General features: G+C 66.3%; 244 protein-coding genes, 5 tRNA genes and 2 pseudogenes (2 of these 251 only partly in view). 153 read left to right on the top strand and 98 right to left on the bottom strand.

Annotated features, from left to right (window positions below):
• Both ACOI2T_RS05390 and ACOI2T_RS05385 read right to left on the bottom strand, forming a co-directional pair.
• Positions 1–95, bottom strand: partial view of a phytoene desaturase family protein gene (locus ACOI2T_RS05390; protein WP_409503773.1) — the start only. 1,462 nt of this gene lie to the left of the window's left edge; only the first 95 of its 1,557 coding nucleotides appear in the window; it begins with the start codon at positions 93–95; its stop codon lies off the left edge, out of view.
• 52 nt (positions 96–147) lie between these two features.
• On the bottom strand, positions 148–747 hold the full coding sequence (locus ACOI2T_RS05385) for a TetR/AcrR family transcriptional regulator (RefSeq protein WP_409503774.1): 600 nt from the start codon (positions 745–747) through the stop codon (positions 148–150).
• A gap of 82 nt (positions 748–829) precedes the next feature.
• On the opposite strand from ACOI2T_RS05385, the gene ACOI2T_RS05380 reads away from it, so the two are divergent.
• Positions 830–1,306: a DUF2834 domain-containing protein gene (locus ACOI2T_RS05380; protein WP_067846412.1), complete on the top strand. Its 477-nt coding sequence runs from the start codon at positions 830–832 to the stop codon at positions 1,304–1,306.
• Here the strand turns inward: ACOI2T_RS05380 and ACOI2T_RS05375 are convergent.
• From ACOI2T_RS05375 to ACOI2T_RS05350, 6 genes are all read right to left on the bottom strand, one after another.
• Positions 1,303–2,160, bottom strand: a complete 858-nt coding sequence (locus ACOI2T_RS05375; RefSeq protein WP_409503775.1) for an SDR family NAD(P)-dependent oxidoreductase — start codon at positions 2,158–2,160, stop codon at positions 1,303–1,305. The two genes, ACOI2T_RS05380 and ACOI2T_RS05375, sit on opposite strands and share 4 nt — an antisense overlap.
• Positions 2,157–3,062, bottom strand: coding sequence for an alpha/beta fold hydrolase (locus ACOI2T_RS05370; protein ID WP_409503776.1), 906 nt, complete (start codon positions 3,060–3,062; stop codon positions 2,157–2,159). The genes ACOI2T_RS05375 and ACOI2T_RS05370 overlap by 4 nt, the downstream gene beginning before the upstream one ends.
• On the bottom strand, positions 3,059–4,417 hold the full coding sequence (locus ACOI2T_RS05365) for a cytochrome P450 (RefSeq protein ID WP_409503777.1): 1,359 nt from the start codon (positions 4,415–4,417) through the stop codon (positions 3,059–3,061). Before ACOI2T_RS05365 ends, ACOI2T_RS05370 begins: the two co-directional genes overlap by 4 nt.
• 111 nt (positions 4,418–4,528) lie before the next feature.
• Positions 4,529–5,128 (bottom strand): TetR/AcrR family transcriptional regulator, encoded by a 600-nt coding sequence (locus ACOI2T_RS05360; protein WP_067846424.1) that lies wholly within the window; start codon positions 5,126–5,128, stop codon positions 4,529–4,531.
• A 34-nt stretch (positions 5,129–5,162) separates the two neighbouring features.
• Entirely contained in the window at positions 5,163–5,399 is a 237-nt protein-coding gene (locus ACOI2T_RS05355; protein ID WP_409503778.1) for a hypothetical protein, read from the bottom strand.
• Between the two features lie 22 nt (positions 5,400–5,421).
• Positions 5,422–6,000, bottom strand: coding sequence for a YdcF family protein (locus ACOI2T_RS05350; protein ID WP_409503779.1), 579 nt, complete (start codon positions 5,998–6,000; stop codon positions 5,422–5,424).
• A 361-nt stretch (positions 6,001–6,361) separates the two neighbouring features.
• Here ACOI2T_RS05350 and ACOI2T_RS05345 point away from each other — a divergent pair, with 361 nt between their 5' ends.
• Positions 6,362–6,679, top strand: a complete 318-nt coding sequence (locus ACOI2T_RS05345; RefSeq protein WP_409503780.1) for a hypothetical protein — start codon at positions 6,362–6,364, stop codon at positions 6,677–6,679.
• Between the two features lie 249 nt (positions 6,680–6,928).
• Here ACOI2T_RS05345 and ACOI2T_RS05340 read toward each other — a convergent pair whose 3' ends face one another.
• A complete protein-coding gene (locus ACOI2T_RS05340; RefSeq protein ID WP_421875993.1) occupies positions 6,929–8,392 on the bottom strand; it encodes a serine/threonine-protein kinase in 1,464 nt (487 codons plus the stop codon).
• Between the two features lie 442 nt (positions 8,393–8,834).
• On the bottom strand, positions 8,835–9,290 hold the full coding sequence (locus ACOI2T_RS05335) for a hypothetical protein (RefSeq protein WP_421875990.1): 456 nt from the start codon (positions 9,288–9,290) through the stop codon (positions 8,835–8,837).
• A gap of 1,091 nt (positions 9,291–10,381) precedes the next feature.
• Between ACOI2T_RS05335 and ACOI2T_RS05330 the strand changes: the two genes are divergently transcribed.
• From ACOI2T_RS05330 to ACOI2T_RS05320, 3 genes are all read left to right on the top strand, one after another.
• Positions 10,382–11,131 (top strand): adenylate/guanylate cyclase domain-containing protein, encoded by a 750-nt coding sequence (locus ACOI2T_RS05330; RefSeq protein ID WP_409503783.1) that lies wholly within the window; start codon positions 10,382–10,384, stop codon positions 11,129–11,131.
• A complete protein-coding gene (locus ACOI2T_RS05325) occupies positions 11,128–11,634 on the top strand; it encodes a Pycsar system effector family protein (RefSeq protein WP_409503784.1) in 507 nt (168 codons plus the stop codon). Before ACOI2T_RS05330 ends, ACOI2T_RS05325 begins: the two co-directional genes overlap by 4 nt.
• Before the next feature lie 852 nt (positions 11,635–12,486).
• On the top strand, positions 12,487–12,741 hold the full coding sequence (locus ACOI2T_RS05320) for a hypothetical protein (RefSeq protein WP_409503785.1): 255 nt from the start codon (positions 12,487–12,489) through the stop codon (positions 12,739–12,741).
• 599 nt (positions 12,742–13,340) lie between these two features.
• Here the strand turns inward: ACOI2T_RS05320 and ACOI2T_RS05315 are convergent.
• From ACOI2T_RS05315 to ACOI2T_RS05305, 3 genes are all read right to left on the bottom strand, one after another.
• Positions 13,341–13,414 (bottom strand) — tRNA-Phe (locus tag ACOI2T_RS05315).
• Between the two features lie 41 nt (positions 13,415–13,455).
• Positions 13,456–13,532 (bottom strand) — tRNA-Asp (locus tag ACOI2T_RS05310).
• A 36-nt stretch (positions 13,533–13,568) separates the two neighbouring features.
• Positions 13,569–13,641, bottom strand: a tRNA-Glu gene (locus ACOI2T_RS05305).
• 155 nt (positions 13,642–13,796) lie between these two features.
• Between ACOI2T_RS05305 and ACOI2T_RS05300 the strand changes: the two genes are divergently transcribed.
• From ACOI2T_RS05300 to ACOI2T_RS05010, 59 genes are all read left to right on the top strand, one after another.
• A tRNA-Lys gene (locus ACOI2T_RS05300) sits at positions 13,797–13,869 on the top strand.
• 372 nt (positions 13,870–14,241) lie between these two features.
• Positions 14,242–14,436, top strand: a complete 195-nt coding sequence (locus ACOI2T_RS05295; RefSeq protein WP_409503786.1) for an excisionase family DNA-binding protein — start codon at positions 14,242–14,244, stop codon at positions 14,434–14,436.
• Positions 14,433–14,903, top strand: coding sequence for a hypothetical protein (locus ACOI2T_RS05290; protein WP_409503787.1), 471 nt, complete (start codon positions 14,433–14,435; stop codon positions 14,901–14,903). Before ACOI2T_RS05295 ends, ACOI2T_RS05290 begins: the two co-directional genes overlap by 4 nt.
• Positions 14,900–15,076, top strand: coding sequence for a hypothetical protein (locus tag ACOI2T_RS05285; protein WP_409503788.1), 177 nt, complete (start codon positions 14,900–14,902; stop codon positions 15,074–15,076). The genes ACOI2T_RS05290 and ACOI2T_RS05285 overlap by 4 nt, the downstream gene beginning before the upstream one ends.
• Positions 15,076–15,306, top strand: a complete 231-nt coding sequence (locus ACOI2T_RS05280; RefSeq protein ID WP_409503789.1) for a hypothetical protein — start codon at positions 15,076–15,078, stop codon at positions 15,304–15,306. The genes ACOI2T_RS05285 and ACOI2T_RS05280 overlap by 1 nt, the downstream gene beginning before the upstream one ends.
• On the top strand, positions 15,303–15,563 hold the full coding sequence (locus ACOI2T_RS05275) for a hypothetical protein (RefSeq protein ID WP_409503790.1): 261 nt from the start codon (positions 15,303–15,305) through the stop codon (positions 15,561–15,563). Before ACOI2T_RS05280 ends, ACOI2T_RS05275 begins: the two co-directional genes overlap by 4 nt.
• Entirely contained in the window at positions 15,560–15,928 is a 369-nt protein-coding gene (locus ACOI2T_RS05270) for a hypothetical protein (protein ID WP_409503791.1), read from the top strand. The genes ACOI2T_RS05275 and ACOI2T_RS05270 overlap by 4 nt, the downstream gene beginning before the upstream one ends.
• Before the next feature lie 59 nt (positions 15,929–15,987).
• Positions 15,988–16,245 (top strand): hypothetical protein, encoded by a 258-nt coding sequence (locus ACOI2T_RS05265; RefSeq protein ID WP_409503792.1) that lies wholly within the window; start codon positions 15,988–15,990, stop codon positions 16,243–16,245.
• A complete protein-coding gene (locus tag ACOI2T_RS05260; protein WP_409503793.1) occupies positions 16,242–16,607 on the top strand; it encodes a hypothetical protein in 366 nt (121 codons plus the stop codon). The genes ACOI2T_RS05265 and ACOI2T_RS05260 overlap by 4 nt, the downstream gene beginning before the upstream one ends.
• Positions 16,604–16,759 carry a hypothetical protein gene (locus ACOI2T_RS05255; RefSeq protein ID WP_409503794.1) on the top strand — a complete coding sequence of 52 codons (156 nt, stop codon included), beginning with the start codon at positions 16,604–16,606 and terminating at the stop codon, positions 16,757–16,759. Before ACOI2T_RS05260 ends, ACOI2T_RS05255 begins: the two co-directional genes overlap by 4 nt.
• The gene (locus ACOI2T_RS05250; protein ID WP_409503795.1) at positions 16,759–17,130 is read left to right on the top strand and encodes a DNA cytosine methyltransferase; all 372 of its coding nucleotides are present in this window, start codon (positions 16,759–16,761) and stop codon (positions 17,128–17,130) included. The genes ACOI2T_RS05255 and ACOI2T_RS05250 overlap by 1 nt, the downstream gene beginning before the upstream one ends.
• Positions 17,127–18,287 carry a DNA polymerase III subunit beta gene (locus ACOI2T_RS05245; protein WP_409503796.1) on the top strand — a complete coding sequence of 387 codons (1,161 nt, stop codon included), beginning with the start codon at positions 17,127–17,129 and terminating at the stop codon, positions 18,285–18,287. Before ACOI2T_RS05250 ends, ACOI2T_RS05245 begins: the two co-directional genes overlap by 4 nt.
• Positions 18,288–18,291: 4 nt before the next feature.
• On the top strand, positions 18,292–19,083 hold the full coding sequence (locus tag ACOI2T_RS05240; protein WP_409503797.1) for a hypothetical protein: 792 nt from the start codon (positions 18,292–18,294) through the stop codon (positions 19,081–19,083).
• Positions 19,083–19,562, top strand: coding sequence for a hypothetical protein (locus ACOI2T_RS05235; RefSeq protein WP_409503798.1), 480 nt, complete (start codon positions 19,083–19,085; stop codon positions 19,560–19,562). Before ACOI2T_RS05240 ends, ACOI2T_RS05235 begins: the two co-directional genes overlap by 1 nt.
• Positions 19,563–19,578: 16 nt before the next feature.
• Entirely contained in the window at positions 19,579–19,800 is a 222-nt protein-coding gene (locus tag ACOI2T_RS05230) for a hypothetical protein (RefSeq protein WP_409503799.1), read from the top strand.
• A gap of 103 nt (positions 19,801–19,903) precedes the next feature.
• Positions 19,904–20,032, top strand: coding sequence for a hypothetical protein (locus ACOI2T_RS05225; RefSeq protein WP_409503800.1), 129 nt, complete (start codon positions 19,904–19,906; stop codon positions 20,030–20,032).
• A gap of 13 nt (positions 20,033–20,045) precedes the next feature.
• Positions 20,046–20,333 carry a 3'-5' exoribonuclease domain-containing protein gene (locus tag ACOI2T_RS05220; RefSeq protein ID WP_409503801.1) on the top strand — a complete coding sequence of 96 codons (288 nt, stop codon included), beginning with the start codon at positions 20,046–20,048 and terminating at the stop codon, positions 20,331–20,333.
• A gap of 14 nt (positions 20,334–20,347) precedes the next feature.
• The gene (locus tag ACOI2T_RS05215; RefSeq protein ID WP_409503802.1) at positions 20,348–20,725 is read left to right on the top strand and encodes a DUF3307 domain-containing protein; all 378 of its coding nucleotides are present in this window, start codon (positions 20,348–20,350) and stop codon (positions 20,723–20,725) included.
• 94 nt (positions 20,726–20,819) lie between these two features.
• The gene (locus ACOI2T_RS05210; RefSeq protein ID WP_409503803.1) at positions 20,820–21,626 is read left to right on the top strand and encodes a hypothetical protein; all 807 of its coding nucleotides are present in this window, start codon (positions 20,820–20,822) and stop codon (positions 21,624–21,626) included.
• Positions 21,627–21,836: 210 nt separating this feature from the next.
• Complete coding sequence (locus tag ACOI2T_RS05205; RefSeq protein ID WP_409503804.1) at positions 21,837–22,160, top strand: hypothetical protein; 324 nt, start codon at positions 21,837–21,839, stop codon at positions 22,158–22,160.
• Positions 22,160–23,035, top strand: coding sequence for a DUF1922 domain-containing protein (locus tag ACOI2T_RS05200; RefSeq protein ID WP_409503805.1), 876 nt, complete (start codon positions 22,160–22,162; stop codon positions 23,033–23,035). Before ACOI2T_RS05205 ends, ACOI2T_RS05200 begins: the two co-directional genes overlap by 1 nt.
• Positions 23,032–23,331, top strand: a complete 300-nt coding sequence (locus ACOI2T_RS05195) for a hypothetical protein (RefSeq protein WP_409503806.1) — start codon at positions 23,032–23,034, stop codon at positions 23,329–23,331. The genes ACOI2T_RS05200 and ACOI2T_RS05195 overlap by 4 nt, the downstream gene beginning before the upstream one ends.
• A gap of 45 nt (positions 23,332–23,376) precedes the next feature.
• On the top strand, positions 23,377–24,186 hold the full coding sequence (locus ACOI2T_RS05190) for a hypothetical protein (protein ID WP_409503807.1): 810 nt from the start codon (positions 23,377–23,379) through the stop codon (positions 24,184–24,186).
• Between the two features lie 535 nt (positions 24,187–24,721).
• Positions 24,722–25,060 carry a hypothetical protein gene (locus ACOI2T_RS05185; protein ID WP_421875979.1) on the top strand — a complete coding sequence of 113 codons (339 nt, stop codon included), beginning with the start codon at positions 24,722–24,724 and terminating at the stop codon, positions 25,058–25,060.
• Between the two features lie 157 nt (positions 25,061–25,217).
• The gene (locus tag ACOI2T_RS05180) at positions 25,218–25,382 is read left to right on the top strand and encodes a hypothetical protein (RefSeq protein ID WP_409503809.1); all 165 of its coding nucleotides are present in this window, start codon (positions 25,218–25,220) and stop codon (positions 25,380–25,382) included.
• A gap of 2 nt (positions 25,383–25,384) precedes the next feature.
• Positions 25,385–25,702: a hypothetical protein gene (locus ACOI2T_RS05175; RefSeq protein WP_409503810.1), complete on the top strand. Its 318-nt coding sequence runs from the start codon at positions 25,385–25,387 to the stop codon at positions 25,700–25,702.
• An 11-nt stretch (positions 25,703–25,713) separates the two neighbouring features.
• Positions 25,714–25,911 (top strand): hypothetical protein, encoded by a 198-nt coding sequence (locus ACOI2T_RS05170; RefSeq protein ID WP_409503811.1) that lies wholly within the window; start codon positions 25,714–25,716, stop codon positions 25,909–25,911.
• A gap of 282 nt (positions 25,912–26,193) precedes the next feature.
• Entirely contained in the window at positions 26,194–26,538 is a 345-nt protein-coding gene (locus ACOI2T_RS05165; protein WP_409503812.1) for a hypothetical protein, read from the top strand.
• A gap of 2 nt (positions 26,539–26,540) precedes the next feature.
• Positions 26,541–26,942, top strand: a complete 402-nt coding sequence (locus ACOI2T_RS05160; protein WP_409503813.1) for a hypothetical protein — start codon at positions 26,541–26,543, stop codon at positions 26,940–26,942.
• A complete protein-coding gene (locus tag ACOI2T_RS05155) occupies positions 26,939–27,361 on the top strand; it encodes a hypothetical protein (RefSeq protein ID WP_409503814.1) in 423 nt (140 codons plus the stop codon). Before ACOI2T_RS05160 ends, ACOI2T_RS05155 begins: the two co-directional genes overlap by 4 nt.
• Positions 27,362–29,188, top strand: coding sequence for a hypothetical protein (locus tag ACOI2T_RS05150; protein WP_409503815.1), 1,827 nt, complete (start codon positions 27,362–27,364; stop codon positions 29,186–29,188).
• Positions 29,189–29,259: 71 nt separating this feature from the next.
• Positions 29,260–30,714, top strand: coding sequence for a phage portal protein (locus ACOI2T_RS05145; protein WP_409503816.1), 1,455 nt, complete (start codon positions 29,260–29,262; stop codon positions 30,712–30,714).
• Positions 30,692–31,555, top strand: a complete 864-nt coding sequence (locus ACOI2T_RS05140; RefSeq protein ID WP_409503817.1) for a VG15 protein — start codon at positions 30,692–30,694, stop codon at positions 31,553–31,555. Before ACOI2T_RS05145 ends, ACOI2T_RS05140 begins: the two co-directional genes overlap by 23 nt.
• Positions 31,556–31,622: 67 nt before the next feature.
• Entirely contained in the window at positions 31,623–32,387 is a 765-nt protein-coding gene (locus tag ACOI2T_RS05135) for a hypothetical protein (RefSeq protein ID WP_409503818.1), read from the top strand.
• Positions 32,388–32,396: 9 nt separating this feature from the next.
• Positions 32,397–33,656: an SU10 major capsid protein gene (locus ACOI2T_RS05130; protein ID WP_409503819.1), complete on the top strand. Its 1,260-nt coding sequence runs from the start codon at positions 32,397–32,399 to the stop codon at positions 33,654–33,656.
• Between the two features lie 15 nt (positions 33,657–33,671).
• Positions 33,672–34,118: a hypothetical protein gene (locus ACOI2T_RS05125; protein ID WP_409503820.1), complete on the top strand. Its 447-nt coding sequence runs from the start codon at positions 33,672–33,674 to the stop codon at positions 34,116–34,118.
• 2 nt (positions 34,119–34,120) lie between these two features.
• A complete protein-coding gene (locus ACOI2T_RS05120) occupies positions 34,121–34,489 on the top strand; it encodes a hypothetical protein (RefSeq protein WP_409503821.1) in 369 nt (122 codons plus the stop codon).
• Positions 34,482–34,874, top strand: coding sequence for a hypothetical protein (locus ACOI2T_RS05115; RefSeq protein WP_409503822.1), 393 nt, complete (start codon positions 34,482–34,484; stop codon positions 34,872–34,874). The genes ACOI2T_RS05120 and ACOI2T_RS05115 overlap by 8 nt, the downstream gene beginning before the upstream one ends.
• The gene (locus tag ACOI2T_RS05110) at positions 34,871–35,362 is read left to right on the top strand and encodes a phage tail termination protein (RefSeq protein ID WP_409503823.1); all 492 of its coding nucleotides are present in this window, start codon (positions 34,871–34,873) and stop codon (positions 35,360–35,362) included. Before ACOI2T_RS05115 ends, ACOI2T_RS05110 begins: the two co-directional genes overlap by 4 nt.
• Positions 35,363–35,386: 24 nt before the next feature.
• Positions 35,387–36,304 carry an Ig-like domain-containing protein gene (locus tag ACOI2T_RS05105; protein WP_409503824.1) on the top strand — a complete coding sequence of 306 codons (918 nt, stop codon included), beginning with the start codon at positions 35,387–35,389 and terminating at the stop codon, positions 36,302–36,304.
• 86 nt (positions 36,305–36,390) lie between these two features.
• The gene (locus ACOI2T_RS05100; protein ID WP_409503825.1) at positions 36,391–36,783 is read left to right on the top strand and encodes a hypothetical protein; all 393 of its coding nucleotides are present in this window, start codon (positions 36,391–36,393) and stop codon (positions 36,781–36,783) included.
• Positions 36,784–36,836: 53 nt separating this feature from the next.
• Complete coding sequence (locus ACOI2T_RS05095; protein ID WP_409503826.1) at positions 36,837–37,271, top strand: hypothetical protein; 435 nt, start codon at positions 36,837–36,839, stop codon at positions 37,269–37,271.
• A gap of 13 nt (positions 37,272–37,284) precedes the next feature.
• Positions 37,285–41,451: a hypothetical protein gene (locus tag ACOI2T_RS05090; protein WP_409503827.1), complete on the top strand. Its 4,167-nt coding sequence runs from the start codon at positions 37,285–37,287 to the stop codon at positions 41,449–41,451.
• Between the two features lie 9 nt (positions 41,452–41,460).
• Entirely contained in the window at positions 41,461–42,381 is a 921-nt protein-coding gene (locus ACOI2T_RS05085; protein WP_409503828.1) for a hypothetical protein, read from the top strand.
• Positions 42,336–44,099: a Gp37-like protein gene (locus ACOI2T_RS05080; protein ID WP_409503829.1), complete on the top strand. Its 1,764-nt coding sequence runs from the start codon at positions 42,336–42,338 to the stop codon at positions 44,097–44,099. The genes ACOI2T_RS05085 and ACOI2T_RS05080 overlap by 46 nt, the downstream gene beginning before the upstream one ends.
• The gene (locus tag ACOI2T_RS05075) at positions 44,096–44,611 is read left to right on the top strand and encodes a hypothetical protein (RefSeq protein ID WP_409503830.1); all 516 of its coding nucleotides are present in this window, start codon (positions 44,096–44,098) and stop codon (positions 44,609–44,611) included. Before ACOI2T_RS05080 ends, ACOI2T_RS05075 begins: the two co-directional genes overlap by 4 nt.
• Positions 44,612–44,613: 2 nt before the next feature.
• Positions 44,614–45,579, top strand: a complete 966-nt coding sequence (locus ACOI2T_RS05070) for an LtfC-like domain-containing protein (RefSeq protein ID WP_409503831.1) — start codon at positions 44,614–44,616, stop codon at positions 45,577–45,579.
• Positions 45,580–48,150, top strand: a complete 2,571-nt coding sequence (locus ACOI2T_RS05065) for a hypothetical protein (protein WP_409503832.1) — start codon at positions 45,580–45,582, stop codon at positions 48,148–48,150.
• Positions 48,151–48,176: 26 nt separating this feature from the next.
• On the top strand, positions 48,177–49,268 hold the full coding sequence (locus ACOI2T_RS05060; RefSeq protein WP_409503833.1) for a glycine-rich domain-containing protein: 1,092 nt from the start codon (positions 48,177–48,179) through the stop codon (positions 49,266–49,268).
• Between the two features lie 19 nt (positions 49,269–49,287).
• Positions 49,288–49,449: a hypothetical protein gene (locus ACOI2T_RS05055; RefSeq protein ID WP_409503834.1), complete on the top strand. Its 162-nt coding sequence runs from the start codon at positions 49,288–49,290 to the stop codon at positions 49,447–49,449.
• Positions 49,436–49,843: a hypothetical protein gene (locus ACOI2T_RS05050; RefSeq protein WP_409503835.1), complete on the top strand. Its 408-nt coding sequence runs from the start codon at positions 49,436–49,438 to the stop codon at positions 49,841–49,843. The genes ACOI2T_RS05055 and ACOI2T_RS05050 overlap by 14 nt, the downstream gene beginning before the upstream one ends.
• The gene (locus tag ACOI2T_RS05045) at positions 49,843–50,022 is read left to right on the top strand and encodes a hypothetical protein (protein ID WP_409503836.1); all 180 of its coding nucleotides are present in this window, start codon (positions 49,843–49,845) and stop codon (positions 50,020–50,022) included. The genes ACOI2T_RS05050 and ACOI2T_RS05045 overlap by 1 nt, the downstream gene beginning before the upstream one ends.
• On the top strand, positions 50,019–50,147 hold the full coding sequence (locus ACOI2T_RS05040) for a hypothetical protein (protein WP_409503837.1): 129 nt from the start codon (positions 50,019–50,021) through the stop codon (positions 50,145–50,147). Before ACOI2T_RS05045 ends, ACOI2T_RS05040 begins: the two co-directional genes overlap by 4 nt.
• 35 nt (positions 50,148–50,182) lie before the next feature.
• The gene (locus tag ACOI2T_RS05035) at positions 50,183–52,000 is read left to right on the top strand and encodes a GDSL-type esterase/lipase family protein (RefSeq protein WP_409503838.1); all 1,818 of its coding nucleotides are present in this window, start codon (positions 50,183–50,185) and stop codon (positions 51,998–52,000) included.
• A gap of 109 nt (positions 52,001–52,109) precedes the next feature.
• A complete protein-coding gene (locus ACOI2T_RS05030) occupies positions 52,110–53,432 on the top strand; it encodes a peptidoglycan-binding M23 family metallopeptidase (protein ID WP_409503839.1) in 1,323 nt (440 codons plus the stop codon).
• Between the two features lie 16 nt (positions 53,433–53,448).
• Positions 53,449–54,759, top strand: coding sequence for a peptidoglycan-binding protein (locus ACOI2T_RS05025; RefSeq protein ID WP_409503840.1), 1,311 nt, complete (start codon positions 53,449–53,451; stop codon positions 54,757–54,759).
• A 241-nt stretch (positions 54,760–55,000) separates the two neighbouring features.
• Entirely contained in the window at positions 55,001–55,237 is a 237-nt protein-coding gene (locus ACOI2T_RS05020; protein ID WP_409503841.1) for a hypothetical protein, read from the top strand.
• Complete coding sequence (locus tag ACOI2T_RS05015) at positions 55,234–55,644, top strand: hypothetical protein (RefSeq protein ID WP_409503842.1); 411 nt, start codon at positions 55,234–55,236, stop codon at positions 55,642–55,644. Before ACOI2T_RS05020 ends, ACOI2T_RS05015 begins: the two co-directional genes overlap by 4 nt.
• Positions 55,637–56,134, top strand: a complete 498-nt coding sequence (locus tag ACOI2T_RS05010; protein ID WP_409503843.1) for a hypothetical protein — start codon at positions 55,637–55,639, stop codon at positions 56,132–56,134. Before ACOI2T_RS05015 ends, ACOI2T_RS05010 begins: the two co-directional genes overlap by 8 nt.
• A gap of 61 nt (positions 56,135–56,195) precedes the next feature.
• Here the strand turns inward: ACOI2T_RS05010 and ACOI2T_RS05005 are convergent, their stop codons facing one another.
• The 3 genes from ACOI2T_RS05005 to ACOI2T_RS04995 form a co-directional block, all read right to left on the bottom strand.
• On the bottom strand, positions 56,196–56,513 hold the full coding sequence (locus ACOI2T_RS05005; RefSeq protein ID WP_409503844.1) for a hypothetical protein: 318 nt from the start codon (positions 56,511–56,513) through the stop codon (positions 56,196–56,198).
• Positions 56,514–56,576: 63 nt separating this feature from the next.
• Positions 56,577–57,464 carry a tyrosine-type recombinase/integrase gene (locus tag ACOI2T_RS05000; RefSeq protein WP_421875963.1) on the bottom strand — a complete coding sequence of 296 codons (888 nt, stop codon included), beginning with the start codon at positions 57,462–57,464 and terminating at the stop codon, positions 56,577–56,579.
• A 116-nt stretch (positions 57,465–57,580) separates the two neighbouring features.
• Positions 57,581–57,856: a hypothetical protein gene (locus tag ACOI2T_RS04995; protein ID WP_409503845.1), complete on the bottom strand. Its 276-nt coding sequence runs from the start codon at positions 57,854–57,856 to the stop codon at positions 57,581–57,583.
• Positions 57,857–57,995: 139 nt separating this feature from the next.
• Here ACOI2T_RS04995 and ACOI2T_RS04990 point away from each other — a divergent pair, with 139 nt between their 5' ends.
• Together ACOI2T_RS04990 and ACOI2T_RS04985 are read left to right on the top strand one after the other, a co-directional pair.
• Entirely contained in the window at positions 57,996–58,496 is a 501-nt protein-coding gene (locus ACOI2T_RS04990; RefSeq protein ID WP_409503846.1) for an SRPBCC family protein, read from the top strand.
• A 112-nt stretch (positions 58,497–58,608) separates the two neighbouring features.
• Positions 58,609–58,965, top strand: a complete 357-nt coding sequence (locus ACOI2T_RS04985) for a DUF732 domain-containing protein (RefSeq protein WP_085141782.1) — start codon at positions 58,609–58,611, stop codon at positions 58,963–58,965.
• Here the strand turns inward: ACOI2T_RS04985 and ACOI2T_RS04980 are convergent.
• Positions 58,962–59,222 (bottom strand): hypothetical protein, encoded by a 261-nt coding sequence (locus tag ACOI2T_RS04980; protein ID WP_409503847.1) that lies wholly within the window; start codon positions 59,220–59,222, stop codon positions 58,962–58,964. The genes ACOI2T_RS04985 and ACOI2T_RS04980 overlap by 4 nt on opposite strands.
• Positions 59,223–59,351: 129 nt before the next feature.
• Positions 59,352–60,356, bottom strand: a complete 1,005-nt coding sequence (locus ACOI2T_RS04975) for an oxygenase MpaB family protein (protein ID WP_409503848.1) — start codon at positions 60,354–60,356, stop codon at positions 59,352–59,354.
• An 82-nt stretch (positions 60,357–60,438) separates the two neighbouring features.
• Between ACOI2T_RS04975 and ACOI2T_RS04970 the strand changes: the two genes are divergently transcribed.
• Positions 60,439–61,023 carry a TetR/AcrR family transcriptional regulator gene (locus ACOI2T_RS04970; protein ID WP_409503849.1) on the top strand — a complete coding sequence of 195 codons (585 nt, stop codon included), beginning with the start codon at positions 60,439–60,441 and terminating at the stop codon, positions 61,021–61,023.
• A gap of 6 nt (positions 61,024–61,029) precedes the next feature.
• Here the strand turns inward: ACOI2T_RS04970 and ACOI2T_RS04965 are convergent, their stop codons facing one another.
• The 3 genes from ACOI2T_RS04965 to ACOI2T_RS04955 all read right to left on the bottom strand — a co-directional run bounded on the left by ACOI2T_RS04965 (position 61,030) and on the right by ACOI2T_RS04955 (position 62,634).
• Positions 61,030–61,470, bottom strand: a complete 441-nt coding sequence (locus tag ACOI2T_RS04965) for a hypothetical protein (protein WP_067846461.1) — start codon at positions 61,468–61,470, stop codon at positions 61,030–61,032.
• A 157-nt stretch (positions 61,471–61,627) separates the two neighbouring features.
• On the bottom strand, positions 61,628–62,056 hold the full coding sequence (locus tag ACOI2T_RS04960; RefSeq protein ID WP_067846464.1) for a hypothetical protein: 429 nt from the start codon (positions 62,054–62,056) through the stop codon (positions 61,628–61,630).
• Positions 62,057–62,199: 143 nt separating this feature from the next.
• The gene (locus ACOI2T_RS04955) at positions 62,200–62,634 is read right to left on the bottom strand and encodes a hypothetical protein (RefSeq protein WP_067846467.1); all 435 of its coding nucleotides are present in this window, start codon (positions 62,632–62,634) and stop codon (positions 62,200–62,202) included.
• A 225-nt stretch (positions 62,635–62,859) separates the two neighbouring features.
• Between ACOI2T_RS04955 and ACOI2T_RS04950 the strand changes: the two genes are divergently transcribed.
• The 4 genes from ACOI2T_RS04950 (at position 62,860) to phoU (ending at position 68,250) form a co-directional block, all read left to right on the top strand.
• Entirely contained in the window at positions 62,860–63,864 is a 1,005-nt protein-coding gene (locus ACOI2T_RS04950; RefSeq protein ID WP_409503850.1) for an acyl-ACP desaturase, read from the top strand.
• Positions 63,861–65,036 carry a tRNA dihydrouridine synthase DusB gene (gene dusB / locus ACOI2T_RS04945; RefSeq protein ID WP_067846474.1) on the top strand — a complete coding sequence of 392 codons (1,176 nt, stop codon included), beginning with the start codon at positions 63,861–63,863 and terminating at the stop codon, positions 65,034–65,036. Before ACOI2T_RS04950 ends, dusB begins: the two co-directional genes overlap by 4 nt.
• Before the next feature lie 243 nt (positions 65,037–65,279).
• The gene (locus ACOI2T_RS04940) at positions 65,280–67,505 is read left to right on the top strand and encodes an LCP family protein (RefSeq protein WP_409503851.1); all 2,226 of its coding nucleotides are present in this window, start codon (positions 65,280–65,282) and stop codon (positions 67,503–67,505) included.
• A 76-nt stretch (positions 67,506–67,581) separates the two neighbouring features.
• Entirely contained in the window at positions 67,582–68,250 is a 669-nt protein-coding gene (phoU, locus tag ACOI2T_RS04935; protein ID WP_409503852.1) for a phosphate signaling complex protein PhoU, read from the top strand.
• Between the two features lie 7 nt (positions 68,251–68,257).
• Here phoU and ACOI2T_RS04930 read toward each other — a convergent pair whose 3' ends face one another.
• Positions 68,258–68,767 (bottom strand): MarR family transcriptional regulator, encoded by a 510-nt coding sequence (locus tag ACOI2T_RS04930; protein WP_409503853.1) that lies wholly within the window; start codon positions 68,765–68,767, stop codon positions 68,258–68,260.
• A gap of 79 nt (positions 68,768–68,846) precedes the next feature.
• Here ACOI2T_RS04930 and ACOI2T_RS04925 point away from each other — a divergent pair, with 79 nt between their 5' ends.
• The gene (locus tag ACOI2T_RS04925; RefSeq protein WP_409503854.1) at positions 68,847–69,821 is read left to right on the top strand and encodes a quinone oxidoreductase family protein; all 975 of its coding nucleotides are present in this window, start codon (positions 68,847–68,849) and stop codon (positions 69,819–69,821) included.
• A gap of 1 nt (position 69,822) precedes the next feature.
• Here ACOI2T_RS04925 and pstB read toward each other — a convergent pair whose 3' ends face one another.
• The 6 genes from pstB to ACOI2T_RS04895 all read right to left on the bottom strand — a co-directional run bounded on the left by pstB (position 69,823) and on the right by ACOI2T_RS04895 (position 75,566).
• Entirely contained in the window at positions 69,823–70,599 is a 777-nt protein-coding gene (gene pstB, locus ACOI2T_RS04920) for a phosphate ABC transporter ATP-binding protein PstB (RefSeq protein ID WP_067846486.1), read from the bottom strand.
• A 9-nt stretch (positions 70,600–70,608) separates the two neighbouring features.
• Positions 70,609–71,526, bottom strand: coding sequence for a phosphate ABC transporter permease PstA (pstA, locus tag ACOI2T_RS04915; protein WP_409503855.1), 918 nt, complete (start codon positions 71,524–71,526; stop codon positions 70,609–70,611).
• Complete coding sequence (gene pstC / locus ACOI2T_RS04910) at positions 71,523–72,581, bottom strand: phosphate ABC transporter permease subunit PstC (RefSeq protein ID WP_409503856.1); 1,059 nt, start codon at positions 72,579–72,581, stop codon at positions 71,523–71,525. Before pstC ends, pstA begins: the two co-directional genes overlap by 4 nt.
• Before the next feature lie 48 nt (positions 72,582–72,629).
• Complete coding sequence (gene pstS, locus ACOI2T_RS04905; RefSeq protein ID WP_409503857.1) at positions 72,630–73,754, bottom strand: phosphate ABC transporter substrate-binding protein PstS; 1,125 nt, start codon at positions 73,752–73,754, stop codon at positions 72,630–72,632.
• 121 nt (positions 73,755–73,875) lie between these two features.
• Positions 73,876–74,766: a mycothiol synthase gene (gene mshD / locus ACOI2T_RS04900; RefSeq protein ID WP_409503858.1), complete on the bottom strand. Its 891-nt coding sequence runs from the start codon at positions 74,764–74,766 to the stop codon at positions 73,876–73,878.
• On the bottom strand, positions 74,763–75,566 hold the full coding sequence (locus tag ACOI2T_RS04895; RefSeq protein ID WP_421877224.1) for a winged helix-turn-helix transcriptional regulator: 804 nt from the start codon (positions 75,564–75,566) through the stop codon (positions 74,763–74,765). Before ACOI2T_RS04895 ends, mshD begins: the two co-directional genes overlap by 4 nt.
• A gap of 164 nt (positions 75,567–75,730) precedes the next feature.
• Here ACOI2T_RS04895 and lmeA point away from each other — a divergent pair, with 164 nt between their 5' ends.
• From lmeA to ACOI2T_RS04850, 9 genes are all read left to right on the top strand, one after another.
• Positions 75,731–76,546 (top strand): mannan chain length control protein LmeA, encoded by an 816-nt coding sequence (gene lmeA / locus ACOI2T_RS04890; protein ID WP_067846500.1) that lies wholly within the window; start codon positions 75,731–75,733, stop codon positions 76,544–76,546.
• Positions 76,543–76,965 carry a thioredoxin family protein gene (locus ACOI2T_RS04885; RefSeq protein WP_067846503.1) on the top strand — a complete coding sequence of 141 codons (423 nt, stop codon included), beginning with the start codon at positions 76,543–76,545 and terminating at the stop codon, positions 76,963–76,965. Before lmeA ends, ACOI2T_RS04885 begins: the two co-directional genes overlap by 4 nt.
• Before the next feature lie 29 nt (positions 76,966–76,994).
• Complete coding sequence (locus ACOI2T_RS04880; protein WP_350222965.1) at positions 76,995–77,084, top strand: Ms5788A family Cys-rich leader peptide; 90 nt, start codon at positions 76,995–76,997, stop codon at positions 77,082–77,084.
• Positions 77,085–77,175: 91 nt separating this feature from the next.
• Entirely contained in the window at positions 77,176–77,658 is a 483-nt protein-coding gene (locus ACOI2T_RS04875) for a DUF4395 domain-containing protein (RefSeq protein WP_409503859.1), read from the top strand.
• Between the two features lie 48 nt (positions 77,659–77,706).
• On the top strand, positions 77,707–78,540 hold the full coding sequence (locus ACOI2T_RS04870; RefSeq protein ID WP_067846509.1) for a sulfurtransferase: 834 nt from the start codon (positions 77,707–77,709) through the stop codon (positions 78,538–78,540).
• Position 78,541: 1 nt separating this feature from the next.
• Positions 78,542–78,844 (top strand): DUF1416 domain-containing protein, encoded by a 303-nt coding sequence (locus ACOI2T_RS04865; RefSeq protein WP_003884652.1) that lies wholly within the window; start codon positions 78,542–78,544, stop codon positions 78,842–78,844.
• 127 nt (positions 78,845–78,971) lie between these two features.
• Positions 78,972–79,319, top strand: a complete 348-nt coding sequence (locus tag ACOI2T_RS04860) for a DUF732 domain-containing protein (protein ID WP_409503860.1) — start codon at positions 78,972–78,974, stop codon at positions 79,317–79,319.
• Between the two features lie 105 nt (positions 79,320–79,424).
• On the top strand, positions 79,425–80,081 hold the full coding sequence (locus tag ACOI2T_RS04855; RefSeq protein WP_067846512.1) for a heme-binding beta-barrel domain-containing protein: 657 nt from the start codon (positions 79,425–79,427) through the stop codon (positions 80,079–80,081).
• Positions 80,081–80,332 (top strand): hypothetical protein, encoded by a 252-nt coding sequence (locus ACOI2T_RS04850; protein WP_409503861.1) that lies wholly within the window; start codon positions 80,081–80,083, stop codon positions 80,330–80,332. The genes ACOI2T_RS04855 and ACOI2T_RS04850 overlap by 1 nt, the downstream gene beginning before the upstream one ends.
• A gap of 296 nt (positions 80,333–80,628) precedes the next feature.
• On the opposite strand, the gene ACOI2T_RS04845 is transcribed toward ACOI2T_RS04850, so the two are convergent.
• Entirely contained in the window at positions 80,629–81,504 is an 876-nt protein-coding gene (locus tag ACOI2T_RS04845; RefSeq protein ID WP_409503862.1) for an aminodeoxychorismate lyase, read from the bottom strand.
• A 33-nt stretch (positions 81,505–81,537) separates the two neighbouring features.
• Between ACOI2T_RS04845 and ygfZ the strand changes: the two genes are divergently transcribed.
• A complete protein-coding gene (gene ygfZ / locus ACOI2T_RS04840; protein WP_409503863.1) occupies positions 81,538–82,605 on the top strand; it encodes a CAF17-like 4Fe-4S cluster assembly/insertion protein YgfZ in 1,068 nt (355 codons plus the stop codon).
• A gap of 307 nt (positions 82,606–82,912) precedes the next feature.
• Positions 82,913–83,086 (top strand): DUF3073 domain-containing protein, encoded by a 174-nt coding sequence (locus ACOI2T_RS04835; protein ID WP_084356514.1) that lies wholly within the window; start codon positions 82,913–82,915, stop codon positions 83,084–83,086.
• Positions 83,087–83,116: 30 nt separating this feature from the next.
• Here the strand turns inward: ACOI2T_RS04835 and purM are convergent, their stop codons facing one another.
• Positions 83,117–84,190 (bottom strand): phosphoribosylformylglycinamidine cyclo-ligase, encoded by a 1,074-nt coding sequence (gene purM / locus ACOI2T_RS04830; RefSeq protein WP_409503864.1) that lies wholly within the window; start codon positions 84,188–84,190, stop codon positions 83,117–83,119.
• A gap of 97 nt (positions 84,191–84,287) precedes the next feature.
• Here purM and ACOI2T_RS04825 point away from each other — a divergent pair, with 97 nt between their 5' ends.
• The gene (locus ACOI2T_RS04825) at positions 84,288–85,268 is read left to right on the top strand and encodes an NAD(P)H-binding protein (RefSeq protein WP_409503865.1); all 981 of its coding nucleotides are present in this window, start codon (positions 84,288–84,290) and stop codon (positions 85,266–85,268) included.
• Positions 85,269–85,274: 6 nt separating this feature from the next.
• Here ACOI2T_RS04825 and purF read toward each other — a convergent pair whose 3' ends face one another.
• On the bottom strand, positions 85,275–86,807 hold the full coding sequence (gene purF / locus ACOI2T_RS04820; RefSeq protein ID WP_409503866.1) for an amidophosphoribosyltransferase: 1,533 nt from the start codon (positions 86,805–86,807) through the stop codon (positions 85,275–85,277).
• 207 nt (positions 86,808–87,014) lie between these two features.
• On the opposite strand from purF, the gene ACOI2T_RS04815 reads away from it, so the two are divergent.
• Positions 87,015–88,349 (top strand): DoxX family protein, encoded by a 1,335-nt coding sequence (locus ACOI2T_RS04815; RefSeq protein ID WP_409503867.1) that lies wholly within the window; start codon positions 87,015–87,017, stop codon positions 88,347–88,349.
• 1 nt (position 88,350) lies between these two features.
• Here ACOI2T_RS04815 and ACOI2T_RS04810 read toward each other — a convergent pair whose 3' ends face one another.
• A complete protein-coding gene (locus tag ACOI2T_RS04810; protein ID WP_067846531.1) occupies positions 88,351–88,737 on the bottom strand; it encodes a sterol carrier family protein in 387 nt (128 codons plus the stop codon).
• 16 nt (positions 88,738–88,753) lie between these two features.
• Between ACOI2T_RS04810 and ACOI2T_RS04805 the strand changes: the two genes are divergently transcribed.
• From ACOI2T_RS04805 to ACOI2T_RS04790, 4 genes are read left to right on the top strand one after another with little or no spacing between them, the layout of a single operon-like run.
• On the top strand, positions 88,754–89,956 hold the full coding sequence (locus ACOI2T_RS04805) for an MCE family protein (protein ID WP_409503868.1): 1,203 nt from the start codon (positions 88,754–88,756) through the stop codon (positions 89,954–89,956).
• 39 nt (positions 89,957–89,995) lie between these two features.
• Positions 89,996–90,418 (top strand): PPOX class F420-dependent oxidoreductase, encoded by a 423-nt coding sequence (locus tag ACOI2T_RS04800; protein WP_085142418.1) that lies wholly within the window; start codon positions 89,996–89,998, stop codon positions 90,416–90,418.
• A gap of 20 nt (positions 90,419–90,438) precedes the next feature.
• Positions 90,439–90,864, top strand: a complete 426-nt coding sequence (locus ACOI2T_RS04795; RefSeq protein ID WP_409503869.1) for a hypothetical protein — start codon at positions 90,439–90,441, stop codon at positions 90,862–90,864.
• Positions 90,857–92,119 (top strand): hypothetical protein, encoded by a 1,263-nt coding sequence (locus tag ACOI2T_RS04790; protein ID WP_409503870.1) that lies wholly within the window; start codon positions 90,857–90,859, stop codon positions 92,117–92,119. Before ACOI2T_RS04795 ends, ACOI2T_RS04790 begins: the two co-directional genes overlap by 8 nt.
• Here the strand turns inward: ACOI2T_RS04790 and ACOI2T_RS04785 are convergent.
• The 4 genes from ACOI2T_RS04785 to ACOI2T_RS04770 are packed head-to-tail and all read right to left on the bottom strand — an operon-like array spanning position 92,040 to position 97,913.
• On the bottom strand, positions 92,040–92,687 hold the full coding sequence (locus ACOI2T_RS04785; RefSeq protein WP_409503871.1) for an Rv0804 family intramembrane glutamic endopeptidase: 648 nt from the start codon (positions 92,685–92,687) through the stop codon (positions 92,040–92,042). The two genes, ACOI2T_RS04790 and ACOI2T_RS04785, sit on opposite strands and share 80 nt — an antisense overlap.
• Positions 92,687–94,414, bottom strand: coding sequence for an alpha/beta hydrolase (locus tag ACOI2T_RS04780; RefSeq protein WP_409503872.1), 1,728 nt, complete (start codon positions 94,412–94,414; stop codon positions 92,687–92,689). Before ACOI2T_RS04780 ends, ACOI2T_RS04785 begins: the two co-directional genes overlap by 1 nt.
• The gene (gene purL / locus ACOI2T_RS04775; RefSeq protein WP_409503873.1) at positions 94,411–96,708 is read right to left on the bottom strand and encodes a phosphoribosylformylglycinamidine synthase subunit PurL; all 2,298 of its coding nucleotides are present in this window, start codon (positions 96,706–96,708) and stop codon (positions 94,411–94,413) included. The genes ACOI2T_RS04780 and purL overlap by 4 nt, the downstream gene beginning before the upstream one ends.
• On the bottom strand, positions 96,705–97,913 hold the full coding sequence (locus ACOI2T_RS04770; protein WP_409503972.1) for a cation:proton antiporter domain-containing protein: 1,209 nt from the start codon (positions 97,911–97,913) through the stop codon (positions 96,705–96,707). The genes purL and ACOI2T_RS04770 overlap by 4 nt, the downstream gene beginning before the upstream one ends.
• Positions 97,914–97,975: 62 nt before the next feature.
• Between ACOI2T_RS04770 and ACOI2T_RS04765 the strand changes: the two genes are divergently transcribed.
• On the top strand, positions 97,976–99,790 hold the full coding sequence (locus tag ACOI2T_RS04765) for a thiamine pyrophosphate-requiring protein (RefSeq protein ID WP_409503874.1): 1,815 nt from the start codon (positions 97,976–97,978) through the stop codon (positions 99,788–99,790).
• Between the two features lie 50 nt (positions 99,791–99,840).
• Positions 99,841–100,071 carry a hypothetical protein gene (locus tag ACOI2T_RS04760; RefSeq protein WP_067846554.1) on the top strand — a complete coding sequence of 77 codons (231 nt, stop codon included), beginning with the start codon at positions 99,841–99,843 and terminating at the stop codon, positions 100,069–100,071.
• Here ACOI2T_RS04760 and ACOI2T_RS04755 read toward each other — a convergent pair.
• Together ACOI2T_RS04755 and ACOI2T_RS04750 are read right to left on the bottom strand one after the other, a co-directional pair.
• Positions 100,064–100,423: a VOC family protein gene (locus ACOI2T_RS04755; protein WP_409503875.1), complete on the bottom strand. Its 360-nt coding sequence runs from the start codon at positions 100,421–100,423 to the stop codon at positions 100,064–100,066. The two genes, ACOI2T_RS04760 and ACOI2T_RS04755, sit on opposite strands and share 8 nt — an antisense overlap.
• 15 nt (positions 100,424–100,438) lie before the next feature.
• A complete protein-coding gene (locus tag ACOI2T_RS04750) occupies positions 100,439–101,710 on the bottom strand; it encodes a M18 family aminopeptidase (RefSeq protein WP_409503876.1) in 1,272 nt (423 codons plus the stop codon).
• A gap of 49 nt (positions 101,711–101,759) precedes the next feature.
• On the opposite strand from ACOI2T_RS04750, the gene ACOI2T_RS04745 reads away from it, so the two are divergent.
• Together ACOI2T_RS04745 and ACOI2T_RS04740 are read left to right on the top strand one after the other, a co-directional pair.
• Positions 101,760–102,785, top strand: a complete 1,026-nt coding sequence (locus ACOI2T_RS04745; protein ID WP_409503877.1) for a Dyp-type peroxidase — start codon at positions 101,760–101,762, stop codon at positions 102,783–102,785.
• Positions 102,785–103,582 (top strand): family 1 encapsulin nanocompartment shell protein, encoded by a 798-nt coding sequence (locus ACOI2T_RS04740; RefSeq protein ID WP_409503878.1) that lies wholly within the window; start codon positions 102,785–102,787, stop codon positions 103,580–103,582. The genes ACOI2T_RS04745 and ACOI2T_RS04740 overlap by 1 nt, the downstream gene beginning before the upstream one ends.
• Before the next feature lie 83 nt (positions 103,583–103,665).
• On the opposite strand, the gene ACOI2T_RS04735 is transcribed toward ACOI2T_RS04740, so the two are convergent.
• The 7 genes from ACOI2T_RS04735 to ACOI2T_RS04705 all read right to left on the bottom strand — a co-directional run bounded on the left by ACOI2T_RS04735 (position 103,666) and on the right by ACOI2T_RS04705 (position 109,108).
• Entirely contained in the window at positions 103,666–104,565 is a 900-nt protein-coding gene (locus ACOI2T_RS04735; protein ID WP_409503879.1) for a 9-bladed beta-propeller domain-containing protein, read from the bottom strand.
• Between the two features lie 473 nt (positions 104,566–105,038).
• A complete protein-coding gene (locus ACOI2T_RS04730; protein ID WP_409503880.1) occupies positions 105,039–105,791 on the bottom strand; it encodes a hypothetical protein in 753 nt (250 codons plus the stop codon).
• The gene (locus tag ACOI2T_RS04725) at positions 105,779–107,140 is read right to left on the bottom strand and encodes a WXG100 family type VII secretion target (RefSeq protein ID WP_409503881.1); all 1,362 of its coding nucleotides are present in this window, start codon (positions 107,138–107,140) and stop codon (positions 105,779–105,781) included. Before ACOI2T_RS04725 ends, ACOI2T_RS04730 begins: the two co-directional genes overlap by 13 nt.
• Positions 107,141–107,425: a type VII secretion target gene (locus ACOI2T_RS04720; protein ID WP_421875936.1), complete on the bottom strand. Its 285-nt coding sequence runs from the start codon at positions 107,423–107,425 to the stop codon at positions 107,141–107,143.
• 114 nt (positions 107,426–107,539) lie between these two features.
• Positions 107,540–108,217 carry a phosphoribosylformylglycinamidine synthase subunit PurQ gene (purQ, locus tag ACOI2T_RS04715; RefSeq protein ID WP_409503883.1) on the bottom strand — a complete coding sequence of 226 codons (678 nt, stop codon included), beginning with the start codon at positions 108,215–108,217 and terminating at the stop codon, positions 107,540–107,542.
• Complete coding sequence (gene purS / locus ACOI2T_RS04710; protein WP_085142811.1) at positions 108,214–108,453, bottom strand: phosphoribosylformylglycinamidine synthase subunit PurS; 240 nt, start codon at positions 108,451–108,453, stop codon at positions 108,214–108,216. The genes purQ and purS overlap by 4 nt, the downstream gene beginning before the upstream one ends.
• A 10-nt stretch (positions 108,454–108,463) precedes the next feature.
• Entirely contained in the window at positions 108,464–109,108 is a 645-nt protein-coding gene (locus ACOI2T_RS04705) for an ATPase (RefSeq protein WP_409503884.1), read from the bottom strand.
• A gap of 49 nt (positions 109,109–109,157) precedes the next feature.
• On the opposite strand from ACOI2T_RS04705, the gene ACOI2T_RS04700 reads away from it, so the two are divergent.
• Positions 109,158–109,796, top strand: coding sequence for an MBL fold metallo-hydrolase (locus ACOI2T_RS04700; RefSeq protein ID WP_067846570.1), 639 nt, complete (start codon positions 109,158–109,160; stop codon positions 109,794–109,796).
• On the opposite strand, the pseudogene ACOI2T_RS04695 reads toward ACOI2T_RS04700, so the two are convergent.
• The 4 genes and pseudogenes from ACOI2T_RS04695 to ACOI2T_RS04680 form a co-directional block, all read right to left on the bottom strand.
• Positions 109,797–111,439 (bottom strand): annotated as a pseudogene (locus ACOI2T_RS04695) (FAD-binding dehydrogenase).
• A 21-nt stretch (positions 111,440–111,460) separates the two neighbouring features.
• On the bottom strand, positions 111,461–112,165 hold the full coding sequence (locus ACOI2T_RS04690) for a DUF2334 domain-containing protein (RefSeq protein ID WP_409503885.1): 705 nt from the start codon (positions 112,163–112,165) through the stop codon (positions 111,461–111,463).
• A gap of 63 nt (positions 112,166–112,228) precedes the next feature.
• A complete protein-coding gene (locus ACOI2T_RS04685; protein WP_409503886.1) occupies positions 112,229–112,732 on the bottom strand; it encodes a glutathione peroxidase in 504 nt (167 codons plus the stop codon).
• A 19-nt stretch (positions 112,733–112,751) separates the two neighbouring features.
• Positions 112,752–113,297, bottom strand: a complete 546-nt coding sequence (locus tag ACOI2T_RS04680; protein WP_409503887.1) for a TetR/AcrR family transcriptional regulator — start codon at positions 113,295–113,297, stop codon at positions 112,752–112,754.
• A gap of 83 nt (positions 113,298–113,380) precedes the next feature.
• On the opposite strand from ACOI2T_RS04680, the gene ACOI2T_RS04675 reads away from it, so the two are divergent.
• Entirely contained in the window at positions 113,381–113,830 is a 450-nt protein-coding gene (locus ACOI2T_RS04675) for a DoxX family protein (protein ID WP_085142809.1), read from the top strand.
• Here the strand turns inward: ACOI2T_RS04675 and ACOI2T_RS04670 are convergent.
• Both ACOI2T_RS04670 and ACOI2T_RS04665 read right to left on the bottom strand, forming a co-directional pair.
• Positions 113,756–115,900: a S9 family peptidase gene (locus ACOI2T_RS04670; RefSeq protein ID WP_409503888.1), complete on the bottom strand. Its 2,145-nt coding sequence runs from the start codon at positions 115,898–115,900 to the stop codon at positions 113,756–113,758. The two genes, ACOI2T_RS04675 and ACOI2T_RS04670, sit on opposite strands and share 75 nt — an antisense overlap.
• Positions 115,897–116,784, bottom strand: a complete 888-nt coding sequence (locus ACOI2T_RS04665) for a phosphoribosylaminoimidazolesuccinocarboxamide synthase (RefSeq protein ID WP_067846585.1) — start codon at positions 116,782–116,784, stop codon at positions 115,897–115,899. Before ACOI2T_RS04665 ends, ACOI2T_RS04670 begins: the two co-directional genes overlap by 4 nt.
• Before the next feature lie 30 nt (positions 116,785–116,814).
• On the opposite strand from ACOI2T_RS04665, the gene ACOI2T_RS04660 reads away from it, so the two are divergent.
• Positions 116,815–117,438, top strand: a complete 624-nt coding sequence (locus ACOI2T_RS04660; protein WP_067846587.1) for a hypothetical protein — start codon at positions 116,815–116,817, stop codon at positions 117,436–117,438.
• Positions 117,439–117,530: 92 nt separating this feature from the next.
• Positions 117,531–118,430: a DUF559 domain-containing protein gene (locus ACOI2T_RS04655; protein ID WP_409503889.1), complete on the top strand. Its 900-nt coding sequence runs from the start codon at positions 117,531–117,533 to the stop codon at positions 118,428–118,430.
• On the opposite strand, the gene ACOI2T_RS04650 is transcribed toward ACOI2T_RS04655, so the two are convergent.
• Genes ACOI2T_RS04650 through purB form a run of 4 tightly spaced genes read right to left on the bottom strand, consistent with a single transcriptional unit; the run spans position 118,375 to position 122,497 of the window.
• Positions 118,375–118,974 carry a DUF1707 SHOCT-like domain-containing protein gene (locus ACOI2T_RS04650; protein WP_409503890.1) on the bottom strand — a complete coding sequence of 200 codons (600 nt, stop codon included), beginning with the start codon at positions 118,972–118,974 and terminating at the stop codon, positions 118,375–118,377. The two genes, ACOI2T_RS04655 and ACOI2T_RS04650, sit on opposite strands and share 56 nt — an antisense overlap.
• Entirely contained in the window at positions 118,955–119,869 is a 915-nt protein-coding gene (locus ACOI2T_RS04645) for a tellurite resistance/C4-dicarboxylate transporter family protein (RefSeq protein ID WP_409503891.1), read from the bottom strand. The genes ACOI2T_RS04650 and ACOI2T_RS04645 overlap by 20 nt, the downstream gene beginning before the upstream one ends.
• Positions 119,866–121,071 carry a cytochrome P450 gene (locus ACOI2T_RS04640; RefSeq protein ID WP_409503973.1) on the bottom strand — a complete coding sequence of 402 codons (1,206 nt, stop codon included), beginning with the start codon at positions 121,069–121,071 and terminating at the stop codon, positions 119,866–119,868. The genes ACOI2T_RS04645 and ACOI2T_RS04640 overlap by 4 nt, the downstream gene beginning before the upstream one ends.
• 7 nt (positions 121,072–121,078) lie before the next feature.
• Positions 121,079–122,497 carry an adenylosuccinate lyase gene (gene purB, locus ACOI2T_RS04635; protein WP_409503892.1) on the bottom strand — a complete coding sequence of 473 codons (1,419 nt, stop codon included), beginning with the start codon at positions 122,495–122,497 and terminating at the stop codon, positions 121,079–121,081.
• Between the two features lie 41 nt (positions 122,498–122,538).
• Here purB and relZ point away from each other — a divergent pair, with 41 nt between their 5' ends.
• The gene (gene relZ, locus ACOI2T_RS04630) at positions 122,539–124,236 is read left to right on the top strand and encodes a bifunctional ribonuclease/(p)ppGpp synthase (RefSeq protein ID WP_409503893.1); all 1,698 of its coding nucleotides are present in this window, start codon (positions 122,539–122,541) and stop codon (positions 124,234–124,236) included.
• On the opposite strand, the gene ACOI2T_RS04625 is transcribed toward relZ, so the two are convergent.
• Together ACOI2T_RS04625 and ACOI2T_RS04620 are read right to left on the bottom strand one after the other, a co-directional pair.
• Positions 124,233–125,672 (bottom strand): APC family permease, encoded by a 1,440-nt coding sequence (locus ACOI2T_RS04625; protein WP_085142382.1) that lies wholly within the window; start codon positions 125,670–125,672, stop codon positions 124,233–124,235. The genes relZ and ACOI2T_RS04625 overlap by 4 nt on opposite strands.
• Before the next feature lie 18 nt (positions 125,673–125,690).
• Complete coding sequence (locus ACOI2T_RS04620; protein WP_067846605.1) at positions 125,691–126,320, bottom strand: TetR/AcrR family transcriptional regulator; 630 nt, start codon at positions 126,318–126,320, stop codon at positions 125,691–125,693.
• Between the two features lie 111 nt (positions 126,321–126,431).
• Between ACOI2T_RS04620 and ACOI2T_RS04615 the strand changes: the two genes are divergently transcribed.
• Positions 126,432–127,250 (top strand): alpha/beta hydrolase, encoded by an 819-nt coding sequence (locus tag ACOI2T_RS04615; RefSeq protein ID WP_409503894.1) that lies wholly within the window; start codon positions 126,432–126,434, stop codon positions 127,248–127,250.
• Here the strand turns inward: ACOI2T_RS04615 and purD are convergent.
• Positions 127,247–128,515: a phosphoribosylamine--glycine ligase gene (purD, locus tag ACOI2T_RS04610; RefSeq protein WP_409503895.1), complete on the bottom strand. Its 1,269-nt coding sequence runs from the start codon at positions 128,513–128,515 to the stop codon at positions 127,247–127,249. The genes ACOI2T_RS04615 and purD overlap by 4 nt on opposite strands.
• A gap of 62 nt (positions 128,516–128,577) precedes the next feature.
• Here purD and ACOI2T_RS04605 point away from each other — a divergent pair, with 62 nt between their 5' ends.
• The 4 genes from ACOI2T_RS04605 (at position 128,578) to ACOI2T_RS04590 (ending at position 132,243) form a co-directional block, all read left to right on the top strand.
• A complete protein-coding gene (locus ACOI2T_RS04605) occupies positions 128,578–129,846 on the top strand; it encodes a cytochrome P450 (protein WP_409503896.1) in 1,269 nt (422 codons plus the stop codon).
• A gap of 18 nt (positions 129,847–129,864) precedes the next feature.
• Positions 129,865–130,479, top strand: coding sequence for a TetR/AcrR family transcriptional regulator (locus ACOI2T_RS04600; RefSeq protein WP_409503897.1), 615 nt, complete (start codon positions 129,865–129,867; stop codon positions 130,477–130,479).
• Positions 130,480–130,570: 91 nt separating this feature from the next.
• Positions 130,571–131,788 (top strand): DUF6973 domain-containing protein, encoded by a 1,218-nt coding sequence (locus ACOI2T_RS04595; RefSeq protein ID WP_409503898.1) that lies wholly within the window; start codon positions 130,571–130,573, stop codon positions 131,786–131,788.
• 98 nt (positions 131,789–131,886) lie between these two features.
• On the top strand, positions 131,887–132,243 hold the full coding sequence (locus ACOI2T_RS04590; protein ID WP_067846619.1) for a hypothetical protein: 357 nt from the start codon (positions 131,887–131,889) through the stop codon (positions 132,241–132,243).
• Between the two features lie 100 nt (positions 132,244–132,343).
• Here the strand turns inward: ACOI2T_RS04590 and ACOI2T_RS04585 are convergent, their stop codons facing one another.
• The 5 genes from ACOI2T_RS04585 to ACOI2T_RS04565 are packed head-to-tail and all read right to left on the bottom strand — an operon-like array spanning position 132,344 to position 137,120.
• Positions 132,344–133,570 carry a hypothetical protein gene (locus tag ACOI2T_RS04585; protein WP_409503899.1) on the bottom strand — a complete coding sequence of 409 codons (1,227 nt, stop codon included), beginning with the start codon at positions 133,568–133,570 and terminating at the stop codon, positions 132,344–132,346.
• Positions 133,560–134,003: a carboxymuconolactone decarboxylase family protein gene (locus ACOI2T_RS04580; protein WP_409503900.1), complete on the bottom strand. Its 444-nt coding sequence runs from the start codon at positions 134,001–134,003 to the stop codon at positions 133,560–133,562. The genes ACOI2T_RS04585 and ACOI2T_RS04580 overlap by 11 nt, the downstream gene beginning before the upstream one ends.
• A 6-nt stretch (positions 134,004–134,009) precedes the next feature.
• Positions 134,010–134,858, bottom strand: coding sequence for an NAD(P)-dependent oxidoreductase (locus ACOI2T_RS04575; protein WP_409503901.1), 849 nt, complete (start codon positions 134,856–134,858; stop codon positions 134,010–134,012).
• A 31-nt stretch (positions 134,859–134,889) separates the two neighbouring features.
• Positions 134,890–135,639: an SDR family oxidoreductase gene (locus tag ACOI2T_RS04570; protein ID WP_067846630.1), complete on the bottom strand. Its 750-nt coding sequence runs from the start codon at positions 135,637–135,639 to the stop codon at positions 134,890–134,892.
• 11 nt (positions 135,640–135,650) lie between these two features.
• Positions 135,651–137,120 carry an aldehyde dehydrogenase gene (locus tag ACOI2T_RS04565; RefSeq protein WP_409503902.1) on the bottom strand — a complete coding sequence of 490 codons (1,470 nt, stop codon included), beginning with the start codon at positions 137,118–137,120 and terminating at the stop codon, positions 135,651–135,653.
• Positions 137,121–137,309: 189 nt separating this feature from the next.
• On the opposite strand from ACOI2T_RS04565, the gene ACOI2T_RS04560 reads away from it, so the two are divergent.
• The 9 genes from ACOI2T_RS04560 to ACOI2T_RS04520 all read left to right on the top strand — a co-directional run bounded on the left by ACOI2T_RS04560 (position 137,310) and on the right by ACOI2T_RS04520 (position 144,611).
• Positions 137,310–137,915, top strand: coding sequence for a TetR family transcriptional regulator (locus ACOI2T_RS04560; protein WP_409503903.1), 606 nt, complete (start codon positions 137,310–137,312; stop codon positions 137,913–137,915).
• A gap of 16 nt (positions 137,916–137,931) precedes the next feature.
• Positions 137,932–139,134, top strand: a complete 1,203-nt coding sequence (locus ACOI2T_RS04555) for a cytochrome P450 (protein ID WP_409503904.1) — start codon at positions 137,932–137,934, stop codon at positions 139,132–139,134.
• Positions 139,134–139,961, top strand: a complete 828-nt coding sequence (locus ACOI2T_RS04550) for an SDR family oxidoreductase (protein WP_067846642.1) — start codon at positions 139,134–139,136, stop codon at positions 139,959–139,961. Before ACOI2T_RS04555 ends, ACOI2T_RS04550 begins: the two co-directional genes overlap by 1 nt.
• Positions 139,958–141,316 carry a lanosterol 14-alpha demethylase gene (locus tag ACOI2T_RS04545; protein WP_067846645.1) on the top strand — a complete coding sequence of 453 codons (1,359 nt, stop codon included), beginning with the start codon at positions 139,958–139,960 and terminating at the stop codon, positions 141,314–141,316. Before ACOI2T_RS04550 ends, ACOI2T_RS04545 begins: the two co-directional genes overlap by 4 nt.
• Before the next feature lie 5 nt (positions 141,317–141,321).
• Positions 141,322–141,528, top strand: a complete 207-nt coding sequence (locus ACOI2T_RS04540; protein ID WP_085142364.1) for a ferredoxin — start codon at positions 141,322–141,324, stop codon at positions 141,526–141,528.
• 2 nt (positions 141,529–141,530) lie between these two features.
• Positions 141,531–142,106, top strand: a complete 576-nt coding sequence (locus ACOI2T_RS04535; RefSeq protein WP_409503905.1) for a nuclear transport factor 2-like protein — start codon at positions 141,531–141,533, stop codon at positions 142,104–142,106.
• A 92-nt stretch (positions 142,107–142,198) separates the two neighbouring features.
• On the top strand, positions 142,199–143,326 hold the full coding sequence (locus tag ACOI2T_RS04530; RefSeq protein WP_409503906.1) for an NDMA-dependent alcohol dehydrogenase: 1,128 nt from the start codon (positions 142,199–142,201) through the stop codon (positions 143,324–143,326).
• Positions 143,327–143,332: 6 nt separating this feature from the next.
• The gene (locus tag ACOI2T_RS04525) at positions 143,333–143,761 is read left to right on the top strand and encodes a nuclear transport factor 2 family protein (RefSeq protein WP_409503907.1); all 429 of its coding nucleotides are present in this window, start codon (positions 143,333–143,335) and stop codon (positions 143,759–143,761) included.
• 4 nt (positions 143,762–143,765) lie between these two features.
• Entirely contained in the window at positions 143,766–144,611 is an 846-nt protein-coding gene (locus tag ACOI2T_RS04520) for an SDR family NAD(P)-dependent oxidoreductase (protein ID WP_409503908.1), read from the top strand.
• 7 nt (positions 144,612–144,618) lie between these two features.
• Here ACOI2T_RS04520 and ACOI2T_RS04515 read toward each other — a convergent pair whose 3' ends face one another.
• Entirely contained in the window at positions 144,619–144,924 is a 306-nt protein-coding gene (locus ACOI2T_RS04515; protein WP_409503909.1) for a hypothetical protein, read from the bottom strand.
• 111 nt (positions 144,925–145,035) lie between these two features.
• On the opposite strand from ACOI2T_RS04515, the gene ACOI2T_RS04510 reads away from it, so the two are divergent.
• Complete coding sequence (locus ACOI2T_RS04510) at positions 145,036–145,452, top strand: HIT family protein (protein ID WP_067846993.1); 417 nt, start codon at positions 145,036–145,038, stop codon at positions 145,450–145,452.
• Here ACOI2T_RS04510 and ACOI2T_RS04505 read toward each other — a convergent pair.
• Together ACOI2T_RS04505 and ACOI2T_RS04500 are read right to left on the bottom strand one after the other, a co-directional pair.
• Positions 145,412–146,851 (bottom strand): sensor histidine kinase, encoded by a 1,440-nt coding sequence (locus ACOI2T_RS04505; RefSeq protein WP_234790783.1) that lies wholly within the window; start codon positions 146,849–146,851, stop codon positions 145,412–145,414. The two genes, ACOI2T_RS04510 and ACOI2T_RS04505, sit on opposite strands and share 41 nt — an antisense overlap.
• A 30-nt stretch (positions 146,852–146,881) precedes the next feature.
• Positions 146,882–147,601, bottom strand: coding sequence for a response regulator transcription factor (locus tag ACOI2T_RS04500; protein ID WP_067846670.1), 720 nt, complete (start codon positions 147,599–147,601; stop codon positions 146,882–146,884).
• 96 nt (positions 147,602–147,697) lie between these two features.
• On the opposite strand from ACOI2T_RS04500, the gene ACOI2T_RS04495 reads away from it, so the two are divergent.
• Positions 147,698–148,513: a hypothetical protein gene (locus ACOI2T_RS04495; RefSeq protein ID WP_409503910.1), complete on the top strand. Its 816-nt coding sequence runs from the start codon at positions 147,698–147,700 to the stop codon at positions 148,511–148,513.
• 27 nt (positions 148,514–148,540) lie between these two features.
• Positions 148,541–148,615, top strand: a tRNA-Thr gene (locus tag ACOI2T_RS04490).
• Positions 148,616–148,679: 64 nt separating this feature from the next.
• Here ACOI2T_RS04490 and ACOI2T_RS04485 read toward each other — a convergent pair.
• The 3 genes from ACOI2T_RS04485 to ACOI2T_RS04475 form a co-directional block, all read right to left on the bottom strand.
• Positions 148,680–148,835, bottom strand: coding sequence for a hypothetical protein (locus ACOI2T_RS04485; RefSeq protein ID WP_409503911.1), 156 nt, complete (start codon positions 148,833–148,835; stop codon positions 148,680–148,682).
• A gap of 29 nt (positions 148,836–148,864) precedes the next feature.
• A complete protein-coding gene (locus tag ACOI2T_RS04480; protein ID WP_409503912.1) occupies positions 148,865–150,001 on the bottom strand; it encodes a glycoside hydrolase 5 family protein in 1,137 nt (378 codons plus the stop codon).
• 88 nt (positions 150,002–150,089) lie between these two features.
• Positions 150,090–150,791, bottom strand: coding sequence for a cutinase family protein (locus tag ACOI2T_RS04475; protein ID WP_409503913.1), 702 nt, complete (start codon positions 150,789–150,791; stop codon positions 150,090–150,092).
• Between the two features lie 269 nt (positions 150,792–151,060).
• On the opposite strand from ACOI2T_RS04475, the gene ACOI2T_RS04470 reads away from it, so the two are divergent.
• The 5 genes from ACOI2T_RS04470 to ACOI2T_RS04450 are packed head-to-tail and all read left to right on the top strand — an operon-like array spanning position 151,061 to position 156,383.
• Complete coding sequence (locus ACOI2T_RS04470) at positions 151,061–153,445, top strand: xanthine dehydrogenase family protein molybdopterin-binding subunit (RefSeq protein WP_409503914.1); 2,385 nt, start codon at positions 151,061–151,063, stop codon at positions 153,443–153,445.
• Between the two features lie 2 nt (positions 153,446–153,447).
• Complete coding sequence (locus ACOI2T_RS04465) at positions 153,448–154,140, top strand: SRPBCC family protein (protein ID WP_409503915.1); 693 nt, start codon at positions 153,448–153,450, stop codon at positions 154,138–154,140.
• Complete coding sequence (locus tag ACOI2T_RS04460) at positions 154,137–155,012, top strand: FAD binding domain-containing protein (protein ID WP_409503916.1); 876 nt, start codon at positions 154,137–154,139, stop codon at positions 155,010–155,012. Before ACOI2T_RS04465 ends, ACOI2T_RS04460 begins: the two co-directional genes overlap by 4 nt.
• A complete protein-coding gene (locus tag ACOI2T_RS04455; RefSeq protein ID WP_067846693.1) occupies positions 155,005–155,496 on the top strand; it encodes a (2Fe-2S)-binding protein in 492 nt (163 codons plus the stop codon). The genes ACOI2T_RS04460 and ACOI2T_RS04455 overlap by 8 nt, the downstream gene beginning before the upstream one ends.
• Positions 155,493–156,383, top strand: a complete 891-nt coding sequence (locus tag ACOI2T_RS04450; RefSeq protein ID WP_409503917.1) for an NAD(P)-dependent oxidoreductase — start codon at positions 155,493–155,495, stop codon at positions 156,381–156,383. The genes ACOI2T_RS04455 and ACOI2T_RS04450 overlap by 4 nt, the downstream gene beginning before the upstream one ends.
• A 14-nt stretch (positions 156,384–156,397) precedes the next feature.
• Here ACOI2T_RS04450 and ACOI2T_RS04445 read toward each other — a convergent pair whose 3' ends face one another.
• Both ACOI2T_RS04445 and ACOI2T_RS04440 read right to left on the bottom strand, forming a co-directional pair.
• The gene (locus ACOI2T_RS04445; RefSeq protein WP_409503918.1) at positions 156,398–157,234 is read right to left on the bottom strand and encodes an SDR family oxidoreductase; all 837 of its coding nucleotides are present in this window, start codon (positions 157,232–157,234) and stop codon (positions 156,398–156,400) included.
• 44 nt (positions 157,235–157,278) lie between these two features.
• A complete protein-coding gene (locus ACOI2T_RS04440) occupies positions 157,279–158,187 on the bottom strand; it encodes an enoyl-CoA hydratase (RefSeq protein ID WP_409503919.1) in 909 nt (302 codons plus the stop codon).
• Between the two features lie 266 nt (positions 158,188–158,453).
• On the opposite strand from ACOI2T_RS04440, the gene ACOI2T_RS04435 reads away from it, so the two are divergent.
• From ACOI2T_RS04435 to ACOI2T_RS04415, 5 genes are all read left to right on the top strand, one after another.
• Positions 158,454–158,810, top strand: coding sequence for an intersectin-EH binding protein Ibp1 (locus tag ACOI2T_RS04435; RefSeq protein ID WP_409503920.1), 357 nt, complete (start codon positions 158,454–158,456; stop codon positions 158,808–158,810).
• 65 nt (positions 158,811–158,875) lie between these two features.
• Positions 158,876–159,205 carry a hypothetical protein gene (locus tag ACOI2T_RS04430; RefSeq protein ID WP_409503921.1) on the top strand — a complete coding sequence of 110 codons (330 nt, stop codon included), beginning with the start codon at positions 158,876–158,878 and terminating at the stop codon, positions 159,203–159,205.
• Between the two features lie 94 nt (positions 159,206–159,299).
• On the top strand, positions 159,300–159,689 hold the full coding sequence (locus ACOI2T_RS04425; RefSeq protein WP_084356517.1) for an intersectin-EH binding protein Ibp1: 390 nt from the start codon (positions 159,300–159,302) through the stop codon (positions 159,687–159,689).
• 46 nt (positions 159,690–159,735) lie between these two features.
• A complete protein-coding gene (locus ACOI2T_RS04420) occupies positions 159,736–159,900 on the top strand; it encodes a hypothetical protein (RefSeq protein WP_110774878.1) in 165 nt (54 codons plus the stop codon).
• The gene (locus ACOI2T_RS04415; protein ID WP_067846708.1) at positions 159,901–161,352 is read left to right on the top strand and encodes an alpha,alpha-trehalose-phosphate synthase (UDP-forming); all 1,452 of its coding nucleotides are present in this window, start codon (positions 159,901–159,903) and stop codon (positions 161,350–161,352) included.
• On the opposite strand, the gene ACOI2T_RS04410 is transcribed toward ACOI2T_RS04415, so the two are convergent.
• The 12 genes and pseudogenes from ACOI2T_RS04410 to ACOI2T_RS04355 form a co-directional block, all read right to left on the bottom strand.
• Complete coding sequence (locus ACOI2T_RS04410; RefSeq protein ID WP_067846711.1) at positions 161,339–161,824, bottom strand: mammalian cell entry protein; 486 nt, start codon at positions 161,822–161,824, stop codon at positions 161,339–161,341. The two genes, ACOI2T_RS04415 and ACOI2T_RS04410, sit on opposite strands and share 14 nt — an antisense overlap.
• Positions 161,824–162,513 (bottom strand): Rv1363c family protein, encoded by a 690-nt coding sequence (locus ACOI2T_RS04405; RefSeq protein WP_067846715.1) that lies wholly within the window; start codon positions 162,511–162,513, stop codon positions 161,824–161,826. Before ACOI2T_RS04405 ends, ACOI2T_RS04410 begins: the two co-directional genes overlap by 1 nt.
• Positions 162,513–164,235 (bottom strand): annotated as a pseudogene (locus tag ACOI2T_RS04400) (MCE family protein). The gene ACOI2T_RS04405 and the pseudogene ACOI2T_RS04400 overlap by 1 nt, the downstream one beginning before the upstream one ends.
• Positions 164,235–165,356, bottom strand: coding sequence for an MCE family protein (locus tag ACOI2T_RS04395; RefSeq protein ID WP_409503974.1), 1,122 nt, complete (start codon positions 165,354–165,356; stop codon positions 164,235–164,237). Before ACOI2T_RS04395 ends, ACOI2T_RS04400 begins: the two are co-directional and overlap by 1 nt.
• Before the next feature lie 83 nt (positions 165,357–165,439).
• Positions 165,440–166,864: an MCE family protein gene (locus ACOI2T_RS04390; RefSeq protein WP_085142338.1), complete on the bottom strand. Its 1,425-nt coding sequence runs from the start codon at positions 166,862–166,864 to the stop codon at positions 165,440–165,442.
• Complete coding sequence (locus ACOI2T_RS04385) at positions 166,861–167,919, bottom strand: virulence factor Mce family protein (RefSeq protein ID WP_067846724.1); 1,059 nt, start codon at positions 167,917–167,919, stop codon at positions 166,861–166,863. Before ACOI2T_RS04385 ends, ACOI2T_RS04390 begins: the two co-directional genes overlap by 4 nt.
• Positions 167,912–168,949: an MCE family protein gene (locus ACOI2T_RS04380; RefSeq protein WP_067846727.1), complete on the bottom strand. Its 1,038-nt coding sequence runs from the start codon at positions 168,947–168,949 to the stop codon at positions 167,912–167,914. The genes ACOI2T_RS04385 and ACOI2T_RS04380 overlap by 8 nt, the downstream gene beginning before the upstream one ends.
• A complete protein-coding gene (locus tag ACOI2T_RS04375) occupies positions 168,949–170,151 on the bottom strand; it encodes an MCE family protein (protein ID WP_067846730.1) in 1,203 nt (400 codons plus the stop codon). The genes ACOI2T_RS04380 and ACOI2T_RS04375 overlap by 1 nt, the downstream gene beginning before the upstream one ends.
• Before the next feature lie 6 nt (positions 170,152–170,157).
• On the bottom strand, positions 170,158–171,000 hold the full coding sequence (locus ACOI2T_RS04370) for an MlaE family ABC transporter permease (protein WP_067846733.1): 843 nt from the start codon (positions 170,998–171,000) through the stop codon (positions 170,158–170,160).
• 58 nt (positions 171,001–171,058) lie between these two features.
• Complete coding sequence (locus tag ACOI2T_RS04365) at positions 171,059–171,823, bottom strand: MlaE family ABC transporter permease (RefSeq protein ID WP_067846736.1); 765 nt, start codon at positions 171,821–171,823, stop codon at positions 171,059–171,061.
• 285 nt (positions 171,824–172,108) lie between these two features.
• Positions 172,109–173,038, bottom strand: a complete 930-nt coding sequence (locus ACOI2T_RS04360; protein ID WP_409503922.1) for a 3-oxoacyl-ACP reductase — start codon at positions 173,036–173,038, stop codon at positions 172,109–172,111.
• Between the two features lie 13 nt (positions 173,039–173,051).
• The gene (locus ACOI2T_RS04355; protein WP_067846743.1) at positions 173,052–173,243 is read right to left on the bottom strand and encodes a ferredoxin; all 192 of its coding nucleotides are present in this window, start codon (positions 173,241–173,243) and stop codon (positions 173,052–173,054) included.
• Between the two features lie 164 nt (positions 173,244–173,407).
• Here ACOI2T_RS04355 and ACOI2T_RS04350 point away from each other — a divergent pair, with 164 nt between their 5' ends.
• From ACOI2T_RS04350 to fadD17, 3 genes are read left to right on the top strand one after another with little or no spacing between them, the layout of a single operon-like run.
• On the top strand, positions 173,408–174,589 hold the full coding sequence (locus tag ACOI2T_RS04350; RefSeq protein ID WP_409503975.1) for an acyl-CoA dehydrogenase family protein: 1,182 nt from the start codon (positions 173,408–173,410) through the stop codon (positions 174,587–174,589).
• Between the two features lie 13 nt (positions 174,590–174,602).
• Positions 174,603–175,688, top strand: a complete 1,086-nt coding sequence (locus tag ACOI2T_RS04345; RefSeq protein ID WP_409503923.1) for an acyl-CoA dehydrogenase family protein — start codon at positions 174,603–174,605, stop codon at positions 175,686–175,688.
• Positions 175,663–177,216 carry a long-chain-fatty-acid--CoA ligase FadD17 gene (fadD17, locus tag ACOI2T_RS04340; protein ID WP_409503924.1) on the top strand — a complete coding sequence of 518 codons (1,554 nt, stop codon included), beginning with the start codon at positions 175,663–175,665 and terminating at the stop codon, positions 177,214–177,216. Before ACOI2T_RS04345 ends, fadD17 begins: the two co-directional genes overlap by 26 nt.
• On the opposite strand, the gene ACOI2T_RS04335 is transcribed toward fadD17, so the two are convergent.
• Positions 177,213–178,406 (bottom strand): NADH:flavin oxidoreductase, encoded by a 1,194-nt coding sequence (locus tag ACOI2T_RS04335; RefSeq protein ID WP_409503925.1) that lies wholly within the window; start codon positions 178,404–178,406, stop codon positions 177,213–177,215. The genes fadD17 and ACOI2T_RS04335 overlap by 4 nt on opposite strands.
• 33 nt (positions 178,407–178,439) lie before the next feature.
• Between ACOI2T_RS04335 and ACOI2T_RS04330 the strand changes: the two genes are divergently transcribed.
• Positions 178,440–179,411 carry an NAD-dependent epimerase/dehydratase family protein gene (locus tag ACOI2T_RS04330; protein WP_409503926.1) on the top strand — a complete coding sequence of 324 codons (972 nt, stop codon included), beginning with the start codon at positions 178,440–178,442 and terminating at the stop codon, positions 179,409–179,411.
• On the opposite strand, the gene ACOI2T_RS04325 is transcribed toward ACOI2T_RS04330, so the two are convergent.
• Complete coding sequence (locus ACOI2T_RS04325) at positions 179,397–179,951, bottom strand: TetR/AcrR family transcriptional regulator (protein ID WP_409503927.1); 555 nt, start codon at positions 179,949–179,951, stop codon at positions 179,397–179,399. The two genes, ACOI2T_RS04330 and ACOI2T_RS04325, sit on opposite strands and share 15 nt — an antisense overlap.
• Positions 179,952–179,993: 42 nt before the next feature.
• On the opposite strand from ACOI2T_RS04325, the gene ACOI2T_RS04320 reads away from it, so the two are divergent.
• Complete coding sequence (locus ACOI2T_RS04320; RefSeq protein WP_409503928.1) at positions 179,994–180,710, top strand: helix-turn-helix domain-containing protein; 717 nt, start codon at positions 179,994–179,996, stop codon at positions 180,708–180,710.
• Here the strand turns inward: ACOI2T_RS04320 and ACOI2T_RS04315 are convergent.
• Entirely contained in the window at positions 180,647–181,042 is a 396-nt protein-coding gene (locus tag ACOI2T_RS04315) for a VOC family protein (protein WP_409503929.1), read from the bottom strand. The two genes, ACOI2T_RS04320 and ACOI2T_RS04315, sit on opposite strands and share 64 nt — an antisense overlap.
• Before the next feature lie 127 nt (positions 181,043–181,169).
• Here ACOI2T_RS04315 and ACOI2T_RS04310 point away from each other — a divergent pair, with 127 nt between their 5' ends.
• Positions 181,170–182,723, top strand: coding sequence for a succinic semialdehyde dehydrogenase (locus ACOI2T_RS04310; protein ID WP_409503930.1), 1,554 nt, complete (start codon positions 181,170–181,172; stop codon positions 182,721–182,723).
• Positions 182,720–183,229 carry a DinB family protein gene (locus ACOI2T_RS04305; protein WP_409503931.1) on the top strand — a complete coding sequence of 170 codons (510 nt, stop codon included), beginning with the start codon at positions 182,720–182,722 and terminating at the stop codon, positions 183,227–183,229. Before ACOI2T_RS04310 ends, ACOI2T_RS04305 begins: the two co-directional genes overlap by 4 nt.
• A 3-nt stretch (positions 183,230–183,232) precedes the next feature.
• On the opposite strand, the gene ACOI2T_RS04300 is transcribed toward ACOI2T_RS04305, so the two are convergent.
• Together ACOI2T_RS04300 and ACOI2T_RS04295 are read right to left on the bottom strand one after the other, a co-directional pair.
• Complete coding sequence (locus ACOI2T_RS04300; protein ID WP_409503932.1) at positions 183,233–184,354, bottom strand: NAD(P)H-dependent flavin oxidoreductase; 1,122 nt, start codon at positions 184,352–184,354, stop codon at positions 183,233–183,235.
• Positions 184,354–186,006: a medium/long-chain-fatty-acid--CoA/3-oxocholest-4-en-26-oate--CoA ligase gene (locus ACOI2T_RS04295; RefSeq protein WP_409503933.1), complete on the bottom strand. Its 1,653-nt coding sequence runs from the start codon at positions 186,004–186,006 to the stop codon at positions 184,354–184,356. The genes ACOI2T_RS04300 and ACOI2T_RS04295 overlap by 1 nt, the downstream gene beginning before the upstream one ends.
• A gap of 69 nt (positions 186,007–186,075) precedes the next feature.
• On the opposite strand from ACOI2T_RS04295, the gene ACOI2T_RS04290 reads away from it, so the two are divergent.
• The 3 genes from ACOI2T_RS04290 (at position 186,076) to ACOI2T_RS04280 (ending at position 188,747) form a co-directional block, all read left to right on the top strand.
• The gene (locus ACOI2T_RS04290) at positions 186,076–186,876 is read left to right on the top strand and encodes a crotonase/enoyl-CoA hydratase family protein (protein ID WP_409503934.1); all 801 of its coding nucleotides are present in this window, start codon (positions 186,076–186,078) and stop codon (positions 186,874–186,876) included.
• 611 nt (positions 186,877–187,487) lie between these two features.
• A complete protein-coding gene (locus tag ACOI2T_RS04285) occupies positions 187,488–188,051 on the top strand; it encodes an HD domain-containing protein (protein WP_409503935.1) in 564 nt (187 codons plus the stop codon).
• Between the two features lie 42 nt (positions 188,052–188,093).
• Positions 188,094–188,747, top strand: a complete 654-nt coding sequence (locus tag ACOI2T_RS04280; protein WP_409503936.1) for a nitroreductase — start codon at positions 188,094–188,096, stop codon at positions 188,745–188,747.
• A gap of 463 nt (positions 188,748–189,210) precedes the next feature.
• Here the strand turns inward: ACOI2T_RS04280 and ACOI2T_RS04275 are convergent, their stop codons facing one another.
• Genes ACOI2T_RS04275 through ACOI2T_RS04265 form a run of 3 tightly spaced genes read right to left on the bottom strand, consistent with a single transcriptional unit; the run spans position 189,211 to position 192,210 of the window.
• Positions 189,211–190,422 (bottom strand): cytochrome P450, encoded by a 1,212-nt coding sequence (locus ACOI2T_RS04275; protein ID WP_409503937.1) that lies wholly within the window; start codon positions 190,420–190,422, stop codon positions 189,211–189,213.
• Entirely contained in the window at positions 190,419–191,135 is a 717-nt protein-coding gene (locus tag ACOI2T_RS04270; RefSeq protein WP_409503938.1) for an acetoacetate decarboxylase family protein, read from the bottom strand. The genes ACOI2T_RS04275 and ACOI2T_RS04270 overlap by 4 nt, the downstream gene beginning before the upstream one ends.
• A 43-nt stretch (positions 191,136–191,178) precedes the next feature.
• Positions 191,179–192,210: an LLM class F420-dependent oxidoreductase gene (locus tag ACOI2T_RS04265; protein WP_085142312.1), complete on the bottom strand. Its 1,032-nt coding sequence runs from the start codon at positions 192,208–192,210 to the stop codon at positions 191,179–191,181.
• A 57-nt stretch (positions 192,211–192,267) separates the two neighbouring features.
• On the opposite strand from ACOI2T_RS04265, the gene ACOI2T_RS04260 reads away from it, so the two are divergent.
• From ACOI2T_RS04260 to ACOI2T_RS04240, 5 genes are read left to right on the top strand one after another with little or no spacing between them, the layout of a single operon-like run.
• A complete protein-coding gene (locus tag ACOI2T_RS04260) occupies positions 192,268–193,269 on the top strand; it encodes a Zn-ribbon domain-containing OB-fold protein (protein ID WP_409503939.1) in 1,002 nt (333 codons plus the stop codon).
• Between the two features lie 12 nt (positions 193,270–193,281).
• Positions 193,282–194,352, top strand: coding sequence for a thiolase family protein (locus ACOI2T_RS04255; protein ID WP_067846802.1), 1,071 nt, complete (start codon positions 193,282–193,284; stop codon positions 194,350–194,352).
• Positions 194,352–195,527, top strand: a complete 1,176-nt coding sequence (locus ACOI2T_RS04250; protein ID WP_067846804.1) for a thiolase family protein — start codon at positions 194,352–194,354, stop codon at positions 195,525–195,527. The genes ACOI2T_RS04255 and ACOI2T_RS04250 overlap by 1 nt, the downstream gene beginning before the upstream one ends.
• A 5-nt stretch (positions 195,528–195,532) precedes the next feature.
• Positions 195,533–196,411 carry a TIGR03619 family F420-dependent LLM class oxidoreductase gene (locus ACOI2T_RS04245; protein ID WP_409503940.1) on the top strand — a complete coding sequence of 293 codons (879 nt, stop codon included), beginning with the start codon at positions 195,533–195,535 and terminating at the stop codon, positions 196,409–196,411.
• Position 196,412: 1 nt separating this feature from the next.
• Complete coding sequence (locus tag ACOI2T_RS04240) at positions 196,413–196,832, top strand: nuclear transport factor 2 family protein (RefSeq protein ID WP_409503941.1); 420 nt, start codon at positions 196,413–196,415, stop codon at positions 196,830–196,832.
• Here ACOI2T_RS04240 and ACOI2T_RS04235 read toward each other — a convergent pair.
• Positions 196,829–197,362 carry a gamma carbonic anhydrase family protein gene (locus tag ACOI2T_RS04235; RefSeq protein ID WP_409503942.1) on the bottom strand — a complete coding sequence of 178 codons (534 nt, stop codon included), beginning with the start codon at positions 197,360–197,362 and terminating at the stop codon, positions 196,829–196,831. The two genes, ACOI2T_RS04240 and ACOI2T_RS04235, sit on opposite strands and share 4 nt — an antisense overlap.
• 62 nt (positions 197,363–197,424) lie before the next feature.
• Between ACOI2T_RS04235 and ACOI2T_RS04230 the strand changes: the two genes are divergently transcribed.
• From ACOI2T_RS04230 to ACOI2T_RS04180, 11 genes are all read left to right on the top strand, one after another.
• Positions 197,425–198,054 (top strand): hypothetical protein, encoded by a 630-nt coding sequence (locus ACOI2T_RS04230; protein WP_409503943.1) that lies wholly within the window; start codon positions 197,425–197,427, stop codon positions 198,052–198,054.
• Positions 198,055–198,158: 104 nt separating this feature from the next.
• Positions 198,159–199,301 carry a 3-ketosteroid-9-alpha-monooxygenase, oxygenase component gene (locus ACOI2T_RS04225; RefSeq protein ID WP_409503944.1) on the top strand — a complete coding sequence of 381 codons (1,143 nt, stop codon included), beginning with the start codon at positions 198,159–198,161 and terminating at the stop codon, positions 199,299–199,301.
• On the top strand, positions 199,298–199,795 hold the full coding sequence (locus ACOI2T_RS04220; RefSeq protein WP_409503945.1) for a hypothetical protein: 498 nt from the start codon (positions 199,298–199,300) through the stop codon (positions 199,793–199,795). Before ACOI2T_RS04225 ends, ACOI2T_RS04220 begins: the two co-directional genes overlap by 4 nt.
• 546 nt (positions 199,796–200,341) lie before the next feature.
• The gene (locus tag ACOI2T_RS04215; RefSeq protein ID WP_409503946.1) at positions 200,342–202,675 is read left to right on the top strand and encodes a UDP-glucuronate decarboxylase; all 2,334 of its coding nucleotides are present in this window, start codon (positions 200,342–200,344) and stop codon (positions 202,673–202,675) included.
• Between the two features lie 34 nt (positions 202,676–202,709).
• Positions 202,710–204,155: a sugar transferase gene (locus ACOI2T_RS04210; RefSeq protein ID WP_409503947.1), complete on the top strand. Its 1,446-nt coding sequence runs from the start codon at positions 202,710–202,712 to the stop codon at positions 204,153–204,155.
• Between the two features lie 26 nt (positions 204,156–204,181).
• On the top strand, positions 204,182–206,341 hold the full coding sequence (locus ACOI2T_RS04205; RefSeq protein WP_409503948.1) for an acyltransferase family protein: 2,160 nt from the start codon (positions 204,182–204,184) through the stop codon (positions 206,339–206,341).
• Entirely contained in the window at positions 206,338–207,609 is a 1,272-nt protein-coding gene (locus tag ACOI2T_RS04200) for an O-antigen ligase family protein (protein WP_409503949.1), read from the top strand. The genes ACOI2T_RS04205 and ACOI2T_RS04200 overlap by 4 nt, the downstream gene beginning before the upstream one ends.
• The gene (locus ACOI2T_RS04195; protein ID WP_409503950.1) at positions 207,603–208,796 is read left to right on the top strand and encodes a lipopolysaccharide biosynthesis protein; all 1,194 of its coding nucleotides are present in this window, start codon (positions 207,603–207,605) and stop codon (positions 208,794–208,796) included. Before ACOI2T_RS04200 ends, ACOI2T_RS04195 begins: the two co-directional genes overlap by 7 nt.
• 88 nt (positions 208,797–208,884) lie before the next feature.
• Positions 208,885–209,940, top strand: coding sequence for a glycosyltransferase (locus ACOI2T_RS04190; protein WP_409503951.1), 1,056 nt, complete (start codon positions 208,885–208,887; stop codon positions 209,938–209,940).
• Positions 209,941–210,026: 86 nt separating this feature from the next.
• Positions 210,027–210,437 (top strand): acyltransferase, encoded by a 411-nt coding sequence (locus ACOI2T_RS04185; protein WP_409503952.1) that lies wholly within the window; start codon positions 210,027–210,029, stop codon positions 210,435–210,437.
• Complete coding sequence (locus ACOI2T_RS04180) at positions 210,437–211,291, top strand: polysaccharide lyase family 20 protein (protein WP_409503953.1); 855 nt, start codon at positions 210,437–210,439, stop codon at positions 211,289–211,291. Before ACOI2T_RS04185 ends, ACOI2T_RS04180 begins: the two co-directional genes overlap by 1 nt.
• Here the strand turns inward: ACOI2T_RS04180 and ACOI2T_RS04175 are convergent.
• Genes ACOI2T_RS04175 through gmd form a run of 5 tightly spaced genes read right to left on the bottom strand, consistent with a single transcriptional unit; the run spans position 211,226 to position 217,479 of the window.
• Complete coding sequence (locus ACOI2T_RS04175) at positions 211,226–212,353, bottom strand: FAD-dependent oxidoreductase (RefSeq protein WP_409503954.1); 1,128 nt, start codon at positions 212,351–212,353, stop codon at positions 211,226–211,228. The two genes, ACOI2T_RS04180 and ACOI2T_RS04175, sit on opposite strands and share 66 nt — an antisense overlap.
• Positions 212,354–212,356: 3 nt before the next feature.
• Positions 212,357–213,286, bottom strand: a complete 930-nt coding sequence (locus tag ACOI2T_RS04170) for a Gfo/Idh/MocA family protein (RefSeq protein WP_409503955.1) — start codon at positions 213,284–213,286, stop codon at positions 212,357–212,359.
• Between the two features lie 10 nt (positions 213,287–213,296).
• Positions 213,297–215,501, bottom strand: a complete 2,205-nt coding sequence (locus ACOI2T_RS04165) for an acyltransferase family protein (protein WP_409503956.1) — start codon at positions 215,499–215,501, stop codon at positions 213,297–213,299.
• 15 nt (positions 215,502–215,516) lie between these two features.
• Complete coding sequence (locus tag ACOI2T_RS04160; protein WP_409503957.1) at positions 215,517–216,482, bottom strand: GDP-L-fucose synthase family protein; 966 nt, start codon at positions 216,480–216,482, stop codon at positions 215,517–215,519.
• Positions 216,475–217,479 carry a GDP-mannose 4,6-dehydratase gene (gmd, locus tag ACOI2T_RS04155; protein ID WP_409503958.1) on the bottom strand — a complete coding sequence of 335 codons (1,005 nt, stop codon included), beginning with the start codon at positions 217,477–217,479 and terminating at the stop codon, positions 216,475–216,477. The genes ACOI2T_RS04160 and gmd overlap by 8 nt, the downstream gene beginning before the upstream one ends.
• Positions 217,480–217,726: 247 nt before the next feature.
• Between gmd and ACOI2T_RS04150 the strand changes: the two genes are divergently transcribed.
• Complete coding sequence (locus ACOI2T_RS04150) at positions 217,727–219,250, top strand: tyrosine-protein kinase domain-containing protein (RefSeq protein ID WP_409503959.1); 1,524 nt, start codon at positions 217,727–217,729, stop codon at positions 219,248–219,250.
• A 5-nt stretch (positions 219,251–219,255) separates the two neighbouring features.
• Positions 219,256–220,497 carry a glycosyltransferase gene (locus tag ACOI2T_RS04145; RefSeq protein WP_409503960.1) on the top strand — a complete coding sequence of 414 codons (1,242 nt, stop codon included), beginning with the start codon at positions 219,256–219,258 and terminating at the stop codon, positions 220,495–220,497.
• Here the strand turns inward: ACOI2T_RS04145 and ACOI2T_RS04140 are convergent.
• A protein-coding gene (locus ACOI2T_RS04140) for a CE1 family esterase (protein WP_409503961.1) crosses the window boundary here: on the bottom strand, positions 220,494–221,168 show its 3' portion. The gene runs 258 nt beyond the window's last position; only the last 675 of its 933 coding nucleotides appear in the window; its start codon lies beyond the right edge, outside the window; the stop codon is at positions 220,494–220,496. The two genes, ACOI2T_RS04145 and ACOI2T_RS04140, sit on opposite strands and share 4 nt — an antisense overlap.

Raw genomic sequence — 221,168 nt, 5'->3', positions numbered from 1 at the left:
AGGCACACCGTGCGCAGCCCCGCGCGCTGCAACAGCGCGGCCGCGGTCAATCCGTTGTGGCCGGCACCGATCACGATCGCGTCGAAATCCGCCATCGGCTGAGGCTGACATGCGACCCAAAGTTTTGTCAATAGTGACAAAACATGGTCACGCGAGACCCGAGCGCAGCGATTCCAGCCCGGCCCGGCACAGCCGCGCGAGCTCCGGCAGCGTCCGCTCCTCGTCGCCGGCCATCCACAGCTCCATGGCACCGAAGACCGCAGCTGCCACACACCGCGCGGTGACGACGACGCGCAGCAGATCGTCGCCCTGCGGCGCAGCCGGTTCGCGTTTGGCCAGGTGGTCGGCCACCGCCTCGGCGAAATCCGTTTCGACCTGGCGGATGTGCCGCACGATGCGGCCGGGGTCGAGTTCAGACGAGCGCATCGCCGCGATCTTCGTGACGGCGTCAACGTCGTAGGGAAAAGCCAGAATCGCCGACTGCACCGAGTCGAGGATGGATTCACCGGCGGGCCGTTCGGCCAATGCCGCGCGGAACCAGTGCAGGCCGGCGTCATAGTCGGCGAACAGCAGGTCGTGCTTGGAGTTGAAGTGCCGGTAGAACGTACGCAGCGATACGCCGGCATCGGCGGCGATCTGTTCGGCCGAAGTGTCCTCGACGCCTTGCGCGAGAAATCGCACGAGCGCGGCCTGGCGCAACGCTTCGCGCGTGCGTTCGCTGCGTGCGGTCTGCGCCGGCCTGGCCATGCCGGTAAATTACCGCACCGCCGAATCACGCCGTAGAAATGTCAACATTGACAAAACATCGGCCAGCGAGTGTGCTCACGCCATGGTGTCTCTCATCGTTCATGCCGTACTGGGTATCGCCGTCATCGCGCTCGTGGTCCGCTTGAATCCACAGATCTTCAGCCGCCCGCCCGGCCCACAGTTCTCCAAGACGGAGCTCGCGTTCTACCTCGTCGGCATCGCGTCGATCCCGTTGTGCTGGTATTTCAACTCGCAGTTCGTGGCCCAATATGCCGTGCCCGGGGGGAATCCGATCTGGGGTCCGGGAAGCTGGACGGAGTTCATCCAGCTCGGCTACACCAATCCGGCCGCGAGTTCGGCCAGCGCCGACTACACGATCGCGAATGTCATTCTGTTGCCGCTGTTCACGATCATCGATGGACTGCGCCGCGGCATCCGCCATCCCTGGCTGTTCTTCGTTTCCAGCCTGTTCACGAGCTTCGCGTTCGCATTCGCGTTCTACTTCGCGACCATCGAGCGCCAGCGCCGCCACCAGCAGGCCGGGCTGCCGGTCGGCTAGCGCTGAGGGGTCGCCGCGGCGGCTCGGCTGCGCAGCCGCGTCATGGCCATGCTCATGACGTCGTAATACCGCGTGGGTGCGATGCGCGCGAGCGCGTCGAAGACGTACGCGTCCGGCCCCACCAGGATCCGGGCCTTGCCCGCCTCCACCCCGCGATGGATAATCTCGGCGGCCTTGTCGGGCTGGGTCATCGTGATCGCGGCGAACTCGTCCGCCATCTGTTCGTGGCTGCGGCCACGGCCCTCGGGGTCCTTGCGGAACCGGGCATTGCGGACGATGTTGGTGTTGATCCCACCGGGGTGGACGTTGATCGCGGTGACGCCCGTCCCGCGCAGTTCCTGGCGCAGCGAGTCGGTGAACCCGCGCACCGCGAATTTCGCCGAACAGTAGGCACTTTGGTTGGGCATGCCCACCAGGCCGAAGACACTCGACGTGTTGACGATCGCGCCCTCGTCCTGTTTGACCAGGATGGGCAGGAACGCGCGCGTGCCGTTGACGACACCGTGGAAGTTGATGTCCCACAACCAGTTGTCGTCCTCCGGCACCGAGTCGAGCACACTCGACGAGACGGCGACACCGGCGTTGTTGAACACCGCACCGATGGGCTGTGGCGCCCAGTCGGCGACCTCGGCGGCGAAATCGCGCTGTGCGTCAACGTCACGCACGTCGAGTACGCGGGCCAGGACCGGGCCGCGCAAGCAGGCTTCGGTCTCCTTCAGACCGCCCTCGTCGACATCGGAGATCGCGACCGGGCACGAGTGCGCCGAAAGCCGTTGCGCGAGCGCACGTCCGATACCCGACGCGGCACCCGATATGACGATGGTCCGGCCGCTGATGGTTCGACGCTTGCTCACTGGTGCTCCTTGAGTTCGGGGTGGACGGCGGTGTGCGCCGTGATCAAATCCAGCAGTTTCGGCCAGGCACCGACGGGCAGGTCGTGTCCCATGCCGGTGATGGTTTCCAGCCGCGCACCCGGAATCGCCCTGGCGGTCGCGGCGCCCCCGGTCGGGTGCACCATCCGATCGCGGTCACCGTGGATCACCAACGTCGGCACGTCGATGTGTGCGAGTTCGGCGGTGCGGTCGACGGACGCGAAGATGCCTGCCAGTTGCCGGGCCGTCCCCTTCGACGCGGCGGGGTCACGATCCCAGTCGATGCCGGATGTCTCGCGCACCCAGGTCTCGTCGAACGGATAGCCGTGAGAACCGATGTGCCGGAACATCTTCACCGCGGCTTCGGTGGCCTCGGCACGGGTTCGCGGCGGACGCGCCGTGGCCATCCGCCACCACGTCGACGGCGCCGGCCTGCCGATGCGGGGTGCACCGGTGTTCGACATGATCGACGTCAGCGTCGTCACCCGGCCCGGATGGTGGGCGGCGACGGTCTGCGCGATCATGCCGCCCATCGAGATGCCGACCAGGTGTGCCTGCTCGTAACCCAGCGCATCGAGGAGTCCCACGGTGTCGCGGGCCATGTCGCCGAGATGGTACTGGTCGGGGTGATTGCCGCCGCGCAGGATGGCCAGCGGAGGTGGCGGCGGATACGACATGTGGGTGGACCGTCCGGCGTCGCGATTGTCGAACCGGGTCACGCGATATCCCCGGTCGACCAGAGCCCTGACAAACCCGTCAGGCCACGAATGCAATTGCTGGCCCAGCCCGGCGATGAGCACGACGGGCGTCGCATCCGGGTCGCCGAACTGCTCGTAACACAGCCGGATTCCACGCCCGACGTCGACGATGTGCTGCTCGGTCATGCGCTGACCTCCTCGGCGGCGCGGTTCGTGATCACCGGCGATCTATCCCTTCTCCGGTAGACAACCGCGAGACCGCCTCGGCTCGGCGCCGTCGCGATGCCCCTGGAATGCGTGCGTTCACCCGGCGAATAGGTGGTGCGGAACTCGAATTCCCGTAGCAGCGTGCGCAATACGACGTTCATCTCCATGTTGGCGAACGCGGCGCCGATGCAGCGGCGGATACCGCCGCCGTAGGGAATCCACGTATGGGTGTCCGGGTTGGCGCCGAGGAACCGGTCCGGATCGAAGGCCTTGGCATCGCGAAAATTGCGTTCGGAATCGTGTGACAGCGCGATGCTCGCGATCACCACATGACCTTCGGGAATCACCCACTCCCCCAGACGCAATCGCTGCCGCGCAACGCGGCTCGTGGCGGCGATCACCGGGCGGGTGCGCTGCACTTCCCAAATCGTCGCCTGACGCAGTTCGGATCCCCCGGCGTCGGCCTCCGCGGTCAACCGGGCCAGCAGCCGCGGGTGCCTGCGCAACCGCTCGATCGCCCACGCCAAAGTCGTTGCGGTGGTCTCATGACCGGCGGCCAGCAGGGTCAGCAGCTCGTCGGCCACATGTGCATCGGAGATCGGTGTGCCGTCCTCGTAGCGCGCACTCAGCATGAGCGCCAGCACATCTGAGCGGCTGTCGAAGTCAGGATCGACACGCGCCTCGGCGATGAGCGACGTCACGATCTCGTTGTAGCGGCGGCGCGACCGTTGCACCCGGCCCCATGGACTCCACGGGCCGAGGTCGCGGCGCAGCGCCGCGGGCAGCACCGCCATGCGGGACGCGAGCGGCACCATCGGCGGAAGCAGTTCGCGGAGTTCGTCGAGAGATTGGCCCTGGGCCCCGAACACCGTGCGCAGGATCGCGTTGAGGGTGATCCGCATCATCGGCTCCAACGTCGCGAACTCGCGACCCTCGGGCCAGCCGGCGCTCTCCCGCAGCACCTCTTCCTCGACGATGGCCTCGTAGCCGGCCATGCGCTTGCCGTGAAACGGGGGCACGAGCAGCTTGCGGCGGGCCCGGTGATCGTCCCCGTCAAGGCTGAACGTCGAGCCCGGCCCCAACACCGTGCCGAGGTTGGCGGCGCGGCCGACGAGGTCACCGTTCGTGGTGAAGAGGTCTTTGAGCAGAGCCGGGTCGCTGACCACGACGGCTTCGCCGAAGATCGGCAGGTCGACGGTGAACGCCCCGTCGTAGCGTCGACCGACCGCCGCGACCGCCCGGTGGCGCGCGGCCAGGAACGCTATCCCGGTGACGAGCTTGGGGATCCGGGGGCCTGGCGGTAACCGCACCGGATCTGTCGTCGCCTCCGCCATGCCTGCCCCTCCCGCGTCGGTACCGCGATGTACCAGACGTACGGTACGCCGCGGTACCGCTCACGGCAAGGTGTCCTGCTCCAGCCGTCAGCGCGCCCGAGGGGGTGTGCGCTACCCGCGGGGTTCCAGCAACGCGATCGACGCGTCGACGGCCTCTTCGGTGATGTCACTCATCCGGCCGCCGCTCTCGACGGTGATCGCGGTCAGCTCGCGCAGACCGCCCAGCACCATGATCACGCGCTGACGCGACACCTGGACTCCCGCAGCGTGAAACTCCTCGGTGTCGCTGATCGTCTGGACCATCGCGATGAAGTTCTCCATCGCCTCCCGCTGCAGCGCGCGTGCGGACGTGCCCAGCGACGGCACGTCGCGAATCCAGCTCAACATCAGCTCGGGATGCGCCTCACCCGACGCGATCCACGCCTCGATGGCCTGGCGGACCTGATCGCGCCACGGCGCATGCGGATCGACGGCGGCCGAGATCTGACGGACCTGTTCGGCATTCGCGTTGGTGAGCAGGGCGACAAAGCACTCCTCACGGTCGGCGAAATGCTCGTAGAAGGTGCGGCGTGAGGTGCGGGCACGGCGGACGATATCGGCGACCGTGGTCTTCTGGTAGCCGTCCTCGATGATCGACGCCTCGAGTGCGTCGAGCAGGCGGAGCCGAAAGGCACTCTTGTCGGCCTCGACGGCGGTAGCGGCACTGTTCATATCGGGCTGCAATCGTACTGACCGAGCCGCTGCTTCAGCGGCGCACCGTCGGGCTGTGGCCGAATGTGGACCTCGGGCCCGAGCCGCGGGGCTGGTTCTGCTGAAACGCCAGGCACGTTCCCAGATGCCCGGCCACACACGGCACGCCGTTCATCGTCGGCACCGGGCCGCCGGAGTACACACCGGTGGGATCGCGGTAGGCGGGCTCGGCCGTCGCCGAGGGCGCGAACATCACCGCCAGCGCCAAACAGGCCGTCACGATCCGGCACATAGCGCCAGGGTAGACCTGCTTATCAGCCGATCGGCGTCAACGGACTCAGCACATCACGCACGAACTGCGCGATGTTCACCGACGGATTCCCGTCGGGGAAGCTCACGGTGGCCAGGATATTGCCGCCGGCATCGGCGAAGTTCTGGTCCGCGCGGCCCTGGTGCGTCGACGAGGTCACCAGGATGATGCCCGACGTGCCGGCCTTCTTGGCGAGCGGCACCGAGAACTGCGCGTTCTGGACGGTGCTGTTCGCCCGATCCTCGACGATGATCCGGTTGGCCGGAAAACCAAGCAGCAGAAGCAGATTGCGCATCTGCCCGGCTTCGGTCTGGCCGTTCTGGGGGTTGCCGCCGGTCACGATGATCGGCGACTGCGGAAATGACTGCGCGATCACGAGACCGGTGAGCACGCGGTGGTAGAGAATCGTGCGCATCGAGCCATCGGGCTTGAGGCCGTAACCGAGGATGACGATGGCCGGCTTCGAGAAGTCCTTGCTCGCCACCGGCGGAGCGGCCTGCGCGATCGACGGCGCCACCCCGCCACACACGACCGCCAAGGCCAGCGCAGCGCCCCCGAGTGCGACTCTCAGCCGTTTCCCCACAATCCACCCCCGAGAAAATTGCGACACGCGTGTTTATCGGTGCGTTTGGGGATGATGTTACAGATATGGTTTTTGTGGTGCAGTGTGCCTGCTGTTAGGCAGACCATCTATTCGAGACGGCCGTACCGCTGGAGATGGAACTGGAAGTTGACGACGCAACTCAGGAGGAGTTCGACGACTACGAAGCGGCTCAAGTCGATTTGTCTATCCAGTCGATGATCGATGAAAGGCGCGAAGGCGCGGGAAGTAGTCGACGGCGCGCAACCCTCTCCGGTCGTCGCCTCTAGCACCCGCGACAATCGGGTCGCGACGTGTCACCGACTCGTGACAAGCTCCCGCCGATGACCGACTTGACCGAACTGTGCGACTGCCCCGCCGCGACCACATCGATTCCGCTGACGGTCACTGCATCAATCCGTCGATCCGCAGCGAAGAGGCCAGCGACGATGCGGTCGACTTCTCCCGCTGGTCGCAGTGTGGCTGCTGCATGGCCGACTGCCCAGACGTGCACCCGACGTCGACACCTGGGTTCGGCCCGGCCCAAGGCTCCCTGGTGGTGGCCAAGGAGCACTTCGACACGTTGCTCGCCGACAAGCAGCGGGCACTACGAGAACCGGAGGCCTGCGCGGAGCTGCCGATCATGCCACGGGCCGAGATGCGGCTGGGTACTGCGGAGTAGGCGGTCAGCCCAGCGTCTCCGAGTAGACCTCCTCGACGGACATGCCGAGCCGCCGATCCCGCAGTAAGTTCGCCACCACGCGCCGCAACTTCGGATACGCAGCTCGAGACCAACTGCGTTCCGGAAGGCCGTGCTGTCAATCTGCGAGGACGCGGCCGCTGCGGAACTGCGCGGCCGATTGATCGACGGCCGGGCGGTTGGACCGCGGGGCTCACCGCGCTGGCGCAGGGGCGGGAGGCGTGCCTCGACTCAGAAGCTTTCGTACAGGTGCGCGTGCCGCGGACACAAATACAGCGCTGCATACATCACGAATTGCTGTCCGTCGAAGGTGATCCCACCGTCCACCTGGTTGCCAGACGGGTAGTAGGCGCGGGTGGCTGCCATGGCGTCGGTCGGGTACTCGTCAAGCATCAAGCAGGCGCGATACCCCGCGGCAAGTAGGTCGGCATCGGTTGAGTACCTACCCACCGGCTTCACGTAGTTCGGCAACTGGGCGGCCGCGGTGACAAACATTTGCTCACCCGCTGCGGACGCTGCCTGTGCTCCGGTGGTTGTCGGATCCGTGCTGTCGAGCACCGTCGTGGTGGTCTCTGCTGTCGTCGTCACGACCGGCGGCGGGGGTGCCGGTTCGACGCTCGATGTTGTCGTCGGGAACGGAGGTATCGGCGCCGCCGCGGTCGGGGTGCCCGTTGTCGAAGTCTCTTCGTTCCCAACGCGGGTCGCGTACACGCCGAGCACCCCCGCAGCGACTGCGAGCATTGCCACGATCGCAGCGAGGATCGGAACGGCAGGGGACTTCCGCTGGGGCGGCACGCTCTCTCCCCCGCTTGTCTTGCGCAGCTTCGTCGGCGCGTCCGAATCAACAGCGCCAGATCTCGGCAACTTCGCCGCCGTTAGCGTCCGAGCGGAGGCCGGATAGCGCACCTCGCCACCGGCTGCCTCCTGCAGCGCCGTGACGAAGTCCGCGCAGGATTGATACCGGTCGTCGGGGCTTTTCGCCAGCACCCGCTCGAAGACCGCGTCCAAACCCTCCGGCAAATGAGAGTTGATCGTGCTGATGGCAGGCACTGGCTTGGTCAGGTGCGCGGACATCGTCGAGGCGATAGAGGTTCCCGTAAACGGCGGCTGCCCGGTCAGAAGGTGGAACGCGGTGCAGCCCAGGGCATAGATGTCGGACCGACTGTCGACCACCTCGCCCTCAATCGCCTCCGGCGACATGTACTGCATGGTCCCGATGGTCATCCCGGTGGACGTCAACGAGGTGGACTCGCCGGCGGCCTTGGCGATTCCGAAGTCGGCGAGCTTCACCGACTCGATCTGCGGCGCCCCGTCGGTGTCATCAATGCCCACCAGGATGTTCGCCGGCTTCACGTCCCGGTGCGTGACGCGCTGCTTGCGCCAGGCGTAGTCCAACGCCGCGGCTGCGGCGCCGACCAGCTGGACCGCAAGGTCGGGGCCCAGCGGGCCGTCGGTCTTGAGCAACTCCGAGGCGTCCGTGCCGTCGATGTACTCCATCGTGATCCACAGCCGGCCCTCGAACTCACCGCGGTCGTGCAGCGTCACGATGTTCTGGTGTGAGAGCTGGGCAAGCAAATCGGCCTCGCGTTGGAACCGCGCCTTGAAATCGTCGTTGCGGGAGACCCCGGCGTCGAGCAGCTTCAGCGCGTCCTGACGAGGCAGACGCGGGTGCTGCACGAGGAACACCTGGCCCATCCCGCCCGCACCGAGCTGCCGGATGACTCGGTACCCCGCGATCTCGGTGATTTGCACGCTGTGAGTGTGGCAGGCGCGGTGGCGCGTGGGACCCGGATCCGGCGCAGGTTCACACAGTGGTGCACTTCGACTCGCGGGGCGGCTCCACCGTGATGCGCGAGGAGTCGATCGAGACCGATGAGTACACCTCATCGGTCGGAGGATGTTGGTGCTGACGAGGCGGTGCCTTGGGAACGGCTCGTTCCCTAACTCACTCCGGTCCCGTTCGTCCGCGACCACAGCGTGAGTTCCAGCGTCGCGCGCGTCGCCGCATCGGGGTGTGGATTCCAGGCTGCTGTCATCGGCTGCCCGCGGGCATCTGCTCGGCCAGCACCTCACCGATCGGGGCCAAGTACTGCTCCCACAGCGTGACGCGCAGCGCCTCGACGTGGGCGCTGAACTCCTACTCCAGATCAGAGTTGATAGGCGGCCCCAGTGATGTCACGACCTCGGCGCGGATCGAGTCCAGGGTCTCGGGTACGTCGTCGAGATGGTCTGCGAACACCCGCACAGCTTCGTAGGCACTCGACATGCGGTGGGCGACGTGTCCGTGGCGCCAGCTCATTAGAATCTCGTGGAACTCGATCCCGCGTTCGCCCTGTGCCTTTCGCAACAAATCCTCATGCTCGAGCTTGCGCTTCTTGCCACTGGCCTGCATGCGTCCGTAGCTGACGATCGCGGACTCCCAGAGCGCTCGCCGCGCGAATGCCGTGGCGGGGATCGACTGCAGCTGCGACCGCTCGTGCAAGGCCATGTCCGCGTGGATGAGGTCGGCCCACAGCGAGGCCCACTTCCCGAGCCGGTTCGCGGCGGGTATGTCGAGCAAGGTTCGCCTCCCCTGGTAGCTGCCGTCTGCCATTAGGACATGGCGCCCTGGGTGGGCGACAAGTCGGACTTCTGCGGCGTGAGCTTGTCGAGTCCGCGTTGCAGATTCGGCGCGGCCGGTGATACGAACGCCTCAAAGCGATTCAGGCGCTGTCACCCCCACGTCCGGCTGCACGATGCGCGCCACTCGTGCGCAAAATGTGACGCACATGCGCGGCGTACCTGTGGTCCTCATCGCCGCGTGGTTGGAGCACCAGATGCAGTCCTCACCCTGAGGACTTATGCGCGCAGGACCCACGACGCCTTGGCCGACGTCGCGGCGGTGCTCAACTCGATCACGACCGCGAAACGGGCAGAGCCGCGGAGTAACTCGCGGTAGTTACACCCCGTGTCCGGCGATGTCCATCCGCTCAACTGTCGCAGCGTCGTACCCGCGCGAACGCAAGTACTCCTCGGCGGCAGCGACAGCAGCGCCGGCCTGAGCTTCAGTGCTGATGCCGTCCGCATAGGCGATCCCGTATGCGACGGCGCAGTCCTGTTGGACCCCGCGAGGAACTAGTTCTCGTTGACGTAGCTGTTCGACGCAGCGGCGTTGACGCACGAATACTCATTCGCCGACGCCACGCCCGTGTTCACTTCGGCAACGCGGCATACACTGCGGCGACCACCAACAGCTGTGTCCTCATGGTGCGCTGAGGCTACCTCGGCGCCATCTCGACGGACGGGCGATTCACAGAGAATCAGCCGCGTCGCCGAACGGCGCAGCTCGTGGTCGGGATTACGCCGCACCTTGTCGGTGAAATACGGAATGGGTCAACGTGGGTCATCGGAGGGCTCGCGACAACCGTCTCCAGATACAGAAACCCGCCAACGGGAGCGGGTCCTCTCAGTGGCCACGGCCGGGATCGAACCGGCAACCTTCCGCTTCTAGGTCGAGGATTCTCGACACGCCGTGTTGCTTCCGAAACCACCTGATTTGCAACGCCGTTCACGATCGAGCAATTGTCAACAACTCTGATCGATTCTCGGCGTGTCGTGGGCAATCTAAACGAATAAGCGTCAAAATCACCAGCACCCCGGCGGCCGATTGACCGGGTCCGCCTTTAAGAGTTGGGTGTCCCGAGCTTGAGTTTCAAGTCCGACTGCGAGTCCGCCGTACGAGACATCGTGCGGTCGCCATTTAACATTCGGTGGGGACGCGATGTTCCCACCACCGAGTCGATTGTCCAGAAGGACGGCGCTGTCTACCTCACGGCGGCTTACCTATACGCCGACATGGCCGATTCGACTGGAATGGCGGAGAAGTTCTCCGTGGAGGACGCAGCGAAAATCATCCGCGCCTACCTGCACGCCGTATCTCGAGTGCTTCGCGACCGCGGTGGCGAGATCCGCAGCTTCGATGGCGACCGGGTGATGGCCATCTTCATCGGAGATGACGCCGCTGACAAAGCGGTCGATGCCGCATTGCGCATCAAGTGGGTGGTCGACACCGTGGTGCACGACAACCTGCTCATATACAACGATGCATACCGCGAGAAGTGGATCAATAGTGAGTGGAAAGTTAAGCACCGCACCGGGGTCGACCTGGGCCTTGCGTTCATCGTCCGGGCTGGCGTCCGGGGACATAACGACCTGGTCTCCATCGGAAGCGCTCCCAACGTTGCTGCCAAACTGAGCGACTACAAAGGCGGCGGCCAAACCATAATCACCGACTATGTCTGGGACAAGCTCGCCTACGACAACTGCTTTTCAAAGAACTCATCTTCAGACAGCGACGACGTCCAGAGCATATGGACTCAGCCCAAGATGATCGATATCGGCGGCGGAAGATGGGAGTCTATTCGAACCTCAACTTGGAGGAGGTCGTACGGGTGAGCGACGATCCAGTCGATAACGCGTGGAAGATCCACGCTGCGCTCGTTGATTGGACCGGAAAGGTCGACACCAAGGCATCGTTCGCACTCACCATCGAAGCCGCTCTGCTCGCCGGAGTCGTGACCCTCTCGGGATCCGACCGCGTCTTCGACAAGCTAAGCGGATGGTTCCCAGTGACGCTCTACGTCCTCGGGATCGTCGTTCTAGTTGCCAGTGTCCTATCCGCCGTCTGGGTCGTCAGACCACGCCTTCGTGCCCCAAATCTTAAGGCTGAGGCGGCAAGTTCCTATATCTACTTCGGACATCTGCGTCTACTCGACGACGATGCTGTCGTGAATCACCTCAACAACACGCCAATTGCTCCGGTTCTCGCACGACAGCTCGTCCAGATGAGCAAGATCGCCTGGAATAAGCACGTCTTCGTGCAATGGTCAATGACACTGGCTGTGGTCGGTGTCATTCTGCTCGGGCTTTGCGCCGGCGCGGCAACAACGAGCCCGTAGACCCCAGGGGGCGCCTGGCGATCATCAGCGCCGCAGTCACCTGACCGCGCCCCAGTTAGGAGCCTCCGTCTGTACGGGTCTGGGAAATTTGACCGATATATCGTTAAATCTCCAGAGTCCGTACACACCGCGAAACTCGACCGGGCGGGGTCAGGTCGGGGGTGGCTGGCGCGATGGCTACCTCCCTCCCCCGGATGCGCTGGTCAGGGGTTGTTTGTGGTGCGGTCCGGCGCAGGTATCCACTCTGCCCTCATCGCCGTCATGGTGGTCCTTGCCCGAACGGAAAGGTCAAACGCGGGTTTGACGCCGGACCGCGTTCCGTGACCGGGCTGCTCATACGCACGAGAGCAGCCCAGCCGCGGAGGTCTTATGGGGTGATAGCGATGTTGCGCAGTAGGAACGCCTGGGGCAGCAGGACGTCCGAGCCGGTGCGCCACCACAGCAGGGCGCCGCGGCTGCCGTTGGGCCGGCGGTTGGAGCCGAGCAGGTGGCCGACGCGCTCGATGGCGGCGCCGATGCGGTCGACGATGAGGAACTGCTTCGAATCGCCATGGCCAGCAGGTACTCACTGGCTGTGGCTGCAGCGTTGAACGTGCCATCCATGTTGGCCTGCTCAACTGACTTGCTGCGATTCGGGAGAGCCCGCCCCACAGTCGGGGCGAGCCTCCACGTCGTGCCGGTCGGTACTCACAGGTACAGGCCCTGTTCGATATTGCTGCACGGATCAGGGTTGCGGCGAGGCTGCGAGCCGCGTCCGAGGTCAGGCGGAAGATCAGCGGTCCTGGTGCCCTCGCTCGGCGATCGACACGTACGAAGCGACGCTGAATACGGTCGCCGTTCCCCGGAATCCGGGTGAGTGAGGCCGATGCGGGTCTGTTGAAACAGATATTGAACAGCATCCGCAGGGATCACGGCGCGACCAACGAGCGGCATACCAAGGTGGCGTTGAACTCGGTTCTTACCGATGCGGAGATGGTCGGTGCGATCGGATCGAACCCCGTGCGGGAGATAGCGCCGCGGCGGAAGAAGGAGACCGAGCGGAAGAACGAAGGGTTCGCCGGCCCTCGCGGTGGATCAGGTTCGCACACTGCTGACAACGATCGCTAAATCAGAGGTGAGTGTGAATAGGGATCTGCGCGACCCGGTGACCGTTCTGGCAGGCACTGGGCTACGCCGTTCCGAGCTCCTGTGCCTGCGGTGACCGACGTGGATCTCGATCCGAGGGTGCTTCACCGCGGCCAGCTCGGCGGTGCGACTCAAGGGCCAAAGCCTCGTGCTGCAGGACCGGACCAAAGGCGGGCGGCGAGCGGTCAGTACCGCTCCCCCAATTCGCCGCTGATGCCCTCGGCGCCGCAAGGATGAATGGGCCGGACCGAACACGGCAGGGGTGGTCTTTCCCTCATCGACGTGGCACGCTGAGAGATCCGGACAACTTCGGAAATCAGTGGCGGGAAGTCCGGGAGTCACTGGGCTACCAGACGTATCGAGTCATTCGTTCCGGAAGACGGTGGCCACACTGATCGACGATGCCGGCATATTGGCGCGGATCGGGGCCGACCAGCTCGGGCACGCTAGGCCCTCGATGACGCAGGACGTCTACATGAGGCGCAGGCAGGTCCACACCGAAGTAGCCGATGTTCTGGACAAAGCCGTGGGAATAAGCGCCGGCTGACGTTCTCTGTCAAGACGAAAACCACAAATCTGAGTGGCCAGGGCCGGGATCGAACCGGCGACCTTCCGCTTTTCAGGCGGACGCTCATACCAACTGAGCTACCTGGCCGGAAGGCCTCGGCTCTTGCAAACCGAAGTGCCTCGCCGTGATGGCGACCCTGACGGGACTTGAACCCGCGACCTCCGCCGTGACAGGGCGGCGCGCTAACCAACTGCGCCACAGGGCCTTGCTTTTCCTGCGTGCTCCGCGTTACCGCGTAGCGTACCCCCAACGGGATTCGAACCCGTGCTACCGCCGTGAAAGGGCGGCGTCCTAGGCCACTAGACGATGGGGGCCTAATCCGAATCTCTCCGGGGTACTCGCGACGTTGTCCGTTGGGAGCTTCGATAGCTTAGGGTACAAAGGCCGAATTCCTCAAACCCAATGGTCACAGGCGGTTGGGCCGGTGCCCGCACACGCCTTCGCCGCACCAAGTATCCTGTGTCTCCGCGCCCCTATAGCTCAGTTGGTAGAGCTACGGACTTTTAATCCGCAGGTCCCAGGTTCGAGCCCTGGTGGGGGCACCGGCAGCTCCCCCGTCGTCACCGCCGTCGGGGGAGATTTCCATTTCTGGAATCAGGTCCGTGATGGGCACGTTCAGCCAGGCCGCGGTTGCGGCTACTTCCCACGCCGCCCACTCGGTCTTGCCCTTCAGTCGCTTTGAGATCGACCCCTGATCGACCCCAAGCAGTTGCCCCAGCTGCTTCTGCGTGCGCCCAGAGCGCCACATCAGCGTGTGCACCTCTTCACCGATCAGTGAATTGCTGCGCTTTCCGGGATCCGAATCAACCTCAGCACCAATCGTCATAGGCGACACCATACGACATATTGCGACAAATGCGCCATGGGTGTGTCGCGCTTGACTAGGTATGGCGTTACGCCATACGTTCCTCCGCATGCCGGATATGGCGGAAACGCATATCGATTCCTTTTTGACAGCTTCCCAACTAGCCGAACAGTGGCAGGTTTCGCTGCGTACTGTCCAGCGCTACCTCAGCGAGGGCCGCATCAAAGCGGTGCGACTTCCGGGTGGCCAGTACCGAATTCGTCCCGAGGACGCTGAGGCGGCAGTCGCCGAGGTCAACGCGTGATGGCCTCGGCGGGGCGCGTCCACGTGAGCGCCGCGAGTGAGGCGCAGGTGCGCGCGATCGTGCGGGAAGAGATCGGGGTCGCCCTCGGTTTGGTGATGATTGGCGACCTCGGCAATCTCGCGGCTTACGTGGCCGGCTCAGTCACCGCGAACGATAGCGCGCAGCTCATTGACCTCGCGCTCAAGCTCGGCAACGAGGCTCAACAGCCCGTAGAGCAATGCCTTCTCGGCGACGACACCCCGATCAGGGCGTGTCAGGTTTCGTCGGAGGACATCACCCACATCGCTCTGGAGTTTCTTTGCTCGACTGGCTTCTTCCGGAAGCGTGAGGTCAGTGACTCTCAAGGGTCGCGTCATGAGATTTCTCTTTCGCTCGATGGTCTGGACAACCAGAGCGTAAGAGAGCGACCCGGACCAGCAGGGGAAGCTGGTCCGGGTCGCGCCAAGCCCCAGGGCGGTGCCTTGTGATCGCCTCGGCGGGGCTGGTAGCGCTGCTGGTCGGGTCGCTGGCGGTCGGGTGGCTCATCGGTGCCCGCGACACCAACGCCCACAACAAGCTCCACGCTCAGATCGACGCAGACACGCGAACCGCGTTCATCGACGACGCCGCCGAGCTGGCCGCAGACAGCGACGACCTCTGATGGCCGGGGCACCCGTCAACGTCCGCGCCCGCACGGCACCGCCAGCACCCTGCGCCCTGCCGCACCACCAGCCAGGCCGCGCCGTGCAGTTCACAGAGTGGGACAACGAGGCAGGCGTGATGGCCACCGTGACCGGTCTCGTCGTGCAGCACGCGAACCGGACCATCACCATCCGCACTGACAACGGTGACAAGTTCACCAGCTGCGGGCACGTGGCGGCTGCATCATGACCGCCAACCACTGCAAGTGCCTGGTGGTCCCCGTATTCCCGGACGGTGGCAAGTCGGCGTACTTCGATGCGCTCGACAGCCTCAACGAGCGTGACGCCGAGCGCGAACAGCGCCACGCCGAACTGGAGCAGCTTCGCCGCGACCTCGGCGCGCTGCGCCGGTCCCACGACGAATGGGCCAATCTCGCCGAGCTGCTCGTCACACGGATCGACGAACTCACCTCCCACGACGCCGCCGCCGGGGTGGTGACCCCGTGACTGACCGTGACTCGATCGGTTTTCCCTGGGCGATCGACGCCGTCGAACAATTCGTACCGAAGCGCGACCGCGACTGGTACTGCGACGAAATCGACAAGGCCGCTGCCGACCTCAAAGGCGGTTTGGGGGCGTTGTTCGGCGCAGTCGGGATGGACCCAAACCCTGGCTACCGGGCGGTCGCGGACAGTCTGCGCGACATCGCCGACGCGGTCGACGGCTCCCGCCCGGTCAGTCTCGACGACCTGTCCGCGCACCTGCTCGCCGAGGCGCACGCGGCCGGGTGGGCCCAAGTCGACGACCTCGTTGAACTCTTCGCCCGGTCACTGCGGGCCGACTTCCGTATCACCAAGTCCCCCAACAGGTAAGCGGCCTGGGGGCGGGTGTGGGCCCGACCCCAGGCCATCGACAACAGGAGGTATGTCCCGTGTCAGAAACCACGATAGAGCACCAGCGCGACGAGAAGGCCGAGGCGTGGAACGACCTGTTCGACATGCGTGTCTTGGCCGACGCGATCGAACGCGAAGCCGACCGCGTCGGCGCGGCGAGCCTGCCGCCCCTCGGCAACGCTGAGAGCCTCCGACTCGACGAAGCACTCCTGGCTGCCCAGTTCCTTTGGTACTACGACGGGGCCTGGACTGGCGAGAGTTCTTGCGCGGCAGCGGCCGGGATGGTCGCCCGATGAAGCGCCCAACCATGCACAAGCGCACCGCACGCCGAGTCCTGGCCGCGATCGCGTCGGGCTGGGTGTTGGCTGCCACCGGTTCGCTTTACCTCAGTGAGGCGCGCGCAGACGACATCATCATCATCAACCCCGGCCCCCGGCCCGCACTCGATCTGCGCATCCCGCTGCCGCTGTCGGGCTGGTGCCCTGGCGGCGGCGCGGGCAGCGGCTATGGCGGCTACTGCGAAGGCGTCGACTTCGCCGACGGCACCCGACTCAACTACTTCCGAGTCGGCGCGTTCTGGCAAGGCCCGCGCTGCATCCGCGTGGACGGCACGCCGACGCCCCCGGAAGCGCCGCACGGTTGCGGGGGGCTGGGATGACCGCCCGCGCATTGGCCCTAATTGCCGCTCTCGCATTGGGTTTCGCCCTCGGCTCGCTCGCCGTTGGCACACCGACGATGTTCGGTGTCTCGCTGGCCGTCTCGATGCTCGTCGGCATGGGGGCCGACCTCGCTGGCAAGGCGGGGGTGTGATGGCCAACGCGAACGTCAACGTGGCCGAGCACCGCCCCGCGACGCAGCGCCGCCGCTTCCGGCATGACACTCTCGTGGCGGTCGATCTGTTCTCCGGGTTCGGCGGATTGACTACCGGGATCAAGCAGGCCGGGTTTGACGTCATCATGGCGGCAAATCACAACCGCTACAAAGTGCAAGTCCACGAGGCCAACCATCCCGAGGCTGAGCATTGGATCGCTGATCTCGTTAATCCCGAAGCGTCGGACTATCACTCAGCGCGAGACCTGCCGCCGGCCGACATGGTCTGCGCAGGCGTGAGCTGCAAGAACCATTCGCAGGCCAACACCATCAAGGCCTACGAGCAGGGCCTTTCGGCAGGCGGCAAATGAAACTCACCATCAACACCGACATTCTCGCCGAGACGATCAACGCCGCGATCAGCTCGCTACCCCCGCGCCCGAACCCCGTCATCCTCGGCGGCGTCCTGGTCGAAGCCCAGCTCGGCGCGATCACCATGTCCAGCTTCAACTACGACCGCGCCACCACCCGCACCGTCGCCGCCGACGTAGCCGAAGCGGACACCGCCGTGGTATCGGGCCGCCTGCTCTCAGCGGTCGGCGGCAACCTGCCGCGCGGCAAGGACGCCGACATCGTCTCCAGCGGCTCAGAAATGGTCATCACGGCCGGAAGAACGGCATTCCGGTTGCCGCTCATGCACACCGAGGACTACCCGACCCTGCCCACCATGACACCCGACGCCGACGGCATCGGCACCGCCGACTGTGACGAGCTCGCCCAAGCGGTGCAGGTGATCGGTGAACTCGCGTCCAAGGACGCTGAGCCGGCCAACCTCACTGGCCTCAATCTCACCTTTGAACCGGGGGCCGTGTGGCTGTGCGCCACCGACCGCTACATCATCGGCCGTCGACGCGTCCCCTGGACCGGCACCACCACCGACGAGGTCACCGTGCCCGCTGCCGACATGCTGGCCACCATCAAGGCTGTCATCGGCCCCGCCCCCGAACCGGTCGAAATCCTGCGCAACGGCTCGATGTTCGGCTTGCACACCTCGGCCACCACCGTCATGACCCGCCAGCTCGCCGACGACTTCCCGGCGATCACCAAAGTGCTGACGCCTGCCGTCTACTCGTCGACCTCGACGGTTCCCACGGGCGAACTCGCATTCATGCTGCGCCGCGCCGCCTCGATCGCCGACGACGGCAACTCCCAGGTAGACATCGAGGTCGATGCCGGGGGCCTGGCCGTCACCACCACCCGAAGCGCCACCGGCAAGGTCAACGACAGCATCGCCGCCCACCACCAAGGCGACTACCGCCGCATCGCCCTGTCGGCCCGCCGCCTCCACAACGCCCTGTCGGTCATCGACGACGCCGAAGTCACCCTCGGATTCCGCCATCCCGAAGGGAAGCCGGCCGACCACCTGATCGGCATCCATCCCGGCGCGATGGAACGCACCGAGGCCAAGGTCGACCTTCTGGAGTGCCACAACTTCGCACTCCTCATCGGCATCTCAGGAAAGCGATAACCCCATGAGCACCCACCACACTCGCGACCAGCGCGCCGCCGCCGCCCGGTTCTTCCGCCGCTGGCTCATCGGTGCCGTCATCTTCTCGACCGCGGGCAACGTCACCCACGCACTGCTCAACCCCGACGCCGCATCCTCACTCATCGCGGCGTGCATCGCCGTCGTAGCACCGGTCGCCCAGCTCGGGATGACCTACGGCGTGCACATGCTCGTGCAATGCGGCATCGTCGGCGCGGCCTACCGTGCAGCGCTGCGCATCACCGTCGCGCTCGTAGTCGTCGCGTTCGCGCTCAGTTTCTACGCGCTGTGCGATCTGGCCGTGCACTGGGCGGGCATGCCGCTGCTGCTCGCGCTGCTCGTCCCCCTGGCCATCGATCTCGGCATCACCGGCTGCACCATGGCGTTGCTGGCCATCACCGACGCACAGCGCACCGAGCAGCTCGCGCAACCACCAGCACCCGTGCACGCCGACGCTCCGCCCGCTGCGCAGGCCCCGGAACCCGTGCACGCCGCCGAGCGGCCCGCAGCGCCACCGCCCGCACCCGCGCTCAGCAGCGTGCGCGCCGCCGAGCATCCCGCGCACTCACCCGTGCACGCCATAGCGGCCCAGCGCATCGTCGCGCAGGGCGCGGTGCGCATCGCCCCTGAGCGCGTCGCCGCCGTGCTCGCCGAGCGCGCCGAAGGCACCGCCCCGAGCATGATCGCCCGCAAGCACGGCGTCGGCTACGACACCGTCAAGAGCATCCTGAGCCACCCCGCCGCGCAGTCCTCCATCGACCAGAGCGCGGCCGCGTGATGACGATCTCTCCCGTTCGCCGCCGCCACCTGATCGCACGGTGCCGACAGATCGCTGCTCTGTTCGATGAGCTGCTGCCCGACACCGCCCTCAACGCCAGCGCCCACAGGGCTGGCGGGGTCAACCCGTTCTACGACCGCACCACCTCCGGGCTCTACTTGGAGTTCTACTACGGCTACCCGTCGAAGATCTGGACCCCTGGCGGCCGCTGGCACATGACCGGCGGCACCTGGACACCGGCGGGTGTCGACAAGGACGAACTCGTACGCCCGTTCATGGAGCGCCTCACCACGCGGCCGCATCACCTACCCGTCCAAACCCGCTGGGGTTGCTACGGCCCCGTCTACGCGGTCCTGGCCGTGGACGGAATATCAGTCGAAGAGCCAGGCCCTGTCGCGCGCTTCATCCACTCCGACTACCAACGCGAGAAATACGAGTGGGCCGACCTCGCAACCGGTTGGGGGCCAGATGGCACCTAACGCGCCGAAGCCGTTGGTGCGCCGCGCCTTCGCCCTCTTCCGCGACGGCCGCGTCGAACAACGCGCCGACCGCCTCGCGGTGTCGTCATTCATCACCTGGCGGGCCATCTCGTCGACCGACGAACTGAGCGAGCGCGACATTCAAGCAATTGTCGACACGCTCCAGTATTGGAAATCCTGCGGCGAAATCGAGTACCGGTGCCGCCGCATCGCCGAAAAACTGGGAGTACCCGCGTGACCGACAAACGAGACGGTGCCTGATGTCCCTCGTGCCGACCATCTGCCATGACTGCTGGCATCCAGCCCACCCGGTCAATTCCTGCCCAGTCTGCTGGCAGCACGTGCACCCCAGCAGCACCGGAATGATCGCGGCCCACTGGGATTCGGTCGGCCGCGAACTCTGCCCCGGCGAACGACTGCCCTACGACCGCGCGATCCCCAGTGAACGCCAAACCGGCCTGATCGCCTGAGAGGACACCCGAAATGACCATCTACTGCTACGACACCGAGTTCCTCGAGCTTTGGGCCTACTACGCAGCCTATGACCATGTCGCGCTTGCGCAGCTGTGGGGCCGAATGATCCACCTTCCCAACGGTATCCCCATGTGGACCAACGACCTGCAACAGGAAATGGTCCGACTCGGCATCGACGACGACGAGATTCCCCGCGCTGAAGGCTACGAACACCACGCCCTGGACGACGCGCGATGGAACTGGCAGGTGCTGCGCGAAATCCGGCGGCGGCAAGAACTCTCGGACGCCGACCAGTGAACGAGATTCCTTCCGTGATCGCCAGCGCGGGCCTGGCGCACATGGTCGGCGACTATCTCATTCAGTCCGACTGGATGGCGCAGGAGAAGACCCGGCGCTGGTGGCCAGCCATCGCGCACGCGGTCACCTACGGGCTGCCGTTCCTTCTCGTCACACAGTCACCGCTCGCGTTGCTGATCATCGTCGCCACGCACGCCGTCATCGACCGCTACCGGCTGGCACGCCACGTCGTGTGGTTCAAAAACCAGCTGGCACCCAAGGCATTCCGACCGCCCCACACGGCGACCGGGCACGCCGATGACCGTCCCGCCTGGCTGTCGACGTGGCTGCTGATCATCGCCGACAACGTGCTCCACATGCTCATCAACGTGGCGGCGGTGCTCTATGTCTGACGATCGCGATGAGGCGGTGCTTGCCGTGGTGGCCGATGCTGGCCGGCGCATGGGTCCCGAGTTGCGCCGCCAGTGGGTTCGCCGCGTTCTCGGCTTGGGCCGCAAGGAACTCACAGCGGCCCAAAAGACCGTCCTGGTGGCCCTGGAGACGTACGCCGACTACCGCGACGGCACCAACGCCCACCCCGGCCAATCGAACCTGGCCGAAATGTGCAGCCTGACAACACGCGCCGTGCAGGACGCACTGGCGCGCGGAATCGAACTCGGACTCATCGAGTGCACCGCGCCAGCAAACCCGCGAGCCAGTCGTGCGGCGGTCTACCGGCTCGTGTTCGCCGAATCCACCACCGGAACAGCGGTTCTGGTGAACGAGCCCATCACCGGAACGGCGGTTCCTGTGAATAACTCCACCACCGGAACGGCCGTTCGTGTGAATAACTCCACCACCGGAACGGCCGTTCCTGTGAATAACTCCATCACCGGAACCGCCACGCAGCCATCACCGGAACAGCGGTTCGCCCCACCAAGACAATCACCAAAACTACTGGGGGTGTTACGTAACGGGGGTACGTCACCAGAGCCGCGCATCACCGACACACACACCACTCCGCCCTCTCGATTCTGCGACGCCCATCCGCGCGGCTATCGCGGAAAATGCCCGGACTGCGCAAACGCCCGAACCGCTTTCGAGGCGTGGCAAGCCGACCAGGCCGCGTTCGACGTGGAGATCGCCAACGCCGCCGTGCTCGCCAACCGACACCGCCGCCAGCTCATCGCCAATTGCGAGCTGTGTGACGACTTCGGCCGGATCAGCATCACCGACGACGACGACGGAGGCCGCAACGAGAAACTCGTGCCCTGCGATCACCCACCCAGCGCGCGCAGGGCCCAACATGCCTGACCTCGACGACGACCGCGACACCAGGCGCTACGTGCGCGGCCGGGGCCGACCGCAGCGCACCAAGGGCCCGGTCGACGACGCGTACACCACCTGCGGGGCCATCAACCGCCCTTGCCCCAACTGCGGTGCCAAGCCGTTCGAATACTGCCACCGGCCCGACGGATCCGAATCAACAATCCCCTGCTTGCAACGACTTTCGGAGAGGACCCGATGACCATCCTTGCCGCACTCGACGGACTCTCAGGCACCGGCCAGCCCCGCCGATTCGACCTCACCGGCGCCCTCGACGAATGCAAGGCAGCCGCCGCGACCTGGGCCACCGTCTCTGCAGCCAGGCTCATGGGCATCGCCACCGACGACGACCTCGAAGAGGCGTGGATGCGACTGCGATGCGCCAGCGCGGTCCTCAACTGGGAACGCGGCCGCGCCGTAGCGGCATTCGCCACCATCCCCGGCGCGCCATGGGTCACCGACCACAACACGGCCGACTACGACGACGACACAATCGCCGCCCTGCTGCGGGGCGCGCGTTGATGAACAACTGCCGCAACAACGCCTGCCAGCGCCCCGCGCAGCTGTTCCTGTGCAACGACTGCACCGCCGTACTCGCCAACCTGCTCGACCGCATCCCCGAGCTGCTCGACGAACTCGACGACCGGATACAGAAACTCGATCGAGTACCGCACGGCACCATCGGCCGCAACCGCCCGCCCGCCAACCAGCTCAGCATCATCGACTTCGACGCCGTCGACATCGCCCGCAAGACACGAAAGGCGCTGCGCGGCTGGGTCGAAACCGTCGCCGAGCGCCACACAGGACGCCGCCCACCAGGACTCGACACGATCGACACCAAGATGTTCGCCCGCTGGCTGCAGGTCAACGTAGAGGCCATTGCGCGCCTCGACTGCGCGGGCGATCTCTACAAGTACATCAACGAACTGGTCGGCTCCGGGCACAAGAGCGGCAAGCTCGTCAAAGCCGTCGACCGCCGCGAACGACACTTCGCAGGCCCATGCCCAACCATCGTGGGCTACGACAACGCCGGCCAACCCATCGAGTGCGGCCACGGCCTCTACGCCGAGGTCGACGAACGCGAAGTCGACTGCCCCGAATGCGAACAGTCGATCGACGTAGAACAGAACCGGCTCAAAGCCGAACGCGAACGCGACCTCATGACCGCGACCAAACTGCTCGAAGTCCTCGACAACATCGGCGAACCCGTCGACCCCGACCAGCTCGACCGGTGGATCAGCGCCGAGCGGCTGCGCCCACGTGGCTACCTCCACCACGGTCAAGTCGTGAAACACCGTGTGCGCAAAGACGACCCAGCGCTATACAGCTGCGAACGCGCACGCAAACTACGCCGCAGAGACGCCCAACTAGCACGACGAAAGGCACTAGCCAGATGAATGATCTACAAGAGATCGAACGCCGCGTAACCGAAAAGTGGTGCGCCGCAGCGACAGCACGCTTCCCATACTCGCGCGACGGCTTCGACGTGGCGCAGTGGTTCAGGGACCTACCGCCTCTCCCGCCGGGAACACCCCAATTCCCGCGCGAGCAGTGGGTCAGCTACCCGGCCGCGCGCACCGCGACGCTGCTGGTATGCGAACGACTGCTCGACTCGGCCGACAAACTGACCGACGAGCAATGGGCAACCCTCTGTCTCGCAATGCAATACGGCGGCAAGACCCGCGTGGCATGACGTAATGACCACTTATCGGCAACACAATCAACAGGGAGAGAGATCATGAGCTACGACACCTTCGACCCGACCAAAGACTGCCGGAAATGCGTGGGCGACGGCCAAATCGCCAACGACGACGACGGAACCCCATGGTCCGCGTGGGCGAACCTTCCGCCCGGCGCTGACCTAGCAGTCCGAATGGGACTGGTACGCCCCGTGCAGTGCCCCGACTGCAAGGGAACCGGCACCGCCAACCGCCTGCGGGCCGAGTGCTCCCAGCCGCAGAAGTACCGCAAGAAGCCCGTTGAAATCGAAGCGATGCAGTTCGACGGCACCGTAGAGTCGGCGAACCGCGTTCTCGCGTGGATTGGCGGAGACGATGCCGAAGCGCGCCGCGCACATCGACATGAGCCCAGGGCGGGCATCGTGATAAAGACACTGGAAGGCGAAATGCTCACCGCCCCTGGCGATTACGTGATACGCGGCGTACAGGGCGAGTTCTACCCATGCAAACCCGACATCTTCTCCGCCACTTACGATTCGGCGAAATCGATTGGCCTGCACCCGGTCACGTACTACCAAGCCGAGTGCACAGGTTGCGGAACTATCGTGGACGACTACTACGAGTACTCGGCGGTTGAGGACCCGATCGAGTGGGTGCGCGAGAACCTCGATTGGTTTGAGCGCACCCGCAGTGAACCTGCACCGACGCCGGAACTCCCGCAGCGCGAGATCTGCCACACCGTCGAACTGCTCTGCCCCGGCTGCCAAAAGTGCGAAATCTGCGGCGCTGAGCACGCCTACGAGGTCGATGAGCACCTGGTCTGCGATGAACACGAAGACCACGACTTCGCCGCCGCTGAGCTGACATAGGGAGATCGAGTGCCCAATCAATGATGGAAGCGTGTGGTGACGATCCTGGGCCGCGATGCCCCAGGCACGTGCTGGAACCTTGCACACTCTCGAAAGGCCACCCCGGTCAGCTCCACGAGCATCGGCTACCAGCTCGCCCCGATTGGCCTCCGGTCAGGAGATGGTGGCGCTGCCGGGACGGCTCGGTGATCGACGCGACCTACCCCAACTTGCGGCTGACGTAAGGAGCGCGACATGGACCCGATCTGCGAATGTGACCAGGCGTGCTGCGAGTGGTGCGAAATTCACGGCGACACCGGCCACCGAAACCAGATGTACGACATGGGCTGGGGTCTCAGTGTCGCTGTCGTGCAGCCGACATAAGGATCTGACGATGAAGATACCGATCAGCGAGCTCGATGCGCTGGATGCTGGGGCGCGGAGCTGCCCAGCGGTGCGGCCGGGCACGTTGGGTTACCAAGGCTGCCGACGTGTGGACGGACACCCCGGCCCGCACGTGTCGCAAGACCGTGGCGAGTGGACGACATAAGGACCGATGATGAACACACTCGACTGCCGCGAATGCGGCTGCCCAATCGACCGCTGCAACGCCTACCGCCCAACGCGGAAATGCTGCCCCGACTGCAAGCACATACACCCCACAGGCGACGCCGTTACGTGGCCCGGTGACGCTGTTAGCCAGATGGCAGAGGCTCAAGCCGCTCTAGCGCTGGCGTTCCAGAAGTTCGCCGACTACATGGCTCCGCACATGGATCAACTGAGGCAGCTATGCGAGGACATCAACCGCTACGAGTCGGACGCTCTCGCCGAGATCGAAGACGACTTCTACGCTGGCCGAGCTGGCTCAACCGGCGACCCGGCAAACGATGAGTGACCCGAGCAAGACAGGCGCGAAACACGCCGTTCGGAAGCCCTTGACGAAATCTGCGGCGCTGACCAGCTAGTATGCCTTTCCGAGTCGGTACCCCCATGTCTGAACCCGTTCAGACCTGGGGGTTTCCTCGTTTCTGGCCACCATCGGAGCGAAGACAATGCCCATATTCGAACTCACTTGGCAGGCGTTCGGCACGCTCAAGATCGAGGCCGACACTGTCGACGAAGCCAAGCGCTCAGCCGCAGCCGAACTCACCACCGACCCCGGCCCCACCGATGTCCGCGACTACCAGGTCGACGGCGTCGACGTAGAGCTGGCCTGACCATGACCTGGGGCCAAGGCTCAACCATCCCGCAACGGATCAAGGATCAGGTGCGGGTCCGCGACAAGACCTGCCAACTGCGCTACCCCGGCATCTGCACGGGAGCCATCGACGAGTTCGACCACCCCGACGGCCTGGCCGCCCAAGGCCAGGACCGCAAGCCGGTCCGCTCGGCCCGCGAAGTCCAAGGCGTCTGCACGCCGTGCCACGACCACAAGACCGAGCAGCAGCGGCGAGCTGGCATTGCCCGCGCCAAAGCTGCGCGCGGGTCGCTGTCCAAGCGCTACCGCGACCGCGAACCTCACCCGGGAGCGCTGTGAAAGAGACGAACGTGCCGTTCGTTCAGGCAGAAGTCCGCATCATCTACGGGATGGACGATGACGGTCGGCAGGTCATCGCGACGACCTACACCGCCGACGGTGTTGACGACTCGGTGCCCGACTACTTCACCGGCTTGACGATGTTCGAGGTCGCCAAGATCGACTTCTTGCGGCGGCACGGCATCATCGGTGCCGATCCCAGCGCCTGACTACCCAAGGGGGGCCTAGTAACCCGGCCTCGGCCCCGATACGCCCGAGACTCATTAGCACTCACGCACCTACGTACGAAAATTCCCCGATTTTCTGACGGACAACACCGCGATCTAGCGAAGGTGATTTCGGCGGATCGGCGTTTCCGATCCCGCACAGAGCCTCTCAGCCGGTCAAAACCGCCCCCAGCCCACCGGAATACGCGCAAAGAAGTGCGCCTTCCGGTGTCCCACGCGCCCGCAAGGTCGGGCGTCCCAACGGTTCCAAGGAGGACCAGCCCCATGTCCATCGCCATGATCGCCCTGACACACCCGCCCGGCGACGGCCCACCCGACCACCGCGCCTATACCGGCCGGGTACTGCTCGACGCCGCGCAGATCTGCGCTATCGAAGAGGTCAAAATCGCGAGACAGCCCGCAATCTCGTTCGTCACGCTGCGGAATGGGTGCGCGTATCGGGTGACCGAAACGCCCGAGCAGATCCTGGAATGGATGGGCCAGGCGCTCAACCTTGCGGCCGGAGAGTGGTCGGGTGAGTTCCGTGTCAGCGATCCAGCGATCGCTGCGGACTATCTCCAAGCCCGTCTCGAGTGCCAAGCCCGCCCTGTAATACCGAAGGGGCTGTGAGCATGGCTGACACCACCGCGCCGAAACCGCCACCGCCACCGGCAGATCTGGCCAAGGACGGCCGCAAGGACGGCGCGGGCCGCCGGTTGTGGAAGCAGATCGTCACGTCGCGCAAATACGAGCTGCGGCCCGACGAGTTGGTCATTCTCGAGAACGCCTGCCGCCAGGGCGACCGGATCGAAAAGCTGCGCGGGGAAGCTCAGCATTGCTCGACGACCGCTCGCGGATCGGCAGGCCAGCTGGCCTTGCACCCGATCCTCAAGGAACTGCGCGAACTCGAAGTGTCACAAGCCAATCTCTTGGGGAAGCTCAAACTGCCCGACGATCAGGCCCCGGCCGACAGCCAGCCGAGGTCAGTCTCGGCGCGCAGCGCCGTGCAGTCCCGCTGGGGGAGGACCGGATGACGACCGCCGTTGTGGCGCAGACCAAGGCCCGCGCCGAGCAGCTCGCCCGTGAACTAGGGATCGATGAGCCCCGCGTATTCGGCGCGAAAATGTCTGCGGCGTTCGAAGGTCTTCGCGCTGAGCGGGTGTTCATCGACGCGAACGCGAAGATCAGTGCCGACTTCCTGAGCATCATCGTAGATACGGCCGCGAAGATGCCCAACGGTGGCGGCATCGTCCGGTTCGTCACGGTGACACGCGAGCGGCCCGAGCGGCGGGGTGTAAGGGTGCTGGGCCCATTCGGTCGGTGGCTCGGGCATGTCGGCGCTGACAACTGGCATGAGGACACCGAGGGCCGTTTGGTGGTCACGGCGAGAGGCCAACGGGTCGGGACCTACAACCGTTGGGTCGCCGTGGATTTCATCACACCGGAGATCTAGATGGCTCGTGTTGCGAAGTCGACAGCGTTCGTCAAGCAGCACGACTACTCGCACATCATCAAGTGGTACCGCGAGACGCTGCCGAAGGCAGACCCACCGCGGCCGTCACGTTGGGAGCCGGTGCGCATCGGCCCCACGTGGGATTGGGATCCGCAGCGGGGCTGGCTGTTTCCTGAGCATTCGATGGGTTGGGAACTGCTCGGCTGGTGCGGCTACTGGCTGCGCGACATGGCCGGGCAGGAATGGCAGTTCACTCCCGAGCAGGCGCGGTTCTTTCTGCACTACGAGGCCATCGACGACGACGGCCGACTGCTGCACCGCACTGGGGTACTTCAGCGGCTGAAGGGGTGGGGCAAGGACCCCGCCGCGTGCGCGCTGGCGTGCTCAAAGGCGTTCGCCCCGGTGATCTTCGACCACTGGGGCCCGGAGGGGCCGGTCGGCCGCGACGATCCCGCCGCCTGGGTGCAGATCTCGGCCGTGTCGAAAAAGCAGACCGCGAACACGATGAAGCTGTTTCCGGTCATGCTGTCCGAAGAGTCCCGACGCCACTACGGGATACAGATCGGCCGCGACAACGTCTGGGGCCTGGGCGACACCCGCCAGATCGAAGCGACCGCCTCGAATTACCTTGCGATCGAAGGCAACCGCGTCACTCAGGCGATCCGCAACGAGCCGCAGAACTGGAACGACTCGAATCAGGGCCACGATCTGGCGGGCGCGATCGACGGCAACTCGACCAAGATCCCTGACGGCCTGGGCCGCATCCTCGACATTCAGAACGCCTACCGACCCGGCGACGACAGCGTCGCGCAGCGGGCCCGCGAGGCGTGGGAAGCGACGCAGGCCACCGAGGAACGCGGGCCGACGGCGCGATCGTTCGGCATGCTCGTCGACTCGCTGGAGGCCCACCCCGAAGCGCCGTTGACCGCCGACGCCGCACCCGAAGTGCTGGAGTCGGTGCGCGGTGACTCTGTCTGGCTGGACATTCCGGCGATGGTGGAGTCGATCCTCAACGGGTCGAACACGCCGAGCGAGTCGCGGCGCAAGTGGTACAACCAGGTCGTCGCCGCCGCCGACGCCTGGACGACAGCCCAGCAGTTCGACGCCTGCTACCGCGACGAGACACCCGACAAGGGCGAGCCCATCCTGATGTTCGGCGACGGGTCGAAGTCCGACGACACCACAGCGGTGTTCGGTATCCGCATCTCGGACGGCATGGTGTTCCCGATCGGGATCTGGGCACCCAAGAAGGTCAAAGAGGGCGGCCGGGAGATCAACCTGCCGATCGACCGCGCCGCCGTGGACCGCAAGGTCCGTCAGTACCTCGACGACTACGACGTGTGGGGATTCTGGTTCGATCCCTCCGACGCCCGCGACGACGAAACCGGCGAACGGTACTGGGAGCCCTACTGCGACGCCTGGGCCCGCGACTACGCCCGCAAGCTGCGCCGCCTGCCCGCCGTGAAAACCGGCACGAGCCAGCACCTGGTGATCTGGGACATGCGAAACCCGATCCACGTCAAGCTGTTCACCGAAGTGTGCGGCCGCACCTTGACCGACCTCGACGACAAACGCATGTTCCACAACTGCCCGCCCCCGTCGAAACCCGGCCTGGGCGTCCTGGCCCGCCAGCACGTGTTGAACATGCGGCGACGGCCCAACAAGTTCGGCGTGAGCGTCGGCAAGGAACACCGCGAATCGCGCAAGAAGATCGACGCCGGAGTGTGCATGATCGGCGCGCGCGTGATGTGGCTGCAGCTCACCGGCAAACAGAAGTCCGACGGCAAGTTCGCACCCGGTAAAGGCCGGGTCCTCACCCGACGTTGAAAGGTGGTGTGTGCGTGACGGTTCCGATAGCTCCGACAGCCAGTGCGCTGCCAGCCCCAACAGCAAGCCTGATGAACATTCCCGCGCCGCGCGAGCTGGGCGAGCGTGAGAAACACATCGCCTGGCGGCTGGCGTCGATGCTCTACAACCGCCGCGCCCCGTTCCTGCTGAACGCGCAGTACTACGAAGGCACCCAAATCGTTCCGTCGCTGGGCATCTCCACCCCGCCCGAGCTGGAGACCCTCCAAGCGATCAACGGGTGGGGCGGCAGTGCGGTCGACGCCGTCTCTGAACGTCTCGGAATGCAAGGGATCATCCTCAACGGCAAGTCCGAGGTCGACGAGGAACTGCTGGTGACATTCCAGGCCAACAACCTCGATTCCGAGGCACCTATGGTGCACGACGATTCGATGATTCAGGGCCTTGGCCTGGTCGTCATCGGCGTCAATCACAACCAAGAGCCGGTGATCACCGGCGAATCACCGCTGAACATGGCCGTGCACGTCGACCGGGCAACCGGCATCGTCACCTGCGGCTATCAGACCTACTTGGACGCCGACCCGGCCAGCGAAACCTACGCGCGGCATCGGGCGACCGAATACCTGCCCGAGAAGACCATCCACCTAGTGGCCGGCGAAGGCGGGAAGTGGGAAGTCGTCGACATCGACGAGCACCCCAATACGGCCGAATTCGGTTGCTCTGTCGTGGCTTTCCCGAACCGCCCATCCACCGGCAACCGTCTGGGAGCGCCCGAGATCGCCCCGGCATGGCGCAGCTGCATGGACCGCGCCTCGCGGACGTGGGTCTCGATGGAGGTGATGCGCGAGTTCCACATCATCCAAAAGATCTTGCTGCTCGGAGCCACCGAGAAGGCGTTCCAGGACAACGAGGGCAACTTCAAATCGGTGTGGGAGACCTATGCCGATTTCATGCCCGCGATCGAACCCGACGAAGAGGGCAACGTGCCCACGGTCGAAGTGGTTCAGGGCCAATCGCCGGATGGGTTGCTGAAGATCATCGACGCCGAGGCCCGGTTGATGTCGGGATACACCGGCCTCAACCCCCAGAATATGGGCATCATCAACACCGGCAACCCGGTGTCGGGCGATTCGATCCGCATGGCCGACCAGCGATTGAAGGCCCGCACCGAACGCAAAGCCGCCGGGTACGGAAACTCGTGGGTCCGCGTCGGCCGATGGACCTACCTAGTGCGCGGGGAGGACCGCGCCGACCTCAAGCGCGCCGAAACGGACTGGGGCCCCACCGGCATCCCGACACCGGCCACCGACTCCGATGCGGTGTCCAAACAAGAAGCCGCTGGCATCATCCCGCGCCGCTCGGCGACAGTGCAGAGGCGACTGGGCTACAGCGCGATTGAACGCCGCAACATGGAATCCGAATTCCGCGAAGCTGACGGCCGCGATCTCATCAACGCCGTCACCGGCGCTGGCCAGCCGCGCCCGGATGACGCGCCGCGCCCAGGACAATCGGCAGACGGCGCAGATGACGCAACCGCAACAGCCTGAGTTCGCCCACTACCAGGCCGCCAACGCCGCGCTGATCGGCGCGGCGACCGCCCAGCTCGGCGCGCAACTGGCCGAACTCGACTGGAACGCCGCCAGTGTGCAGTCGGCGGTCACGCGGCTCTACGGCGGCCTAGTGCGCGCCTACCGTGGGGCGTCGTCGACACTCGGATTGCAGCTCTACGGCGACCTGCGCGCTGCTGCCGACGTGAGCGGCGGCTGGCGCAAGATCACCGCGCCCGACCCCGACCCCGCCTGGATCGACGCCAAAGTCGCCAGCGCGTTCAAAGTCCCAGCACCACAGGCCATCGACATCGCACAAGCTCTGTTGCCGGGCGACGAGACGGCCGGTGTCTTCGATGTTGAGCAGGTCGTCACCGACCGGCTGACGAACTCGATGCAACGCATGATCCTGTCGGGCGGGCGCGACGCCGTCGCACTCAACGCCGCCGAGGACGGCGCAGACATCACCCGCGTACCCGACAAACCCGGCGCGCCCGTCGGCGAAGACCCGGCCTTCTACGTCCGCGTGCCCACGTCGATGAAGCCCTGCGCGTTCTGCGTCATGACGGCCAGCCGCAACTGGCGGCCCTACACCTCGGCGCAGGCAGCCGAATTCGTCGTCGGCACACGCAGCGGCGCACAGCGCGGCAAGCAGCCGCTCGGCCACCGGTATCACGATCACTGCCAATGCATCGCAGTACCCGTGTTTCGCGGCAAGCCAACACCGTTCGACCGGTCCCCCTACGAGCTGATGTACGAGAAGGCCGCAGCGGACGCCGGAACGCGCCGCGACACCAAGAAGGTCCTGGCGTCGATGCGCCAGCTGTACGGCCTGCGCTAACCCGGCGCAGTGTTCACCCCCCGGCTAGTGCCGGAAACCCCAGTAGCCCAAGGAGGCTGACGTTCCCATGCCCAACCCGCCGACCCCCAACAACATGCCCGGTGCCCAGCAGGCCGCCGCCGGTGAGCAGCCGCAGACCCCGCCGCCGGGCAGTGCCGACCCGGCCGCTGGCCAGGCCCCGGCCGACGGTGCCACCCCGACACCGCCGTGGGGTGCCGACAACACCAAGTACGACCCGGACAAGGCCGCCCAGCTGATCGCCAACCTGCGGTCCAGTGAGACCACGCAGGCTGGCACGATCAAAACCCAAAAGGACCGGATCGCCGAGCTGGAATCCCAACTGGCCGACGCGAAGCCGCTACTGGACGCGCACACCGAACAGCAGCGCCGCGAACAGGGCGAAGTGGCCACACTGCGCCAGGACATGGCCGGTCTGCAGCAGCAGCTCACGACCGCGCAGCAGACCGCCCAGGACAACCTGAACATGGCGCTGGCGGCCAAGGCCGAAGCGCTGGCGTCCAATCGTGACGCCAGTCGTGCGGGATCGGCGTTCGTCAACCCGGCCACCGCAGTCAAGCTCATCGATCTGTCGGACTGCCTCACCGGCGACGGCAAGATCGACGACAAAGCGATCGCGGCGAAGCTCGACGCGCTCGCGCAGTCCGAACCGTATCTGGTCGCTGCGGCAACCAACGGCGGACGCAAGCCCAACCCCGCGCAAGGGCAAGGGGGCGGGGCGATCCCACTGGACGCGCAGATCAAAGACGCCGAGCAGCGCGGCGACGTGATGCGCTCCATTGCTCTCAAACAACAGCAGCGTTACCAGAGATAGGAGACCACCATGGCCGGAATCACCGGTATCGGAACCACTTTCAATGAGCCCAACTACCACGGCGAACTGTTCGCCCTCACCCCCGTCGACACGCCGCTGTTGTCGATGGCCGGTGGACTCGGCGGCGGCAAGCAGACCACCGCCACCGAATTCGAATGGCAGGCATACGATCTGCGCGAACCGGAGATCCGCCCCCGCAAGGAGGGCGACGACGCGCCCAACCCCGAGGCTCGGGTGCGCAAGAACGTCAAGAACGTCGTGCAGATCTTTCACGAGGCGGTCGGCACCAGCTACACCAAGCAGGCCACCGCCGCGCAGCTGGCGACCACGCAGACCGCACCGTTCAACTCCGCCGACGGGCTGGGCTTCGGCAACCCGGTCGGCAACGAACACACCTGGCAGGTGGCGCAGTCGCTCGTGCAGATCGCCCGCGACGTGAACTACTCGTTCTGGCACGCCCGCAAGAACGTGCCCGAGGACAACACCGAGGCTCGCCAGATGGCCGGCCTGCTGTCGGTGGTGACCACCAACAAGTCGTTCGCGATCCCCGAAGTGTCGGCGACCACGGCCACCGACACCGTCACCGCTGCCGCCCACGGCATGGCCAACGGCGACATGGTCGTGTTCACCGACGTGGGTACCGCCACCGGGATTCGGCTGGACCGCAGCTACTTCGTGGTCAGCCAGGCCGCGGGCACATTCAAGGTCGCGGCGGCCGCTGGGGGTGCGCCCATCACGCTGGGCACCGCCACCGTCAAGTACGTGCAGGTGTCGGGCGGGGCCACTACGTCCGGCGGCGGGACCGGGGTGTCGGTGGACCGCATCAACGCGTTCGTGCAGGGCATCTTCGACAACGGCGGCCTGACCCAGGGCGACACCCGCGTCCTGTTCGTGCCCTCGATTCAGAAGACCCGCATCACCAAGGCGTACGCAACCGCCTACGGGTCCAACAGCAACGGCGCGATCGGCACCTCTGCCGGTCACACCGTCGGCGGCGTCGCGGTCGACCGGATCACCACCGACTTCGGCGACCTCTACATCGCCATCGACCGCGCCCTGCCCAAAGACGCCGTCGCCGCCGTGTCGATGGAAGTCATCGACCCGGTGTTTCTGTCGATCCCCGGCAAGGGCGTGCTCTTCGAAGAGGAACTCGCCAAGACCGGCGCGACCGACAAGACCCAGATCTACGGCGAGATCGGCCTCAAGTACGGACACGAGACCTCGCACGGCGTGCTGCGGGGCCTGGCGGCCGGTCCGCTCGCGGCATAAGGGCGGTCTGATCAGATGACGCAGCCACCCCAGCCGCCGCAGCCCTACGCCACGCCGACCGAGCTGGCGACGTACATGCAGACCGAGTTCGACGACGCTGAGACGGCGTCGGCTCAGATGCAGCTGGGGTTCGTTGCGTTGCTGATCCGTCACGAGTACGCCGGGATCGACGTGCGCACGCCGCCCATCGATCCGCAGCTGCCCAAGCTGGTGTCCCTGGAGCTGGTCTCACGCAAGATGGTTGAGACCCGCACCGGGGGCGCCAGTGAGGTCACCGAAACGATGGACGAGACCTCGGTGACCCACCGTTACGGCGGGTCGTCGCGGGCCTCGCGACCGTTCGGTGGCCTGGAGTTGGACTCGTGGGCGCGCGGCCTGCTCGATCCGCCCACCGAATCCGCCCGCCCGAGGGCGTTCGGGGTTCGCATGTCCAGCTACGGCCGCAACCGGACGAGCGCGTAGCGGTGGGCCTGCTCAAGATCCGGCGCGGCGAAACCGTCACCGTGGCAAGAGTCACCCGCGACGGCAGCGGCGACGCCACGACCCCCAAGGCCGACGTGCGCAAGAGTGCATTCGGCAAGCCCGAAACGGTGGCCATCGAAGACGACCAGCGTGGCAGGCGCACCGTGGTTGAACGCAACTGGTTCTGCCATCGCACGGGGCCCGGCGGCCAACCGGTCGATGTCGAAGCGGGCGACCGTATCACCCGCGCCAACGGTGAAACCTACTCGGTGCTGGCGGGCCCGTTCGGCGACAACGACCACCCGCTGACCGGCAGCGACCTCGGTGTCAAGCGATACCGCGTCCGGCGAGTGGGAGCGCCCCGTGGATGACGTGAACATCTATCCCGAACCGAACCCAGCCCTGACCGCGATCCTCAAGGGCCCCAAGATGTTCGCCGTCGTGCGCGCCAAGACCGCCTACGCCAAAGCCCAGTGGCAGGTGATCGTCAAGAAGCGGTCGCGGCGGCTGGCGGCCTCGGCGCGCACCAGCGTGCAGATCGGCGGCTACAAAAACGACCGGCCCGTCGGGCGGCTCACCGTCGGCCGGGGCCTCAAGTACGGGGCTTCGCACCAGTTCGGCTACACCGAGCGCCGCGACGCCACGACCGGCCGCTTCGTCGCCCGATCCGGCTCACGCAAGGGCGGCGTTCGCACCCGCAAAGTCGCTGGCGCAAAAGAACTCAACACAGTACTGCGGAGGATGCGCAACTCATGAACGGTGTCGACTGGCTCCCGGCCTGGTATCAGCCGGGTCTACCGCTGGCAGAGGATGCGGTCACAGCGCTGACTCAGCCGCTGTTTCCGGCCAACGTCGCCGGTGCCGTGCAGGTGGTCAACCAGCTGCCCGACGGCATGCTTGACACCGGCTGGCGCGGCCGGGCCTTGTTCGTCACCCGGTTCGATGGGGCCGCCGATGTCCGCGCCGACCAGGCCGCGATGCAGCTGGCCGCAATCACCAACTCGCGCACCGATTCCCAGATCCTCATCACGTTCATCCGCGACATGTTCGTGTGCGTCGAAGATCCGATCGAAGTGGAACTCGAGGACGGCCGCACCGCGACCATCACAGCCATCGCGGAGACATCAGGACCCGAGGAAGTCCCCGGTCTTGAGTACGACGAACGCATCGTGACGGCGCTGTTTGTCTTCACCTTCGCCAACCCTCTCGAAACCCCTGACTACAGCGACCACCTCGGAAGCTAGTCCCCCAGGAAAGGAATTCCAGACATGACCAGTCCCCTGCCCGCCTCCATCAAGGCGTTCAAAGGCGCAACGAAGTCCCTGCAGATCGCCCCGCTGGACATGGCGGTGATCGTCGGCCGCGCCGACCAGCTGCCCGCCTTCAACCGCAACATCGAGGGCCCGTCCAACACTCCGGTGATCCCGCCGTCGATGGGCGGTGTCGGCTACATCACCAAGGACACCGCCATCAACGTCAAGTTCGACATCTCTGCCAACAACATCGAATCGGCCGGCGAAGGGCTGCCGACCCGCATCATCATCGACAAGCAGTCCATTTCCACCGATTTCGAGATGCGCCAGGTCGGCCGTCGCCAGCTCGAATTGCAGTTCTCCGGCGACTATTCGGGCGTCACGCCGTCGGCGAACGGCGGCATCCACGCGCCGATCGCCACGGTGCCCGACAATCAGGACTACCGGTGCATCCTGCTCGGCAAGGACAGCTACGCCAGCCTGCCGATCTTCTTCGGCTACGTGCTCAACCGGGTTCAGGTGTCCAACGTCGACAACCAGAAGTGGTCGCAGACCAACACGCTGCTGTGGCACCCCACGCTGACCACGGTCGCCGACGATGACGAACTGGACTACCTCGGCGAATTCTTCATCTTCGGAGACGGATTCGAGGCGCTGTCGGCCGAGCACGACACCGGATTCGCACCGCTGACCACCGACTGGATCGGCATCCTGCCCGACGATCAGACCCTGGCCGACGGTGCCACCCTGCAGCTCAAGGTCGAAGACAACCACGGCGTGGACCGCACGGCGGTGGCCACCTACTCGTCGGGAACGCCCGCTACCGCCACGGTCAGCACGGCCGGTGTCGTCACCGCCGTCGACACCGGAACGTCGGTCATCACCGCGACCTACGCCGGTAAGACCGCCACCATCCTGATCACCGTCCCCTAACTGCACACCACTGTTCGGCCCCCGGCGTCCACCCCGGACGCCGGGGTTTTTCATCCTGCCCAAAACCCAAGAGGGAGCACGCAATTATGGCCAAAGCTGGCCGGTTCTACGAGATCCGCAAGCAACTCGGTGACAAGCCCTACGAGCTGACCGACGAGATTCACATTCCGCCGATGTCACTGGCAGCCCGCGAAGCCTGGCGCAAGGCGTCGGCCGCGAGCGTCGCCGAAAACTACCTGCAAGCCCACGCCATCGCCGACGGCAAGCCACGCGAACGGGTCGACCACTCCGAGACGATCGAACGCGCACTGATCGGCGACCAGTACGAAGCCTGCCGCGCCCTGTTCGCCGACGACGCCCGCGCATGGGACATGTTCGTCCAAGAACTCAAGGCGTTCAACAAGATCGACGGCACCGCATCCGAGGCCGCGAGCAGTGATGCGGACGCCGAGGGAAACGGCAGCGCGACGCCCGCGTAGTCGCCGTCATCAATTCCCACTGGCACGCGATTCAGTGGGACTTCCAGAAAGTATTGGGAGTCAACGCCCTTGAGTACTTTCTGGAAGTCCCGGGCCGCACGTGGGAACAGTTTCTCGAATTCTTCGACGACCTCTGCGAAGAACAAGGCACCAAGTTGTGGGCCGCAGCAGCGACCGACCCGGCACTGCTCGCCCGCGTGCAGTCCATGACCGCCGACGAGCTCGCCGAGCTGCGCGAGCACTCGACCGCGGCCGAACCCCACTACGGCTACACCCGCGAAGTCCGGGAATGGCGCAATCTCGCCGACCAGGTGATCGCGCTACGCGCGCAAATGGGCCGGGTCGGCATGAACGAAGTGACGTTCATGCCGCGCCCGCAGATGGTCGGAGATCTCATCAACGAACGCCAATCCGAGCTGACCCGAAGCGAACTCGACGACATCATCGCCGAGGCGCAGGCCGAGGCCGACCGGTTGGGCATCTACTGAATGGAGGTGATGAATGGCAACTTATGACGCTGGCGATGCCTCGATCAATGTGCGGCCAAGCCTCAAAGATTTCAAGCGCTTACTCGCAGCCGACCTGCAGGCCATCGATGCCCCGACGTTCGACGTGCCGATCGCCGCCGACATCACCCGCGCTCAGGCCGAGATGGAACGATGGCGGGCCCAGCAAGAGCAGGACGCGCTCGACATCCGGGTCGACGTCGACACCAGCTCGATCGCACGCGTTGTGCGCGAACTCGATTCGCTGTCCAGCGCAGGCGCAAAGGCGATGTCGGCGCTGAAGTGGAACGCCGGGGCGCTCGGGCTGGGCAGCCTGCCCGCCATGGCAACCGGGGTCGCGTCGGTCGCGGCCGCGCTGCAGCAGGTGGCGCAGGTCGGTCTGGTACTGCCGGGCATGTTCGCCGGAATCGCCACCTCAGTCGGCACCGTCGCGCTCGGCTTCAAAGGCATGGGCGATGCCGTGGAGGCCAACGTCGAAGCCCTGCGGGAGGGAACACCCGAAGCCGTTGAGAAGGCCAACGACTCACTGAAACGGCTGGCGCCCTCGGCGCAAGAAGTCGTCAAGGCCCTGGCCGAATCCTCCGATGTCCTCGACCATCTGAACCGCGTTGCGGCACAACCGATGTTCGAAGGCGTCGACCAGGTCATACGCGACCTCACCGGCAAGTCGCTGCCCACGCTCGAGAAGGGCCTGGGCTCGGTCGGCAAGGCGTGGAACGCCACATTCAAAGAACTTGGTGCCACCCTCGGATCTGACCAGTCGCTCAGCCTGCTCGACCGGATCTTCGGCAACACCGCCGACGCCCAGACCCGCGCCAACGCCGCGATCGAACCCCTGGTGAACGCCTTCGGCACGCTGACCGCAGCCGGTAGCGATACCCTGCCGCGCCTGGCCGACGGGCTGACTGGAATCGCCGAACGGTTCAACCGGTTCATCACCGCAGCCGACCAGGACGGCCGACTCGCCAAATGGATCGACGAAGGAATCAAGGGCATCGGACACCTGGGCTCCATCGTTCTCGACCTCGGCAAGAGCTTCACCGCCATCACCGAAGCGGCAGGCGGCGGCGAAGGGCTGCTCGCCCTGCTCGACACCGGAGCCGAAAAACTCGCCACATTCCTCAATTCCGCAGAGGGTCAGGACAAGCTGACCCAGTTCTTCAACGAGGGCAAAGAACAGCTCGGCCAGTGGCTGCCGATCCTGCAAAACCTCGTGGGGATCTTCGGCGGCGTCTACAGCGCCGCCAAGCAATGGACCGACGCCATGCTGCCGCCCCTGCAGCAGATCACCGGATTCCTAGCCGAGCACCCCGGGCTTATTCAAGGTGTCGCAACGGCTTTCATCGCGTGGAAGACCATCGACGGCGTCACGAGTCTGCTGGGTGCACTCACCAACGTCTCAACGATGCTGCGTGTGACGCTGCCTGCTGCAGCGGCAGAGGGGGCCGCTGCGGCCGGTGCGTCACTAGGTCCGTTAGCTGCGATCATCGGGGGTTCGACCGCTGGCATTTACGCGTTGTTCTCGGGCGGGCGCGCACTGCTCGACAATCAGGCGCTCAATGGCGCTGTGCCCTCGCAGGCGCGTCCATTTCTGTCGAACGAAGAATGGCTCACTCTCAGCCCGGAAGAGATCCTCAAGCGGCTCAATGAACGCGGTGGAACGTTTCTCGCGCCGACGCCCGCCCCGCCGGATTCCTCTGGTCTCGCGAGTGTTCTCGGCGCACCGGAGGCTCCGCCGCCACCGAATCCGCGAGCCGTCCAAGGGCCGCTTCCGGCTAGCCCTGGCGGCCTGTTCGGCCCCGGTGGCGCACTAGGAGCTGCGCCACCGTCGAACACTGAAGCCCCCGAAGACCTCGCAGGGCTCTACGGCGCGTACGAGCGTGGCGGGCCGACGCCGTCGGGTACCGGGCCGGGGCCCACGGGCGGATTCCTGGCAGAGCTGCACGGCGATGAGTGGGTGGCCAACAAGCGCGGCCGCGCGGTGCTGGGGGATGAGTTTCTGGCTGCGGCCAACCTGGGCCTGGTCGACCTCGGCCGCCTGCCCGGTTTCGAAGGCGGCGGCTACATCGACCCGAACGGCAACCCGGTCCATCCGGGTGTTGCGCCTGGGCCCGGTGCTGCGCCGTCGATCGCGCCGAACCCGTACCAGGGCGGCGGGCTGGCCGGCATCTTCAATTCGGTGGCCTCGGGCATTCAGGGCCCGATCGGCAACGCGATGGCACTGGGCTCCAGCTTGGCCAATCTCGGCACCCCGGCTGGCGACAGCAGCGCCATTCCCGGCCTGCAGTCCCAACACGGCGCGGGAACCATCGTCCCCGCCGGATACACCCCGGCTGCCGCCGCGCCGCTGTCACTGGCCGACAGAGCCGCCCGTATCCCCGGCCTGTGGGGGCTGGTCGGGTCGGCGTTCAGTTCGGATCCCGCATCGAACCTCATGGCGTGGGGTGAGCAGACCGGGCAGTGGCTGGGCAACTTCACCGCCCGCACGGTCGGGAGCTTCACCACTGCCCTCTGGCAAGGCGCACTCGACATGGTCGGCCTCGGCGGGTCGATCCTGTCGCCGAACAACACCTGGAATCAGGCCGGGCAATCGGTCGGCGAGTTCGCCTTCGGCAGCGAAGGCCCGCTCGGTCAGCTGCTCGGCGCTAACCAGGGCGCGGGAAGCCAGACCAGTGCGGCCGCCGGGTCGGCCGAGGATCCACGGCGGTCGCGCGAAGCGGTCCAAAAGATCACGCGCGCCGATCAGCGCGTCGCCGAGATTCAGAAGCGGATCAGCGAACTTCCCGCCAACGCCAAGGAATCGCGGCGCGCCGCCCTGCACAACGATCTCGCCAACGCGCAGCAAGACGCGACCGACGCCCGCGAAGACCTCGCGCGCCTAGGTGGAGTCAACGTCGGCAGCGGCGGCGGCCGAGCTCGCCAGTCGATCAGCTCTACCTATCCCACCGAAGGCAGCGGCGCTGAGCGGTGGCGGCCCACGGTGCGCCAGGTGTTGGCCACCTACGGCCCCGCCTACGGCATCACCACCGCCAATGCGCAGTCCTGGGAAGACGCACTCGTGCGCCAGATCGCCACCGAGTCGGGCGGCAACCCGAACTCGGTGAACCCCAACGATTCCAACGGTCGCGGTGGCCGCCAGCGCGTGGCGGGAATCCTCAATTTCCTTGAGGCCACGTTCAATTCGCATAACATCACCGGCGGCAGCTACATGGACCCGGCCGCCCAGATCGCCGCCGCGCTGCCCTACGTCTCGCAAAAGTGGGGTGTCGACGACAGCGGCGCACCACTACAGATTGGGCGGGGGCAGGGATTCTCGGGGGGCGGCGCTGCCCGTGGACCCGGCGGGCCGAAAGGCGACAAGATCGCGGCCTGGCTGTCGGACAACGAGCACGTGCTCACCTCCGAAGACGTCGACGCGATGGGCGGCCAAGACGAGGTTTATGCGTTCCGCTCCGCGCTGCACCGCGCATGGGGCGGCGAAATCTCCACGGCTGCGGTGCGCCCGGCACCGGCCCCGCGCCCGCCGCTGACCGAGATCAAGCGAATGATGCCGCCGCCCCCGGCCGCAGCGGCGCCCGCGCCCCGCCCGACACCGCCCCCGGCCCCGGCTGCTGCCGCGCCGCCGCCCGCCCCGGTCATCGACGCGGGCCCGCCGCAACCAGCGGCCGCTGCACCGCAGCCACCGAATCCGACGATCCCACCGGCCGGGGCTGCCGCGCACCGCAATACCGGCGCGGGCGGTGTCAACCACAACCTGCCCGCCATCGACACCGCGATCGACTCGACGGCATCGACGCTGGGCAACATTGCCGCGACCGCGATCTCGATGGGCGCGGCCGGTGCCGGTGGCGCTGGCGGCGTGGGCGCGGGTGCTGCGGGCGCGCTGGCGTCCTCGATGGCGCAGGGGCTGTTTCAGCAGGGCGGCAAGATCGCCAAGAACGTCGTCAACGTGTTCTCCTCAGCCCTGGTGGGCAACCTCGGTGACAACACCACCGCAGGCGCGTACGGGGCCCCGGTGCTGTCCGCGCCGCCCCAACCGGCCCGGTCGATCGACGCCAGCACGCGATTCGGTGACGTACACGTCGGCGACCCAAGGGATTTCGTCGAACAGCAGCGGCTCTACGAACAGCAGCGCGAGCAATCAATGGTCAGCTATGTGTGAGGACGTGGCGTGTCGCAATATCTGACGCTTGACATCATCAAGGGCGACCCGAACAAGCCGGACTACTTCGCCCGGGTGATGGGGCCAGGGCGTGGCAACCAGCATGTGATCTTGTCGCCGAAGGCCGCCGAGATCTGGAATCTGCCGGTCGAAACACGCTGGGTGACAAATGCACTCGGTCAGCGCTACCAGGACTACCGGTTCAAAAAGCACACCTTCCCGTTGACGTTCATCGCCCACAACTGCGACAAGTACACGTGGTCTGATGTGGCCGCGCGGCTGAGTTGGGCGTTCGACTACGACACCGAAACCCGGTTGCGGTTCACCGGGCCCGACGGTGTGCGCGACAAGTTCGTGCGCAAGGAACATCAGTCGACGGCGTTTTCGGCGATGCCGTGGGAGACCCGCGACCCGTTCCTGACCGGGGACTCATCGGAGCAGTTCATGCTGTCAGCTGAGCTGCCGTTCTACGTCGGTAAACCGGTCGTGCAAGAGTTCCACACCGAAAACTCCCGTGGCTGGGTCGAATTCGACTTCATCAACGATGGAGACGTGCCCGACTGGGGCCGCTGGACCCTGTCCGAGGACGCGGTATGGGAAGTGCCTGACAGCTCCTGGGGCTCGCCGATGCTCGGCCGCCCGATCGAGGACTACGGCCGCACCGTGCCCATCCCGACTATCGACGAACGCGACGGCGGCATCGTCGTCGATTCCGACCCGCGCCAGCAGACCATCCTGTCGGAGAAGGAGACGCTGGTGCAGGGCCGCTGGAAAGGCCACGATCTGCGCTACCCGCTGCCCGCCGGGCTGCGCGAGAAGGCCACCGTACGCGTGCACAGTGTGACCAACCCCGACGGGGCGCACTGCCGCCTGACCATCCCGCAGTGGTATTCGCGGCCGATGTCGCGGCCGTTGGTGATCGCACGATGATCGACGGCACCGCACTGCTCGACCGCATTGAGCGCAATGTCGATGAAGTCCGCGCGCGGCAGTCGATGTTTCGGCTGCAGCAGAACGACATTGAGCTGTGGATCAACCCGCCCGACGGATCGGCCGGCGCGGAATTCCTCGGCCGGATCTCCGATCAGGCGATCGTCAAACAGTCCTGGCCGACACGCAAAAACGTGTCCTCACAGGGCTACATCGAGATCCCCACCGACCATGCCATCGCCCGCTACGTGATGGGCCTGCCGAGCAACAAAGAGGCGCTGAAGAACGTCGTCGTCACCGTCTCGCGCTACAACGGGCAGTGGCGCTGGTCGGGGCTGTTGCGGTACTGGAAACTGCGCCGCCGCAAGGGCGTGCTGTCGTTCGTCCTGTTCTTCAACGACGACATGCAGTTCCTGCAGTACCTGCTGGTACCGCCCAACCCGGCCCTGCCGATCCCGGTCTTTCAGTTTCCGCGCGAATTCTTCCTCTACGCGCCGCTGAAGTGGGCGATCAGCATGACGATTCTGCTGAATTTCCTACGCGTACAGGGCCATCCGTTCACCCTGCCCGACGACCCGTTCGACCCCGAACAGTGGACCACCCTTATCGACTGGTCGCTGTGGCAGGCCCACGTCAAGGCATCGCCGTGGCTGCTCGACGACTCCACCCTATGGGGGCCGATCGCCTCGCGGATGAACGCCGCCGACGTGACGTTCGCCGACGCGCTCGACGACGCGCAGATGGTCATCACCTACCGGCGCATCCTCACCGTCAAAGGCGAACGCGCCGAAGGGCTTCTCACGCCCGAAGTGGCCAACGGCGCACTGGTCTTCGAAGTCGTGGACAGGTCGGGCTTTCACCTCGGCACCGGCACATTCCTCGACGGCACCATCGGAGCCGGATTCATCCGCACCGCCGTCACCTACATCGACGGCTACTTCGAAGACGTGCTCAACGTCGTCGCCGACGACGAATCCCTCACCCCCGACCAGTACTACCAAAAGGGATTCTTCGGCACCTTCGCGGTGCGGCCGTGGATCTGCATCAACGACGATCAATGGCACGACTTCGACTCCGAACTGTCGTGGTCGCCAGCGGGCCCGGTCTCGGTCGTTGTCGGCGGCGACAACCCGACCGCCGACGCGATCGCCAACCTGATCATCGAATCGGTGGGCAACCTGATCGGCTATTTCCTGCTCGGCGGGTTCGACTCACTCGGCGACATCGCCGCCGACGTGATCATGCCGTTCCTGGTCGGCACGATCGCGGCCTGGCTGGAGTGGAAGAACATCGGCCGCGTCAAGCAGCTCGGCTGGATTCACCTGATGGAGATGTACCAGTCGGGTGCCGAGAACAACGCGTGGAGCGCCTCGGCGCAGGCGGCAATCCGCGGTGCCTTCGGCTCGACGAAAGCCCAGACCGGACACCGCATCAAGCTCGACGGCTCGCACTGGGTGATCCCCGGCCTGCACTTCGACATCGGCGACCGCATCTCCTCCACGCACGCCGAGCTGCTCAAGAACGGCATCGACGCGATCTTCGTCGACCAGGTCGAAGAGATGTTGCTAGAAGGCGACAACAGCGCCGGCCAACCGCTGACCTGGGACGTGGCCATCGGCCTGAACAAGGCCGCGATGAGCCAAGGCGAACGCAATGCCCGCACCTTCAAAAAGGTGCTGGCGACCATCCAAAACATTGGGGTGCATCTGATCTCATGACCGACCAACAGCCACAACCACAAGATCGGGTCGTCGAAGTCGCCGACCGCGACACCACCATCGCCAAACTGGTCGACGCGCTCAGCGCGCTCAAGACCGGCCGTCACGGCGGTGAGGAAACCATGGGCCTACCCGCGCCCATGCGCCGCGCCGCCGCCGAGGGCCTGGCCGACCTCGGATTCCGCTACATCGAGGCCATCGCCACCCACCGCGTGGTGATGCCCAAGCAATCGTGGCTGGGCCCGCACGCCGCCGCCGGGATGGCCCAAGTCGACGAGCAGACGATGACCGCCGCCATGCACGACTTCAGCCCCGAGCTGGCCGAGAAGTTCGACGCCGCCGACACCGACGCCAAGCGCGCCGCGCTGCTCGAGGAACTGCGCCCGGTCATCGAATCCACCCTGGAACGCTCGCTCGATCTCGACGAAGCCGCCTCGGCGCTGCGCGCCCAGGGACGCCACGACGCCGCCAAGGAACGCCAACGCCGCGAAGACAAAGAACGGGGAGAGTAACCATGCTGGGCACCAAAACCAAGCAAGACACCCTCGTGTTGGCGATCGGCCAAACCTGGGTGGCCACCTTCTTTCCGCGCCCCGGATCGGTGTTCTCACCCGGCACCACCGCCGAGTGCATCATCACCGACCCGGCCGGGGGTGTGCTGGCCACCTGGCAACCGGCGATGGTCACCGAAGGCCGCATCGACTTCATCGTCGCGCCCGACGATCACGCCGAGATCCCGCACGGCTCCTACTACCGGGTGACCGCGCACTATCCCGCACTCGGGCCCCGGCCGCCGATCGACGACAACCTCTCACGCGGATCGGTGGTGCGCGACGACAACCCGACCCCGCTGGCCATGCCCCGCACCACCAACATCGCACTGTCGTTCGCCGACTCGATGAACGGCCCCGAAGTCGACCCGGCCTGGGTGCGCGTCGGTACGTGGGGCAAAACCAAGATCTGGGACAACAGCGCCCTCGGCTTGCCGAACGCAATGTCGGCCGACTTCGCCCTGTTCGACAAGGGCGTAGCCCGCTACCGCGCGCAGACCAACCAGAACGCCGTCAAGGTGGAGGTACAGACGATCCTGGCACTGGCGACGGGCGGGCGGGCCACGGTGATCGTCGCGGCAAACCAGAGCCTCACGTCCTGGGTCGGCCTGCAGTTCGAACACGGCCTGCTCGCCGCCGATCGCCAGATCCACATCGTGACCGGCACCAGCCCCGTCGACTACGAGATACAGGACTCGGTCGCCAACACCGTCGCCAACAACGACCGCTACACGTTCATCTATGACGACCTGGCCGATAAGTACCTGGTGTACAAGGGAACCGACCTGAGCACACCCATGGTGCAGTGGGCCGACGACGCCCACGACATCCCGCACGGCAACGGCTACCGCTACCCGGCACTGCTGTTCCAATCCGCCCTACTCACCACCGGAATCCAGCTTTCCGGCTGGTCGATCAAGGACAACTAGGTGACCGCACCTGGCGGGCCCAGCGGGTTCAACTCCGTCAACCGCTGGCCCATCACTGGCGGCGTCGTCGGCGGCGAAACCTCACCCGCGCACCTGGTTGAGCGCACACAGGAATACATCGTCGGCGTGCTCAAAGAGCGCGCCAAGACCAGCCCCGGATGGACGCCGCTACCGGCGAAATTCATTGACAACCTGGTCAAGTGGCTGGGCGGGGTGCTCAACCTGCCCGACCCGGTTGAGCAGGATCTGATCAATTTCCTGACCGGCAAATGGGATTCGATCTCGTTTCTGGCCGAGCTGTTCGGCGGCATCGACTTCGACAACCCGCCGACCCCCGAAGAGGTGTGGCGTCAGGTCAAGATCAACGCCGCCAACCTGGTCGGGCAGATCCGCGCCGCGCTACTCGGCCCGCTCGGCGTCGGCAAGATCACCGACGAGATTCAAACACTGTTGCACGAGGGCGGTTTCGACGACCCGGTCACGATTCCGGCCGCAGCCGACGGCATCACCCACGACGCGACCGACGGCGCCCCGGGCTCCGACCCGCTCGGGTGCGCGCGGGTCCAATGCAACGGCACCTACAAAATGCGGTGGACCGATCCCATCGAGGTTGGCAAGGGATGGTCGCTGAAGGCCGGCGCCGACGTGAAATATGAGTCACTGGCCGCCGTTGCCGGGTCGCACGCCGTGCGCATCGAACTGATGCCCTACCACGGCCCATCGTCACCACAACCCGAAATACTGATGGCGTCCGACGAATCACCCTCTGGCACAGTGCCATGGGGCGAATTGGACGCTGGGCCAACCTATGTTGTGCCGTCTGGCGTCACGCATGTGGCGCTCGGTTGGGGGACAACGGAATCCGCGACCGGTGGCGTGGTCAAGTTCGACAACGTCTACCTCGACTCCATCGAGAAGCTGCCGCAGTCGTTCACCAAGGATCTGCCCGAGGACCTGCTGACGCTCTGGAATGGGCTGGGTGGCTTGGTCGATCAGCTGCTGACGCGACTCGGTATCGAGCCGGTCGGTGACCTGTTCGACAGAATCTTCGACCTGTCCGACGAAATCGAGTGGATTCGCGACCGCGCCGACGAGGGATTCCAAGACGCGGCCCAGGCGCTGGCCAATCTCAATGCGTTGGCCACCAACCTGCTGACGAATCCGGCGTCGGTATTAGGCACGATCACACAAGGCATGGTCGCCGGCCTGACCGATATCGCGACACAAGCCAATCAGATCATCGACATTCTCGCCGGCAACATCGTGACGCCGATCAACGAAGCGGTGCAGGCAGTCAAAGACTGGTTCAATCAGTGGTTCGGCGGCGGCTCATCGACAGCGATCCCCTTGTCGCAGAAAGGCGCTGCAAACGGCGTCGCCCCGCTCGCCGCGAATGGCCGCGTCTCCTACGCCTACCTGCCCGCTGACCTCGTGCCCACCGAAGGCGCGGAGATACCGCACTACACCCTGACTTTGGCGACAAACGTGGCCGTGCCCCACGCGATCGAGACAGCGCTATCAGGTTGGGAGCAGAAGAGCAGCGGCGACGAAGTGGTATTCGATGACGCCACCAACACCCGCTGGCAGTTCCCCACTTCCGCACCAGACGGTTGGTGGGACGTGGAATCTGCTGTGGTATGGGAGGACTCAGCCACCGGTGCGCGGCAATCCGGGCTGACCAGAACGCTGGCCGACACCTCGACACTGCTGGTGCGCGGCGACGCGGCCCACGCGTCAGCATTCGGGCTGTGGACCCCGGCCAACAACCTGAACACGACCGTCGACGTGACCGACACCGGCGCGCTTCACGACAATGACAAGTTCCAAATGAAGGTGTGGCAGGACTCCGGTTCACCGCAGAACGTACTGGCAGCCGGCACCTATGTGCGTGCCGTCTATCGCGGTGAGCGGTTGCCCGACTTCGATATCGGCGAACCTGTCGAATACGACAACCGCGGTGCCGGAGGCACCGCCAGCAGCAGCGTCACCGGCACGTTCTCGACCAGCTGGACACATGAATGCAGCGGGACCGATCGCGCCGTCATCGTGTTCGTGCGTGCCACCTACGACGAGGACGTGAACCTTGCCGTCTCGGCGACATACGACGGAGTGCCCATGACGGTGGCAATCGCTCCACCCGCCCATTTGTTCTCGTCGGACTATCGGCGTGCTCTGGCATTCATCCTGCTCGACCCGCCCACCGGGGAGAAAACCGTCACGGTCACGGGCTCACACATCGGCGCGGCCGGCGGACGAACACTTGCCGCGAACTCCGTCTCCTACACCGGTGTCGGCGGATATGACGCATACAGCGTCGCCGGCTTCTCGACGTTGCTCGCGCAGGGAGTCAATTCGGTCACCAACCGCCGTGTGGCGCAGGCGTTCTTCTCGCTGCACCCGAACGGTTTCAACACCGACTACAGCCAGACCGCCCGGTTCGGATTCGCGTCCTCCGGACTGCGGACCATCACGGCCGGAGACGCACCCGGTGCGCCATCGGTGACCTTCCAATCGACAGCGCCGAGCAACATCAACTGGCGCGCGATCGCCGTCGACCTCCACAGCGCTTAACCATCACTGAGGGAGGTGACAAAACAATGCCCTGGACGCCTACTCCGGCCGCTCCTGAGCGGGCGCACCGGGCGGCGTGGTTTCCCTCGCCCCGCGCCCCCGAACCGCGCCCGCATCGGCCCGCCTGGTTTCCGCGATACCGCGTCACGGCCAGCGACGAAGGCATCGGCCGCGACGACGCACTGATCCTGCCTCGGCTGGCAGTCGCAGATACCGGCCTCGGGAGCGACCAAGCCGCGCTGTCGCGGATCGCGGGCCAACAGCTCAGCGACGCCGGGATCGGCACCGACTCCGGTCTCATCGTGCCCCGCCTTGCCGTCGCCGACGCGGGCGCAGGAGCTGACACCGGTCGACCTGGTGCCTATGGCTGGGAGCGGGCCGCAGGGTCTGACAGCGGGCTCGTGGTGCCCCGGTTCGCCGCCGTCGACCAGGCCGCCGGGGTCGATCTGCTTACCGATCTGCGGGTGGTGCTGCCGCCAGTGGCAGATACCGGGTGCGGGGCCGATACTGCGCTCGCCGGATTCAGCCCCCACGCTGCGATACGCGCCGACTACACCGTCCCCGGCGACTACACCTACCGGATTCCGGTCTGGTGCCGTTTCATCGACGTCGCCGTCCTGGGGCCCGGTGGCGGCGGCGCGGGTGGCGGCTGGGCCATCGCGGGTGCCGGTGGCGAAGGCGGCGGCTGGGTGTGGGTCACCCTCGAACGGGGCGTCGACATTCCCTGGTCGCTGATCGCCCTGCTTGTGACGGTCGGAGTGGGCGGTCTCGGCGGGGCCGGTGGTGCCTCGCCACTCAATGGCGGGTCGGGACAAAGCGCATCGGCGGTCACCGCGCCAGGCGTCGGGACACTCACCGCCCCCATCGGGGCGGGCGGCGGCAACTGGGGCAGCGGCGGGCAGAGCGGCGGCGCAGCTCGGGGCGGAAACACCAACGGCGGCAAGGACGTCACGATCGACGGCGAACTGTACGTCGGCGGCGCGGCGTCCACCAGCGGCAGCGGCGCCCCCGGTAACCCGCCCGGTGGCGGTGGGCGCGGCGGCGGCGCGGTGCCGTTCATCGGAGCCAACGGCGGCAAGGGCGGGGACGGCTCCGCGCATTTCCGAGCACGACAGTGAACGAGAGGGGCACCACACCGTGACACCAGAAGACCGGCTCGACGCGGCCGAATCCACCGTCGACGAGCTCGACCCCACACACCCCAACTACGCCGCGCTGCATGCGCTCGTCGCGATCGGCCGATTCGTCCAACACATCCACCAGCACATCACGCAGGAGACATCCAATGGCACAGTCTGAATACCAAGCCGCCCACCGCCGCGCCGCAGCATCGGCGATCTGCGCGCTGGGCAACCGGATCGGGCTCTACGCCGGGGCCACCCGCGTCGGCACCGTTTTCGCCGACACCACCTGGGGCACTGCGGCCGACATCACCGAAGCGGTTGACCCGACCCAACCGGTCGACCCGGTCGAAAACCCCGAAGTGCCGAAGGCGATCGTGCCCGGCTCGCAGGTCATGATTTCGGTCGCGGCCAACACCGTGGACGACGGCACGATCATCGACCGATACGGCGTGCACAACGGCTCCACCCTGCTGCGCACCGCGCCGCTACAGATCGCAATGATTATCAACGACGGCTCGCAGGCCTTCCAGGTCAATGTCACCCCGTCGTTCAAGTACCGGGGCGAATAATGCTGCGCGCATTGCTATCTCGGCTGGACGCCTACGCCACCGACGACCCGGATTTCAATGAAGGCCACCCCGAAGACCGCTGCCCACTGTGTGAGAAGCCGGTGGTCGATCACCCGTGCTGGCGACACCGCGCCTGCGCCGCCCTCGAAATGCTCGCCGATCGGCTGCAGCTGCCATGAAGAAACGCCTGATCCACGACGCCGCCGTCGTGGCCTGCTGCTGTGTCCTGTCCCTGATCCTGGCCGCCGCGATCTTCGTCATTGGCATCGAGATCGCCGACGGCCACGAAGACATCGTCGTCTAGCTCGCACGCACCAAAACCAAAGGGGGAAACCACGAATGCCTGACCAATTCATCGTCACCGGAGACCTGCGCGGCCTGGTCAACGGAAGCAAGATCAGCGGACTGGGCCACATCACCAGCAATGTCCGCGCCATCGCCGTCAGCGACAGCACCGTCGGCTATATTCCCGACCGCGGCGAATTCAAAATCGTCAACGGGATTCTGCAACAAAAGGATTCAGCGCAACCGATCGTGCTCACGTCGGCAAGTCCTGACCTGGGTATCGACGGCGAACTGCAATACACGTTCACGTTCCGCATTCAAGGCCTCGACCTGCCCGCCGTCACGATCACCGCACCCGCTGACGACACCCCGGTCAACCTGGTCGCCAACATGCCGGTGACACCGGTCGGGGCCACACCCATCACGCGGGGCCCGCAAGGCGTGCAGGGCGCGCCGGGGCCTGCCACCACACTGCTGGGTCCACGCGTGGTGTTCCACGGTGATTCGGTCACCGCCAACGGCATCGGCACTGACACGGCCGGAAACCAGGACCGCGCCCGGTCCTGGACCACCGAGTTCGTGGCGCTGTCGATGGGGCGGCTGAACTACGTGCGCAACGCGGCCGTGGCAGGCCACCGATCCGATCAGCTGCTGGCCGCCTTCGACACCGCCGTCGCCCCGTACGCGCCCAACTGGGTGCTGCTGTCGGTCGGCGTCAACGATGTGCTGCAGGGCATCGAGATGTCGGTGTGGCTGGCCAACCTCGATGCCTACCTGACCAAGTGCCGCGCCATCGGCGCAGAGCTCGTCGTCGGCGCGGTCTGGCCGATCGCCGACACGCCCCAACACATCACCACCGTGCTCGCCTGGAACGCCGCCCTCTACGCGTGGGGCGCGGCCAACGGCGTCACGATCGTGCCGTGGGACCGGCTCGCCGATCCGACCACCGGCGGGTGGCCCGCGTCGTGGACCGCCGACGGCATCCACCCCACCCTGGCCGACAGCTACAGCCAGATCGGCGCGTTCGGGTGGGATTTCCTGGCACCCAAGGTTGGCCCCGGCCCAGCGGTGCGCCGCGCGGTGTCCAACAGCGAATCCGCCCTGACGAACGGGTTTTTCACCACCAAGACCGCCGTCCTCGGTGTCCCGCACACGCTGTCGGCGACCCCGGCGACAACGGCCGGCTCGTTGGGCGCGGGCACCTACAGCTACAAGGTGACCTCGCGCGGCAACTACGGCGAAAGCCTGCCCGCCACCATCGCCGACGCCGTGCTGTCGGCCACCGGCCAGATCACCGTGGCCGCCACCGCCGCCAGTGGCTCACGGGGCGTCAACATCTACCGCAAGGGCCCCGGCGACACCGACTGGAAATTCGTGCGCTACCAGGCCAACGGCACCGGCAGCTGGGTCGACGACGGCACCGTCACCCCCGGCGCGCCGATGACCGGCGTCGACACCTCCCAGGGCCCAGCAGGCTTGCTGCGCAACAGCTCCACCGCCCTGCACGCCATCGACGGTCAATCCGTATTCGCCGAACCCGGCATACGCGGCAACGTGGTACGGCTGCGGTCCTCGGGGATCGTTGACGGCGATTACGTCGCCATCAACGTCACCCCCGGCCAAAAGGTCAGCTTCTCGTGCCTGCTGCGGGCGCCTGGCCAACGGATCGGCGATCGTCGCGCTGCGGTGGCGCTCAGGCACCAACGGCAGCGGCACACTGGTCAGCCAGCTCTACCTGTACCGCCAGATCGCCACCGCTGGCCGCTGGCGACTCGTGCACATCGACGACGCGATCGTGCCTGCCGGTGTCGGCAGTGTGCGCGTGTCATGGGAATTCGACGACACCACCCTGAGCTACATCGACACCGCTGAAGCCCGCGTCGCCATAGGCGCAGCGGCCTAACCCCCACACCCGACCTCTCACCACCCGGGCACCGCGCGGTGTCCGGGTGGTTGTCATGCCCGATGAACGGAGCCACCCATGGCCATCAGATGTAGCCCGATGAAAGCGGGCACCTACACCCTCTCGTCCGGGTTCGGAATGCGGTGGGGCCAAATGCACCGCGGCCTGGACTTCGCCGCCAAAGACGGCACACCGATCTATGCCGCCCAAGGCGGCACCGTCCAATACATCGGCCCCGCCGACGGATTCGGCCAGTGGATCGTGATCGACCACCCCGCCGCCGACGGCGCAGGAACCACCGTCTACGGCCACATGTGGAACGCATTCGCCACCGGCCTCAAGCGGGGTCAACGCGTCGAAGCCGGTCAGCTCATCGCCTACGTCGGCGCAAACGGCAAGAGCACCGGCCCACACCTGCACTTCGAAGTGCACCCCACCGTCTGGCGGAAAGGCAGCCAGATCGACCCCAAGCCGTGGCTGGTCGGCGCACGCGAACCCGGTGCCGCCCCGCCCGTGCCATCCAACCCGCCAACCGGAGGAACCATGATTCTCGCCGACCCGATCACCAAACCGCTGTGGACGCGGGCGAACCGCTACGCGCCGCGCGGTATGCCATCGCCGATGTGGATCGCCTGCCACACCAGCGAATCCCGCAGCCGTGCAGTCAATCTCCGCAACTTCTGCGAGAACAACAGCGTCAGCTACAACCGCATCGTCGACGACATCGACATCGTCGGGATGGTCCGCGACTCCGACGCGCCCTGGGCGGCGGTCGGCGCGAACAAGTACGCCTACCACATCTGCTGGTCGTGGTCGTTCGCGTCCTGGTCGCGTGAGCAGTGGCTAGACCCCAATCCCAGCGACGGGTTCGACGAACGCAACGCACTTCGATTGGGAGCCAAGCAGATCGCGTTCTGGATCCAGCAATCCCGCGCAGCGGGCCGCGCGATCCCGGTCGAATGGATCGGCGGGCGCAACCGGCCACCGTGGGGACTCAACGGCATCTGCGGACACGTCGACTTCGGCCAGTGGGGCGGCGGGCACACCGACCCCGGCGTGAACTTCCCCGTCAACACGCTGCTGTCCGATGTCCGCGAGTTCCTGACCGGCCAACCACAACCGCCCATCGTCTCCCCGCCGCCAGTCGTCAAACCGGGCACCAACCCCGACCGCTACGCCGATTGGATGCTCTACCAAGGCAACCCGAGCAACAACATCGACCGGGTACGCGCGGTGCAACGCCGCCTCAAGTACGCCTACGACGAGTATGCCGGTCACCTGGCCATCGACGGCGACTTCGGCCCGCTGACCCGCATGGCCGTCGAAGAATTCCAACGCCGCTCCAAGCTCATCGCCGACGGCATCGTCGGCCCCATGACCGCCGCCGCCCTCAAGCCCTGAAAGGACACACACCGAAATGACCTGGGCACCACCATCGAACGTCGGCGACACCGACCCGCTGATCTCCGACGCGAAAGAGATCCTGGACAACTACAAGTACGGCCAGGCGCTCAAGCCCGAGAAGGCAGCGGGCGGCTACACCGACACCTACACCGCCGAGTTCGGCGACGCGCTACGCGGCTACGGGCCAGCGGTCAACGAACAAATCCGCAAGGGCCAGCGCCAAACCCCCTACATCAGTGCCGCCGCACTGACAGGCGTATTCGACTGGACTGTCAAGTCGCAGATGGGATTTCTCGACACACCAGTAACCCCGCCTGTCGTCGCGCACCGGCCCATCTACATTTTCTCGGCCCCCGGCTCCGGGGCGAAAAACGATGTCGGCCCCGGCAACGACCTCGGCGTATGGGCGCAGGACGTGCTCAAGATCAACCACCGCCGACTCGTCTACCCGATCGGCGGCTACCTCGGCGCGCTGGGCGGCGACCCCGGCCTGAGCTACATCGAGGTCATCGCCGCCCTGGACGCCGACCTCGAGCGCCAGATCGAACAGGCCCTGCGCGATGAAGGCCTCGACCCCGACAACCCCGACACGTGGGCCGACACCGACATCGAGTTCTGGTTCACCGCCTACAGCCAAAGCGCCGACGGCATCAAAAAGGCCGTCGCCCGACTGTTCGGTGACGGCGGGCGATTCGAGAAACTGCGCAGCCGCATCAACGGCCTGATTCTCTACGGCGACCCGTCGCGCCGACGCGGCCCCGTCAAGCGCGGCGCGGGCGTAGAAGGCTACAACCCGAAGGGCTGGGGCATCGCCCGCTACGAAGGCCCCGCATGGCTCGAAGCGCTCACCTACTCGATCACCACCAACGGCGACATGTACGCCTGCGCCGAAGATGACACCCTGCTGGCCGGGTTCTACCGGTGGTTCATCGCGGCCGAAACCTCACTGAGCTTCGTGGCGTTCTCCGCAGGCATCGTCATCCCCGCCATCGCCAGCTACCTCGGGATCGTCGGCCCGCTCATCGGCGGCGTGTTCGGCAACGCTGGCGCGCAGATCGTCAGCATGGCAACAGGTGTCGGGATACCGTTCCTGACAAAGGTTCTCAGCACCGGAGCGGTGGAGGACCCCTACGTCACGCAGCTGCGCAACGACCTGTCCGCACAGGGCCTGCTCACCCTCGGCGGCATCACGCGGGTGATCAAGACGCTGGCCGCGCTACCCGGCGTCGACACCCACAACCGTTACTGGGAGCCCCGGCCGGAATTCGGCGGCCGCACCGGCATCCAAGTCGGCTGCGACATCATGGCCGCATTCCGTCGCTAGCGCGAAAACTGTTGCACACCAACGAGATACGCGCTACGCTATAATCACAACAGCACAGGGGCCGGGGACCGCTCGGAACGCCTACGAGATCCACACAGATGGATGCACCGGTGAGGTAACCACTCCAAGTGTCCGCTCAAGTCCCCCGCCCCTGTCTGTTGTTCCACACTCTCCCCAGCCCCCGGAAAGCTCCGGGGGCTGAATCGTTTTCAGCCCCATCCACCGAAAGGACGTTCCCGTCATGCGTATCAAAATCGGCAAGAAGTACTACCGCCCCAGCGAGATCCGCAAGTTCGGTGTCGCGGCCGCCGCCACCGTCGGCGCAGTGGCGACCTCGGCCATGGAGACCTTCACCACCTGGATACCGCAAGGGTGGGTCGGCGGCATCGCCAGCGGCATCGCATTCGTCGGCGCAGTCGGCGTGTTCCTGACCAAGAACGCCGACCGGATCGACGCCGCCGACAGCCTCGGCGAATGACCTGGCGGCTTGTCCGCGCCGACGCACTACAGCTCGTCCAGCTCTACCTGCTGGCCATCGCTGTGGTGCGCGGCGTCGACTACATGATGACGCCCTCCGGGTCCTCGGAAGTACTCAACTTCATCGAACGGGCCGCACCACTGTGGCTGTGGGCGCTGGCGTTCATCGCGGCCGGGCTCGTCGGCCTGGCCGGGGAATGGTGGATGAGCTTCGGGGCAAGCCAGCTGCGCTGGCTGGCCTCCTACATCGCCCACACCGTGCTCGTCGGCCTCTACACAGCAGTCGGGCTCGGCGCGCTGATCGAAATACTCGAACGAGACCCGCTCTACGGGTTCCGAACACCCTTCGAATGGATCTTCATCGCAACGGTGCACGCCGTTTTCGTTCGACGGAGGGAGCGTGCCTGAACACGACCGCGCGCTGCTCTCCCAACTGCCCCCGTGGACGCTCTATGCGCTCGCCGTGCTGGTCGTCCTGGCCTACGCCCTACCCCGGATCGCCGAGGCGTCCGAGGGGCTCGCGAAACTCATGGGACCCGTCGGCCGGTACTGGCGAAAGCGCGGGCTGGAACGGGCCAAGAAACGCGACGACGAGGTCCAGGCCGAAGCCAAGCAGCTGGCAAAACAGATCGTCGCCGAGGTCACGCCACCCCCACCACCCGACTACGCCGAGATGGGCCGGCGCGTAGCCAACATGGAGAGGCGAGTCAAAGCCCTCGAAGGGTCCGAACAGGTCCAGCGGGCATTCATCGTCTACGACGCCGAATGGCACTTCAACGACGAACTGAAGGCCGTCGGCCGACCCGAATGCGCCCCCGCACCACGACTATCGTTCGACCGCTTCGAAACCCTATGGCGCAGCGGCTGGCGACCCGGCGAACCCATACCCGACGGATAACCCGCGCACTCGCGACAAGAGCCGCCCCCGGCCCCCAGGGGGCGGCTCTTTCCGTGTCTACTCACCCAGTTCCGAAGACAAACGCGCCTGGGGCCGTCTGCCACAACAGGTTTTCGCCGTCATAGGTCACGTCGACTGATATCTCGCGCTCAGCGCCGTCTCTACTACGAACGGTGGCTAGGCCCTTGTATTGATTCCCCGACGACTCGATCAAAGTGACTTTGTCGATGCGCACGTACGGCAGCTTGGGGTCCATGTCGATCTTGTGTTGCATTACGCGTTGCACTTCGCGGGCGAGTTCATCGTTGCCCATTTTCGATGCGCACCCGACCCCCGCAAACGCCACGATGCAGGCCAGTACAGCAAGCGCACGGCTCATGGATCGGGATCGTACTGCCATTCCGCCGGTGGCGACACAGAATCTCCGCTACTTAGAACGATGCTACGACGCTGCCCTGATTTCCGTTTGGGATTGCGACCGCGACCGCAACGCTCGCCACGGGTCCAGCCCGGCGATGGCGTCGACTCGTTGCCCGGCCGGGACCTTTGTGTAGATCACCGTGGACTGGATCGACCGGTGTCGCATCAGTTCTTGAACCACGCGGATGTCGACGCCGTTGTCCAGCATCGTGGACGCGTACCAGTGCCGCAGCGCGTGCGGCGTACCGCGCACCCCAGCGCGGCGCATCGTCCGGCCGATGATGTCGCTGACCGACTTCGCCAACACGTGCTCCGACTCGTGGCCACGCATTGGGAACCACCACCCGGCCCCCGGCATTTCCGAAGCAATCTCCAACAGGGTCGGATGCAATGGCAGTGATTTGAGTTTGCGGCCCTTGCCCTTCACCCATAGCTGCCTGGTGCTGAAGTCAAAGTCTTCGCCCCGGATCTGCGCAATTTCGTGGACCCGCAGGCCAGCGAGAAGCGCGAGCATAATCATTTTGCGAGTCGAGTTCCACATGCGGGCCTGGAGCAGCTTGACTACGTCCGTGTCGGAGATCGGCCGTGGTTCTCGCTCTGGCACTCGCGGGGTGCCGACTTTCACCATTGGGTTGTCGATGCGCCGGTCCATGATCTGCAGCCATTTGAACCACGCTGACAGGTAGCTGGTGTAGGTTGCGGCTGTCGAGTCGGCCCATTCGTCGTCGTGGGCAGCGATCCAGTCCACGATATCGATAGCAGAGATGCTCACGGGTTGGATGCCGGTTTCGGCGTGCAAGAGCCTTACTACACGAATCCGTTCGTCCAGAGTCCGGCGCGAAAGCCGTTGCGCAACTTGCCAGATCTTCCAGTCGTCCAAACCAAGTGTGGTCACTGTGTTATTCATCATGGTTTGCATCTTCAAGGGATTGGCATTAGCTGCGTCAGCGGTCGACGCAAACGTGATGGTTCCGACGCCATTCCGGGACTCTCGTACCAGATTTGGGACAGGTTGTCCTGGTCCGGTCACGCCGCCGAAACGATCTGTGAGTAGAGCTCGGCGAGCAGTCGGACCAAGCGCTCGGCGTCACGACGACCAGCAGCAACATGGATGGGCTGCGGTTCGATGCCCGCGACCACCCAGACGTCCGGCTGAATGGTGATGTACCAGTCGCCGAACTCTCGGCCGACGGCGTAGCAGACTTCGCGCCCGAACTTTCCGCCGACGCGCGCGGACACGCATCCGACTTCGCCTTCGGTAGGTTCGCGAACGTCGATGTGTGTGGTTACGTCGGCGCTCATGCGGCTGCGACCTCGTCTTGTTCTACGGACGCAGAAGGCCAGTCTGCCGGGCTAATAATCCGCAGGTCCCAGGTTCGAGCCCTGGTGGGGGCACAAACAACGTCCGATGAGTTTCTCGCCGTCGGCAGTCGGTATTGGCATGACTGAAGAAACCGTCGTCGCGAAGACCATCGTCAATGCCCCCGCAGAGGCCGTCTTCGACCTGCTGGCAGATCCGTCGACGCATGCGGCGATCGACGGCACCGGTTGGGTACGCGAGCCCGTCGATGCGACTCGCGTGACGGGCACCGGACAGGTCTTCCGGATGGCGATGTATCACGACCTGCACCCCAACAAGCACTACGAGATGGTGAACCGCGTCGAGGTGTTCGACCGGCCGCGGGCGATCGCATGGCTGCCGGGAACCGAACCACGACACATTCCCGGCCGCGACGCATCCGACGACTCCACGGTCGAATACGGGGGTTGGATCTGGCGGTATGACCTCGCATCGGCCGGCGTCGACCGAACCGAGGTCACGCTGACCTACGACTGGTCGAATGTGCCGCCACACCATCGCGACATCGAGTTCCCGCCGTTCGGCCCCGAGCATCTGGACAACTCGCTGCGGCATCTGGCCGAGTTGGCCGAGCGCGCTTAGGCCGTCGTACGCGGACACCTGTCAACATCGGTGGGCGCCGCACAGGAATGCCCTCTATGGTGTCTTCCGGGGGGTTGCTGGTTGAACAGACTGGTCGTACGAAGGAGTCGCTATGTCGTCCCGGCGCCTTGCCACCCGGGCTCTCGCCACCTCGGTCAGCGCCGCCGCGTTGGCGGCAGCCATGACGTTGGGCATCGCACCGGCACACGCCACCCCTGAGGACGACAAGTTCTTCGCCATCGTGAAAGAGCTGGGCGTCGCGACGAATTCGCCAGAAGAGGCGGGCACGGTCGGGCGCGGCGTGTGCGATGCGGTCGACAAGGGCAAGATCGAGCCGGCCCGCACGGTGCGCAGCATCATGAACCAGCTGATGAACCAGGCGGGCATCGACAAGGGCCAAGCCGCGAATCTGGTCTGGGGCGCCGTCAAGGTCTACTGCCCGCAATACAGCTCGATCGTCGGACGCTAACCGCCCGAATGATGGGCCGGGACGCGCACCTCCGGCGGCGAACCCATGACCCCGAGCGCGTTGTCGACGGCCGAGCGGGCGGCGTCGAGCAATTCCCTGGCCCGCTGCGGAACGAATCCCACGGGGTGTGACCAAACACTCTGGAACGCAAGGCTTCCCAGCACGGGCACGATGTGCGTGCTGGCCGCCTGCGGCAGGTATGCCGGATGCGCTGTCGCGGTCACCGCGCCCAGCGCGACCACCGCGGCGCTGAGCACCGCGGCAAACGCAACACCGATTGACCGAGTAGTGCGGAGAACGGCCCCCCGGCGAATCTTCATTCGCACCACACAGTGATCCTGCACCAAACCACGGCGCCAGGTACAGCGGTTAACGCATTCGGTACATCAGACCTCGGGACAGTAGTGCCACGGATTTCCGCGGGCGTCCAGCGGCGGCAGGTTGCGTGCGGGCGTCTCGAGCAGTGGCGCGTCGGCCGGGAGACGGCCGGTCGCACGGTCCCAGCCCGCCCGCGCGCGGGGATGCATGCGGCGACGCTTGGGCAGCATCTTGAACGTGTAGTGCACGAGTTTGCCGAACAGGCGATGCAACTTCTCGTCACGCTCGGACCACGTGTAGCCCATCAGTTCGCGCACCGGCGGGTCATAGAGGCCGACGGTCACCCAAACGGCGAACGGCCCCAACAGTTTCAGATTGAGCTTCCACAGGGGATCTGGAATCCATTCCAGGGACGGATGTTTCGGCATGGTCGACAGGTCGAGCACCTCACGCGCGGCATAGTTGTTCTCGAGCACGTTGCGGCACATGTGATCCCAGTAGACCTGGAACTCCTCCCAGGTCTTGGGGACCGGTCGCATGCTCATGCCGTACTGGCGATACCAGGTGATGTGCTCGTCGAACAGCTGACGCTTCTGATCCTCGGTGAGACCACCACCGAAATGCTCCGCGGTGAGGATCGTGCCCATGAAGAACGTGGAATGCGCCCAGTAGAAGACGTCGGGGTTGAGTGCGCTGTAGCGACGTCCCAAGGAGTCGACGCCCTTGATCCCGATGTGGTAGTCGCGGACCTGGGCGCCGGTCTGCGGTGCGCGGTCGCCGTCGAACACCACGCCGCCGATCGGATATAACGACCGCAGCAGCCGTGGGAGGCGCTCGCGGAAGAAGATCGAATGCTGCTCGACGGCCGCACCGAGCTGCGGGTGCATGTTCTGCATGGACCCGGCCCACGGGCCCTGCAACAGACCGCGCCAGTCCCCGAAGATCTGCCACGTGAGCGAATCCGGGCCCAGCACGTCGGGCAGCGCCTCGTAGCCGCCCGATGCGGGACATCCCGCCGCGAGCGCAGCGGAACCGCTGGTCACCGGGCACGTCTCAGAAGTATCTTGTGTCACAGATGCACTTTCTGCCGGCAGGGTCAGCTAGCCTGATCCGATTTTGACTACACACGTTGTCATCAAGAGCTTAGGAGTACATGTGCCGTCCGGTCAACGACGCGGCCGATGGTCAGGCGTTCCGCTGCGCGAGCGCACGGCCCTTCGCCGCGACGAGCTGATCGCTGCCGGGGTGAAATTGCTCGGTGACGCCGAGGGCCCGGCACTGACGGTTCGTGCGGTTTGCCGGGAGGCTGAGCTGACCGAACGGTATTTCTACGAGAGTTTCACCGACCGCGACGGCTTCGTACGGGCCGTCTACGACGACGTCTGCGCCAGGGCGATGTCGGCGCTGACCTCGGCGGCGACGCCACGTGAGGCGGTCGAACGGTTCGTCGCGCTGATGGTCGACGACCCCGCGCGCGGCCGGGTGCTGTTGCTGGCACCGGAATCCGAGCCGGTGCTGACACGGTCGGGCGCCGAGTGGATGCCGAACTTCATCGACCTGCTGCAGCGCAAGCTCACCCGCATCGCCGACCCGGTGCGTCAGGCAATGGTCGCGACCAGCCTGATCGGCGCCTTGACGGCGTTGTTCACGGCCTACCTCAACGAGCGGCTGCCGGCGACGCGCGAGCAGTTCATCGACTACTGCGTCGACATGCTGCTGGGGCGGGTGCCGAGCTTCTGAGCCGGCCTACTCGTCGGGCGTGCTGACCTCGGCGAGTTCGTCTTCCTCGGCGGCGGCCGCCTCATCCGCGGCGGCCTTGGCCTCGCGTCCGAGCGGGCTGGCGATCGAAGCACCCGGATTGACGGCCGTGGCATGGTCACCGGCGCAGTTCAGCGACAGCTGCACGACGTCCTCGGTGTGCTCCCAGTAGACGTCGTCGGTCATCGGCACGAGCGGCCTGGTGTCCCAGGCGTTGGTGACGATGCACTCGTCCTTGGGCAACCGGCCGCCGACGGTCACTGCCACGCGCGGCGTGCCGCCGGCGTCCTCGATTGCCGACGCGGCGTCGGCATACGGCTGACCCACGACATCCGGGGCCGCCGACGCAGCTCCCGCGCCGGCCAATGCGACTGCGAATCCCGCGGCTGACGTGCCGAGAACGCTTCCGAGCACACTGACGATCTTCATTTGGCCCGACCTTCCCCATCCGGTGATCTCTCCCGGAAGTGGGGCGGCCAGCGCCTTCGGTAGTGCTCTCAGTCGCCCCACGGCCCGCGACGCAGGTCGCGGACTCCAGGAGCTAGCTGAATTCTAACCGTCAGGGCGATTGACGAACCGAAAACTTTTACTCGTCGGGCGTGCTGGCCTCGGCGAGCTCTTCCTCCTCGGCGGCGGCTGCCTCGTCGGCAGCGGCCTTGGCCTCCCGGCCGGCCGGGCTCGCCAGCGAGGCACCCGGATTGGTCGCGGAGGCGTATCCACCGTCGCAGTTGAGAGACAGCATCACTTCACCGTCGGCGTGCTCGTACTCGTCGCCGGCATCGCGCACGAACGGCGCGTCCCAGGCGTTGGTGACCACGCACTCGTCCTGCGACAACTTGCTGCCGACCGTGACGGCGACCTTGGGCTCGCCGCCGTCATCCTCGATCGCCGAGGCGGCGTCTTCGTACGTCTGACCCACGACATCAGGGGCGGCAGCCGCGATACCTGCTCCGAACAGTCCGGCCGCCCCAAAAGCGATGGCTGCTCCAGCTCCGGCAACGACGAGCTTCTTCATATGCGCCCGGCTCCTCACGGTAATCCCACCACTGCACCAAACGGCAGTCCGCGAGGAGATTACCGAGCAGACCGCACGAAAGACGGTTGCGCAGAAGGGAACTGTGCGTGAACGCTCAGTGTGAACGGGGCGAGCGCCCCGACTTACTCGTCGGGCGTGCTGGCCTCGGCGAGCTCTTCTTCCTCGGCCGCGGCAGCCTCGTCGGCGGCGGCCTTGGCCTCGCGACCGGCCGGGCTCGCGACCGAGGCGCCCGGGTTGGTGGCCGTGGCGTGGCCGCCGTCGCAGTTCAGCGCGACCATGACCTCACCATCGGCGTGCGCGAACTCGCCACCGTCGTCGCGCATGAACGGCGCGTCCCAGGCGTTGGTGACGATGCAATCGTCCTGCGACAACTTGCTGCCCACCGTCACCGCCACCTTGGGGGTGCCGCCGTCGTCCTCGATCGCCGTCGCGGCATCCGAATAGGTCTGACCCACGACATCGGGCGCTGCGGCGGCAATACCGGCGCCGAGGAGGGACGACACGGCCGCACTGGCAGCAACCGCCGCTCCGGCCCCGAGAACGATGAGCTTCTTCACGTGTGCCCAACCTCCGAGTCTGGGTATTCGGTATCTGTTCGATGAACGTTTGGTTGTGATCTCTTGACGTTCCCGCGGATCGTACCGTCATCCCCCGCGTGGCGCAGCGCTGATGTGAGACGGCCGGCGTAACTTGATGTCACCGGGTTACACAGATATATTGACTGCAACCAACAGGTACAGATAACTGGGCGGCGTCTCCGGACGCGAGGAGGGTAAGGACCTATGACGAAGGAACTCACCGACCTACAGCTCCTGCACGAGCTTGAGCCCGTCGTCGAGACGGCCATCAACCGCCACATGCGGATGCGCAAGGACTGGAACCCGCACGACTACATCCCGTGGTCGGACGGCAAGAACTACTACGCCCTCGGCGGCCAGGACTGGGAGCCGGGGCAGTCCAAGCTGTCCGAGGTCGCCCAGACCGCGATGGTGCAGAACCTGCTCACCGAGGACAACCTGCCCTCCTACCACCGCGAGATCGCGATGAACATGGGTATGGACGGCGCATGGGGCCAGTGGGTCAACCGCTGGACCGCCGAGGAGAACCGGCACGGCATCGCGCTGCGCGACTACCTCGTGGTGACGCGCGCCGTCGACCCGGTGCAGCTCGAGGAGTTGCGCGTCGAGCAGGTCACCCGCGGCTTCTCCCCCGGCCAGAACCAGCAGGGCGACCTGTTTGCCGAGAGCCTGTTCGACTCCGTCATCTACGTGACGTTCCAGGAACTCGCGACCCGCGTCTCGCACCGCAACACCGGCAAGGCGTGCGACGAGCCCATCGCCGATCAGCTGCTGCAGCGCATCTCAGGTGACGAGAACCTGCACATGATCTTCTACCGCGATGTTTCGGCCGCCGGCCTCGACATCTGCCCCAACCAGGCCATGAAGTCGCTGCACCGCGTGCTCGACAACTTCAAGATGCCCGGGTTCACCGTGCCGGAGTTCCGCCGCAAGGCCGTGATCATCGCCGTCGGTGGCGTGTACGACCCGCGCATCCACCTCGACGACGTGGTCATGCCGGTGCTCAAGAAGTGGCGCATCTTCGAGCGCGAGGATTTCACCGGTGAAGGCGCGCGCCTGCGTGACGACCTGGGCCGGCTGGTCGAGGAGCTCGAGGACGCCTGCGACAAGTTCGAGGTGGCCAAGCAGCGCCGCCTGGAGCGCGAGAAGAAGGTGGCCGAGAAGAAGGCCATGAAGAACCTGTTGGTGACGACCTCGTCGACGGCATGACCCTGACGGCACCGCCCGCCGATACGACCCGATCTGGCCTCCAGATCGGGTCGATCGCATTGCGCAGCCCAGTCGTCCTCGCGCCGATGGCCGGGGTGACCAACGTCGCCTTCCGCACCCTGTGCCGCGAGCTCGAAGTCGCGCGGGCAGGCACCGTCAGCGGTCTGTACGTCTGCGAGATGGTGACCGCGCGTGCGCTCGTCGAGCGCCACCCCGTCACCATGCACATGACGACGTTCGCGCCCGACGAGTCACCCCGGTCGCTTCAGCTCTACACCGTGGACCCGGAGACCACCTACCGGGCCGCGAAGATGATCGCCGACGAGGGCATGGCCGATCACATCGACATGAACTTCGGCTGCCCGGTGCCCAAGGTCACCAAGCGCGGCGGCGGCGCTGCCCTGCCCTACAAGCGCCGGCTGTTCGGCCAGATCGTCGCCGCAGCCGTACGCGCGACCGAGGGCACGGACATCCCCGTCACGGTCAAGTTCCGCATCGGGATCGACGACGCACACCACACCCACCTCGATGCCGGCCGGATCGCCGCCGAGGAGGGCGCGGCCGCCGTTGCCCTGCACGCACGTACGGCGTCGCAGCGGTACTCCGGCACCGCCGACTGGGACCAGATCGCCGCCCTCAAAGCACACGTCACGACGGTCCCGGTACTCGGCAACGGTGACATCTTCGAGGCCGATGACGCGCTGGCGATGATGGCGGCCACCGGCTGCGACGGCGTGGTGATCGGCCGCGGCTGCCTCGGGCGGCCCTGGCTGTTCGCCGAGCTGTCCGCGGCGTTCAACGGCCGGCCGATCCCGACCCCGCCGACGCTCGGCGAGGTAGCCGACATCGTGCGCCGCCACGGCGAGTTGCTGAGCGAGCACTTCGGCGAGGACAAGGGCATGCGTGACATCCGCAAACACGTCGCGTGGTACCTGCACGGCTTCCCCGCCGGGGCCGATTTGCGTCGTTCCCTGGCTCTGGTCAAGACGCTGCGCGAGCTCGACGAGCTGCTCGACCAAGTGGATCGCGACGCGCCGTTCCCGCCCGCCGCGACCGGCCCCCGTGGCAGGCAGGGCTCGGCGGCCTCGGTCTCGCTGCCCGAGGGCTGGCTCGACGATCCCGACGACTGCGCGGTGCCCACCGGCGCCGACGTCATGCACTCGGGAGGCTGATCCCCATCGGCGATCGCGTCGGCCATCGAGACAAACTCGAGACGGGTCTGTCATCTCTCGTGACTGGCCGTCTCTCAGGATGGCTCAGTACGATGAGGATCCTGTCGCGGCTGACGCAATCGCCCCTCAAGTAGCGCAGCCACGCACACTGCTGCTAGAAGATTTAGGGGTCAGCACTAGCAGCGCCAGGCAGATTGACGCGCACCGACGCGCACTATCCATGGAGTCGGAGGCCGATAGGACATGAGTGACGGCGACAACGCCACTCCTGGCCGTCGGCGCCACCGTGCCCCGGAGGACGGCTCCGACAACCAATGGATTACCCGATCGCCACAGCCTTTACCAGGCGCCGCGCCGTGGGAACGCAGTGATCGCGTGCAACCGGACGACGTGACACCCGACGAGCCCACCGGAAGCCATGCCGACGGCGTCACCGTCGCCGATCTCATCGCCAAGGTCGCCGGGACCGCGCCCGAGAACGCGCCGCGGCGCTCCCGCCACCGGCTCGAACCGGAGCCGGAGCCTGAACCGAAGCCGACACCAGAGCCCGAGCCCGCGTTCCAACCTCAGCCCGAACGACCGGCCGAACGGACCGAGATTCTTGAGCCGGTGCGGTACGAGCCCGAGGACTATCCGTCGGACTACCCGCCCGACGTCTACGAACCCCAAGCATTCGCGCCCGCAGAGTTCGCACCGGCGCCCGCGCCGATGCGCGACCCGGACGCGATGGAGACCGAAGTCATCCCGGCGGTTCGCGACCATCCCGATCTGCCGGACACGCACCGGCCCTCGTGGCGGCCCGGCCGCTCGCCCCGGGCAGACGAGCCGGTGGACGACCTCCAGGACTTCGACGAGTTCGAGGAGCGTGATCCGGCGTCGCGCCGCAAGGTCATGCTGGCGGGCCGGGCGATCGCCGCCTTGATCGCCGTGCTGACGCTGGTCCTGACCGGCGGCGCGTGGCAGTGGCAGACGTCGAAGAACAACCTGCTCAACAAGGTTGCCGCGCTCGACCCGAACTCGCGCGACATCATCGACCCGAACGCCCAGTTCGGTGACGAGAACTTCCTGATCGTCGGCGTCGACAGCCGGTTCGGTGAGAACGCCGACATGGGCGCGGGCAACACCGAGGACGCCGGCGGAGCACGGTCCGACACGATCATGCTCGTCAACATCCCCGCCAACCGGGAACGTGTGGTCGCGGTGTCGTTCCCCCGCGATCTGGAGATCAGCCCGATCGAGTGCGAGCCGTGGAACGCCGAGACGGCCACGTACGGCCCGCTCTACGACGAGGAATCCGGCACCTACGGCCCCGACCAGGTCTATACCGAAACCAAGCTGAACTCGGCGTTCGCCTTCGGTGGGCCCAAATGCCTCGTGAAGGTCATCCAGAAGATGTCCGGCCTGTCGATCAACCGCTTCATGGCCGTCGACTTCGCCGGATTCGCGAAGATGGTCGACGCGCTCGGCGGCGTCGAGGTATGCAGCACCACGCCGCTGGAGGACTACGAGCTCGGCACCGTCCTGGCCAACGCAGGCCGCCAGACCGTCGACGGCCACACGGCACTCAATTACGTGCGGGCCCGCCAGGTCACCACCGAGTTCAACGGCGACTACGGCCGGATCAAACGCCAGCAGCTGTTCCTGTCGTCGCTGTTGCGATCACTGATCTCCAAGGACACGTTCTTCTCGCTGAACAAGCTCAACAACGTCGTCAACATGTTCATCGCCGACAGCTACGTCGACAACATCAAGACCAAGGATCTCGTCGACCTCGGCCAGTCGGTGCAGGGCGTCAACGCCGGGCGGATCACCTTCGTGACGGTCCCGACCACCGGCTATGCCGACGAATGGGGCAATGAGCAGCCTCGCATCGAGGACATGCAGGCGCTGTTCGACGCGATCATCAACGACGACCCGTTGCCCGGCGAGAAGAACCCGGACAACACGCCGGTGCCCGGCACGCCGGAATCCGCCACGTCGTCCGCTCAGGCATCGCAGGCACCGGAGACGACCACGGAGGCACCCGCACCCACCGCGCCGGAACCCGCCGAGCTGGTGAACGCCATCACCACCGAACCGCAGCATGTCACCGTCCAGGTCTCGAACTCGACCGGCCAGAGCGGGCTCGCGGCAACCGCTGCCACCGAGCTGCAGCAGCATGGATTCAACGTGAACACGCCGGACGACTACCCGGGTCCGCTCGCGTCGACCACGGTGTTCTTCTCCCCCGGCAACGAGGAGGCGGCCGCGACGGTGGCATCCTCGTTCCCGAACCCGACCATCGAACGGGTCGGCGGCATGGGCGATGTCGTGCAGGTCGTGCTGGGTAGCGACTTCAACGCCGTCAATGCGCCCACCCCGAGCGGTTCGCCCGTACAGGTGAACGTCGTGCACGGCACCAACAGCCCGCCGACCCATCTGCCCGAGGACCTGAACGTCACGAACGCCGCGGACACGACCTGCGAATAGTCCGGTGAAGGGCATTCACTGTCCGTTCACTCATGGCGTCGTGACTATCAGGCCTCTGACCGCCTAATCTTGGTGCATGCGTACCCAGTACCACGAACAGTTGGATTCACTCACAGACCAGCTCGGCGTCATGTGCGAGTTGGCGGGTACCGCGATGGAGCGCGCCACCCAGGCACTCCTGCAAGCCGATCTCGTACTGGCCGAGCAGGTCATCACCGACCACGACCAGATGACGGCACTCAGCGCGCAGGCCGAGGAATCCGCATTCGTGTTGCTGGCCCTGCAGGCGCCGGTAGCGGGGGATCTGCGTTCCGTCGTCGGTTCCATTCAGATCGTGGCGGACGTCGACCGCATGGGGGCCCTCGCGCTGCACGTGGCGAAGATCGCGCGGCGCCGGCACCCCCAGCACGCGCTGCCCGAAGAGGTCAACGGCTACTTCTCGGAAATGGGCCGGGTCGCAGTCGAATTGGGCCACGCCGCCCGCGAGGTGTTGATCACCCGCGATCCGGAGAAGGCCGCTCGGATCCAGGAAGAAGACGACGCGATGGACGATCTTCATCGCCATCTCTTCACCGTCCTGATGGACCGGGAGTGGAAGCACGGCGTGACCGCCGCGGTCGATGTCACGTTGCTGAGCCGGTTCTACGAGCGATTCGCAGATCATGCGGTCGAGGTTGCCCGTCGGGTCATCTTCCAGGTCACCGGAAGCTATCCGGACGGCGAGAAGGTCGCCAACCAGCACTGATGCGGGTTCAGTCCGCCGGCACCAGGCGGACACCCACTTTCTGCGCGGCCGCGAGGTCGCGCAGAACTTTTGTCAGCACCTGCAGTTCAGCAGTGCTGTAGCGCATCAGGAAATCGGCGAACCCCCGGTTCATCTCCTCGTGGAGCTGCCGGTGCAGCTCCGCGACGAGTTCGCCGTCGGCGCTCAGTGCGAGCTCGATCTCCTTGCGATTGCCGGGGATCGGCGTTCGGGTCACGAGCCCGGCCTCGACGAGGCGCTGGACATGTTTGGACACCGTGCCCTTGAGCTGACCCGACCTGGCGGCCAGGCCGACGATGCTCACCGGCCCGTCGGCGATGGCTGCCAGCAGATGCATCGACAGCGTCGGCAGCGTCCGCACCGCAGCTGACAGCTCGGCCGGGCACCGCTGCGCCATGAAGTCGCGCTCGGCGTCGCCGTCCTCGTCGCCGTCGAACTTGTCCCCCACCTTGGCGAGCAGCTCGGTGATGCCCTCGACCAGCGCAGTCTTGGTTTTCACGGAAACCATATTGCCATCCCGTCGCGCGCCGGTATATCGTTTCCTGAGAAACCATATCCGAGGAAACCATGGAGCGATCATGAAGGCCGCAGTTGTCACGCAATGGGGCGAGACCCCTAGATACACCGACGTTCCGGACCCGCAGCCACGCGACGGTGCCGAGGTCGCCGACGTCGAGGCATCCGCCCTGACCAACATCACCCGCGGTCTCATGAGCGGAAAGCACTACGCCAGCAAGGAAATCCAATTGCCCGCGATTCCTGGGATCGACGGGATCGCCCGCCTCGCCGATGGGCGCCGCATCTACACGGGCGCGCTCCCCCCGTACGGCATGATGGCGCAGCGCGCGCTGGTCAACCCCACGGGCGGCGTCGAGGTACCCGAACATGTCGATTCGGTGGTCGCAGCGGCGGTGCCGAATCCGGGCATGTCGGCCTGGATCTCACTGTCGTATGCCGCGGCGGTCCAGCCCGGCGACCATGTCCTGGTGCTGGGCGCCACCGGCGTGACGGGCTCGATGGCCGTGCAACTGGCCGGCTCAGCGTTCGGCGCTGCCAGGATCGTGGTGGCCGGCCGCGACGCCGGCCGCCTGGAGTGGTTGCGGACCGCCGGCGCACACGACGTCATCGCGCTTGGGACAGACGATCTCGGCGCGAGGGTGGCCGAACTACACGCGCAGCGGCCCTTCGACGCCGTGCTCGACTATCTGTGGGGCGAGCCCGCCGAACAGACGTTGACAGCCCTGGCCAACAGCCACCCGGCAGCGCATCACCACGCCACGCGCTTCGTCCAGATCGGCTCGATGGCAGGCCCGGCGCTCAACCTCGATGCGGGCGTGCTGCGCAGCACCGGAATCACGTTGTGCGGCGTGGGCATCGGCAGTGTCCCGCCCGAGGTCATGGTGCAGACCCGCACCGAAGCGTTGCCGAAGCTGTTCACCATGGTCGCGTCGGGCGAACTCCAATTACGCACGCAGGCCCGGCCGCTGTCCGACGTCGAGCAGGTGTGGACAGCTACCGGGCCTTCGGGCACGCGTGTGGTGTTGACGCCCTGACTCAGCCGAAGCGGCCGGAGATGTAGTCCTCGGTCGCCTTCTGGTTCGGGTTGGAGAAGATCTTCTCGGTGTCGTCGATCTCGATGAGCCGGCCGGGCTTGCCGGTGGCCTCGAGGTTGAAGAACGCCGTCTGATCACTCACGCGGGCGGCCTGCTGCATGTTGTGCGTGACGATGACGATCGTGTAATCCAGCTTGAGCGTGGAGATCAGATCCTCGATCGCCAGCGTCGAGATCGGGTCGAGCGCCGAGCACGGCTCGTCCATCAGCAGCACGTCGGGCTGCACCGCGATCGCGCGGGCGATGCACAACCGCTGCTGCTGACCACCGGACAGGCCGCCGCCCGGCTTGTCGAGACGGTCCTTGACCTCGTTCCACAGGTTCGCGCCCTTGAGCGAACGCTCGCAGACCTCGTCGAGCGTCTTCTTGTTGCGCACGCCCTGCAGTTTCAGGCCGGCCACCACATTGTCGCGAATCGACATGGTGGGGAACGGATTCGGGCGCTGGAACACCATGCCGATGGTCTTACGCACGCCCACCGGGTCGACGCCTGCGCCGTAGATGTCCTCGCCGTCGAGCAGCACCGAGCCCTCGACCCGCGCACCCGGGATGACCTCGTGCATGCGGTTGAGCGTGCGGAGCACGGTCGACTTGCCGCAGCCCGATGGGCCGATGAACGCGGTCACGCTGCGCGGCTGAACCGACAGCGCGACGTCGGCGACGGCGTGGAACGACCCGTAGTAGATGTTGACGTCTTTGAGATCTAGCCGCTTGGCCATGGGTAGCTCCTAAACCTTCTTGGGGGCAAAGATTTTCGCGACGAAGCGCGCACCGACATTGAGCAGGGCGATCAGCAGGATGAGCGTCAGTGCCGCACCCCAGAGCCGATCGGTGGGGACCGGGTTGGCACCCGCACCCGCCGAGATCTGGTCGTACATCATGCCGGGCAACGAGCCCATGAAACCGCCGAACATGTCGAAGTTCATCGCCTGCGCATAGCCGACCAGAATCAGCAGCGGCGCCGTCTCACCCATCACCCGGGCCAGCGACAGCATGATGCCGGTCACGATGCCCGAGAGCGCCGTCGGGATCACGATGCGCACAATCGTCTTCCACTTCGGCACACCCAGCGCGTAGCTCGCCTCACGCAGATCCATCGGGACGATGCGCAGCATCTCCTCGGTGGCCCGCACGATCACCGGAATCATCAAGAGCACCAACGACAGTGACACCGCGAAGCCGGACCGCTCGAAACCGAGGGTCGCCACCCACAGGGCGTAGATGAACAGCGCCGCCACGATCGAGGGCACACCGGTCAGGATGTCGACCATGAACGTGGTGATCTTGCCCAGCCGCGTACCGCCGCCGTACTCGACGAGGTACACCGCCACCATGACGCCGATCGGAATCGAGATCAGCGAGCAGACGATGCCCTGCAGCAGAGTTCCGACGATCGCGTGGTACACACCGCCGCCGGGTGAGAACGCCGTCATACCGGCCTGCGAGTTGGTGAACCACACCGGTGACGTGATCGCCGCGAATCCCTTGGTGATCACCGAGTAGAGCACCCACAGCAGCGGCACGAGCGCAATCAGCACCGACACCGAGACAAGCACCGTTGCGAAGTTGTTCGTCGCCTTGCGGCGCAGGCTCACGCCTTGGAACGCAGGCGCCTTGACCGGCTGTTCGAGTGTGGAGGTCGTCATGATTTCGCGCCCCTTCCGGCGACCGCGGCGCGGGCCAGCGAGTTCACTATGAAGGTGAGGATGAACAGCACAAGACCGGCGGCAATGTAGGCGCCTGCCTTGTACTGGTCGTTGAATTCGCTTGCGGTGGCCGCGATCTTGCTCGCGAAGGTGTAACCACCGTCGAACAGCGACCAGCTGAACGCCGTCTGCGTGCCGCGCAGGATGATCAGCAGCGCGATCGTCTCACCGAGCGCACGGCCCAGGCCGAGCATGGCGCCGCTGATGTAGCCCGACATGCCGAACGGAAGGACCGTGGTGCGTACGACTTCCCAGCGCGTGGCGCCCAGCGCCAGCGCCGCCTCGATCTGACCGCGCGGTGTCTGCACGAACACCTCGCGCGTCACCGCGGTGATGATCGGAAGGATCATCACGGCGAGCACGATGCCCGCGGTGAAGATCGTGCCGCCACCGGCCACCGAGGCGTTACCCGTCTGGAACAGGAACAGCCACGACAGGTTTTCGTTGAGCCACACCGCAAACGGCTTGAGCACCGGCGCGAGTACGTACAGGCCCCACACGCCGTAGACGATCGACGGCACCGCGGCCAGCAGGTCCACCATGTAGGCCAGCGGGCCGGACAGCCGCCTCGGGGCGTACTGCGTCAGGAAGATCGCGATACCCAGCGCCACCGGCATGGCGAGGATCAGGGCGAACACCGAGACGAACACCGTCACCTGCAGCAGGTCGAGGATGCCGAAGTGCATCGCCGAGGTGTCGGTGGTGATCCAGTTGCCGCCGTAGAGGAAGAAGTTCTCCTCGTTTCGGGCGAGCGCCGGAATCGCGCGCCAGAGCAGGAACACCCCGATCGCCGCGATGAGCGCGACGATCAGGATGCCCGAGCCCTCGGCAAGCCCCTGGAAGATCCGGTCCGCGGGGCGGACCTTCGCCCCCTTGGAGGGGTTGGTGGAGATGGGTTCCGGTTCGGGGAAGGGTGAGGCGACAACCTCACCCGACCCCGCGTCAGCAGGATTCGGCGTAGTCACTGTTGTCCCGTCGGGACCTTTGTCGGTCATGTGGTCCGAAATCCATCCTCACCAGTTTCGTTATGTTTCGCTCGCCAATCAGGCGATTGCGTCGATGGAGGTCACCAGACGCTCCTTGAAGGCGTCCGGCAGCGGCACGTAGCCGGCGGCGGACAGGTTGGCCTGGCCCTCGTTGACCGCGACGGTCATGAAGGACTTCACCGCGGCGGCGGTGTCGGCGTCATAGCCCTTCGAGCACACGATGTTGTAGGTGGCCAGCACGAGCGGGTAGGCGCCCGCCTCCTTGGTGCCGTACAGCGAGTTCAGGTCGAGCACCAGATCGTTGCCCTCGGCGGCGAATGTGGCGGCGTCGATGGCCTTGGCGGCCGACTCGTCGGTCAGCTCGACCGCACCGGCGCCGCTGTCGATCTGGGCGAAGGGCAGCTGAGCCTGCTCGGCGAAGCCCTTCTCCACGTAGCCGATGGCACCCGGGGTGGCCTGCACGGCCTGCACGACACCGGACGACTTCTGGGCGCCTTCGCCTGCGCCGCCGTTGAACTCGCTGCCGTCACCCTTGGTCCACGCCTGCGGCGCGGCCGCGACGAGGTACTTCTGGAAGTTGTCGGTGGTGCCCGACGAATCCGAGCGGTAGATCGGCTTGATGTCGACGTCGGGCAGGTTGGTGCCGGCGTTGAGTGCGGCGATGGCCGGATCGTTCCACTTGGTGATCTGGCCCTGGAAGATCTTGGCGAGCAGGTCGGCGTTCAGAACGACCTTGTCGACGCCCTCGAGGTTGTAGGCCATGGCGACGGGGCCGAACACGAGCGGCAGGTGCCACGCCGGGTTGCCACCGCAGCGGTCGGCGGCGGCCTTGATCTGATCGTCCTTCAGCGCCGAGTCGGATCCAGCGAAGTCGACCTGCTTCGCGATGAACTGCTCACGGCCAGCGCCGGAGCCGGTCGGGTTGTACGACAGGTTCTTGCCCGAGCAGGCCTGTCCCCAGGCCTTGTTGAACTCCGCAATCGCATTCTGCTGAGCCGTCGAGCCCTCGGCGGTGAGCGAGTTCTTGCCACCGCACTCCGCGGAGGAGGCCGCGGCGTCCCCGTTGGTGGGCGATGAGGTGCCGGCGTTGTTGTCGCTGCCGCACGCGGTCAGCGTGAGCGCTGCGATGGCCGTCGCCGAGAGCGCCGTGCCGATACCCCTGCCGATGCTGTAGAGCTTCACTTGTCCCACTTTCAGTTGACGGCTTCAGACTCCCCGGCAACGTATTCGGCCACGGTGGACGGATCGCGGACAGAAGGTGAACGAGCGGTGAACAGGTTCAGCGATTTCACAGCTAGCCGGGTTAACCGGCGGCGTACGCGGCGTCTACGCCGAACACCTCGAAACCCAATTTTCGGTACGTGTTGACGGCGGCCGAGTTATCTGCCTCGACGTAAAGCATGACCGTCGGCTGTGAACTTGCTGTCAGACGGTCGGCAAGGTGGTGCAGGCCGATCAACGTGAGTGCCGCGCCGAGACCGCGCCCCTGCGCTTCGGGGTCGACACCGACGACGTAGACCTCGCCGACATCGGCGTCGTGCACCTTCGTCCAGTGGAAGCCCAGAAGCCGGCCGGTCTGCTCGTCGAACGCCTCGAACAGGCCTTCGGGATCGAACCACGGTTCGTTGCGGCGTTCGTCGATCTCACGCTCGGTCCACCCACCCTGCTCGGGGTGCCAGGAGAACGCGGCGTTGTTCACTCGCAGGATTTCAGCATCGTCGTCCGGCCCGGAGTAGGTGGCGATCCGCACGGCGGGAAGCTCGCGCAGCGGCGGCAGATCGACGAGCGGGCGGCGCATCTGCAGCAGCTCCCGGACGATCGACAAGCCGAGCGACGACGCCAGCGCCCGCGCCGGTTCCAGATTTCCGTGGGCCCAGATCCTGGCGCCCGCTCCCCCTTCGGCCAGCGCGGTGCGCGCCATCGCCGAGCCGATGCCGCGACGCCTGGCCTGCGGGTGCACCACCAACTCGGCCATCGCCGGATCATCCGCACCGGCCGGAGCGAGATTCAGATACCCGACCACGCGATCGTCTTCGGTGGCCAGCAGGTGCCGCGTGCGGTCGTGGCCGAGTTCCCGCAGCACCTGGTCACCGACGGGCGCGACCCCGTCGTGGGCGGCCGCCGCCGCGATGACCTCACGGATCTGCGCTTGATCGGCACCGGACAGCCCGGTGCGCCAGTCGGCGGCCGTCACTGGGTGGGGAGCAGGCCGGCCAGCGGACCGTCGACGTCGAGCGTCGAGTCGTAGGTGGCGTCGTCGAGGTCACCGTCATCGCCCTCGTCGTCGACGGAGTCCTCGGGTCCCGCGGCCGCCGGCGTGCGGCCCCGCGACGGCCGGACCGCCTTGTAGCCGACGTTGCGGACGGTGCCGATCAACGACTCGTATTCGGTGCCGAGCTTGGCGCGCAGCCGTCGGACGTGGACGTCGACGGTACGGGTGCCGCCGAAGAAGTCGTAGCCCCACACCTCCTGCAGGAGCTGGGCCCGCGTGAAGACCCGCCCGGCGTGCTGTGCGAGGTATTTCAGGAGTTCGAACTCCTTGTAGGTGAGGTCGAGCGGGCGGCCGCGAAGCCGTGCGGTGTACGTGCCCTCGTCGATGACCAGTTCACCCAACGTGATCTTGCCGACATTCTCCTGGTTGGCGCTGCCGCCGCGGCGGCCGACCAGCAGCCGCAGCCTCGCGTCGATCTCGGCAGGCCCCGTGCTGGGCAGCAGGATCTCGTCCAGACCCCATTCATGGTTGACGGCGACCAGACCGCCCTCGTTGATCACCGCGACCACCGGGACGGAGGTACCGGTGGTGCCGAGCAGGCGGCACAGGCCGCGGGCGGCCGCCAGGTCCGTGCGCGCGTCGACGATGGCGACGTCCGCACTACCGGCCTCAAGCAGGGACGACACCTCTGTCGGAGCGGTCCGAACGGTGTGGGCCAGCAGCGACAGGGAGGGCAGGACCGACTCGGGATGCGGGTCGACGGTCAATAGCAGTAGATCCAACGGGTCCTCCGGCGCGCCGGGAATCACGGCGGGAAACCACGGACGCCGGTGTCTAGTGATGTCCCAGATTCATGACTGACATGTAGCCGTTACCGGCCATTAGTCATCTAACGATAACGCCTCACCTGCTGATTAGCCGCGCCGAGCGGCTCATCCGCCGGGCGGTGGGGAACAATGTGCCGGTGCGCAAACTGCTGATCGGGGTTGTCGCAACCGTTGCCGCGCTCGTTGTGGGTGCGGTGGGCACCGATTTCGGCGCGGCCATCTACGCCGAATACCGACTGGCCCGCAACGTGCGCAGCGCCGCAGGCCTGAACTGGGACCCGGCCGTGGCGATCCTCGGCTTCCCCTTCATCACGCAGGCCCGCAACCATCAGTACAAGGAGATCGAGATTCGGGCCGGTGCCGTCGAGCATCCCGTTGTCGGCAAGGCCTCGCTCGAAGCAACCCTGCACGACATCGACATCACCGAGGCGTCGTGGCTGATCCGGCCGGATGCGCCGATGCACGTCAGCAAGGCCGAGAGCCGCATCATCATCGACTCCACCCACGTCGGTCGATTCATGGGTATCGACGACCTCCTGGTCGAGGCGCCCGCCCGCGAGACCAACGACGCGACAGGTGGCACCACCGAGTCGGGAATCTCGAGTAACAAGGGATTGGTGTTCACCGGCACCCCGAAGGCATCCGGCCTCGACGAGCGCGTCAGCGTCGCCGTGGACCTGTCGATCACCGGGCCGGACCAGACCACGCTCGTCCTGACCGCCACCGGCATCCTCACCGGGCCGGGCACCGCCGACGAGCCGGTGCCCGCCGACAAGACGGCCGCCGTGCTGGCCGAGTTCAGCAGCACGATCACGGGCCAGAAGCTGCCCTTCGGGATCGCGCCGACCAGTGCGGGTGCCCGCGGCTCCGACGTCATCATCGAGGGCATCGCCGAGGGTGTGACGATCGACCTCGAAGGGTTCAGACAGAGATGAGTTCGACGATGGTGGCGGTGATCGCGATCCTCATCGCGGTGCTGGGTCTGGGGTATGTGGTCGGCCGGTTGATGACCCTGCGCGCGGGCATGCTCAAGGCGGCCGCCGAGCCCATCGAGGTCGACACCACCGACCTCGGCCTGTCGACCACCGGACCGACCGTCGTGCACTTCAGCGCCGTCTGGTGCGGGCCATGCGCGGGGGTCCGGCGCGTGGTGAACCAGGTGTGTGCCGAACTGCCCGCGGTCGCGCACGTCGAGATCGACATGGACGCCAATCCGGCGGCGGCGCGGCGCCTTTCGGTCCTTTCGTTGCCGACGACGTTCATCTTCGACGCCGAAGGACGCCAGCGGTACCGCACCAGCGGGGTCCCCAGTGCCGCTGACCTGCGCTCGGCGCTGGAACCGCTGTTGGCTTGAGGCCCCGGTCATTGGGTAAGCTGTGGCACGTGTCAGCCCGCCTTGAGCTTGTGCTCACCAAGCGTCGCGCAGTCGATCTGTGCCGCGTTGCGGGTTGTTGCTGTTGTTGTTGCTGTTGAGCGCAGCCGCGCGTTCTGACGCGTCCGCTCGAGCCATGTGCTTCGAGGCTGCACACCACCAGACCTTCATCAACAACAGGAGTTTGTTCACATGTCATCGACATTCACCAGGTCGCCGGGTCCGACCCGGCCGGACCAGGTGGACGTGCGCGGTCCCCGCTTCACGGCTTGGGTCACCACCGGGGTGCTCGCCGGCACCCTTCTCGTGGCCGGGGTCGACGGCCCGGCCGCAGCGGTCCTGCTAGCCGCACAGGCCGTGGTGTTCGCCGTCGGCGCGGTCGCCGGTCCGCGCCGGCATCCCTACGGCAAGTTGTTCGCCGCGTTCGTGGCGCCGCGGCTCGGCCCGGTCACGGAGCGTGAGCCCGTTCCGCCGCTGAAGTTCGCCCAGTTCGTCGGCTTCGTCTTCGCCGCCGTCGGTGCAGTCGGCTTCGCGTTCGGCGTCACCGCACTGGGTCTGGTCACCACGGCGTTCGCCTTGGCTGCCGCATTTCTCAACGCGGCCTTCGGCATCTGCCTGGGTTGCCGGCTCTACCCGATCGTGGTGCGGTTACGCCGCACCCCAAGCCCCATCTGAAAACCGCCTTACCCGCTCAAAAAGCAAGCAATCGAAAGGATTTCGTACATGGCACGCTCCGACGTCCTGGTCACCACGGACTGGGCCGAGAGCAATCTCAAAGCGCCGAAGACCGTATTCGTGGAGGTCGACGAGGACACTTCCGCCTACGACACCGGCCACATCGAAGGTGCGGTGAAGCTGGACTGGAAGACCGATCTGCAGGATCCGGTCCGCCGCGACTTCGTCGACGCCCAGCAGTTCTCCAAGCTGCTCTCCGAGCGCGGCATCGCCAACGACGACACCGTGATCCTCTACGGCGGCAACAACAACTGGTTCGCGGCCTACGCCTACTGGTACTTCAAGCTGTACGGCCACAACGACGTCAAGCTGCTCGACGGTGGCCGCAAGAAGTGGGAACTCGACGCCCGCCCGCTGTCGACCGACAAGGTCGAGCGTCCGCAGACCAGCTACACCGCCAAGGACCCCGACAACAGCATCCGGGCGTTCCGCGACGAGGTGATCGCCGCGATCGGCGCCAAGAACCTGGTGGACGTGCGCTCGCCCGACGAGTTCTCCGGCAAGATCCTGGCGCCCGCGCACCTGCCGCAGGAGCAGAGCCAGCGTCCCGGGCATATCCCCGGCGCCATCAACGTTCCCTGGAGCAAGGCGGCCAACGAGGACGGCACCTTCAAGTCGGATGAGGATCTGGCCAAGATCTACGCCGACGCCGGCCTGGACGGCGAGAAGGAAACCATCGCCTACTGCCGGATCGGTGAGCGTTCCTCGCACACCTGGTTCGTGCTGCAGGAGCTGCTGGGACACAAGAACGTCAAGAACTACGACGGCAGTTGGACGGAATACGGCTCCCTCGTTGGGGCCCCGATCGAGTTGGGAAGTTGATATGTGCTCTGCACCCAAGCAAGGGCTGACGTTGCCGGCCGGCGTCGACCTGGAGAAGGAAACCGTGATCACCGGTCGTGTGGTCGACGGTTCGGGCCAGGCGGTCGGCGGCGCGTTCGTGCGTCTGCTGGACTCCAGCGACGAGTTCACCGCCGAGGTGGTGGCGTCGGCGACCGGTGACTTCCGGTTCTTCGCCGCACCGGGCACCTGGACCCTTCGCGCGCTGTCGCCCGCCGGAAACGGTGACGCGAGCGTCGCGCCGACCGGCGCCGGGATCCACGAGGTCGACGTCAAGGTCGCCTAAGTCGAGCAAGGCAAAGCCCGCGGCGTTTTCGCTGTGAAAACGCTGCGGGCTTTGCTGTAGCGGCGAATGATGGACGTATCTCCCGCGCCAACCGGGCGCCGGAGAACCTCTTCCATCAGGACCGGCAATGAAGATATCCATCGTCGGATTCGCCGCCACGACATTTGCGGTCGTTGCATTGGCAACGGCTGCTTCTGCGACGGCAGACTCCGACGAGCAATTCCTCGCCACGCTCGAAGCCGGAGGCTTCTCCTGGGCCGACGACGCGGCAGCGCAAACACTCATCGACGTCGCGCGCGGCATATGCGCGGATCTCGGAAACGGCGTTTCGGCGGCCGACGTGATCACCGAGGGAGTCAATGCCACCGGCTGGACTCCCACTCAGACCGGGTTCTTTCTCGGCGCCGCGGCCGCCGAGTATTGCCCGCAGCACTTGGAACGGGCCATAGCGGAAGCGGAGACGCTGGGCGGTTAGAATACGTGCCGTGGTGCTGTTCTTCGAGATCCTGCTTGTCGCGGCCGTCGTGGTCATCACGTGGTTCGCGTTGTACGCGGTGTACCGCCTCGTCACCGACGAGTCGTGACGTCCCCCGAGGACGGTCCTGAACTTGGCTCCGGCGATCGAGCCGTAGCCGCGGCTGCCGAACGCGCGAAAGCCACGGGCGCCCGCAACATCCCGGTGTTCGGCGATCTTCCCCTGCCCGCCGATACGGCCAATCTGCGCGACGGCGTCGGTCTCAACGACGCGCTGCTGGCGCTGCTGCCCCTGGTCGGCGTGTGGCGCGGCGAGGGCGAGGGCCGTGACGCACACGGCGATTACCGATTCGGTCAGCAGATCGTGGTGTCCCACGACGGCGGGGACTACCTGAACTGGGAAGCCCGGTCCTGGCGGTTGAACGAATCCGGCGATTACGACTCCCCCGGCCTGCGCGAGACCGGCTTCTGGCGGTTCGTGAGCGATCCCGCCGACCCGTCTGAGACCCAGGCGATCGAGCTGCTGCTCGCCCATTCGGCCGGCTACGTCGAGCTGTTCTACGGCAGGCCGCTCAACCAGTCCTCGTGGGAACTGGTGACCGATGCGCTGGCCCGCAGCAAGTCCGGTGTCCTCGTCGGCGGCGCGAAACGGCTGTACGGCATCGTCGAAGGCGGAGACCTCGGCTACGTGGAGGAACGCGTCGACGCCGACGGCGGCCTCGTGCCGCATCTGTCGGCCCGGCTGTCGAGGTTCGTCGGCTGATGCGGCGCATCTGGATGGCGGCTGCCACGCTGGCCGCCGCGGCCGCGCTGGCTTCGTGTTCGTCGGGTGAACCCGAACCGGCACCGACCTCTGATGCTCCCGCCGAGCACGGCTCCTATGCACATTGTCTGAGTGAGCACGGCGTGCCCGCACCTCCCGGCCCCGCCGCGGGCGCCCCTCCGGGCGTCGACCCGGGCATCTGGCAGCAGGCCATGCAGGCGTGCTCGACGTTGGCACCGGGCCCCAGCTAGCCACGCAGGCTCACGGAATGCCTGCCGCACCACAAGGTTTCGGCAATCCACGGTCAGCCGACCCCAGATATGGGGCGGCCCCCGAGCCGTAGTTCCTGGGTGGACAGACCGAGGGGCTCGGGGGCCGGGTGGCTGCGGGGAATTCGCCAGCGCGCGCAGGCAATTCGCCCGGCGCTGCTAGCGGGCAGCCACCTCACATGTCCATAAATCAATCAATTTGTCGGACCACCTCCTTCCCTGTGTAGAGACGAAGCTACCACCGACCCGGAAAAGGCTGCCAGCGATTTTTTCCACGCTCAGCGATCGCTGAGAATCGCGGCGTCGACGAGCCCCGCGACGTCGGCCGCCGCCGTGGCGGCAGGCAACCGCGTGCCGTCGAGAGTGTGCACGCGGGCCGCGAGGGTGATGCTCGACACCAGCCAAATACCTTGTGCAGTAAGCAGATCGCCGGGGCGCAGGGCACGGTAGTCGCAATCCAGCCCCTTGCTGCGGGCCACCTCGAACAGCGCCTGCTGGGTGGTTCCACGCAGAATCGGGTACCAGGGCGGCGGCGTCAGTAGCACCGGTTCGCCGCCCTCCTCGGTCGCGATCACGACCGTCGAGCGCGGCCCTTCGAGCAGATAGCCGTCGGAGCTGACGAATATGACATCGCCCGCACCGTGGCGTTCGGCGTGCCGCAGCGCGGCCATGTTCACCGCGTAGGACAGCGTCTTCGCGCCTGCCGCCAGCCACGGCATCTCGCTCGCACCGACCGGCAGCCCGCGGTCCAGGGTGATGGCGGCGAGCCCGTCGCGCCGGGCACCGGCCACGCGGTCGGCGAGCGCGCCGATCGTCGCGAACGCCGTGGGCGGTCCCCCGCTTTCGCGGCCCCGGCTGTACACGAGCCGCAGCACGCCTTCGCCGTCATGGTCGGCCGCCCAGCGCCGCGTGCCGAGCGCGACGGCAGCACGCCAGGCTTCCAGGTCGGGCTCCGGCAGGTCGATCATCTTGGCCGACTGGGCGAGCCTGGCCAGGTGCGCCTCCAGCAGGCATGGCCTGCCGTCGCGAACCAGCAGCGTCTCGAACACCCCGTCGCCACGCACGGCGGCCAGATCGTCGGCGTGCAGCAGCGGCAGGTTGGGATCGTGCAGTTGCCCGTCAAGGGTGACCAGCACTGCTGGTTGGCTCGCCATGGGCCCAAAGCGTAGCGCCGTAAAGTTGGAGGTATGTCAGCAGTTCCCGCGCCGGAGACGGGCCCGGACGCCGGTGCCGTGTGGCACTACGGCGATCCGCTGGGTGAGCAGCGCGCCGCCGCCGATGATGCCGTTCTCGTCGACCGATCGAACCGCGCAGTACTCACCTTGACGGGCAAGGATCGTCAGACCTGGCTGCACAGCATCTCCACACAACACGTCAGCGCACTGCCCGACGGCATGGTCACCGAGAACTTGAGCCTCGATCTGCAGGGCCGCGTCGAGGATCACTGGTTGCAGACCGAGCTCGGCGGCACGACGTATCTGGACACCGAGCCGTGGCGGGGCGAGCCGCTGCTGGCTTACCTGCGCAAGATGGTGTTCTGGGCGGACGTGCAGGTGGAGCCGGCCGATCTCGGAGTTCTGTCGCTGCTCGGGCCGGGAGTCGCCAAGGTTCCGGTGCTGAAGGCACTCGGTCTGACGACCCTGCCGGACGAGTTGACGGCGGTGGCGCTGCCCGGCGGCGGATTCGTCCGACGGCTCGCGAGCCCCGGCACCGAGTTGGACCTAGTCGTTCCAGGGGATCAGATCGAGGCTTGGCGGGCCCGGCTGACCGAAGCCGGCGTCAGATCGGCAGGCGTCTGGGCGTACGAGGCGCACCGGGTCGCGGCGCGCCGGCCGCGGCTCGGACTGGACACCGACGAGCGCACCATCCCGCACGAGGTCGGCTGGATCGGCACGGCCGTCCACCTGGACAAAGGCTGCTACCGCGGCCAGGAGACCGTCGCCCGCGTGCACAACCTGGGCAAGCCACCCCGGATGCTGGTGCTGCTGCAGTTGGACGGCGCCTCAGAACGGCCCGCGACCGGCGATCCGGTGCTCGCCGGCGGCCGCACGGTCGGACGGCTCGGCACAGTCGTCGATCACGTCGACGACGGACCGATCGCCCTGGCACTGCTCAAACGAGGCCTGCCTGCCGACACCGCATTGGTCACGGGCGGTGCCGTCGAGGTTTCGGCGGCCATCGATCCCGATTCCATGCCCCCGCCGGACACCGCGGGTGCCGGCCGGGTCGCCGTGGAGCGCCTGCGCGGCCGATAGGCGGCAGTTGGCCGCGCCGCGACTCGCGGGCGCGTAAACTCACCCGGTCACCAGGCACGTGACGACGGTCACTGCGGAAGTCGACCGCCGATGCCCGCCGACCACGGCAATCCTGGTGATAGTCATGCCGCCGCGCAACGGGGCGCGGTGACAGGGCACATAGCCGATCGCCGCCGCCTACCTTGGGGCAGGGCCTGCCAGCACTTCGCGGGCGGGCACGGTAAAGTGTTGGCAGGACAATAAAGACACACAGATCGGAGCCGCCTAGTAATTGGGCCGCTCCGTTATTGCGCGAGGGGGTCCCCCCATGGGCCGCGGCCGGGCTAAGGCAAAGCAGACCAAGGTTGCACGTGAGCTCAAATACAGCTCACCGCAGACCGATTTCTCTCAGCTCCAGCGTGAGCTGTCGGGAGCTCCCGACGCCGATGATGTCAACGGCGCCGACGACGACTGGGCGAGCGAGGACGACTGGCGGCGCTGAGCCGACCAGTCTCCCCGCACCCCATTTCTCCTAGAACCGCGGGTGCTGGCCGACCAGCAGGGCGCGCACACTGTCCTTGCCGCCCTTCTTGACCGTGCCCAGCGTCCAGCAGTTCAGGTGCCGAGCGGTCAAGATGGCCAGCGCGCGGTCCGTGTCCTCGGGCGCGACGACGGCCACCATGCCGACACCCATGTTGAACGTCTTCTCCATCTCCGCGCGTTCGATACGTCCGCGCTGAGCGATCATCTGGAAGACGGGCGCCGGGGTCCACGTGCCACGATCGAGTTCTGCGGTGAGCCCGTGCGGGATGACGCGTTCGAGGTTGCCCGCAAGACCACCGCCGGTGACGTGGCAGAACGTCCGGACCTGGGTTTCGGCGGCCAGCGCCAGGCAGTCCTTGGCGTAGATCAGCGTGGGCTCCAGCAGCTCTTCGCCGAGCGTGCGGCCGAACTCCTCGACGTGCCCGGCGAGGTTCATCCGGTCGATCTCCAGCAGCACCTTGCGGGCCAGCGAATAGCCGTTGGAGTGCAGCCCGGAGGACGCCATGGCGATGATCACGTCACCCGGTTTGACGCGGTCCGGCCCGAGCACGTCGTCGGCTTCGACGACGCCGACACCGGTCGCGGAGATGTCGTAGTGGTCGGGCTCCATGAGCCCCGGGTGCTCGGCGGTCTCGCCGCCCAGCAACGCACAGCCGGCCCGAACACAGCCTTCGGCGATGCCGGAGACGATCGCACTGACGCGCTCCGGGACGGTACGCCCGACGGCGATGTAGTCCTGCAGGAACAGCGGCTCGGCACCGCACACCACGAGGTCGTCGACCACCATCGCGACCAGGTCGAGCCCGACGGTGTCGTGCTTGTCCATGGCCTGGGCCACCGCCAGCTTGGTGCCCACGCCGTCGGTCGACGAAGCCAGGACGGGCTCACGGTAGCCGCCGCGTAAGGCGAAGAGGCCGGCAAACCCGCCAAGGCCGCCGCGCACCTCGGGACGGGTCGCTTTCGCGGCGAGTGGTTTGAAGAGTTCGACGGCGCGGTCGCCTGCTTCGATGTCTACCCCGGCCGATGCATAAGAAATGCCGTGTTGTTCGGCGCGCTCGTTCATCGCCTGCAAGGCTACCTCTCCCCTTCCCGGCCGACGTCGCTCACCGTCGGGTTGCGGAGCCGGTTTGCCCGGCCACCGAAACGGTCATCCGTGCCTGGTGCCCGCTGAAACTCTCCGTTGTCTGGTCACCGGCGCCACCGGCTACATCGGGGGTCGGCTCGTTCCCGAATTGCTCGAGGCCGGTCATGCCGTCCGGGCGATGGCCCGCACCCCCGCCAAGCTCGACGATGCCACGTGGCGCGACCGCGTCGAGGTGGTCCGCGGGGATCTCACCGAACCGGACTCGCTGACCACCGCGTTCGACGGGATGGACGTCGTGTACTACCTCGTGCACTCGATGGGCACGTCCAAGGACTTCGTCGCCGACGAGAAGCGGTCGGCGCGCAACGTGGTCGAGGCTGCCCGCACCGCCGGTGTCGGGCGCCTGGTCTATCTCGGTGGGCTGCACCCGCACGGCGCCGAGCTCTCCCGCCACCTCGAGTCACGTGTCGAGGTCGGCAGCATCCTGCTGGCCTCCGGTATCGAGACCGTCGTGCTGCAGGCGGGCATCGTCGTCGGCTCGGGTTCGGCGTCGTTCGAGATGATCCGCCACCTCACCGACCGACTGCCGGCGATGACGGCGCCGAAGTGGGTGCACAACAGGATCCAGCCGATCGCCGTGGACGATGTGCTGCACTACCTCACCGCGGCGGCCGCCGCATCGGTACCGCGCTCGCGGACCTGGGACGTCGGCGGACCCGACGTGATGGAGTACGGCGAGGCGATGCAGGTGTACGCCGACGTCGCCGGTCTGAGCAGGCGGTTGATCGTGGTGCTGCCGTTTCTCACCCCGGCGATCGCGAGCTGGTGGGTCGGGTTGGTGACGCCCATACCGTCCGGGCTCGCGCGGCCGCTCGTCGAATCGCTGGAATGTGACGCGGTCATGGGTGAACACGACATCGACGACGTGATCGCGCCGCCGTCCGGCGGGCTGACCGGTTACCGCGATGCGGTGACGCAGGCGCTGCGGAGCGACGGCACCGCGGCCGATTCCGGCCGTCGACGCCTGTTGCGGTTCAGTTCGACTGCACCGCAATGAGTTTCGCTACGGGCGACGCAATGCCGACGCGTTGTCGTTGTCGGCCTGAACCGGGATGCCGCTGCGCGCGGCGCTGGCCAGCATGTGCTCGATGACGTTCTTGCCCAGCGCGTTCTCGCCCGGCAGTTCGATCGGGTAGTTGCCGTCGAAGCACGCCGAGCACAGCCGCGTGGCCGGCTGCTCGGTGGCCGCGATCATGCCCTGCTGCGAGATGTAGCCGAGGGTGTCGGCGCCGATGGCGTGCCGCACGGCCTCCAGCATCTCGCCCTCGTGCTCCTGGGGCGCGGCGTTGGCGATCAGCTCGGCCGGGGTGGCGAAGTCGATGCCGTAGAAGCACGGCCATTTGACGGGCGGTGACGCGATCCGGACGTGCACCTCGACGGCGCCCGCCTCGCGCAACATCCGGATCAGCGCACGCTGGGTGTTGCCGCGCACGATCGAATCGTCCACCACGATGAGCCGCTTGCCGCGGATCACCTCTCTGAGCGGGTTGAGCTTGAGCCGGATGCCGAGCTGGCGGATGGTCTGCGACGGCTGGATGAAAGTGCGCCCCACGTAGGCGTTCTTCATCAGGCCCTGCCCGAACGGGATGCCGGACTCCTGCGCGTATCCGACCGCGGCCGGGGTGCCCGATTCCGGGACCCCGATCACCAGGTCGGCGTCGATCGGGTGTTCGCGCGCCAGGCGCCTGCCGATGTCGACGCGGGTGGCGTGCACCGAGCGGCCGACGAGAGTGCTGTCGGGCCGGGCCAGGTAGACGTACTCGAAGACGCAGCCCTTCGGCTCGGGGTTGGCGAAGCGCGTGGAGCGGACGCCGTCGGCGTCGATCGCGAGCAGCTCACCGGGCTCGATGTCGCGGACGAACGACGCGCCGACGATGTCGAGCGCCGCGGTCTCGGATGCGACCACCCAGCCGCGGTCCAGGCGGCCGAGCGACAGCGGCCGCACGCCGTGCGGGTCACGGGCCGCGTACAGCGTGTTCTCGTCCATGAAGGTCAGGCAGAACGCGCCGCGCACCGTCGGCAGCAGTTCGAGGGCGGCCTGCTCGAGGGTGGCGTCGGCAGCGCCGTGGGCCAGCAACGCGCCCAGGATGTCGGAGTCGGTGGTCGCGGCAGGCGCGCCCTTCATATCGATCAGCCCGGCGTCGCGGGCCCGTGCGGCCAGCTCGGCGGTGTTCACGAGGTTGCCGTTGTGGCCGAGCGCGACGCCCGTGCCTGCGGCGGTGTTGCGGAACACCGGCTGCGCGTTTTCCCAGGTCGTAGAGCCGGTCGTGGAGTAGCGGCAGTGCCCGACGGCGACGTGGCCGGGCATGGCGGCCAAGGTCTGCTCGTCGAACACCTGGCTGACCAGGCCGAGGTCTTTGAACACCAGCACCTGTGCGCCGTCGGCGACCGCGATGCCTGCGGCTTCCTGCCCGCGGTGTTGCAGTGCGTACAGGCCGTAGTAGGTGAGCTTGGCGACTTCCTCACCCGGCGCCCAGACCCCGAATACGCCGCATTCTTCACGTGGTTCGTTTTCGTCGAGCTGGTGACCAGTCACGATAGGGCTGCTCCCGGGGCGGCGGTTGGTGACATAACCGAGTCTACGGTCAAGGTACGGCTACGACGGAATCGAACGCCCCGTCGCTGCCGAACTTTTGCAACAACCGACAGCGTCATCTCATTTCCGGCGGTAGGGCTGGCCGTACCACGATCCGGCGGGATAACCCCATCGACTCAACACATTCGGCGCGGCAACGATGACGTGGTGACGCGCCAACTCTCGGAGAAACCGACCACCGAACCCCTCGAATCCACCCCGACCGCACCGTGGGGCAGCGTGACGAAGATCGCATTCCGGTTCTGCTTCGTCTACTTCGGGCTGTTCTGTCTACTGTTCGCACAGATCTTGTTCGTGTTCACCGGGATCATCGGCCAGTGGCTGCCCGAGCAGGCGGTGATGGGGCAGATGCTGCTGGCCGACCCGGTGCTCTGCTGGGTGGGCCGCACGGTCTTCGGCGTCGACGCCGAGCTCCGGCGCGATTCGGGCAGCGGCGATCAGGCCGCGATCTGGATTTTCGTGTTCTGTCTGCTGGTGGTCGCGGTGGTCGCGACCGCGGTCTGGTCGGTGGCCGACCGGCGGCGGGCCGAGTACTCGCGGCTGTGGGCGTGGTTCTTGACGGGTCTGCGCCTGTGCGTGGCCGGGCAGATGCTGTTCTACGGGTTTGCGAAACTGATCCCCACGCAGATGCCGGCCCCGCCGCTGGCCGCACTGCTGCGCCCGTACGGCGACTTCAGTCCGGCGTCGGTGCTGTGGTTGCAGGTCGGCACGTCCTACCCGTACGAGATCATGCTCGGCGCGGTCGAGGTGCTCGCCGGCCTGCTGTTGTTCCTGCCGCGCACCGCGACGCTCGGCGCGCTTCTCGGCCTGGCGAGCATGGTGCAGGTGTTCCTGCTGAACATGACGTTCGACGTGCCGGTCAAGATCTTGTCCGGGCATCTGCTGTTGATGAGCCTCGTACTACTCACTCCGCAGGTCAGGCGTCTGGCGAATATCCTTGTGCTGCAACGTCCGTCGGATCCGGCGAGCCAGCCCGAGCTGTTCACCGACGCGCGTGCGAACACGAGGTCGGCCCGCGTACAGGCGCTGCTGGGCGTCTGGGCACTGATCGGCTGCGCCTGGATCAGCTGGCAGGCGTGGGGTGAGTATGGCGGCGGCCGGGTGAAACCCGAATTGTACGGCATCTGGGCGGTACGCGAATTCCAGGTCGACGGCACCGATCTGCCGCCGCTGACCACCGATGAAACGCGATGGCAGCGGTTGGTTTTCGACGAGCCCGGGGTGGTCAGCTATCAACGGATGAACGGCGAGCTCGTACCGGCGCAGGCCGAGATGACCGATGGCAGAATCGCCCTGTCGGCCCCCGACGGATCCGCGCTGGCCGATTTCACGGTGTCCCGTCCGGATCCGCAGCGGCTGGAGCTTGCGGGCCAACTCGACGGTCGTGCGGTGCGGATCGCGCTGGAGCAGGTCGACCTCAACCAGTTCACCCTTCGCAGCAGGGGCTTTCACTGGGTGCAGGATTATCCGTACTTCCGCTGAGTCAGCGCTCCAGCGGCACCAGCGGCAGCCACTTGGCGATCTCGGCCGCCCGCGAGCCCGACATCTGCACTGCGCCACCCGCGCCCGCGACATCGAGCAGGCCCGTGGCCAGCAGCAACCAGGTTCGCGGGTCGGTTTCGACGACGTTGGGCGGGTTGCCGCGGGTGTGCCGAGGGCCTGAGATGCATTGCACGGCAACGAACGGTGGCACGCGGACTTCGACGCTGGCGCCCGGCGCGAGCGCCGCGAGGGTGCGGGCCGTCAACCGCACCGCTTCGGCGAGGTCGGTGCGGCTGGGCTCGGGGCTATCGGCGTCGCGCAACCAGCCGGCCACGGCCGTGACCGCGGCACGCGTCTTCGCCGGATCGGCACTACGACGGGCTGCCATACCTTAGTGTCTCAAAGTGTTTGTCGATCGCCACAATCCGCCGTACAAGGCGGCCGGTGCGGTGTTCCTGGTGGTCGTGACACTCGTTCTGGCGTTCATCGCGCTGCTGTTCCGGGGCACGCTCGAGCCGAAGGTCCAGCTGACCCTGCTGACCGCGCGGGCCGGGCTCGTGCTCGACCCAGGCTCCAAGGTGACCTACAACGGGGTACCGATCGGCCGGGTGGCGGCCGTCGGCACCGTGTCCGACGACAACCTCAAGGCCAGGGTGCTTCTCGACGTCGAGCCGCGCTATCTGAGCCTGCTGCCGGCCAACGTGGAAACCTCGATCCAGGCCACCACGGTGTTCGGCAACAAGTACGTGGCCTTCCGGTCGCCGGAAAGGCCGAGTGCACAACGACTTTCGCCGACCACCCCGATCGACGTGTCGACGGTGACGACCGAGTTCAACTCGCTGTTCGAGACCATCACCAAGATCACCGAGCAGGTCGACCCGGTCAAACTCAACCAGACGCTGTCGGCCACCGCGCAGGCGCTGACCGGCCTCGGTGACAAGTTCGGCGCATCGCTCGTCGACGGAAACGCGATTCTCGACGACCTCAACGCACGGATGGCCCCGCTGCGCCGCGATGTCAGCGGGCTTGCCGACCTGGGCGAGATCTATGCCGCGGCCGCGCCCGACCTGTTCGCCGGGCTCGACGACGCGGCACGCAGCGCCGCCACGGTGTACGACCAGCGCAGCGACGTCGACGCCGCGCTGATCGCCGCGATCGGGTTCGCCGGCACGGGTAGCGACATCCTCGAACGCGGCGGCCCCTACCTGCAGCGCGGCGCCGAGGACCTGTTACCGACGTCGAAGCTGCTCGACGACTACCGCGGCATGATCTTCTGCACCATCCGCAACTATCACGACGCCGCCCCGGGCCTGAAGGCCGCGCTCGGCGGCGACAACGGCTACTCCCTGGAGTCGTACGGAACGCCCATGGGCGCCGGCAACCCGTACGTCTATCCGGACAACCTGCCCCGGGTCAACGCCAAGGGTGGCCCGGAAGGGCGGCCGGGCTGCTGGCAACCGATCACCCGCGATCTGTGGCCCGCGCCGTACCTGGTCATGGACACGGGCCTGTCGATCGCGCCATACAACCATGTCGAGTTCGGTTCGCCTCTGTTCGTCGACTACGTGTGGGGCCGCCAGATCGGCGAACCGACCATCAATCCGTGACGTTGACATCAACGTTCGTTGAGGTTCTACGTTGGCGGTATGACATTCAAACCGCATGAGATCGCGTTCCTGAACGAGGCCGATCTGGGCCGGCTGGCCACCGTCCAGCCCGACGGAACGCTGCAGAACAGCCCGGTCGGGTTCAGCTACAACGAGCAGCTGGGCACCATCGACGTCGCCGGCTACCGCATGTCGCACAGCCAGAAGTACCGCAACATCGCCCACAACAACCGAGTGGCCTTCGTCGTCGACGACATCACCTCGCGTGACCCGTGGCGGGTCCGCTGCCTGGAGATCCGGGGTACGGCCGAGCAGGCCCAGGTGCCGGTAACCACCGGCAAAGGCGGCGACGAGCTGGATTCCGCCATCATCCGGATCACACCGCAACGCATCATCAGCTTCGGCATCGACGACCAGGAATCCGAACCGCACCAGCTCGTACCTGACATCAGATCGGTCTGATCGGCTCTACCATCACAACCGTGGGGGGAAATCAGCGGTCGGCCGGCGGTATCGCGCTGGTGGCGGCCCTTGCACTGTCCGGCTGCGCATGGTTCGGCGGTGACGGTGAGCGGGACCGTTTCGTCCAACCGGGTTCGCCGAAGGTGTCGCCGTCGGGGCACTACACCGCAGCGGTCGACACCAGGGCCGCCCGGAGCGGCGTCGGTACCTGGGTCGCGGTGATCATCGATGAGTCGGGGGCTGAGGTGTTCCGCGACGACTACGCCTACAGCACGCGGCACGGAGCCGGCATCACCTGGCTGTCGACCGACGACCAATTGTGGCTGCTGTCAGGCGATGTCGGTGTGGCACACGTCGACCGCGGTAGCGATGGCCGGTGGAGCAAGACGGCCGTCACCCCCGAAACCCGCGTGCCCGCCGAGATCCGGGAGTTGATCGATGCCTAAGCGCGCGGTGTCCGGCCCCGAACAATCCGGATACGTTCCCGCCCCGCTACAGCCGTGGCGCGCGACGGGCCTGTCGCTCGCCGTGATCGCCAGCGCGGCCTTCAACGGGATCGGCACGCTGTGCGCGGCGATCGTCGCGGCGGTCGTGATCTGTGCGCTGGTGCGGCTGCACCGCCAGGCACCGCGTTCGGCGTCGACCGGTGACCTGGTCGCGTCGACACTGGGCGCGATGGCCGGGAGGTTGACGAGCCTCATCCAATTGGTCGCCTATGCCGTGCTGGGGGTTGGTGCTGCCGCCGCCCTCGGATTGCAGCCGTTGACGGGTGTGGCCGATCCCGCAACCGCATTGGCGAGCTGGTGGTGGCCGGCGTGGTCGGTCACCGCGGTCATCGCCGCGGCCGCGATCGTGGCGCAGGTGCCGACGAGGGCAGTGGGTGCAGTGGCCGCGGTGCTGGCCGGGGTGGGTCTGCTCGTGTATTTCTATCTCGCACTGGCGGTCATGGCGAAGGTGGCGTCGGGCACCTCGCCGAACGTGTACGGGCCCGCCGGTTTCCCGACGCCGTTGCTGATGGTGGGCGCCGTGATCCCGCTGGCACTCGGGCTCGCCGGATTCGAAGCCGCGACGGCGGCCAGCGGCCGGCTGTCGTCGGTCGGCCGTCCGCTCGGCGCCGCGGTGGCCGTGACGGCGTTGGGTGCGGCGACGCTGCTGGTAGCCACGAACATCAGCACGCTGCGCGGGTTCCACTATGACGCCGCCTATCTGTCGCTGATCGTCGTCGAGCTGTTCGGAGAACTCGGCCGCTACTGCCTGATCGCCGGCAGCGTCTGCCTCAGCGCGGCCGCGGCGCTGGCGGCGATGTGGGCGGCGATGTACGTGAACCGCCGGCTGTTCGGCGCCGGCCTGGTGCCCGCCGTGCTGCTGCCCGCGGCGATGTGCGTGCTCGCCGTCGCGGTCTGCCGATTCCAGACCGCGACCGGCAGCGTCGCGCTGATCACCGCGGCACTCCTGCTGCTGGTGGTCTACCTTCTTGTGGCCGAGGCGAATTCGCGTATCGAGGGCGATGGGCTGGCCACGCAGGCACCGCGGGTGCTGATGGTGGTCGTCCTGGCCGGCGCGGTGTTGATCCCGTTGCGCGCAGGCGATTTCGAGGCGCACGCGCTGTGGCCGGTCGCCGTCACGGCTGTCGTCGTAGCCGTTGCAGCGCTGCTGGCCCGCGTTGGCACGCAATCGCAGCGATCGCCCCTGCCTCGTTGATCGCCAGATGCGCCAGTATGGGCGCAGCCAGGCTGCCGGACCGCCGCGCGAGCCAACCCAGACCCCACCCGGCCACACCGGTCACCAGCACCGTCCCGATGACGGGTTCGCCGGTCGCGCGGGCATCGGCGATGTGGGACAACCCGAATGCCGTCGCCTGCAGAAGCTGGCCGCCCTGGGGGCCGAACGCGGTTGCGCCCACCGTGCTCAGGGCGGCTCGGAACGCGGCCTCCTCCGACCAGACGGTGCCGAGCGGGATCCGCAGCAGCAGCCAAGCAGCGGCGGGTGGCAGTTCGCGGAGCACCATCTCCGCCCGTACCGCCGGGACGGCGGTGGTCGCCGCGACCCCTGCGGTCAGTGCACCGGCCGCCGCCGCGCCCAGCTGCAGCCCGGACCACAGCGCGGGCGGGCGCAGTGCCGGCCGCGACCCGGTCAGCACCAGCAGCCCGGTTCCGGTCAGGGCCCGCACCAACGGTTGCCAACGGGCAGGCAGGCGCGGATCCACCAGGCCGTTCCACGCCACCATGCCTGCGGCCAGGGCGACCGCCCGTAACTGCTTGCCCCGCATCAGTATTCGGGACCGTCGTTGCCTGCGCTCTTCTGCAGCGCGACGCGGATGCGCTCGGTGTCCTCCGGCGTCCAGCCCGGCGGCGGCGCGACCGCGGCCCACCCGTCGAGAACCCACTCGCCGTAGTTGTGTCCGTGCCCGGCGGGCACGCTCGAGGCGTTGGTCATATCGGCCGCCACCTGCCAGAAGGTGATGATGGGGTACCACCGCATCGACGCCGTGCGGTCTCCGCCGGGCGGCTCGACCAGCCAATCCGGCTGGGAGAACAGCAGATCGGTCGACCACCAGACGATCGGATCGGACGGATGCTGCATGAACAGCACGCGCGTGCCCTCCCACGGTTCGGCCGCGTCGCGAGCGATCTCCTCGGCATCGGCGGCTTCGGAGAACCGAACGGTGCGGCCGTTGTCGTAGCGCGGCCGAACCTCCGGGGTGCCCGGGTCCCGCCGCACCGTCAGCCCTCGCCACAACGGGCTGGCGTTCGGTGGGCCGACCCACAGCACCGACGAGAAACCCATTCGGGAGATGTCGGGCAGCCAACCGAAGGCACCCTGTCCGGCCATCGACCCGAGGCTTTCGCCGTACAACACGAGCTTCGGGCGATGCTCAGGCGGCAGCCGCTGCCAACGCGCCTGTATGGCATCGATCATCAGCCGGCCGGTGTGCATGGACCGCTGCCGGTCACCCATGAACGAAATCCAGCTCGGCAGATACGAATACTGCATGCCGACCATCGCGGTGTCGCCGTTGTACATCAACTCGATCGCACGGGCCGCGACGGGGTTGACCCAGCCGGTGCCCGTGGTGGGGACGATGATCAGGACTTCGCGGTCCCACGCATCGGTGCGTTCGAGTTCGCTCAACAGCACTGCGACCCGCTGCTCATCGGTGTCGGCGGTCTGCAGGCCGGCATAGACCCGGATCGGTTCTCGCGCCGGGCGTCCGTTGACCTGTTCGAGTTCGTCCGGCCGCGGGCCGGTCGCGACGAAGTTGCGTCCTTGAAAACCGAGCGTGTCCCAGGCGGCGAAAGACTCTGGGCTGCCCGACCTTTCCGGTTCCGTTGGCTGCGCCACGCCCTCACGTGTGGTGGTGTTCTGCGGCTGGAACACCCGGCTGGCTCCGGCGAGGAAACCTCGGTAGATCACGCCGTTGACGAGCATGACGACGAGCACCACCACGATGGCCGTACCGATGAACTGGGCGACTTCGCGGTGCAGATGCCAGCGCCGGATGAGCACCTTGGCGAGCAGCCGAACCGTGTCGCGCAGTACGCGCGCGGTGGCGATCAGCGCACCCGCGACGGCCACGGCGATGATCAGCGTGCGCAGGTATCCGAGCGTGGCCGGGCCCTCGATGCCCATGAGCCGGGACACCTGCCGTTGCCACGCTGCTGCCGGGATCAGCATCAGCACACACGCCGTAGCGGCACCGCCGACGACAAGCGTCTTGGCCCACAACAGCACCCACTTGCGTGGCGGCCACCATGACCGGTTCCGTAACGCGAAGCGGTACAGGGCTTTTCCGATGAGGACACCGAGCCCGTAGCCGATGGCCGCGTTGATCCCGCCGATCAGGCCGGCGAACAACCAGTCGCGCGGCAGCAGCGACGGGGTCAGCGAAAGGCAGAAGAACAGCGCGCCGACGGCGATGCCGACGAAGTCGAGTCTGACCAGGCTCCAGGCCCAGAGCAGCAGAGGGTGACGTTCGGTGTGGTTTTCGACCCTCACCCGAACAGCCCGGGCAGCACGCCCTCCGACGTGCTCCGCAGCTCCGAAAGGGTGATGCTGAACTGGCCTTGCACTTCGACCGAATCGCTGCCCTGGTCGACGACGCCGATCCGGGCGACCGGCAGGCCTCTGGCCTCGCACATCGACCGGAACCGGCTCTCCTCGGTGCGGGGCACCGCGACCAGTACGCGGCCCGCCGACTCCGAGAACAGCGTCACGAACGGGTCGGCTCCTTCGGGAATGATGACGCGGCAACCGGTTTCACCGGCCAGGGCGGCCTCGACGACCGCCTGGATCAGTCCGCCCTCGGAGAGGTCGTGGGCCGCCGAAAGCAGCCCGTCACGCGACGCCGCGGTCAGCACTTCGGCCAGCAGCTTCTCGCGGGCCAGATCCACCTTCGGCGGCACGCCGCCGAGATGGTCGGCCGTGACCTGGGCCCAGATCGAGCCGTCGAACTCGTCGTGCGTGTCACCGAGCAGCAACAGTGTCTCGCCGGGTTCGGTGCCCAATCCGGTTGGGATGCGGCGCTTCACGTCATCGATCACGCCGAGCACGCCGACCACCGGGGTCGGCAGGATCGCGGTGGTGCCGGTCTGGTTGTAGAAGCTCACGTTGCCGCCGGTCACCGGAATGCCAAGGGCCGCACAGCCATCGGCCAGGCCACGCACGGCCTGGCTGAACTGCCACATCACGCCCGGGTCTTCGGGGGATCCGAAGTTGAGGCAGTTGGTCACCGCGACCGGGGTGGCCCCGGTGACCGCGACGTTGCGGTAGGCCTCGGCCAGTGCCAGCTGTGCACCGGCGTACGGATCGAGCTGGGTGTAGCGACCCGACGCGTCGGTGGAGACCGCGATCCCGCGGCCCGTGGTCTCGTCGATGCGCAGCACCCCACCGTCGGCGTGCTCGGCGAGAACGGTGTTGCCGCGCACGTAGCGGTCGTACTGCTCGGTGATGAACGCCCGGCTGCACAGGTGCGGGCTGCCCACCATGGCGAGCAGGGTCGCTTTGAGCTCGTCGCCGGTCTGCGGTCGCGGCAGCTTGGCGGAGGTGTCGGCGATCAGCGCGTCCTGCGTGTCGGGACGGGCCACGGGCCGCTGGTAGACCGGCCCCTCGTGGGCGACCGTGCGGGGCGGGACGTCGACGACGGTTTCGCCGTGCCACGTGATCTGCAACCGGTCGCCGTCGGTGACCTCACCGATCACGGTGGCCAGCACATCCCACTTACGGCACACCGCCATGAACTTGTCGACGTTGTCCGGGGTGACCACCGCGCACATGCGTTCCTGCGATTCGCTCGACAGGATCTCGGCGGGGGTCATGTTGGCGGCGCGCAGCGGCACGGTGTCGAGCTCGACCCGCATACCGCCGTCCCCGGCGGAGGCGAGTTCGGATGTCGCACAGGACAACCCGGCACCGCCGAGATCCTGGATACCGACCACCAGGCCGGCCGCGTAGAGCTCGAGGCAGCACTCGATGAGGACCTTTTCGGTGAACGGGTCGCCCACCTGAACGCTCGGCAGCTTTTTGCGGCCGGGTCCGGACCCTTCGTCTCCACCGAACGTGTCGGAGGCCAGCACCGAGACACCGCCGATGCCGTCGAGACCGGTGCGGGCGCCGAACAGGATGATCTTGTTACCGGCGCCCGAGGCGAATGCGAGGTGCAGGTCTTCCTTGCGCAGCGCGCCGACACACAGCGCGTTGACCAACGGGTTGCCCGCGTACGACGGGTCGAACACCGTCTCGCCGCCGATGTTGGGCAGGCCCAGCGAGTTGCCGTAGCCGCCGACACCCCGCACGACGCCGTCGAGCACGCGCCGGGTGTCGGGGGCGTCGGCAGCACCGAACCGCAGCTGGTCCATGACCGCCACCGGCCGCGCGCCCATCGCCATGATGTCGCGGACGATGCCGCCGACACCGGTGGCCGCACCCTGGTAGGGCTCGACGTAGGACGGGTGGTTGTGCGATTCGACCTTGAACGTGACGGCCCAGCCGTCGCCGATGTCGACGACGCCGGCGTTCTCGCCGATGCCGGCCAGCATGCCGGCGCGCATCTCATCGGTGGTCGTCTCGCCGAAGTAGCGCAGATGCACCTTGGAGGATTTGTAGGAGCAGTGCTCACTCCACATCACCGAGTACATCGCCAGCTCGGCGTCGGTGGGGCGACGGCCGAGAATCTCGCGTATCCGCTGGTACTCGTCGTCTTTGAGACCGAGTTCGCGGTAGGGCTGGGGGTGATCGGGGGTGGCGGCTGCCCGCTGCACCGAGTCGATGTCGTGGGTGAGCTCAGACGTCACGGAGCCAGTTTAGTTTGTGTTCGCTGGTAGGCGCGGGCAGCCGCGGGTGCGCCAACGCCGTGGATGATCACACTGCCCAGAACCGCGACCACCAGGACGAGCGCGACTGTGTGCTCGGCCACTCCGCCGAGCGCGTTGAACGCCAGCAACCCGAACACGATCGACGTCACACCCCGCGGGCCCAGCCAGCCAAGCAGCAGCCGCTCGCGCCAGCTCACGCGTGATCCCAGCATCGCCACGAGTACCGGCAGTATCCGCACGACGGTCAGCGCGAGCAGGCAGAACACCACAAGCCCGAGCGGTACGCCCGTACTCAGCGCGACCACGGCCGTCAGCCCGAACACGAACCACATCACCGCGGCCAGCAGGAACCCGACGTCGTCGACGAGCTCGAGTTCGGCCCGGAACGTCGGCGAAAACCGCAGGTAGTTGAACGCGATGCCGCAGACGAAGGCCGATACGAACCCGTTGCCGTCGATGCCGAGGCTCAGGCCGAACGACAGGAGCGGGGCGGCCACCAAGATCAGGCGTTTGGCCTGGTCGGTCATGAGCCCGCGCCGTTCGGCGGCGTTGGTCAGAACCGCCAGTGCCGCGCCGACGACGACACCGACGAGCAGCGCCTTGACGGCGGGCGGCACCGCGGCCGCCAGTGCGTCCAGCGGGGTTCTGGCGTGCGTGTGCTCGGCGGCCAGCACCACCGCGAACAGGAAGACGGGTGAGACGATGCCGTCGTTGTAGCCGGCCTCGACGTTGAGCAGCCCGCGCACGCGCTCGGGTATCCGCTCGTCGCGCAGCAAGGTCGACGTCGGCGCGAAGTCGATCGGCACCACGATGCACGCGATCACCAACAGCACCGCCCAGGACAGGCCCGGCAACAGCCACAGCCCCAGCAGCACCGAGAGCGCCAGGCCGATCGGCATCGCGATGAACAGCATCCGCAGCGCCGATCGCGGGTCGGAACCGAAGAATCCGCCGCGGACCTCGGTCGCGTCGACGAACAACAGCACAGCCAGGATGATCTCGGCGACGTGCTCGGCGGTGTCGGTGTTGAGGGTCTCGGCCAGCACGTCCTGCGTGGTGAACCCGACCGCCACGCCGGCCAGCACGAGGATCATCGCCGCGGTCAGCCGCAGCCGTTCCAGCTTCTGCGACAGCAGCGCCCATGCGACCAGCACGACCGACACCGCGACGAGGGACAGCACCACGGACGTGATCATTCCAGCGTCACGGCCGGTTATTCCGGTGGCGACACGGGTAGCCCCGGCACATGAGCCAAACAGTCGCCGAACATGTTCTTGACCGTCTCCGCCAGTGGCAGGTCGAGCAGGTCTTCGGCTATCCGGGCGACGGAATCAACGGTCTCGTGGCCGCTTTCGGGAAAGACGAGTCGGCCGGGCCGAAATTCGTGCAGACCCGGCACGAGGAGATGGCCGCGCTCGCGGCGACCGGCTATGCCAAGTTCTCCGGCAATGTCGGCGTGTGCCTCGCCACGTCGGGTCCCGGCGCCATCCACCTGCTCAACGGCCTCTACGACGCCAAGCTCGACCACACCCCGGTGGTCGCGATCGTGGGCCAGACCGCCCGCAGTGCGATGGGCGGCAGCTATCAGCAGGAGGTCGACCTGCAGGGGCTGTTCTCCGATGTCGCCAGCGATTACCTCGTCGAGGTCAACGTCGCGAGCCAGTTACCCAACGCGCTCGACCGGGCCTTCCGCACGGCCCGCGCCCGGCGGGCGCCCACCGCGGTGGTGATCCCGTCGGATCTGCAGGAGCAGCCGTACGAGCCGCCCGGCCATGCGTTCAAACAGGTGCCGTCCAGCGGACCGCACGACGCGCAACCTGTGCTCGCCCCGGACCCCGCCGCCCTGCAGGCCGCGGCCGACATCCTCAACGACGGGTCGAAAGTGGCGATCCTCGTGGGGCAGGGCGCCCGCGGCGCGGCCGACGAGCTCGCCGAGATCGCCGAACTCACCGGGGCCGGGATCGCCAAGGCGCTGCTCGGCAAGGACGTGCTGGCCGACGACCTGCCCTATGTCACCGGGTCGATCGGGCTGCTCGGGACCCGACCCAGCTACGAGCTCATGCGCGACTGCGACACCCTGCTCATCGTCGGCTCGAATTTCCCGTACAGCCAGTTCCTCCCCGACTACGGCCAGGCCCGTGCGGTCGAGATCGACATCGACGGCGCCAACATCGGCATGCGCTACCCCACCGAGGTCAACATCGTCGCCGATGCGAAAACCACGCTCGCTCAACTCGTGCCGCTACTGACCGCGAAATCCGACCGCGGCTGGCGCGAAACCGTGCAACGCAATGTCGCGCGCTGGTGGGAGACCGTCGAACGGCAGTCCATGCTGTCGGCGAACCCGGTCAACCCGATGCGGGTGGTGTGGGAGCTCTCGGCCCGACTGCCGGACTACGCGATCGTCACCGGCGATTCCGGATCCTCGACCAATTGGTACGCGCGCTGCCTGCGCTTCGGGCCGACGACCAACGGATCGCTGTCGGGCACGCTCGCCACCATGGGCTCGGCCGTGCCCTACGCGATCGGCGCGAAGTTCGCCCAGCCCGACCGCCCGGTGATCGCCCTCGTCGGCGACGGCGCGATGCAGATGAACGGGCTGGCCGAGTTGATGACCATCCGCCGGTATCACCGGTTGTGGGCGGATCCGCGGCTCGTGGTGTGCGTGTTCCACAACAACGATCTCGCGCACGTCACGTGGGAACTGCGCGCGATGGGCGGGGCGCCGAAGTTCGAGGAGTCGCAGAACCTGCCCGAGGTGTCCTACGCCGACGTGGCGACGACGATGGGCATCCGGTCGATCACCGTCGACGATCCCGACCAACTCGGGCCGGCGTGGGATGCGGCACTCGCCGCCGACGAGCCCGTCGTGCTCGACGTGCACACCGACCCGGAGGTGCCGCCGATCCCGCCGCACGCCACGTACGAACAGATGAAGGCCACCGCCGAGGCCGTCGTCAAAGGCGATCCGAACGGCTGGCACCTGTTCGCCGAGATCGCCAAGAACAAAGCGGCCGAACTGCTTACGCATACGGGTTTGCCTTCTCGGAGCCAGGGGTAGGCCCACGACGTCACCCAAAATCAAGGATCGAAGGAGAGTGACCCAAACCCATGAGCGCAACCACTGAAACCGGCCATGTGACCGGAACCAAGGACAAGAACTACAACCTCATCTGGTACACCGAGCAGTGCCTGGAGAACGCCCTGCGGATGGAAACCTTCATCGCCGATGCCGAGCGTGACGGCGACAACGAAGTCGTCGAACTGTTCCGCAAGGCGCAGGCCGACAGCCGCAAGGGTGCCGAGATGGCCAAGCACATGCTGGCCAGCCGGATCAAGTAGAGGCCTGCTCGGCCGCAATACAGAATGCGTTGCCCTCGGGGTCGGCCAGGACCACCCAGCTGAACTCAGGTCCGAAGCTGTGCCGTCCGGTTTCGCTGGCCCCGAGCGACACCAACCGTCCCACCTCGGCCTCGACGTCCGCGGCGGCGAGGTCGAGGTGTACCCGATTCTTGCCCGGCGTCGGATCCTCGACTCTCTGGAAACCGAGTCGTGGCCCGTTCTGCCGCACCAGAGCCACGAATTCGCCTGGTGCAAAAGCAGTTACGTCACCGCCGACGGCTCCCGCCCACCATTGGGCGAGCGCGTCGGGATCGGTGCAATCGAAGGTGATCATCTCCACACTGAGGGTCATGGAGCCGACCCTAGATCAAGCCGGTGACAAGAACGCCCGTAAAGCCGCCGAGTAGGCCGCGACATCGTGGGCGCCCATGAACTCCCGCGCCGAGTGCATCGCGAGCTGGGCCGCTCCGACGTCGACCGTGGGTATGCCGGTGCGCGCCGAGGTCATGGGCCCGATGGTCGATCCGCATGGCAGGTCGGCTCGGTGCTCGTAGCGTTGCAACGGCACGCCGGCCTGATCGCAGGCCAAGGCGAATGCGGCCGCGGTGCGCCCGTCGGTCGCGTAGCGCAGGTTCGGCTGCACCTTGAGGACCGGCCCGGCGTTCACCGCGATCTGGTGGCCAGGCTCATGGCGGTCGGGGTAGTTCGGGTGCGTCGCGTGTGCCATATCCCCCGAGGCCACCATCGAGCCGGCGACCCGCCGCAGGAAGTCCTCGCGCGTGCCCCCGGCCGACAGCGTGATCCGCTCCAGCACCGTCGGCAGCAGCTCCGATTGCGCGCCGTGATCGGAGGTCGACCCGACCTCCTCGTGGTCGAACAGCGCCAGCACCGGGACGTGGCCGTCGGCGTCTGCCGCGAGGAACGCCTCGAGCCCGGCGTAGCACGTCGCCTGGTTGTCGAGGCGCGGCGCACTGACGAACTCGCCGCCGGCGCCCGTGACCGCCGACGGGGCGAGGTCATGCGTCATCAGGTCGAAGCCCAGCACGTCGCCCTCGGCCACACCGGCGCACTCGGCGACGAAGCCGACGAACGAGCGCGGCCGCTCCCCCAGGCCCCACACCGCGTTGACGTGACGCTGCGGGTCGGGGCTGACGCCCTTGCGGTCCTCGGACAGGTGGATGGCCAGCTGGGGTACCCGCAGGATCGGGTCGTCGATCCGGACCAGCTTGTGCTCGATGCCCGTGCCGCGGCGGACCGAGAGCCGCCCGCTGATGCCGAGGTCGCGGTCGAGCCACGAGTTCAGCCACGCGCCGCCGTAGGGCTGCAGCGCGACGACCTGCCAGCCCGCGACGACCCGGTCCGGGTGCTGTTTGACCCGCAGGTTGGGGCTGTCGGTGTGACCGCCGACAACCCGGAAGGGGCCGTCGCCGGCCTTCCAGGCCACCAGCGAGCCCGCGCGCACCGTGAAGAAGTTCCCGCCCCGGCCCGATTCACGGCTCGCCGTGGCCGGCCAGGCGTCGGTTTCATCCAGTTCGTTGAAACCGGCCTCGAGCAGCCTCCGCGCTGCGGTGGCGCACACATGGAACGGCGACGGTGACGCGTCGATGAACTCACACAAGCTCTGGGGGCTAGCTGCCATATCTCTATCTTGACCGGGATTTCGGCGCGCTCCGCGTTAGGGTCTCGATGTGCCCGCACCACAGCCCCAACCGGTACTCGCCCCGTTGACGCCCGCTGCCGTCTTCATGGTCGCGACGATCGACGAGGGGCAGGAGGCGGCGGTTCACGATGCGTTGCCCGATATCTCGGGCCTGGTACGCGCCATCGGGTTCCGCGACCCGGCCAAACGCCTCTCGGCGATCGTGTCGATCGGCTCCGACGCGTGGGACCGACTGTTCTCCGGCCCCCGGCCCGCCGAGCTGCATCCGTTCGTCGAACTGCAGGGCCCGCGCCATCACGCCCCGGCGACGCCCGGCGACTTGCTGTTCCACTTGCGTGCGGAGTCGATGGACGTGTGCTTCGAGCTCGCCACCAAACTCGTCGAGGCGATGTCGGGGGCGATCACGATCGTCGACGAGGTGCACGGGTTCAAGTTCTTCGACAACCGCGACCTCATGGGTTTCGTCGACGGCACCGAGAACCCGGACGGGCCCGTCGCGATCAACGCGACCCAGATCGCCGACGAGGACCCGGATTTCGCCGGCGGCTGTTATGTGCACGTGCAGAAGTATTTGCACGACATGGGTTCGTGGAACTCGTTGTCCACCGAGGAGCAGGAGCGTGTGATCGGCCGCACCAAGCTCGACGACATCGAGCTCGACGATGCGGTCAAACCCGTCAATTCCCATGTCGCGCTGAACGTCATCGAGGACGAGGACGGCAACGAGCTCAAGATCGTGCGGCACAACATGCCGTTCGGCGAGATCGGCAAGGGCGAATTCGGCACGTACTACATCGGATACTCGCGCACCCCCGCGGTCACCGAGCGGATGCTGGACAACATGTTCATCGGCGATCCGCCGGGGAATACCGACCGCATCCTGGATTTCTCGACCGCGGTCACGGGTGGGCTGTTCTTCACGCCCACCATCGACTTTCTCGATGATCCACCGCCCCTCCCGTCGGAAGACACCCAGCGACCGCAGGTGGCGGTCGCCACCCCGGTCAGCTATGACGGCTCACTCGGCATCGGCAGTCTGAAAGGAACCCGTTGATGAACAACCTGTACCGCGAACTTGCCCCGATCACCGAATCCGCTTGGGCCGAAATCGAGTTGGAGGCCACGCGGACGTTCAAGCGTCACATCGCCGGCCGGCGCGTCGTCGACGTCAGCGAGCCCGGCGGCCCCGTCACCGCGGCGGTCAGCACCGGCCACCTGCTCGACGTCAACCCGCCCGGCGACGGCGTGATCGCCCACCTGCGCGACGCCAAACCGCTTGTGCGGCTGCGCGTGCCGTTCACGGTGGCCCGCAAGGACATCGACGACGTCGAACGCGGATCGCAGGACTCCGACTGGGATCCGGTCAAGGACGCCGCCAAGAAGCTCGCGTTCGTCGAGGACCGCGCGATCTTCGAGGGGTACGAGGCCGCGTCGATCGAAGGCATCCGCAGCTCAAGCTCCAACCCCGCGCTCGCCCTGCCCGACGACGCCCGCGAGATCCCCGACGTGATCGCCCAAGCCCTGTCAGAACTGCGGCTCGCCGGCGTCGACGGTCCGTACTCGGTGCTGCTCTCGGCCGAGACCTACACCAAGGTCAGCGAGACCACCGCACACGGCTATCCGATCCGCGAACACATCAACCGGCTCGTCGACGGTGAGATCATCTGGGCGCCCGCGATCGACGGCGCGTTCGTACTGTCCACCCGCGGTGGCGATTTCGATCTTCAGCTCGGCACCGACGTGTCGATCGGCTACCTGTCCCACGACGCCGAGGTCGTCCACCTGTACATGCAGGAGACCATGACGTTCCTCTGCTACACCGCCGAGGCGTCCGTCGCCCTGACCGCCTGAGTTCCCCGCCTGCACCGCGAGCGACCGTGTCTGTACGCCGACACGCCGTAAATAGGCGTGCATTCGCGGTCGCTCGTGGACTACTAGCTTGGCGCGACCAACGAGAAAAGTCGGTCGTTGGTCCGCTGAACCAGGGTGGTGTTCACCTTCCAAACCTCTTTCGCTTCATTCGGCGCAGAACCCGGTATGGACCACAACACGTCGCAAGTCGCCAAGTCGACACCATGGATCAAACCGTCGCCCTCATCGAGCGCAACGACCACTTCTCCGTCGGAGGCAATGTAGTAAGTCCAAAGACTCTCACCCTCACACGTTTGCCCGACCTCGCCAGTTCGTAGATCAAATTGGTGCCAGACTTTGTGGTCTGCGTCGGTGGCAATGAACAACCGTGTTCCGATGAGACGGGCGTACGGCCGCGGGCCCGATGGCGGCAACTCAAGGAGCTGTTGACCCTCCAACGTGATTACTACATTCTTCGCCTTGGACCCAACCATAGGTACGTCGAGGGAACGGTTTTCGAGTGTCCCCTCTGTTGTCGGTTCACCGATCTTCGTACCGGTGTCATCGAAAAAGGCAACTCGTTCCGTCGCGTAGTCGCCAGCCGTGGTGTATTCGTATCCGAAGCCGCCTGGATACACGACTGCCCGTCCCAGTTGAGCTCCTTCGGGCATCGCCGGTGCCACAACCTTGCCGTCAACGACGGAGAACACCACGTCGGCGACTCGGCCGCTGCCCTGAATCGCGAGTGTCGACGGAATCGTGTCGCGTCCGAGCCTCGTGAATTGCGCTGGCAGTATTCCATTGCCCGGCACAAACCAGGTCAGCTCGCCTCGTGCTCCCACGCCGTACACGCCCTTGCCTTGGGCCGTGGCAATCACATAGTCGGCAAATTGCTCGGCCTTCGGGTGTCCTTCACCAGGCGCCGCCACACGCAGCTCAGTCGGCCCGTTGTAGACCAGTTTGCCGGATGACGTGTCGACCACCCACGCGGTCGACGGGGTGTTGCGGTCCCGCCCTTGTCGAACGCATAGGACCATGGGCGGGCCATTGACATAGCAGTTGAAGTCCGTTGCGTCCCCGGCGAGTCCGAGCTCTAGGGGCCCGAACGATCTCTTACCACTGGTTACGTCAAGGCCCAGTAACCACCAACCCTCGTCTGTGATACCCAGAAACACACCTAAATCTCGGATGTGACCCACTGGCCGTGCGACCGTACCCGGCGGAAGCCCGAGCTGATCGACCGTCGTCGTCCACCCCGGCACCGGCTGCTGTCGCATCGATGACGTCAATAGCGCCTGTTCCGGAATCCCAACGGTGGGCCCGGCCTGTGGCAGACCGTCGATTGTGTTGCCCGCGCAGCTGGCAGTTCCTGCAACGACGGCCGCGAGCGCCAACGTAGCGATACCGGATCTCCACGACGGCCGGCGGAGGAAGGTCGGCGACGGGTCTGCCACTCCTACGGTCTCCTAGACGCCGCGGCGAGTCGTTCCAAAGCACGGCCGTCCGCGAGCTCTTCACGGTCTTCTGGATGTTCCCAGTAGAAGCGAACGAAACGGCGCAGGGCATCGCCACCCGGCGTGAACGATGCGCCAGGGAGTTTGATCACGGTTTCATCGGACATCACGATCACGATCGTGTGGGGATCGTCCGCGGCGGTCCGGCCGGGAACAGCGTCGGTGACATCGACTACGTGGGCCCAGCTGCCAGTACGCGGTCGGCCGCCCCCACTGCGGAGATCAAATCCTTCGCGACTGAGAGTCAATCGGTACGCACCGCCGAGGCCGAGCATTCGCCATACGATCGGTGCGCCGATCAGAGCGATTGCCGCTGCTATGACGGGAAGATAGACGCGCATCGCGGAGGGCACGGGAATATCGATTTGGTTGATCGGGAAAAATATCGCGAACAGCCCGCTCGCTATGACGAGGCCGGAAAAGGCCGCTAACATTGGGCGCTCAATAGCAGGATCAGGCCGGATGACGGTCCCATCTCGATCGCTGACCGCACGGGGCGCCACGTTGCCTGGAATGATTTTTATGAATGGCACGATAAAGCCGAAACAAAACGCCGCCAAGCCGAGAACGATCACGCCGGTCAGATATTCTCCATTCGAAACGCTAATTACGGCCCAGGCCGCGTTCAGAAGACCCAAAGGGATGAGAAATAGCGCTAATAGGAGCGCCAGCGGGAGTACCTTCATTCCGGACACACAATGTTTCCTACGATTTTCCCGACATATCCAAACGTCCATCCACCAAGCATCTCGCCGCCCATCGCAGCGGCGGGCGCCAGAAAAGGAAGGCCAGCCGCCGACGCGCCCGCTGCGAACGCAGCCCCGGTGGCATAGCCGCCAACCATACCAGTGACACCGGATACAGCCTCGGCACAGACGTCATGCAAAGTTTGCTGTTCAGATACGTTATATAACGCCGTCAAAAACCCAACGGCAGGTCCGCCGAACTTCGCACCGACCTTGACGTCGTCAATCGCTTCAGCGCTCAATCTAGGAATCCCACGGTCAGCCTGTTTTTCCAATCCTGACAGGAATCCTCCGGCGGTAGTAGGTAAGGGGTCGGTGAAGAATTGTTCTGGAAGCACACCCTCTCTTCCGTCGGCTGTTATCACGCCGCCCCGGCACGTTCCGTCAGGTCCTTGCGTAATGGTGACCTGAGTTTCATCCGACCACCAAAACCTTGTGGTTTTTGTCCCGTCCTCGCTTTCAGTCGAGTGAGATTGCGATACGAGGTTTCCATTCTTGTCGAAATGACGCACTTCGACAGTCCCCTCGACATAGCTTCTTCCGTACGGCAGTCCGCTAAATTCAGTGACGACTTGCTTACTCCCGTCTAGCATCGTCACGGTTTTTATAAAGTTGCCGTCTTCATCCTCTACTTCGGTAATTTCACGGACGCTCGTTGCCATATCTTCTGCGCTAACGACCTGCTGGAGTTTCCGTCCCTCATCAGTCGACGGGTCAGGCACCTCGTTCTCAGGACTGGGAGGGATGACGCGTGGCCCAGGGATTTGCACGTCGTTGAATGCTGCGCCCGTATCACTACCGGTTCTCGCAGATAGCAGAGCCTGCGCAGTCTGCTCGTCGGCCTCACCAACTGCAGTCAGCAGCCTATTGATCTCGCCCTGTGCGAGCTCAGCTTGTTTTTGGAGATCAGCCGCCTTCTCCGCGGACATTCCAGCCGGATCAATCAGCACTACCCAACTGTCAGTGACATTCAGTTCGCCCTTGTCTGTCTCCGCCGCCTCGTGCAACAGCTCAGTTCTGGCTTTGCCAATCGACGCGCCACCCCTTGTCAGGGCATCTGCGACAGCATCGGTGTAATCAAGAAAACGCGATGCTCTCTCAGTAGCCCGACCAAACATCTGAGTCGCTGCATCGTGTGCACTGCCCGACCAGGTACGCGACTCGGGTAGTCGGTCACATCCATCGTCGAGATTGCGTGCCGCGTCGTAAACGGACTTGCCAGCTGAACTGATCGATGTTGCAGCGGCTGACAGTGAGTCCGGGTTCCAGCTGGTCAGCCGTGACCGTGACGGCAGCATTCAGAACAATCCCTTGAACCCGTCTGCAAGCGCGTCGTCGTCTACTTCGTACCGGTCACCGGCACCTCGAACCGCCACACCGATCGCCGCGACGTCGTTGGCAATATCGATCAACACCTGATCCAGGTGCGCACCCACTTCGCGCGCCGTCCACTGCGTTGTCGAACCAGGAAGCCCATCTGCCGCCGTCTTTGCTGACATCCCGGCGTCGGATTCTCGAATGGCGGCAGCCGCCGCATCGACCTGGCTGGCAAATCCACGAAGTAGCTGCGGATTGACTAACATTTGCCCCCCATAAGACGTTTCAATTCCTGCTGAGTGAACTAGCACACAATCAGCATTTGAAACTTAACATCCGGAGGACAGCGGTCGTCACACCAAAACAGCGGACGTCTGGCGTCAGGAAACGGACAGCACCGCGTCGAGCGCGGAGTAGAACAACCCGAGTCCGTCGTCGGACGGACCGGTCAGCGCCTCGGTGGCGTGTTCGGGGTGGGGCATGAGTCCGACGACGCGTCGGTTGGCCGAGCAGATGCCTGCGATGTCGCGCATCGACCCGTTGAGGTTCTCGCGGTAGCGGAAGACCACGCGGTCCTCCCCTTCGAGCTCGTCGAGCACCTCATCGGACGCGACGTAGCGGCCCTCGCCTGATTTCAGCGGCACCAGGAGATCGGCACCGGCGTCGTAGCGGGTGGTCCATGCCGTGGTGTTGGACGCGACCTGAAGCCACACGTCGCGGCAGATGAAGTGGAGCCCGGCGTTGCGGGTCAGCGCGCCCGGCAGCAAACCGGCCTCGCACAGGACCTGAAAGCCGTTGCAGATGCCGAGGACCGGCATGCCCTTGCCGGCCGCCTCGATCACCGAGCCCATCACCGGGGCGAACTTCGCGATCGCGCCGCAGCGCAGGTAGTCACCGTAGGAGAAACCACCGGGGACGACGACCGCGTCCACGCCATGCAGATCCGCGTCGGCATGCCACAGGTTCACCGCCTCGGCTCCGGCCAGGCGGACGGCACGGACGGCGTCGACGTCGTCGAGCGTTCCCGGGAAGGTGATGACCCCGACCCGCGCGGTCATGAGTCCTCCCGGCTCACCGAGAAGTCCTCGATGACCGTGTTGGCCAGCAAGGATTCGGCGATCTCGGCCAACGTTTCGTCAGCTACGGAATCGTCGACCTCGAGCTCGAATCGCTTGCCCTGCCGGACGTCTGAAATACCGGCATGTCCGAGACGACCGAGCGCCCCGACGATGGCCTGACCCTGCGGGTCGAGGATCTCAGCCTTCGGCATGACGTGCACAACCACCTTTGCCACGGCGCTCACTCTACCGGCACGATCCAACGTAAGCGCTGCACAGTGGCCTGGCCATCGCATCGAGCACCTGGCTATCGGCCACTGTGGGCCACGCCACGGCAGGCGGCGTCGTCGACCACATCGCTAGCTCGACCACCGTGCTGTTGTCCGGATCGGCCAGCAAATACTGGCGCAGTACCCGCTCGCCGCCGAAGGTGGTCACCGCGGCCAGCCGGCCCGGCTCGTCGGTGGTGATCGACGGTGAGCTTCCCGGTCTTGTCAGCTGGCAGGCGCGCAGCGCGCCGGCTGCCACACTCACAGCCGACATCGCCGTCTCACCGCCCCGCCAGGTCTCCCCGCGCCAGTGCATCACCTGAACCTGCAGCTGCCATTGCCCCTCGGGCTGGCTCACCACGGCGCGGGCGGTCACCGCGTACTCGCGGGAGTCGCCCGGTAGCAGCGGCAATCCGCAGTCTTCCTCGAACCGGAACCGCGGCGATGTGGTCGTGACCGCGAGGCCGGCCAGGCCCGGCCAGCGGTATTCGCGGTTCAGCGGGACATCGGACGATGCGATCCAGGCCGACGCGGGAATTCGATCGCACATCGGCGGGCAGTCGATGGGTTCTGACCACGCCAAACCGGGCGCGGCAGCCCATGCGAGGGCTGCGAGCGACATCGCCCAAATCAACCGCAAGAATCCACCCACTGAGCGCCACAATATAGCCATGCAATTGACGCATTTCGGACATTCTTGCCTTCTGGCCAGCATTTCGGACACCACGGTGTTGTTCGACCCGGGCAACTTCTCGCACGGATTCGAGGGCATCACGGGGTTGTCGGCGATCCTGATCACCCATCAGCATCCCGATCACGCCGACACCACCCGGCTGCCCGCGCTGCTCGACGCCAACCCACAGGCCGCGCTTTATGCCGACCCGCAGACGGCCGCGCAACTGGGCGAGCCGTGGAAAGCCGTCCATGTCGGCGACGAGTTCCGGATCGGCTCCCTCAACGTTCGCGGCGTTGGCGGCAGACATGCCGTGATCCACCCGGAAATCCCTGTGATAGACAACATTTCGTATCTGTTGGGCGATGACGAGCATCCGGCCCGGCTGATGCATCCGGGCGACGCGCTGTTCGTGCCGGGGGAACCGGTCGACGTGCTGGCCACGCCGGCGGCCGCCCCGTGGATGAAAATCTCTGAGGCCGTTGACTTTCTGCGTGCCGTGGCACCGGCGCGCGCCGTACCGATCCACCAGGGCATCATCGACCCGGGTGCGCGCGGCATCTACTACGGCCGCCTCGCGGAGATGACCTCGACCGACTTCCAGGTGCTCGACCCGGAGAACGGCACGGAGTTCTAGCTAGGCGATGTCGGCCGCGGCACCACGCCCGGCCGCCCGGCCGGAGAAGATGCAGCCACCGAGGAAGGTGCCTTCCAACGACCGGTAGCCGTGCACGCCACCGCCGCCGAACCCGGCTGCCTCACCGGCCGCGTACAGCCCGCCGAATGCCGTGCCGTCCTGTTTGAGCACGCGCGAACTCAGATCGGTTTCCATGCCGCCCAACGACTTTCGGGTCAGGATGTGCAGCTTCACCGCGATGAGCGGGCCGGCCTTCGGGTCGGTGAGGCGGTGCGGGGCGACGACGCGTCCGAACCGGTCGCCCAGATAGCTGCGCGCGCCGTGGATCGCGGTGATCTGGCCGTCCTTGGTGAACTTGTTGGCGACCTCGCGGTCGCGCGCCGTCACCTCGGCTGCCACCGCGGCATAGTCAAGCGGCACGACGTCGGGAACGTCGTTCATCGCCGACACCAACTCACGTAGCGTGTTCGCGCTCACGAAGTCGACGCCGCGGTCGACGAACGCCTGCACCGGAGCCGGGGCGCCCGGCCGGATCCGCGACAGGACGTCCCGCACGCTGCGGGACGTGAGATCCGGGTTCTGCTCCTGGCCGGACAACGCGAACTCCTTGGCGATGATGCGCGCGTTGAGGATGAACCACGTGTAGTCCTGCCCGGTCCGACAGATGTGCTCAAGTGTGCCGAGGGTGTCGAAACCCGGGTACAGCGGCACCGGGAGCCGATTTCCGTTGGCGTCCAACCACAGTGACGAGGGGCCCGGCAGAATCCGGATGCCATGCGCCGGCCAGATCGGATCGTAGTTGGTGATCCCCTCGGTGTAGTGCCACATCCGGTCGCTGTTGATGACGTGTGCGCCCGCGTTCTGCGAGATCTCGATCATCCGGCCGTCGACGTGGGCGGGCACACCGCTCAGCAGTTGCTCGGGCACCCGACCCATCCGAGGTGGCCAGTTCTTGCGCACGAGCTCGTGATTGCCGCCGATGCCGCCGCTCGCCACGATCACCGCCGACGCGCGAAACTCGAACTCACCGACGATGTTTCGAGATGTCGCCACCCCGCGCGGCGCGCTGGTGGGTTCCAGCACCGAGCCTCGCACCCCGGCCACCAGGCCTTCGTTGACGATCAGCTCGTCGACGCGGTGCCGGTGGGCGAACCGGACCCGCACGCTGTCGCGGATCCGGCGCGCAAACATGTCGACGAGCGCCGGGCCCGTCCCCCAGGTGATGTGAAATCGGGGCACCGAATTGCCGTGGCCGAGTGCGTCGTACCCGCCCCGCTCGGCCCAGCCGACCAACGGGAAGGTCTGCAAACCGCGCGCCCGCAGCCAACTACGCTTCTCCCCCGCGGCGAAGTCGACGTAGGCGTGTGCCCACTCCCGCGGCCAGTGGTCCTCGGGCCGGTCGAAGCCCGCCGTGCCCAGCCAGTCCTGCAGGGCCAGTTCCTGGCTGTCCCGGATACCGAGCCTGCGCTGCTCAGGCTGTCGACGAAGAACAGGCCACCAAAAGACCAGTAGGCCTGGCCACCCAGGTTGGCCGCGTTCTCCTGGTCCACGATGAGCACGCGGTGCCCACGCTCGACCAACTCGCACGCGGCGACCAGCCCGGCCAGACCCGCTCCCACGACAATGACATCGGCGTCTGCCATGAGACGCAAGAGTAGCGCGAGTCAGGCGGCGTCGGTCAGTACTGGATAGGGCCGCCACCGGTAGACCCCGGGGACGCTGCGGTGCAGCAAAGCCAGGTCGATCGCGTCGAGCATGGCTTGGCGCGGCCCGGGCCTGCGCAGGTGCCGTGCGGCGACGGCAACCCGCACCACGCCCTCGCGGCGCGCGGTGCGCTCCGCCGAGAGCACGAGCGTCCGGCACCACCACGGCTCGGTCAAGAAGCCCTCGCCGATGCCGAGCACGCGCGCCCGCACGGTGGTCCGGCGCACCAGGTCGGTGACGCCGTTGAGCTCGGCCAGCAGCCGAAAGCCGTTGCGCGGCAACGCGGCGACGGTACCTTGTGACGCGTTCCAACCGGGCGCGGCGAACAGCCTGGTGCGCAGGCCGAGGTGCTCGAGCACGCGGTCGGCTCCCATGAGCCGCAGGTTCGCCTCGTGGGCGGGCAGGCTCGCGAACTCGCCGCGGCGCTTCTTCGTGGCGGCTTCGTCATATCCGTGCAGTACAATGGCATCACCACCGACGCGTCGCGCGGTGAGCCATTCGACGGTCGGTGCGTCGCGATCCAGCCGGTAACCGCCCTTGAGCCGCGGCGCAACCAGCAGGGAGGCCGGCACACCACGGGCGTCGAGTTCCGCGCAGAACGACGCGACGTCGTCCAGCGTGCGGTCACTGATCTGTGAGATCGAGACGATGAGTTGTCCGGTCACGTACACCAGTGTGGCAACGTCAGATGTCGCAACGGTTTCGAACACTCTGACGCAGAGTGTCCATTAGGCGATGCCCGCTCGGTTCGGCAATACGGCTTCGATGGCCGCGACGACCTCGGGGGCATCCGGCTCGGTGCGCGGCCGGAATCGGTTGGCCACCGTACCGTCGGGCGTCAGCAGGAACTTCTCGAAATTCCACTGGATGTCGCCGGCTTCCCCGCTGCCGTCAGCGGTTTTGGTCAGTTCGGCGTACAGCGGATGGCGGTCGGGACCGTTGACGTCGGTCTTGGCCAGCAGCGGGAACGTGACGCCGTAAGTGGTCGAGCAGAACGTCTGGATTTCCTCGGCGGTGCCGGGTTCCTGGCCCATGAACTGGTTGCACGGCACGCCGATCACCGTGAGGCCGCGATCGCCGTACTCCTGCGCGAGCTTCTCCAGGGCGGTGTACTGCGGCGTCAGGCCGCATTTCGAGGCCACGTTCACCACGAGCGCGGCGCCGGGCGCCAACTCGGCCAGCGTGGTGGCGTTACCGTCAAGGGTCGTCAGCGCAATGTCGTTGAGGCTCACGGGTTCGACGCTACCGGAGCTATCCGTCGAACAGAATTTTCCCCATCTTCTCGACGGTCCCGATCGGGTCGCCGGAGGTGTCGATCGCGTCATTGAGCCACAACAGTGAGAAGCCGTGCACCATCGACCATGCCGCGAGCGCGGCAGCGTCAGGATCGGCCTTGGCCTTCGGATCGGCGAGTGTTCCGACGCCGCGGTTGAGCTCGAAACCCGCGGCCGCGGCGGCCTCGACCAGTTCGGCGTCGGCGTCGTCGTACAACGACTTGTCGAACATCACCTCGTAGTGGCCCGGATGATCAAGGGCGAAGCGCACATACGCCTTCGCGGCGTCGATGAACTGCGGCCTGGCCCCGTTCAGCGCCTCGGCCAGCAACCGGAATCCCTCGGCCGCGAGTGCGGTGAACAACCCGCGCCGGTCGGTGAAGTGATGTGCCGGCGCAGCGTGGGAGACACCGGCGGCGCGCGCCAGTTCCCGCAGCGAGATGCCGTCGGCTCCACGTTCGGCCACCAAGGCGGCGGCTTGCTCGAGGATCACGGCCTTGAGATCGCCGTGGTGATAACCCATGCGGCCATTCTAAGCCCGCATCTTGACAATGCCTAGATCGAGGCTACTGTCAATCTAGACACTGACAAGTTGCGGAGGGCGTGGTGGCGGTATTCCTGACGTTGATGCTGGGCACACTGGCCGCACGAGGCCTCGGCCTGTGGGGCGTGGACTATGTCGACACCTGGCCCGAGGCGATCGCCGTCGGCCTGGCCGCGATGTTCGCGCTCACTGGTGTCGCGCACTTCGTGAACCCGTTGCGGCGCGACATGATCGCGATCGTGCCGCCGCGATTGCCCGCTCCTGCCGCGCTCGTCACGATCACCGGCGTGCTGGAACTCGCGGGTGCGATCGGCCTGCTGTACCCGCCGACGCGCGTCGCGGCAGCGGTGTGCCTGTTCCTGTTGATGCTGGCCATGTTCCCGGCCAACGTCTATGCGGCCCGGATGCCCGACCCGCCGAAGTCGATGACCGCGCGGCTAGGTGTCCGGACCGCCGAAGAGGCTGTCTACCTGGCCGCTGCCGTAATTGTCGGGATCGGCGGCAGCCAGTAACCAGGCGTACTGGAACGCGGCTTCCTTCCAGCGTTCGTAGCGTCCGCTGATACCGCCGTGGCCGGCCGTCATCTCCGTCTTCAACAGCACCGGATGTCCGTCGGTCTTGATATGGCGGAGTGCGGCAACCCATTTGGCCGGTTCGACGTAATACACCCTGGTGTCGTTGAGCGATGTCATCGCCAGGATCGCCGGATAGTCCTGCGCCGTGACGTTCTCGTACGGCGTGTAGGACTTCATGTACCGGTAAACCTCGGGGTCCTCCAAGGGATTTCCCCATTCGTCCCATTCGGTGACGGTCAACGGCAGCGACGGGTCCAGGATCGTGGTGAGCGCGTCGACGAACGGCACCTGCGCCAAGATCCCGGCGAACAGGTCCGGAGCCATGTTGGCGACCGCGCCCATCAACAGCCCGCCCGCACTTCCACCGAGCGCCACGAGGTTTTGCGGCCGCGTGATGTCACCAGCGATGAGATGCTGTGCCACCGCGATGAAATCGGTGAAGGTGTTCCGCTTCTCCAGCATCTTCCCGTGTTCGTACCACGGCCGGCCCAGCTCGCCGCCGCCGCGGACGTGGGCGATCGCGAACACCATGCCCCGGTCGAGCAGCGACAGGCGCGCGATGGAGAATCGCGGATCCTCACAAGCTTCGTAGGCGCCGTACCCGTACAGCAGGGTCGGCGCCGGGAATTGCAGCCCGGCCCGATGGATGATCGAGATCGGCACCCGGGCGCCGTCGGGTGCGATGGCCCAATCCCGGCGTTCCACATATTCTTCCGGCCGGTAGTCACCGAGCACCGGCTGCTCGCGCAGCAAGGTCCGTTCGCCGGTGACGACGTCGAGGTCGTACACGCGGGCCGGGATGACGAACGACGTGGCGGCGATGCGCAGCTTCGGCGTCGACCAGTTGGGGTTGCCCCCGAGCCCGGCTGCCGTGAGCTCGGACTCGAATGTCAGCTCCTCGGCACGGCCATAGCCGCCATTGGCGTTGATCGGCCAGAGCTGGATCTTCGGCAACGCATCACTGCGGTAGCTGACCACCAGGAACCCGTCGAACGCGTCGACCGCATCGAGGCGCACATCGTCACGGTGCGCGATGAGCGGACGAAAATCGTTGGGGTCGTTGACCGGAGCATCCACGAGCGCGAAGTTCTCCGCACCGTCGTTGTGCAGGATGAGGAACCGGTCCTCACCGCCCACCACGGCGTGCTCGACGGAGTACTCCACCAGGTCACGGCGCCCCCACACCGTGGTGAACTCGGCGTGCGGATCGGTCGCGTCGGCATACCTGACCTCGGTCGTGACGGCGCTGCCCGACGCGATGAACAGATACTTGTTGCTCCGGCTGCGGCCGATGCCGATCCAGAACCGCTCATCGGCCTCGTGATACACCCGCTCGGCGGGCAGACCCGAGCCGAGGCGGTGGCGCCACACCGTGTCGGGCCGCCAGGCGTCGTCGACGGTGGTGTAGTACAGCGTGCGGTTGTCGGCTGCCCAGGTGGCGCCCGCGCCGATGCCGGTGATCGTGTCCTCGTAGAGCTTGCCGGTCCGTAAATCCTTGAACCGCAGCGTGTATCGCTCGTCGCCCTTGGTGTCGACCGAGTAGGCGAGGACGCTGCCGTCCAACGTGACGGTGGCCGCCCCGAGCGCGAAGTAGTCGTGGCCATCGGCCTCGACGTTCTCGTCGAGCAACACCTGCTCGCCCGGTATCTTGGTGTGCTCGTCGAGCTGAGGCGGCGTCCAGTCATCGGGATCGGTGACCGGGCACCGGCAGTGAACCGCGTACTGCTTGCCCTCGAAACTGCGCGCGTAGTACCACCAGAGTTCGCGGCGCATGGGGACCGACAGGTCGGTCTCCTTCGTGCGGGCCTTGATCTCGTCGAAGATCTTCTGCCGCAAGGGCTCGAGGTGTGCGGTGGCTTCCGCGGTATAGGCGTTCTCGGCCTCGAGGTGCGCGATCACCTCGGGATCGTCCTTGTCGCGCAGCCACTCGTAGGGATCGATGAATACGTCACCGTGGTGCTCACGGCGGTGGTTGGCCCGTTTGGCCACCGGCGGTTTCAGGCTCATGCACCGATCCAATCCGCGAACGAAAGGCCCGAAATCCGTTCGTAGGCCTCGATGTATCTGTCTCGTGTGGCAGTGACGATCTCGTCGGGCAGCGGTGGTGGCGGGGTGCCGCCGTGTCGGTCCCACCCGGATGCCGGGCTGGTCAGCCAGTTGCGGACGAACTGCTTGTCGAAGCTCTCCTGAACCACACCCTGGCGGTAAGACTCCGCGCGCCAGTACCGCGACGAGTCCGGTGTGAAGACCTCGTCGGCCAGCACGACGTTGCCGTCCTGATCGACCCCGAACTCGAACTTGGTGTCGGCGATGATGATGCCCTTCGTCAGCGCGTGGTCGGCGCCCTGCAGATAGGTCTGCAGAGTGCGCTCGCGCAGCTGATTGGCCAACACCGGGCCGACCAGATCGATCACCTTGTCGAACGAGATGTTCTCGTCGTGCTCACCCAACTCAGCCTTGGTGGCCGGCGTGAACAGCGGTTCGGTGAACTTGCTGGCCTCCCCCAGGCCCGGCGGCAACGGAATGCCGCAGACCGACCCGGACTTCTCGTAGTCGATCAGGCCGGAGCCGGTCAGGTAGCCGCGCGCCACGCACTCGACCGGCAGCATCTCAAGCTGGCGCACCACGAGAGCGCGGCCCAACACCTCTTCGGGGATGCGGGGATCGTCCGGCGGGCCACCCAGGTGATTGGGCACGTCGAGATAGTCGAAGAAGAACACGCTCATCGCGGTCAGGATCCGGCCCTTGTCGGGAATCTCGGAATCCAGGATGTAGTCGTACGCCGAGATACGGTCGCTTGCCACGAAGAGCAGGTGCTGGTCGTCGATGCGGTACAGCTCGCGGACTTTGCCGCTGGCCAGATGCTGGTAGTCGGACAGAGCAGGGCGCATCGGGCCAGCCTATGTGTTGGGATCGGTGCCATGAGATCGCGGTACCTGCCCTATGCGACCCGACCTGGCCGGTTGCTGGCCCAGCTGTTCAGCGATGTGGCGGTCATCATCTGGACCGCGGTGTGGGTGCTGGTGGGCATGGCCGTGTATTCGGCCGTCGCGACCATCGCCGAAGTGGGCAGGCAAGTCGAGACGGGCGCCAACGGAGTCGCCGACAACCTCAGCTCGGCCGGCGACAACACCGACGACTTTCCGCTGGTCGGCGACACCCTGAGCAAGCCATTGCGGGCCGCCAGCGATGCCGCGCTCGACATCGCGGGCGCCGGCCACAATCTCGACACCACTGCGAGCTGGCTCGCGTGGGTGCTCGCGCTGGCCGTCGCCGGGGCGCCGATCCTCTTCGTCGCGATGCCGTGGCTGTATCTGCGGGTGCGCTTCTTCCGGCGGAAGTGGACGGCGATCACCCTGGCGTCGACGGCGGCCGGCGAACAACTCCTGGCCCTGCGCGCCCTGGCCAACCGGCCACTGGCCAAGCTCACCGCGGTGTCCGACGACCCGGTCGGGGCGTGGCGCAGCCAAGACCCGACCGCGATCCGCGGCCTGGCCGCCCTCGAACTCCGCTCAGCCGGCATGAGCCTGCGCCGCATCCAGTGATTTGTGCACCGCAAGCGGCGGTGAGCGCCGGTCGCGGTGCGCAAGTCGCAGGGGTGGGAACCGTTTGAGGGGTTCACACCGTCCAAACGTGCATGCTCGACGACTATTTGCGTGACAACGATGGCGTAATCACCTTGGCGCAGGCGCGGCAGGCGGGCTTGAGCCAAGATGCGGTGAACCGCAGAGTTAGGTCCGGGCGATGGCTCCGCTGCTCTCCAGGCGTGTATTTCGCCGATGACCGTCCGTTCACCGACGCCGCACGCATCCGGGCCGCGGTGTGGTCGTTGGGGCCCAGGGCAACGGCGAGCGGGCTGGCTGCCGCATGGTGGCACGACGTCACGAAATACCCGCCGGAGTCGGTCGAGGTCACCGTGCCGAGAGTCAGCAATCACCGGCCGAGGTTCGGCACCCGGATACGCCGCCGTGATCTCGGGCCCGCCGACATCGTGGAACGCCGGGGCCTGCGGGTGACGTCGCTACCGTTGACCGTCGTGGAAGCCGCCGCCAGGAAAGGTGGCGGCGCCAAGCTCATGGATTCCGCCCTGCAGCGCCATGTCGAGCTGCGGGAGCTGTGGCGGGCCCATCTGCGCAACAAGGGCAGGCATGGTTCGCCTGCCGCGCGCCGGTTGCTCATCGCGGCGGCCGACGGCGCCCGGTCGGCGGCCGAGCGTCTACTGGTCAAACTTCTGCGCGAGGCGAAGATCACCGGCTGGAAGGCGAACCGTCGTGTCGGCCGCTACGTGGTCGACGTCGCGTTCCCCGGCTTGAAGATCGCGATCGAAACCGACGGCTGGGCGTTCCACAGTGATCAGGAGGATTTCCAGCGTGACCGCGTCAAGCAGAACGAGCTCGCCCTGCTGGGCTGGCAGGTTCTGCGGTTCACCTGGCTGGACCTGACCGAGTATCCGCAGCGGGTCGTCGCCGAGATCGCGTTCGCTATCCAGTCCCGTGCAGGCGCCGCAGCCAGCTTCCGAAGGGATGACGCACGGTGACCGAACCCATGCGAACCCGGCCGCGCACGATCAGGTGCAGCTGATTCGACGGCGGGCTGGTACGTACCTTGACCGTGGCGCTGCCCGCCATGGCGTTGACCCCGTTGAGGTCGGCGGTCGCCGCGGTGGGCACGATGAACTCAGTCGAACTGCAGTAGTCGTCGATCACGATTTCGACGACAGGCCCCGGCAGTACCGCAGCGGTGAAGTCCAGCGTGGTGCTGCACATGCGGGTGGTCAGGTGCAGAGACGGCGCCACCGTCCACTGGCCACGCCGCACGATCGAGGACATCCAGCCGCGCAGTTCCTCAGGCGTGCCGCCGGAGCGCTGGGGCATCGGAGGCGTCGTGGGCACGGCCATCGGCAGATCGGCGATGACGGCACTCAGCTCGCCGCGAGTGCGTGCTGCCAACGCGGAGTCGTAGCGCTCACTGAACTCGTCGAGTGTGAGCATGCCTTCGGCAACCGCCCGCTCGAGGAGTTGTCCCACCTTCGCCCGCTCGGCGTCTGAGACTCGGAGATGGTCATTTCGGCCTGAGTCCATGTTCTGAGATTAGGCGAACACCCTGTCGCGTTTGCGCCGCGACGACCAGCGACCAGGCCAGAAACGCGGCCCAGAAGAACACGAGCGAGACGACAACCAGTAAGTGCCAACCGGTTTCGACCGCGACGGCGTAGCTGGCCGCCGAGTACATGCCGAGCGGGAACACCGCGGGCCAGTCCAGCATCCGGCGCCAGCCGGTGCGGGCCAGCGGCACGATCTGAACCGTGGCGACGGCCAGCGTGCACACGGTGACGGCCCGCACCGCGTCGGCGACGGCACCGGGAGCCAGTTCGGCGTGGATCCGCTCACCGGCGAGCGTGGCGATCGCGACGCCGCCCATCAAGATCCAGTGATCCGGCGGCACATCGCGCCGTACCTCTGAGTCCCCGAGCGCCCGCCACGCGATCAGCGCCGTCATCACGCAGTAAACACACAGGGCAAGCACCCAGAAGACGAATGCCAAGCTCACGGTGCCGGTGGCCACCGCGACGATCGCCAGCCCCGATGTCGCGACGCTGGCCAGCTCCCACGTGCCCCGCGCCCGGTTCCGTAAGCCGGCCACACCGAGACGACGCATCCGCGCCACGGTCATCGGCATGAGCAGCAGCCAACCCGGCAGCGCCATCGCACCAAACAGCCACACCGCCCAGCGGTGCTCGGCGAATCGCGCGGCCAGCACCGAGCAGGCCGCCACATAGGTGAACAGCGCGATCACCGTGTCGAGATCACGCAGATCGCACGTTCGCCAGCGGCTTGCCGCCAAGCACATGAGCACCGGCAGAGCGACTGTCGCAAGCACCGCCAGCGCGACACTGAGCGCATCGAGACCATGATCGGCGGCCGCGACGGATACGATGCCGGTCGCCATGACCGCCGCGAACGCTTCCGGTTTCACAAGCCGAGCTCGACCACCAGGTGCCGGATGCCGGTGTGGCGGTTACTGCGGGTCCACTCGACGGGCTTGACCAGGCGCGCGGTGCCGAACCTGGTCAGCAGCTCCTCGAACAGCACCCGCAACTCGAGCCTGGCGAGGTTCGCACCGAGGCAGTAGTGCACACCCTGGCCGAAACCCAAGTGGGGATTCGGTTTTCGCGTGATGTCGAATACGTCGGCTTCGGCGAAGACGAGGGCGTCCCGGTTGGCCGAACCCTCCCAGATCTGGACCTTCTGCCCCGCCTCGATCTCGCAGCCGCCCAAGGTCACCGGGCGGGTTGCGGTGCGCCGCTTGGACGGTGACGGCGATGTCCAGCGCACCATCTCCTCGATCGCGGTCGGCAGCAACGACATGTCCGCGCGCAACAACGCGAGCTGTGCCGGGTTTTCGATCAACGCCAACAGCCCGCCCGCCACCGAATTGCGGGTGGTCTCGGCGCCCGCGCTGAACAGCAGGCTGAAGAACAGATACAGCTCCAGGTCGGACATGTCCGCGTCGGTGGCATTGGCGACCACCGACAGCATGTCGTCGGTGGGCTCGGCGCGTTTGGCCGCGATGAGTTCCTGCCCGTAGGCATACATCCGCGACCCGGCTTCCTCGGCCGACATCTGCCCCACCGACGCCGTCCGCGAACCGCCGAAGTCGAACTGCGGCTCGATCGCCTGGAACAGCCAATGCCGTTCGGATTCCGGCACTCCCAGCAGTATGCAGATCATCTGCATGGGCAGTTCGGCGGCCACGTCGACCAGGAAGTCGAACGGTTCGCCGGGCACGACGCCGTCCAGCAGACGACGCGCGCGGGCCCGCAGATCGTCCTCGACCCGTTTGATCATGCGCGGGGTCAGACCGGAGCTGACGAGGCGGCGGATCTGGGAGTGCCGCGGATCGTCCATCATGTTGAGCACCTGGCCCGCGATGGCCAGATCTTGCAGCAGCGTTCCGCCGTAGGGCCTCGAGCCTCCGGTCACCGACGAGTAGGTCGCCGGGTCCCGCAGTACCGCAAGGGTTTCGGCGTACGTCGCGACCGACCAGAAGCCTTCGCCGTCCGGGGTGTGCTCGGTGGGCTCGTGCCAATACACCGGAGCCTGCTGCCGGTGCACCGCGAACAACGCATGCGGAAAACCGTCGGCGAAGTTGTCCAGATCGGTGAGGTCGGCAAGCATCACAACGTCACAAGATCGCACCCGACGTGTACTTGGCGGCCTCGGGATAGCGACTCACGAGATCGTCGACGGCTGAGACGACGCCGTCGACCTGGGCGCCCGCCGCGCCAGTGAACGCCTGCTTGTCGGCCAGCGCGGCTTCGAGCGCGGCGCGATCCAGCGGCAGCCGCGGATCGGCGGCGAGCCGGTCGAGCAGATCGGGTTCCTGGCCCTTCTCCCGCATGGCCAGGGCCACCGCGACGGCATGCTCTTTGATGACCTCGTGCGCGGCTTCGCGTCCGACGCCTGCGCGAACGGCCGCGATCAGGATGCGCGTGGTGGCCAGGAACGGCAGGTAGCGGTCGAGTTCACGCTGGATCACCGCCGGGTAGGCACCGAACTCGTCGAGCACCGTCAGGAACGTCTCGGTCTGCCCATCGATCGCGAAGAACGCGTCGGGTAGCGCGACGCGACGCACCACCGAGCAGAACACGTCGCCCTCATTCCATTGCGCCCCAGCCAGTTCGGCGGCCATCGACGCATATCCGCGCAGTACCACCTGCAGGCCGTTGACCCGTTCGCACGAGCGCGTGTTCATCTTGTGCGGCATGGCCGACGAGCCGACCTGTCCGGGCGCGAAGCCCTCGGTCACCAGCTCGTGCCCGGCCATCAGCCGGATGGTGTGCGCAAGCGACGACGGGCCCGCGCCCAACTGCACCAGCGCCGACACCACATCGTGGTCGAGTGACCGCGGATAGACCTGGCCGACGCTCGTGAAAACCTCGGTGAAGCCGAGGAATTCAGCGACCCGCCGCTCCAGTTCGGCGAGCCGGCCGACATCACCGTCGAACAGGTCGAGCATGTCCTGCGCCGTACCCATCGGCCCCTTGATGCCACGCAGCGGGTACCGGTCGATCAGCTCGCGCAAGCGCGTGAGCGCGATCAGTGTCTCTTCGGCCGCCGACGCGAATCGCTTGCCCAGCGTGGTGGCCTGCGCGGCCACATTGTGCGAACGGCCGGCCATCACCAGATCGCGGTAGACCACCGATCGCTCGGCGAGCCTGGCAACCACCGCGACACCGTGCGAGAAGACCAGCTCCAGCGAGCGGCGGATCTGTAGTTGCTCGACGTTCTCGGTGAGGTCGCGGCTCGTCATGCCCTTGTGCACGTGCTCGTGGCCGGCCAGCGCATTGAACTCCTCGATGCGCGCCTTCACGTCATGGCGCGTAACGCGCTCGCGCGCGGCGATCGAGGCCAGGTCGACGTTCTCGAGTACGCGTTCGTAGTCTTCGACCACACCGTCGGGCACCGCGACCCCGAGTTCGGCCTGTGCGCGCAGGACGGCGAGCCACAGGCGGCGCTCGGCGATGATCTTGGCCTCGGGCGACCAGATCGCGACCATCTCGTCGCTGGCGTAGCGGTTGGCCAGAACATTCGGAATCGTCACGAACACACAGCTTACGGGGCCGAGTGAGGCAGGCTTGAGACATGCACTTCATTGGCCTGGACCTCGCCTGGGGCGAGCGCAAGCCCACCGGCGTCGCCGTCGTCGACGAGGAGGGCCTGCTCGTGCACGTGTCGGCCCAGACCGACGACACCAGCATCCTGGCCGCGGTCAAGCCGTTCACCAGCGACGATTGCGTGGTCGGCATCGACGCGCCGCTGATCGTGACCAATCCGACCGGGAACCGGCCCGGCGAGGCCGCACTCAATCGCGATTTCCGCGCGTTCGAAGCGGGCGCGCACCCGTCGAACACCGGCAAGCCCGAATTCGCCGACACCCCGCGCGGGGCCCGGCTCGCGACGGCGCTCGACCTGGACCTCGATCCCCACACCGCGCGGACCAGGCGAGCGCTGGAGGTTTATCCCCACGCGGCCTCGGTTTCCTTGTTCCGCCTGGGCCGGACGTTGAAGTACAAGTCGAAACCGGGCCGCACGTTCGAGCAGATGCGGTCGGAGCTGTTGCGCCTGATGGAGCTGATCGCCGGGCTGCGTCATGCCGACGTTGCGCTGCACGTGGCGGGCAACGAGCAGTGGCAGCAGCTGTATCAATCCGTCGAGGGTGCGACGACCAAGAGCGAGCTGCGGCGCGCGGAGGATCCCGTCGACGCGGTGTTGTGCGCGTACGTCGCCCTCTATGCGTTCCGCAGGCCCGACGACGTCACGATTTACGGCGACGTCGATACGGGCTACATCTTGACGCCGACGCTGCCGCCGGATTTGACGCCGCACTCCGCGATGCCGCCCGTGGTCGCCGAGTACGCGGCGCGCCGCCCGGCGCTCGTCACCGCCACCGCGCACTACCTCGAGCTGGTCACGAGCCTGCTCGACGATGCGGGCATCAACTATCTGAGCATCACCGGACGGACCAAGAGCGTGGAGTCGTTCGCGGCCAAGGTCACCCGCACCGTCAACGGTCAGCCGATGTACACCGATCCGCTGGTGGAGATCACCGATCAGGTTGGCCTGCGGGTGATCACGTACCTGCGTGAGGATGTCGACGCGGTCGCCAATCTGCTCGCCGAGGAGATGCGCCTGCTCGACGACCGCGACATGGGCGCGGAGACCGCGCGCGAGGGCCGATGGGGTTATGCCAGTAGACATCTGCTGATCGGCGTCGAAGGTGAGCAGCAGCCCGCGTCGATCCAGGTCCGCACGGTCCTGCAGCATGCTTGGGCGGAGTTCGAGCACGACGTGCGTTACAAGGGATCGATCCCGGCCGAACACGTCACCGAGCTCGACCGGCGATTCACCCTGGCTGCCGGGCTGCTCGAGCTGGCCGACCGCGAGTTCACCGAGATCCGGGAACGCCTGCGCACCACTATGACCGAGGACGAGACCGACTTTTCGACGGATTCGCGCATCCCGACTCCCGTGCTGGCCACCTACCTGGGCAACCGCTACGCCGACGCCGGCTGGTCGCGCACCGATCACTACGGCTGGATCTCGGGGCTGCTGCTCGAGCTCGGCATCACGTCACTGGATGCGTTGACGGCCGTGCTCGACTCCGTCGACGCCGACGAGATCAACCGCGTCATGGACTACCGGTATCCGCCGGGCGCCGTGCGCCGCCTCGACGACGCACTGCTGGCCGTGTTCGGCGAACGCTACCTTGGCCTGCAGGGCAACGCTCATCGAATCCCGATGCTGCAGAACAGGATCGAACGTTTACGCGGCAAGCCCTAAGGTGCGTCGCTCAGGTGCGTCGGGTCGATCATGCCGGGCCCGCGGATCCCGAGTTGCCGGTTGATCGCCATGGTGATGAGGAACAGCACGACACCGATGACGATCAACGCGATCGCGAGGAAGTATTGCTGCGCCGGGCGGCCCGATGTCGGCAACACCAGGTACAGCGACGCGATGAAGCCGATGACCGGCAGAATCGTCGGGGTCTTGAAGTGGCTGCCGTCCTCACGGACATCGCGGCGCAGCACCAGCACCGCGACGTTGACGGTCGCGAACACCGCGAGCAGCAGCAGCGACGTGGTGCCGCCCAGTACGGAGATGGCGTTGCTGCTCGCGAACGCCGACACATAGAAGATCAGCCCGAAGGCGATCAGCGTGGTGAATACGATTGCCACCCAGGGGGTGCGGCGCCGCGGCGCCACCGTCCCGAGCACCGGCGGCAGCACGTGCTGGCGCGCCATACCGTAGATGAGCCGGCTCGCCATCAACATGTTGATCAGCGCGGTGTTGGACACCGCGAACATCGAGATGATCGGCAGGATCTGCTGGAACGGCAATCCGGGCGCGGCCGTTTCGACCACCTTGACCAGTGGCGAATTGGCGGCCGCGAGTTCACCGACCGGCACAAGGGCGACCGCGATGACGGCGACGACGACGTAGACGACACCGGCGATTCCCAGGCCCGACAGCAGCACCTTGGGGAAGATCCGCACCGGATCCTTGGTTTCCTCGGCCATATTGACGGAGTCTTCAAAACCCACCATGGCGAAGAACGCCAACGACGTGGCGGCGGTGACCGCGAGGAAGGCGTTCTTCTCCTCGGCGGTTTCGAATGCGACGACCCGCCCGAAGTCGACGTCGGCACCGCTGAGAATCGCCCACAGCCCGACCAGGATGACGATCGCCAGACCGGTGATCTCGATGATCGTGAGAATGACGTTGAGCACGACGCTTTCGGTGACGCCACGCAGGTTGACCGCCGCGATCACCGCCATGAACAGCAGCGCGATCAGTACGACGCCGATCTTCTCCCAGGTGAAGACATGATTGAAGATCTGTTCGATGGCATCGAAGAAGCTGACCGCGAAGAACCGCGAAGCCGTTGAGGCAGAGGTGATTCCGGAGCACATCACCACGAACGCCACCAGGAACGTCACGAACTGGATGCCGAAAGCCTTGTGCGCGTACAGCGCCGCACCGGCGGCCTGCGGATACTTGGTGACGAGCTCGAGGTAGCTGAACGCCGTGATGGTCGCGATCAGGAACGCCACGAGGAACGGAAGCCATGCTGCGCCACCGACTTCCTTGGCGACCTGACCCGTCAGGGCGTATACACCCGTACCGAGAATGTCTCCGACGACGAACAACAGCAACAGGCCCGGGCCCATCACGCGCCGCAACTGCGGCTGCTGCTCAACGGTTTCGGGTCGAGACATGCCCCCTCCTTCGCTCGGTCAGACGCGTACCGCCCGTTCGTCGACGGGCGCAAGCACGTCGATCACATCGATCAGCGTCGCACGGGCACTGGCTCGGGGCCCGTCCCCGTCGTCCACCAGCGATGCAACCACGGCTCCGTCGACCGCGCACACCAAAGCGGTGACGAGCTCGGCCCGGACCGACCGGCCCGACCGTTCCACCACCTCCACGACCGCGTCAGTACGCTGCTGCAGAATACGGCGCTGGATGTCGCGTAGGCCGGGTTGACGCGCGCACGCGATGTACCGCTCGTACCGGGAGATCAATTGCTCGGTGATGCGTGATTCGGGGGACTCGCCGACCAACAAGTCCACCAGGATGTCGGCCGTCGACTCGGCCCCGCGGCGGCGCCTCGACAGGGCGGCAACCCCGGCTTGCAGTTGCTCGGCTTCGCGCGTCCCGATGTACTCGACCGCCTTGGCGATGAGGTCGTCCAGCGAGGAGAAGTAGTAGGTCGTCGACGCCAGCGGCAGACCCGCGCGCCGTGCCACCGCACGGTGGCGAACGGCGTCGAAGCCGCCCTCGCACAGTAAGTCTGCGGCCGCCTTGACGAGGGCGTACCGCCGACGCTCCCCCTTAGGAGTGACCGCTGCCGTCACCTCGATCATGCTGCCAGGATGACCCGCGTCACATGAGGTTTTCGGCCAATCATCAGGCTTTACTCAGGTTTTGCACCGCGGATTGTGCCATCGGGCGCTGCGGTTCTCGACGATGGCAAGATGGCCCGCATGCCTACCTTGACCCGTCGTGCCGTGCTGCGCCTCGGCGCCGGTGCGGCCGCCGGTGCCGCAGGCGCCTTGGCCCTCGGTTCGGTTCCCGCCGCGGCCGCGCCGACGTATGTCACGGGCTCCTTCGTGTCGGCTGCACGTGGCGGGGTCGACACGAATTGGGCCATCGCACGCCCGCCGGGCCAGACCGGTGCCCTACGTCCCGTCATCGCGCTGCACGGCAAGGGGCAGGACGCCGTAGGCGTGATGGCAGGCGGCGTGGAACAGGGGTTGGCCGAAGCGGTCGCGGCCGGCCTGCCGCCGTTTGCCGTCGTCGCGGTCGACGGCGGCGGAAGTTATTGGCACAAGCGGGCATCCGGCGAAGACTCCGGCGCGATGGTGTTGAACGAGCTGATCCCGCTGCTCGGTGAGCAGGGGCTGGACACCTCGCGCGTGGCGTTCCTCGGCTGGTCGATGGGCGGCTACGGCGCGCTGCTACTCGGGTCGCGGCTCGGCCCTGCCCGCACCGCTGCGATCTGCGCCGTCAGCCCGGCGCTGTGGACGTCGTCCGGCGCGGCCGCGCCAGGCGCCTTCGACAGCGCCGAGGATTACGCGGCCAACAGCGTGTGGGGTGCGCCAGCGCTCGGGTCCATCCCGATCCGGATCGACTGTGGCAACAGCGATCCGTTCTATTCGGCGACCAAGCAGTTCATCGCGCAGCTGCCCAATCCGCCGGCAGGCGGCTTCTCGCCGGGTGGGCACGACGGCGGGTTCTGGAGTTCCCAGTTGCCCGCCGAGCTGACCTGGATGGCGCCGCTGCTCGTCGGTTAGACGCTGATTCGCCCCTCGGCTGCGGCCAGACCGATATCGGTACGGAAGTGACTGCCGGGCAACCGGATCGACTTGATGAGCGTGTAGGCGGCATCGCGTGCGGCAGGCAGGTCGGCACCGGTGCCGACCACCGACAGCACCCGGCCGCCGGAGGACACCACCGCCCCGTCGTCACGACGGGCGGTGCCGGCGTGCAGTACCCCGTCGGCCTCCGATCCGTGGATGACGTCACCGACGCGGGGACGGCCGGGGTAGTTCTCCGCGGCGAGCACCACCGTCACCGCGTACCCGTCGTGCCATTGCAGTTCACCGAACGATGCCAGGTCACCGGTCGCGGCCGCACGCAGGAGTTGCCCGAGCGGCGATTCCAGCAGCGCCAGCACCGACTGCGTCTCGGGATCGCCGAAGCGACAGTTGAATTCAACGACAGCGGGCCCATTGCTCGTGATCGCCAGACCGGCGTAGAGCAGTCCGGAGAACGAGCTGCCCCGCGCAACGAGTTCGGCCGCAACGGGTTTGACGATCTCGTCGACGATCTGGGCGGTCACCGATTCCGGCAACCAGGGCAGCGGCGCATATGCGCCCATACCGCCCGTGTTGGGCCCGGTGTCGCCGTCGCCCACGCGCTTGAAGTCCTGAGCCGCCAGCAGCGGCACCACCGTCTCACCGTCGACGACACAGAACAGCGACACCTCGGGGCCGTCCAGGAACGATTCCAGCAGCACGGGGTGGCCCGAGTCGAGCAGGCTCGCGGCGTGCGCCCGCGCGGCGTCGCGGTCGGCGGTGACCACCACGCCCTTGCCCGCCGCCAGGCCGTCGTCTTTGACCACCCAGGCGGCCTGCCCGGCAGGCGGCCCGAACCGGTCCAGCGCGGCGTCGAGGTGGGCCGGGTTGTCGACGATCTCGCTGCCCGCGGTCCGCACTCCGGCCGCGGCCATGACGTCCTTGGCGAATGCCTTCGAGCCTTCGATGCGCGCGGCGTCCTTGGTCGGGCCGAAGCAGGCGATTCCGGCGGCACGCACGGCGTCGGCGACCCCGAGCACCAGCGGCACCTCGGGGCCGACGACCACCAGGTCGCTACCGATGCGCTGCGCCAGTTTCACGACGGCCTCACCCGAGGTGATGTCGACGTCGTATTGGTCGGCGATGGCCTCGGTGCCCGCGTTGCCGGGGGCGACGGCCAACTCCTCGACCTCCGGGTCCCGGCGCAGAGCCAGGAGCAGGGCGTGTTCACGGGCACCGGATCCGATTACGAGGACGCGCACGGAGCTAAAGCGTAGTCCCAAGCTGCGGGCATACACTTGACACCGAGGTGTATGGTCAAACTATGACGCAGAGCACATGCCCCTTCGGCCCGGACGGTGCCCTCCCCCCAGTCGCTCCGCTCCTACCCCCGGGGATCGACTTCACCGACCCCGACGTCCTCCTGCAGGGCATCCCGGTCGCCGAGTTCGCACAGCTGCGTAAGACCGCCCCGGTGTGGTGGAACGAGCAGGGCGAATCGATCTTCGACGACGGCGGCTACTGGGTGATCAGCCGTCACGAGGACATCAAGACGATCTCCCGCAACAGCGGTGACGTGTGGTCGACCAACGCAAAGGGTGCGGTCATGCGGCTGCCCGAAGGCGTGACCGCCGAACAGCTCGACCTCACCAAGGCGCTGCTGATCAACCACGACGCGCCCGAACACACGCGGCTGCGCAAGCTCGTCTCGCGACTGTTCACGCCACGCTCGGTGGCCGCGTTGGAGGAGAAGCTGGCCGTGGCCGCACGCGACATCGTGGCCGCGGCGGCGGAACGAAACTTCGGCAATTTTGTTGAAGACATCGCGATGAACCTGCCGCTGCTCGCGATCGCCGACCTGATCGGCGTCCCGGAGGAAGACCGCGAAAAGCTCTTCCACTGGACCAACGCCATCATGAACACCGACGATCCGGATTTCGACAGCGATCCGACGATGGCAAATGCCGAGCTCATGGGCTACGCGTACAACATGGCCGAGGAGCGCCGCCGCTGCCCGGCCGACGACATCGTCACGCGGCTCGTGCAAGCCGATATCGACGGCGAGTCACTCCAGGATGTCGAGTTCGCGTTCTTCGTGATCCTGCTGGCGGTGGCGGGCAACGAGACCACCCGCAACGCGATGACGCACGGCATGAACGCGTTCTTCGAAAACCCCGATCAGTGGGAGCTTTTCAAACGCGAGCGGCCGGCCACCACGGTCGAGGAGATCGTCCGCTGGGCCACCCCGGTGCACTGTTTCCAGCGCACCGCGATGGTCGACACCGAGATCGGCGGCGCCACGGTGCGTGCCGGGCAGCGGGTCGGTTTGTTCTACAGTTCGGCGAACTACGACGAAGACGTGTTCGAGAACCCGTTCCAGTTCAACATCTTGCGCGACCCCAATCCGCATCTGGGATTCGGCGGCAACGGCGCGCACTACTGCATCGGCGCCAACCTGGCCCGGATGGAAATCAAGCTCATGTTCAACGAGATCGCCGATCAGATCCCCGACATCGCGAAACTCGGCGAGCCGCAACGCCTTCGGTCGGGCTGGATCAACGGCGTCAAGGACCTGCAGGTTTCTTACCGGTAGCTGGACTACGATGCCGGGATGCGCACTCACGGCTGGGCCGGCTCTGCACCGGCCACCGACGACGAGGCCGTCGCGCGCATCCTGACCGCCGCGAGCAAGGCGATCGATGAGCGGGGCGCCGAGTTCTCGATCGCCGACATCGCGCGCACGCTGGGTGTCACGCGCCAAACGGTTTACCGCTATTTCCCCAGCACAGAAGCGCTTTTGGTGGCTGCCGCCGTACACGCGGCCAGCGATTTCCTCGACCGCCTTGCCACACATCTGCAGGGCATCACCGATCCCGTTGACGCGGTGGCCGAGGCGATCGCCACCGCGCTCGAATGGCTGCCCAAGGACAAACACATCGGTCTGCTCATCGCTCCGGGCCGCCCCAACGCGCACACCGAATCCGTGACGTCGGACGTCGCCGTGGACTTCGCGCGGGCGATGCTGCGCAAATTCGACGTGGACTGGTCCGGCCTCGGCTACCGCGACGCCGACCTCGACGAACTCGCCGAACACCTGCTGCGGATCATCCAGTCATTCGTCATCGACCCCGGCCGGCCACCACGTACAGCCGAGGCGCTACGCAGTTATCTGCGGCGCTGGGTGGGAACGGCCGTCGTGGCCACGGATCCCGCGAGCAGCCGCTGAATTCGTGCCCTGAATTCGTGCCCTGAATTCGTGCGCGGTGGCCCCTTCCACCGGATTTAGACTCATGAGCGGTTGACTGGCGGGAGGGGCAGTGGGCGCGCTCGACGGGTTCTACACGACGCTGTCGCGAGCGCGCGCGACGTTCGGCGAGGGCGTTCCGGCGACCGGCGAGGAGTTCGACGGCAGCGCCCGCCTGCGGGAAATGGAAGCCGCGGTAAAGGCCGCGGCCCCCGACGACCGCTGGCAGGGCTCGGCGGCCGACGCCTACGCTGCCAAGAACGAGAAACACGCCGCGACGTACGGGAGACTCGCCGACCTCGACAAACGCATGGGTGCCGAAGTCACAAACTCTGCGGCCGTGGTGGCTGCCGGCCGACACAGCCTCGACAGCCTGTCGAACTGGGTGAGCGACATGGACACCTCAATCCCCCGCGACCAGTCCGGCGACCGAATGCGCCTGATCCTGGCCGCCAAAGGTATCGGCCATATCAATGACGTCATCCAACAGTCCACTGATGACATGGACGCCATCGCCCGCCGCATCCAGGACATTCGCAAGCAGTACGACGAGATCGCGGGGAAAGAGGAGGGCGCTCAAGCACTGGACCATCCGCTGGGCAATCCTCCGCCAGTAGACCCGCTTGAGGAGATCAAGCGGAAGTACCAGGTCGACGAAGACCCCGACGGTGCACTTGATTGGGAGCCTGGATGGCCATGGAATCACTTGACCAGCCCGAAACATGTGACCGCGACTGAAGGGCGGATCTTGGACAGTCTCGCGCCGTGGGAACTACAAGACCTCAATCAGACCAAAGAAGCTGCGGAGGTGGAATCGAAGGTAAGGTTCCCGCCGCAGAACGGTGCTAACGACACTGCCGATAACCACACCGATGCATTCCGGCACGCATATTGGAATGCATTGATGACACAACGTTTTGGCGAGCAATGGACCCGCGACTTCGCGGAGGCACATGAACGGCTGCCGGGTAACCCCGCCACTGCCGAAGCGATGGACCTGTACAACAACGAAGTCGGCAGGAACATCGCCGTGGCCAATCCTGATGCGACGCCTGAGGAACTTGCAGACCTTGTCGAACAGGCCGTCAATAGAGGCGACACGGTGGTGGTCGCACCCAACAGCGATGGCGAGAAACTTGCCTGGAGCAATACGGTCCCGGAAGGCGAGGCAGGCACCACGTCAAAATCCACCGTGCCCGGGCAGGCACCGAACCCGGCGGGTACTGGGCCAGGTGGTGTCTATGACCCCGGCCAGCCAGGCGGGTACGGAACGTCAGCGGGAGGATATTGATCGTGGCGGCGAGAACGGTGCGTGCAACCCTAGGCGTCCTACTACTGTGCTTTTTCTTGACCAGTTGCGGTCTGATATCTCAAGCAACGAGGCCATCAATGGACATCGACTACAACGATCAACGCCTCAACGACGGTTTGGCCAATCTTGTCGACCAGCAGAAGGCGGGCAAGCTCAGCGACTTCACCAGCTGGGATTGGGATGAGGTGCATTTGTTCCACGAGTCTGTCGAACGCGAGTTCATCGAAGAAACCGTGGGGGCGCCGGTGATCAAGAGCAGATTCTATGATTCCAAGGCGAGCCTGCTGGTTTTCGAACTCAACGGTGAACCCGTCAAAGCCGCCGGCATCAGCGGCGACTATCTGCGCGGGGAGAATCACCGCGTCACTTTCCCCGCCGATGTCATGCTGGATCCGCAGGGCGGCGGCTATTTGATGCTGACGCTCCCTGAATAGAGCGATATCACCCGTGATATCGCAGTTGAAAACCGTGTCCGCACTTCCGGACAGGTACGGATGTGACGGATGTGACGGATGTGACGCCGGGGCACCACAATCACACCACGGTCAACGGCAACGACTTCCTGGGCTCGAACTGGAACGTCGCACCGCCGCTCACCTTCGCCACCGCGACCTCGCCGAATTCTTTTGCCGGAGTGTCGGTTTCGTACACCCGCGCCGTCCAGTCGGACTCCGAGCCGACAACCTCTACGTTCAGACGAGGGTCGACGCCCGCGACGATGGCCTGCAGCGGACGAGTCTCGGCGGGCGTCACGAGCGACACCCACGCCCCGTCTTCATGTGCAGGGGAACGACGCACCGAGACTGTGTCGGGCCCGAATTCGGCGGTGACATAGGCCGCCGGATTCAGCAGCGGGTGTAGTTCGAGCACCCGGACCGCGCCCTCGATACCGCCGGGCAGTTCCAGCGCCCGGTGGATGCGCTCCGCACCGAGACCGGCCACGCCGATCAGCTGCTTGGTGCAGATGTCGGTCGCGAGCGCGGTGTCCGAACCGGCACGCGCACCGACGGCGATGACGTACGACAGGTTGAGCAGATGCATCTGCAGGCACACCTCGTCGGCGATGCGGACCAGTGCCGAATGTGAGAACGCCGCGAAGTCGAAGTCCGACAGCAACGGGCCGGAGTAGTCTGCCTGACCCTCGTCGGAGAGATCGATCGGATCGAGTTCGGTTCGGGCGGCCCGAGTCCGGCGGATCACGTCGAGAGCCGGAAGGTCGGGAACCTCGGGGTAGGACTCGTCGATGATCACCGTCCAGGCGCAGTGCGGATGCCGGTCGGCCGGGACGCGCGGCGGCCGGTGGATCGGCCGGATCTGGGCTTTGCGGTTGGTGGCCAAAGCGGTGGCATCGAACGTGGGGTCCTCGATGTCGTGGCACATGCCGCGCACATAGTCCTCGCCCATCGGCTCGACATCGAGCAGGGCGCCGCAATGGTCGAGGTGGAACTCACCGTGCCAGCGATCGTGCACGGTGTAGCGGAAATCCATGAACTGCGGCGGCGCACCGATGTCGAGCTGCAGACCCTTGAAGATCGTGATGACGTCGACACCCTCATACTTGAGCGCCTGCTGCATGCGCTTGGTGTAGACGGGGCTCGCCGCCATCCACTCCTCGATCGCGATCTGCAGCATCTCTTCACGGCCGAAACTGCTGATGCACCACGCCATTCCGGACCTGTCGATCATCTGGCCCATGAGCAGCAGCTCAGGCACCAGCTTGACCAACTGGTCGTGCGTCAGCGCCGCGTACCTACTTGTCATCGAGCGTCGTCCCCGTATTCATCTTGACCGCGGCATTGACGTTGGCCCGCCGGTCCTCGGCCTCACCTTTCTCGACTGCCTTGCGGCGCTTCGCCGCAACCTTCGACACGGTTCCATTGAGCGCAGAGCCGAGAGGGAAGCCGAGGTACTGGGTGAGGAAGATCGCGATGTCCTTGAGCTCTTCCTCGGTGAACTCACCGTTGAGCAACGCGGCATTGACCTGGATCTCAGCGAGGTCCTGCGATCCGACGGCGGTCACCGCGGACAACGTCATGAGCCGCTTCTCGCGCATGGACAGCCCGGGCTTGGTCCAGATGGTGCCGAACAGGTGGTCGACCGTGAGATCGAAGTACGGATCGCCTTCGATGTTGGGCATCTCCCAGCCGTAGACCTCGTTCATCTTCTCGAGGCCCTTGCGGCGCAGTTCATCCATTACCTGTCACTCCTTCGTGTGCGGTACGCCGAGGCCGTCGGCCAGCCGCTGCAAGGCCACCTGAGCCAGCGGAAGGTCCACGCCGACAGCGTCACCCAGTCCCAGTGCCAGACTCAGGTCCTTCTCCCCCAGCCCACGTGCGTGCGTGAAGGAGTCGTAGAGGAAGTTGTCGGGCGTCAGCTCGGCCATGTTGTCGCGCACCATGATGGCCCCCGGACCGCTGGTCAGCGCGTCGGTATGGCGCACCACCCGGCCGAGCTGCTGCAGGTTGATCCCACTGGCTTCGGCAAGCTTCATCGCCTCGCACGCCGCCGCGTAGCCGACGAACGTCAACATGTTGCGGGCCAGCTTCATTCGCGTGCCCGCGCCCGGCTCGCCGGCATGGATCACCATCGACGCGAACTGCTTGAACGCGGGCTTGATGCGTTCGTAGACCTCGCGATCGGCACCCACCATGACGGCGAGCTCACCCTTCTCCGCGGCCGCCCCGCCGCCCGACACCGGCGCGTCGACGATGTGGATGTCCTTCGGCCGCAACTGGTCTGCGAGCTCGACCGCGGTCTCGGGGCTGATCGTCGAATGGATCGCGATGACGGTGCCCGGCTTGACGTGCTCGGTGAGCTGACCCACCACGTCACGCACCTGCTCGTCGTTGAGGACGGTGATGCTGATGATGTCGGCCTGCGCGACGTCGCCGACGTCGTCGGCCACCGTCGCGCCGAGTTCCACCAGCGGCGTCATCGCCTCGGTGCGAACATCGAAAACCGTGAGCCCGCCGGGCCACTCGACGAGCCGTTTGGCCATCGGCGCACCCATGTTGCCGAGGCCGATGTAGCCATATTTCGGGTCGCTCATGGGCCGTGCCCGCTGCTCTTCGCGCAAGCGCTCATCGGATGATCTGTCCGCCGTCGACATTGAAGATCTGGCCGGTGATCCACTTCGCCTGGTCGCTCAGCAAAAACAGGCACATGCCGACCAGGTCTTCGGGTTGGCCCATGCGGGACAACGGGATTCCCTTGACGATATCGTCCACCATCTCCTTGGGCGTGGTGGTGCGGTTGGCCTCGGTGTCGATCGGCCCGGGCGCGATCGCGTTGATGCGGATGTTCTGCCCGCCCAGTTCACGTGAAAGCTGTTGGGTCAGGCCGTTGATCCCGACCTTCGCCAGGCCGTAGTAGTTGGCGTACAACCATGCCGCGGTCGACGACTGGTTGACGATCGCACCGCCGCCGCGCTTGGCCATCTTGCGGTACACCGCGCGTGTGCAGACGAGCGCACCGTCGAGGTTCACGCTCATGAACTTCTTGTAGTAGTCCCAGTCGACCGTGAGCAGGAAGTCGAGCTTCATGCCGCCGAAGATCGCGGCGTTGTTGACCAGGTAGTCGATCCCGCCGAACTCCGAAAGCGTCTGGGCCGCCATGTCCTTGGCCGAGTCGATGTCGGACACGTCCACGCGGACCGCGAGCGCGTTGCCGCCCTCGCCCTTGATGCCGTCGGCGACCTTCTGCGCGCCTTCGGTGTTGATGTCGGCCACGACGACGGCCGCGCCTTCACGGGCGAGTGCTTCGGCGTAGGCCTGCCCGATTCCGCCGCCGGCACCGGTGACGATGGCCACCTTCTCATCGAACTGTCCCATTCACGTTCTCCTTACTGTGCCAGCGTGGCGATGGTCTTTATTTCGGTGTATTCCTCGAAGCCGGCCAGGCCCATCTCCCGTCCGACACCGGATTGCTTGTACCCGCCGAACGGGGCATCGGCCGAGTACCAGATGCCGCCGTTGACGTTCACCGTGCCGACGCGCATCCGCGCCGCCACGGCCTGGGCACGCTCGTCGTCACCGCTGAACACGGTGCCCGACAAGCCGTACGGCGAGTCGTTGGCGATCCGCACGGCATCGTCGTCGCCGTCGTGGGCGATCACGGTCAGCACGGGTCCGAAAATCTCTTCGCGCGCCACGCGGGCATTGTTGTCGAGCCCGGCGATCACGGTCGGCTCGATATAGAACCCGGTGTCGAGATCGGCGGGGCGTCCGCCGCCGCAGGCGAAGCGGCCGCCCTCGTCGATCGCGAGGTCGAGATAGGACTGCACCCGGTCACGTTGGCGCGCCGAGATGAGCGGTCCACACACCGTCCGCTTGCTGTTCGGATCCCCCGGCTTGATCGAGCCCAAGGTAGCCGCGGCGGCCTCGACGGCCTCGTCGTAGCGAGCCTGGGGCACCACCAGGCGGGTGGTGATCGCACAGCCCTGCCCGGCATGCATGGCCACCGTGAACGCTGCCATCGAGCACGCACCGGCCAGATCGGCGTCGTCGAGCACCAGGAACGCCGACTTGCCGCCGAGTTCCAGGAACACCTTCTTGATCGTCAGTGCCGCGTCGGTCATCACCGCGCGCCCGGTCGCCGTGGAACCGGTGAACGAAACCATGTCCACCCGTGGGTCTTTCGACAGCAGTGCGCCGACGGAGTGGTCACTGGACGTGACGATGTTGACCACTCCCGGCGGGAAATCGGTCTGCTCGGCGAGGATCTGGCCGACGGCCGCGGCCGCCCACGGCGTGTCCGGGGCCGGCTTGAGGATCAGCGTGTTGCCGGCAGCCAGCGCCGGGCCGACCTTCGCCAGGTTGATCTGGTGCGGAAAGTTCCACGGCGTGATCGCGCCGACGACGCCGACCGCTTCGCGCGCCACCACCCGGTTCGTCGGTATGCCCTGCGGTGTCGCATGGCCGAGATCGGTTCGCCACTCGTACTTCTCGGCGGTGTCGGCCGAGAACGCGAGGTCATCGATCGGGCCTTCGAGCTGCGCGCCCGCGGTGAGCATGCGGGGTGCGCCGACCTCGGCGATCGTCAGCTCGCGCAGCTCTTCGATGTTCTCGCGCAACGCATCTCGCAACTGACGCAGGCACCGCACCCGCAATTCGGTGTTCGTCGACCAGTCGGTGTCGTCGAATGCGCGCCGCGCGGCCTCGATGGCATTGCCCATGTCCTCGGCGTTGGCATCGGCCGCGACGCCGAGCACCTCTTCGGTCGCGGGGTTGACGGTGTCGAACACGCCCCCGCCACCCGCGACGAGCTTGCCGTCGATGAGCAGTTGACTCTGGCGATCGGCCAGTACCGGCATCGGTGAACTCCACTTCACGAATTCTGGACAACTGTCCGGCTGTCTCGTTTCGAACGATAGCCTCCGACGATGTCGAGCCGCAAGGGTGTCCCAGGCCGGCGGCCGATCGAGGTGCGAAAAGACCGGCCTGGCCTGGCTTTTACGACGCCACACTTGCCCATCGCACGCATCGTCGGATAACTTGGACATGTGTCCAGCGATGCAGTGGCCGCAGTCACAGGGCCAGTAAGCGAGACGCCGCGCAACCGACGCCAGGAGGAGACCTTCCGCAAGGTCCTCACCGCGGGGATCGAGATGCTGCGGGAATCGTCGTATGCCGACCTCACGGTGCGTGCCGTCGCGGCCCGCGCGAAGGTCGCGCCGGCCACGGCCTACACCTACTTCTCGTCGAAGAACCACCTGATCGCCGAGGTCTACCTGGATCTGGTGCGCCAGGTCCCCTACTTCACCGACGTCAACGACTCCATGACCACGCGGGTCGACAAGGCGGTCCGCGCCCTCACGCTGGTTGTCGCGGACGAACCGGAGGTTGCCGCCGCCTGCACCACGGCGCTGCTGGGCGGCGGCAGCGATCCGGCGGTACGTGCCGTTCGCGACCGCATCGGCGCCGAGATCCACAAGCGGATCCGCTCGGCCGTGGGCCCCGACGCGGATCCGCGCATCGTGTCGGCCCTGGAGATGACGTTCTTCGGCGCGCTGGTCAATGCCGGCAGCGGAGCCTTCACCTATCACCAGATCGCCGACCGCCTCACCTACGTGGTGGGCCTGCTCCTCGGAGATGAGAACACCCCATGAACTTCGGAGAAGACCGATGACGCTACCCACGGTCGAGCTGATACTCGACCCGTACGACTATCACTTCCACGAGGATCCGTACCCGTACTACAAGCGTCTGCGCGACGAGGCGCCGCTGTACCGCAACGAGGACCTCAAGTTCTGGGCCCTGTCGCGACACAAGGATGTGGTCCAGGGGTTCCGCAACAGCACCGCGCTGTCCAACAAGCACGGCGTATCGCTGGATCCGGTGTCGCGAAACGACGAAGCCCATCGGGTCATGTCCTTCTTGGCCCTCGACGATCCGGCCCACCTGCGGCTGCGCACCCTGGTCTCCAAGGGTTTCACCCCGCGGCGCATCCGTGAGCTGGAAGGCCGGGTCACCGAGATCGCCGTACAGCATCTCGATGCCGCACTCGAATCCGACAGCTTCGACTACGTCGACGACTTCGCGGGCAAGCTTCCCATGGACGTCATCTCCGAGCTCATGGGTGTGCCGGAAGAGGACCGGGTGCGCATCCGGGCGTTGGCCGACGGCGTCATGCACCGCGAAGACGGGGTCGCCGACGTGCCTGCATCGGCCATCGCGGCATCCGGCGAGCTGCTGGTCTACTACGCCGACATGGTCAAGCAGCGCCGCCGCAATCTCACCGACGACCTGACTTCGGCGCTCGTGGAAGCCGAGATCGACGGGGACAAGCTCACCGATGACGAGATCATGGCGTTCCTGTTCCTCATGGTGGTGGCCGGCAACGAGACCACGACGAAACTCCTTGCCAACGCCGCCTATTGGGGTTACAAGAACGCCGATCAGCTCGCGCCGGTGTTCGACGACCACGACCTCATCACGCCGTGGGTCGAGGAGACGCTGCGCTACGACACCTCCAGCCAGATCCTGGCCCGCGCGGTGGTCGAGGACCTGACGTTCTACGACACCGCCATTCCCGCGGGTGATGTGCTGGTGCTGCTGGCCGGTTCGGCCAACCGTGACGAGCGTGCGTTCGAGAATCCCGACGAGTACCGCATCGGCCGTGACATCGGTTCGAAGCTCGTGAGTTTCGGCAGCGGTGCCCACTTCTGCCTCGGCGCACACCTGGCGCGCATGGAGGCCAGGGTGGCGTTGACCGAGTTGTTCAAGCGAATCCGCGGATACGAAGTGGATGAATCCGCGGCCGTGCGGGTGCATTCCAGCAGCGTCCGCGGGTTCGCGCACCTTCCGATCACAGTGGAGAAACGTTAATGCCCCGTTTTGAACCGCTTCCCGATCGCCGTCCCGCGCTCGTCGCCGGCGCGTCCTCCGGCATCGGCGAGGCGACCGCGATCAAGCTCGCCGCCAACGGGTTTCCGGTGGCGCTCGGCGCTCGCCGGATGGAAAAGCTCGAGGAGATCGTCGGCAAGATCCGCGCCGACGGTGGCGAGGCCATCGCGGTGCATCTCGACGTCACCGATCCGGACTCGGTGAAAGCCGCGGTCGAGCAGACGACGTCGGAACTCGGCGACATCGAGGTGCTCGTCGCCGGCGCGGGCGACACCTACTTCGGCAAACTCGACTCGATCAGCACCGAGCAGTTCGAATCGCAGGTGCAGATCCATCTGATCGGCGCCAACCGCGTCGCGACGGCCGTCCTGCCGGGCATGATCGAGCGCAGGCGCGGAGACCTGATCTTCGTGGGATCCGATGTGGCGCTTCGCCAACGGCCGCACATGGGCGCCTACGGCGCGGCCAAGGCGGCCCTCGTGGCAATGGTCACCAATTACCAGATGGAGCTCGAGGGCACCGGTGTGCGGGCCTCTATCGTGCACCCCGGTCCGACGAAGACCTCGATGGGCTGGAGCCTGCCCGCCGAGCTGATCGGGCCCGCGCTCGAAGACTGGGCCAAGTGGGGTCAGGCGCGTCACGACTACTTCCTGCGCGCGGCCGACCTGGCCCGCGCGATCACGTTCGTCGCCGAGACTCCGCGCGGCGGGTTCATCGCAAACATGGAGCTTCAGCCCGAGGCCCCGCTGGCCGAGGTCAAGGACCGCCAGAAGCTGGCTCTGGGGGAAGAAGGGATGCCGGACCAGTGACCATCACAAAAGAGGTGCAACGGGTTTCGGGTGGCGAGGATGAGCACGGCCACCTCGAAGAGTTCCGCACCGATCCGATCGGGCTGATGAAGCGTGTCCGCGAGGAATGCGGTGACGCCGGCTGGTTCCAGCTCGCCGACAAGCAGGTGGTGCTGCTGTCCGGTGCAGAAGCCAACGAGTTCTTCTTCCGGTCCACCGACAGCGAGCTCAACCAGGCCGAGGCGTACCCTTTCATGACGCCGATCTTCGGCGAGGGCGTGGTGTTCGACGCCGACCCGGAGCGCCGGGCCGAGATGCTGCACAACACCGCACTGCGCGGCGAGCAGATGAAGGGTCACGCGGCGACCATCGAGAACGAAGTCCGCAGGATGACCGAGAACTGGGGCGACTCAGGCGAGATCGACCTGCTGGAGTTCTTCGCCGAGCTGACCATCTACACCTCGACTGCCTGCCTGATCGGGCTGAAGTTCCGCAACCAGCTCGATTCGCGGTTCGCGAACTACTACCACCTGCTCGAGCGCGGCACCGATCCGCTCTGCTACGTCGACCCCTACCTGCCCATCGAGAGTTTCCGCGTCCGCGACGAGGCCAGGGCCAACCTCGTGGAGTTGGTTCAGGAGGTCATGAACGGCCGAATCGCCAACCCGCCCAAGGACAAGAGCGATCGCGACCTGCTCGACGTGCTGGTGTCGATCAAGGACGAGGAGGGCAATCCCCGCTTCTCGGCCAACGAGGTGACGGGCATGTTCATCTCGCTGATGTTCGCCGGGCATCACACGAGCTCGGGCACGTCGTCGTGGACGATGATCGAGCTGCTGCGCCATCCGGAGTACTACGCCAAGGTGCAGCAGGAGCTCGACGATCTCTACGCCGATGGCCAAGAGGTGAGTTTTCATGCGCTGCGCCAAATCCCGCACCTGGACAACGCACTCAAGGAGACCCTGCGGCTGCATCCGCCGCTGATCATCCTCATGCGGGTCGCTCAGGACGAATTCGAGGTGGAGGGCTTCCCGATCCACAAGGGTCAGATGGTGGCGGCCTCGCCGGCGATCTCCAATCGCATTCCCGAGGACTTCCCCGACCCGGATGCCTTCGACCCCGACCGCTATGTGAAGCCGCGGCAGGAGGACCTGATCAACCGCTGGACCTGGATTCCGTTCGGGGCGGGCCGGCACCGCTGTGTGGGTGCGGCCTTTGCACAGATGCAGATCAAGGCGATCTTCTCGGTGCTGTTGCGCGAGTATGAGTTCGAGATGTCGCAGCCGCCCGAGAGTTACCGCAACGACCACTCGAAGATGGTCGTTCAGCTGGCCCGTCCGGCCAAGGTCCGTTACCGCAGGCGCGTGAAGGACTGACGCGTATGGGTTGCTACCGCGTGGAACTCGACGAGGACCTGTGCCAGGGCCATGCCATGTGCGAACTGGAGGCTCCGGATGTCTTCAAGGTGCCCAAGCGCGGCGTCGTCGAGATCGTCGACCCCGAACCACCCGACGATCTCCGTGAGGATGTCGAGCGGGCCGTTGAAATGTGTCCCACCCAGGCAATTTCCATCAAAGAAAAGGACTGACAATGGCGTCATTCGAGCGTGCCCAATTAGAGGACTGGGTCGAGCGCTGGCTTCAGGTCAACCGCGATGCCGAGAAGGCCGGCGACTGGAAACCGTTGGCGGACTTCTACACCGATGACGCCACTTATGGCTGGAACATCGGGCCGAAGGAAGATGTCATGTGCGTCGGCATCGACGAGATCCGCGACATCGCATTGGGTCTGGAGATGGAGGGCCTGGGCAACTGGACCTACCCGTACCAGAAGGTCATCATCGACGATAAGCAGGGCGAGGTGGTCGGGTTCTGGAAGCAGGTCGTCGGCGGAACCGACAAAGCGGATGGAGACACCGACGCCGACGCACTGGAGGTCTATGGTATCGGCGGGAGCTGGTTCCGGCTGGCGGACGTCGACGGCGAACCCAAGATCGAGTGGCAGCGCGACTTCTTCGACTTCGGCCACGTGCAGAAGCTGTATCTGAAGCTCATGGAGAACGGCAGGCTCTCCGAGGGCATGCAGAAACGCATCGAGCGCGCCCTCGCGGGCGAGAAGCTGCCCGGCTACTACCCGCTCGGCGAGGCCCCGGTTCCCATCTGGTGATCCCGGCCAAGCAGTTGATTGGGGGTGCGTGTGACGCACGTAACTAATGGCTCTAGTCTGTGGTCACCGGCACTAGTGGAAGGCACGCGTGGATGAAGACAAAAGGCGCTCTCATCTGGGAGTTCAATCAACCGTGGTCCATCGAGGAGATCGAGATCGGCGACCCCGTCAAGGACGAGGTCAAGATCCAGATGGAAGCGTCGGGCATGTGCCACTCCGACCACCACCTGGTGACCGGCGGCATCCCGATGGCGGGCTTCCCGGTGCTCGGCGGCCATGAAGGGGCCGGCATCGTCACCGAGGTCGGCCCCGGGGTCGAGGGCATCGAGCCCGGCGACCATGTGGTGCTGTCGTTCATCCCGTCGTGCGGTGTGTGTCCGTCGTGTCAGGCCGGCCTGCGCAACCTGTGCGACCTCGGCGCGGGCCTGCTCGGTGGGCTCGCCGTCTCGGACGGCACCAACCGCATCCATGCCAAGGGGCAGCCGGTCTTCCCGATGACCCTGCTCGGCACCTTCTCGCCGTACATGGTGGTGCACAAGAGCTCGGTCGTGAAGATCGACAAGTCGATCCCGTTCGAGGTCGCCTGCCTCGTTGGCTGCGGCGTCACCACCGGCTACGGCTCGGCCGTGCGCGCGGGCGACATCCGCCCCGGCGATGACGTCGCGGTCATCGGCGTCGGCGGTGTCGGGATGGCCGCGTTGCAGGGCGCGGTGAATGCCGGCGCCCGCCACATTTTCGTCGTCGACCCCGTCGAGTGGAAGCGCGATCAGGCGCTGAAATTCGGTGCCACGCACGTCTATCCCGACATCAACGCCGCGATGGCCGGCGTCGCCGAGGTGACCTGGGGTCTGATGGCCAAGAAGGTCATCGTCACCGTCGGTGAGTTGCACGGCGCCGACGTCGACAACTACCTCAACCTCACCAGCAAGGGCGGCACCTGCGTGGTGACGGCGATCGGCAGCCTGCTCGACACCAGCGCCAACATCAACCTCGCGATGCTGACGCTGATGCAGAAGAACCTGCAGGGCACCATCTTCGGCGGCGGCAACCCGCACTTCGACATCCCGCAGCTGCTGTCGATGTACAAGGCGGGCAAGCTCAACCTCGACGACATGGTCACCCGGCAGTACAAGCTGGAGCAGATCAACGACGGCTACAAGGACATGCTGGAGGGCCGCAACATCCGTGGCGTCATCCGGTTCACCGACGAGGACCGCTGAACCGTCATGACTGAGACGCAGGAGATCTCACCGGCACGCGCGGCGTCACTCGCCTCGTGGCGCTGCGTGCAGTCCGGTGACAAGGACGGCTGGCTGGCCTTGATGGCCGATGACGTCGTGATCGAAGATCCGATCGGCGAAGCCGTCACCAACCCCGACGGCACCGGCGTGCGCGGCAAGGAGGCGGTGTCGGCGTTCTACGACACCAACATCGGCCCCAACCAGCTGACAGTCACGTGCGAGGAGACATTCCCGTCGAGCTCGCCGTCCGAGATCGCCTACATTCTGGTGCTGCACACCAAGTTTCCGAACGGGTTCACCGCGACCGTGCGCGGGGTCTTCACCTACAAGGTGAACGACGCCGGGCTCATCACGAACCTGCGCGGCTACTGGAATATGGACGCCATGAAGTTCGGGCAGGAAGAAGCTGAGTAGTCCCTTGGCCGGCCGCGGTGCCGTCGTCGTCGGCGGCACCCGCGGCATCGGCCTCGCGGTCGCCGAACTGCTCGCCGGGCAAGGCGCGGGCGTCGTGGTCAACGGCCGCGACGATGCCGCCACCAAAGCCGCGGCGGAACGGGTTTCCGGTGTGGCACATACCGGTTCACCCGCCGATGCGGACGTCGCCGACGCGCTGATCGACACCTGCGTGCGTGAGTTCGGGCGCATCGACATCCTGGTCAACTGCGCCGGGACCGCCGAGCCGGTGGGGTCGTCGATCCTCAATGTGAGCAGCGCCGCGTTCAAAGAGTTGCTCGACGCACACCTGTTGACCGCGTTCGAAACCTGCCGCGCGGCCGCACCGAAGATGGTCGCCCAGGGCGGCGGAGCCATCGTCAACACCAGTTCGTTCGCCTTCCTCGGCGATTACGGCGGCACCGGCTACCCGGCGGGCAAGGGCGCGGTCAACGGACTGACGCTCGCGATCGCCGCCGAGCTCAAGGAACACGGCGTGCGGGCCAACGTGGTGTGCCCGGGCGCCAAGACCCGCCTGTCCACCGGATCCGACTACGAGCAGCACATCGCCGAACTCAACCGCCGGGGACTGCTCGACGACGTCAGCATGCAAGGCGCGCTCGACGCCGCACCGCCCGAATATGTCGCCCCCACTTACGGATATCTCGTCAGCGACAAGGCGCGCGACGTCACCGGCAGGATCTTCATCGCAGCGGGCGGATTCATCGGCGAATTCGCCAGGCCCTCACCGGGTTTCATCGGTTACCGCGACCACCACGCATCACCGCCGTGGACGATCGACGAACTGCACGAGCTGATCGGCGGCGGTTAGCAGGCGTTCAGCGCCTGCCGCACATCCCACGCTCGAAGCGACGGCCCCGGCGGCTCGGCCTGGCACCGTGCAGCACAGGAAGTTTGAGCGCCCGGTAGTACGTCAGGACCACGCGATCGTCACCGTGCGGTGACGGCGTGCAGGAGTGGAACGTCCAGCCGTCCAGACCGCGATCGACGAGCACCGGGTCATCGACCACTTCCCACCAGTTGTCGGCAGGGACATCGAGATCGATCCACTCGTACCGAGCATCACGTTCGTCCGGGGCAGCTGGGTCGTCGCCATTGGCTTCCCACTTCACCGCGTCGGTCACGAGCGGCTCACTCCTTCGCACAAAATTTAATAAGCCTTACTAGTTAACCGTGCGATTCTTCCCTGCGCAACGAGATGGGCGTCTCATTGGCGGCTCACTATGCTCATGGCCATGGCGTCCGTCTTCACGAAGATCATCAATGGTGAACTGCCCGGCCGATTTGTCTACGAGGACGACGAGAACGTGGCGTTCCTGACCATCGCGCCGATGACCCAGGGCCACACCCTGGTGGTGCCCCGCGCGGAGATCGACAACTGGCAGGACGTCGAGCCCGCGGTGTTCGGCCGCGTGATGGAGGTGTCACAGCTCATCGGCAAGGCGGTGTGCAAGGCGTTCGGTGCGCAGCGGGCCGGGGTGATCATCGCCGGCCTGGAGGTCCCGCACCTGCACGTGCACGTGTTCCCGGCGTACAACCTGACGGACTTCGGGTTCGCCAACGTCGACAACAACCCGTCGGCCGAGTCTCTCGACGAGGCGCAGGCCAAGATCAAAGCCGCGCTGGCAGATCTGCAATCCGCGGCAAGTTGACCGTGAAGCGGCACCCCCGCCCCGGCGCGGTGGTGACCTTCACCGTGCCGCCGTGCGCGTAGACCAGGGAATCGACGATCGACAGCCCCAGGCCGGTGCCGCCGCTGGCCCGGGTGCGCGATGAGTCGGCCCGGTAGAACCGTTCGAAGACACGACGGGCGTCCTCCTGGCTCATGCCCGGCCCCTCGTCGCACACCTCCAGCACGGCGTTGTCGCCTTCGGTGCCGACGCGCACGGTGATGCCCGCGTTCTCCGGTGTGTGCTGCACCGCGTTGGCGACGAGGTTGCCCAGCACCTGACGAAGCCGCGCCTCGTCCCCGAGCACCTCGGGCGTGCCGGGACCGTCGAAGACCTCCATCGTCACGTTTCGCTTCGGCGCGATCGACTGGGCATCGTGCACGGCGTCGGTGGCCAGCGCCAACAGGTCGACGCGGTGCTGGTCGAGTGGCCGTTGCGCATCCAGTCGCGCCAGCAACAGCAGGTCCTCGACGAGCAGGCCCATCCGCCGGGACTCGCTTTCGATCCGGCCCATCAACATCTCGATGTCGCGGGCCGCGCCCTGGCGATAGAGCTCGGCGAACCCGCGGATCGTGGTCAGCGGGGTCCGCAGCTCGTGGCTGGCGTCGGTGATGAACCGCCGCATGCGTTCCTCAGAGGTCCGCGCCTGCTCGGCGGAGGCCTCCGACGAAGCCACCGCCCGCTGGATCTGCGCGAGCATGCCGTTGAGCGCCGAGGACAGCCGGCCCACCTCAGTGCGCGGATCCCGTTCTGGCACACGGCGATCGAGCTGGCCGGCGGCGATGGCCGCGGCCGTCCGTTCCACCTCGACGAGCGGGCGCAGGCTGCGGTGCACCACCGCATACCCGACGACGCCGAGCACGAGCAGCACCGCCGCGCCGATCCCGACCTGCGACCAGACCAGCGCGCGCACCGACGACTGGACTTCCGACAGATCGATCGCGACGGTGGTGAGCCCGCCGGACGCGCCGCGAACAGTCATCGCCCGCCACTGCACGCTCGAATTGTCGATCGACCCGACGGTCACCGGCTCGGGGCCGACATCGTTGTCGTCGGGCAGCGCGGGTTCGGCCTCCCGGTCGTTGACCGCGATCCAGGTGCGGCCGTCCTCATCCACGCCGCGGACATAGAAATTCGACGGTGGCCGGGCTGGGTTGGGACCCTCCAACGGCGTCGTCGGCATGCGCCGCGGCTCCTGCGCCCAGCTGCGGGACGCATCGAGCAGCGTCTGATCGATTCGGCTGACCTCGGTGTGACGCATGATCGACGTGACCGCCACGCCCGAGGCGAGCAGGCCGCAGGCCACCAGCACGAGTGCGGCGGCCACCAGCCCGACGCGCAGCGGCACTCCACGCCGCCCACGGTTCACGCGGTCAAACACCTCAAAAGTATGCCGCCGCCAAGCAGGGCGTCAGCGCGGCTCGCGCAAAACATAGCCCACACCGCGCAGCGTGTGCAGCAGGCGCTTCTCGCCGGTGTCGATCTTGCGGCGCAGGTAGGAGACATAGGACTCGACGACGTTGACGTCGCCGCCGAAGTCGTAGCGCCACACGTGGTCGAGGATCTTGGGCTTAGACAGCACGGTGCCTGCGTTGATGATGAAGTAGCGCAGCAGGGTGAACTCGGTCGGCGACAACGAGACCGGCTCGCCCGCCTTCCACACCTCGTGGGTGTCCTCGTCGAGTTCGATGTCGGCGAAGGACAACCGGGCATTGCGGGGTTCTTCGACGCCCCGGCCCGACCGCCGCAGGATGACCCGCAGCCGGGCCACCACTTCTTCGAGACTGAACGGTTTGGTGACGTAGTCGTCACCGCCCAGCGTGAGCCCGGCGATCTTGTCCTGCAGGCTGTCTCGCGCGGTGAGGAACAGCGCGGGCGCATCGATGCCGTCGGCGCGCAGGCGGCGCAGCAGACCGAAGCCGTCCATGCCCGGCATCATCACGTCGAGGATGACCGCGTCGGGGCGGACCTCACGCGCCTTGTCCAGCGCCGCGGCACCGTTGGATGCGGTGTGCACCTCGAAGCCCTGGAACTTGAGGCTCACCGACAACAGCTCCACGATGTTGGCCTCGTCGTCCACGACGAGGATCCGGGCTTCCGGAACGCTTTCAGGCAGTGCAGGCATGGCCATTCCGCAATGTTGACGCTGTCGCTTGGAGTAATCCTGCACGCCAGCTGTGTACTTCCTGTGAGTTTGAGTGTGATCGCTCTCACCTAGACTGGCCCCATGAACCTCGGCAAGACGCTGGTCCAGTTTGCCACTGCCCCGGTACGCATAGGACTCGCAGTAGCCGACGCCGGCCTCGGTATCGCCGGCGAGACGCTCAACGCCGTACAGCGTGGCATCACCGACGCCAACCCGCTGAACGGCAGGTCATCGGTAGCGCACATGTTCGGCCTCGACGACGCCGTCGAGCGCGCGAACCGGCTCGCGCGACTCATGGACGACGACGCGCCACTGGGCCGGGCCCTCGCCCCCAACGGGCCGGTCGACCGGTTGCTGCGCCCGGGCGGCCTCGTCGACCAACTGACCGCCGAGGGCGGCCTGCTCGACCGACTCACCGCCGAGAACGGCGCCGTCGCGCGCGCCGTCGCACCCGGCGGGCTGATCGACCAGGTGACGATGGAAGGCGGCTTCCTCGACCGCATGACCACCGACGACGGAGCACTGTCGCGGGTCATCGCGCCGGGCGGGTTGGCCGATCAACTCCTCGCCAACGACGGGCTCATCGAACGCGTCCTGCGCGAAGACGGCGTCGCCGACCGGCTCCTCGCCGAAGGCGGCCTGCTCGACACCCTGACCGACCCGGACGGGCCCCTCCTCAAACTCGCCGACGTCGCCGACACCCTCAACCGACTGGCACCCGGCCTCGAGGCACTGGCACCGACCATCGACGCCCTGCACGACGCCGTCGTGACCCTGAGCCAGGTCGTCAACCCGCTCAGCAACATCGCCGACCGGATCCCGCTGCCCCGCCGTTACGGCAAGCGAACCGCACCACGGCCCGTCACATCCCAGCGAATTATCGACGCCGACGAGTGACCCGTTAAGCTAGGGCGCGTTCCACCCGCCTCCTTAGCTCAGTGGTAGAGCACTCGCCTTGTAAGCGAAAGGTCGTCAGTTCAATCCTGACAGGGGGCTCCACCGCGTCCATCGACTCTGCGTCCAGGGCGCAAAAGTGCGAGTAACCAACGCCCTCGCCGCAGAGTCAATTCTCGTCGGCGATCTGTTCCCTGCTCTCGTGTTGCCCAGGAGCCTCGGGATCCTCGCCTTGGCGGTCGAATTCGTCCTGTTGCTTCTGCTGCCGTTCGGTTGCCTCGCGTGCGTCCTTCGGTACCGGCCGACCACCATCGCTTTGATCCATGGATCGTGAATCGCCCGCAGTCGCGGCGGCTAAACCCGCGCGGTCAGTTTCCGCAGCGTCTGATATTCAGCGTCGCGGTACGGCCGGCCGTCGGGCCGGAGTAGATCGCTGAACCAGACCTTCGGCACCTCGGTGTAGGGCTTGTCCCAGGAATCCCACGGAAAATAGGTCTGGGTCTTGCCCGCGACCAGTCCCCAGCTGTACGCACCGACGTTGTGCCGCTTGGCGATTGGCAGCACCCCTTCGATCGTGCTGCCCTCGTTGCGGGCCAGATATTCGGTGCACAGGATGGGTCGCCCGTAGGGCGCGAGTTCGGCGATGCGAGCTTCGAAGTCGCTCGGCCCGCCGTAGGAGTGAAAGGAGATGACGTCGGAGTTGTCGAGCTGGAAGTTGTCCATTTCGCTGCGACTGCCCGGGCCCCAGCTCCCCTGCCATACGCCACTCGTCAACGGCTGCACCGGATCGACCGAGCGCGCCCATCCGAACACTTGCGGAAGCAGACCCCCGACGAGGTCGATCTTGTCCTTGCGTTCGACATTGCGGTACTGCTTGGCGGGGTTGTCCGGCTCGTTCCACAGATCCCAGCCGAGGACGCGATTGTCGGTGCGGAACTGGCTCATCACACCGATCACGTAGTCGCGCAGCAGCGGGCGGTAGCGGGGGTCGTCGATGCGCTCAGCGCCGGGGCTCTGCACCCAGCCCGAGTTGTGGACGCCGGGTGTCGGCGCGCGCTGGGCGCCGAGTTTGGGGTTCGGGTCCCAGCACGAGTCGAAGAAGACGAACAACGGTTTGATGCCCTGGCGCGCCGCGATCGAGACGAACTGCGCGAGCCGGCGTTGAAAGCCGCCGCGGTCCTGCGCCCACAACAGATCGTGTAGGAACACCCGGACGGTGTTGAACCCGAGCAGCCGGCACGCCCCGAGCTCACTGTCGATGCGCCGGGGGTCGTAGGTGCCCGGCGCAAACATCTCGAGTTGGTTGATGGCGTTCGACGTGATGAAGTTCGTGCCGACGAGCCAGCCCTGCGCCTGATACCACGCGTTCGCCCGCTCGACCGGCCACTGGCCTGGTGCGGCGCTCGCGCGAGGAAGGGTGGACAGCGCCTGGGGAAGAGCCATGGATGCTGCGAGTACCAGCGGAATTTTCAAGGCTGTTCGACGGTGCACTTAGTGAACATAGTGGGCCCCAGCAAAATACCGAGCCTCACGTATCACATTGCAACCATTGAGGTTTCAAATTGTTATCCGCGGCTTGTCACAGGCGGCCCACCACATAGGACGCGGCTTCGGCCGTCATCCCGTTCACGCCGTACATCGCATGCGCGAAGCTCGGACCACCGACGGGCGCTCCATCGCAGATCGTGTCACCCGGTGCGCACAGGTCGATTGTCTTGTCGGCGTAGCGCGGCCCGATCACCACCGGCGGCGCACCGACGTCGCGCATGAACTGGTCCGACGGCTTACCCATCAGGACCACGGCCGCGACATGGTCGGACACCTCGGGCGGCATCGGATCGGGGATGTACTGCTCGTACTCGGTGGGCACGGAATCCGGGATGGCAGCCGAGGTCACGAAGCCCGCCACGACAGCGCCCTGTGAGTAGCCGCCGAGCACGACCCTGGTGTTGGGACAACTCGCCGCAGTGGCCTCGACATGGTTTGCGGCGTCGCGGATTCCGTCGACGACGGTCTTGGCGAATTCGATTCGGTCGCCGAAGTTGCCGCTCGCCGGGTAGTTCACCGGGTACACGTTGACCGACTTGCCGCCGGCTTGCGCACGCAGCGCATCGACGAAGGCCTGGCCGGTTCCGCCGACGCCGGGTGGCTCATAGGTGCCGCGCGCGAATATCACTTCGACGTCGGGACACGGTTCGGCCGCCGCGACCGGGGCGGGGGCGATCGGCAGTACACACGCGGCTAACAGCGCAGCACCCTGGACAAGCTTGGCGACCTTCATGAGAACTCCACGTGCGCATCGGACGAATGAGACCGTTGCCGTTCCCCATGCTGGCACATCGCAAACCCCGTGAACGCAGGTCTAGCAAATCTGGACGAGTTCTAGTTGCGGTGCGAGCCATCAGGCCGGTTCCCAAACCAGACGGAAATGACGCTCTCCTCTTTAGGCACGTTGCTTTCCGTTGTACGATAACGGCACTCTTGACGACGGCGTCGGCTGCCCGGCGGCCTACTTACGCGCAGAAGTAACCGACGGATTGGAGCGATCCTATGGCCCCAGCAGCACCGGAAACCGTCGCCACCCGCTACGCAGGCCGACGCGTCGAGCGGGTCGAGGACACCCGGCTGCTGACCGGTCGCGGCACGTTCGTCGACGACATCACGCGTCCCGGCATGCTGCACGCGTGCTTCGTCCGCAGCCCGTACGCGCGCGCAAAGATCAACGGCATCGACGCCACTGCCGCGCTCGCGCTGCCCGGCGTCCACGCGGTCTTCACGGCCGACGACATCAACCCGGACGTGAAGGAGGCCTGGCACGCCGTCGCAGGCAAGGACGTCCCCGATACGCCACGTCCGCCGCTGGCCGACAGTGAGGCGAAGTTCGTCGGCGACCCGGTGGCGATCGTCGTCGCAAACAGCCGCCGCCTCGCCGAAGACGCCGTCGACCTCGTCGACGTGAGTTACGAACCGCTGCCCGCGGTCGCCGACTTCCGGAAGGCGGTCGGCGGGTCCGATGCCGGTGTTCCGGTCGTCCACGAGGCCTACCCCGACAACGTCGCAGGCGGTATGGGTGGCGCACCGCCGGACGAAGAGGTCTTCGCCAACGCGGCCCACGTCGTGAAAGAGCACATCTATCAGCAGATGTATGTGCCGGTGCCGATGGAGACCCGCGGCCTGGTCGTCGAATGGACCGCGGGCACTGAGGAACTGACCATCTGGGGTTCGACGCAGACACCGCACGAGCTTCGCGCGTTCGCGGCGCGCCTGCTGGGCATCCCCGCGCAGGGAGTCCGGGTCATCGTACGCGACACCGGCGGCGGGTTCGGCCAGAAGGTCGTGCCGATGCGCGAGGACATGTGCATCCTGCTGGCCGCGCGCAAGGTGCCCGCCGCGCTGAAGTGGATCGAGGACCGACGCGAAAACCTCATGTCGGCCGGGCAGTCCCGTCACGTCGACGGCACCGTCCGGATGGCATTCGACGAAGACGGCAAGATCCTGGCCGCCGACATCGACTTCGTGCAGGACATCGGTTCATACCCGACGCCCTATCCGGTGTTGACCACCGCGGCCATCGGGATGTTCTTCCCGGGCCCGTACCGGATACCCAAGGCCAGCTTCAACTACAAGACGGTGTTCTCCAACACCGCCGGGCTGCACGCCTACCGCGGTCCATGGCAGTACGAAACCCTCACGCGCGAAATGCTTCTCGACATCGCCGCGCGCAAGATGGGCATGGATCCCGTTGAGCTCCGGCGCATCAACATCCTGCGTGGTGACGAGATGCCGTTCTTCAACCCCAACGGCATGCCCTACGACAACTGCGCACCCGCCGACACATTCGAACAGGCCGTCAAGATCCTCGATCACGAGGGATTCCGCAAGGAGCAGGCCGATGCGCTGGCCGAGGGGCGCTACATCGGTCTGGGTTTCTCGGCGTACATCGAACCCACCGGCGCGGCGACGGGGCACCTCGCGACCGAAGGCGCGACGATCCGGATGGAGCCGACCGGAAAGATCAACGTCTATGTCAACGGCGGCTCGAGCGGCAACAGCATCGAGACCACCGTCGTGCAGCTCACCGCAGATGCGTTGGGCGCCAACATCGATGATGTGTCGACCATTCAGGGTGACACCGCCGTGACGCCCTACGGCGCAGGCACTCAGGGCAGCCGCAGCGGGCCGATGACGGCGGGCGCGGTCAACGAGGCAGGCACGATCCTGCGCAACCAGATCGTCGCGATCGCGGCGCAGATGCTCGGCGCCGAACCGGCCGACATCGAACTCAGCGGGTCGAAGGCCACCGTCCGCGACAATCCCGACAAGTCGGTGAGCTTCGCCGACATCGCCTACCGCTCGTACTACGAGCCCGCACAGCTCGGCGGGACATCCCCCACGCTGGAGGCCACCGCGCGGTTCAACTCACAGGCAATGATCCACTGGGCCAACGCCACCCACGCCTGTACGTGTGAGGTCGATGTCGACACCGGGTACGTCACGCTGACGCGCTACATCGTGAGCGAGGACGTCGGCCCGATGATCAACCCGAATGTCGTGGAAGGGCAGGTCGCCGGCGGCACGGTGCAGGGCATCGGCGGCGCACTGCTTGAGCAACTGGCCTACGACGAGGACGGAAACCCGCTGTCGTCGACGTTTGTCGACTACCTTCTGCCCACCGCGACCGAGGTGCCGCCGATCGAGTTCGGCCATGTCGAGATTCCCGGCCCGGGCGTCGGTGGTTACAAGGGTGCCGGCGAGGGCGGTGCGATCGGATCACCGCCCGCCGTCATCAACGCGATCAACGATGCGCTCGCCCCGCTGGGCGTCACCATCACCGAACTCCCCGCCAGCCCTTCGAAGATCGTCGAGCTCATCGAGCAGTCTGGCGGGCAGGAGCGAAGCGACCGGGGAATCAACCCATCCCGAAAGGACTCCTAACCGTGGAACTCAACAACGAATTCCGGGTCGCGGTGCCCGCCGCCAAGACCTGGGAGGTGCTCACCGATGTCGAGCGGGTCGCGCCCTGCCTGCCGGGCGCGACGCTGCTGAGCGTGAACGGCGACGAGTTCACCGGCGCGGTCAAGGTGAAGGTCGGTCCGATCACGGTGTCCTACCAGGGCGAGGCCGCGTTCCGGGAGAAGGACGCCAAAGCACAGCGGGTCGTGCTCAAAGCCAACGGCAAGGAAACCCGTGGCAACGGAACGGCATCCGCGCTCGTCACCGCACAACTGAAGGACGAGGGCGACGCGACGACCGTCGTCGTCACGACCGACCTCGCGATCTCCGGTAAGGCCGCCCAGTTCGGCCGCGGTGTGCTCGCCGACGTCGCGGGAAACCTGATCGGCCAGTTCGCCAAGAGCCTCGAAGCCGAGGTGCTCGGAAGCGCCGCGCCGGCCGCCGGAACTTCTTCGGCGGCAACCGAATCCGGCCCGCAAGAGGCCGCCCCGATCAACGCGCTCGCACTGGCCAGGGTGATGGCGGTGCCGATGGCGAAGCGGTTCGCGCCCGCGATCGGCGCGGTCGCGGCCGCCGGCGTGGTCGGGTTCCTGCTGGGCCGGCGCCGCGCGAAGCCGGCTCCGAGCCTGCTGCGGCCCGAAGACCTGCAGGCCGCTCTGTTGCGGTTGGTGTCGTGAAAGCCGCCGCGTTCGCCTACCACCGCCCCGCGACCGTGGCCGAGGCGGTGCACATGCTCGGCGAGTTCGGCGATGACGCGAAAATCCTCGCGGGCGGGCAGAGCCTGGTTCCGATGCTCGCGATGCGGTTGACGCACTTCGACAACCTCATCGACATCTCCCGCGTCACCGAACTCAACGACATCGACCGTCAGGACGACACCGTCCGAATCGGCGCGGCGACACCGCATGCACTGGTCGGGATGGACGACGAGGTCGCGGAATCGGTACCGCTGCTGACGATGGCCACCCCGCACATCGGGCACTTCCAGATCCGCACCCGCGGAACCCTCGGCGGTGCCATCGCCCACGCGGACCCGGCGGCCGAGTACGCCGCGGTGGCGCTCGCGCTCGACGCCACCATCGAAGCCACCTCACCACGCGGTACCCGGGAGATCGGCGCAGCGGAATTCTTCACCGGGCTGTGGCAGACCGCGCTGGCCCCCGACGAGATCCTGACGGCGGTGCGGTTCCCGGTGTGGTCCGGTCGCTGCGGTTTCGGGGTTCAGGAATTCGCCCGGCGCCATGGCGATTTCGCGATCGCCGGGGCCGTCGTGGGTATCGAGCTCGACGACGACAACCGGGTGAGCCGCTGCGGCATCGGCCTGTTGGGGCTCGGATCCACCCCGAAACGGGCCACCCCCGCCGAAGCCGCCGTGACCGGCACCCCGATCGGCAATGTGACGGCCGAGGAGATCGGCCGGCTCGCGATGTCCGAGCTCACCGACGTACCCGCCGACCTGCAAGGTTCGGCGTCCTACCGCACTCGGGTCGGAGCCGCGATGGTGGCAAGGGCCTGGACACAAGCAAGCGTGGAGGCGCTCAATGCATGAACTGCCGGTGCAGGTTTCGGTCAACGGGCGCACCCATCAAGCCGTGGTCGAACCACGGGTGACGCTCGCCGACTTCCTGCGTGAACAGTGCGGTCTGACCGGCACGCATCTCGGCTGTGAACACGGCGCGTGCGGCGCCTGCACGGTGCTGCTGGACGGCCAGGCCGTGCGCTCATGCCTGATCTTCGCCGTACAGGTCGAGGGCCAGGAGGTGACGACCGTCGAAGGTATCGCCGAACCGGACGGCGGGCTGTCACCCGTGCAGGCCGCGCTCAAGGAATGCCACGGCCTGCAGTGTGGCTTCTGCACACCGGGTTTCGTCACATCGATCACCGCGCTGCTGCGTGACAATCCGACGCCCACCGACGAGGAGATCCGCGAAGGCCTGTCCGGCAACTTCTGCCGCTGCACGGGCTACCAAGGCATTGTCAACGCCGTGCACCGCGCAGCGGGTTCGCCCGCCCCCGCCACAATGGAGGCATGAGGATCGGATTCATCGGCCTGGGCAACATGGGCGCGGCCATGGCCGCCAACCTGCTCAAGGCCGGACACGAGGTCACTGCGTACAACAGATCACCCGACAAGGTGGCCGACCTGGCGAACCAGGGCGCGCTGCCTGCGGCGTCGGTCGCCGACGCCTGTCGCGGCGACGTGGTGATCACCATGCTGGCCAACGACGCCGCGGTCGAGGCCGTGACGTTCGGCGACGACGGGATCCTCGGCGCCCTGCCCGAAGACAGTGTGCACATCTCGTCGTCGACCATCAGCGTCGCGCTCGCCGAGCGGCTCACCGAAGCCCACACCGGCGCCGGGCAGCGGTTCGTCAGCGCACCGGTGTTCGGCAGGCCCGAGGCCGCGGCCGCCGCCAAGTTGTTCGTCGTGGCGGCAGGCGCGGCGAGCGACATGACGACGGTGTCCCCGATTTTTGATGCGATCGGGCAACGCACGTTCGTGCTCGGCGACGATCCCAAGACTGCGAGCCTGGTCAAGATCAGCGGTAACTTCTTGATCGCGTCGGTGATCGAATCCCTCGGTGAGGCAATGGCATTGGTCGGCAAGGCCGGCGTCGACAAGCAGCAGTATCTCGACCTGCTGACCTCGACGTTGTTCGACGCCCCGGCCTACCGGACCTACGGCGGGCTGCTGGCCCGCGAGGAATTCACGCCCGCGGGCTTCGCCGCGCGGCTCGGCCTCAAAGACGTCAAGCTCGCCCTCAGTGCCGGCGAGGATCTGCAGGTGCCACTGCCGGTGGCGAGCCTGTTGCGCGACCGGTTCCTGACGCTCATGGCCACCGGCGGCGGCGAGCTCGACTGGTCGGCGGTCGGCGCGCTGAGCGCCTCGGAGGCCGGCGGAGCAAGCCCGGCTCAGTAACCCCGACCGGTGACCTACTCGGTCGGCACGACCCCGCGTAGTCCGTCGGCGCCGAACAGCGGTTCGAGCATGCCCGAGATGTCGGGGCCGCGGCGCAACCCGTGGCCGCCGTCGACGTTGATGGCCTGCCCGGTGATCCAGCCCGAGGCGTCACTGAGGAGGAACACCGCGAGGTTGGCGATGTCTTCGACCTCGCCGAACCGGGGCAGCGGCGTACAGGCCTTGTAGTCGTCGGTCACGGCAGGCACGTCCATGATGGGGCCGACCATCTCGGTGCGGGTCAGGCCGGGCCGGATGCTGTTGACCCGTACCCACGACGGGCCGAGTTCGTCGGCGGCCAGCATCAACAGGTGGTCGAGCGCGGCCTTGCTGACGCCGTAGGCACCGAACCAGCGGTGGATGTTGCTCGACGCGATCGAGGAGATGCCGACGAACGACCCGCCGCCGCCGCGCACCATCTCCCGGCCTGCGTGCTTGAGCAGGTACATGGTGCCGTTGACGTTGAGATCGACCGTGCGCCGCCACAGTTCCGAGTCGATCTGGGTGATCGGGCCGATGGTCTCGGATCCGCCCGCGCTGTGCACGACCCCGTGCAAGCGACCATGCCACGCCGTCGCGGCGTCGACCGCACGGCTGACCTCGTCCTCGTTGGTCACATCGGCGGGTTCATAGCGGACCGAACCCGGCCCCTGCGCGCTGAGTTCGTCGGCGGCCGCACTCAGCTTGTCGGCGTTGCGGCCGATGAGCATCGCGTTGCCGCCCGATGCGACGATCGCCGCGGCAGCACCCTTGCCGATACCGCTACCACCACCGGTGACCAGATACGTACGATCCGCCAAGGACAGCTGCACTGCTGTGACCCCTTTACCCGAAACTGAAACAGGTTCTTGTCAGGTCAAGGTGTATCACGCCGGGCCGGCTTGGGTGCACCCAATGTGCGCCAATCCGGGACATCCGGCGGGAGGCCCACCGGGAACCGGTTCTCGTTGGCCGCGGCCCAGTGCGCATGTCCGAGTTCGTGGATGTGGAATGCGTGCCGCAACGCCTCGGTGAAGCCCATCGCGTCGCTGGCCGCGTTGACCGAGTCTTTGATCAGCAGCGCCGCCATGGTCGGCCGTTCGGCGATCCGGCGCGCGAATTCCAGTGTCTTGTCCTCGAGTTCGTCACGCGGGAAGATCTTCGACACCATCCCGAGCCGGTGCGCCTCGTCGGCGTCGATCGAATCACCGGTCAGCAGAAGCTCTTTGGCTTTGCGTGGCCCGAATTCCCACGGGTGCGCGTAGTATTCGACGCCCGGCATCCCCATTCGCACGCCGACCACGTCGCTGAACTTGGCGTCGTCGGCGGCGACGATGAGGTCGCAGGCCCAGATCAGCATCAGGCCGGCCGAGATCGCGTTTCCCTGCACCTGCGCGATGGTGATCTTGCGCAGATCCCGCCACCGCCGGGTGTTCTCGAAGTAGAAATGCCACTCCTGCAGATAGGTTCGCTCGGCGACGCCTGCGGCGGTCGCACCGTGCGAACGAAAAGTCGGGTGCTGGTCCGGGCCGGGTTGCCGTTCGGCGAGCGCCTCCTCGGACCCCAGATCGTGGCCGGCCGAGAAGTTCTTGCCGCGCGCGGCGAGGATCACCACGCGGACCTGGTCGTCGGCCTCGGCCCGGCCGAACGCTTCGTCCAGTTGCACGAGCAGCGTTCGCGATTGCGCGTTCTGCGCGGCAGGGCGGTTCAGCCAGATCCGTGCGATACGTCCGTCGTCGAGGGTCTCGTAAGCCACCTGGTTGGACGCGTCGTCCGAACTGACCATGTCGAAACCACCTCGCTGCGGGACCGGCACTTAACAAACTGCACCTTACGTGTATCACGGCCACTGGCTCACACCGGGATCACAGCAATCTGGCAGTGGCCTCACAGCCAGCTGCAAGCTGCATGAGGACCATCGGATCATCGAGCGTATTTATGTTGCGGCACGTAGGATGTCGTCACCAGGCGATTTCGCGGCGGACGATGGATGAGCCATCGCCGCCAAGCAGTCAGCAAACTGGGCAGGCACTCCAGAAAAGGGCATGACGAATGACCATCTCCCAGCTCTCAGCACGGCGGCTGATCGTTGTGGGCGGCCTTGCCGCGGCGATCGCCGCAGCACCGGCGATCACGGCATTCACCATTCCGGCGACCGCGCTCGCCGCGTGCCCCAGCGGCGAGACCGAAGACACCTTCACCGGTGTCTGCGTACCCGACCTCGTTCCCAACTCCCCCGAGTTCACGTCCGCTCCCGGGCAGCTTCCGCAGATCGACGGCATCCCGTGCACGGGCGCCAACTCCGGGCAGTGCATCGGCCTCGCCGAGGAGCAGGAGGCGCAGGGGCCGCAGCCCGTTCCGCAGTCGACGGTCGGCAGCAGCCCGACCGCCACCGGCCACATCGGCTGATCCGGCAACCACAGGGAGTTAGCAGACCCCATACAGCCGAACCCCAGCAGTCCTAGACTGTTGGGGTGACGTCACGTCTGCTGTTCGGAGCAGGATTCGCCGCCACCGTGGCCGGTGTCGCGGCGGTTTCCTTGCTGCCCGGCGTGACGCCGGCGGCGTCGGCTTCGTGCGCACCGGGCGAAGAATCCGACGTCTTCACGACGGTTTGTACACCTTTTATGGTGCCTAATTCACCCTCGCCGTTCACCTCGATACCGGGTAATCCCGATATCCCCGCCATCGACGGCATACCGTGCACCGGCCGCAATGCCGGACAGTGCATAGGCCTGGCCGAGGACGCCGAGGCTGCTGGACCGCAACCGATTCCGCGGTCGACCATCAGCGCGAGCCCTTAGTTTCCCAGGCAACTAGTAGAACTAATGCAGATTCCTCTCAGGTTCCATAGAATCCTCCCGACGAAACAGTCGAATAACTACAGAAAGCGTGACGATGGCGACCTTCCCGTACTCGATGCGACGACTGATCCTTGCCGGCGGATTTGTGGTTGCAGCGGCCGCCGCTCCGGCGATCACCGTCTTCGCCGTTCCGATGTCGTCCGCTCCCGCGGTGGCATGCCCCTCGGGCGAAGAAGAAGACCTCTACACCGGGGTGTGCGTCCCGCACACGGTGCCGAACTCGGGCGGCGCGTTCAGCCCCATTCCCGGTAACCCCAGCCTTCCCGCGGTGAACCTGCCCGGTGGCGGCGGTGCCATCCCGTGCACCGGCGCCAACTCCGGTCAGTGCATCGGCCTGGCCGAGGAGGCCCAGGCAGCCGGACCTCAGGCCGTGCCGGAGTCGACCGTCGGCAGCAGCCCGACAGTTCACGGTTCGATCGGCTGATCCAGCGGTAGGCGACCGGGTTTTCCCGGTCGCCTACAGTTGTTCTATGCCTGCAAAATCTGATCCCGCCGATATCGGCGATGTCGAACCCTTAGCCGACAGCACTGCCAGCCAGGCCCGACGCGTCGTGGCCACCTACGCGGTCGATGCTGACGAATGCCGGATGTTCCTCTCGATGCTCGGCATTGGACCGTCGAAAATCGAGGCCTAGATGTCTCCGGAGGGCGGCCGCAATTCCGTCTCCGGAAATTCCGACTTTGTCGTGGTGGCCAATCGGCTGCCGATCGACATGGAGCGGTTGCCGGACGGCAGCACGACGTGGAAGCGGAGCCCGGGCGGTCTGGTGACCGCCCTGGAGCCATTGCTGCGCAAACGCCGTGGCGCGTGGATCGGCTGGGCCGGTATCCCCGACAGTGACGAGGAGCCGATCGTCGAGGACGGTCTGCAGCTCTTTCCCGTTTCGCTGTCCGCCGAGGACGTGGCGAGTTACTACGAGGGATTCTCCAACGCAACCCTGTGGCCGCTCTACCACGATCTGATCGTCAAACCCGAATACCACCGCGAATGGTGGGACAGCTACGTCGACGTGAACCGCCGGTTCGCCGAGGCCACCGCACGGGCCGCGGCCCAGGGCGCGACGGTCTGGATCCAGGATTACCAGCTGCAACTGGTGCCGAAGATGCTGCGCATGCTGCGTCCCGACGTCACCATCGGCTTCTTCCTGCACATCCCGTTCCCGCCCGTCGAGCTGTTCATGCAGATGCCGTGGCGCACGGAGATCGTCGAGGGCCTGCTCGGGGCGGACCTGGTCGGCTTCCATCTGCCCGGCGGGGCGCAGAACTTCCTGGTGCTGTCGCGACGGCTGGTCGGCGCCAATGCCTCCCGGGCCTCGGTCGGAGTGCGTTCGCGCTTCGGTGAGGTGCACGTCGGTTTCCGGACCGTCAAAGTCGGGGCCTTCCCGATCTCGATCGACTCGGCCGAACTCGACAGCAAGGCCCGCAACCGCAGCATCCGGCAGCGGGCGCGCCAGATCCGTGCCGAGCTCGGCAACCCACGCAAGATCCTGCTCGGGGTCGACCGGCTCGATTACACCAAGGGCATCGACGTTCGACTACGGGCCTTCTCCGAACTACTCGAGGAAAGCCGCGTCAAACGCGACGACACCGTTCTGGTGCAGCTGGCGACACCCAGCCGTGAGCGCGTCGAGAGCTACATCGCGATGCGCGAGGACATCGAGCGTCAGGTCGGCCACATCAACGGCGAGTACGGCGAAGTCGGCCATCCGCTCGTGCACTACATCCACCGGCCGGTGCCGCGCGATGAGCTCATCGCGTTCTTCGTGGCCGCCGACGTCATGCTGGTAACCCCGTTGCGGGACGGCATGAATCTCGTGGCCAAGGAGTACGTCGCCTGCCGCAGCGACCTCGGCGGCGCGCTCGTGCTCAGCGAATTCACCGGCGCGGCAGCCGAATTGCGTCAGGCATATCTCGCGAACCCGCACGACCTCGAAGGCGTCAAGGATGCCATCGAGGCTGCGCTCACCCAGATCCCCGAGGAGGGCAAGCGCCGGATGCGCGCACTGCGCAGGCAGGTGCTCGCCCACGATGTCGATCGGTGGGCCCGGTCGTTCCTCGAAGCGCTGGCGTCGACTAAATCGGATTGATCGCGTCGATCAGCCATTTGCCGTCGACCTTACGGTACTCGACGCGCAGTCGGCTGCCGTCGTAGAGCGGCTGGCGGGACTGGTCGGTGACCGTGCGGTTCATGTACACGAGCACCGAACCGGACTCCCGCTGCGCGGCCATGACACCGACGCCGACGACGTTGATCTGCACGACGAGCTGACGCTTGCGCGCCTCGGGGATCACCGTCTTGGTCGCGTCCTCCTCGAACTTCTGCCGGAAGTCGGGAGTGAGCAGCGGATAGGTCTCGATGAGGCTGCGCTCGACGGTCTGGTAGTCGTAGCCGAACATCTTCGGGATCTGGTCGGCCGCCAGCGGAGCCAACTCGGCCCGGGTGGCTTGCTGCCCGTGCTGCTGCACGCGGTTCCAGTACAGCACTCCCCCGGCACCCGACAGCGCGACGAACGCCACCGCCAACAGGCCGATCAGCAGCCCGGCGACTTTCGACCGCATCAGTTGCCCCCGTCGGGGTACTTGAGGTCGTAGCCGGTCATGTGACCGTTGTCGTCCTCGTGCACGATGACGCGCAGCCGGTACGGACGCGTGGGCGAGTTCACCCCGTCGAGGTCGGTGACCGTCACCCACACCGACACCAGCACTGAGGCGTTGTTCGCGATCTCGTCGACCTTCTCCAGCGCGGCCCCGTTGACCACGGCTTCGGAGCTGGCATTGGTGTCGCGGAACAGCGCCTTGAGATTGTCGACGTTGTTGCCCTGGCTCATCATGTCGCGCAGGGGCCCGCTGGTCCCGTCGACGAATCGGTTCACGCTCTCGTCGATGGTTTCCTGCGTGTAGCTGAACATGTTGACCACGGTCTGCTTGGCCGTGTCGACGAAGCGCTCGTCGCGGGCTTGTGCGGCGTCGACCGTGCGCTGTTGATCGACCATCACATAGGTCAGGACACCCATGCCCACCGTCGCGACGGCCAGCACCGCGGCCGCGACGATCGCCACCAGCCGGCCGTTGGGCCGACGCCGCGGCGGCGCCTTGACGGGTTTGGCCACCCGGACCTTGGTCACGGGCGGCTCGACCCGCACCTCTGCCGTCGTCGTCGCCGTTGCCTCACCGGCGGCCGGGCCGGCCGCCCGGGACGCACGGCGGCGCACCGGCCTCGATGTTTCTAAGGCCGTGTCTTCGCTCATCAAGCCTGCCTTGGATCCAGCATCAGGTCTACCCAGGTCTCCGCGGGTGCCAGGTTGTCGGCTCCGGGTGCGTACACACCGGTGCCGCCGTCGCCTGCCGCGAAGACCCCACTGTGCTGATCGTAGGTGCCGATACCTTGCGGGCTGGCCAGTGGTGCCTCGGCGGGCAGCGGACCGTCCCCCGCGGGAGGCGGGATCGGGGCCCCGGCGGGCGGCGCCGGCGGCGGTACCGCAGGCGGAGCACCTGCCGGCGGCGGGGCCGTGCGGCCGTATGGCGGCACGATCTGGTCGGGCGGCGCGTAGTACGGCAACGGCGGCGGTGGCGGGCCCACCTGGTTCGGCGGCACCGGCAGCGGGAACGGCGCGTGCGGCGCGGGCCCCGGCCCCGGCTGCACACCCGGCGGCAGTTGCACGACCGGTGGCCCAGGATCCGGATCCACCTGCGGCGGGATCATCGGGAACTTGTTGGGCGGCAGGATGTTCCGGCCGTCCTGGATCGGCTCGCCATACGGGATCGGCGGGCCACGCCACGGGTTGCTGCCGATGGGCACGAAGCCCTTGGGATCGCGGCACAGCTGGATCGTCGGGGCGCGCTTGCCGGGGAACTCCATGCACGGATAGTTACGCGCGCCACGCACGACCGCCGGATCGTTCTGTGCGGTCTTGCAGTACAGGTCGGGGGGAAGCTCGCGCAGCGTCTCGTCGGCAGGCGACCGGATCTCGGTCGCCGGGATGAAGCCCACCGAGCACGGCGGTGGATCGCCGAGGTCGACCTTGAAGTCGAGCTTGCCGCCCTCATCGGTGGGGACGCCGCCGGCCACCGTGTTGAGTGCCGACATCAAGGCCGGGAAGATCACCAACGCCTGCTCGAGCGACTTGCTGTAGATCACGCCGATGCGCCCGAAGTTGGCCAGGTTGGCCGCGAGGATCGGGAACGTCGGCCGGATCCCGCTGAACGCGGTGTTGGCCTCGGCCGTCGCGCCGGGCACGGTCTTGAGCGTCGTGCGCAGCTGCGGATCGGCGTTGGAAACTTCACCGGTGAACCGCGCCAGGCCCTCGGCCAGGGACCGGATGTCGTCGCCACCACGGATCTGGGCATCCAGGAACGGACCGGCCTGGTCGATGAGCTTGGTGGTCTGGTCGTAATTGGCGTTGGCCTCGTCCACCAGCAGCCGCGACGATTCGATCAACCGCGCGAGTTCCGGCCCGGAGCCGTTGAACGCCTTGAACGTTTCGCGCAGCAGATCCTGCAGCCGGCTGTCCCCGATGCTGCTGACCAGATTGTCGGCCTCTTGCAGAAGGCCGGCGATGTCCTGGCCGACGCGGGTGTTCTGCTGGTCGATGGTGGCGCCGTTGCGCAGTTTGTCCGCCGACGGATCGTCGGGCGGGATCAGGTCGATGTACTGCTCGCCGACGGCCGAGACACTCTTGACGGTGGCGGTGACATTCTCCGGGATGGCGGTGCTGCTGTTCAGCCGCATCTTGGCGACGACGCCGTCGGGCGCCAGCCCCACCGACTCGACGCGCCCCACGGTGACGCCGCGATAGGTCACGTTGGCGTTCTGGTAGATACCCGCCGGCAACGAAGTTGGCGTTCACGTTGTAGGTGCCGATGCCCACCGCGGCGGGCAGGTGCAGATAGAAGATCGAGATCGCGCCCACGGTCAGCACCGTGACGATCCCGAAGATCATCAATTGCATCCGAGTCAGCCGGTCGATCATTACGGCGTCCCCTCGTGCTGTGTCGCGGTACCCGGTGGAATCTTGAACGGGTCGGCGGCCTGTCCGGACAGGTTCGCCATCGCACCGGTCAGGAAGTCCGGCGGATTGATGACCTCGCTCATGTGCTTCATGTTCGGATCGAAGCCCGAGGTGGTGAACATCGACTCACCGAACCGCCGCAACGTCAGGTCGAACGTCACGAACACGTTCAGATAGTCGCCGCGGACCGCTTGGCGCAGGTACTTGTAGTGGAACGGGAACGTCGGCAGGAACTCCAGGTCCTTGATGAAGTCGTCGACGTTGTCGTTGAACGCCTTGATCACCGGATAGAGGTCCTTGAGGTCCGCCGCGAAATCGTCCTTCGTCTGCGACAGGATGCGCGAGCCCACCTCGGCGAAGCTGCGCAGTGCGGTGAACGCCTCGACGATGTTCGTGCGGTTGTCGTTGAGCACCTTGAGCGCCGCGGGCAACGTGTCGAGCGTGCGGCCCAGATTGTCCTTGCTGCGAGCCAAGATCGACGCGAACCGGTTGAGACCGTCGGCAGCGGCGATGATGTCGTTGGTTTGGCGGTCCAGCGACGACGTCAGCTCGGCCAGGCGGGGAATCAGGTCGGTGAAACTGCCAGCGCGGCCGGCCACGGCCGCATACGCCTCATCGGTGATGTCCTGCAGGGCACCGAGATTGCCCTTGTTGACCACCATCCCGAGCGAGGACAGCACCTCCTCGGTGGTCGGATATCGGCCGGATTCGGCCAACGCGATGTTGGAGCCCTCGCGCAGCTCGCCCTCCCCCGGCTCGTCGACCGGCGCGGCCAGTTCCACGTGCTGAGACCCGAGCAGCGACGTCTGTGCCACCCGCGCGGTGGCGTTGGCCGGGAGCTTGACGTTGCCGTCGAGCGACAACTCGACGGCCGCATAGAACGTTCCGTCCGGACGCTGCACCGCGTCGAGGCCGGACACGCTGCCGACGGTCACGTCGTCGACCATCACCGGCGAGTTCTGCGGCAGCGTCGCCACATCCGGCAGCTGCACCGTGACGGTGTAGGAGCCGGGACCGTGCCCTGCGGTGCCGGGCATGTTGAGCGAATTGAGGCCGCCGAACTGGCATCCCGCCAACAGCATCGCGCCGCTGCCGAAGGCCACCGTCCGGCAGGTGAGCCGTGATGCCTTGCTTCCCAACGCTTTACCTCTTGTGATCGATGAGGTCATCCGCCGGCTCCTGCCTGCGGGGGCAGCGGTGCGGCCGGATCGGGAGCGGGGCCAGGGGCCGGCGCCTCAGGTCCGCCCATGTGCGAGCTCGTCGGTGGCGGAAGGGCAGGCGCACCCGGCGCCGCCGCAGCCGGGTCGGGCGGCAGGATCAGCGAGCTCAGCGACGCGTCCGGCGGGATCTGCGGCGGCGTCACACCAGGGGCGTTCTGCCACTGCAGGTACGGCACCGGCGTCTCCGACTTGGCCTCGGTCTCCGGGGTGTCGTAGATGATCTGGCCCTTGTAGGCCGTGATGCTGTTGATCGGGTGGAACAGCAACGGCGGGTAGTTCATCGTGATGCGCTTGAGCACCGGACCCATGCGCTGCCTACAGATCTCGGCCCGCTTGTAGTTGTCCGGGTTGGCACCGGTGTCGAACGTGCCGCCGCAGATGAACTGCACCGGGTTCGCGAAGTTGGGCAGTGAGAGCAGACCACCGACGGTGCCCTGGGCCGGGTTGTAGATGTTGTAGAAGTTCGCCAGGCCGTTGGGCGTGATGTGCAGGATCTGCTCGATGTCGTCGCTGTGGTCGGTGAGGATCTGGGTGAAGTCGGCGAGCTTGCCCACCTGCGCGATGAGCGCGTCGTTGCTCTCGTCGAGGAAGCCACGGACATCGCTGAGCGCCTGATTGAGCGTGGCCAGCGTCGAGTCCAACCCACTGGAGCTGTCTGCCAGCACCTGCGACACCGACGCCACATGGTTGGTGAACTGCACGATCTGCTCGTTGCTGTTGGACAGCGCGTCGACCAGAACCTGCAGATTCCTGATCGTGCCGAACAGATCCGCACGCGAATCGCCCAGTCGCCCAGCCGTTTGGGACAGCTCGCGCAACGCATTGCGGAACGAGTCGCCGTTGCCGTCGAACGTGTCGGCGGCCTGGTTGACGAACTGCGAAAGCGGGCCCTGAACCGAGCCCTGCTGCGGGCCGAGCTGCGTGCTGAGCTGGGTCAGCTGCTCTTTCACCTCGTCCCACTCGACCGGAACGCCCGTGCGGTCCAGTCCGATCGACGCGCCCTCGGCCATGACGTCGCCCTCGGTGTAGGCCGGGGTGAGCTGAATGAACCTGGCCGACACCAGGTTCGGTGCGATGATCAAGGCCTTGGCGTCGGCGGGCACCTTGACGCCGTCGTCGATGGTCATCGTGATCTTGACGTCGGACGGCCTCGGCTCGATCGAGTCGATCTTGCCGACCGGCACGCCGACCACGCGCACCTCGTCGCCCGGGTAGAGCCCGACCGCGTTGGTGAAGTAGGCGGTCAGCTTGTGACCGACCCGCGACGGCCACACCTGGAACACCCCGACCGCCAGGGTCACCAGCAGCAGGGCGGCCAGTCCGATACGAAGCCAGCGACTGCGGCTGGACACCGAATTGTCTTGGGTCATGGCGATTTCGGCCTAATGATCGTCCGCTCGGAGATATAACCGCGCAACATGTCGGCGAGGCTGTCCGGCAGTTTGCCCGGTTGGAAGTAGGTGTCCAGCAGTACCTCGGACATCGCCGCGGGCGGCAAACCGTACAGGTTGATCTGGAAGCCGGGCCCCGAGCCGACGACCTCACCGAGCGCGGTCGCGTACGGCGGCAACCGCTTGAGCGCCTCGCCGATGTGCTCGCGACGTTCCAGCAGGTTGTCCATCACCAGGTTCAGCTTCTCCAGGGCCGGCTTGAACTCGCGGCGGTTGTCGGCGACGAAGCCCGAAAGCTGTTTGGACACATCGTCGATGCCGGCGATCAGATTGCTCAGCGCCTGCCTGCGTTCGTCGAGCGCCGCGAACAGCATGTTGCCGTCGGTGACGAGCTGGTTGACCTGCCCGGCGCGCTGCGCCAGCAGATCCGACACGCGTTTCGCGTGCATCAGCAGCTGCTCGAGCGCCTCGTCGCGCTTGTTGATGCTCCGCGACAGGTTGGCCACACCGTCGAGCGCGCCCCGCAACTGTGGCGTGGCGTCGCGCAGCGTGTCGGTGAGGGTCTGCAGGGCCTGCTCGAACTTCGGCTTGTCGAGATCGCTGACGTTCTGTCCGAGATCCTGCAGAGCCGTGTTGAGGGTGTAGGGAGTCGTGGTGCGCCCCAACGGGATGACGGTCTGCGATCCGGAACCCTTCGGGGTGACCGCAAGCGACTTCTCGCCGAGCACGGTGTCGGTCTTGATGGCGACGAGCGACTGGTCGCCGACCTTGATGTTGCGGTCGACGGTGAAACTGACCTTGGCGGCATCACCGGCCAACGCCACGCCGGTGACCTTGCCGACGGTGATGCCCGAGACGTTCACGTCGTTTCCGGGGTTGATGCCGCCGGCGTCGCTGAAGTACGCCTCGTACGGCTTGCCCTGCGGGTAGAAGGGCAGCCCGGTGTACCCGAACGACACCAGCACCAGGCACGTCACCACGAAGATGCCGAGGATCCCGGTGCGCAAGGGATTCGACTCACGTGAGTTAGCCATCTTTCGGTGCACACCTCCCCTTGGACGGGTCCGGCGGGCCGCCGAACGGAATCAGAATGTCGCTGCCTGCCGGTCCGTTGACCTTCATCCGGATCGAGCAGTAGTAGATGTTGAAGAACGAGCCGTACGCACCGAGTGCGTTGAGCCGCAGGTAGTTCTCCGCAAGCGGTTCGATGACCTTGTTGATGTCGCCCTTGCGCTCGTCCATGCGCTGCGCGAGCGGCCGGGCGTTCTCGATGACACCCTGGATCGGCCGGCGCGAGGCCTCCAGCATGGCGGTCAGGTCGTTCTCGGCCGACGCCAGTGGCGCGATCGCCCCGGCGATGGGATCGCGTCCTTCGGCCAACCCCGTGATGAGCTTCTGCAGTTCGTCGACGCTGGCGTCGAACTGGGCGCCCTTCTCGTCGACGGTGCCGAGCACGGTGTTGAGGTTGGTGATCACGTCACCGATCAGCTGATCGCGCGCGGCCAGGTTCTGGGTGAACGCGCTCGTGCTCGTCAGCAGATTCGACAACGCACCGCCCTGCCCCTGCAGCAGTTCGATCACGGCGTTGGAGACCTCGTTGACCTTGTTGCCGTCGAGCCCTTTGAGGACCGGCCGCAGACCGCCGAGCAGCGCGTCCAGATCCAGGGCGGGCTGGGTGTTCTGCAGCGCGATCGTGCCGCCCGGTGGCAGCTTGCGCAGTTCACCCGGTCCGGACGTGATCTCCAGATACCGGTCGCCGACCAGGTTTTCGTAGCGCACCACGGCCCGGCTGGAGGTGTAGAGCTGATAACGCTTGTTGACGTCGAACTCGATGTCGACGGTGTTGTCCGGGTTGAGCTTCACCGCGTTGACCGTGCCGACGGGCACCCCGGCGATGCGGACGTCCTGGCCGGCTTTGAGCCGCGACGCCTCGCTGAACGTGGCGTGATAGCCGTTGCCCGCGGCGAAGCGGAACTCACCGAAGACCACGACCAGCATCGCCGCGACCAGCAGCATGGCGACGGTGAAGACGCTGACCTTGAGCATGGTCCGATCGCGACGCATCAGAAGTCATCCCTTTCCGCGAACGCGCCGTTGAACAGGAACTGCAACGTCGCCGGTGCGTCGAACTGCAGTTCGGTGTTCGGCTGGAACGGAACGTAGGCGTTGTCGGTGACCAGGAAGGGAGCGTGATACCAGCTGCCGCCGAACTGCTTGGACGGAATGTTCGGCAGGCCACGGCAGTTCGGGCCGCCGGAGGCGTTCACGATCGGCAGGCTCTCGGGATAGGTGTAGGCCGGTGCGCCGGGCAGGAAGTTGGACGCCACGAACAGACCGGGCCGGATGCCGCCGATGATCGGCGCGAACCGGTCGACACCGATCGAAACACCCTGCAGGATGCAGCCGAACTCCGGCGAATAGTCGCCGGCGACCTTCAGCGGGGCACGCAGCCGCTGGATCGCGGCGATGTAGTCGTCGGCGGCCGGTTCCAGCGTCGCGGTGCCGTTGTTGGCCAGCCCGGTCGCGGCCAGCAGCGTGGCGTTGAGATTGGCCTGCTCGTCGATGATCGTGCGGTTCAGCGCGGGCACGTTGTCGATCACGCGGGCGATGTCGGGCCCGGCGTCGCCGTAGATGTTGGCCACCACGGCGGTCTTGGCCAGGTCGTCCTGCAGCGTGGGCAACTTCGGATTGAGTTGCTGCAGGTAGTAATTCAGCCCGCTCATGGCCGCGCCGAGGTCGTCGCCGTTGCCGCGCAAGCCTTCGCCGAGTGCGGTGAACGTCGCGTTGAGGCTGACCGGATCGATCTTGTTGAGCACATCCGACAGCGTCTGGAAGAGCGTGTTGACCTCGAGCTGGACGTCTTTGGCCGCGACGTTGGTGCCCGGTCGGAGCGAGGTTTCCTTCGGCTCCTCGGGCGGCAGGAACTCGACCGACTTGGCGCCGAAGACCGTGTTACCCGCGATCCGCACGGTGGCGTTGGACGGGATGTAGCGCAGCTCGTTGCGGTTCATCGACAGCGTCAGCTTGGCTTCGTTGCCGGCGTATTCGATGTCGGAGACCTTGCCCACCTGGATACCGCGGTACTTGACCTTGGCGTCGCGGTCCATCACCAGACCGGCGCGCTGCGAGGTCACGGTCACGGTGTCGGTCGGCGTGAACGCCGCGGTATAGGACAGATAGGTGAAGACCACCGCGGCGAGCACGATGGCGGCCAGGATCGCGGCGGCGATCCTGACGTGGCTGCGTTTCGCGCTTCCGTTCGACATCCCGCCCTACCCGGAAAGATTGAAGTTGCCGGACGCGCCATAGACGGCCAGGGAGATGAGCAAGGTGATGGTGACCACGACGATCAGCGAGGTCCGCACGGCCTGACCGACCGCGATGCCGACGCCGACCGGGCCGCCGGAGGCGTTGTAGCCGTAATAGGTGTGTACGAGCATGACCGCAATCGACATGACGATGGCTTGCAGGAAGGACCACAACAGGTCACTGGGGATCAAGAACGTGTTGAAGTAGTGGTCGTAGAGGCCCGCGGACTGTCCGTTGATGAAGACCGTGGTGAAGCGTGCGGCGAAGAACGCGGCCAGCACCGACAGCGAGTACAGCGGCACGATCGCGATCAGGCCGGCCATCAACCGCGTGGACACCAGATAGGACACCGCGTGGACGGCCATCGATTCGACGGCGTCGATCTCCTCGGCCACCCGCATCGCGCCGAGTTGCGCGGTCGCGCCCGCGCCGATGGTCGCGGCGAGGGCGATGCCGGCGATGACGGGTGCGACGATGCGGACGTTGAGGAACGCCGACAGGAAGCCGGTCAGTGCCTCGATGCCGATGTTGCCCAGCGATGAGTAGCCCTGCACCGCGATCACACCGCCGGAGGCCAGGGTCATGAACGCGGCGACGCCGACGGTTCCGCCGATCATGATCAGCGCGCCCGTGCCGAGGGTCATCTCGGCGATCAGGCGGATGGTCTCCTTGCGGTAGCGAGTGACCGCGTTGGGGATGTAGCGCATCGTCTCGCCGTAGAACAGCGCCTGCTCACCGACGGTGTCGACGACCTTGGGCACGCCGCGGAACAGGCGGCGGAAGCGAAGAGTGGCGTCGTAACTCATAGTTGTCTCTTCTTCGCGCGAGCGCTCATCAGCTCCATGTTCTTCGCGCGAGCGCTCATCAGCGGACCAGCACTCTCACCCCGATCGCCGTCATGATGACGTTGATGACGAACAGGCAGATGAACGCGTAGACCACCGTCTCGTTGACGGCATTGCCGACACCCTTCGGACCGCCCTTCACGGTCAACCCTCGATAGCAGCCGACCAGACCGGCGACGACCCCGAACAGCAAGGCCTTGATCTCGGCCAGCACCAGCTCACCGAGGCCGGTCAGCACGGTCAGCCCGTTGATGAAGGCGCCGGGGTTGACGCCCTGCAGGAACACCGAGAAGACATAGCCACCGGACAGACCGATCGCGCACACCAGACCGTTGAGCAGAAGGGCGACGAACGTCGACGCCAGCACCCGCGGCACCACGAGACGCTGGATCGGGTCGATGCCGAGCACCCGCATGGCGTCGATTTCCTCACGAATCGTGCGCGCACCGAGGTCGGCGCAGATGGCCGTCGCGCCGGCACCCGCGACCACGAGCACGGTCACGACCGGGCCGAGCTGGGTGATGGTGCCGAACGCGGTGCCTGCCCCCGACAGGTCGGCGGCGCCGATCTCACGCAGCAGGATGTTGAGGGTGAACGCCACGAGGACGGTGAACGGGATCGCAACCAGCAGCGTCGGCACGAGCGACACGCGCGCGATCATCCACGTTTGATCCAGGAATTCCTTGAGCTGGAACGGTCGGCGGAAGATCTTGGCGAAGGTGTCCAAGGACATCTCGACGAAACCGCCCACGGCCCGGGCCGGAGCCGCAAGCTGTTCGATCAACCTCAGCTCCGTTCTCGGGTGGGCGGGGTGGTCGTTCGACTGACCGCCAACTTTGCACAGTTTGCGTTGGCGAAAGTTCGGTGACCGCGCGCCGTGGCGGCCCTCCCACCCCTTGGTCTTACGTGGCTCGTAGTGAGCCGGATCATACTAACTAGAACACGTTCGCAGTGTCAAAGAACAGCAAATCATAGGAAAACTACATTGTTTTCCCAGTTCAGAGCACGTTGCCCAGCGCACGTTCTAGAACGTGTTCTAACGGCCGCCGAGCCCTGACAACCGAGACTGTCAGTCTCGCGACATCATCAGCTCGGTCGCCGAGAATCCACGCTCCGGGTCACGATCAGCAAAGTACTCGTGCAACGTCGCACCGAGGTCCGCCGGAGCCCACGCGTCGGCGTTCGCGGTGAAGTGCTTTTCCGCCGTGGGCGCCGCGACCAAGGTGACAGTTGGACCATAAACGATGAACAGCTGACCGTTCACTGCTTCCGACGCCGGGGAGCACAGGAACCGCACGAGCGTCACCACATGGTCGGTCGACAATGGGTCGACCTGCCCGTCGGCGAGCTCGGGAACGTCCCCGAACACGTCGGCCGTCATCGCGGTCCTGGCCCGCGGCGCGATGGCATTGGCCCGCACCCCGAACCGCTCCAGCGCCCGGGCCGCCGACAGCGTCAACGCCGTGATGCCCGCCTTCGCGGCGCCGTAGTTCGGCTGGCCGACCGGACCGGACAGGCCGGCCTCCGACGAGGTGTTGACGATGCGGCCGTACACCGTTCCGTCGCCGGCCTTGGCCTGCGCGCGCCAATAGGTCGCGGCATTGCGGGTGAGCAGGAAATGGCCGCGCAGGTGGACCGCGATGACGGCGTCCCACTCTTCGTCGGTCATGTTGAACAGGATCCGGTCGCGAGTGATACCGGCATTGTTGACGACGATGTTGAGCCCGCCGAGACCGTCGGCGGCCGCGACGAGCTCGTCGGCGGTCGAGCGCTGGCTGATGTCGCCTGCCACGGCGACACCCTTCGAGCCGGCCGAGGCGATCTCGTCGAGCACGTCGGATTTGTCGAGCGCGCCGGCCATGTCGTTGACCACCACGGTCGCGCCCGCCTGGGCGAGCCCGATCGCCTCCGCCCGGCCCAGCCCGGCGGCCGCGCCGGTCACCACGGCGACCTTTCCGGACAGATCGATCTGGGCGTCAGCGCTGCTGTTCGTCGTCAATTTATGAATACCTCTAGTCTTTCCGGATCAGGGCTGCCCGCGGGCATTCGGCGACAGACTGCTCGGCCAGTTCCTCCTGGTCGGCAGGGACCGGGTCGGCTTTGACCACGGCGTAGTCCTCGTCATCGAGATCGAACAGATCAGGGGCGATTCCCACGCACACCGCGTTACCTTCACAGCGATCACGGTCAACTTCAACTCGCATGACGACCTCCTCACGACGTGTGCGTGCGCCGGGCTGGGGGCACGCAGCCACAGAATACGACCCGGCGTGAACACTGCCGGCCCAATACCGGCCTGGACCCCAAGACTAGAACGTGTTACAACCGGGTGGGAAGTCAGGTCTAACAAGCAGTGAGGATGCAGCGGATGCGGATCGGTTACACCCCCGAGCAGGAGGAGCTGCGCCGCGAGCTGCGCGCCTACTTCTCCCAACTGATGACCCCCGACCGGGTCGAAGCGCTGAACTCGTCGGAGGGCGAGATGGGCCGGGGCAACGTCTACCGCGACACGGTCGCACAGATGGGCAAGGACGGCTGGCTGACCCTGTCGTGGCCCAAGGAGTTCGGCGGCCAGGCCCGCCCGCCCATGGACGGGCTGATCTTCACCGACGAGGCGGCCATCGCGGGCGCGCCGGTGCCGTTCCTGACCATCAACAGCGTCGCGCCGACGATCATGCATTTCGGCACCGAGGAGCAGAAGAAGTTCTTCCTGCCCAAGATCGCCGCGGGCGAGCTGCACTTCTCGATCGGCTATTCCGAACCCGGCGCGGGTACCGACCTCGCCGCCTTGCGCACGACCGCGGTCCGCGATGGTGACGATTACGTCATCAACGGTCAGAAGATGTGGACGAGCCTGATCGCGTATGCCGACTACGTGTGGCTGGCGGTGCGCACCAACCCCGAGGCCAAGAAGCACCGCGGCATCTCGATGCTGATCGTGCCGACCACCGCCGAGGGCTTCTCGTGGACGCCCGTGCACACGATGTCCGGCGTAGACACCAGCGCCACCTACTACCAGGACGTGCGCGTGCCCGTCAGCAACCTGGTCGGCGAGGAGAACGCGGGCTGGAAGCTGGTCACCAACCAGCTCAATCACGAACGCGTCGCGCTGGTCTCGGCCCAGCCGATCTACGTCGCGCTCAACGGTGTGCGCGAATGGGCGCAGAACACCAAGGACGTGCACGGCAAGCGCCTGATCGACGCCGAGTGGGTGCAGCTCAACCTGGCTCGGGTGCACGCCAAGGCCGAGGTGCTCAAGCTCATCAACTGGGAACTGGCTTCGGCGCAGGACGCGGCCCCCTCCCCCGCCGACGCGTCGGCGGCCAAGGTGTACGGCACCGAACTCGCGACCGAGGCGTACCGCCTGCTGATGGAGGTGCTCGGCACGTCGGCGACGCTGCGCGCCGACAGCCGCGGCGCACTGCTGCGCGGGCGGATCGAACGGTTCCACCGGTCCGCGCTGATCCTCACATTCGGCGGCGGCACCAACGAGATTCAGCGTGACATCATCGGCATGGTCGCGCTCGGCCTGCCCCGAGTGAACCGGTAAGGACGGCACACCAATGGATTTCAAGACCACCGAAGCGGCCACCGACCTCGGCGGCCTGGTGCGCACGATCACCGAGTCGGTGTGCACGCCCGAACACCAGCGCAAGCTCGACGGTCTGGAGCAACGATTCGACCGTGACCTGTGGGCCAAACTCGTCGAGGCCGACGTGCTCTCGGCCGCGGCCCCCGAATCCGTCGGCGGCGGCGGCTTCGGCGTGCTGGAGCAGACGGCGGTGCTGACCGCGCTCGGCCGCCAGCTCGCCGCCGTGCCGTACCTGGATTCGGTGCTGCTCGGCGCGGGCGCACTCGCGGCATTCGGTTCGGACGATCTGCGCACGCAGTGGGCAGTCCCTGCGGTGGCCGGTGAGAAGATCCTCACGGTGGCGCTCGACGGCGAGATGGGCCAGGGCCCGGTGCAGGCCACAGACGGCCGGCTCACCGGTACCCGCACGCTCGTGGGTTTCGGCCCGGTGGCCGACGCGTTCCTCGTCCCGGCCGAGACCGGTTCGGGGGTGAGCGTTTTCGTGGTCGCCGCCGATGACCCGGGAGTTACCGTCACCGCGCTCGACACGACCGGGCGCGGCAGCGTCGGGCTTCTCGAAATGGAAGGCACCCCGGTCGGCGACGGCCGGGTCGTCGGCGGCGCGGAGGTCGCGGACTGGCTGACGACGCATGCGGCGCTGGGCCGGACCGCGTATCAACTCGGGGTTCTCGAGCGGGCATTGGAGCTCACCGCCGAGTACGCGCGCGAGCGTGAGCAGTTCGACCGTCCGATCGGCAGCTTCCAGGCGGTGTCGTCGCGGCTGGCCGACGGGTACATCGACATCAAGGGGCTGCGGCTCACGCTCACCCAGGCCGCGTGGCGGCTGTCGGAGGACCTTCCGGCCGACATCGATGTCGCCAGCGCCGCCTTCTGGGCCGCCGAGGCAGGCCACCGAGTCGCCCACACCACGGTGCACGTGCACGGCGGGGTCGGCATCGACATGGATCACCCGGTGCACCGGTACTTCCTGGCCGCCAAGCAGACCGAGTTCGCGCTCGGCGGGGCGACCGGTCAGCTTCTGCGCATCGGACGTGAACTCGCCGACACGCCCGCCTGAGGTGACCGGCCCGACCGTCACCGAACTGTTGGCCCCGCTGGCCGACGTCACCGACCGCGGCATCCACGACGGTGATTCGTTCGTCAGCTGGGCCGACCACATCTCGGCAGGCGCGCAGGTGGCCGCGGCGCTCCGGGCCCGGCTGGACTCCCGCACGCGAGGAGGACAACAGGCTGGAGCCCGGCCACCGCACGTCGGGGTGCTGCTCGGCAACACGCCGTTCTTCTCCAGCATGCTGGTGGCGGCCGGGTTGACCGGATTGGTGCCCGTGGGGCTCAACCCCACCCGGCGCGGCGATGCGCTGATCCGCGACATCGAACGGGCCGACTGCCAGCTCGTGCTGGCCGACGATGCCGGCCTCGTACCGCCGGGTGTCGACTACATCGACGTCGAATCCGAAGGCTGGGCAGCCGAACTCGCGTCACACGCGGGCGCCCCGGTGACCTTCGCCGACCCGTCGCCCGACGACCTGTTCATGCTGATCTTCACGTCCGGCACGAGCGGTGAGCCCAAAGCGGTCCGGGTGACCCACGACAAGGTGGCGTTTCCCGGCCGCATGCTGGCCGACCGGTTCGGACTCGGCCCCGCCGACACCGCCTATCTGTCGATGCCACTGTTCCATTCCAACGCGATCATGGCGGGGTGGGCCGTCGCGGTCGCGGCGGGCGCCTCGATCGCGTTGCGGCGCAAGTTCTCCGCGTCGGGATTCATCGACGACGTGCGCCGGTACGGTGCGACGTACGCGAACTATGTCGGCAAACCACTGTCCTACATCCTGGCGACCGAACCGCGGCCGGACGACGCCGACAATCCGCTGAAGATCCTGTACGGCAACGAGGGTGCGCCGCGAGACCTGGACCGGTTCGCGAAGCGATTCGGCGTCGTGGTGGTCGACGGCTTCGGTTCGACCGAAGGCGGTGTGGCGATCGCCCGGGCCCCGGGCACCCCGGAGGGTTCACTGGGCCCGCTGACCGATGAGGTCGCCATCGTCGATGTGGAGACCGGCGAGCCGTGCGCGCCCGGGGTCGTCGGGGAGCTCGTGAATCCCACTGGGCGCGGCTGGTTTCGGGGCTACTACAACGATCCCGACGCCGAGGCGCAGCGAATGGCAGGCGGCGTCTACCACACCGGCGACCTCGCGTACCGCGACGAGGACGGCTACGTGTACTTCGCGGGCAGGCTCGGCGACTGGATGCGCGTCGACGGCGAAAACCTCGGCACCGCACCGATCGAACGTATTCTGATGCGCTATCCCGACGTCGTGGAAGCCGCGGTGTACCCGATCCCCGACCCGGCAGTCGGTGATCGGGTGATGGCCGCGCTCGTGCTCGCCGCAGGCACGGAGTTCGATCCGGACAAGTTCCGGCAGTTTCTGCATGAGCAGACCGACCTCGGGCCCAAGCAGTGGCCGTCGTATGTGCGGGTCGGTACCGCACTGCCCCGCACGGAGACCTTCAAGGTGATCAAGCGGCAGTTGTCGGCCGAGGGCACCGAATGCGCCGACCCGGTGTGGGCGATCGCGCGCTAGCCGCGCACCACGCAGCGCGTGCCGCTGTATACCGTGGGCATGCATTTCATGCAGTGCACGCACAGGCCCGAGGTGGCCTCGTGCCCGCGAAAGCGGTTGACCAGCTGAGGGTCTCGCAGGAGCGCACGGGCCATCGCGACGAATTCGAATCCGTCGGCGACCGCGTCGCGCGCCGTCGCCAACGCGTTGACCCCGCCGAGCAGCATCAGCGGCATCGTCAAGGCCTCCCGGAACTGGCGCGCCGGCGGCAGGAAGAACGCCTCTTCGAACGGGTACTCCCGGAACAGCCGCCGGCCGAGCACCCGCAAACCCAGTCCGACCACGGCAGGCTGGGAGGCGATGAACTCGTCGAGGGGTACCGGGCCGCGGAAGTAGTACATCGGGTTGAGCAGGGAGCTGCCGCCGGTCAACTGCAGCGCATCCAGGTGACCGTCGGCCTGCAGCAACTGGGCGGTCGGCAGGCTGTCGGTGAGCCAGAATCCGCCGCGGACGCCGTCGTCCATGTTGAATTTGGCTGTCACGGCGACGCTTTCGCCGACGGCGGTGCGGACCTCTTCGGCCACCCGCCGGGCCAGCTCGGCCCGCCGCGCGGTGGTTCCGCCGTAGGCGTCGGTCCGCTTGTTGAGATTGGGGCTGAAGAACGAACTCAGCAGATAGCCGTGGCCCATGTGGATTTCGATGGCATCGAACCCGGCCTCGACGGCGTTGCGGGCCGCGATTCCGAACTGTCCCACGACCTTCTCGAGTTGTTCGGGCGTGGCGGCCCGCACCAGGCCCATCGCGGGCGCGCTGACCCGGGTGCTCGGTGCGAGCGAGGGTGTGCGGTTGGACAGGGTGTTGGCCACCAGGCCGGCGTGCCCGATCTGCGCACAGGTCAGGGCGCCTTCGCGGTGTACCGCGTCGGTGAGCCGGCGCAGCGCCCGGGCGCGGTCGGCGTCCAGCACGATCGTGTCGCGATGCACCCGGCCGCCGGGCGATATCGCGCAGTAGGCGACGGTCGTCATCGCCGCACCGCCCTTGGCGACCTCGACGTGGAAGTCGACGAGCGCATCGGTGACCTGCCCGAGCGGCATCACGCCTTCGAACGTCGCGGCCTTGACGAATCGGTTCTTGAGCGTCAACGGACCAAGGGCCATCGGCGTGAAAGGCCCCGCTGCCACCGAGTTTTCCACTTTCGATACCATTGGCATCGAAATATAGCAGGCCGCGACGAGAGGTGAATCGTGCGAATCGCCATGACCGGTGGAACCGGTTATCTGGGGGCCCACATCGTCCGAGGCCTGCTCGAAGCCGGGCACGAGGTGCGTCTGCTCGCGATCCCGGGGGTCGACGACGCGGTGATCGAGCGCCTCGCCGATGCCGGAGACATCACGGTGATCGAGGGCGACATCCGCGACACCGCCACCGTCGACGTGCTGCTGTCCTGCTGCGATGCCGTGATCCACGCCGCGGGCGTGGTCGGTACCGACCGCCGTCGCACCGAATTGATGTGGCAGATCAACGCTTACGCGACCGAGGCAGTGCTGACGCGCGCCGTCGCGGCCGGGCTGGATCCCATTGTCTCAGTGAGCAGCTACAGCGCACTGTTCCCGCCACCGGACGGCGTGATCTCGCGCGACACCCCCACCGCACCGGGACGAAGCCCGTACGCGCAGACGAAAGCATACGCCGACCGGGTCGCGCGGCGGTTGCAGCGCGCAGGCGCGCCCGTCGTCGTCACGTATCCGTCGAGCGTGGTGGGCCCGGCCTATTGGACCGCGCCGGGCGTGACGGAGCGGGGTTGGGCACCGATCGTGCGCGCGCGGGTCGCCCCGCGGCTGCGGGGCGGGATGCAGATGATCGACGTGCGCGACGTCGCCGACGTCCACATCAGGCTCATGCAACCCGGACGCGGCCCACGGCGCTATGTGTGCGGCGGCACCATGGTGAGCTTCGACGACATGATCGACACCCTGCAGCAGGGGTCGGGTTTACGGATCCGGCGAATCCCGCTGTCGCCAAAGGCTTTCCGGGCGATTGGCTGGTGCTCGGATCTCATCGGCGGGGCGTTGCCACTCGGTGACGGTCTCAGCTATGAGGCAGCGATGCTGTTGACCGCCGCGACCCCGACCGATGACGGCCACACCCGCGCGGAACTCGCGATCGACAGCTGGCGCTCACCGCAGGCGGCGATCCTGGAGTCAATCGGGGGGTGAGGCGCCCAGCGCGGAACACAGCAACCGCACCAGGTGGCCTTGCAGCGCGGGCGAATCGTCGTCTACGGCAACCGTGGTGACGAACAACGCCGCCCCGGCCGCCATTGCCAGCGCAGCCCGCGCGTCCGCTTCACTTCCGTATCCCTGCTCGGCGAACATCGTGATCGCCGGGCCGCTGAACTCGCTCCACAGCGCGGTGCGCAACTCGTGGTTCTCGCGCAGCGCCAACAGCAATCCGGGTACCGCCTCGTAGAGGTCGGGCCTGCTGAACAGTTCGTGACTGCCGCGCACCACCCACTCGATCCAGCCGGTGAGATCGGTGCCCTCGAACGGCGACATGTCCGGCGACTCGCCGAATATGGCGTGTAGCACCAGTTCTGCCTTCGACGACCAGCGCCGGTTCAGGCTCGAACGCCCGACACCCGCGCGGGCGGCGACCAGCCGGACACTCAGATCGTCCCAGCCGACCTCGACGAGCAGCTCCCGCGTCGCGGCCAGCACCCGTTCGTCGATCGACGTGTCGCGTGGACGCCCGGTCATGCCCCGATTCAACCGCATGGCCACGCGGGTACCGTCGGGTCTGTGGGCTACCGCGAGCAGTCTCCGCCGCCTGAGCTGGCCGCCCTCGTGGAATGCAGCTGGACCCGCACCGGGCGCGTCGAGCCCGGTCGGGTGCTGCCCGACGGCTGCATGGACTTGATCCGTTCCGGCGACCAGACCATCGTGGCAGGACCAGATACCACCGCCTACCTCGCCGCGGGCAGCCCGCATCCCATACAGGGCTTGCGGTTCCGGCCAGGCGTGTTGCCGCGGCTGCTCGGCGTCCCGGCTGCCGAGGTGCGAAACATCCGGGTGCCACTGCACGACCTCCGCACGGTCCGCCGCGACCGCTCGCTGTACGAACTCACGGCCGACCTCGCGTCCGGCAGGCCCGGCACCGCGACCGCGCCGTGGTCGTTGCCGACGCTGCGCGAGGTGACGAACCGGCTCGCCGACGGGGCGGCTGTCGGCGACATCGCGCGTGCGACCGGCTGGTCGAATCGCACACTGCAACGCCAGTGCGCGGCGGTCTACGGCTACGGGCCGGCGATGTTGCGGCGCGTGTTGCGGTTTCGGCGGGCTGTGCGGCTGCTGAGCGCCGGACTGCCTGCCGCCGATGTCGCGGCGCAGGCCGGCTACGCCGATCAGCCGCACCTGCACCGCGAGGTTCGCGATCTGGCCGGCGTTCCGCTGCGTCAGCTCGCCAGCGGCGCGTACAGATCGACCGATGTGCCGTCGGGATCCTCGACAGTCGCGTAGCGCTGCCCCCACGGCGCGTCAAACGGTTTGAGCGTGCCGGGATGGCCGGCCGCGGTGAGGCGTTCGTAGAGTTCGTCGACATCGGACGGCGTGTTCAGGCCGAACGCGATCGCGACGCGTCCGGAACTGATCGGCGGAGTCCAGCCGGGGTGCATACCCGCGATCACCTCTTCGGTGTCGAACGCGAGTTTGTTGCCGCCCGGCAGCACCACCTCGACGTGCGGACCGTCGGGATCGGGCACGTCGAGGCCGACAAGCCGGTAGAACTCGACGGCGCGGGACAGGTCTCTGGCGACGATCTCAACGACCGCCGATATCGGTTGGATAGCCATATCCGCAGGCTATGACGCGAGAAGCCCGATGTCGTGAACAGATCGGACAGGCGGCCCTTGGTCGACCGGCGGTTCCCGAGTAGGTTGACCGTAACCGCTAGTTACTCGCCAGTAGGGAGGGTCAGCCATGCCCGCTCCGTCCGCCGCGGAATTCGCCCGGCTCCGCAAGCTCGTCGCGATCGAAGACGTCGATGCCCGCCAGTCGAGATCGATCGAGGAGGTCTTCACCGGCCGCGAGCTGACCACCATCCCGGTCGGCACCGCCGAGGACGTCACGGCCGCCTTCGCCAAGGCCCGCGCCGCCCAGGTGGCCTGGGCCAAGCGGCCGGTCAGGGAGCGGTGCGCGATCATCGAGCGGTTCCGCGAACTCGTCGCCAAGAATCGCGACTTCCTGATGGACGTGGCCCAGGCCGAGACCGGCAAGGCCCGCTCGGCCGCGCAGGAAGAGCTCGTCGACATCATGCTGAACTCGCGCTACTACGCGCGGCAGGCCGCAAAGCTGCTGGCACCCAAGCGGGTTCAGGGCCTGCTCCCGGGCGTGGTCAAGACCGTCGTCAACCACCACCCCAAAGGCGTGGTCGGCGTCATCTCACCGTGGAACTACCCCATGACTCTGTCGATCTCGGATTCGATTCCGGCCCTGCTCGCCGGCAACGCCGTCGTCGTGAAGCCCGACAGCCAGACGCCGTACTGCACCCTCGCCAATGCCGAACTGCTGTATGAGGCGGGTCTGCCCCGCGACCTGTTCGCGGTCGTGCCCGGTCCGGGGTCGGTCGTGGGCACCGCGATCGTGGAGAACTGCGATTACCTGATGTTCACCGGCTCCACGGCCACCGGGCGGTCACTGGCCGAGCAGTGCGGGCGGCGGCTGATCGGCTTCTCCGCCGAGCTCGGCGGCAAGAACCCGATGATTGTCGCGAAGGGCGCCAACCTCGATGTCGCCGCGAAAGCCGCGACCCGGGCGTGCTTCTCCAACGCCGGCCAGCTGTGCATCTCGATCGAACGCATCTACGTCGAGCGCGACATCGCCGACGAGTTCACCGCGAAGTTCGGCGAGCAGGTCCGCAACATGAAGCTGTCGCCGGCCTACGACTTCACCGCCGACATGGGCAGCCTGATCTCCGAGGACCAGGTCAAGACCGTATCGGGTCATGTCGACGACGCAAAGGTCAAGGGCGCCAAGGTGATCGCGGGCGGCAACGCCCGGCCTGACATCGGGCCGCTGTTCTACGAGCCGACGGTGCTGTCGGGCGTCACCGACGAGATGGAATGCGCACGAAACGAAACCTTCGGCCCGCTCGTCTCGATCTACCCGGTCGATTCGGTCGACGAGGCCATCGAGAAGGCCAATGACACCGAATACGGGCTCAACGCCAGCGTGTGGGCGGCCAGCAAGGCCGAAGGTGAGGCCATCGCGACCCGGATCAACTCCGGCACCGTCAATGTCGACGAGGGTTACGCACTCGCGTTCGGCAGCACCGCGGCGCCGATGGGCGGCATGAAAGCCTCCGGCGTCGGCCGCAGGCACGGGGTCGACGGCATCCTCAAATACACCGAATCCCAAACGGTCTCGACGGCTCGCGTCCTCAATCTCGATCCGCCGCTGGGTATATCGCAGACGTTGTGGCAGAAGGCCCTCACGCCGATGATCCAGGCCGTGCAGAAACTGCCCGGGCGGTGAGCACGGTCGAACGCAGCACACCGCCGCTCGCCGGCGACGAACGCGCCACGCTGGAGAGCTGGCTCGACTTCTACCGCGCGACCCTCGCGGCGAAGTGTGCCGGACTGTCCGAGCAGCAGTTGCGCACGGCCTCGGTGCCGCCGTCCCCGTTGACCCTCATGGGCATCGTGCAGCACGAGACCGAGGTCGAGCGGAACTGGTTCCGCCGGGTGCTGATCGGTGAAGAGGTGCCGTCGATCTACGGTCCCCGCTCGACGGAAGGCCATGACGGCGGCTTCGATCCCGCCATCGACATCGACTTCGAAACCGCATACGCCCGATGGCAATCCGAGATCGAGCAGTCGAAAGCCAACTGCGCAGGCCGCGCGCTCGACGACACGAGCCCGTTCATGGGCAGCGAGGTGACCCTGCGCTGGATCTACACCCACATGATCGCCGAATACGCCCGCCATTGCGGGCACGCCGATCTCATCCGCGAAAGCATCGACGGCGCGACCGGCGTGTGAACCTCAGCTTCCCGCGATACCGTCCAGCCGCTTGGTGGCTTGCTCGAACCCGGCCACGAGTTCGCCGATGATGTCGGCGACCGGGCGGATCTCGTTCATGCGGCCGACGATCTGGCCCACCGGCATCGAGACGGTGTCAGGGTTGTTCGACTCGTTCATGCGCTGGTGCGCCTCGCTGACGAGGATGTTCTGCAGCGGCATCGGCAGCGGCTCAGGCGCGTCCGGGGCATCCCAGGCGTCGGTCCACTTGGTCTTCAGCAGCCGGGCCGGCTTGCCGGTGTAGATCTTGCGGCGCACGGTGTCGGCGGTGCCTGCCCGCAGCAGCGCCTCCTGGATCGTGGAGGTCCCACCGGGCAGCCGGTGACCGAGGTCGTACTCGGCCGAGGTCAGGAACGCTGAGCCCATCCACACCCCCGACGCGCCGAGCGCGAGCGCCGCCGCGACCTGCTTGCCGGTGCCGATGCCGCCCGCCGCCAGCACAGGCGCCTTACCGTCAAGGGCGTCAACGATTTCCGGCCACAGGACCATCGAGCCGATCTCACCGGTGTGCCCGCCGGCCTCATGCCCCTGCGCGACGACGATGTCCACGCCGTTCTCGACGTGGCGCAGCGCGTGCTTGGCGCTGCCTGCCAGTGCCGCGACCGGGACACCGGCCGCGTGCGCCTGCTCGATGACGTCGTTGGGTGGTGACCCCAGCGCGTTGGCGATCAGTTTGATCGGATGCTTGAGCGCGACCTCGACATGGCTGCGGGCCACCGAGTGCAGCCAGCCCAGCACGCCCTCGTTGCGTTCCTCGTCCTCGGGAAGCGGCGGAACACCGAGATCGGCAAGGGTTTTCGCGACGAAGTCGCGATGGCTCTGCGGGATAAGTTTGTTGATGTCGACGGCCGTGCCCTCGGTCGGCACCTTGGCGGGCATGACCACGTCGACGCCGTAGGGCTTGCCGTCGGTGTTGGCGTCCATCCACTGCAGGACGTTCTCGAGGTCGTCGGCGTCGTTGAACCGCACGCAGCCGAGCACGCCGAGCCCGCCGGCCTTGCTGACCGCGGCGGCCACCTTCTCCGACGGGGTGAAGACGAAGATCGGGTATTCGATCCCGAACCGGTCGCAGAGTTCAGTACGCATTACGAATTCGCTCCCACGTGATTGGCGTGCACCTCATCGGCGGGGCGCTCCTCGGTGGTGTCCTTGGCCCACCGGTAGTCGGGCTTGCCCGCGGGCGAGCGCTTGACCTCGTCGACCAGCCAAAGGCTGCGCGGCACTTTGTATCCCGCGATCTCGGTGCGCACGAACGCGTCGAGCTCGGCCAGCGACGGGCGGGTGCCCTCCCTGGCCTGGACGACGGCTGCGACGTGCTGGCCGAACCGCGGATCCGGCACACCGACCACCAGCGCGTCGAACACGTCGGGATGCCCCTTGAGCGCGGCCTCGACCTCTTCGGGGTAGATCTTCTCGCCACCGGAGTTGATCGAAACCGAGCCGCGGCCCAGCATCGTCACGCTGCCGTCGGCTTCGACCTCGGCGTAGTCGCCGGGAATCGCATAGCGCACACCGTTGATCGTCTTGAACGTCTCGGCAGTCTTCTTCTCGTCCTTGAAGTAGCCGACCGGAATGTGGCCGCGCTTGGCGATCACACCGCGCACGCCCGAGCCGGGCTTGACCTCGTTGCCGTCCTCGTCGAGTACGACGGTGTTCTTGTCGATGGTCACGCGCGGACCACCGGTGTGCGACTGTCCCTTGGCGACGACGCTCGTGCCGCCGAAGCCCGTCTCCGACGATCCGATCGAGTCGGTGATGACGCGGTTGGGCAGCAGCTCGAGGAACTTCTCCTTGAGGCTCGTCGAGAACAGCGCGGCCGTGCTCGCGAGCAGGAACAGGCTCGACAGGTCGTACTCGGTGCCGTTGGCCTGCGCGGCGAGCAGCGCGTCCAGCAGCGGGCGGGCCATCGCGTCGCCCGTGAAGAACAGCAGGTTGACCTTGTGGTCGTGGATGGCCTGCCAGACCTCTTCGGCGTTGAATTCCGGTGTCAGCAGCACGGTTCCGCCGGAGAACAGTGCCATCCAGGTCGCCGACTGCGTCGCACCGTGGATCATCGGCGGGATCGGGTAGCGGATCATCGGCGGCCCGGCGGCGGCCTGCTTGGCCAGGCCGTACTCGTCGGCGACCGGTTCACCGGTCGCGAAGTCGGTCCCGCCGAACAGCACGCGGTAGATGTCCTCGTGGCGCCACATCACGCCCTTCGGGAATCCGGTGGTGCCACCGGTGTAGAGCAGGTAGATGTCGTCCTCGCTGCGCGGTCCGAAGTCGCGCTCGGGCGAGCTGTCGGCGATGGCGGAGTAGAACTCGACGCCGCCGTAGCGCTGATAATCGTCATCCGAACCGTCTTCCACGACCAGGATCGTCTTGACGTTCGGGGTCTCGGGCAGGACGTTGGCCACCCGGTCGGCGTAGCGCCGCTCGTGCACGAGCGCGACCATGTCCGAGTTGTCGAACAGATACTTCAGCTCGCCCTCGACGTAGCGGAAGTTGACGTTGACCAGAATCGCGCCGGCTTTGACGATGCCCAGCATCGCGATCACGATCTCGATGCGGTTGCGGCAATACAGGCCGACCTTGTCGTCCTTCTTGACGCCCTGCTCGATCAGGTAGTGGGCGAGGCGGTTGGCTTTCTCCTCCAACTGCCCATAGGTCAGCTGTTCGTCGCCCGAGATCAGCGCGACACGGTCAGGCACCGCGTCGATGGCGTGCTCGGCAAGATCCGCAATGTTCAGAGCCACGGAACCTAAACTAGAACGTGTTACATTTCGTGACAAGTCTGGGGTTGGAAAGCATGGAGGCAGGTACCTGTGAGCGAGGCGAAAAAGGAGCCCGACGCACTCATTGAGCAGCGCGGACACACTCTGATCCTGACGCTGAACCGGCCAGAGGCGCGCAACGCGCTTTCGACCGAGATGCTCTCGATCATGGTCGAGGCGTGGGACCGTGTCGACAACGACCCGGAGATCCGAACCTGCATCCTCACCGGAGCCGGCGGGTACTTCTGCGCGGGCATGGACCTCAAGGGCGCGACCAAGAAGCCGCCGGGCGATTCGTTCAAGGACGGCAGCTATGACCCGTCGCGCATCGACGGTCTGCTCAAGGGCCGTCGGCTCACCAAGCCACTGATCGCCGCCGTCGAGGGGCCCGCCATCGCGGGCGGCACCGAGATCCTGCAGGGCACCGACATCCGCATCGCGGGTGAGAGCGCGAAGTTCGGGATCTCCGAGGCCAAGTGGAGCCTGTACCCGATGGGCGGGTCGGCCGTCCGGCTGGTGCGCCAGATTCCCTACACCATCGCGTGCGATCTGCTGCTGACCGGACGCCACATCACCGCGGCCGAGGCGCTGTCGTACGGGCTGATCGGGTACGTCGTTCCCGACGGCACCGCGTTGGACAAGGCGCTCGAGATCGCCGAGGTGATCAACAACAACGGGCCGCTGGCCGTGCAGGCGATCCTCAAGACCATCCGCGAGACCGAGGGCATGCACGAGAACGAGGCGTTCAAGCCCGACACCGCCAACGGCATTCCGGTGTTCCTGTCCGAGGACGCCAAGGAAGGTCCGCTGGCATTCAAGGAAAAGCGCGCGCCCAAGTTCCAGATGAAGTAGCGACGATCGACTGGGGCCCTGCTCGTTCGAGCAGGGCCCCAGTGCTATCGGCTCACCAGTGCGGACGCGGCGGTGGCGGCGGTCCCCAGAACCGTGGCGGTGGTGGTGGCCGCCAGAACGGCGGTGGCGGCGGCGGTAACGGTCGCCAGAACGGCGGGGGTGGTGGAGGCGGCGGCCCCCAGAAGGGCGGCGGCGGTGGCGGAGGCGGGAAGAGCGGAGCAGGACCTAACGTCTGCAGACTGACCTGCGCCGAACCTGTGACCGGTTCCGCACTTGCAGCACCGGCCATTCCAGTCGCACCGGCCAGAATCGCGCCGCTGAGCACCACCCCGCCGATCAATCTCCGTTTAGTCATGCGTCGTGCCATGGCGTGCACCCCTTCTGTCGTCATGATCAGCGTTCCATCACAATTAGCGAGACTATCTAAATAGACTGACCGCCGGAAGGTGCCCACGCCATGCACAGCGGATACTTAACCAACTCATAGCAATTGCGGGCCTTGTAGCTTCCGTACCAACGCACGCCGGCGAACGCTCGAACGTCGCGCGACAACATGCCGAACCCGGCGGCGCCGTCAGTTTCTCGCGCGTAATTTGGCGATTGTGTCGGGGATGCTCGCGGACAAAGCCCGCGGCCTCGCGACCTGTCTGATGCATGAGCAACCCGACCGCCTGAGCCACCTCACGGGCGTCGCGGCTCGGTGCGAAGCACTCAGCGCGGCGGTCCCGCCCGCCGCGGTCGATGCGCTCGTCGCCGCCGGCTGGTTGCACGACATCGGCTATCTGCCCGTCCTCGGCCGAACCGGATTCCATCCGCTCGACGGTGCGCTGTACCTCCGCGAGCACGGCTGGCGTGACGATATCTGCGCGTTGGTCGCTCACCATTCCGGCAGCCGGTTCGTGGCCCGTGTACGCGGTCTCGACGAATCGTTGGGCGCATTCGAGTTCGTCGAAGACGAGTCGTCCGACGTGTTGACCGTCGCCGACAACACCGCCCTGCAGGACGGATCCTTCATCACCGTGTCCGAGCGGCTCCGTGAAAAGCTGGCACGCCACGGACCGAACTCGCCGGGCGCACTCGCCAATCCAGCCCGCGACGACTACATCCGTGCCGCGTCGGCTCGGGTGCGCAGTCGCCTCGCGGGCCACGGCCGCAGCGATCCATACCTCGCGTAAATGAGTGGGCAGCACGACGCGGTATCGATACCGTGCTGACCCATGTACGACCTCGAAGAGGCCATCAATGGGCGACATACGACCCGACTGTTCCTGCCGGACAAACCCGTCCCACGTGAACTCGTCGACGAAGCGCTCTCGCTCGCCATCCGCGCCCCCTCCAATTCGAACGTGCAGCCATGGAAGGTGCTGTTCACCTCAGGGGCGGCGCGCGACCGGCTGGTAGCCGCCCTGCTGACGCAGGCCCAAGCCGCTGAACCTCAAATCCCCCCACTGCCCGAGCAATTCGAGCACCACCGATTCGAGGTCGGTGCAGCATTGTTCGGCGCCCTCGGCATCGCGCGTGGGGACACCGAGGCGCGACGCACCGTGGTGCTGCGCAACTGGGAGTTCTTCCGCGCGCCGCTGGCCGGCATAGTTTGCATGCACCGCGACCTCGACTACGTCGACGCGATGGGTGTCGGGATGTTTCTGCAGACCCTGCTGCTGGCACTGACCGCCCGCGGTCTCGACACGTGCGTGCAGGTTTCCATCGCCGGGTATCCAGACGTGGTGCGCTCTCAACTCGGCATCGGCGAAGACCTGCGCATCCTGTGCGGCCTGGGCATCGGGTACGCCGACCCCGACTTCCCGGCGAATTCCGTACACACGCCACGTAATCCGGTGAGCGCCAATGTGGTGTTCATCGAGGACTGAGTATTGAGGTACTGAGGCCGGCCGCGCTCCGACGTCAGGCTCACCGAGGTGTCGTTGTGCCCGCCTAATAGCGACAAAGTCGCGGAAATCGCCTCAGGCGCAACGGCGTGAGCCCGCGATTGTCACGCTGGCGTGGCTCTCGAGGCCGACAGCCACTCTGGCGTGACAATGGGGTGGCTGGCGACGACGAGACTGCCGCGCCAGTAACGCAGTGGCGGAAAAAGACGCGTCAGATCGCCGCCTCGTTACTCACGCGGCCAAGTGTCCAAGCGGCTCAGCGACAATGTCGCTCGTAGTCGGGCACCCCGAATTACGTTGCGGGAGAGGAAATTGCGACACAAGCGACCGATGATGTCGCCGGCCTGGGGCTGAAGTGCCCAAAGGGCAACATGAGGCGATTTCCGCGACATTGTCGCTAACAGGCGGGCAGAACCACACCCACACATCTGCCGGGTCGCGGCGCCTAATCCCCCACGCGAGCCGTCGGCGTGAACACCACCGGCATGGACTCCGGCCCGCTCACGAAGTTCGCCGGACGCAACGGAACCGCGCCGTCGTCGGCAAGACGCAGGTCGGGCAAGCGCCGCAGTACCCGCTCGGTCATGAGCTTGAGCTCAAGGCGGGCCAGTTGATTCCCCAGGCAGAAGTGCGATCCGAAACCAAAAGCCATGTGACCGTTGGGGTTGCGGTCGATCCGGAAGTTGTCGGGATCACCGAACACCGCTTCATCGAAGTTGGCCGATTCGAACATCAGCATGATCTTCTCGCCGGCCTTCAACTCGGTGCCGTGGAACACGGTGTCCGCCGTCAGCGTGCGGCACATGTTCTTGACGGGCGAGGTCCAGCGCAGCATCTCCTCGATCGCGCCGGGCAGCAACTCCTCATCCGCAACAAGGGCATCCCACTGATCCCGGTGTCGCAGAAGCTGTTCGGTGCCACCCGACAACGTGTGCCGGGTGGTCTCGTCGCCGCCGATGAGGATGAGCAGCGTCTCGAAGACGATCTCGTCGTCGCTCATCCGCTGCCCCTCGACCTCGGCGTTGACCAGGATCGAGAACAGGTCGTCGGTCGGCTCGGCACGGCGTTTGGCGATCACGTCCATCGTGAAAGCCGTGTAGGCCGCGAACGTCTCCATGAGCTTCTGGATGGTCTGCTCGTCGACGTGTGACGACAGGCCGCACACGAGGTCGTCGGACCACTGCAGCAGCATTTCGCGCTCAGACGGCAGCACACCGAGCATGTCACCGATCACCGCCATGGGCAGCGGCGCGGCGATGTCGCGCACGAAGTCGCACTCGCCGCGCTCACACACGTTGTCGATCAAGGTGTCGCACAGCTTGCCGATCGAGGGCACCTTGTCCATGACGCGCTTGCGAGTGAAGCCCGCGTTGACGAGCTTGCGCCGCAACAGATGTTGTGGATCGTCCATGTCGATCATGTACGGCATTCCGGGCTGGTCGGGACGGATGCCACCGGTCGACGAGAACAGTTCGGGGTTGCGTTCAGCGTCGATGACGGCCTGATAGGTGGTGGCCGCCGCGAGCCCGTTGCGATCCCGGAACACCGGTTCGTTGGCCCGCATCCATCGGTAGGCCTCGCGAGCCCCGCCGTCCGCGTAGAACACCCCGTTCACCAGATCGACGTCCGGCTTGGTCGCGGGCAGAACCTGGGTCATGCGATCTCCTTGGCGTCGCCGAACGTCATCTGCACATTGGCAGCGGAACTGGAGATGAATGCCCGCTTGGGCAGCCCCAGCGCCGCGAGTTCCTTCGCATAGGGGTGGTCGCCGAGCGTCAGCCGCGCGCCGCCCAGCCGATATCGCACCCCGGAAAGCCGCATCTGCCCGGCGGTTTCGCGGGTGACACCGTCGAGGTGCGAGTACGTCGGGTGCACCTGGGGTTTGGAGGTGAACACCGACGGCACCCGCAGACCGGGCCGGAATTCCATGCCCACCGCGAGCCGGCCGTCGATGCTCACGTCGAACCCGAACTGGCGTCCGTCACGAACGGTGAAGTCCGCCATCACCTTTGGGTAACCCCAGATCTTGCGGCCGGCCTCCAGCGTGAAGGCCTGATCGACCGGAAGATGATGGATGAACGCACCCGCCGACTGCAGCGCACGCAACCCGGATGCAGTCGACCCGGGCGGGTTGACCATGACATTGGTCCCGTACTCGAGGTACTGGCCGAGATCGCCGTCCACGTACCGCATGAGCATCAGAATCACGACGGCCTTGCCGGGCCGGTAGCGGCACACCTGCAGGCCGCTGTAGTCGATCATCCGCTGCGCGGCGTCGGCATCCACGGAGAACATGGCCATGTGCTGGTCCGCAGTGCGGATCTGCACCGGCATGGTCACCGCCTGGCCGGCGATGGTGTGCTGGGTCACAGGCCAAATCTAGAACCTGTTCTAAACACTTTGCAAGAAGTGTCTACACGAGCGCGGCGAGCTCCTGGATCTGCTCGGCGCTGCGTCCGCTGACGACCATCGTGGTGACGCCCGCGGCCTCCCACACCTTGATCTGCTCACGCACGTAGTCGACGTCGCCGACGATCGCGGCGTCGTCGACGACCTCGTCCGGGATGACCTTGGCCGCGTCGTCCTTTCGGCCCGACCGGAACAGCGCGGTCACCTCGTCGACCACCTCGCCGTAGCCCATCCGCCGGTAGACGTCGGCGTGGAAGTTGGTGTCTTCGGCCCCCATGCCGCCCATGTAGAGCGCCAGGTAGGGCTTCATCGCGGCGAACGCGGCCGCGCGGTCCTCGGTGATGACGATGTTGGCCGTCGCGCAGATCTCGAAATCCTCGCGCGAGCGTCGCGCGCCCGGCCGCGCGAATCCCTCGTCGAGCCAGGAGTTGTAGGTGTCGGCCATGCGCGGGGTGTAGAAGATCGGCAGCCAGCCGTCACAGATTTCGGCGGCCAGCGCGACGTTCTTGGGCCCCTCGGCGCCCAGCATGATCGGGATGTCGGCCCGCAGCGGATGGGTGATCGGCTTGAGCGCCTTGCCCAGCCCGGTCGTGCCCTCGCCGGAAACCGGAAGCGGATAGTGCGGTCCGGCGCTGGTCACCGGGGCTTCGCGCGCCCACACCTGGCGGATGATGTCGATGTACTCACGCGTGCGGGCAAGCGGTTTCGGGAACTTCTGGCCGTACCAGCCCTCGACCACCTGCGGACCCGAAACACCGAGGCCGAGGATGTGGCGCCCGCCCGACAGGTGGTCCAGCGTCAGCGACGCCATCGCGCACGCGGTCGGCGTGCGGGCCGAGAGCTGCACGACCGAGGTGCCCAGCCGCATCCGGCTCGTCTCACGTCCCCACCAGGCCAGCGGGGTGAACGCATCCGACCCCCACGCCTCGGCCGTGAACACGGTGTCGAACCCGGCCGCTTCGGCCGCCGCCACCAATTCCGCGTGGTTGGCGGGCGGCTGTGCGCCCCAATATCCGAGCTGCAGTCCCAACTTCATTAGCTGTCCTCTCGACCGCTTCTTGCCACGATTCTTAGAACCTGTTCTACTCGATGTGTGACAGCCAGCCAAAGCAGCCCGGCCTCGATAGATCGCCGCGAGCCGCCACTTTCTGCGCCACTGAAACTGTCTTTTGACTACACCCGTTCAGTTGGCCCTCTGCTGAGTCAGTTCTTCACCGCCCTGCGCGAGCGCCGCATCGTCGGCGTGCGGGGTTCGGACGGGCGCGTGCATGTGCCACCCGCTGAGTATGACCCGGTGACCTACGAAGCACTGACCGAGGTCGTGCCGGTCGCGAGCGTCGGCACCGTGATGTCCTGGACCTGGCAGCCCGAGCCGCTCGAGGGCCAGCCGCTGGACCGCCCGTTCGCCTGGGCGCTGATCAAGCTCGACGGCGCCGACACCCCGATGCTGCACGCGATCGACGCGGCGGAAGGCGCGGTGAGCACCGGCATGCGGGTGCACGCGCACTGGGTCGACGAGCCCGTCGGCGCGGTCACCGACATCGCCTACTTCGTGCCCGGCGAAAACCCGGAACCCGTGCCGGACACCGCCGATGACCGCGATCCGGTGACGATGCTGGTGGTCCCGACGGCGATCGAGATCCAGCACACCGCGTCACTCCCGGAGAGCACGTTCCTGCGGGCGTTGCAGGAGGGCAAGCTTCTGGGCGCGCGCACCGTGGGCAAGAACGGCGAGAAGGGCAAGGTCTACTTCCCGCCCAAGGAAGCCGATCCCGCGACGGGCAAAGAACTCACCGAGTACGTCGAACTGCCAGACAAAGGCACGGTCACGACGTTCGCGATCATCAACATCCCGTTCGCCGGGCAGCGCATCAAGCCGCCCTACGTCGCGGCGTACGTGCTGCTCGACGGTGCTGACATCCCGTTCTTGCATCTGGTGACCGAGATCGACGCATCCGAGGTCCGGATGGGCATGCGTGTGGAAGCGGTGTGGAAGCCCCAGGAGGAATGGGGTCTCGGCATCGACAACATCTCGCACTTCCGGCCGACGGGTGAGCCCGACGCCGACTACGACACCTACAAGCACCACCTGTAAAGGGATTTCGCAATGACTTCGGGGTCAAACAGACAAGTTGCAGTGGTGGGCTTCGCGCACGCCCCGCATGTTCGCCGCACCGACGGCACGACCAACGGCGTCGAGATGCTGATGCCGTGTTTTCATCAACTCTACGAAGAGCTCGGCCTGCAGCAGACCGACATCGGCTTCTGGTGCTCCGGCTCGTCGGATTACCTTGCCGGCCGGGCGTTCTCGTTCATCTCGGCGATCGACTCGATCGGCGCGGTACCGCCCATCAACGAATCGCATGTGGAGATGGACGCCGCGTGGGCGCTGTACGAGGCCTACATCAAGATCCTGACCGGTGAGGTCGAGACCGCGCTGGTGTACGGGTTCGGCAAGTCGTCGGCCGGCATCCTGCGCCGCGTACTGTCCCTGCAGACCGACCCGTACACGGTGGCGCCGTTGTGGCCCGACGCCGTGTCGATGGCGGGGCTGCAGGCCCGCTTCGGGCTGGACGCCGGGAAGTGGACGGCCGAGGAGATGGCCCAGGTCGCGCTGGATTCCTTCGCCGTATCGGAACGAACCGACAGCGAGAAGCCGGCGAAGACGATCGAGGAACTGCTGGACCGGCCGTTCTTCGCCGATCCGCTGCGCCGCCACGACATTGCACCGATCGCCGACGGCGCGTCGGCGATCGTGCTGGCCGCCGGCGACCGGGCCCGCGAACTGCGGGAGAACCCGGCCTGGATAACGGGATTCGAGCATCGCATCGAGACCCCGGTCTTGGGTGCCCGCGATCTGACGACGTCGCCCTCGACCGCCGCCTCGGCACAGGCGGCAACCGGCGGCGACACCGGTTCCATCGAGGTCGCCGAGCTCTACGCGCCGTTCACCCACCAGCAGCTGATCCTCACCGAGGCGATTGGCCTTGGCGAATCGACCAAGATCAATCCGTCGGGTGGGGTGCTGGCCGCCAACCCGATGTTCTCGGCGGGACTCGAACGGATCGGCTTCGCCGCACAGCACATATTCGACGGATCAGCGGGGCGCGTGTTGGCTCATGCCACGAGTGGCGCTGCGCTGCAACAGAATCTGGTTGCAGTCCTGGAGGGCAAGTGATGGCTCAGAAAGCCGCGGTACTCGGTACCGGACAGACGAAGTATGTGGCCAAGCGCCAGGACGTTTCCATGAACGGTCTGGTGCGCGAGGCCATCGACCGGGCGCTGGCCGACGCAGGCGCCACGATGGCCGACATCGACGCCGTTGTGGTCGGCAAGGCGCCGGACTTCTTCGAGGGCGTGATGATGCCCGAGTTGTTCATGGCCGACGCCGTCGGTGCGACGAACAAGCCGCTGATCCGCGTGCACACCGCCGGTTCGGTGGGCGGGTCGACGGCCGTGGTCGCCTCGAGCCTGGTGAAGTCGGGCAAGTACCGCCGGGTGCTCACCATGGCCTGGGAGAAGCAGTCCGAGTCGAATGCCATGTGGGCCCTGAGCATTCCGGTGCCGTTCACCAAGCCGGTCGGTGCGGGTGCGGGCGGTTATTTCGCCCCGCATGTACGCGCCTACATCCGTCGCTCGGGTGCGCCGAACCACATCGGCGCGATGGTCGCGGTCAAGGACCGGCTCAACGGGGCCAAGAACCCGCTCGCGCATCTGCATCAGCCCGACATCACGCTCGAGAAGGTGATGGCGTCGCAGATGTTGTGGGATCCCATTCGTTTCGACGAGACCTGCCCGTCCTCGGACGGCGCGGCCGCCATGGTGATCGGTGACGAGCAGGCCGCGGACGCCCGCGTCGCCGAAGGCCACCCGGTCGCCTGGATCCACGCGACCGCGCTGCGCACCGAACCGCTCGCCTACTCCGGGCGCGACCAAGTCAACCCGCAGGCCGGGCGCGACGCCGCGGCCGCGCTGTGGCGCGATGCCGGCATCACGAGCCCGATCGACGAGATCGACGTCGGCGAAGTCTACGTGCCGTTCTCGTGGTTCGAGCCGATGTGGCTGGAGAACTTGGGCTTCGCCCCCGAGGGTGAGGGCTGGAAGCTGACCGAGGCCGGCGAAACCGCGATCGGCGGGCGCATCCCGTTCAACCCGTCCGGCGGCGTGCTGAGCTCGAACCCGATCGGCGCCTCCGGCATGATCCGGTTCGCCGAATCGGCCATCCAGGTGATGGGCAAGGCCGGCGACCATCAGGTGCCCGGTGCCCGCAAGGCACTCGGTCACGCGTATGGCGGTGGCTCGCAGTACTACTCGATGTGGGTCGTCTCGTCCGACAAACCGGGCAAGCCATGAGCCGCATGAAGTACACCGTCAGCGTGGCCATGGGCCCGGTCGAGGAATTGGTGGATCTCGCCAGAACCGCCGAAGAGGTCGGGTTCGATTCCATCGCACTGCCGGATTCGCTGTTCTACATGGAGAAGCAGGCCGCGGACTATCCGTACACCCCGGACGGTTCGCGCATGTGGAATGCCGATACACCGTGGGTGGATCCGCTGATCGCCGCGGCCGCGATGGGTGCGGTCACCTCGACGCTGCGCTTCTACACCAACGTCATGAAACTGGGCTCGCGTAATCCGCTGTTGCTGGCCCGCCAGGTCGGCTCGGTCGCGAATCTGACCGGGAACCGGTTCGGCTTCGGCGTCGGGATCGGCTGGGCGCCTGAGGAGTTCGAGTGGTGCGGCCAGCCCTATGCGAAACGCGGCGCGCGCGTCGACGAGATGATCGAGGTGATCAAGCTCGTCCTCGGCGGTGGCATGGTCGAATTCCACGGCGAGTTCTACGATTTCGAACGGCTGCAGATGAGTCCGGCACCGAGTGAGCCGGTGCCGTTCTACGTGGGTGGCCACACCCCCGTTGCGCTCAAGCGCGCGGCACGGGTCGGCGACGGCTGGACGAGCGCGATGATGACGGGCGCACAACTGGCCGAGACCGTATCCGCGCTCAACAAGCTGCGAGCCGAATATGGCAGGGCCGACGAGGCTTTCGAGTTCCAGGCGGTGTGCATCGACAAGTTCGGGGTGGACGGCCACCGCGAACTGGCCGCAGCGGGCATCACCGACAACATCGTGATCCCGTGGATCTTCGACGGCCTCGGTTTCGACGCGCCGCTGGAGAAGAAGAAGGATTCGATGAAGCGGTTCGCCGACACCTACATCCATTCGGGCTGGCAGGACTGACATGCCCATCACCGATCCCCAGCACCCAGCTCACCTGGCCGGCAAGCGCTCCCGCGCGGCGGTGGCCGCGCGGGACAAGGAGGCCTGGCTCTCGGTGTTCGCCGACGACGCGGTCGTCGAAGACCCCATCGGCCCGTCGTTCTTCGATCCGGACGGCACGGGGCATCGCGGCAAGGAGGCGATTGCGGCGTTCTGGGACAAGGCGATCGCGCCGACCGACAAGTTGGAGTTCAACTTCGTCGACACGTTCCAGTGCGGCAACGAGGAAGCCAACGTCGGCAGCATCGTCACCACGATGGGCGGACATCGGATCACCACCGAAGGGGTGTTCACGTATCGCGTCGACGAAGCGGGAAAGATGATCGCGCTGCGCGCGTTCTGGGAGGTGGACCGGGCCGCCGCGACCGCCGAGCCGGTCTAGGCGTCGGGCAGCGCCTCCAGCCCGCGCAGGTACCGCTCGGCCAGGTCGCGGTAGGCCTGCGGGTTCGAATCGACCCACATCTCGGCGCCGGTACCGGCGATCGGGCCCCGAACCTTCGCGGGTGAACCCGTGACGAGCACCTCGTCGGGGATCTTGGTACCGCCGACGACGAGCGAGTGCGCCGCGATCAGACTGCGACGCCCGATCACGGCGCCGTCGAGCACTGTGCAGTGGTTGGCGATCAGCGCTTCGGCCCCGACATGTACGCCATGCACGACGCACATGTGCGCGATCGTCGCGCGCGGCCCGATGTCGACGGGCACCCCCGGCGGGGCGTGCAGCACCGAGCCGTCCTGCACATTGGCGCCCTCCCGGATCACGATCGGCGCGAAGTCAGCGCGCAGCACCGTGTTGAACCACACCGAGGCGCCCGCCTCGATCGTGACGTCACCGATCAGCGTGGCGGTCGGGGCCACGAACGCGGTCGAGTCGACTTTCGGCGTATGACCCTCGAACGAGTACAACGGCATCGTTCACATATACCGCAGCTAGCGCGGTCGCATCGCCGCGGCGCGTACGGTAACCAGTAACTATGTCGTTCACGTCAGCCGGTCGGCTGAAGTCCCTGCTCACCACCGCACTCGCTGCTGTCGTCGTCGTCTCTGCCGGCGCCTGCGACGCAACCCAGACCCCGCCCGCGAGCGCCCCAGCCCCGGGACTGCCCGCGGCGGCACCGACGACGACATCACCGAAACCGCAGGCTTCCGATTACAGCCACCTGCTGCTGCAGGCCGAGGACGTCAGCATTCCGCCGAACACCTTCACCGCACGTTCGACGACGGTCAATCCCGACGGCCAGGACGGGGCCAGCGCGCTGTTCGTGAACGCCGACGACACCCGGGCCATCGCGGACACCATCCTCATCTACCCGGACGTCGCGACGGCGTCGGCGACCCTGCGTCAGGCCTCGGCAGCCGTGAGCACGATCGTGACCGGCGGGCCGCCTCAGCCCGTCCCCGTCGGCACCGGCGGGACCGTGATATCCGGCACTGCCCCGGACGGGTCAAAGGCCGTCACGCTGTTGATGTTCACGCAGGGCCGAGCGTTGGTGCGGCTCGAATTCGACAGCACTCCGCAGGATCCGGTGTCGCCGCAAACGGTGGCCAGCGTGGGCCGCATGCAGCAGATCGCGCTGCGGATCGGCCTTCCCGAGCGGGAGTAACCGCCACCAGTCGTGGGTATGCCGCAGGTCACGTGGCTCGCGTTGCCAGACCTGACCCGAAAACTGTAACGTGTTCTAGTTAGAGAGCAAGGACTGGAGGCGTCATGGCTACCGAGAATGTCGGAGTTCGCGAGATCGACACCGGCGCACTGCCGGATCGATATGCGCGGGGCTGGCACTGCCTTGGCCCGGCGAAGGACTTCCTGGACGGCAAGCCGCATTCGATCGAGGCATTCGGCACCAAGCTCGTGGTGTTCGCCGATTCCAAGGGCGAGTTGAAGATCCTCGACGGCTACTGCCGGCACATGGGTGGCGACCTGTCGCAGGGCACCATCAAGGGCGACGAGGTGGCCTGCCCGTTCCACGACTGGCGCTGGGGCGGCGACGGCAAGTGCAAGCTCGTTCCGTACGCCAAGCGGACGCCGCGGCTGGCACGCACGCGAGCCTGGCACACCGACGTGCGCGGGGGCCTGCTGTTCGTCTGGCACGACCATGAGGGCAATCCACCTCAGCCCGAGGTGCGGATCCCGGAGATCCCCGAGTTCGCCGACGACGGGTGGACGGACTGGCGGTGGAACACGATGCTCATCGAAGGCAGCAACTGCCGCGAGATCATCGACAACGTCACCGACATGGCGCACTTCTTCTACATCCACTTCGGCCTGCCGACGTACTTCAAGAACGTCTTCGAGGGCCACATCGCGTCGCAGTACCTGCACAACGTCGGCCGGCCCGACATCGGCGACATGGGCACCGCGTACGGCGAGGCCCATCTCGATTCGGAGGCTTCGTATTTCGGGCCGTCGTTCATGATCAACTGGCTGCACAACAACTACGGCGGTTTCAAGGCCGAGTCGATCCTGATCAACTGCCACTACCCCGTCACGCAGGATTCGTTCGTGCTCCAGTGGGGTGTCATCGTCGAAAAGCCCAAGGGCATGGACGATGCGACCACCGACAAGCTGGCGAAGGCGTTCACCGACGGCGTCAGCAAGGGCTTCCTGCAGGACGTCGAGATCTGGAAACACAAGACGCGCATCGACAATCCGCTGCTCGTGGAGGAAGACGGCGCCGTGTACCAGATGCGGCGCTGGTATCAGCAGTTCTATGTCGACGTCGCCGACATCACGCCGGACATGACCGATCGTTTCGAGATGGAGATCGATACGACGGCTGCCGTCGACAAGTGGAACGTCGAGGTCGAGGAAAACCTCAAGCGGCAGAAGGCAGAGCAGTCGAGCTCATGACCAAGCGCGACGAGCGGGCACAGGCGCCAGACTCAGGTCAGATTGTCGGCCCCGCCGACGTCGACAGTCTGGCCCGCTCGATGCTGCAACTACTCGGCCACGACGAGGACGAGGAGCACGTCACCAGTGGCGGGCGCAGCTCTGGAAGTTGGTCCAAGGCACCGGACTTCGCATCCGATCCGCAACGTGCGGCCGCGGTGCGGGAGGCCACTCAGCGTGATCGGGAACGCTATCTGACATCGGGTCTCGTGTCGGTGGACTGCCGGTTCTGCCATGTGGCCGTTCAGGTGAAGAAGCTCGGCCCGCAGCACACGTCGGTGCAGTGGAGCTCCGAGGCGACACAACGGTGTGCGGTGTTCAACGAAATCCGCGAGTCCGGAGGCGATCCGGCCCGCGCGCGGTCGTGCCCGCGACTGGCCGACAGCATCAAACACGCCATCGCCGAGGGCTGCCTCGAGGAAGTTTCGAGCGCCCCGTCCCCCGGCGACGGCTGACCGCGCGGCACAACAATTTGTGACATTGCAATTTATCGTTCTTGATAAATAACCGCGCCCCATGAATCACAGGCCAGTGATTACGTTTAGCCGATAGCCATACCTCGCCAGGGATCGCTGGGCGAAGCGCTAGCGAACACAGTGCGATCTCGGCGACCGCTCGTCGAGCGGTCGGCCAGGCGTGGTCGATCCGGACGGGCTGCCCTCACCGACACGATTTTCAGCCAGATCTAGCCGCCGCGATGACCGCGAACCGCGCGTACACCGAGCTTATACAGCCGCATAACAGCTGGTTATGGCATATGGCGCTGTAGGCGGCCCACTCGAATGCCATCACATCGGGGAAATCAAGATATTTCATAAGTGAACCAACCGCCCCCGGCGGCTCTCGCAAAGCCGTTCACTAGCTGCGGATACCAGCTACCTGCGGTAAATTTCCCTCAGTCACGTCACAGTGGCCCGACAGCAACCACCAAGATTTCAACTTATTTCTGTTAATTCCCCGGGGGTATGCCGGGGTTTATTCGGCGTGCGCAGGAGGAGAAATTGCGTAAAAGGGCCGTACTGACAGGGGGTGCGGGGTTCGTCGGCTCGCATCTCGCGGAGCGCCTGCTTGCAGAGAACATCGACGTCATATGTCTCGACAACTTCGTGACGGGCTCCGCCGACAACGTACTTCACCTGCTGGACCATGACGGTTTCCGGCTGATCAAGGTCGACGTCAACGACTACGTCTCGATTCCGGGACCGGTCGATTACGTATTGCACTTCGCCTCGCCCGCGTCACCAATCGACTACGCGGAACTGCCGATTCAAACGATGAAGACGGGGTCTCTCGGCACGCTGCACACGCTCGGCCTCGCCAAGGAGAAAGGTGCGCGCTATCTGCTGGCGTCGACATCCGAGGCCTACGGCGACCCGCTCGTCCATCCGCAACGCGAAGACTACTGGGGAAACGTCAACCCGGTCGGGCCGCGCGCGTGCTACGACGAGGCGAAGCGGTTCGCCGAGGCGCTGACGACGTCCTACCGGACCAAGCACGGCGTCGACACCACGATCATGCGGATCTTCAACACGTACGGCCGGCGAATGCGCCCGAACGACGGACGGGCGATACCGACGTTCATCAACCAGGCGATCGCCGGCGCGCCGATCACCGTACACGGCGACGGCAGCCAGACCCGGTCGGTTTGTCATGTCGACGATCTGGTGGAAGGCGCAGTGCGACTGCTCTTTTCGGATCTGACCGGACCGGTCAACATCGGCAATCCGCACGAGATGACGACGCTGCAGCTCGCCGAACTGATCCGCGAACTGGCCGGCTCGACGTCGCCCATCGTGTTCACCGAGCGGCCGCAGGACGACCCTTCACAGCGCCGACCCGACATCGAGCTCGCGCGCACACGACTCGGCTGGACGCCGGGGATCGACGTCAGCGACGGGCTGCGCGACACGATCGAATGGTTCCGCACCCAGTCGTCTGGTGCCGAATCCCGCTGGCCCGAGGCGCTTTCCGGGAGAACGCGGGCCCGCGTCGAGGTGCAGCGGACCAGACACAAGATCGCGGTCATCGGCACCGGCTATGTCGGCGCGGTCACCTCGGCCTGTCTGGCCTCGCTCGGCCATGTCGTGTGCGGCCTCGACAGCGACCCGACGCGGGCCGGGCAGCTCAACGACGGACAGACGCCTTTCCACGAACCCGGGCTACCGGAGTTGCTGACCGAGACCTTGGCGACCGGGCGGCTTCGATATACCGAACATCCGGCCGAGGCGCTCACCGACGCCGACTTCGTCTTCCTCTGTGTCGGGACCCCACCCGGGCCCGACGGGTCCCCTGACCTGACCCAGCTGGAAGGTGCCATCCAGTCCCTGGCCGCACATCTGCGGCCCGGCGTCATCGTCGTCAACAAGTCCACGGTGCCGGTCGGATCGGGGAACTGGGCTCGCACGATTCTCGAAGACGCGCTGGCCGGTTCGCGCCAACTCACCTTCCACGTCGTATCCAACCCCGAGTTCCTGCGGGAAGGTTCGGCCATCGAGGACTTCCTGTACCCGGACCGCATCGTGCTGGGCGGGGCACCGTCCGACGTCGCCCGAGTCGCCGAGCTCTACCAGCCGGTCCTCGAGCAGTCGTTCGAGGGCGGACGCCGCACGCGTCGGCCGGTGCTGATCAACACCGAACTCGCATCGGCCGAGATGATCAAGTACGCCGCCAACGCGTTTCTCGCGACCAAGATCAGTTTCGCGAACGAGATCGCGCAACTGTGCGAGGCGGTCGGCGCCGACGTGCGCGAAGTGCTGCCCGCCATCGGAGCGGACAGCCGGGTGGGCGCGGCGTTCTTGAGTCCCGGTGTCGGATGGGGCGGTTCGTGCTTCGGAAAGGATCTCGCCGCCCTGATCTCGACCGGCCAGGAGTACGGGTACACGCCGACGATGTTGCAGGCGACCGTGCAGATCAACAGTGCTCAGCGCGCCACCGCGGTGCGCAAGCTGCAACGCGAACTGCACGTGCTCAAGGGCCGCAGAATCGCGCTGCTCGGCTTGACGTTCAAGCCCAACACCGACGATCTGCGGGACGCCCCTGCCCTCGATATCGCACGACGCCTCGTGTCCGCCGGCGCCGTGGTATCCGCATACGACCCCGCGGTGAAGACGCTTCCCCGCGAGTACGCCGCGGTCCGAGTCGCAACCGATGTCTACGGCGCGGCGGACCGGGTGGACGCCGTCGTACTCGTCACCGAATGGCCCGAGTTCCGCCAGATCGACGCATCGGCACTTCGCCGGGTGATGCGCGGCGATCTGGTGGTGGACGGTCGAAACTTCCTGTCCGCAAGTGCCTTTGCCGGTTCGGGATTACACATCGTCGGTTTCGGCTGCTGAAGCCGATCGCAGTCCAGCCATTCGAGGGGTCACCATGACCAACAGCACAACGACCTCCATTCCACATCGCACACCGTCGACCGAGATCGCCCGCTTGCAGGCTGAGCCAGCCCCGGAGTTCGACCTGCGTCAGCGCAGCCTGCTGCGGCTCGCCGACGTTTTGGCACTGAGTGTTTCGGCAGTGCTCGGCGCCGTGCTCATCAACTTCATCAGCCCGATCCGAGCCGGCGACCTCGGCGCCCGTGAAGTCCTGCTCGCCGTGATCGCCATGATCGTGGCGCTTCACCTGCATGGTCAGTACCGCAGGCCGGCATCGGTGCTCCGGCCGAGTTCGTGGTGGCGTCCCACCATGGTCGCGCGCTGCCTGCCGACCGCGGCGCTGCTGGCACTCGGAACCGACGCGCTGATATCGCCTGACCGGAAGATGACCCTCACCGCCGCGGTCGCGATGACACTGCCTGCCGTGTTGCTCGTACCGTTCGGGCGGCGTGTGGTGGTGCGAATCCTGGACGGGCCCACCGTGACCCGAATTCTGATCGTGGGTAAAGGCCCCATCTCGGACCGGTTGACATCGCGGTTGCACCGGTGCAGGGACACCCTCATCGTCGGCACGGTCGACGACACGCCCGCACCGGACAGTTCGGTGCTCGGGCGTATCGCCGATCTGCCCGAGGTATGCGCCAGGCACCGCGTCGACCGCGTCATCATCGCCTACCCCAACGGCACCGACGCCGACGTCCAGGACGCGGTGCGCCACCTGAGCAGCCATGTTCCGGTATCGATCGTCCCGCGGTTCTTCGAACTCCTGAACTGGCGCAGCGACGTCGAGGAACTCCACGGGCTCACGCTCATGCATGTGCCGACCCCGTCGCTCGCCCAGACCGACCGGATCGTCAAACGTGCCATGGACATCGTCCTCGGTTCGTGTGCGGTCATCGCGGTGGCTCCGCTGTGGCTCATCATCGCCGCGGCGATCAAGCTCGACACCCCGGGTCCGGTGTTCTTCCGTCAAGAGCGGATCGGCCGGGGCGGAAAGCCGTTCCAGATCTACAAGTTCCGGTCGATGACCGCCGACGCCTGGGAGCGCCGCAGCGCCGTCGCCCAGTACAACAAGGTCGACGGCCCGTTGTTCAAGGCCGAGCACGATCCGCGGGTCACGCGCGTGGGCGCACTCATCCGTAAGACGAGCCTCGACGAACTGCCCCAGTTCCTCAACGTGATCCGCGGCGAGATGTCACTGGTCGGCCCACGGCCCCTGCCGACGGAGATGGCCGACGGACTCGACGGTGTCGCGCTCACCCGCCTCGGCGTATCACCGGGCATCACGGGGCTCTGGCAGGTCTGCGGACGTAGCGACCTCACGTACGCCGATTTGCAGCACCTCGACTCCGTTTACGTCAGGTCGTGGTCGCTGATGTGGGACCTACGGATCATGTTGCAGACGCCCGGCGTCGTGCTTCAGCGCAAAGGCGCCTACTAACCAACCACGACGGACCCGGGACACACATGACACAAGCAGCAACCGTCGAGAGACACCGCTCCTCACCGCAGGCCCCGGCCGGCTATCGCCCCGACGTCGAAGGGCTGCGCGCGGTCGCGGTGCTGCTCGTGATGCTCACGCACGCCGGATTACCGTGGACCGACGGCGGATTCGTCGGCGTCGACGTCTTCTTCGTGATCTCGGGATTCCTGATCACGCGCATGCTCGTCAACGAGGCGCGCACGAGCGGTCGGCTTCGGATGCGTCGGTTCTACGCCCGCCGCGCACGCAGACTGCTGCCCGCGGCCGCCGTGGTCCTGGTGGCCTCGGCAGTCCTCACATGGGCGTTCCTACCCCAGAATCGATGGGTTTCCACCGGACACGACATCATGGCCAGCGCGGTCTACGCGATCAACTGGCGCTTGGCCGCGGAGAGTGTCAACTACCTGCGCGCGGACAGCGCGCCCTCAATCGTGCAGCACTACTGGTCGCTCGCGGTCGAAGAGCAGTTCTACATTCTCTGGCCGTGTCTTATGGCCGCCGCGGTTCTGTTCGCCAGGCTCGGCAAACGCCGAAACCTCAACGGCTCGATCATGTTCGCCCTCGCGCTGGTCGGGCTGCCGTCGCTGCTCTGGTCGATCTATTACACCCAGACCAGCCCCGAGCGCGCGTACTTCGTGACCACGACCAGGATGTGGGAGCTGGCGCTGGGCGCCGTCGTCGCGATGCTCGCCGTGAACCGGCGTTTCCTTCCGCGCGGAGTCGCAGTCGCCACCGGTTGGCTGGGCCTCGCCGCGATCATTGCCGCGGGTGTGCTCTTCACCCCCGAGATCGCCTATCCGGGTTGGCACGCGCTGGTGCCCACGGTCGGTGCGGCCGCGGTCATCTGGGCAGGTCTGCATGCCGAGGCCCGGCCGAAGGGCTCGGCGGGTTGGGTGTTGGGCCAACCGGCGATGGAGTGGATCGGCCGCCTGTCGTACTCGATCTACCTGTGCCACTGGCCGGTACTCATCGTCGCGATCGCGGTGATGGGTCCCCTGTCCCCGGTCGAGGGTCTGATCGTCGTGTTCTCCTCGATCGTCCCGGCATACCTGCTGCACCACCACATCGAGAATCCCATCCGGTTCTCGAAAACCAGGCTGCAGCAATCCGTCCCGATGCTGCAGTTCGGCGCCATCACGATGGTCATCTCGCTCACCGCGGGTATCGCCCTGTGCCTTGCCAAATGGCCACCGGCCCCGCCGTTCGTGCCGCCGGCCATCTCACAACTCGCCGCCGCCGGAACAGCAGACGCCGCCGTCGACGGAGCCTCGGCGGCGAACACCGACCCGAACGCGATCCTCGGCGCGACGGCGCTCGGCGCGAAACCGCTCGGCAACGAGGCCGGAAGCCCCAAGGACACCTCGCCGAGGATCGTGCCCGCACCCGACGTCGCCGAACAGGACTTCACGAACTGCACTCAGACGCAGGAGAACAGCGAGATCATGTCCTGCACCTACGGCAAGACGGACTCGCAGACGGTCGTGGTGCTTGTCGGCGACTCGCACGCCAATCAATGGGTGCCCGCACTCTCCGAGATCGCCACCCGCCGGGGCTGGAAGCTCGTCGAGTACACGAAAGCCGCGTGTTCCTTCACCGATGCCTTGATCACCACCAACGAGGGACATCCGTATCCGTCGTGCCACCAATGGGGTACGGCGCTTCGCGAACGGCTGATCGCCGAGAAGCCGGCCCTGGTGGTCACGAGCCACATCAAGAAGCGCGTGATGCTCGGTGGCAAGGCGGAATTCGACGCTGCCAACGTCACCGCGCTGGCCGAGGGACTTCGCCGCAACTACGAGGCACTCAACAAGGCAGGCATCCCCGTCCTCGTCATCCAGGACACACCACGGCCGACGGTGAACATTCCCGAGTGCGTGCAAACCAATCCGACGAAACTCACCGAGTGCGCGGGTGACCGGTCGGTCATGGTTCCCGGCGACCTGGGTGCCGAGCAGTTCGAAGCCAAGGCGGGCCTGCCGGACGTACGGATCGTCGATCTCAACGGGGCGATCTGCCCGACGGAGAAGTGCGCGGCGGTGATCGGCAATGTTCTGGTGTACCGCGACGCCAGCCACCTGACCGGGACATACGTCAGAACGCTCGGCCCGCGCCTGGAAGCAGAACTGGGACCCGCACTGCGATGAGCCGGCACGCGCAGGCAAGTCCGACCGACGACGGCATGCTCGCGGTCGGCCGGGCGCTGCTGTACCCCGGTCTCGCGCTGACCTCTCTGCTCATCCTGCGCGGGCCGATGGCATTGCCGTACGGCGACATGTTGATGGCAGGCGCGGGATTCTGCGCCTTGCTGTCGATGAACCGGCCGGCCCGGTCGCTTCCCGTGGCGTTGTACATCGCCGCTCCGCTGCTCGTGGTGGGAACGCTGATCTCGTCGGCCGTGAGCATTGATCCGGTCGGCAGCGTCAGCATCGCCGTCCGGCTCATCTATCTCGTGGTGCTCGTCCCATGGATCCTGGTGAACCTGCTGACCGAGCGCAGACACGTGGTCACCGCGTTGGCGTGGTTCATGTCCGGCGCCGCATTGTGCGCTGTCGGCGCTGTCGCACAGCTGATCTGGGGTGACGTCATCCCCGGCGGCGCCATCACCGTCGACGGCCGGTTCACCGGCATGACGACGCATCAGAACGACCTCGCGGGCATCTCCTGCATGGCGGCCGCCGCGATGCTTGCGGCAGTGGGTGCGACGATCCCCCGCGGCGTACGTATTGGCGCGCTGGCGATATTGTCGGCCAGCCTGGTGGGCCTGGTCCTCAGCGGCAGCGTCAGCGGTCTGTTGGGGCTGGCCGCCGCGGTCGCCTACCTGCTCATCAGGGGTACGGTCCGCGTCGGCAGGGCATTGGGCATCACCGCTGCCGGTGCACTGCTGTTGGCGATTCTGCTGCCCCAGCTGGACAGCATCGGTGCCCTCAATCCGATCGAGCGTTTGACCCGAACCACCGGATTCAGCGCCTCACAGTCCGAATACGACACCGCAGGAACGAGACTCGAGCTGATGCGGCTGGCTGTCGACGCGATCGGAGATTCGCCGTTCGTCGGCCGCGGCATGCTGATCGCCGACAACGTCCTGATGAAGCGGTTCACCGTACACAACAACTTTCTCGGCACCTGGACCGCGGGCGGTGTGCTGGTGTTCCTCGGCGTGGTCATCGCGACAGCCATCGCATTGCGGTTCTGTCTGAGCGGGCGATCCCGGCGCGATCCGCTGCACAACGCGATCGCCACCTCGGTCATCGCGGCGCTGGTCTTCGCCCAGACCGCTCCTGGGTTCTACAACCGCTACTACTGGATCCCGGTCGCCTTCGCTATCTATCTCGTGGTCGACTTGCGTTACACCCGTTCGGCTTCCGTACCAAGCCCAGCGTCGACGGAAACATTCGGGGTGGCGCGATGCTGAAGGCACTCGGCCAAGTCGGTGGTGCCCGGATGCTTGCCACCGCCGCACAGGCCATCACCATGTTGATCATGGCGCGCGGACTCGGGCCATCGTCGTTCGCCCAATTCGCCGCGGTACTCGGCACACTCATGGCGTTGATCATGATCGCCGACGGTGGCGCCACCTACGCCGTCGGGCGTCATCACGAATCTGTGCAGACCGTGGCCGAGGTGTTCCGGGCCAACCGCCTTCTCACCTACGGTGTGCTGGCGATCTCGCTGCCGGTGCTGGCGGGGCTGGCCGGGGCTACGCAATCAACCGTCCTTGCGGCGTGCATTCCGCTGTGTTTCTGGGCTCCGCTCGAACGGCAGCTCGAGGTGATCAGCGCCTACCTCATCGCACGGGGCCGCCAGCAGATGGTCGGATTCGGATACTTCGTGCGACGGATGCCCACGTTGGCCGTGGTCCTGGTCGTCCCGGCGAATACCGCTCTGGTGTGGGCGTTCTCGTTGTCGATGTTGGTCGCTGCCATAGCGGCGCGGTTGATGTTCGCGCGGCATCTGGCCGGTTCGGGGCTCGCGTTGCCGGGTCGAGCACTGCCCGACCGCGCTACCTGGGCGATGCTGGCGCCGTTCTGGGCTGCGCTAGCGGGTCAAGGTATCCGGCAGGCAGACGTTGCCGTACTGACCATTTCGGCCGGCACGCCGGTCGCCGGCATCTTCGCCCCCGCGAGCCGACTCACGCCGGCGTTGATGTTGGTGCCGTGGACATACACCCAGCTTCTGCTACCGAGACTGGCCACGACCAAGGAACGGCTGCCGCTGGTGACCATCCTGGTCGTCGGCGCGCTGTCGGGCGCGTTCTTCGTGCCGTTGGCGATCACCGCACCCTGGTGGATAGCGCTGCTCCTGGGAGAGGCATACGCACCGAGCACCGCGGTCGTCCGGATCATCGTCGTAAGCCTTGTTTTCGCGGCCGTGGCCTCGGCGATCGCGAGTGGTCTCAACGCCGTCGACCAGGCGTCGCTCGTGGCGGCGATCGTCTGGACGAGTTCGATCGTCACCCTCGCCCTCATCGCGACCTTCGGACCACTGTTCGGCGCCGTCGGCGCGGCCTGGTCCGTCGCATTCGGATATGTCCTCCAATGCTCGCTGATGGGCGCGGCGTACCGGTTCAAAGTCAAGCCCGCTTCTGTCGTCAACGTCTGAGAGGTCCACCATGGTTGCCGAGGCGGTATCAACAAGCCGGCGCAGTCCCACGACACGGCACCCTTGGCCGCGGCGACATGCATTGGTCGTGCCCCAGCTCGCGATGCCCTCCTACCGCCAGGAGTTCGTCCGCGCTCTCGCCGAATCCGGTGAAGACGTCCTGTTCCTGGTCGGCGACAGGCAATTCGGGGACGGGGTGGTCACCGACGTCGACTCGCCGATAGTTCGCAAGACGGGTCGCAATATCTACCTGATGGGCCGCAAGCTGGTGTGGCAACCGGGTTGCCTCATGCTCGGATTCCTCGCCAGGAACCTGGTCATCGAACTCAATCCGCGCAACCTCACGTCCTGGCTGCTGTTGATCAGTCGCCTCCTGACCTTCCGGCAGGCCTCGGCATGGGGTCATGCGCACTCACGGCGCGGATCGAAGCCCGAGTTCAACCGCCCACGCCGGTTCATGCAGGGGCTGTGCTCCGAATTGATCACCTATACCGAAACCGAAGCCGCCGAACTGAAGACGTGTTTTCCCGACAAACCGGTCATCCCGGCCCGCAATTCGCTCTATTCGTCGGCGCAGTTGTCGGCATACGACGTTCGCGACGTCGCTCGATGCACCGATCTGATCATGATCGGTCGGCTCGTCGCCGACAAGAAGCCGTTGCTCGGCCTGGCGGCGTTCGAGCAGGCGCTTCCTCACCTGCCCGATCAGACCTCGCTGCACGTGGTCGGAGCCGGACCACAGGAAGACGACGTGCGCGCCTACATCGGCGCCGCCGAGTTGACGGACCGGGTGCGGCTCCACGGTTGGGTGAGCGACCTCGCCGTGCTGGCCCCGATCTTCCAGCGGTGCCGGGCATTGTTGTCCCCCGGCTACGTCGGCCTGAACGTCACGCAGGCACTGGGGTTCGGCCTCCCCGTCATCTACCCGCGGGATGATCCGCATGCGCCGGAGATCGAGGCCCTCAACCCGACGAACAGCATCGTGTTCGACACCGACGACGTCGACCAGTGCAGTCGCGCGATCGTCGCCGTCTACCAGGGCGACTGGCCGTTCGATTCGCGCCGTATGGCCGACGAGATCCGGTCGCAGTACTCGACGGAGCGAATGATCCAGCCATTCGTGGCGTTGGCGAGGCGCAGTTGACGACGACGGGTGAGAGGCGAATAACACATTGGCTCACACCGCTTCGCGCTGCCGTACGCAAGGTCCGCCTGTTGCGGCTTCAGGTCATGAGCGGTGGGAAAGTGCATGTCGGCCATCGGTTCTCGGTCGGACCCAACGCCAGGATTCTCAGCCCCAACTTCTTCCGCGCCGGCAATGACGTCAGGATCGGCAGCGATCTGTTGTGTGAGGTCGATCTGACGATCGGGGACGGAGTGCTGATATCGAGCCGAGTGTGCTTCATCGGCAACGATCACGTCATCCCGCCGGCCGGGCAACCGATCTACCCGGGCGGCGGGATGCCGGAGACACACATTCGGCTGGCCGGCGACAACCTGATCGGCAATGGAGCCATCATCCTGGGCTCCGTCGAGATCGGCCACGGGGCCGTGGTCGGCGCCGGGAGCCTGGTGCTACACGATGTCGCACCTGACACCATCGTCGCCGGTCGGCCGGCCCGGGTGATCCGGACCCGGTGATGCGCCTGCCGACGGCGATCGCCGCAATCGTTGCAGTTGTGTCGATTTCGGCCTCGACCGCATGTGGCGGCAACTCATCGGCAACACCGGTTGCCACGTCCTGTCCCATCTCGGTCACGACCGCCGCAGGCACGTGCCCGGTCTCGCTGGACTCCGAGGTGGTATTTACCGGTGACTATGACACCGGCGATCTCACTCAGTGGGCCACGCTGCAGACTCGCGGATGGAACAATTTTCCGGGCAAGTACTGCGGCTACAACGCCTGTGTGCGCGACGGCGGGTCCGGCCACGCCACGGCCGCGCGGTTCGAGATCCGCGACGGAGACGTTCCGCCGTTCGGCGGCGGAATCCGTTCGGAGGTGCGCACGGCAGGCGATCCGGCAGGCGGCGCATCGGTCCGCGAAGGCGACGAACGATGGTATGAGCTGTCGGTCAAGTTCGACGCGGACTTCCGCAACCCGAGAACCGGCGCGCACGACTGGTTCGTCATCATGCAGTGGCTTCCGGCCGACGATTCGATACCGGCACTGACGCTGCAGGTTTCGTTGGACGGCGAGCTCGAGCTGGGGGGCGATGCGCGCTCGGTTCAGTTCCGGCGGCCGATCGGTGATATCGCGCGCGGCATGTGGGTCGACTATGTCCTGCACGTCAAGTTCTCGGTGGATCCCCACGTCGGATTCGTCGAGGTATGGCGCAACGGACGGCTGAGCGTGCCCATGCACCACCGCCCGACGCTGGGTATGGCGGAGTCCAGCTATCTGAAACAAGGTGCGTATCGAAGCCCTGATTCAGTTGGCACACAGGTGCTCTGGCACGACGGCCTGCGCGTGGTCGCGCCCCGACCTCGCCCGTAGTTCGGTCACGACGGACTCGGCCGCCGTCACCGCGGTGACAAGCTTCCCCGAGAACAAGGTCATGACGGTCGGGGCCACCCAGTTGACGATCGTGGGTCGGGCGTCGGTCGCGTCCACGTCGGCGAGCACGGTGCGCACACTCCAGAGCGATCCGAAGTACTCGGCGTTGTCCAGCCCGTTGACGTATCGCCTTGCGGTTTTGATCATGGCTTCGAATGCGGTGAGTTCCGTTTGTTCACCCGCTGGATTGGACAGCAGTGCCCGGTACTGCTCAGGTGGTTCGAACGTCTCCGACACGAACCGGTGATGCACACTGTGCTCGACGTCGTAGAGGATGTGGAGACCTTCACGCCGACCGTATGGCGACAACGAGTTGAACGGGCCGTCCATGACGACGATGTCGGTGTCACCGAGCTCGGCGCCCTTCATGATCGCGACTTCGCAGACTTCGAATTGTCTGCGCGGCGGTGCGACACCCCACTGCCGCATGAGGGCGTTGGATTTGGCGTTCCCGCACAGCACCACGTAGTCGTAGTCGTCGACGACACTCGGTCCCGCTTCGGTTTCCAGGAAGAGTTCGACCCCCGCGGCCGCGATGTGGCGTTGGCCGATCGCGCGCAGATCCACGGGGTCCATCCGCCATTCCAGTGCTTCGATGACGAGCTCCACCGATTCGGTCTTCAACAGCGGCGAGGACACCACATCGACGTCGAGAGCCGCCTGACGGCAATGCTCGAGAAACTGCTGGGCGGTCACCCGGCTGCCGAACTTGCTGATCGCGTAGAGGTGCTGCTTCGAACGAATCACCGCCTCCCCGTACTCCCTTACGAAGGATTCGACGCTCTGCTTGGTCTCGCGAGCGGTGTCGAGGCTCCGTGGATAGTGATAACCACGGTGCAGCCGGAACACGTTGTTGCCGGTGGCGCCGACCATGATCGACCGTTGGGACTCGAAAAGCCCCACCTGCCAACCGTCGCGGGCCAGATGTACTGCCGCGGTGACGCCGAAGACCCCGGCGCCGATCACTGCGACTCGTCCGTTCGGTGGTGCGGTAAGTGTCACGTCTCACTCCTGTTTTTCCGTCAGCGCACGGTTGATCAGTTCGGTCACGCTCGTCGAGAGCGCGGCGTCGGCCCGCGTCGCCGACCGGTCTGCCCGATGTGCGAGAAACCACTTGACCTCGCGCACAAGCGGTTCCTTCGGCGAGTAGTCGATGGCGAGGTCGGGCTTGCTCGTCTCCGTGGCCGAATCCCACATGGCGAGGTGATTTCCGCGCCACTCCCAGACATCGCCGCGCTTGGTCACCACACGAACTCTCTTGTCCTTGGGACCCGAGCCGCCACCGTCCTGTTCGATCTGGACGATGCGGTTGTCGTCGAGCGCCCATCGGCACTGCACGCGGCCGCCGGTCACCTCGAGCCGGATCCGCGCCGGGGTTCGTCCGGTCAGCCCGATCGCGATGGCCAGATCGTGCGGCAGCAACTCCCACTCGGTGGGGCCACGTAGTCCGGGCCGGTTCCAGGTGAACGTCAATTGTTCGATTTCATTGGCCGCGACGGCATCTCGCAGACACGCGTACGCGCCGTGGTAGAGGTAGGTGAAGCCGGTGAAGAGGGCCACGCCCTCGGCATCGGCGACCGACGTCAACCGCGCGCAATCCGCGGGTTCCGTCGCCATGGGTTTCTCGACGAACACGTCGCGGTGTGCCCGCAACGCCAGCTCGGCGAGATCGGCGTGCGTGTCTCGCGGCGTCGCGACCACCACGATGGGTGCGGCGACCGAATCCAACAGCTCGGACGGATCGCTGCTGACCATGGCTCCGGGAAACCTGGCCGCAAGCCAGTTACGCGTCTCGGGGTTCGCGCGCACCAAGAATCCGCGCGGGTCGCCTCCGCACGCGACGAAGGCCTCGATGACGTTGCGCCCCCACGCGCCCGCACCGAAGAACAGACATTCCGGCCCGTGCCCTCGCATCTGCGCCCTCGTCCGGTTCACTACGGCGACTTCACGGCAAGGTGATTCGTTTTTGCATGACCGGCACCAAGGTCCGCACGTAGGTCCCCGTCAAATGGCTGTTGTCCCGATAGATCAGGACGTTGCCGATCACGGGGGCGCAGCGTTCGGTCGGGCAGATCGCATCGTTGAAATCGACGAGGCGGACGTTGGGCAGGCCGTTGGCGGCTCGGGTCTGTTCCGCGTTGTGGTCGGCGGGCAGCATCGCCGCCCGATCGGCCGAGCATTCCGTCAATTTCGTCGGGTGCTGCTCAACGCAGTCCGCGATGTCCTCCTGTGGTTCCGGGCTGTCCTGGATCACCAGGACCGGTATGCCCGCGTCCGCGAGCGCCTGGTAGTAGCGCCGCAGCCCGTCCGAGAGCACGTCCTTGCCGACCGGGTCGTATCTGAGTTGGCCGTTGACGAAGACACCTTTCGACAGCTGTGTCGTGATGACCATGGTCGGGCGTTCTGTGGTCAGCAGCCGGTCGAGTACCGCGGCGCTCCATTCGTTGCACGACGGGTATGCCTTCTGGTCTTTCGTGGCCACCAGCACATCGGAGAACGAACACGCCGCCTTGGTGTATTCGACGAGCGCCCACCCGTTGGCTTCCGCCACTTTCGAGAGGCCGGGAATCCATTGGTTGGCATGCGAATCGCCGACGACGGCGACGACGGTGTCGGAGTCCTGTTTCCCGTAGGCGCACGTCCGCACCTCGCTGCTCTCGATGACCTGCGTGCACTGGATGTAATCCTCGCCTGCGACGGTGGGGTCCGGCACGATCTGGTTGGACGTGTCCTTCGGCGCCCCGTTGGGATCTCCGAGCGGCGGGTCACCGAGTATCCCCGCGCCCAGAATCGAGTTCGGGTTCGAGCGCGGGTCGGGTTTGGCGACACCACCGGAGGAACCGCCATCGGCAGTGCCGTCGTCGATGGCCAGCGTCGCGATCGTCGGCGCCACGAACGGCGGCGGCGGCGGCCAGTTGGCCATGTACAACGTCATTCCCGACAGCAGCGATACGCAGGTCGCGACCGCGGCCGCCTTCAGCATGTGCGCTGAATCCCGGAACATCGTGCGGGAGTACCGGATCGGGTTCTCGATGTAGCGGTGGAGCAGGTAGGCGGGGATCGCCGAAAGTGTCACCACGACAAGGCCTTCGACCGGCGAGAGCTCATGCCCGAGGGCAACCGCGGTCAGTGTCAACACCGGCCAGTGACACAGGTAGAGCGAATACGACATGCGCCCGATCACCTGCATCGGCGCCGTGCCGAGCAATGCGACCGGGCCCGCCCGTCCCGCGGTGAACCCGGCGGTGATCATCGCGCACGTCGCCAGGCACGGAATCAGCGCGAGATAACTCGGATAGGCGTCGGACGGGGTCAACACCCTGGCGGCCACGAATATCGCGATCAGCCCGGCCCAGCCGGTCACGATGGCCAGCCACCGCGGCAGTTTCCGATCGGTGAACGTCAGCATGGCCAGCGCCCCGCCGAGCGCGAACTCCCAGGCGCGCGTCGTGGTGACGAAGTACGCGGGCCCCGGCTGGACCGCCGAGTAGTACACCGACCACGCGAACGACGGAATTCCGATGAGCGCGAACGCGATCAGCAGCGGCGGTCCCAAACTGCGCCTGCCCTGTTGGAACGACCGCATCGCGACGTAGGCGAGCAGGCACGGCCAGACCAGATAGAACTGCTCTTCGAGCGAGAGTGACCAGAAATGCTCGTAGATACTCTGCGTCGTGCTCTGGTTGAAATAGTCGGTGCTCTGCGCGGCCAGCCACCAGTTCATGCTGTAGAGCGCCGTGAAGATGATGTCGAAGGCCGTGCTCATCCACTCGCTGCGCGGCAGCACGAACAGTGCGATGAACGCGGTCACGATGATCACCACGGTCGGTGCGGGCAAGAGCCGCTTGGCCCGCCGGCCGTAGAAGCGGCGCAACCGCAGCCGCCCAGTGGTCCGGAGCTCCTCGACCAGCAGCTGGGTGATCAAGAAGCCCGAGATGACGAAAAACACGTCGAGCGAGACGAATCCGCCGGGCAGGATGTTGAAGCCGGCATGCCAGACCATGATCATCAGGATCGACAGCGCACGCATGCCCTCGATGTCCTTGCGGTGCCCGCCGACGTGCGCGCTGACCGTGCCTGCCTTGCCGACAGGCTTCGACTTGGCTTTGACGGCCTTGGTTTCCGCTGCTGGGATGGCGGTATCAGTCAACGGTATGCCCCCATCTCAGTGCCCAACGCGGGTTGTCGCGACGTTCGTCCGGAACCACTCGTAGGCATCACGGATGCCGTCGGACAACGCGACCCGGGGCGCCCAGCCCAAGGCGCTGATCCGCGAAACATCCAGCAGCTTCTGGTATGTCCCGTCGGGGCGCTGGGTGTCCCACACGATCTCTCCGGAGAAACCGACCACCTGCGCCACGTGGTGCGCGAGCTCGCGGACCGTCAGATCCTGCCCGGTTCCGACATTGATGATGTCCGGCCCGTCGTAGCAATCGAGGAGTTGGACGACCGCCCTGCCGAGATCATCGGCATGCAGAAACTCACGCCGCGGCCGCCCGGATCCCCAGAGGACGACGGTGTCCTCGTTGTGCTGTACGGCGTTGTGGAAGCGATAGATCATCCCCGGCAGTACATGCGAGTTCTCGGGGTCGAAATTGTCGCCGGGACCGTACAGGTTGGTCGGCATCGCCGCGATCCAGTTGAGGCCATACTCGCGGCGCACCGCCCGAAGATGCGTGATGCCCGCGATTTTCGCGACGGCGTACGCGTCGTTGGTCGGCTCGAGGGCGCCACTGAGCAGGGCGGATTCCTGGATGGGTTGCGGCGCGTGCTTGGGATAGATGCACGAGGACCCCAGGAAGACCAGGCGTCTGACCTTGACGTCTCTCGCGGCGTCCATGACGTTGACCTGGATGCGCACGTTGTCGGACAGGAACTCCGCCGGATAGGCGTTGTTGGCGACGATGCCACCGACTTTGGCGGCAGCCAGGACGATGACGTCGGGCATCACCGAGCCGATGTAGCCGAACGTGGCGTCCCGGTCCCGAAGGTCGAGTTCGTCGGAGCCCACGCCGACGATGTCGGTGAACCCGGCGGCCTCCAAGGCGCGCTTGATGGCCGACCCGGCCAGGCCGCGGTGACCGGCGACGTAGATTCGCGACCCCCTGTCGACCGGTTGCACGTCAGCCACGACTGCGGACCTCGGCGAGCGCGAGCTCGTAGTCAGCGTCCACCATCAATTCCACCAACTCCGGCGTCAACACTTTTGCTTTCCAACCCAGCAGCTCACGCGCCTTGGATGGTTCCCCGATCAAACAATCCACTTCCGCGGGGCGGACATAGCGAGCATCGAACTTGACGTATTCATGCCAATCCAGGCCGGCATACGAAAACGCCATTTCGACGAAGTCACGCACGCTGTAGGCGCTCCCCGTCGCCACGACGTAGTCATCGGGTTCATCTGCCTGCAACATGAGCCACATCGCCTCGACATATTCTTTCGCGTATCCCCAGTCGCGAACTGCATCGAGGTTGCCAAGGTAGAGGGAGGTATCCAGGCCCGCCTTGATTCGAGCAACCGCTCGGGTGATCTTTCTCGTCACAAAGGTCTCGCCACGGCGCGGCGACTCGTGGTTGAACAGGATGCCGTTGACAGCAAACATTCCGTATGACTCGCGATAGTTGCGGGTAATCCAGTAGGCATACACCTTGGACACCCCGTACGGACTGCGCGGCCAGAACGGCGTCTGCTCGCTCTGCGGTGGCGACGACGCGCCGAACATCTCCGAACTCGAGGCTTGGTAGAACCGGCAGTCCAACCCGATCATCCGGATCGCCTCGAGGATGCGGGTCGTCCCGAGCGCCGAGGTGTCACCGGTGTACTCCGGTTCGTCGAAACTCACCCGCACGTGAGTCTGTGCTCCCAGGTGATAGACCTCTGCCGGCCGGATCTGTTGCAACAGCGTCACCAGTCGCGAACCGTCGGTCAGATCGCCGTAGTGCAGGAAGAACCGAGTGCCCTCGACGTGTGGATCCGTATAGATGTGGTCCAGCCGCCCGGTGTTGAACGTGGACGCCCGTCGGATCAGACCGTGCACTTCGTAACCCTTGGCGAGTAGGAACTCGGCTAGGTACGAGCCGTCCTGCCCGGTGATCCCAGTGATGAATGCTTTCTTTGCTTGAATCACGGGCCTCCCCTTTTCGCAACCTTCTCAGCGGGAGAATAAACGCCTTCGGACCGCACCGCACCCCAATCGCCGGGAACCGGACATCGGGTATTTGATTACCGAAACAGCTAACCGTGAAGCACCATCGTGTAGTTCAGTTTTCGTTCGGTATTGTTCGCTCAAAATGCTCCAGCACAGGTTATGCTGCTGCAGAATCACTGCGGGAAACACGCTGCGGGATCCAGTTCCGCGAGTAAGTGAGGGCCAAGTGGATCTTCGGGCATATCTAGCGATACTGCGTAAGCACCTCGGTGTCATCGTCAGTGCGGTCGTACTGTCGGTGGCGGCCGCGTCCGGCCTGATCTTGTTGACGGAGCCGACATATAAAGCCGATGCACAGATATTCGTTTCCACACAGATAAGTTCTGGCAATCTCAATCAAGAACTATTCCAGGGAAGCAACTTCTCGACCGACCGCGTCAAGTCCTACTCCCGGCTCGTCACCAGCCCGACTGTGCTCGATCCGGTCATCGAGGAACTGAGCCTGCCGGTGTCGGCAGCCGAACTCGCAACGAGGGTCAGCGCCGAAGTACCGCTCGAAACCGTGCTGATCGATATCTCTGCGACCGCGGATTCTCCCGAAACCGCTGCCGCCCTGGCCAATTCGGTCAGCAACAGCCTCACCAAAGTCATCGGAGAACTCGAATCCTCCGAAACCCGCGGATCGTCACCGGTGAAGGCGACCGTCGTCACCCCCGCCGTGGCGCCGACTTCACCGTCCTGGCCGAGCATTCCGCTCAACTTGGGCGTCGGACTGCTGGCGGGCCTGTTCATCGGCGTTGGCCTGGCGGTGTTGTTGGAGAAGCTCAACACGTCGGTCAAGGACGCCGACGACATCGCCACGTTGTGCGACGTACCGGTGCTGGCGGCAGTCGCCCACGACAGCAGTCGCGGGGCCGCCACCATCGTCCCCGCCGGGGATCACGGAGCGCGCGGCGAGGCGTTCCGGCAATTGCGGACCAACCTCCAGTTCGCCGCTGTCGACCAGATACCCAGGGTCATCGTCGTCACCAGTGCCGTCGCGGGTGAGGGAAAGAGTTCTGTCGCAGGAAATCTGGCGGCCGCACTGGCCCGGGTGGGGACGCGGGTCTGTCTTCTCGACGGCGATCTGCGCCGCCCCTCGGTGGCCAAGTACTTCCATCTCAAGGATGGTCTCGGACTCAGCGAAGCACTGGTGGGTCAGGCAGGCGTCGACGACATACTGCAACCGGTCCAGCCGGGGCTGACCGCGCTGACCAGCGGTACGGTTCCACCCAACCCGGCCGAACTGCTGAGCTCGCAGCGCTTTCCGACGTTACTCGCCGACCTCAGGGAGCGGTTCGACATCATCGTGGTCGACGCTCCGCCCATCCTGCCCGCCGCGGACGCCGCGGTGCTCGCCGCGCATGCCGACGCGGTGCTGCTCGTCGTCCACGCCGGCAAGACCACACAGAACCAGTTCGACCGCGCACTCGGAAGTCTCGGGCAGGTACACGCCCGCGTCCTGGGCGTGGTGTTGAACATGGTGCCAGCGCGGGCACTCGGCAAGAGCCGGTATTGGTACGCCCCCGGTAGCTACACCGCGCCTGCGAAGAACGGCGCACCGGTGAGTACACCCAAGACGGTTTCCCACAACGGTTCTCACGCTCTGGCCGCAGAGCCGATCGTGAACGGCAAGCAGCCGGTTCGGGTGGCGGGCGGCCCGAGCACCAACAACCATCACACGCGCCCGAACAACCGGCACGAAGACTGACCGCCGTGAGCCCATCCGGATTGCACATCCTGATACTTGGCCTGTACTACCAACCCGAACCGACCGGCATCGCACCATATACCTCGGGGCTGGCCCGCGGACTCGTCGAACGCGGACACCATGTGCGCGCGGTCACCGGCTACCCGCACTACCCGCAGTGGCGCATCACTCCCGGCTATCGCGGTCTACGCAGGCACGAGAACATCGACGGGGTCGACGTCACCCGGGTTCGCCATCCGGTTCCGCGCAGTTCGACCGGCATCGGCCGGATCGCCATGGAGGCTGCCTACGCCGCACATGCGTCGACCATCCGCAGCGGCCGGCCGGACTTCGTGCTCGCCGTCAGCCCGGCATTGCTGAGTGTCGCAACGGCACTGACATGGCGCAGGCCCGGCCGAACCGCGGTGGGCGTCATCTGTCAGGACATGTACTGCAAGGCAATTGACGAGACCGGAGCGTTCGGCGGGCGCATCTCGACGGCGGTGGCCGATCTGGAAAGGCGCTTGTTGTCCCGCGTCGACGGCGTGTCGGTCATCCACGACACCTTTGCGGCCGCCGTCACCGCCCTCGGCGTCGATCCCGCCAAGGTGACGGTGATCCGCAACTGGTCCCACATCACGCAAGGCACCGGCGAACGAGCCGCGACACGACATCGGCTGTCCTGGCGAGACGACGAGGTCATCGCCCTGCACGCCGGAAACATGGGTGAGAAGCAGGGTTTGGAGAACGTCGTCGAGGCCGCCCGGATCGCCCAGACCGCGCACCTGCCGATACGTTTCGTCATGCTCGGTGACGGTGCTCGACGGTCTGCACTGGAACACCTTGCGGCCGATGTGAGCACGGTGCAGTTTCTGGATCCGCTCCCGGACGGTGAGTTCGAAAATGCCTTGGCCGCAGCGGATGTACTGATCCTCAACGAGAAGCCGGGCGTGGCCGAGATGAGTGTGCCGAGCAAGCTCACCTCCTACTTCGCGGCCGGTCGTCCGGTCGTCGCAGCCATCGACCCACGGAGTGCGTCGACCCGTGAGATGCACTCGGCTGCCGCGGGAGTGTGTGTGGCGTCCGGCGATCCGCAGTTGCTCGTGGAGGCGGCACTGCGCACCGGACACGACGCGGCGGGTGCGATCGAGATGGGGGCGAAGGGACGGCAGTACGCGCACCGAGTGCTCTCCGAGTCCGCGGCGATCGATGCATACGAGGATTGGATTCTCGAGCTGACCGATTCGGTCACCGTCCGGAGCCGCTAGCCCGCCGGGGTGTCCAGACCACGCAGTCGGCTGAAGACAAACCAGATGTAGCCGGTTGGGTCTGTCGGCGCGGTGCTCTTGCCGGAATTACCTCCGGATCCGGGCCATCCGTGTCCTTTTCCTTTGACGATGTCGCGGATGATGACGCGGCCGGCCGGGCATTTCCACATCGCTACCTCGGCTCCCGCGGAGTCTTGCACCTCGGGCTGGGGTGGGCAGGAGGCGGCGGCGAGAAACGGGGCGAGGGCTTCGTCGAGTGATGGATAGCTGAGGTTGTTGCCCGGCCCGCCGACGCTGAGGCCACCACCGGGTGGTACCACCTCGTCATCCGATCCGTGTACCGCGACAACCGAAATCGGCGGCGGGTCGGGGCACGGCACCGTGAGCGCGCCCGACACCACGGCGATACCGGCGAGATCGTCCGGCTTCGAACATGCCCACGCGTATGCCAGCATTCCGCCGTTCGACGCTCCCACCGCGTAGACGCCCCGTGGATCGACATCTTCCTCGGCGATCAGCTTCTCTCTGAGCTCGTGGAGAAAGCCCACGTCGTCAACCTCGGGCGTATCCGAACGGCGGCAACAGAATCCGGCGTTCCACCGTTTGTCCAAGGCGTCCGGGTAGGCGACGACAAATCCGTCGCGCTCGGCAAGAGCGTCCCATCCCAGCGA

It is taken from the genome of Mycolicibacterium wolinskyi str. Jessa 2025 (genome assembly GCF_049241375.1).
Classification (GTDB): Bacteria; Actinomycetota; Actinomycetes; order Mycobacteriales; family Mycobacteriaceae; genus Mycobacterium; species Mycobacterium wolinskyi.
The sequence above is the reverse complement of the archived record's forward strand: the minus strand, read 5'-3'. Positions and strand labels throughout refer to the sequence as shown.

What these genes read in the sequence shown, in the direction of transcription:
- ACOI2T_RS04565 (WP_409503902.1), bottom strand. Translation starts at nt 137,120, where the DNA reads ATGCCGGTACTGGCCGATCGCCAGAGTCAACTGCTCATCGACGGCAAG.
- ACOI2T_RS04810 (WP_067846531.1), bottom strand. Translation starts at nt 88,737, where the DNA reads ATGGCAGCCCGTCGTAGTGCCGATCCGGCGAAGACGCGTGCCGCGGTC.
- ACOI2T_RS04235 (WP_409503942.1), bottom strand. Translation starts at nt 197,362, where the DNA reads ATGCCGTTGTACTCGTTCGAGGGTCATACGCCGAAAGTCGACTCGACC.
- ACOI2T_RS05015 (WP_409503842.1), top strand. Translation starts at nt 55,234, where the DNA reads ATGACCTGGCGGCTTGTCCGCGCCGACGCACTACAGCTCGTCCAGCTC.
- ACOI2T_RS05155 (WP_409503814.1), top strand. Translation starts at nt 26,939, where the DNA reads ATGACGACCGCCGTTGTGGCGCAGACCAAGGCCCGCGCCGAGCAGCTC.
- ACOI2T_RS04355 (WP_067846743.1), bottom strand. Translation starts at nt 173,243, where the DNA reads ATGCGAGTTGAAGTTGACCGTGATCGCTGTGAAGGTAACGCGGTGTGC.
- ACOI2T_RS04580 (WP_409503900.1), bottom strand. Translation starts at nt 134,003, where the DNA reads ATGGATGAACTGCGCCGCAAGGGCCTCGAGAAGATGAACGAGGTCTAC.
- ACOI2T_RS05385 (WP_409503774.1), bottom strand. Translation starts at nt 747, where the DNA reads ATGGCCAGGCCGGCGCAGACCGCACGCAGCGAACGCACGCGCGAAGCG.
- ACOI2T_RS05105 (WP_409503824.1), top strand. Translation starts at nt 35,387, where the DNA reads ATGACCAGTCCCCTGCCCGCCTCCATCAAGGCGTTCAAAGGCGCAACG.
- ACOI2T_RS05245 (WP_409503796.1), top strand. Translation starts at nt 17,127, where the DNA reads ATGAAACTCACCATCAACACCGACATTCTCGCCGAGACGATCAACGCC.
- ACOI2T_RS04385 (WP_067846724.1), bottom strand. Translation starts at nt 167,919, where the DNA reads ATGGCTAACTCACGTGAGTCGAATCCCTTGCGCACCGGGATCCTCGGC.
- ACOI2T_RS04415 (WP_067846708.1), top strand. Translation starts at nt 159,901, where the DNA reads ATGTCTCCGGAGGGCGGCCGCAATTCCGTCTCCGGAAATTCCGACTTT.
- ACOI2T_RS05100 (WP_409503825.1), top strand. Translation starts at nt 36,391, where the DNA reads ATGGCCAAAGCTGGCCGGTTCTACGAGATCCGCAAGCAACTCGGTGAC.
- ACOI2T_RS05185 (WP_421875979.1), top strand. Translation starts at nt 24,722, where the DNA reads ATGATGAACACACTCGACTGCCGCGAATGCGGCTGCCCAATCGACCGC.
- ACOI2T_RS05000 (WP_421875963.1), bottom strand. Translation starts at nt 57,464, where the DNA reads ATGATGAATAACACAGTGACCACACTTGGTTTGGACGACTGGAAGATC.
- ACOI2T_RS04550 (WP_067846642.1), top strand. Translation starts at nt 139,134, where the DNA reads ATGCCCCGTTTTGAACCGCTTCCCGATCGCCGTCCCGCGCTCGTCGCC.
- ACOI2T_RS04510 (WP_067846993.1), top strand. Translation starts at nt 145,036, where the DNA reads ATGGCGTCCGTCTTCACGAAGATCATCAATGGTGAACTGCCCGGCCGA.
- ACOI2T_RS04790 (WP_409503870.1), top strand. Translation starts at nt 90,857, where the DNA reads ATGCCTAAGCGCGCGGTGTCCGGCCCCGAACAATCCGGATACGTTCCC.
- ACOI2T_RS05280 (WP_409503789.1), top strand. Translation starts at nt 15,076, where the DNA reads ATGGCCGGGGCACCCGTCAACGTCCGCGCCCGCACGGCACCGCCAGCA.
- ACOI2T_RS04950 (WP_409503850.1), top strand. Translation starts at nt 62,860, where the DNA reads ATGACGAAGGAACTCACCGACCTACAGCTCCTGCACGAGCTTGAGCCC.
- ACOI2T_RS05030 (WP_409503839.1), top strand. Translation starts at nt 52,110, where the DNA reads ATGGCCATCAGATGTAGCCCGATGAAAGCGGGCACCTACACCCTCTCG.
- ACOI2T_RS04310 (WP_409503930.1), top strand. Translation starts at nt 181,170, where the DNA reads ATGCCCGCTCCGTCCGCCGCGGAATTCGCCCGGCTCCGCAAGCTCGTC.
- ACOI2T_RS04600 (WP_409503897.1), top strand. Translation starts at nt 129,865, where the DNA reads ATGCGCACTCACGGCTGGGCCGGCTCTGCACCGGCCACCGACGACGAG.
- ACOI2T_RS04575 (WP_409503901.1), bottom strand. Translation starts at nt 134,858, where the DNA reads ATGAGCGACCCGAAATATGGCTACATCGGCCTCGGCAACATGGGTGCG.
- ACOI2T_RS04590 (WP_067846619.1), top strand. Translation starts at nt 131,887, where the DNA reads ATGGACATCGACTACAACGATCAACGCCTCAACGACGGTTTGGCCAAT.
- ACOI2T_RS05060 (WP_409503833.1), top strand. Translation starts at nt 48,177, where the DNA reads ATGCCCTGGACGCCTACTCCGGCCGCTCCTGAGCGGGCGCACCGGGCG.
- ACOI2T_RS05045 (WP_409503836.1), top strand. Translation starts at nt 49,843, where the DNA reads ATGCTGCGCGCATTGCTATCTCGGCTGGACGCCTACGCCACCGACGAC.
- ACOI2T_RS04570 (WP_067846630.1), bottom strand. Translation starts at nt 135,639, where the DNA reads ATGGGACAGTTCGATGAGAAGGTGGCCATCGTCACCGGTGCCGGCGGC.
- ACOI2T_RS04495 (WP_409503910.1), top strand. Translation starts at nt 147,698, where the DNA reads ATGAACCTCGGCAAGACGCTGGTCCAGTTTGCCACTGCCCCGGTACGC.
- ACOI2T_RS04300 (WP_409503932.1), bottom strand. Translation starts at nt 184,354, where the DNA reads ATGCGTACTGAACTCTGCGACCGGTTCGGGATCGAATACCCGATCTTC.
- ACOI2T_RS04275 (WP_409503937.1), bottom strand. Translation starts at nt 190,422, where the DNA reads ATGACCCAGGTTCTGCCCGCGACCAAGCCGGACGTCGATCTGGTGAAC.
- ACOI2T_RS04525 (WP_409503907.1), top strand. Translation starts at nt 143,333, where the DNA reads ATGACTGAGACGCAGGAGATCTCACCGGCACGCGCGGCGTCACTCGCC.
- ACOI2T_RS04670 (WP_409503888.1), bottom strand. Translation starts at nt 115,900, where the DNA reads ATGAGCCTGAAACCGCCGGTGGCCAAACGGGCCAACCACCGCCGTGAG.
- purM (WP_409503864.1), bottom strand. Translation starts at nt 84,190, where the DNA reads ATGAACGAGCGCGCCGAACAACACGGCATTTCTTATGCATCGGCCGGG.
- ACOI2T_RS04555 (WP_409503904.1), top strand. Translation starts at nt 137,932, where the DNA reads ATGACGCTACCCACGGTCGAGCTGATACTCGACCCGTACGACTATCAC.
- ACOI2T_RS04875 (WP_409503859.1), top strand. Translation starts at nt 77,176, where the DNA reads ATGTCATCGACATTCACCAGGTCGCCGGGTCCGACCCGGCCGGACCAG.
- ACOI2T_RS04265 (WP_085142312.1), bottom strand. Translation starts at nt 192,210, where the DNA reads ATGAAGTTGGGACTGCAGCTCGGATATTGGGGCGCACAGCCGCCCGCC.
- ACOI2T_RS04240 (WP_409503941.1), top strand. Translation starts at nt 196,413, where the DNA reads ATGCCCATCACCGATCCCCAGCACCCAGCTCACCTGGCCGGCAAGCGC.
- ACOI2T_RS04280 (WP_409503936.1), top strand. Translation starts at nt 188,094, where the DNA reads ATGTACGACCTCGAAGAGGCCATCAATGGGCGACATACGACCCGACTG.
- pstB (WP_067846486.1), bottom strand. Translation starts at nt 70,599, where the DNA reads ATGGCCAAGCGGCTAGATCTCAAAGACGTCAACATCTACTACGGGTCG.
- ACOI2T_RS04530 (WP_409503906.1), top strand. Translation starts at nt 142,199, where the DNA reads ATGAAGACAAAAGGCGCTCTCATCTGGGAGTTCAATCAACCGTGGTCC.
- ACOI2T_RS04345 (WP_409503923.1), top strand. Translation starts at nt 174,603, where the DNA reads ATGGATTTCAAGACCACCGAAGCGGCCACCGACCTCGGCGGCCTGGTG.
- ACOI2T_RS05175 (WP_409503810.1), top strand. Translation starts at nt 25,385, where the DNA reads ATGACCTGGGGCCAAGGCTCAACCATCCCGCAACGGATCAAGGATCAG.
- ACOI2T_RS05355 (WP_409503778.1), bottom strand. Translation starts at nt 5,399, where the DNA reads ATGTGCCGGATCGTGACGGCCTGTTTGGCGCTGGCGGTGATGTTCGCG.
- ACOI2T_RS04425 (WP_084356517.1), top strand. Translation starts at nt 159,300, where the DNA reads ATGGCGACCTTCCCGTACTCGATGCGACGACTGATCCTTGCCGGCGGA.
- ACOI2T_RS04800 (WP_085142418.1), top strand. Translation starts at nt 89,996, where the DNA reads ATGACATTCAAACCGCATGAGATCGCGTTCCTGAACGAGGCCGATCTG.
- ACOI2T_RS04220 (WP_409503945.1), top strand. Translation starts at nt 199,298, where the DNA reads ATGACCAAGCGCGACGAGCGGGCACAGGCGCCAGACTCAGGTCAGATT.
- ACOI2T_RS04200 (WP_409503949.1), top strand. Translation starts at nt 206,338, where the DNA reads ATGAGCCGGCACGCGCAGGCAAGTCCGACCGACGACGGCATGCTCGCG.
- ACOI2T_RS05110 (WP_409503823.1), top strand. Translation starts at nt 34,871, where the DNA reads ATGAACGGTGTCGACTGGCTCCCGGCCTGGTATCAGCCGGGTCTACCG.
- ACOI2T_RS04650 (WP_409503890.1), bottom strand. Translation starts at nt 118,974, where the DNA reads ATGGACTCAGGCCGAAATGACCATCTCCGAGTCTCAGACGCCGAGCGG.
- ACOI2T_RS04540 (WP_085142364.1), top strand. Translation starts at nt 141,322, where the DNA reads ATGGGTTGCTACCGCGTGGAACTCGACGAGGACCTGTGCCAGGGCCAT.
- ACOI2T_RS04865 (WP_003884652.1), top strand. Translation starts at nt 78,542, where the DNA reads ATGTGCTCTGCACCCAAGCAAGGGCTGACGTTGCCGGCCGGCGTCGAC.
- ACOI2T_RS05150 (WP_409503815.1), top strand. Translation starts at nt 27,362, where the DNA reads ATGGCTCGTGTTGCGAAGTCGACAGCGTTCGTCAAGCAGCACGACTAC.
- ACOI2T_RS04370 (WP_067846733.1), bottom strand. Translation starts at nt 171,000, where the DNA reads ATGAGTTACGACGCCACTCTTCGCTTCCGCCGCCTGTTCCGCGGCGTG.
- ACOI2T_RS05195 (WP_409503806.1), top strand. Translation starts at nt 23,032, where the DNA reads ATGAATGATCTACAAGAGATCGAACGCCGCGTAACCGAAAAGTGGTGC.
- ACOI2T_RS04210 (WP_409503947.1), top strand. Translation starts at nt 202,710, where the DNA reads ATGACCAACAGCACAACGACCTCCATTCCACATCGCACACCGTCGACC.
- ACOI2T_RS05380 (WP_067846412.1), top strand. Translation starts at nt 830, where the DNA reads ATGGTGTCTCTCATCGTTCATGCCGTACTGGGTATCGCCGTCATCGCG.
- ACOI2T_RS05040 (WP_409503837.1), top strand. Translation starts at nt 50,019, where the DNA reads ATGAAGAAACGCCTGATCCACGACGCCGCCGTCGTGGCCTGCTGCTGT.
- ACOI2T_RS04680 (WP_409503887.1), bottom strand. Translation starts at nt 113,297, where the DNA reads ATGGGTTATCACCACGGCGATCTCAAGGCCGTGATCCTCGAGCAAGCC.
- ACOI2T_RS04350 (WP_409503975.1), top strand. Translation starts at nt 173,408, where the DNA reads ATGCGGATCGGTTACACCCCCGAGCAGGAGGAGCTGCGCCGCGAGCTG.
- ACOI2T_RS05295 (WP_409503786.1), top strand. Translation starts at nt 14,242, where the DNA reads ATGCCGGATATGGCGGAAACGCATATCGATTCCTTTTTGACAGCTTCC.
- ACOI2T_RS04835 (WP_084356514.1), top strand. Translation starts at nt 82,913, where the DNA reads ATGGGCCGCGGCCGGGCTAAGGCAAAGCAGACCAAGGTTGCACGTGAG.
- ACOI2T_RS04405 (WP_067846715.1), bottom strand. Translation starts at nt 162,513, where the DNA reads ATGAGCGAAGACACGGCCTTAGAAACATCGAGGCCGGTGCGCCGCCGT.
- ACOI2T_RS04250 (WP_067846804.1), top strand. Translation starts at nt 194,352, where the DNA reads ATGGCTCAGAAAGCCGCGGTACTCGGTACCGGACAGACGAAGTATGTG.
- ACOI2T_RS04605 (WP_409503896.1), top strand. Translation starts at nt 128,578, where the DNA reads ATGACGCAGAGCACATGCCCCTTCGGCCCGGACGGTGCCCTCCCCCCA.
- ACOI2T_RS05370 (WP_409503776.1), bottom strand. Translation starts at nt 3,062, where the DNA reads ATGACCGAGCAGCACATCGTCGACGTCGGGCGTGGAATCCGGCTGTGT.
- ACOI2T_RS04725 (WP_409503881.1), bottom strand. Translation starts at nt 107,140, where the DNA reads ATGCTGCCGTCACGGTCACGGCTGACCAGCTGGAACCCGGACTCACTG.
- ACOI2T_RS04245 (WP_409503940.1), top strand. Translation starts at nt 195,533, where the DNA reads ATGAAGTACACCGTCAGCGTGGCCATGGGCCCGGTCGAGGAATTGGTG.
- ACOI2T_RS04620 (WP_067846605.1), bottom strand. Translation starts at nt 126,320, where the DNA reads ATGATCGAGGTGACGGCAGCGGTCACTCCTAAGGGGGAGCGTCGGCGG.
- ACOI2T_RS05130 (WP_409503819.1), top strand. Translation starts at nt 32,397, where the DNA reads ATGGCCGGAATCACCGGTATCGGAACCACTTTCAATGAGCCCAACTAC.
- ACOI2T_RS04760 (WP_067846554.1), top strand. Translation starts at nt 99,841, where the DNA reads ATGAGCGCAACCACTGAAACCGGCCATGTGACCGGAACCAAGGACAAG.
- ACOI2T_RS05025 (WP_409503840.1), top strand. Translation starts at nt 53,449, where the DNA reads ATGACCTGGGCACCACCATCGAACGTCGGCGACACCGACCCGCTGATC.
- ACOI2T_RS04455 (WP_067846693.1), top strand. Translation starts at nt 155,005, where the DNA reads ATGCATGAACTGCCGGTGCAGGTTTCGGTCAACGGGCGCACCCATCAA.
- ACOI2T_RS04435 (WP_409503920.1), top strand. Translation starts at nt 158,454, where the DNA reads ATGACCATCTCCCAGCTCTCAGCACGGCGGCTGATCGTTGTGGGCGGC.
- ACOI2T_RS05260 (WP_409503793.1), top strand. Translation starts at nt 16,242, where the DNA reads ATGAAGCGCCCAACCATGCACAAGCGCACCGCACGCCGAGTCCTGGCC.
- ACOI2T_RS04205 (WP_409503948.1), top strand. Translation starts at nt 204,182, where the DNA reads ATGACACAAGCAGCAACCGTCGAGAGACACCGCTCCTCACCGCAGGCC.
- ACOI2T_RS04585 (WP_409503899.1), bottom strand. Translation starts at nt 133,570, where the DNA reads ATGACAAGTAGGTACGCGGCGCTGACGCACGACCAGTTGGTCAAGCTG.
- ACOI2T_RS05160 (WP_409503813.1), top strand. Translation starts at nt 26,541, where the DNA reads ATGGCTGACACCACCGCGCCGAAACCGCCACCGCCACCGGCAGATCTG.
- ACOI2T_RS05020 (WP_409503841.1), top strand. Translation starts at nt 55,001, where the DNA reads ATGCGTATCAAAATCGGCAAGAAGTACTACCGCCCCAGCGAGATCCGC.
- relZ (WP_409503893.1), top strand. Translation starts at nt 122,539, where the DNA reads ATGCACTTCATTGGCCTGGACCTCGCCTGGGGCGAGCGCAAGCCCACC.
- ACOI2T_RS04860 (WP_409503860.1), top strand. Translation starts at nt 78,972, where the DNA reads ATGAAGATATCCATCGTCGGATTCGCCGCCACGACATTTGCGGTCGTT.
- ACOI2T_RS04410 (WP_067846711.1), bottom strand. Translation starts at nt 161,824, where the DNA reads ATGCGGTCGAAAGTCGCCGGGCTGCTGATCGGCCTGTTGGCGGTGGCG.
- ACOI2T_RS04325 (WP_409503927.1), bottom strand. Translation starts at nt 179,951, where the DNA reads ATGACCGGGCGTCCACGCGACACGTCGATCGACGAACGGGTGCTGGCC.
- ACOI2T_RS05140 (WP_409503817.1), top strand. Translation starts at nt 30,692, where the DNA reads ATGACGCAACCGCAACAGCCTGAGTTCGCCCACTACCAGGCCGCCAAC.
- ACOI2T_RS04700 (WP_067846570.1), top strand. Translation starts at nt 109,158, where the DNA reads ATGCAATTGACGCATTTCGGACATTCTTGCCTTCTGGCCAGCATTTCG.
- ACOI2T_RS04985 (WP_085141782.1), top strand. Translation starts at nt 58,609, where the DNA reads ATGTCGTCCCGGCGCCTTGCCACCCGGGCTCTCGCCACCTCGGTCAGC.
- ACOI2T_RS05335 (WP_421875990.1), bottom strand. Translation starts at nt 9,290, where the DNA reads ATGGCAGACGGCAGCTACCAGGGGAGGCGAACCTTGCTCGACATACCC.
- pstC (WP_409503856.1), bottom strand. Translation starts at nt 72,581, where the DNA reads ATGACCGACAAAGGTCCCGACGGGACAACAGTGACTACGCCGAATCCT.
- ACOI2T_RS04845 (WP_409503862.1), bottom strand. Translation starts at nt 81,504, where the DNA reads ATGGCGAGCCAACCAGCAGTGCTGGTCACCCTTGACGGGCAACTGCAC.
- ACOI2T_RS04185 (WP_409503952.1), top strand. Translation starts at nt 210,027, where the DNA reads ATGAGCGGTGGGAAAGTGCATGTCGGCCATCGGTTCTCGGTCGGACCC.
- ACOI2T_RS04990 (WP_409503846.1), top strand. Translation starts at nt 57,996, where the DNA reads ATGACTGAAGAAACCGTCGTCGCGAAGACCATCGTCAATGCCCCCGCA.
- ACOI2T_RS05070 (WP_409503831.1), top strand. Translation starts at nt 44,614, where the DNA reads ATGCTGGGCACCAAAACCAAGCAAGACACCCTCGTGTTGGCGATCGGC.
- ACOI2T_RS04375 (WP_067846730.1), bottom strand. Translation starts at nt 170,151, where the DNA reads ATGTCGAACGGAAGCGCGAAACGCAGCCACGTCAGGATCGCCGCCGCG.
- ACOI2T_RS04230 (WP_409503943.1), top strand. Translation starts at nt 197,425, where the DNA reads ATGTCGTTCACGTCAGCCGGTCGGCTGAAGTCCCTGCTCACCACCGCA.
- phoU (WP_409503852.1), top strand. Translation starts at nt 67,582, where the DNA reads ATGCGTACCCAGTACCACGAACAGTTGGATTCACTCACAGACCAGCTC.
- ACOI2T_RS05190 (WP_409503807.1), top strand. Translation starts at nt 23,377, where the DNA reads ATGAGCTACGACACCTTCGACCCGACCAAAGACTGCCGGAAATGCGTG.
- ACOI2T_RS04470 (WP_409503914.1), top strand. Translation starts at nt 151,061, where the DNA reads ATGGCCCCAGCAGCACCGGAAACCGTCGCCACCCGCTACGCAGGCCGA.
- ACOI2T_RS04870 (WP_067846509.1), top strand. Translation starts at nt 77,707, where the DNA reads ATGGCACGCTCCGACGTCCTGGTCACCACGGACTGGGCCGAGAGCAAT.
- ACOI2T_RS05340 (WP_421875993.1), bottom strand. Translation starts at nt 8,392, where the DNA reads ATGGGCCAGGTGTTCCTCGTGCAGCACCCGCGTCTGCCTCGTCAGGAC.
- ACOI2T_RS04655 (WP_409503889.1), top strand. Translation starts at nt 117,531, where the DNA reads ATGCTCGACGACTATTTGCGTGACAACGATGGCGTAATCACCTTGGCG.
- ACOI2T_RS05205 (WP_409503804.1), top strand. Translation starts at nt 21,837, where the DNA reads ATGACCATCCTTGCCGCACTCGACGGACTCTCAGGCACCGGCCAGCCC.
- ACOI2T_RS05135 (WP_409503818.1), top strand. Translation starts at nt 31,623, where the DNA reads ATGCCCAACCCGCCGACCCCCAACAACATGCCCGGTGCCCAGCAGGCC.
- ygfZ (WP_409503863.1), top strand. Translation starts at nt 81,538, where the DNA reads ATGTCAGCAGTTCCCGCGCCGGAGACGGGCCCGGACGCCGGTGCCGTG.
- ACOI2T_RS04740 (WP_409503878.1), top strand. Translation starts at nt 102,785, where the DNA reads ATGAACAACCTGTACCGCGAACTTGCCCCGATCACCGAATCCGCTTGG.
- ACOI2T_RS05200 (WP_409503805.1), top strand. Translation starts at nt 22,160, where the DNA reads ATGAACAACTGCCGCAACAACGCCTGCCAGCGCCCCGCGCAGCTGTTC.
- ACOI2T_RS04535 (WP_409503905.1), top strand. Translation starts at nt 141,531, where the DNA reads ATGGCGTCATTCGAGCGTGCCCAATTAGAGGACTGGGTCGAGCGCTGG.
- ACOI2T_RS04755 (WP_409503875.1), bottom strand. Translation starts at nt 100,423, where the DNA reads ATGACCCTCAGTGTGGAGATGATCACCTTCGATTGCACCGATCCCGAC.
- ACOI2T_RS04485 (WP_409503911.1), bottom strand. Translation starts at nt 148,835, where the DNA reads ATGGATCAAAGCGATGGTGGTCGGCCGGTACCGAAGGACGCACGCGAG.
- ACOI2T_RS04705 (WP_409503884.1), bottom strand. Translation starts at nt 109,108, where the DNA reads ATGTCGCTCGCAGCCCTCGCATGGGCTGCCGCGCCCGGTTTGGCGTGG.
- ACOI2T_RS05180 (WP_409503809.1), top strand. Translation starts at nt 25,218, where the DNA reads ATGCCCATATTCGAACTCACTTGGCAGGCGTTCGGCACGCTCAAGATC.
- ACOI2T_RS04450 (WP_409503917.1), top strand. Translation starts at nt 155,493, where the DNA reads ATGAGGATCGGATTCATCGGCCTGGGCAACATGGGCGCGGCCATGGCC.
- ACOI2T_RS05005 (WP_409503844.1), bottom strand. Translation starts at nt 56,513, where the DNA reads ATGAGCCGTGCGCTTGCTGTACTGGCCTGCATCGTGGCGTTTGCGGGG.
- purQ (WP_409503883.1), bottom strand. Translation starts at nt 108,217, where the DNA reads ATGACCGCGCGGGTCGGGGTCATCACCTTCCCGGGAACGCTCGACGAC.
- ACOI2T_RS04315 (WP_409503929.1), bottom strand. Translation starts at nt 181,042, where the DNA reads ATGGCTATCCAACCGATATCGGCGGTCGTTGAGATCGTCGCCAGAGAC.
- ACOI2T_RS04665 (WP_067846585.1), bottom strand. Translation starts at nt 116,784, where the DNA reads ATGCGCCCTGCTCTGTCCGACTACCAGCATCTGGCCAGCGGCAAAGTC.
- ACOI2T_RS04285 (WP_409503935.1), top strand. Translation starts at nt 187,488, where the DNA reads ATGCTCGCGGACAAAGCCCGCGGCCTCGCGACCTGTCTGATGCATGAG.
- ACOI2T_RS04995 (WP_409503845.1), bottom strand. Translation starts at nt 57,856, where the DNA reads ATGAGCGCCGACGTAACCACACACATCGACGTTCGCGAACCTACCGAA.
- ACOI2T_RS05165 (WP_409503812.1), top strand. Translation starts at nt 26,194, where the DNA reads ATGTCCATCGCCATGATCGCCCTGACACACCCGCCCGGCGACGGCCCA.
- ACOI2T_RS05090 (WP_409503827.1), top strand. Translation starts at nt 37,285, where the DNA reads ATGGCAACTTATGACGCTGGCGATGCCTCGATCAATGTGCGGCCAAGC.
- ACOI2T_RS04925 (WP_409503854.1), top strand. Translation starts at nt 68,847, where the DNA reads ATGAAGGCCGCAGTTGTCACGCAATGGGGCGAGACCCCTAGATACACC.
- ACOI2T_RS04225 (WP_409503944.1), top strand. Translation starts at nt 198,159, where the DNA reads ATGGCTACCGAGAATGTCGGAGTTCGCGAGATCGACACCGGCGCACTG.
- ACOI2T_RS04720 (WP_421875936.1), bottom strand. Translation starts at nt 107,425, where the DNA reads ATGTTAGTCAATCCGCAGCTACTTCGTGGATTTGCCAGCCAGGTCGAT.
- ACOI2T_RS04335 (WP_409503925.1), bottom strand. Translation starts at nt 178,406, where the DNA reads ATGCCAATGGTATCGAAAGTGGAAAACTCGGTGGCAGCGGGGCCTTTC.
- ACOI2T_RS04395 (WP_409503974.1), bottom strand. Translation starts at nt 165,356, where the DNA reads ATGCTGTTGGCGGGATGCCAGTTCGGCGGCCTCAATTCGCTCAACATG.
- ACOI2T_RS04765 (WP_409503874.1), top strand. Translation starts at nt 97,976, where the DNA reads ATGAGCCAAACAGTCGCCGAACATGTTCTTGACCGTCTCCGCCAGTGG.
- ACOI2T_RS05250 (WP_409503795.1), top strand. Translation starts at nt 16,759, where the DNA reads ATGGCCAACGCGAACGTCAACGTGGCCGAGCACCGCCCCGCGACGCAG.
- ACOI2T_RS04640 (WP_409503973.1), bottom strand. Translation starts at nt 121,071, where the DNA reads ATGCTTGCCGACCTCACCGATCTGGACAACTTCGCCGACGGTTTTCCG.
- ACOI2T_RS05365 (WP_409503777.1), bottom strand. Translation starts at nt 4,417, where the DNA reads ATGGCGGAGGCGACGACAGATCCGGTGCGGTTACCGCCAGGCCCCCGG.
- ACOI2T_RS05075 (WP_409503830.1), top strand. Translation starts at nt 44,096, where the DNA reads ATGACCGACCAACAGCCACAACCACAAGATCGGGTCGTCGAAGTCGCC.
- ACOI2T_RS04390 (WP_085142338.1), bottom strand. Translation starts at nt 166,864, where the DNA reads ATGACCCAAGACAATTCGGTGTCCAGCCGCAGTCGCTGGCTTCGTATC.
- ACOI2T_RS04965 (WP_067846461.1), bottom strand. Translation starts at nt 61,470, where the DNA reads ATGAAGATCGTCAGTGTGCTCGGAAGCGTTCTCGGCACGTCAGCCGCG.
- ACOI2T_RS04255 (WP_067846802.1), top strand. Translation starts at nt 193,282, where the DNA reads ATGACTTCGGGGTCAAACAGACAAGTTGCAGTGGTGGGCTTCGCGCAC.
- ACOI2T_RS04380 (WP_067846727.1), bottom strand. Translation starts at nt 168,949, where the DNA reads ATGCGTCGCGATCGGACCATGCTCAAGGTCAGCGTCTTCACCGTCGCC.
- ACOI2T_RS05240 (WP_409503797.1), top strand. Translation starts at nt 18,292, where the DNA reads ATGAGCACCCACCACACTCGCGACCAGCGCGCCGCCGCCGCCCGGTTC.
- ACOI2T_RS04960 (WP_067846464.1), bottom strand. Translation starts at nt 62,056, where the DNA reads ATGAAGAAGCTCGTCGTTGCCGGAGCTGGAGCAGCCATCGCTTTTGGG.
- ACOI2T_RS04615 (WP_409503894.1), top strand. Translation starts at nt 126,432, where the DNA reads ATGGCCCGCATGCCTACCTTGACCCGTCGTGCCGTGCTGCGCCTCGGC.
- ACOI2T_RS05220 (WP_409503801.1), top strand. Translation starts at nt 20,046, where the DNA reads ATGACCATCTACTGCTACGACACCGAGTTCCTCGAGCTTTGGGCCTAC.
- ACOI2T_RS05360 (WP_067846424.1), bottom strand. Translation starts at nt 5,128, where the DNA reads ATGAACAGTGCCGCTACCGCCGTCGAGGCCGACAAGAGTGCCTTTCGG.
- dusB (WP_067846474.1), top strand. Translation starts at nt 63,861, where the DNA reads ATGACCCTGACGGCACCGCCCGCCGATACGACCCGATCTGGCCTCCAG.
- ACOI2T_RS04440 (WP_409503919.1), bottom strand. Translation starts at nt 158,187, where the DNA reads ATGGTCAGTTCGGACGACGCGTCCAACCAGGTGGCTTACGAGACCCTC.
- ACOI2T_RS04420 (WP_110774878.1), top strand. Translation starts at nt 159,736, where the DNA reads ATGCCTGCAAAATCTGATCCCGCCGATATCGGCGATGTCGAACCCTTA.
- ACOI2T_RS04850 (WP_409503861.1), top strand. Translation starts at nt 80,081, where the DNA reads ATGCGGCGCATCTGGATGGCGGCTGCCACGCTGGCCGCCGCGGCCGCG.
- ACOI2T_RS04940 (WP_409503851.1), top strand. Translation starts at nt 65,280, where the DNA reads ATGAGTGACGGCGACAACGCCACTCCTGGCCGTCGGCGCCACCGTGCC.
- ACOI2T_RS04195 (WP_409503950.1), top strand. Translation starts at nt 207,603, where the DNA reads ATGCTGAAGGCACTCGGCCAAGTCGGTGGTGCCCGGATGCTTGCCACC.
- ACOI2T_RS04750 (WP_409503876.1), bottom strand. Translation starts at nt 101,710, where the DNA reads ATGGCAGCTAGCCCCCAGAGCTTGTGTGAGTTCATCGACGCGTCACCG.
- ACOI2T_RS05275 (WP_409503790.1), top strand. Translation starts at nt 15,303, where the DNA reads ATGACCGCCAACCACTGCAAGTGCCTGGTGGTCCCCGTATTCCCGGAC.
- ACOI2T_RS04500 (WP_067846670.1), bottom strand. Translation starts at nt 147,601, where the DNA reads ATGGCCATGCCTGCACTGCCTGAAAGCGTTCCGGAAGCCCGGATCCTC.
- ACOI2T_RS05255 (WP_409503794.1), top strand. Translation starts at nt 16,604, where the DNA reads ATGACCGCCCGCGCATTGGCCCTAATTGCCGCTCTCGCATTGGGTTTC.
- ACOI2T_RS04660 (WP_067846587.1), top strand. Translation starts at nt 116,815, where the DNA reads ATGAGATCGCGGTACCTGCCCTATGCGACCCGACCTGGCCGGTTGCTG.
- ACOI2T_RS05035 (WP_409503838.1), top strand. Translation starts at nt 50,183, where the DNA reads ATGCCTGACCAATTCATCGTCACCGGAGACCTGCGCGGCCTGGTCAAC.
- ACOI2T_RS04180 (WP_409503953.1), top strand. Translation starts at nt 210,437, where the DNA reads ATGCGCCTGCCGACGGCGATCGCCGCAATCGTTGCAGTTGTGTCGATT.
- ACOI2T_RS05145 (WP_409503816.1), top strand. Translation starts at nt 29,260, where the DNA reads ATGAACATTCCCGCGCCGCGCGAGCTGGGCGAGCGTGAGAAACACATC.
- ACOI2T_RS04625 (WP_085142382.1), bottom strand. Translation starts at nt 125,672, where the DNA reads ATGTCTCGACCCGAAACCGTTGAGCAGCAGCCGCAGTTGCGGCGCGTG.
- ACOI2T_RS04885 (WP_067846503.1), top strand. Translation starts at nt 76,543, where the DNA reads ATGAGTTCGACGATGGTGGCGGTGATCGCGATCCTCATCGCGGTGCTG.
- ACOI2T_RS05125 (WP_409503820.1), top strand. Translation starts at nt 33,672, where the DNA reads ATGACGCAGCCACCCCAGCCGCCGCAGCCCTACGCCACGCCGACCGAG.
- ACOI2T_RS05235 (WP_409503798.1), top strand. Translation starts at nt 19,083, where the DNA reads ATGACGATCTCTCCCGTTCGCCGCCGCCACCTGATCGCACGGTGCCGA.
- ACOI2T_RS04785 (WP_409503871.1), bottom strand. Translation starts at nt 92,687, where the DNA reads ATGCGGGGCAAGCAGTTACGGGCGGTCGCCCTGGCCGCAGGCATGGTG.
- pstA (WP_409503855.1), bottom strand. Translation starts at nt 71,526, where the DNA reads ATGACGACCTCCACACTCGAACAGCCGGTCAAGGCGCCTGCGTTCCAA.
- ACOI2T_RS04475 (WP_409503913.1), bottom strand. Translation starts at nt 150,791, where the DNA reads ATGAAGGTCGCCAAGCTTGTCCAGGGTGCTGCGCTGTTAGCCGCGTGT.
- ACOI2T_RS05050 (WP_409503835.1), top strand. Translation starts at nt 49,436, where the DNA reads ATGGCACAGTCTGAATACCAAGCCGCCCACCGCCGCGCCGCAGCATCG.